Genomic DNA, 230686 nt, shown 5'->3' with positions numbered 1-230686 from the left:
TTAGTTCAACTCCCATTACCGGACAATATTGATAAAACTAAGGTGCTTGAACGCATAGATCCACGTAAAGATGTCGATGGTTTTCACCCTTATAATATTGGTCATTTATTACAGCGAGACCCTATTTTACGCCCATGCACCCCTTATGGTGTTGTTAAAATGTTAGAATCAACCGGAGTAAACCTATCGGGTCTTAATGCAACGGTAGTGGGTGCCTCAAGTATCGTTGGGCGCCCAATGGCACTGGAGTTATTATTGTTAGGATGTACAACAACTATCACTCATTCTCGCACTGTTGATTTAGCAAAACATGTCAGCAATGCTGATATTGTTGTTGCCGGAGTGGGAATTGCCAATTACGTGAAAGGCGAGTGGATTAAGCCGGGTGCAATTGTTATCGATGTTGGCATTAACCGATTAGCCAATGGTAAATTAGTGGGGGATGTCGAGTTTGACGAAGCTGCTAAGCGTGCAGGTTGGATTACCCCAGTTCCTGGTGGAGTCGGTCCAATGACAGTAGCGATGTTGATGAGTAATACATTCGAAGCTTGTGAAAAGTTTAGTTAGTCGATAGGGCAATACCATGTCACAAGATTTCAGATTTTTTAGATGTAAAATAAAATAAAAATGAAAATAAGGAACATTTTATGGTTATATTTCACACTTCATACGGTGATATCAAAATTAAAACCCATGAAGATAAAGCACCGGAAACGGTAAAAAATTTTATTGAATACTGCAAAGAGGGTTTTTACGATAATACAATCTTCCACCGAGTGATTAATAATTTCATGATTCAAGGTGGTGGTTTCGGACCGGATATGCAACAAAAGAAAACCAAAGCGCCAATCAAAAACGAAGCTGATAATGGTTTAAAAAATAATCGTGGTACATTAGCTATGGCGCGTACTTCTGATCCACATTCTGCTACGGCGCAATTTTTTATCAATGTGGTCGATAATGACTACCTCAATTACCGTTCATCTGATGTCAATGGCTATGGCTACTGCGTTTTTGCGGAAGTTGTAGACGGTATGGATGTCGTTGATAAAATTAAAGCTGTCAAAACAGGGCGTTCCGGTATGCATTCTGATGTTCCTGTGGAAGAGGTTTTAATCAAGAGTGTTACGGTTGAATAATCCAACACGCTATTTTATTGCAGATATTCATCTTGCTGACAATACATCTGCCTGCGGTTGTTTCGATATCACCGCAGGCTTTTTGTCTTTCTTAGAGCAGCTACCCGATCATTGTGAACTCTACATACTCGGCGACCTATTTGATTATTGGATTGGTGATGATGTCAATACACCGTTACATCAAAAAGTGGCTGACGCATTACAATCTCTGACAGAACGCCATATCAAAAAATTTTTTGTCCATGGTAATCGTGATTTTCTGTTAGGAAAAAAGTACGCCCAATTGTGTGATATGACGATATTGCCTGATGTAAATTGTATTGATAATCAAAACCAAAATATCCTTTTTTTGCATGGTGATCTACTCTGTATTGACGATCGGCAATATCAAAAATTCCGTAAGGTGATGCATAATAAGTGGTTGCAAAAGCTCTTTTTACTGTTACCACGCACGATTCGCACGAAAATCGCCGGAAAATTACGGCAAGAAAGCAGTGCGCATAATCAAGTCAAGTCTGAAAACATTATGGATGTTAACCAGCAAGCGGTTGAAGCAATGATGAAACAGCATAACGCCAATATTATGATACATGGCCATACCCATAAACCTGCTACGCATCACTTTTTAATTAATGGTCGTCAAGCTAGCAGAATCGTTCTAGGCGCTTGGCATGACGGTGTTTCGTACATTAAGCATGAGAGTAACAGCGAAACTGTATCACTTTATAACCACGCTTTTAAATAATCACTTTGCAATATATCATCAGTTTTTCCAAAATTAAGTAATCGCCCCTGATCTAAAATGACGACTTCATCTGCTATACACTTCACTTCGTTGATATTATGAGTGACATAGATAATAGGTATATTAAAATCACTAACCAATTTGGTAATATAACTCAATAATTCTCTTTTACGTGGCATATCCAATGCTGATAGTGGCTCGTCCATTAGCAGCAATTTGGGATTAGTAAGTAATGCTCGCCCAATGGCAACACGCTGTTTTTCACCGCCTGATAACATTGCTGGATAACGATTTAATAAGGCACTGATGTTAAGCACATCAACAATTTCATCAAATTTGGGCGACTTAATCCCTTTAGCGCCATAGGTCAGATTTTTTGAAACTGTAAAATGGGGAAAAAGCAAAGCATCTTGAAAAACCGTACCGATATCTCGTTTATTCGGTAAGATAAACTGTCGTTGTTCAATATCAACTAATGTTTCATCATTCAGTTGAATAAAGCCCTGATCGGGTTTGATTAACCCGTTAATAAGATTGATTAAGGTTGATTTTCCCGAACCTGAAACGCCTAAAACAGCAGTTACGCCTTGGCAGTTTATGGTATGGTTAAATTCAAAAATAAATGAAGAGAGTCGTTTGCTCACTGCTAATTTTAACATAACCGATCACCCTGCCAGCTTCTTTTTATGCCAGCGGTTTAACATTTCAGATAAGAATAGGGCAACCAGTGATAACACTATCGAGATAATGCACAACCTCAGTGCGGCTGATTCACCATTAGGCATTTGCAGCAAGGTATACATAGCTAATGGTAAAGTTCGTGTTTCGCCCTGAATATTTGAGACAAAAGTTATGGTCGCACCAAACTCACCTAAACAGCGAGCAAACCCGAGAACAATACCCATTAAAACACCGGGAAAAGCTAAGGGTAAGGTGATTGTAACAAATACACGTAACGAGCTAGCGCCTAATGTACGTGCTACATTTTCTAAACGAATATCGATAGATTCAATGGCTAAACGTATAGACCGTACCATTAACGGGAAAGCAACCACTGCAGAGGCCAACGCTGCACCTTGCCAATTAAAACTGAAACTAATATGGAAAAAATGATTTAACCACTCGCCAATTACCCCATGACGCCCCATTGTCAAAAGTAACAGATAACCTAACACAACAGGTGGCAAAACTAAAGGTAGATGGACAACGCTATCAAAGAGAGATTTTCCCCAAAATTGACAGCGGGCTAAAATCCAAGCTGTTAAAATGCCTAGTGGCAGACTAAATAAAATTGCCGCACCGGCAACTTTCAAGCTTAGCAGTAAGGTTTGCCATTCAAATTGCGTTAATATCATAATAAAATAGATTATTTAGTGATAAATCCATATTTTTCGAAAATTGCCTTAGCCTGTGGTGATTTTAAGTACTGATAAAAATCATTAGCTTCCGATTTTAACATTGTTATGGGATATTCAATCGATTCAAAAGTATCAGCCGGGAAAGTACCAACAATTTTCACTTTATCACTTACTTTAGCATCCGTACTATAAACAATACCTAAAGCTGCTTCATTGCGTTCAACTAACATTAATGCATCACGGACATTACTGGCAGGGGCAAATTGTGGCGCTAGCTTATCATACACACCTAAATGAGTTAACGACTCTTTAGCATAAAGTCCGGCTGGCACATGTTGAGGATCACCAATAGCTAATCTTTCGCCTTTGGGTAAAATGGCTTGCCAATTAGTATCTTTATTAATATCGACTTGATCAATTTTCGCTTGCTTTGGTGCAATAAGAACTAAACTATTTTTTAATAGATCTTCTTTATTTTTGGTTAACTGATGATCGATAAGATATGTCATCCATTTTTGATCTGCTGACATAAAAATATCGGCTGGGGCACCTTGTTCAATCTGCTTAGCTAAAACTGAAGAGGAAGCAAATGAAAAGACAATTTCTGCATCTTGATGCTCTGCTTTATAGGCTGTAGCAATAACTTGCATAGCATTAGTTAACGAAGCAGCGGCAAAAACCGTTACTTTTTGTGTAGCTAGAGCCGAAAACGACAGTATCAAAGCTGTCAATCCAAAAATAAATCCAGTTAATTTTTTCATTTAATCCCTCACAAATTCCATTATGACAACAATTTAACGATAAAATTGATTAATCACTTAACCACAGCATCGTTATATAAAATAATACATAACGATGCTATCAAAAAAATTTATAAAGTACAATTAAAGATCAATAGTTAATCAAATTGAATAAATAAAACAATATTCACCAAATTATCATATAATGACCAACAACAAGTACAGACTTTGAACCCTAGGCAAAAAGCGTCTAAAATAGATTAATCTGTAGGCAAAAAGTCGCTGTAAAGCTTATCAAGGGTTAGCAAGATGTTCTCGCCAGAAATATTTTTAACATTAAAACTCAATCAGCAATTATTTACTGATGCAAGACGTATTGCATTATTAAAAGCGATAGAGCACACAGGCTCTCTAAGTCAGGCGGCAAAATCAATTGGCATTAGCTACAGAACTGCCTGGGATGCTATCAATGAAATCAATCAATTAGCTCCTAAACCTTTTCTGATTACCGCAACTGGTGGTAAAAATGGTGGCGGGACAAAATTAAGCGCTTATGGCGTTAGGTTTATTCAACTTTATGATCTGCTGACACAACTTCAGCATAACGCTTTTCAAATATTAAGTGATGATGAGATACCGCTTGATGATATTTTAAAGACAACGGCAAAATTATCCTTACAAACCAGTGCGCGTAACCAATTGTATGGTAGCGTGCAGCAGATTGAAACGAACACTATTGCTGGCTTTATCGATGTTAAGTTGAATGATAAACAGACAGAGTTAAAAGCTTATATCACCCAGCAAAGTATTGAACGATTGAAATTAAGCATTGATAAATCTGTTCTTTTATTAATTAAAGCGCCTTTAATTGAATTTAATGATAGCAACCAAAATTGTCTACTCGGTAAAGTAGAAACGATAACCAAAGAGGGGCAGTGGAGCGAAATTGCTATTTCATTACCGTCGGGTTTAATGCTCTATGCCAGTAAATTAACCTGTGAAATTGAACCTCTCGCTTTAACGGTAGGCAAACAAATCACGTTATCTATTGATCCCCAACACATTATTGTCGCAACATTAGTTTAGTTTATTGAGGTAGTTATGTTACATATTGAAAATGCACACTATAAAATCAATGATTATAAAGTGTTTATCATCGAATCTTTAACAATCGATAAAGGAACCAGTGTTGCTTTTGTTGGGCGTAATGGCAGTGGCAAATCAGTACTGGCAAAAGCGCTAGCTTCTGAACAACCATTATTGTCCGGGCAGGTTAACAATCAATTTAAATCCTCAGCGCATATCTCTTTTGAACAGCTACAAAAACTGATTGATGAGGAGTGGAAACGTAATAATACCGATATGTTAAGTGAAGGGGAGGATGATACAGGACTCACTACCGCGCAAATTATTCAAGAAAAAACAGTTGATGATAAACTTTGTCAGCAATTAGCAGAACAATTTGGCATTGCTCATCTTTTAGATAGACGTTTTAAATACCTATCCACCGGTGAAACGCGTAAAACCTTAATATGCCGCACATTAATGTCAAAGCCTGAATTATTAATTTTAGATGAGCCATTTGATGGACTGGATCAATTATCCCGAGAAAATTTAGCAGAAAAGTTAAGCGAGTTATCTAAGCAAGGCATTACTATCATATTGATTTTAAATCGCTTTAATGAAATCCCTCTTTTTGTTAACTATATTGGCTTATTAGCCGATTGCCAGCTATTGAAATTTGGACTAAAAGACACAATATTAGACGATGAAACAGTAAAACTACTGGCTGATCTTGAAAGTTTGCCTAACGCAGATTTGCCCGATCCCGAGCAATCACCTGCACCGCTATCCGATACCTTAGATCGTATTAATCTGATTAATGGACATGTTCAATATGACGACAAAGTCATCATAGCAGGTTTAAACTGGCAAGTTAAAGCTCATGAAAATTGGCAAATTGTTGGCCCTAATGGTGCGGGTAAGTCAACGTTGTTAAGTTTAGTTACCGGTGATCATCCGCAGGGATATAATAATGATCTGACTTTATTTGGTCGTAAACGGGGAACCGGTGAAACGATTTGGGATATTAAACGTCATATTGGTTATGTAAGTAGCAGTTTACACCTGGATTATCGTGTTAGTTCTAGTGTCAAAAATGTATTAGTTTCCGGCTATTTTGATTCAATTGGCGTATATCAAGCTATTAGTGATAAGCAGTCGAAACTGGCAGATGAGTGGTTATCAATTTTAGGATTAACACAGCAAGCGGATAAACCGTTTCAATCACTGTCTTGGGGGCAACAACGGCTGGTATTAATTGCTCGAGCACTGGTGAAGCATCCAACATTATTGATTTTGGATGAGCCTTTACAGGGTCTTGACCATTTAAATCGAGAATTAGTTAAACGCTGGATTGATCGCTTAATCAATAACGGACACACACAATTGTTATTTGTATCACATCATGCCGAGGATGCGCCAAAATGCATCACTCATCGACTAACTTTTGTGCCCAAGGTTGATTTTAGCTATCAATATAAAATTGAAAAATTAAATTAAGTATTTGGTAAAACCTATTGAACCGAAATTGAAAAATAGGAAAAATCATCAAAAAAACTTTTTTGTCATGGTTAAATTTTACCGGAAAAAATGAAAAAAGTTTATAAAGGTTATACTTATGAAGTTATCCCCGATGCCTGTGGATAACTCTGTGAATAGATTATTGAAAAGTGTGCTGACCTCAATGGCTAACAGGTTTTAACTCGGTTTGGTTACAACTTAATCATGAAGCGTGAAATTGTTATTTATCAATAAGTTAGCATAAATCAAGTTATCATTTCGTTATTATTCTTATGCGTTTTTATATCAAATGCACAAAAAATATAAGATTTGAAAAGGTCAAGTCTTTTTGGGGATAATTTTTATTAATAGGTAAAATATTAGGTTGCGATGTAATGAGAAAATTTAAATTATGTTCCGATTTCAAACCTGCTGGTGATCAACCAGCAGCAATAAGTAGGATTAATCAAAACCTTGATGACGGAATTGCACATCAAACATTGTTAGGTGTTACAGGTTCAGGTAAAACATTCACCATGGCCAATGTGATAGCTAAACATAATCGCCCAACAATAATTCTTGCGCCAAATAAAACATTAGCAGCGCAACTTTATGGCGAAATGAAAGCTTTCTTTCCGGAAAATGCCGTTGAATATTTTGTGTCTTACTATGATTATTATCAGCCTGAATCGTATGTACCGTCGACTGATACGTTTATTGAAAAAGATGCTTCTATTAATGAGCACATTGAACAAATGCGCCTTTCTGCCACCAAATCACTATTAGAAAGACGTGATGTGGTAATTGTTGCTTCGGTTTCAGCTATCTATGGGTTAGGTGCGCCTGAAACATATATGTCAATGATTTTGCATTTAACTCGAGGAACAATCACCGATCAACGTTCAATCTTAAATCGATTGGCAGAGTTGCAATATACTCGAAATGAACTCGGATTTAGTCGTGGTACGTTTCGGGTAAGAGGCGATGTTATCGATATTTTCCCGGCGGATTCTGATGAACTGGCGGTAAGAGTAGAACTGTTTGATGATGAAGTTGAAAAGATAGTCATGTTCGATCCATTAACTGGCAATAGTATCAATGAAGTGCCGCGCATCACTATTTATCCAAAAACGCACTATGTTACGCCAAGAAATATCATGGATAATGCCATTGCGCAAATTAAGCAAGAGCTTAAAGAGCGTCAAAAGGTGCTATTAGACAATAATCGTCTTTTAGAAGAACAACGATTAACTCAACGTACCTTATTTGATATCGAAATGATGACCGAATTGGGGTACTGTTCCGGGATAGAAAACTATTCCCGCTTTTTGGCACAGCGTAATCCGGGTGATCCGCCAGCAACATTATTTGATTATCTACCCGCTGACGGTTTATTATTTATTGATGAATCGCATGTTGCGATACCGCAGTTAGGGGCTATGTATAATGGTGACCGATCCCGTAAGCTCAATTTGGTTGAGTACGGTTTTCGTCTACCTTCTGCATTAGATAATCGACCATTAAAATTTTCAGAATTTGAAAATATAATGCCGCAAACGATCTATGTATCGGCAACGCCAGCGAAATATGAAATTGAAAAATCTGGTGGAGAGATTATTGAACAGGTGGTTAGACCAACCGGACTACTTGATCCTATTATTGAGGTTAGACCGGTTGCGACTCAGGTCGATGATCTACTTTCTGAAATCAAAATCCGGATGCGTAACGATGAACGCGTGCTGGTGACAACCTTAACTAAACGTATGGCAGAAAACTTAACTGATTATCTTTCTGAGCATAATGTTAAAGTTAAATATCTACACTCAGATATCAATACTGTTGAACGAATGGAGATTATTCGTGATTTACGTCTGGGTAAAGTTGATGTTTTAGTGGGTATTAACTTATTACGAGAAGGGCTCGATATTCCTGAGGTTTCCCTTATCGCAATACTTGATGCTGACAGAGAAGGCTTTTTACGTTCGGAAAGTTCATTGATACAAACGGTAGGCCGTGCCGCTCGTAATGTTAATGGTCGAGCAATATTATATGCGGACAAAATTACGCCAGCTATGCAAAAAACCATTGATGAAACCGCTCGTCGTCGTAAAAAACAGGAAGATTTCAACACTGAGCATGGCATAACACCAAAATCAGTCCGTAAAGAGATCAAAGATATTTTAGATGCCGGATTGAGCACTAAAAAATCTACTGCTAAAGTACAGGCCTTCGAACCAGGTAAATCGTATAACTATGTATCGGTGAAAGAAGTTCAAGCAAGAGTCAAAGAGCTTGAAGCGATGATGTACGAAGCAGCACAAAATCTTGAGTTTGAAAAAGCTGGCGTACTACGTGATGAGATAAAACAATTGCGAGCCGATTTTATTAAAGTCTCTTAATTATTCATCAAAAAAGGAAAATATGATGACCATAAAACGAATTGACCCGGCTGATCGCTGGTCTGAAGCGGTGATCCACAATAATGTTATTTATTACACCAGTGTACCGAGTGACTTGATTAATGATGCTTATGCGCAAACCAAAAGCGCATTAGCAGAGATTGATCTAATCTTAGCAAGAGCTAATAGCGACAAATCACAACTTTTAGATGTAACCATTTTTTTAGTGAACAAAAGTGATTTTGCTGCTATGAATAAAGCATGGGATGAATGGGTGGCAAAAGGAAGTGCACCAGTTCGCTGTACCGTACAGGCTGGATTAATGAAAGATGAATACTTAATCGAAATCAAAATTGTTGCCGCAATAAAACCGTAATTTAAAAACAACTGCCGCCGACGGCTGTCGGCGGATATCAACCTTATTGGGCTATTTATAGTAACAAAACCAGCTAACGGTAAAGTCCTTAAAACGTAAACGGTGAACAGGTTACGTTTGTCCAATCAAATATAGTTACCCCCAAATACTGGCTTTTTTTTATCCTCAATAATTAAATTTTAGTGTATACTTTCGTACACTTAACACTTGATATCTTCACATCTATATCTATGCATATTCAACCTAAAATAGCCATTGTCATGGGCTCTAAAAGTGATTGGAACACAATGCAACATGCGGCTGATATCCTTGATGCATTAGCCATTACTTATCATGTCGAAATTGTCTCAGCACATCGTACACCCGATAAATTATTTCAATTTGCTCAAGATGCAAAGCAACGAGGATTTGAAGTAATTATTGCCGGGGCTGGCGGAGCTGCTCATCTGCCCGGTATGTTAGCGGCAAAAACGCTTGTGCCGGTATTGGGGGTGCCTGTACAAAGCGCAGCATTAAGTGGCTTAGATAGTTTATATTCCATTGTTCAAATGCCAAAAGGCATTCCGGTTGGCACATTAGCTATCGGTAAAGCGGGTGCAGCAAATGCCGCATTATTGGCGGCTCAAATTTTGGCATTACATGATAAAGACATTTATCAACGATTATCGACATGGCGCTTAAGCCAAACCGATGAAGTATTAAATAATCCTGATCCAAGAGTAGAAGCATAAAATGACAACTCAAACTGTATGTGTGCTTGGCAATGGTCAATTAGGGCGCATGCTCAGACAAGCTGGCGAACCATTAGGTATTAAAGTCTTTCCTGTGGGGCTAGATGATGATCCCGATACGATTCCTTATCAACATTCAGTCATTACGGCCGAAATTGAACGCTGGCCAGATACCCCTTTTACGCAGCTATTAGCCAATCATCCCCAGTTTATCAATCGAAATATCTTCCCAATTATTGCTGATCGCCTAACCCAAAAACAACTACTGGATGAACTAGGATTACCAACAGCAAAATGGTGCCCACTTAATGATAAACAGGGCTGGCAAACACTGTTTAATCAATTAGGTGAACGATTAATTGTTAAACGTCGAACCGGTGGTTATGACGGTCGAGGACAGTGGCGCATTGGGATCAATAGTGAAATAGATATACCAGATGATATATATCAACATGCTATCGTTGAACAAGCGATTTTATTTGAAAAAGAGATGTCATTAATTGGTGCCCGTAATGCCCAAGGTGAAACTGTCTTTTATCCACTCACCAACAACCTACATCAAGACGGCATATTAAAAATGAGTGTTGCACTGGCGGAGCAAGCGCCGGAGCTACAAACTAAAGCAGAAACAATGCTTGCAACTATCATGCATAAACTCAACTATATTGGCGTTATGGCGATGGAGTGTTTTGTTAAAGGTGATGAGCTACTCATTAATGAGCTGGCACCTCGTGTACATAATAGTGGTCACTGGACTCAAAATGGCGCATCTATCAGCCAATTTGAATTGCATCTGAGAGCGATATTAAACTTACCTATGCCTAAACCTGATGTTTCAAGTCCGGCCGTTATGGTTAATTTAATTGGTACTCACCTCAATTACAATTGGTTGACTGATGAGTTAGTTCACCTGCATTGGTATGAAAAAGAGGTAAGAGCAGGGCGTAAAGTTGGGCATCTTAACTTAACGCATAATCAGCCAGAAAAATTAATACGTTCTTTAGATAAACTTATTCCATTATTGCCGGCTGATTATCAAATTCCGATCGAATGGGCCAAGCAATGGTTATAACGGTTTGACGTGTAACAAAGTTATCAATTTAATTCAAAGGAATGTACCATGATCGACTTCAATCAAAAAATTAATTACCAACGATATAGTAGCAAACAGTGTGAAACGCTAAACGATGAGTATGCTGTATTACGTCGATTTGAAAGTGATCGTGGTCGAATTATCAACTCGGCGGCTATACGACGCCTACAACAAAAAACTCAAGTTTTTCCATTAGAACGTAATTCGGTTGTGCGTACAAGGTTAACTCACTCAATGGAAGTCCAACAGGTTGGGCGTTACATAGTTAAAGAGATAGTTGATCGTTTAAATAAATCCGGGCAATTGAAAAAATACGGGCTTGATAAATCGATTATGTCGATTGAAACGCTGGTTGAAATGGCGTGTTTAATGCATGACATTGGTAACCCACCATTTGGTCATTTTGGTGAAGCGGCGATTAACCAATGGTTTACACAACGTTTAGGCATCGATAAACAGAGCCGTTATAAAGTGCTTGAAGAGTATGCCAGTGACAATGAAGACATCCGCCAACTAAAACAAAAGATTCGTCAAGATCTCTGTCATTTTGAAGGTAATGCTCAAGCGATCCGTTTAGTTCACACAATATTAAAACTTAATTTAACTTATTCGCAAATTGCTTCCATACTTAAATATTCTAAGCCGGCATATTGGTCATCACCAGTACCCGATAAGTTTGCCTATTTAATGAAAAAGCCCGGTTATTACTTATCTGAAGAACCTTTTATTTTAGAGATGTCAAAGCAGTTAGATATCCAGCCATTTCATCGTTATCCGCTTACCTATATTATGGAAGCAGCCGATGATATCTCATACTGTATTGCTGATTTGGAAGATGCCGTTGAAAAGAAAATTTTAACGGTACAACAGTTATATCACTCTTTAAAAGAGGCGTGGGGGCCTGTTAAAAAAGGCGATCTCTTCGATTATGTGGTAAACCGCCCTTATGAAAACCTAAAACAAAACCAATTTGAAGCCATAGGCATAGATCAATTCTTTATGTATTTACGTGTCAATACAATAGGTAGACTTGTTCCGCATGCCGCTGAACGTTTCATTGAAAATATCGAAGCAATCTATCACGGCTCATTTAATCATGCTTTACTGGAAGATCATGATGCCGAATATAAACTGCTTAATATTTTTAAAACTGTTGGGGTTGAACATATTTTTAATCATGAATCAGTGGAAAATATTGAACTGCAAGGCTATCGAATTATAAGCGGATTATTAGATATCTACAGCCCTTTGCTTGATATGCCGACCGACGATTTTACAAAACTGGTGCAAGATGGCAATCACAAAAATTATCCTATCGAAACACGCTTGTATCATAAATTATCATCAAAACATCGTGTCGCTTATCAACAAGCTGTGACAAAACACAATATCAAACAGCCAGATTATGCTTGCTGGGAATTTTATTATCGTTGCCGATTGATTCAAGACTATATCAGTGGGATGACAGACCACTTTGCCTATGATGAATATCGTAAATTAATGGTGACGTTCTAAATAAATTGATTTTAGTGGGCACCAAAAAACAGCACTGCACTATATTAGTGCGCAAATAAAACTCACGATCAAGCTAAAGCCGCAGCTTTAGCTTTCTAACGTAGTAAACTTGCATATCTGCCTCATTGGCGAAATAGCAAGCTAACTTGATATCAATATATCCTGCTATTTCTGGCAAAGATAAAGCACATTAATTTATGGCATGCACTTTGCATTACATTGCTTATCTATCATATTTATGAGGAGCAATGAATGAAATTAGTTACCGTCATTATTAAACCATTCAAGTTAGAAGAAGTCCGAGAATCACTGTCCAATATAGGTATAACAGGCTTAACGGTGACCGAAGTTAAAGGTTTTGGTCGCCAAAAAGGGCATGCTGAATTGTATCGAGGCGCAGAATACAATGTTAACTTCCTGCCAAAAGTCAAAATAGAACTAGCCATTAATGATGAGCAGTTAGAAGAGGTGATAAGCACCATTTCTAAAGCGGCACATACCGGCAAAATAGGCGACGGTAAGATTTTTGTTACCGCTCTTGAACATGTGGTACGAATTCGTACCGGTGAAACCGATGAAGCAGCACTTTAGTCATTGTTAAGGATATTGTTATGTTAAAAAAGTTGATTTTTCCAATTGGGTTATTGCTTTCCTGTCCTGCCTTTGCTGATGAAATTTTGATAGTCGATAAAGCGGACAATGCATTTATGATGATCTGTACTGCACTGGTACTGTTTATGTCTGTTCCGGGAATAGCACTATTTTATGGAGGATTACTGCGATCTAAAAATGTGCTATCGATGTTATCACAAGTATTAGTCAGTTTTTCGTTAATTGCAGTACTTTGGATTGTTTACGGATATAGTTTAGCATTTGGTGAAGGTAACTGGTTTTTTGGCAATTTCGAGCATTTTTTATTAATCGGTGTCGGGATTACTGATATCTCCGGTTCCATTTTTGAACTTATTTGGATTGCTTTTCAAGGCTCATTTGCTTGTATAACCTGTTGTTTAATTTTAGGCGCATTTGCGGAACGGATCCGTTTTTCAGCCGTATTAATTTTTACTGTTTTATGGTTCACCTTCTCTTATATCCCAATGGCACATATGGTTTGGGGCGGCGGAATATTAGGTGATGAAGGCGCATTAGATTTTGCCGGTGGCACGGTGGTACACATAAATGCTGCCGTTGCCGGTTTGATAGGCGCATATCTGATTAAAAATCGAATCGGTTATAACCGTGAACCACTTAAACCGTTCAATTTACCTTATGTTTATCTGGGGGCTGCAATCTTATATATTGGCTGGTTTGGATTCAACGCCGGATCGTCAACTCATGCAGATGAAATAGCCGGTCTTGCCTTTATCAATACAGTAGCTGCCACCGCCGCAGCGGTTTTAGCATGGTCGGTAGCCGAATGGGTATTACGTGGCAAACCTTCATGTTTAGGTGCAGTATCTGGTGTCATTGCCGGATTAGTGGGGATAACTCCAGCGGCCGGCTTTGTCGGTGTTGGCGGAGCAATGCTGATTGGTCTTATTTGTGGATTTGCCGGTGTATGGGGCGTTTCATCACTAAAACGTATCTTAAAAGTTGATGATACCTGTGATGTCTTTGGTGTACATGGGGTGTGTGGGATCGTCGGTTGTTTACTAACCGGAATTTTCACATCAGAATCATTAGGTGGATTAGGTTATAGCGAAGATACCAATATGTTAAGCCAAGTGGGTGTTCAATTGATGAGTATTATCACCTGCGTTATATGGACATCCGTAGTTGCCTTTGTCGCGTATAAAATCGCTGATCTTTGCGTCGGCTTACGTGTTCCTGAAGAGCAAGAGCGTGAAGGATTGGATATTAATAGTCATGGTGAAAGCGCATTTAATAGTTAATTGAATGTGAGTAACAAAATATTCACTATTTAAATAATCTACAGCATATTATTGCTGTAGATTATGGTTTATAACAATTGTTGTATTGTTACTGATATAAATTTTTAATCGTCCCAAAGCATAATTGCATTGTCTTCGGTTAAAATTAATGGTGGAGCAAAAAGATACTCTTTAATCTTAGTGGGTATAACATCCACATCATTTAGATTAAGTTGTAATTCCGGATAAGCTTTTGCTAACTCTTTTAATCGAGTATTAAGTAATTGCTTAACCTTATTCGATTCGTTTTCAATTGCAATTTCATCTTTTAGCATGCCAATTTGTTTAGCATGGTGTTCAGACTCAAATATTTCACGAAAGATAAACGAAAACCCGCCACTATTATTTGAGCTGTTACTATCATGATACTCCTTGTATTCAGAATGACGTAATTTCAGCTCCTTAATACGTAACCCAATAATCTCATCAATATGATCAGTATAATAATTTAGCGTTGGATCTAAATAGGCTAAGGTTTTGTGTTCAGGAATTGCATCATTACTATGTACTAACGTAAATAAAGGTTTTTTCTGTGTCTTCATTCTGTAACTTCCTTTTTAATATTGTATAAAAATAACAACAATATATTGAATAAAAATTGTTACTTTTAGGTAAAGATGTTTCAGTTTTACATAACGTTTCAGTATGAAATCAATCAAGATTTCAAAATTAACTTTCAAAATTAACTACTATTTACTTTTAGAAATTAGAACTAATGGTGGTTTATAACATCGATTAACAAACCACTTTAATTACCGTTACAACCCAACTTAAAAAAATTAAACAGAAATAAATTGTTCCTCAATACCCTCCATTAATTAATGCTATTAATTGCCTGTTTTGCTACAAGCAGATGATGTTTAAAACATGTGTTTACAACTCCGTTTGAATTTGTCCTAACTACATTAAAACTACGACTTAACGAGAATCTAACTAAAACAAATTAAACATTGATATCTATACACACAATAATTGAATTTCTTATTGCATATATCTTAGACATTAACTGTACAAAATTAAGCTAACAAAAACATCCGTATTAAATTTAGAAAATCATGCTATCAAACTAATCATTTACTCATAATTTAATAGGTTATTACATTTATTACTATTTCAAAGCAGCTTGTAAACAGTCAATTAAGAGACTAATTAACAAATAAAAATATCGCGTTTCAAAACAAATAAAATTGTTTTAAACAGTAAAAATTTTTAGGAAATTGAGCATTTAGGGTGCAATCCATTTTATTATCTCTTCTTCCTGAATTTGTTAATAAAATATTGAATGAGCTTCTTTGAATTATAAAATAAAAATTAAAGTAATATTTCAAAAAAATGTAAAAATAAACAACTTTAATTTTGTTTGCTTGTTTTTGACAGAATAAAACAAGTTCTTCTAAAAATAAAAGATTATTTATTATGTGGGGACGGCGTATTAATTTTTCAATACCTACTGGTGACATTACTTCATTCCTTTTTATTTTATTGAATAAACTCGATAACAATACTTATAAACTAAGGTGAAGCTATATTTAAAGACTGAATTTCACTAAAAGATAATACAAAAAATAATCAAATCTCAGTTAAGTTTTTTTATTAAAAATGTTATCTTTCTAGTTTATAAATGCTAGTGTTTTTACAAGTTTTTGTCCAGTATTTGACAAATGATCAATTATGAACTTAACATGAACTAGATTGTTTCAAATATGTGATCTAGATCATAAAATTAGCTCACGCTTCAACATGAAGAAATTAGTGTAGGTATCTAAGTAAGGATAAGAGGTTTTTAGGTAATAGTTTTTATAATGCTCTAATAGGAGTGCTGTAAATGTACGATGAAGATAAATATCTGAATAAGAATCGTGTTATCAACCGCTATCAATTATCAAAGTTACATACTTTCGAATCAGCCGCAAGGCACCTATCGTTTGCATTGGCAGCTGAAGAACTATGTATCAGCCCAAGTGCGGTAAGTCATCAAATTAATAAATTAGAAGAAGAACTAAACTTCAAATTATTTAAACGATTTCATCGCCGAATATCACTCACTCGCGATGGAAATAATTTATTTAATGTAGTAAAAAGTTCACTCAATAATCTAAATCAAGAAATATTAGAGATTAAAAATCAAGAACTCTCTGGTGCGCTGACTATCTATTCCAGTCCGTCTTTTGCTCAAGAGTGGCTGATCCCTAAATTATCGATGTTTATTGAGGATTATCCCTATATTTCATTGAATATTTTATCGGGAAATAAAATTCTTAACTTTAGCCAACATCGAGTTGATCTTACAATTTATTATGATGATCTCCATTATGATGAATTGCTTTGTGAACATCTTATGAACGAAAGTATTTTGCCGGTTTGTACGCCGTCTTATGCAGTCAAACATGACTTACATGAAAACATTGATAATCTTCACAAATGCATATTTTTACATGACAACCAAAATAATGGCTACGATTCCAATTTTACCGAGTGGGAGGCGTGGACTAACTATTTCTCGCTAGCTTGTGATTTAAACAAAATGCAAAATATGCTATTTGACCGATCAGATTATGCAATAACCGCAGCCTTAAATCATGTTGGAATCGCAATGGGGCGAAAACTCCTTGTCCAAAAATATCTTCAAACAGGTCAATTAATTTCGCCTTTTCCAAATATGGAAGCTCCTTGTTCTCAGCGCTATTATGTCTGTAAATCACAGGGCAAATATAATCCAAAAGTTGATATTTTTATCAATTGGTTGAAAAATCAGTTCAAACAATCACCCCTATCATTATTGATTGAGCGCTAATGTGGTTGCTGCAAATGATTAAGGTAAGATTCCAGTAATAAGTGTGGTTTGATTAACCACACTTAAAGCTGTTTAATTAGGGCCTTTTTTTGATATGGATTAAGTTAGGTAAGGCGATAGCCAATAAAATAATTAACACGCCTACCCACTGATTAAAATACACTGACTCTTTCAAGTAGAAATAAGAACAGGTTACCGCAACCGGCAATTCAGCCGCTGATAAAATCGCACTAAAGGAAATCCCAATTTTGGGAATGCCCACCGAAAACAGAAAAGGGGGTAGTACTGTGCCGAGTAAAGCTAGTAAAAAACCTAATTGATAGAGTTGATCATGAATATTAATTTTGAAAAAGAACATCGGCGGAAAAATCAAAAACGTCACAATGCAAGCGCCGGTAATCATTAATGCACTTTTTTCAAGCTTAGGTAATTCATTGCCAATATTACTGCTGGTAGTAATAAATAAGGAGTACATAATGGCGGCTAATAGCCCAAACATACAACCAAACAGGTTTAAACGAATATCTTCATTAAAAATACCTGCTGCTAAAGCGCTTCCAGCAATAATGACAATGACAGTGACAATTTGAATAAATGATGGTTTATTTTTGAAAATGACAAAATCAATAATCACGCTGATCCATAGATACTGCATTAACAAAATGATAGCAATCGAAGCAGGTACCAATTGAACGCATTGATAATAACAAATACCGACTAAACCAGGGAAAATCCCCACCGCACAAACTTTCCATTTTTTGGTTAATGGCTGATTTAGTTCTTTTTCTGAATTGGATTTAGATTTGTGAAGTGTTTTGACTATAAGGTGAATACCCCACAAAATTAGCATTCCTAAAAAACATTGTACACCAGTTACTTCACCCAATGAATAACCCGCCTTATACGCGGTTTTTACAATCGAAGAGAGCACACCAAAACTACAAGCGCCTAAAAATACTAATAGTCCTCCTAAAAATTTTTCTTTCATAGTTAAATCTCGTTACTTTAAAAAACTCTATATTTCAAAAACTGTACTTATAAAACGGTACTTTTAACACATTGCCGATAACATTTTCGACACACAAACAAATAAGAGCCTACAGAGGATGCCTCTGTAGCTCTAAAATAATTAATAAATTAATCCTAAATGATCACAATAGAATATAAGCAATTGCGCTTAGCGCAATAATTTGACTGGGAAGTTATTACAACGCAGTTTCAGTTTTCTTATGGTCATAGTTGAATGTAAAATAAAATATAATACCTAAAATCAGCGCATAAGAAGCGAAAATTAGCCATATTGATTGCCAATCTTTAACACCATCATGCGTATACATATCAATGACAATACCGCTTAAAATAGAACCTAAATAAGCGCCAATACCATTGACCATTGTCATATATAATCCTTGCGCACTCGCCCGAATATTCGAACTCACTTCCTTTTCGATAAATATCGAACCGGAAATATTAAAAAAGTCAAAAGCGCAACCATAAACAATCATTGATAACATCAATAGCACAAAGCCAAATGGTGTTGGATCACCAAATGCAAAAAGACCAAATCTTAAAGTCCAAGCAATGATGCTGATCATTATTACTTTTTTGATGCCAAATTTTTTAAGGAAAAATGGGATCGTCAAAATAAAAGCGACTTCCGCCATTTGAGATACCGAAAGTAAAATAGCCGGATATTGTACAATCAAACTATCTTTAAATTCCGGTATTCTATCAAAATCGTGCAAGAAAGCACCACCATAAGTGTTAGTGAATTGTAATATCGCACCGAGTAACATGGCAAACAGAAAAAACACCGCCATCGTCGGTTTCTTGAATAAAACGAAAGCATCAAAACCTAATCGAGCAGCCCATGACTGCTTAGGATCTTTTTTAATTGCAATGTCTGGCAAGGTTGCACTATACAATACCAGTATTACCGATGCCGCACATGCGACATAAAGTTGTGCATTGCTAAGTTCAAATTTGAGTAAACTTATCATCCACATGGCGATAATAAAACCAATGGTGCCGTACACTCTTATTTTAGGAAAAACAGTAACCGTATCAAGCTTACTGTTATCTAAACAATGATAGCTAATCGAGTTTGAAAGGGCGATAGTTGGCATAAAAGCAAGGGCATTACACAGCATGACCCAAAATAATACAGTGGAATTATCGACCGAAGCAGCATAAAAAAGCGCTATTGCACAAATTGAATGACAAAGCATATAGAGATATTTTGCTTGAACAAATTTATCGGCAATAATCCCAATAATACATGGCATAATCAACGCAGCTAATCCTTTTGTGCTAAAAATCATCCCGACTTCCGTACCCGAAAAGTGTAAAGTCTTAAACAGATAGGAGCCAAAAGTAACTAACCAGCTTCCCCAAATAAAATATTGGAAAAACAACATTATTTTTAATCTATCTTTTATGTTCATGTTTGCTATCCATAATATAAGTGTGTACGGCTTGTACCACTCAAAATAATAAAAACGATTAATTAAAAACGTTCGATAGTTTTGGTAATTAATTGTAAGAAAGTTGCTTTAACACGTTCGGCTGTTTCAATCACCTCTTCATGCCCTAATGGCTGATCTAAAATGCCACAAGCCATATTGGTTAAGCACGAAATACCAATAGTTTTGATACCTGAATGGTGAGCAACAATTGCTTCCGGTACGGTTGACATACCCACAGCATCAGCGCCTAACACACGAATCATTCTAATTTCAGCCGGCGTTTCGTAAGTTGGACCGGTCCACCAAGCATAGACACCTTGTTGTAAAGTAATATTGAGTTCTTTAGCAACGTCAAGGACGGTAGCGCGTAACTGTTTGTTGTAAAGTTCGCTAACATCTAAAAAGCGTACCCCTAACTCAGGGTTATTTGGACCAATTAATGGATTATTGGCAGTTAAATTAATATGATCGGTAATTAACATCAGTTCGCCGGGTTTAAAGCTGGTATTAACGGCACCACAGGCATTAGTAATAATTAACTTTTCAACGCCCAGCATTTTCATTACACGAACAGGAAAAGTCACTTGATCTAAAGAAAACCCTTCGTAATAATGGAAACGTCCTTTCATCGCAACCACTGTTTTACCGCCGCTTTTACCAATGACTAATTCATTAGCATGACCGACCGCAGCCGATTGAGCAAAATGAGGGATATTGTCATATGCTATGCGAACGGCATCTTCAAGAGTATCAGCAAATGGACCTAAACCAGAGCCTAAAATAATGCCGATAGTTGGTTTTTTATCGGTGTGTTGTTGAATATAGTTAACCGCTTGTTGTATATCTGCTGTTTGATGCATGAGTGTACCTTTTTCATTTTTAATATGTGCTAATAAATAACGCTAAGTGATAAAAATAACCACCTAAAACTTATAAATAATCAGAATGCTAAATAAAGATAAATTTAACATTAGCAATTTGAATGATGATTATTAATATCACTTAGTATGTCACAAGAAATGATATAAATAATCTGCTTTTTCTCAAAACGAGAAAAAGATCACATAAAAAGATATAATAAAAACAATGTATTTATTATTTCGGCGTATATTATGATGATCTTCTTAAAAGAAGGGAAGTTGATTATTGCTTAAAGCGTATTCGCCTTGTGCTATTTCAAGTATTAAATCATATAAATCAAATCATTAGGCTAAAAATTAATTTAGTCTAACTGCACATAGGGATTTGTCTGTTAAATATCTATTCAATTACGGATCTTATTATGTTTAAACCCCTCAATCCGCTCACCACCACTATAGACAACGCCTTTAGTACCTCGAAAAAATCCTATTAATGTGAGATTACTTTGTTTGGCTTGCTCTACAGCCATCGATGTTGCTGCTGACACAGCAAGTAAGATCTCAATACCACAAATAGCACTCTTTTGTACCATTTCATAACTGGCTCGACTGGAGACCAAAATCACACCTACTGGATGATCTGGCTGTTGCTGTAACTGTTTGGCTCGATAGCCCAATAGTTTATCTAACGCCACATGCCTACCGATATCTTCAAACCCGGCAATAAAGTTTCCTTGTAAATCGAGCCATACCGCTGCATGAGTGCAACCTGTTTGCTGCCCGACAAGCTGCACTTGCTCCAAACTTGCCAGCGAGTTTGTAAAATCAGATAAGTTAATCCGGTGATTGTTTGGCAACGTTGGGATAAATTGACAAACTTGTTCGATCTGTTCGCTACCACAAATTCCACAACCGGTTCGGCCAGCTAAGTGGCGGCGCTTGTTTTTTAGTTCAGCAAAGCGTCTTGATGAGAGTTCAATATGTACTTCAATGCCTTGCGCGGTAGGGTTGATATCAATGCCATAAATATCCGTCACTGCGGTAATAATTTTTTCGGTTAATGAAAAACCAATAGCAAAATACGCTAAGTCTTTAGGCGATGCCATCATCACCACGTGGGAAATACCGTTATAAATCAGGGCTACCGGCATTTCTATGGCTAACTGATCTAACTCAGGTGCCAACTGTTTGGCAGCAATAAATTTATTAACTGTAAGTGTTTCAATACCGATTGTCATAATTGGCTCTTGATCTTGATGTTGTCAATGAGATTAGTAAGTTAAATATAATAACTGAGTATAAAGTTAATAGAAAGTACGGAATAATCAACGAAAATTGAAGATAGTAAGATTCTACCAATCATTGACTTATTGAGATGCGTACACGGTTTAATATGTTAAAATGAAACATCGTTAACAATATTTTAATGCAACTAAACTTATGTCAATACATGAAATTACCCATGAAATTATGCAGTTTATTCAACAACACCAAGTCTGGGCGTTGCCGATTATCTTTCTATTAGCTTTTGGTGAGTCATTGGCGATTATCTCTTTACTGGTGCCGGCAACTGCAATTTTATTAGGTGCCGGTGCACTGGTTGGCGCTGGTGTTATGTCATTTGTTCCGGTGTTGATTGTGGCATCGTTGGGCGCCATTTTTGGTGATTGGCTCTCTTACTGGTTAGGTAAACATTATCATCAGCAAGTGATCAACGCATGGCCACTGAATAAACACCCAAAATTAGTTTATCGAGCCGAACAGTTTTTTGCTCGTTATGGCACATTTGGCGTTTTTATCGGTCGTTTTTTTGGACCATTACGGGCATTAGTACCACTTATCGCAGGTACGATGCATATGCCAGCGACAAAATTTAATTTGGCTAATGTCACCTCAGCGCCGATTTGGGCTTTTGTGTTACTTGCCCCCGGCGCTTTCGGTATGCGTTGGTTAGAAACCCTATTTGGTTAAATGGTGCCAACGGTATAACTGCGACGCCCACTTTTGCGACCAAGCGCTTCTAAATTGGTTTGCAATGGTGGGAATGGTAATGTTAAATGGTGACGACGATACGCCTCGAGTATCAATTTATGTATAGCGCTACGTAGTTGCATGCGGTGCCCCATTTCAGCGGCAAAAACACGTAACTCAAATAACTGAATACCTTCTTGAATATCAACTAAAAATACTTGTGGCTCCGGATCTTTAAGCACATATTCACACTCATCAGATGCTTGCTGTAATAGTTTTATAACCAGTTCGCTATCTGCATCAATGGTTGCGGGAATCGTCAGTACAATTCGGGTTATGGAATCCGATAGCGACCAGTTGACGAGCTGTTCAGTAATAAACGCCTTATTTGGCATCACAATCTCTTTGCGATCCCAATCAACAATAGTAATGGCACGTGTGCTAATTTTGGTAATGTTACCGGTTAAATCACGAATAGTCACGGTATCACCAATACGTACCGGCTTTTCAAATAGAATAATTAGGCCTGAAATAAAGTTAGCAAATATTTCTTGAAGACCGAAACCTAAACCAACACCTAAGGCGGCAATAAGCCACTGTATTTTAGACCAATCAATACCGATAAATGAAAAAGCAATCATGCTACCAATCATTAAAATAATATATTTAGAAACGGTCGATATGGCGTAACTGGTACCGGGCGCTAAATCTAAATGCTGTAATATGCCCAGCTCTAAAAGTGCCGGTAAGTTTTTAACCAGTTGAATGGTAATTGTCATCACTAAAATCGCAATAAATACCGCACCAAGGGTAATATATTGTTCAGCTTCTGTTCCATTAACAATAATCGTCGTCCCCCACAATTTAATGTTATTCATAAAGGCGAACGCTGAATGGAGTTCTGACCAAAGCAGTATCATACTAATGAGTGCAATTAACATAATAATTGATCTCACTAATTGTAACGACTGAGCACTAATCACATCCAAATCGATAACAGGCTCATCGACACCGTCATTATTGACCTGAGATAACTCTTCTTCCTGACCTTTGGCTCGTTGCATTCTTTCTAGCCGGCGCTGTTTGGTGCGTTCAAATTCAATTCTACGTTTTTGAATCCACATCCAGCGACGAATCATAAAATAGATAACTAACAGACCAAACCAGATAATCACCGAGGCTTCAAGACGCCCCAATAAAACCTGTGCGGTAGATAGATAACCTAAGCAAGCGGCAATAATGGCTAACCATGGGGCACTTAATAAGATAAACCATAGAATATGGCTTAATAAATTATCACCACAACCTTTTTTATCAATGTAAAGTGGTACGCCGGCACGATGAATTGAGTTAGTCATAAACACTAATGCAAAGCATAAAATAATAAATGCAGTGCGACCAATCGTTGCGGCAAATTGACGGTTATTAAACTGATCAAAACTCATCACAATCATAACTAACGGAATCACGACCCAAACCGAAAGTTGATAATATTTCATTGCTTCACGGACATTTCGTTTTGACCAGCCGAAATGAGTAATAAACAGCCCATTTTTAGCGGCGAAATGGGCAGTAATGATAAACACCCATAAAATAGGCGCAGCGGCATTAACCCCATAACCCAAAGCGACAGCGACAGGATAATCCCAATTAATTTGCAAGGCATAACCAAATACCGCCCACAAAATCGGGATAGGTAATGCCATAATTAAGGAGTAAATAATCACTTTTAAGGTTAACGAATAACTATCTTGCGTCACTTTACCCACCCGTGAAGCTGATTTGTTTAAAAATGCATAATATTTATTGCGCATCTTGAAGTGGGTAAACACAAACAGTAGCGACAAAACCAATAAAAAGAGTGGTTTTGGTGCCGTCAATACTTCACTACTAGCATTATAGAGTTGAGTTAACGTATCAATTGAAAAAATGACATAAACCACATCTTTAGCAAGATTGACCGGAAAGTTTAGCGAAATAGGGTTGACATCAGCTACCCAGAAAAAGTAGCGGTGTGCCGCCTCGTTCACTTCATCAATGGCATTGGTCAGTTGTTTGTTAGAAATCTTTAATTTGGTGAGTTCTAGAATCGTGGTATCGGTACCGGAAATTAACGTCTTAAGAAGCTCACTTTGTTCACGAAGTAGCCGTCGATATTGGCTGGCAATTTTTACATTAGCTAATGAGCCGTTTAATGTCGGGTAGTTAGCTAATGCTGATAAGGTGTTAGTGTAATTAAGTTGCTGAACTTTAGCTTCAGCAATTTCGGCATCTAAAGGCTGTGATTTTGGTTTTTCCGGAAGGCGCAGTAATTGTTGACGTAAGGTTTCGCCAAGCGCTGTTGAAAAACTTAACCACTCGCCTTGTTCAGCTAAGGTTGCTAGCGTATTTTGAACATGCGAAATTTGCGTGGTGATGTTGTTTTGTTCATTAATAATGCTGGTTAAGTGAGTCTTTTGGTACTCCAAATTTTGTCGAAGATCATCGTTTTTTTCATTCAATTCATTAATAATAGCAGAAAGTTCATCTTCATTATTAATTACCAACATACTCTCTTGAGCAACAGCAATGGATGAAAAGAGCAGGAACAAACAACATAAAAAACCACGCATTGACATAAAGTTAGATCCTTTCTGCTAATTTTTGACCCACACGAACTTGATCACCAATTTTAAGATGACTGTCAAATTCAATGGCGTTAGAGGCAAATAATGTAATCACTGTTGAACCAAGTTTGAAACAGCCCATATCTTCGCCTTTGGACAATTTCACCTCGCCGGAATAAGTCCAGCGTTTCATAATTCCGTCACGCGGAGGGGTGATTAGACCTTCCCAAGCAACTTCAATACTTCCAACAATGGTTGCGCCAACTAAAATTTGAGCCATAGGTCCAAAATCGGTTTCGAACAGGCAAATCACACGTTCGTTACGAGCAAAGATATTCGCAATACATTCAGTGGTTGCTTTACTGACCGAAAATAGCGAACCGGGCACATAGATCATCTCCCGTAAAGTTCCGTCACACGGCATATGAAAGCGGTGATAGTTTTTTGGCGATAAATAAGTAGTGGCAAAAGCGCCATTTTTAAAAAACTTAATCATGTCAGGATGACAGGCAAGCAGTGAATCTAACGTGTAAAAGTGCCCTTTTGCTTGTAACAATAAATTGTCTTGAATTGTACCAAATTGGCTGATAACTCCGTCAGCCGGCATAACCACTGAATTGGTTGAAGCATCAATAGGGCGAGCATCTTGTTTTAGTTCACGAGCAAAGAAATCATTGAAGGTTTTATACTCTTTGACATTGCTGATTTGAGCTTCACTCAAATCGATTTTATACAGCTTACTAAAGCCTTGAATCATCCACGTTGTCACGATGCCCAACTGTTTTTTTGCCAGCCAACCAAAAATAACGGTTAACATCTGTTTAGGAAGAAGATACTGAATCATTGCTTTTAACTGATTTAACATAGAAAACTCTCAAATTAGTTTAGTAATATTTCATTATAACAATATTTATAACGAATGTATAAAATGCCCTTAAATCGACAATTTGTGCGTTAGATCACATAGATTTTAAATATTTTGCCAATAAGTGCAAAACAATGGCAATCGATTAAAAGTGTCACTCACATTAGTTTTCTAAACTGTGCTCATTACCAATAATGAGGATAGATTTAATGGCAATTCGATACGTTGCTGCAATAGATTTAGGCGCATCAAGCGGCCGTGTAATGTTGGCAAGTTTTGATCAGCAAACGGAAGATTTAACGCTGAGTGAAATACATCGATTTAGTAATGGATTTAAAGCGATAGATAAACATTACTGTTGGGATCTGAATTATTTAGAGCAAGAAATATTAAACGGCTTAAGCAAAATTGTTGAGCAAAATATCAAACTTGACAGTATCGGGATTGATACATGGGGAGTGGATTATGTCTTGCTTGACTGCAACGGCGAGATTGTTGGACCAACTTATGCCTATCGCGATCATCGTACTGATAGCGTTATGGAACAAGTTCAAGCTGAATTGGGCGCCGAGGCAATTTATCAAAAAACCGGCATCCAGTTTTTAACCTTCAACACCCTTTATCAACTAAAAGCCATGATGAATGAAAACCCGTTATGGTTAGCACAAGTGACCGATTTAGTGATGATCCCCGATTATCTGATCTATCGTCTTACCGGCAAGCTTAACCGGGAATACACCAATGCAACAACAACCCAGTTAGTTAACGTCACCCGTCATGATTGGGATGATGAATTACTGAACTATCTTGGTTTACCCCGTAAATGGTTTGGTGAAATTGCTATGCCGGGTAATCAAGTCGGCACTTGGAAAAGCCCCAAAGGCGATTCGATTCCGGTGATTGCTGTCGCCAGTCATGATACCGCCAGCGCAGTGATTGCCGCACCAATCAACAATCACAGTAGTGCTTATTTGTGTTCGGGCACTTGGTCATTAATGGGCATTGAATCATCACAACCTTTTACTGAGCCGCACGCTTTAAAAGCCAACATCACCAATGAAGGGGGCGTTAATGGCTCCTATCGGGTATTAAAAAATATTATGGGACTATGGTTATTTCAACGCGTTTGCGCTGAACACCAAATAAATGATATTCGCTCATTGATTAAGCAAGCTGAGCAACAACCCGCTTTTAAACATGTTATCAATCCTAACGATTCCAGACTATTAAACCCAGAATCCATGACTGAAACCTTAAAACAACTCTGTCATGAACATAACGGTCTTAAGCCGCAAAGCTTAGCAGAACTGGTTCGCTGTATTTTCGATAGCTTAGCGCTGTTATATCGGGAAGTCCTAACCGAACTATCAAGCTTAATAAAACAGCCTATCCAAACATTACATATCGTTGGAGGAGGTTGTCAAAACGCATTTTTAAATCAGCTATGTGCTGATCTTTGCCAAATTAGTGTTACCGCCGGACCGATTGAGTCATCTGCACTGGGTAATGTTGGTTACCAGCTCATTTCTTTAGGTGATATTGCGGATGTTAAACAGCTACGCCAAATCATCACGCATAATTTTAAAACTGACATTTATTATCCCTGCAACATGGCTAACTAATTAATTAACATGATTTTATATTGAATTAAGGAGCATCAAATGAGTGAAGTTGAAAAGGCATATCAAATTGCCAAAAACCGATTTGAGCAGCTAGGTGTCGATACCGATGTTGCAATCGCCGCAATGGCAAGACTACCGATATCGGTGCATTGCTGGCAGGGCGATGATGTCGCTGGCTTTGAAAAACAAGAAGGTGAATTAACAGGCGGCATTCAAGCAACCGGCAACTATCCGGGTAAAGCACGTAATGCCGATGAGTTAAGAGCTGATTTAGATAAAGCCTTTAGCCTGATCCCGGGTCCCAAAAGATTAAATTTACATGCATGTTATTTAGAGGCTGATCACAAAGTCGATCGTAACGAAATTAAACCGGAACATTTCGCTAATTGGGTAAATTGGGCGAAACAACAGCATATTGGACTTGATTTTAACCCAACTTACTTTTCTCATCCCCTAAGTAATGAAGGTACGTTAACCCATGTCGATGATGAGATTCGCCAGTTTTGGATCGACCATGGTAAAGCTTGCCGTAAAATCTCAGAATATTTTGGCAAAGAGCTTGGCACCCCTTCGGTGATGAATATCTGGCTACCGGACGGCATGAAAGATATAACCGTCGACAAGTTTGCGCCTAGACAACGTTTAGTTCAAGCCATTGATGAAATCATCAGTGAAAAACTTGATCCCAAATATCATATTGATGCGGTTGAAAGCAAACTATTTGGTATTGGGCTTGAGTCTTATACTGCCGGATCAAACGAATTTTATTTAGCCTATGCAACTTCACGTAAAACGGCGCTATGTTTAGATGCCGGGCATTTTCATCCAACCGAAGTGATTTCAGATAAGATCTCCGCAGTAATGCCGTTTGTTGAACACTTATTATTACACGTCAGCCGCCCGGTTCGTTGGGATAGCGATCACGTGGTTTTATTTGATGACGAAACCCAAAACATTGCCAGTGAGATCATCCGTAACAACTTATTCGATCGTGTACATATTGGCTTAGATTTCTTTGATGCCTCAATTAACCGTATTGCCGCTTGGGTAATAGGTACCCGCAATATGAAAAAATGTTTATTAAAAGCCCTGCTTGAGCCGACCGAAAAACTCAAACAGTACGAACGTGAGCGAGACTTTACCTCAAGACTTGCGCTTTTAGAAGAGCAAAAATCGTTACCATGGCAGGCGGTTTGGGATAAGTATTGTCAATTAAACGATGTACCTGTCGGCAGCCAATGGCTCGAAGAAGTACGTCAATATGAAACAGCGGTATTAAGTCAACGTAAATAAGGTGAAAACAATGCAACAGATTCAATCTTCTTGGTTTGTCCAAGCAATGGTAAAAGCGACTTATGATATGTGGCTAAAAGGTTGGGATGAACGTAACGGCGGTAATGTCAGTTTAAGATTATTAGAAAGTGACATAATTTCATTCCAAAACGACTTTTATGCTAATCCTCACCACGAATCATTAACGCAAGATGTGAGCAAATTAGCTAACCAATATTTTATTGTCACCGGATCGGGTAAATTCTTTCGTAATGTCATTTTAGATCCTGCCGACACGTTGGCGGTGGTCAAAATTGACGAGCAGGGCAAAGGTTATTACATCATGTGGGGACTGGTAAATGGTGGATTACCTACCTCAGAGCTAGCGGCTCACTTGCAGTCACATATCGTGCGTATTGAACACAGTCAGGGTAAAGATCGGGTAATTATGCATTGTCATGCAACCAATCTTATTGCTTTAACTTATGTGCTTGAGCTTGATACAGCGGTGATTACTCGATTGTTATGGGAAATGAGTACGGAATGTTTAGTTGTCTTTCCCGACGGTGTGGGCGTGGTTCCATGGATGGTGCCTGGCAAAGACGAAATCGGCTACGCAACTGCCGAACAAATGGCGAAACACACGCTTGTGTTATGGGCATTTCATGGCGTCTTTGGCACCGGCGCTACATTAGATGAAGCCTTTGGTCTGATAGATACCGCTGAAAAGTCTGCTCAAATACTGGTCAAAGTCTTATCAATGGGCGGCAAACGCCAAACTATCACTACTGAACAATTTAAGTTATTGGCACAAAGGTTTGATGTCAAACCAATGCAGGAGGCGTTGCAGTAAAAAAGCTGTTTTATCAAAAGATAGATGTCATTATCTTTTAATAAATATAAGGATACAGATATGAGTAGTTCAATTATTTTAGGCATTTTTTGGCACTTTATCGGTGCCGCTTCTGCCGCCTGTTTTTACGCACCACTAAAAAAAGTCAAAAATTGGTCTTGGGAAACGATGTGGTCAATCGCCGGTATCTTTTCTTGGATCATCCTTCCTTGGTCGATTAGCTATTATTTGCTCCCGGATTTTTTGGGGTACTACGGCTCATTCGGTTTTGATACTTTACTTCCGGTGTTTTTATTCGGCGCTATGTGGGGCGTTGGTAATATCGGTTATGGGCTAACCATGCGTTATTTAGGTATGTCTATGGGCATTGGTATTGCAATTGGCATTACCTTGATTGTTGGCACACTGATGACGCCGATTATACAAGGTCAATTTGGTGAACTCATTGCCTCAACCGGCGGCAAAATGACCCTGCTTGGTGTTGTTATTGCTGTTATTGGCGTTGCGATTGTCACTTATGCCGGATTACTAAAAGAGAAAACGCTTGGGGTACAAGTTGCCGATTTTAACTTGAAAAAAGGGCTGTTACTTGCTGTGATGTGTGGGATTTTTTCTGCCGGCATGTCATTTGCCATGAGCGCCGCTGTCCCTATGCATAATAAAGCTGCTGAACTGGGGGTTGATCATCTTTATGTCGCCTTACCTAGTTATGTCATCATCATGGGCGGTGGTGCAATTATTAATCTGGGCTTTTGTATAATACGTCTTTGCTACCAACCTGAACTCTCCTTTAAAAAAGATATCGCTATTGCCAAATCGTTACTAATCAGTAATGCCTTGTTCGCCATATTAGGCGGTGCAATGTGGTACTTCCAATTTTTCTTTTATGCTTGGGGACATGCCAATATCCCGGCTGATTATGGCTTTATGAGTTGGATGTTACACATGAGTTTTTATGTGCTATGTGGTGGCATTGTTGGATTGGTATTAAAAGAGTGGTTTGGCACCGGCAGTAAACCTGTGCGTATATTGTGTCTGGGTTGTTTGGTGATTATTGTTGCCGCCAACGTGGTTGGTTTAGGCATGGCAAATTAAATAAATAGTTAAAGGAAAAACATTATGTCTTATCGCATGATTCTGAATGAAACGTCTTATTTTGGTGCTGGCTCAATCAGCCATATTGTTGATGAAGTGAAAAAACGGGGTTTTAAAAAAGCGCTTGTCGTCACCGATAAAGATTTAATTAAATTCAATGTCGCCACTAAAGTCACCAAATTATTAGATGACAACGGCTTTGATTATCAAATTTTTGATGAAGTGATACCAAATCCAATGATCGGCATTGTTCAAAAAGGGGTAGAGGTTTTTAAAACGTCGGGAGCAGATTACTTAATTGCTATTGGTGGCGGTTCACCGCAAGATACTGCTAAAGCCATTGGTATTATTATCAATAACCCGGAATTTGCCGATGTGCGAAGTTTGGAAGGGGTCGCGCCAACCAAAAAGCCTGCCGTCCCGACCATTGCCATACCGACAACCGCCGGCACAGCGGCCGAGGTAACCATTAACTATGTGATCACCGATGAAGAGAAAAAGCGTAAATTTGTCTGCGTCGATCCGCATGATATACCCGTTGTGGCAATTATTGATTCAGACATGATGGCAAGTATGCCAGCAAGCTTAAAAGCGGCAACCGGCGTGGATGCATTAACCCATGCGATTGAAGGTTATATTACAAAAGGTGCTTGGGAACTGTCAGATATGTTTCATCTAAAAGCGATTGAAGTTATTTCACGCGCTTTACGTGATTCGGTAAAAGGCATCGCTAAAGGGAGCGAAGATATGGCTCTAGGGCAATATATTGCAGGTATGGGCTTTTCAAATGTTGGATTAGGCTTAGTACACGGTATGGCACATCCGCTAGGCGCTTTTTATGGCACGCCACATGGGGTAGCAAATGCAGTACTATTACCCCATATCATGGCTTACAATGCTGATTTTACCGCGGATAAATTCCGTGATATTGCTAAAGCAATGGGCGTTACCGGCACGGACAGCATGACAACCGAACAAGCCCGAGTGGCGGCAGTTAATGCGGTAAAACAGCTTAATGAAGATGTCGCTATCCCCGCCACTTTAAAAGCGATCGGCGTTAAATTGGAAGATATACCGGCGCTGGCGCAAGCGGCTTTTGATGATGTGTGCACCGGTGGCAATCCACGGCAAGCAACTGTAAAGGATATTGAACAATTGTATCTTGCCATTTATGAATAACCATTAGCAAATGAGCACGCTTGAAACAGACTGATACGGATTAATTGGTCTGTTTCATCAGCAAAAAATCCAACAAAAAGGAGTTGTCATGATAAGAAAAGCCTCAATTATGCAAGTTCATCCCGACAAGCATGCTGAATATAAAAAACGTCACGATGAAATATTTCCGGAACTGGTTAAAGTGTTAAAAGACCACGGTGCGCACAACTACTCAATTTTTCTTGATAGTAAACGCCACCTACTTTTTGCTTATGTTGAAATCGAATCAGAAGAGCGCTGGCAAGCGGTAGCACAAACTCAAGCTTGTCAAAAATGGTGGGCATTTATGCAAGACATTATGCCGAGTAATGCAGACAATAGCCCGATCAGTGAAGCGCTCACAAGCGTTTTTTACCTCGGATAAAGTTAACTCTCTTTCATATTGATGAAAGAGAGCTGACATAAATCAAACCTGTTTTAACTTATCTTGAAATCGAGAACGATAGATAGACGGTGTTTGCTTCAACTCTTTTTTAAACACCGCCGAAAAATAGTTACTATCGTTATAACCGCACTCAGCGGCGATAAGACTGATTGAAAGCTGGGTATTACGAAGTAAAGACATGGCTTTACATAACCGGCATTTTTGCAAATACTCATTAATGGTCATACCGGTTTGACTTTTAAATAAACGACTCAAAGAACGTGCGGCAATATTGTATTGTTTGCAAAACATCTCTAAATTAAACGCACTGGCTATACTGTTATGTAATACCGTAAATAAAATATCTAATTGATGCGTCGCCGTGGGTGACTGCTCATTAGGCTGTTGTTTAATACGATCTAATAAAATAACCAGCTGTAAAAATAGCGCTTCAGATAAGTGGATTGACGCCGGGTTATTTTTTTGCGACTCGATAGTTAATTGATCAATAAGTGGAGAGACCTGCTTTATAAAAGAAGGATGAATACGCCATATTCGCTCAGTATGTTTTGCCGTTTGTTTAGGTAAATAATTCTCAATAGCTGAAGATAAAAACAGTTGTTGCCTTAAATATAAAACATTAATCAACTTCAAATTATTCACCGATTCATAACCGTGAATATCACTTGGATTAATATACAAAATATCACCGCTGGTAATCGGATAGATATAATCATTCCAATGATGTAAACCATTACCCGAACAAACAATAACAATTTCATTAAAATCGTGAAAATGGAGCGGAAAAGGTTGTTGATGATCTCGCTTTTCGACAGTGACAGTATTCATCGGTGAAATAAAATAGTCTTGTTTGTATAAACGTAAATACTTCTCCATAAATCTGTTCCTGACCTAAAAATGACAGCACTAATGATAACGCTTATCGGGATCTTTGCGTAGCGTTTGTGGTGAAAAATTAAACTCATGTTTAAAGCATGTTGAAAAATAAGCGCTATCATTAAAACCGCACTCCTGTGCAATAGTGGTTATGGACTTATCGGTATCAATGAGTTGAGTATAAGCATCGGCTAAACGTAATTTAATTAAATACTTTTGCGGAGTGATACCTATCTCATTTTTAACATGGCGATGAAATGACCGCAACGATAACGAAAACTGCTGCGTCACTTTTAGCCAATCAATTGGCTCTTTAAAATGAACTTGCAAATAACGCAGCAGTTGCTTAACCCGATTATCGCTTGACCCGCTGCCTTGATTAACATACTGATTTTGCTTAAACAGAATGAGCAGTTGTAAGAACAGGCTTTCTTGATAAGCACTCGACTCATCGTTCATATGATTGAATTGCTGAAGAATATATTGAATATTTTGATCACACTTCTTATCAAAAAAATAGTGCGAGTGCAGTGGATCATGTTGTGGTATCAACTGATGAATGCCATTTATAAAATTAAAGCTACTGGGATCTCGAAATAAAATATTGGTGAGATGTAAATTGTTCACATTTTCATACAGATGACAATCGGTTGCATGAATATAAAACATCATGCCCGGATAGAGATCAAACAATCGCCCATTCAAAATATGCTTACCGTAGCCGTTGGTGACAATGACAATCTCGTTAAAGTTGTGAGTATGCTCAGGGTAGACAGGTTGAGGCTCTCGAGGTTCTACAGTGATCTTTTGCTCACTAGACGAAAAAAAATCTTTATCAAGTAACTTCTGTATCATGGCGAACCTCATTTTTTTTAAAACTTACAACCACCATTTTAAAAAGTAAATCAAACTCACACCTTTAATATTTGGACAGCTAACCGAATATTTTGGCTATAAATTATAGCTGTACGTGAATTTTTATTAAAAATGTGCGAAGCTTCACATTTTTAAAATCACTTCATTAACCACAAATCAGCAATAGCTAAATTAACACAAAACCGCTTAATTTTTTATAGAATAAAAAATACTCATATTTCATCTTGTTGATGTCTATTATTTATGATACTTTTTATCCACTTTATTTGACTTATATTAAAAAAGAAGACGTTTACATGGAAATCTTAATTGTTATTCTGATATTTTTGGTAGTCCTGCTTGTAAAATACAATAGAGTCATTACAATCCTCATTAAAACCCTAAGACACAAACCCTTTCCTCAAAATACCAACAAACCTGAACAACTGACAATCGACCAGCAAAATGCGCTATCTGCTGGGCTAATTATTGCTGAACAGCACATGTTTTGTTGGGATAGCTTAGAAAGTGATGCCCGAAACTCCGGTAAAACAGAACAGAAATATCGTTTAGGTACAGCTTGGGATGTGTTTTCGCCTCAAAGCGCAGTTGAATGCTTATCCTCTTTTGGGTCATTTCACAAAATTGTTAATAGCGCGATAGAAATTTATCTTAATGTTCCCAAAGAACAGTGGCAAAGTTATATTAATGACCAAATCCCGGAAGATTATCGTGAAATTATTGGGGTGTATTGCTCAAGGTTAGATCAAGTATCTGCAATTTTAATTGAAAACAAAGTCGCCGAAAATCAGGAAGAAGTACGCCAAATTTTACTTCGAGGCGCTATTGCATGGGATTTAGGCCGCATTGTTTATATTGCCAGAGCAAGCTATGTGGCGGGCTATATCAACAAAGAGCAAGCATGGCAAGCGATTAACTCAGTTTTACCCGTTGTTAAAGAACATTTTGCCAATTGGAAACAATTTGGTCAAAGTTATATGCTGGGTCGTGCCGTATATCAGCCTGATGATGCATCGATTCCGGGCTTATTTGATATTTACACACAAGCGACCACTTCTGAAGATAGTCCATGGCTAAAATACCCATTAAATAACTAATTTATTACTTGTGACAGTGTGAACTGTCACAAGCACTCAAATACATTCTAATCTTCATTCAATATTTAACCATAATAAATAAAAGTTAATTAAATTTCCGCTCTTCTGACGGCGTAATTCCAAAGGTCTTTTTATACAGAGTGGTAAAGTGAGTACTATTAATAAAACCGCAAAGTAATGATATTTCGGTAATAGTCATATCACTTTCTCGAATCTTTAATCTTGCTGACATTAACCTTAATCGTTTGATGTAATTTTCCGGCGTTAATCCGGTAGCTTGTTTAATATGCCTAAACATGGTTCGTAACGTTAAATGAAAACGTTGAGCAATATCATGCCAATCATATTGATCAAAGCAGTTTTCTTGTAAATGATTAAGGAGCAGATGCAATTTATAGCGAGTATTATTTTTTTGTGCTTGTCCTTGCGATTGATTGATAATCGTGATGAGTTTAAAAAAAAGATATTCACGCACCGCTAAAGGTGTTTCTAAATTAAAGAGTTGGTCAATCACCATATTACATTCTTTGCGTAAAGTGGGAGTAAGCCAGATATAAGAATTTAAATCACTTGCGGAAATGGGATTTAAGAGATTTTCGATTTTATTTAAAAACACAAAATTACGATTAGGGTTAATCAGTACATTGGTTAATTTCAAAGTACCTAAATCGTCATAAAAATGGTAATCATGACCACGCACCAAAAACACATCGCCTTGTTGAATAAATAGCGGTTTGCCATTAATCACATGTAAACCATGCCCTTGTTCGACTATCACAAGCTCGTCAAATTCATGATTATGTTCAAGACTATTTCCTTCCGGATCACTTTTATAAAGCGCTAATTTATCAGATTCAGAATTAAAATAGGTGGCAATTTTTAAAGTATTCATCGTGTCAGTCCTAAATTTTAAATTAATCTTAAAAAAGTGATGATTGAAAATATTCAATTTAGTTAACCGTCAATCGCTTAGCTTAAATCGCCTCATCGCGGGTTATCATCCTGCTCTTAGCCTGTTAGCGGATGAGTAAATAAAAAATATTGCTGATGATTTATCGCAACAGTTTGAAATTAAAAACGATTATTCTGGTTATTGATTGTTGCAAAATGCAATTTTCAATCCTTTTATTAACACAATAAAGTAATCGACTTTTAGATAAAAAATAATAATTCAAAAAATGTGAACTTCCTCTACCTAATCTTTTTGCTGCTGCCATTTATCCTGCCAATCTGGCATTAACAAGGTGGCTGGGTTAATTCGGGCATGGCTATACTTTTAACTCTATTTATAGGAGGAATGTATGGCACAAGAGATACAGAAAAATGATCATGTCGTTATGGTTAAAGATAAATCTTTCATTGCAAAAGCCGAAAAGTTATTGCCCACTCTTCATCACAAAGCTATTTACCCGCAAGACATTATCACACTAATTCAAGACCCTACCGCTATTTATGGTTGGTCAGCTAAAGTGGTGAGCAGTGCACATGAGTATTTCACAAAAGCCTTTCAATCGGGTGAGAGTTTTATTATTGATTTTGGTCAACACGCAGTGGGTTATTTATCGTTTTTGTGCCAAAGCGTTGGCAGTCCACCCGATGCGCCAGCGCATATCAAGTTCACTTTTGGTGAAACGCTGTGTGAAGTGGCTGAACCTTTTAGCCAATATCAAGGCTGGTTAAGCAAAAGTTGGTTGCAACAGCATGATGAATATATCGATATTTTACCGGCCAAGGTCGACCTAACGCGCCGTTATTGCTTTCGCTATTTAAAAATTGATGTGGTTTCCTTGTCGCCAAAATATCAGATTAAATTTCAAGATATCACCTTAAATACCGTCAGCTCAGCGCCGGATAATTGTGTCATCTATCAAAGTAACGACCCGCAGTTAGCAAAAATCGATAAAGTTTCAGTGCTGACACTACATAACTGTATGCAAGAGGTATTCGAGGACGGTCCAAAACGTGATCGTCGGTTATGGTTAGGTGATTTACGGCTGCAAGCGTTGGTTAATGATGTCACATTTAAACAGTATGATTTAGTGCGCCGATGTTTATATCTGTTTGCCAGTCATCGCCGTGAAGACGGTATGGTATCGGCCAATATTTTTGTTAAACCCGATATTATCGCTGATGATACCTTTCTATATGATTATTCGCTTTTTTATGTCGATGTGCTTTATAACTATTTTCTGCAAACACACGATGAACAGACCGTTAAAGAGCTATGGCCAATTGCGCTAAGACAGATCGAAATTGCTCTCGAACGCTGTGATAAACATGGCTTAGTGACTGATAGTGATGATTGGTGGTCGTTTATTGACTGGCATGAAGCGTTAAATAAACAAGGGGCTTCACAAGGGGTGTTAATTTACTGTGTTGATAAAGCCCTGCGGTTGGCTCAACAGTTACAACCGGCGATAACCGCAAGCCTACAACAAACGCTCGATCACTTAAAGCAGGCGGCAAGAACATTATGGGATGATAAATCGGGTTTTTACGTCAGCGGTGCCGATCGTCAAGTGAGCTATGCAACGCAAATTTGGATGATTTTAGCTGAGGTTGATGATTTACCACAGCAACAAACACTGATGCGCAATCTGCTCAATTCTCCTCCTGCAATTAATATGAATACCCCATATCTGCGTCATCACTTTATCGCTGCCCTTTTCAAAACCGGCATGCAACAGCAAGCAATCGATGAGATCAAAGCCTATTGGGGAAAAATGGTTGATTATGGCGCAGATACATTTTGGGAGCTCTTTGATCCACAAAATCCAAGCTATTCGCCTTATGGTAGCAAAATCATCAACAGTTATTGCCACGCATGGAGTTGTACACCGGCATGGTTTATTCGTCAGTATTCTCTTTAAATCGATAAAAGGATTCAAACATGGTCAGTTCAGTATTTAAATTATGGCGACAACGTATAGGCTACGGAATTGCCGATCTCTCTTGTAATTTAGTCTGGCAATTAATATCGCTCTATTTAATGTTTTTCTATACCGATGTCATGGAGCTACCTGCTTACTATGTCGGTATTATGTTCTTAGTTACTCGTCTGGTTGACGGGGTAGCCGATGTCTTAATGGGGCTGGTTATTGATAACACCTCAACCCGTTGGGGGCGTTGCCGTCCATGGCTTCTTATTGGTGCCGTGCCGTTTGGACTATTATGTATATTGGCTTTTTACGTGCCGGATTTTGGTACAACCGGTAAGCTTATTTATGCCTTTATTACCTATTTGTGCCTGTCATTTATCTATACGGTTGTGAATATTCCTTTTTGTGCGATGTTGCCATTTTTAACGGCTGATTCATTAGAACGTACAACTCTTTCATCAGTAAGAATTCTGCTCGGATCACTAGGCTCAACCATTGTCGCTGTGGCGACACTTCCATTAGTGAAAAGCTTAGGACAGGGTAATCAAAATCAGGGCTTTTTATATACTGCCATTATCTTTGGTGTGATTGCCACTTTCTTTTTAATTGTTAGTTTTAAAAACGTAGAAGAGAAGATCACCATAAAACAAGAGCGCATGACGCTAGCTCGAGCTTGGCAGGGTTTAAAGGACAATACACCATGGAAGATTTTTGCCTTTAACATCTTTTTGATGTGGGGAGCATTCTTTTTGCAAATGGGCGCATTAGTTTACTATTTTAACTATTATGTGCAAAATCCGGAGTTAACTGCTGTCATTGCCGGTATTTCGACCTTTGTGCCATTAATCGGAACCTTGACCGTCCCTCTGTTAGCAAGCTATATGAAAAAACGTCATATCTATCTGTTTTCCAGCACAATCAACCTTATCGGTATGGGCATAATGATTGTGTTTGATGTGAATCAAATCGGTTTGATTGTCGGTGCGGTAGTGTTATCCATTGGCGCCGGACAACGAACAGCAATCTATTTTTCAATGCAAGCTGATCCGGTTGATTATGGTGTATGGAAAACCGGTATTAACACTGCGGGCATTTTAACCTCGATTAACGGGTTTTTAGGCAAAGTCGCCATGGCGGGTGCTGGCGCTATCACCGGCTTTTTGCTTTCATCCGGTGGCTATACCGCCAATGCCGTACAAACCCCAAGCGCACTGTTTGCGATCAAACTTTGCTATCTCTACCTCCCGGCAATTTTAATTATCGCCTCAATGTTTTGGATCGGTAGGTTTTACAAACTCGATGATATTTATGCCTCAATTTGTAACGAGCTTGAAGCAAGACGACAAATTAATGCAGATAAATCATAGTTGGACATGTTATTTAGTAATCTATAAGGAAAGGTCTATGAAGTTAAAAATAATGGTAGGCGTCTGTTGTTTATATTCCGCATCAACTTTAGCAGCAATCGAATGGCAGACAGAGCAAGGCACACTAAAATTATATGGTGATGTTGAGTTTAATATTGATGCGGCAAGTAAAAAACATCAATTAACTTCGCTTAAAACAACGGCAAAAAAGGATTTTGATGCGAAAGACGGCGATCGTTGGGATATTAATGGTCGAATCTTAATTGGTTTAGACGGTAAACGAGAGCTGGCAAATAATGCTTATGCCGGATTTTCCGTTCAGCCACTGGCTGACTTAAGTGGCAAAGTGAATTTAGATGATGCAAGCTTCTTCTTTGGGCATAAACAAGATTGGCAGATCAAAGTCGGACGCTTTGAAGCTTATGATATGTTCCCATTAGGGCAAGATACGTTTATTGAATATTCGGGCAATACCGCCAATGATCTCTATAGCGATGGATTTGGCTATATCTATATGATGAAAGAGGGACGAGGGCGCAGTAGTACCGGCGGTGCTTTAGAGTTAGCCAAACAATTTGGCGATTTCAATTTTCAAATCAATTCAATGGTAAAAGACGGTACAACGCTGTTTAACGATAGTACCTACCATGGCTATAAACTACGTAAAGAAAAAAACGTCGTCTATTTACGACCGGTTATCGCTTACAACAATGGTACCATTTCAGCAGCAGCGGCGGTTGAGCATAATGTTGTGAGCAATGCTTACCGTTATTATGATGAAGTTAAAGATAAATGGTTAGATCAATCTAAACGTACTGGCTATGGCTTAACATTTAGCTGGAACAGTGAAGGTGATTTTAATCAATCGGCGCAAGGCTTATTGATTAATTCCAGCTTGGCATATTTAGATGCTGAGCAAGAAAAAGATTTTACCGCAGGCTTAAATGGTGTTTGGAATAACATTGGTCTGGGTTATATTTTTGCCGCGAATGATATTAAAACGTTTAATCCTAACTATAAAGATAAAAGTGGGATATCGACCAAAGGCAAATATAAAATACATACTATCAACGCCTCTTATTTAATCCCAAATGTGATGGAAATGGATAATTTTAATCTTTATCTAGGGACTTATTGGTCACATCTTGATCGGGATAAAAAGCAAGGCGGTGATAGCGATAATCGCTATGGTGCAAGATTGCGATTTAAATATCTATTCTAAGTAAATCTCACTAAATTAACCAATTAATTCACACAGCAAGGTCATAATCAAACCGGCCTTGCTTTATGCTTTAATTTGCAGCATACGATTGGTTTTAAGGGCTTATTCAAAGCAAACCGGAAAAGGATCGTGCTGCCTATGGATTTAACATTTCGATCCCACCAACAAGTAACTATGGATTAGCTTAACTGTGATAGCCGTAAACTAACCCATTATGCCGATTGATTAAAAAAATATCAGATGATTAACGATAAACACTGGTATTAAAATCGCCACTGACCACTTCATATAACCGAAAAAGCCGGGCATGGCGATGTTGTTTTGGCTGGCAATGTTTTTCACCATAAAATTAGGGGCATTACCAATATAGCTCAGTGCGCCCATAAATACTGATCCCATTGATATGGCTAACAGCGTGTTTGTCAGCGTGGTCATTAACATTGGTGCATCGCCGCCGGCTAGGTTGAAAAAGACCAAATAAGTCGGCGCATTATCTAAAAAGCCGGAAAGCAACCCAGTAAACCAAAAATACATTCCATTTATTGGCTCGCCTTGTGACGTATTGACCAGCGAAACCAGTGAAGCTAAAGCGCCGTTATTGCCTGCCCGTAAAATAGCCAGCATCGGAACGATAGTGATAAAAATGCCGATAAATAATTTTGCCACTTCAATCAGTGGATCCCAATTAAACTCATTACCCGCTCGCACCTGCTTTGGCGTGATGCGGATTGAAATAAGGGTAATAAGAATAAAGAATAGATCCCGTATTAAGTTGGACAGTGTGATATGGGCACCTAAAATTGTAAAACTGATAGACGATTGCCAGATGCCCGAAACCAATACATTAGCAATAATCGCCACTAATAACAGCAAATTTTTTATGCCATAAACTTTCGTTGGCTCTTTGCTTTTAGCGGTCATCGTCGTTGCTAATTTGCCATACTGCCGGCAAAAATAGTGGCGATCAATCATATAATAAATCGCTAATAATATTGCTGTAGTTAGCCATACCGGCAGTAACATATGTTTAACTGTCCAACTAAAGCTTACACCTTTTAAAAAACCAATGAACAACGGCGGATCGCCTAATGGCGTTAATCCGCCGCCAATATTTGCCACAAGAAAGATAAAAAAGATAACGGTATGAACGGTATATTGGCGTTCTCGATTGGCTCGAATTAAAGGACGGATCATTAACATAGCCGCCCCAGTTGTGCCCATGATCGACGCTAGCAAAGTGCCCAGCGCCAATAAGCCAACATTGAATTTAGGGGTACTTTTCATCGGGCTTTTAACTAAGATACCACCGGACACGGTAAACAGTGCCAGCAGTAACAAAATAAACGGAATATACTCTTCTAATATGGCATGGGCGGTTAAGTAAATCGTTGATTGAAGGCCGAATGAAAACAGTGCGGAAACTAAAAATAGCAACGTCCAACCGCAAATAATTTTACCATAATGGTGATGCCATAATTGCGGTAAAAAAAGTGGCATTAAAGCAATCGACAACAAAATACCAATAAACGGCACGCCCCAAAATAACGACAAACTATCGCCATTAAATTGTGCCGCATAAAGATCAAATGGCATAAACAGTAATAACATAATTGGTAACAAGGAGCGGTAAATAGGCTTTTTCATGGCATTGTCAATTGGCTTAAAAGGGCAAAATTATAACAAATCCGAATTGATTTATCGAATAGTTATCAGTGAGCTAAAAGAGCCGGTTGATCAAATGATAGGTAAACTTGTGAGCTGTTTAATCACTCACCATTAAAATCGATATAACCTGTTTATCATTGTGCCAATCGGCTATCAGTGGTTTAAGTATTTAATCATACAGGCATGATGTAATTTATTACTTTTAATTGGCTTCACAGCATAAAACACTATTTTTATACTAAAACATCTATATTTTCTGAAACATCTTGACAAGATTTATCAACGACAATTTAAAGTTTCTTGTTTGATTGCTTGAACAGCTTTCGCTTTTGCTGGCTTAATTCAAACAAGTTATTTGCTAGGTTGGCGGGTATCCTTTTTGCTAAAACGTGGGTATTTTCTGAAACTTCTTGACAAGATTTATCAACGACAATTTAAAGTTTCTTGCTTGATTGCTTAAACTACTTTCATCTTTGCTAGCTTACTTCAAGCAAATTGTTTGCTTAGGCTGTTAAGTATTCTTTATACTGAAACGCCTATATTTTCTGAAACTTCTTGACAAGAATTACCAACAGCAATTTTAATTTTCTTGCTTGATTGCTTAAACTGCTTTTGCTTTTGCTGGCTTAATTCAAACAAGTTATTTGCTAGGTTGGTAAGTATTCTTTTTGCTAAAACGAGGGTATTATCTGAAACTTCTTGGCGAGATTTAACAACGGCAATTTAAGGTTTCTTGCATGATTGCTTAAACTGCTTTCATTTTTGCTAAAACGTAGGTATTTTCTGAAGCTTCTTGACAAGATTTATCAGCAACAAGTTAATTTTCTTGCTTGATTGCCTAAACTGCTTTCGCCATTGTTAGTTTAATTCAAACAAGTTGTTAGCTTAGGTTGGCGGGTATTTTGCTAAAACGTGGGTATTTTCTGAAACTTCTTGACAAGAATTACCAACAGCAATTTTAATTTTCTTATTTGATTGCTTAAACTGCTTTCACCTTTGCTAGCTTAATTCAAGCAATTACATTGCTTCGATTGGTTGCTGAACAATTGTGATAAGCGTCAATACCAACAAGGTAAAACACAGCTTAACTATTTAGTAGGATACCGACGAACGTAGCAAAAATAGCGAAGTGAAAAGACAACTATTTTTGCAATAATTTGCTGTGATATTGGCGTCGGTATTCGGTTGGTGAGCGTTCGGTCTGTTTTCGGAAAATTCGGCAAAAATAGTTACTGTCTTTAAATCCCGATGCTAAAGCGACCTCTTTGATATTGAGATCATACTCTTTAAGCAGCGATTTAGCATATTCTAATCGAATATAGTTAAGATATTCATTCAATCCCATTTTTCCTTCCCGTTGAAATAAGTGAGATAGATAGTTGGGCGAAATATAAAATAAATTTGCCAGCACATCACGGCTGATATCTTCGCGAAAATGGCTATCAATATAGCTTCGAATCGCCTGAAATAAGCTGGTTGTTTTGGAGCTAGTTTTTACATCGGCATTGAGTAAATCTAATGTATCGCTCAGTAAGCTTTGAATCAGAAAATAGGCGGTTTGATTTTGTACAGACGGTTGATTATGCCAGGTTAGCTCTGCCAGTGATTGCAGGATAAAAGTGCCGATGCGGGGGCCTCGTCTGGGCAGAGTAATTTGGCTATAAGGCTCTGCATTGCTGCCGTCCCAACGGGTTAAACTCAAGCAAATTTGTTGTTTATCATACAAAATACTTAAGCTGGTGCAGGCACTGGTCTTTAACGGTTTATACCAACTATGTGCGGTAATATAGAGCAGATCGTCAGTCGATAAGGTTTTTTCAATTCTATTGCCGTCATTATCTGCCCACTGTATCAAAAGTTTGCCCGCTAATACGATCTCAATTTTCGGCACTTCGGTTTGGTAAGCGTGTAAAGGTTTCGCTTGCGCTTTATTGGCAAAGTAGCGATGTTTGATTTGCTGTGCGCAATTGACATAATCAGCTAATATTTGATTGATATCTTTCTTCATATGGCTAAACCGTAAATGAATCAAGCAATGAATAATGACAATTATATAATTTTGTTATCTTGATTAAAAACGATAAAAAACGATTTTCATTGGCGCTATTTTACCGTTTAATTTATTGTGTGATCTAGATCGCAATTTTTCATTGAGCGTACAAAAATCCAGTAAAGATCAACATTGTCATCTAGGCTAACAGTTCACTATTTTTTACCATGCTCACTATCCATTGACTAATGAGAAAAATAGTAATTAGGAGTGACGCATGGAATTATATTTAGATACCGCAGATGTTGATGCGATTAAACGTTTAGCCGCAATTTTACCGATAAAAGGGGTAACCACCAATCCCAGCATTGTAGCAAAATCAGGTAAGCCAATTTTTGAGCTGTTAACTGAGCTACAAGATCTGTTAGGCACCGATAAAGTGCTGTTTGCTCAAGTACTTTCAAGTGATGCTAAAGCAATGATAAAAGAAGCAGAGCAGCTCAGAAAAGTGGTGCCTAATATTGTGACAAAAATTCCGGTCAATGCCGAAGGTTTAAAAGCGATTAAGGCGTTAAGCGAGCAAGGAATTGCAACATTAGGCACGGCTGTTTACGGCGCCGGGCAGGGCTTTTTGGCGGCATTAGCTGGGGCAAAATATATTGCTCCTTACGTTAACCGAATCGATGCACAGGGCGGAAACAGCAAAGATACCGTGCAGGAACTGCAAAAACTGCTGGATTTGCATTGCCCGGAGTCAATCGTTTTGGCGGCCAGTTTCCGAACACCAAGACAGGCGTTAGATTGTCTGTTAGCCGGCTGTCAAGGCGTTACTTTGCCGGTCGATGTCGCTGAGCTGTTTATTTCCGATCCCGCTGTTGATGCGGCTATCGCCAAATTTGATCAGGATTGGTGTAAAGCTTTTGGCGCCTTAACTTATTGATGTTTATCATGAGATATAGCCTATTTAACTGCTTACAGCGTTAAATGGGCTTATCTAATTTTCCGATTAAAAAGATAGCATCTTATCGAATGAATTTGGGGTATGATAGTTAAATCAAGTTGATTAACTGAAAATAAGGAATGCCCGTTATGCCAAAATCTTCTACAAGGACTATCGTCAATGCGCTTTTAACGGTATTGAAGGTTGAACAGCTATCAAAAAGTTATTTACGACTCCATTTTCGTTGTGAAAAACCGCTGGGAGTGGACCCTTTATGGATTTGCCCGCATGTCAAATTGCTATTTGCCGAACCGACAACAGGTGAGATTACTTTTCCTAAGCTAGATGAAAATAATAAGATTGTTGTTAACGATAAGATCCGTAAACTTGCCCGTAGCTATAGTATCCGCCATTATGATGCTGTCACTAACCAATTAGTGATCGACTTTGTCATTCACCCAACCGGGCTGGCATCGGTTTGGGCTCAGCAGGCTAAAGCGGGGGATCAGATTGGTCTTGTTGGTGCAGCAAGTAAACTTGCTTATCATCAACAAAATTTAGTTTTAATTGGTGATGTGTCAGCCGTGCCAGCTATTAGCTACACATTGGAAAATTTACCCGCTCAAGCGAAAGTGCAGGCTTTTTTAGCGGTGAATGATAAAAGTGATATTTTGCCCTTGTCTTTCAGCGCTGATTTTAAAGTCACTTGGTTGGTGGCTAATTCTCATCAACCCGATGAGTTTATCGAAGCGATAAAAGGTGCTAATATCCCCAATAGTTCTGATCTGTTTTTTTGGGGGGGCATGGAGTGCAATTTAGCTCGGCTTATGCGGCAAACGCTTAAAGATATATATCGTGATTTATCACCGGATGCGATACATATTATCAGCTATTGGCGAGAAGGTTATGCGGAAGGGGAGTTTAAACATCGTGATTAATCCGTCATTTACGTAATGAATATTTTAGCCCACTTACATTTAGCCACCTTGGCTAATAGTTCGTTAATTGGTAATACCGTTGCCGATTTTGTCAAAGGTGATCCCTATTTGGCGTATCCTAAAACGATTGCTGACGGCATTATTCTGCATCGAAAAATTGATAGCCTGATTGATAGCTTGCCGGAAGTGCAACAAGCCAAACAACTCTTTTGCTCGCCGCATCGGCGTGTAGCGCCAATTGCTCTGGATATTGTCTGGGACCATTTTTTATCAAAATATTGGGCAAAATATGGGCTTAGTATCAGTGTGTCGGAGTTTAATCAATATGCTAAACAGCAGATACAACCCTCTATCAGTGCCTATCCTAGTGAATATCAACATTTTATGCATGCAATGTGGCGAGGGGAGTGGTTGGTAAATTATGCGTCGCTCGATTTTGTTGCGCAGGTATTAACTGGCATGGCGTCAAGAAGACCAAAATTAGCAAGTCTGCAAGACACCATTATCGATATTGGTCAACACTATGATGCATTAGCCTCGCTATTTTTTCAGCTTTATCCGAAAATGTGTGACCATGTTAAGCTATTGTCAGTCAGTTAAATTTAATGCTATCGGTCTAAGCTCAATAAAGCTGAGTAAAACCGATAGCAAAGCGTGATGTCATGGTCGCTTAATTTGGAAGTGTTATCTTCCCGTTTTCTATTTTGATCAAATCTTTTGAGTCCGGCGTTTGTAAAATAGGGACTAGATTTTTGGATGTGGCTTGTGGCGCATGGCCAGAATTACCCCCTCGGGCTTTGGCTCGAACTAATTGGTTTTCCGGCAAAGCTGTTTTATTGTCTGAGGTCACGTTAGACCATAACCACTCCATGGCATCTTCACCATAGTAATCTATCGCAAGCAATGTATTATCAAATGGTGCGGTACCGTCTAAATAACCGGCGTTTTCAACTTCAATATAACGCAGTTGTGATGCCGGTCCTTCAATCTTACTATTTAAAGCCACATATGCACGTGAGGTGTCATTTGGTAACTGTTTAACATTATTGGCACCATGCACAATAATCGTTTTTTTATTGCGTAAATCACCCGTAGCTAACACTTGCTTATGCCCATTGATGACTCTTGGATCGTTTATTTTTTCCCGTAAGCAAATTGCTCCTTTGGTACCATAATCAATTTTTCCTTGGGTCTCTGTTTGGGAATAAAACTCACGACGAGGTGATAAGAGATCTTTGTTTTCTACCAGATCTAAAATAGTGGCATCATCTCCATTCCAAACCGGCAAGTGTCCATTGGACAGACCCCATATTTGTTCAAATGGGATTGCTTGTAACGCTTCAACTTTGCCTTGATACATGATTGGGCTTTGTTGGGTACTTGCGACCGAATAATCGCACATGTTTTCAGTCACATCATATCGACCATAGGCGCTGATATATTGATAAGGAAAGCCGATTGATTCGGTATAGTAAAAATAGGGTAGCTGGTAGTTTAAATCTGCTGTAAATCCGTATGGCTCAAGCTGTTTCAACGCTTCTTCCGGCGTGCCTTGTTTAAGTAAACCGGCTTTTTTTAATGCTTCACAGCGATTAAGCGAATAGAGGTATTTTGATGCATAAGGTACATTATCATCGAATTTACTTGGTTTGATAGCGGATATGGCACAAGGAATATATAGCGCTGCTTGTGTGCTATAGTCGATCAAGGATTTTGGCATCAGCGATTTGGTTTTATTTCCTTTTTGAATAATTAATTGGTTGTTATCAATTGACGGTTGTATTTGAGGATTGACAGCGACAATCCCATTAATAATATTATTGCGATCTAATTCGCCGGCTTTTAATGCGGCGCCCGCTCCGTCACCGGCAGCATAAACTAAAACAATGGTGTTATCTTTATGAAATGAGATCCATTTCTTACTCGGGTATAAATTATTGAGTTCATAAAATGCAAATTCAATCGATTTGATAACATATTCACCCCAACGCTGTTCCGGGTTCATTTTGGAGTGAAGTTGTTTTATTGCGTAACGATTTGGATAGTTTTTAATATAACTTTCATGATTACTAATTTGGGGTTGAAATAAGATATTGTCTTTATCGGTTTTACCGTCCACTGTAAAGCCTTGTCCGGTGGTAATATCATAAACACCATTACCTAATCCTTTATCGTTATAGACAACTGCACAGTTATGGCGTAATCCCCAAAGCCCACGGATTTGCACATCTTTGGCATTATATAGCCCGTCTGAGTCGGTGGCGGGCACTGCAACGATACATGGATTGTTTTTATCAAAATCCAGCGGAATTTGTAATAACATGCCAACTCTTTCATTGACATGATAGGTCGCTAATATTTCACTTCCGGCGATTTTACCGTCAAATAGTGGCGTTAATTTTTCACGTTGGAAACCAAATAGCGAGCCTTCTGCAGTTTTAGCATCAATAAATCGATTGAGTTTCGCTTGTCTCAGCTCTTGGGTGGTTGGATTAGTTGGATCGGCAAAGGTTGGGGCATTATAAGATTGCGTTAATGCAGTAAAGCCAATTCCGCCTGTGACTAAGTCATCACTGTCACCGTCATAGTAATTTACACTGTTAATGGTCAGACCGCCTGGAATTGGATTTCCCGGAATATTTTTATGGCTAAAATCTCTATGGTAATTTGATTCAGTGTCGGCAAGAACGGGATTGGCAACAAATGAGAAAAATATTAATGATGCAATCGTTTTTGTTTTTATCTTTTTTATTGGTAAGTTCATTACTATTATATCCTATCCTTTTTACATCTATTAAGGGATTCAATCTATTAATTATACACAATATTTTACTGATTTTGTGGTAAATTTAAGTTACAAAGTGCCCAAAAGGCTGCAATAATCTTTTCAGATAACCGCCTTTTTTGCACACAGATGCCTATATCAAAAGGTTCCATTAAATTGGTTGACCATTCGATGATTCGTTCTCTGACTCTTTCCGGGCTATTATCCATAACCACTTTCGGTAACAGTGCCACGCCACAACCTAACGCGACCATAGAGACAATGGCTTCATGGCCTGAGACAGTCGCATAGATTTTGGGGCTGGTAATTTTTTGCTGTTTAAACCATAAGTCAATGCGGTGCCGACTGGGCCCATGTTCCGGTAAAATAAACGGAATGTGATGCCAGTCGGGGACTTTTTGATGAAGCTTATCGCTAAATGAACTATTGAGTTTCGGGATAAGTAGCACCATGTCTATTTCACCAAATTTTAAAAATTCAACTCCGGACGGTAGTTGTTTTGGTTTACCGGCAATGGCTAAATCAGCTTGGTTGGATTGTATTTTTTCAACTGCATCCGCCGCATCACCGGTTGATAATTTAATTTCCACTAAAGGGTAGTTAATACGAAATCTATCGAGGATTTCGGGTAAATGGCTATAGGCGGCGGTGACTGAGCAAAAAAGTGTCAGTTCACCCACTAGCTGATGTTTACTTTGATCTAATTCAAGTCTAAGTTGCTGATGTAAGTTAATCATTTGCTGAGCATAACGTTTAACTTTTTCACCCTCAGCGGTAATTTGTACTTGACGGTTATCACGAATAAACAGCGGATGACCAAAGTGCTCTTCCAACCGTTGAATCTGTCTGGATAAGGTCGAAGGGCTAACGTGCATAGCGTCAGCGGTCATACCAAAATGGCAAGTTTCACATAAATGTAAGTATAACTTTAAGTCACGAATATTCATTGTTTATTCCGTTTTATACTAAAACGTTAGGTAAATCTGAAACATCTTGTCAACACAGTGATGCTAATGGATGATTTTCTTGTAATGCAATTATTATGCATAGATAGCGTAATAAGGCAAATAAGATAAACAACTTAAATAGCAATGTATAGCGATACCTGTTAAAATAGCCGATTATTTTTTGTTGGTTGACACAGTAAACTTTATGACAGAACAAGCTTATTTAGATCAAGTAAATACTCGTCGCACATTTGCGATCATCTCTCACCCGGATGCGGGTAAAACCACCATTACGGAAAAGGTGTTGTTATTCGGTCACGCTATCCAAACTGCCGGAACGGTAAAAGGTCGAGGTGCTAATGCGCAGCATGCTAAATCTGATTGGATGGAAATGGAAAAACAGCGTGGGATTTCAATTACAACTTCAGTAATGCAATTTCCCTATAATGACTGTTTAGTCAATTTACTTGATACCCCTGGACACGAAGACTTTTCTGAAGATACTTATCGAACCTTAACCGCTGTTGATAGCTGTTTAATGGTAATTGATGCGGCAAAAGGGGTTGAGGATCGTACCCGTAAACTTATGGAAGTGACCCGATTACGTAATACACCGATTCTCACTTTTATGAATAAACTTGACCGTGATATTCGTGATCCTATGGAACTGCTCGATGAGGTTGAAAGTGAACTCAACATTATGTGTGCTCCGATTACCTGGCCGATAGGTTGTGGTAAATTATTTAAAGGTGTCTATCATTTAGCGAAAGATGAAACCTATCTTTACCAATCCGGTCAAGGTCACACTATTCAAGAAGTACGCATAATCAAAGGATTAGCTAATCCTGAGCTAGATTCAGCGGTTGGCGAGGATTTAGCTCAGCAATTGCGGGATGAACTTGAACTGGTGCAAGGTGCATCAAATGAGTTCGATTTAGAGGCGTTTTTATCCGGCGATTTAACTCCGGTCTTCTTTGGTACCGCATTAGGTAATTTTGGCGTTGATCATATGCTCGACGGTTTAACTGCTTGGGCACCGGCGCCACAACCTCGGCAAACGGATAAACGTGAAGTCAAAGCAAGCGAGGAAAAATTTACCGGTTTTGTGTTTAAGATTCAAGCGAATATGGATCCTAAACATCGTGATCGGGTAGCATTTATGCGCATTGTGTCGGGTAAATATGAAAAGGGCATGAAACTACGTCATGTTCGTATTGCTAAAGATGTCAATATCTCTGATGCATTAACGTTTATGGCCGGCGATCGTGATCATGTTGAGCAAGCTTATGCCGGTGATATTATTGGTTTACACAATCATGGTACCATTCAAATCGGTGACACGTTTACTCAAGGGGAAGATCTTAAATTTACCGGTATTCCTAATTTTGCTCCGGAACTATTTCGCCGTATCCGCTTAAAAGATCCATTAAAACAGAAACAGTTATTAAAAGGGCTAGTGCAATTATCTGAAGAAGGTGCGGTGCAGGTTTTCCGTCCAATTGCTAATAACGATTTAATTGTTGGCGCAGTTGGGGTACTGCAATTTGATGTGGTGGTTGCTCGCTTAAAATCAGAATATAACGTTGAAGCCATTTATGAGCCAGTGAATGTCACCACCGCTCGTTGGGTTGAGTGCGCCGATGCGAAGAAATTAGAAGAGTTCAAGCGTAAATGTGAACAAAATCTGGCATTAGACGGTGGCGACAACTTGTCATATATTGCGCCAAGTATGGTCAATTTAAATCTGACTCAAGAGCGTTATCCGGATATTGAATTTAGAAAAACTCGTGAACATTAATTTACGCTTAAACCAGTAACTTACACACTACTTCCAAATGAGAGCTGATCTGTTCAGCTCTTTTTTTATTATATTGTTTTAGTTAATTTGTATTATTGGTTATCTGTGATACACTCATTACGTTTTTACCTTCCTTAAATGATGATTTGATTGACTTTAATCAGTTTGTTACCTGTCAGCATCTAAAGCAAATTAAAAAATCATCAAATAGTTATCAATACGTTCCACATAAGTTGCTATAACTTTATGTATAGGTATTTTCTTTTAGCTTTATTTAATAAGTTCGACATATAATGGTTTTTTTGGATAAAAACGGGTATGGATAAGATGAAATTTAACCTGATAGTTATTACGGTATTAAGCGTTATGAGTTTTAATACCGCCTTTGCTGTAGATAAAAATATGACAAAATCAATATCATACGAAAAAGTACAACAAAGTGAACGCGATGATCGCCAATATCAAGTTATTGAACTTGATAATAAAATGCGAGTATTGCTCGTTTCCGATCCTAAAGCGGTAAAATCGCTGGGTTCTTTAGCATTGCCGGTTGGCTCATTGCAAGATCCGAAGGATCAACAAGGTCTAGCGCATTATACCGAACATATGGTATTAATGGGCTCAAAAAAATACCCACAGCCGGCGAGTTTTTCTGAATTCTTAAATCGCCATGCCGGTAAATACAATGCCAGCACAACAGCAAACCGCACTGCATTTTATTTTGAGGTTGAAAATAGTGCGTTTGATAAAGCCTTAGACTATTTGGCTGACGCCATTGCTGAGCCAAACTTAGATCCTAAATTTGCCGATAAAGAGCGAAACGCCGTCAATGCGGAAATGACAATGGGGCGTTCGAACGACGGATTTAGAATAGAGCAGGTGAATGCAGAAACCATTAATCCTCTTCATCCGTCTGCGCAATTTTCTGGCGGAAATTTAGAAACATTAAGTGATAAAGGCAACAGTAAATTGCAAACTGCATTAGTTGGCTTTCATGATAATTACTATTCGGCAAATATTATGGTCGGCATCATCTACAGTAGCCAAGATATGAGCCAATTATCTAAGATAGCCAAAGAGACCTTTGGTCGTATTCCCAATAAAAATATTATCGCCCCACGAGTTGATGTATCGGCTATGACATCTGATAGCGTAAGTAAACAGATTGACATGGTGCCGGCACAACCGAAAAAATTGCTGCTGTTACAGTTTCCTATGGAAAACAATTTGGCCGAATTTGCTGATAAAAGTGATGAGTATATCGCCTATTTAGTCAGTAATAGTAGCCCAAATACCCTTTCTGCCCAGTTACAAAAACAGGGCTTGATTGAAGGTATCAATACCTCTTTTGATCCTACCCGATTTGGTAATAGTGGTATTTTTAGTATCAATGTCAGTTTGACCGATGAAGGTCTTTTACAAAAAGATGAAGTCATCGGCGCGATTTTTAACTATTTGCACTTAATCCAAAAAGAGGGAATTTCGCAGGTCTATTATGATGAACTGAAAAAAGTTTTAGCATTGCAGTTTAAATATCAAACAATTGAACGTGATATGTCTTATGTGGAATGGCTATCGGATCAAATGCTGGTCTATCCGACAGCGCACGTGTTAAATTCGGATTATATCGCTGAGCGATTTGATAAATCTGCTATTGCGCAACGATTACAGACTTTAACGCCGGATAACTTAAGACTTTGGGTGATTTCACCGAATCAATCTACCGATAAAACGGCCTATTTTTTAGATGCGCCTTATAAGATTAAAAATATTACCGATGAGCAAAAATCACAATGGGCAACTTTAGGTGCGCACTATACGTTTAGTTTACCAGCATTAAATACTTATATTCCGGACGATTTCTCAATTTCTGAAAATAATAGCGCTCAAGTACTACCGGCTGAATTTAGCAAACGTGGTAACTTTATCCATTTTGCCAGCAAATATTTTGCCAACGAGCCTAAAGCGGCTATTTTGCTTTCATTACGTAACAATCAGGCATTTAGCGATGCTAAATCGGATGTCGCTTTTGATCTGTTAGATTATATTGTCGGTCGTGATTTGGATCAGTTGCAATTTCAAGCCAGTGTGGCGGGCATGTCATTATCAACCGATTATGATAACGGTTTGTTAATTAAAGCCAGCGGTTTTAGTCAGCACTTACCCGAAATGGTGACCACCATTGTTAATCGATATCGAAATGTGACCATTGATGATCAGAGCCTAGCGTTAGCTAAATCATGGTATCTTGAAAAGTTAGATAAATTAGATCACGTCAGAAGTTTAAGATTAGCGGTTGAACCATTAAATGGGCTATCGGATTTGCCACATTATATTGAGCGTAGTGAACAGCGCCAAATCACGCAAAATATCACTCGCGAGGACATTATCGCTTACCGTGATATGTTGATGACTCGTTCAGTGCTCTATATGCTCAGTTTAGGCAATTTGTCTAATCAAGACTCACTTGATCTTTATCATTCCATTCAAAAAGATTTAGCGGGAGATGTCGAATTTACGCCGTTTAGCAATTTGGTCATTAAAAAGCCATTACTTGCGCAAATCACTCAGCAAGCGAAAAGCTCTGATAATGCTTTATTAATGAGTTATATTCCTGCGGGTTATGATCGCATTAATAGCGGCATTTTAAGTTATACACTCTCGAAAATTATTGCCCCATGGTTTTATGACCAGTTACGAACTAATGAGCAACTCGGTTATGCGGTTTTTGCCGTTCCGGTCTATGTAGGCGATTCGTTAGGATTAGGTTTTATTGTACAAAGCAATCAGTATGATACCGCTTATTTGCTTAAACGTTATCAAGCGTTATATCCGACTATGTTAAGTAAGTTAGAAGCCTTAACAACGCAGGATATCGAGCAATACAAAAAAGCGGTGCTCGATGAACTGACTATGCCACCGCAAACACTGGAAGAAGAGCTTAATCTTTATTCATCAGATTATCGAAACTCCCGATTTACCTTCGATTCTAGAAATAAAAGAATTGAGCTATTGAAAAAGGTGACTCAGCAAGATTTAATCGATTTTTATCGACATTCGATTATTGAACCAAATGGCTTTGTGTTAGCCTCACAAGTACTGGGTAACAGTAACGATGCAGCTAAACCTAAAGTTGCGATTAAGGAATTTACTGAATATGAAAATGCCGCAGCACTACAAAAAGCCTTAATGGAGTAATCAGCCCAAACGCAGATAAAATCTGAAACATCTTCGCTTAAAATTGGCAATGTTATCACCTTGTGATACACTGCCAAAATTCAAATAGTTTGAGTGAAATATGATTACTGGATCGATTGATTATTGTGCTATTGGGCAGCGTCTACGAGCTTATCGTATTGCCGCCTCTCTTCGTGCTGAAGATGTGGCTGAAAGTCTCAGAATATCAAGAGCGGCGGTATATCGGCTTGAAAAAGGTGAAATTGTTAAGATCGAAACCTTAGAGCGTCTGGCCAATTTATTACAGACTTCTTTAGCAAGTTTACTGGGGATAGATACTGAGTATTACTCCAGTGGCGAAGGTTTTTTCGAACGGATGCGCCAGTTAGAAGAGCAATCAACCCATATTTACTCCCATTTTGATCCTTTCTCATTTTTATTGACGTCGCCAAACTATCTTTCTCATTTAACTATGATGTTAGGCGAATCAAGTCAAACCCTTGATTTGCAAAAATATGCCACCACATTATCGATACTAAAAGATCGTAAAACTCAGTTTTATCAATCTGTACCGAAGGTAATTAATTTAATTAGCTTACGCAATGTGGAACGATTTTTACATATTGGTTTGGTTGGCAATTTAAATCTTTCGCCGGGTAGAAAGTCAGAAAGGATGTTATTAGCTCGTGAAGAAGTTTATCATCTCATTGCTTTACTAGAACAGCAATCTTATGCGCCAACTATTGCTATTACGCAGCATGCTATACCGTCGATCACCTTTCAAATCTTTTATCAAAACGATAATCCGATATCGCTGGCGATAAGCCCGTTTCGGTTAGGTGAATTGCCAAATGTGACAACTGGTATTGCTTCCATTACTTCATCTTATGATGCAATTAAACGTTATCGTTTATTATTTGATAAGTTGTGGCAAGATAGCGCTAAAGATCAACAGGCTATCGATCTATTGAAAGCGACCTTAGAAAAATTTTAAAGAATTATCCAAGATATTTAAGAGAGTCATTATGTTATCTTTAACATTACAGCCCATAAAAAAATTCAGTGGCACGATCAATCTGCCCGGTTCTAAAAGCGTATCAAATCGTGCGTTATTACTATCTGCTTTGAGCAAAGGCAACACCCGTTTAACCAACTTACTTGATAGTGATGATGTACGTTATATGCTTGATGCGTTATCGGCATTAAAGGTTAACTTTCAATTATCCCATGACCGAACGATTTGTGATATTCAAGGCATTGGCGGTAAATTGCATTCCGGTGAAGCATTAGAGCTGTTTTTAGGCAATGCCGGCACAGCTATGCGCCCACTTACAGCGGCGTTATGTTTAGCGGAGAATAATATTATTCTCACTGGCGAACCACGTATGAAAGAGCGTCCAATCGGTCATCTGGTTGATGCACTACGTCAAGGTGGCGCCAAAATTGATTATCTGGAAAATGAAGGCTACCCACCACTGCATATCCACGGTGGTTTTAGCGGCGGCAGTATTGAAGTTGACGGCTCTGTTTCCAGTCAATTTTTAACGGCGTTATTAATGGCTGCACCGTTGGCGCCAAATGATACTGAAATTACCATTAAAGGCGAGTTAGTATCCAAACCTTACATTGATATTACAATTAAAATGATGGCGATTTTTGGGGTAACAGTAACAAATAATAACTATCAAAAATTTGTTATCAAAGGTAATCAAACATATCAATCACCCGGTCAGTATTTAGTTGAAGGTGATGCGTCATCCGCTTCTTACTTCCTCGCCGCCGCTGCAATAAAAGGCGGAACGGTGCGGGTCACCGGTATTGGTAAAAAGAGCCTACAAGGCGATACTCAATTTGCCCATGTATTAGAAAAAATGGGCGCTAAAGTGACGTGGGCGGATGATTATATTGAGTGTAGTTGTAATGAGCTTAATGGTATTGATATGGATATGAACCATATTCCCGATGCAGCAATGACTATTGCTACCACAGCGCTTTTTGCCAAAGGGGCAACCACTATCCGCAATATTTATAACTGGCGAGTTAAAGAAACTGATCGCTTATCTGCCATGTCAACCGAACTACGTAAAGTTGGGGCAGAAGTTGAAGAAGGTCATGATTATATCACTATTGTGCCGCCTAAATCTTTAACGCATGCTGAAATTAAAACTTATAATGATCATCGTATGGCAATGTGCTTTTCGTTAGTGGCGTTATCCGATACCCCTGTGACAATTTTAGACCCAAAATGCACAATGAAAACATTCCCTGATTATTTTGAACAATTTAAACGATTGAGCGAATATTAATATGAATAAAATCATCCCTGTTATCGCTGTTGATGGTCCAAGTGGTGTTGGAAAGGGCACCTTATGCCAAGCGTTAGCCAATCACTTCAAATGGCATCTGTTAGATTCCGGTGCGATTTATCGGGTATTAGCGCTGTCGGCACTTAAACAAAATATTGCACTAGATGACAAACGTTCACTTGCTCAACTAGCGTTAACATTACCGTTAACCTTTGACAGCACGGGTAATGAAGTCAAAGTGCTTTTAAATGGGCTTGATGTATCAAAAGAGATTCGCACTGAACAAACCGGTGGTGCCGCTTCGCAAGTGGCAGCCATTGAGGAAGTCAGACAAGCTCTATTACAGCGGCAACGGGATTTTAGACAGGCGCCGGGTCTGGTTGCCGACGGTCGAGATATGGGTACAGTGGTTTTTACTGATGCCCCGGTTAAAATTTTTCTTGATGCAAGTGCTCAATCAAGAGCAGAAAGAAGGATGAAACAGTTGCAAGATAAGCAAAATCATGCTAAATTCGCCGAAATTTTGCAGGAAATCACTGCGCGTGACCAGCGTGATCGTAATCGGGCTGTTGCGCCATTAAAACCGGCAATAGATGCACTAATAATTGATACTACATCGCTTTCTATTCAAGATGTTTTCAATCAATCTATTACGTATATAAACGAAAAACTTGCATTGTAAACGATCTTACAGTGTGAACATAGCTCCATTATAAGGATATAGGTGGAGTATCATAAACAACCCCACAAAACATGAAGTGATGTGGACGTTAATTTTAACTTAAGTATATAAATATGACTGAATCTTTTGCTCAACTCTTTGAAGAGTCTTTAAATCAACTAGACACTCGTTCTGGTAATATGATCCGTGGTACTGTCGTTGCAATCGACAAAGATGTTGTTTTAGTTGATGCTGGTTTAAAATCTGAATCCGCCATTCCAGTAGAGCAGTTTAAAAATGCCCAAGGCGAATTAGAAGTTCAAGTTGGCGACGTTGTTGACGTTGTACTTGACTCAATTGAAGACGGCTTTGGTGAAACAATTCTATCTCGTGAAAAAGCTAAACGCCATGAAGCGTGGCTGACATTAGAAAAAGCAGTTGAAGATGCTGCAACAGTTTTAGGTGTTATCAATGGTAAAGTTAAAGGTGGCTTTACGGTTGATCTTAATGGCGTGCGTGCGTTCCTTCCAGGTTCGCTTGTTGATGTTCGCCCATTACGCGATACTTCTCATATCGAAAATAAAGAAATCGAATTAAAAGTTATTAAATTAGATCAAAAACGCAACAACGTTGTTGTATCACGTCGTGCGGTAATCGAATCTGAAAATAGCGCAGAAAGAGAACAACTTCTTGAAAATCTACAAGAAGGTTCTGAAGTTAAAGGTATTATCAAAAATCTTACTGATTACGGTGCATTCGTTGATCTTGGTGGGGTTGATGGTTTACTTCATATCACTGATATGGCGTGGAAACGTGTTAAACACCCAAGTGAAGTGGTTGAAGTGGGTCAAGAATTACTTGTTAAAGTTCTTAAATTTGATAAAGACCGTTCACGTGTATCACTTGGCTTAAAACAATTAGGCGAAGATCCATGGGTATCAATTGCTAAACGTTACCCAGAAGGCACTAAAGTAACTGGTAAAGTGACTAACTTAACTGATTACGGTTGTTTCGTAGAAATCGAAACTGGTGTTGAAGGTTTAGTACACGTTTCTGAAATGGATTGGACTAACAAAAACATCCACCCATCTAAAGTTGTAAGCTTAGGTGATGTGGTTGAAGTTGTAGTACTTGAAATTGATGAAGAACGTCGTCGTATTTCTCTAGGTCTTAAACAATGTAAACCAAACCCATGGTTACAATTTGCTGAATCACACAACAAAGGTGATAAAGTTAGCGGTAAGATCAAATCTATCACTGATTTCGGTATCTTCATCGGTTTAGATGGTGGTATTGACGGTTTAGTTCATCTTTCAGATATCTCTTGGAATATGCCAGGTGAAGAAGCAGTTAAAGCTTATAAGAAAGGTGATGATATTGAAGCAGTTGTACTACAAGTTGATGCTGAGCGTGAACGTATCTCTTTAGGTATCAAACAACTTGAAGATGATCCATTTAGCAGCTTCGCTTCTAACTACAAAAAAGGCACAATTGTTAAAGGTAAAGTAACGGCAGTTGATGCTAAAGGTGCAACAGTTGAAATTGCTGACGGTATCGAAGGCTACTTAAAAGCACAAGATATTGCTCGTGAACGTATCGAAGATGCAACTACAGCATTAAAAGTTGGCGATGAAGTTGAAGCTAAAATCGTTAACATCGATCGTAAAACTCGTGCAATTTCTTTATCTGTACGTGCTAAAGATGAAGCTGACGAAAAAGAAGCGCTTGCTGCGGTAAATAACACTGCAACACAAGAAGATGCTTCATTTACTAATGCAATGGCTGAAGCATTCAAAGCTGCATCAAAAACTGAGTAAAAAATATTTATGCAAAGAGTAAAGAGGGCTTGCCCTCTTTTTCTTTTGTGGTATAAAATGTAAAAGTTCTAAGCCACATAAACAAATTAGGAGTGACCATGAACAGATCCGATTTAGCAGAAAAAATAGTCAACTGGCGGGCACACCTTCCTGTGCAACTAGTTGATGATGCTGTTAGAGATATCATCGAGCAGATCGCATTAGCTATGGAAAGTAACGATCGTGTTGAAATTCGAGGCTTTGGTAGTTTTAGTTTAAATTACCGTGCTCCACGTAAAGCAAGAAACCCAAGAACAGGTGGGAATGTTGATGTTAAACATAAATATATTCCTCACTTCAAACCGGGTAAAGAATTACGTGAACGCGTAAATAATGCTGCAAAAGCATAATACTTTACACTCTTGTGTTAAAAAAGCCTTTGATTAACATCAAAGGCTTTTATTTTCTGATTATTTGAATGGCAATTTCCTACAAATCCCTTTTGTGTTTCTTAGTGTTTATCTTTCCTTGATTAATAACCGAATAGCTAAGACTCAATCCCCTCAAATTTACCCAGCCAAACCTGCAACTTGTTAAAAAAAGTTGGAACATCGCTCCCATTTACTTCTACTGTCAATTTTACTAAGGCGCTGACAAATTAAGATTATCGTTTTATACAATAAGTTATTCACTGCTTATGCGGCAAAGTTATTCAATTGATTTAATCGCAATCATGTTTTCAGTCGGTTGCTTACCCTTAATGTTCTTAGCATCACTGCCTTCTGATAAACAGTGGTACTTAATCGGATCACTACTGGTGATCTTAAGCTTGTTTAGGCTTATTAAAATGGGCAATGTCCTGCTAGCTATTAATGTTTTAGGTTTAGGCTTTTTATGGTCTACCCAATATGCCAATCAATATTTAAATAGTATTGAGCCTTATATCGATAAAACTCTGGTTGTGACCGCTCAAGTTGACACCATTGATACTCATTTGGATTCCGCAGAGCGCTCAGCGTATTACATAAAATTTTCGGTGATTGATATTGCCGATAGTGACTTATCCTCCACTTTTCCGTTATCTGTGCTGTGGAGCGATCGGTTAACACCCAAAGCCGGACAGATCTGGCAATTGACCGTTAAAACTCGAGTTGTACATGGTTATTTAAATGAAGGTGGATTTGATAGCCAGCGTTTTGCTATGGCAAACAAAAATTTATTAACGGCTAAATTAATTAATGCCAATTTATTAGACGATAAATTGTCTCTCAGACAAACGGTAGCAGACAGGGCATTGCCCTATATTAATCTATTTAGTTATCGGGGGATTTTACTCGCTTTGGTATTGAGTGATCGCTCACAGTTGGTTGAGCAGCAGCGATTAATGATGATGCAAACCGGTATTGCCCATTTAATGGCGATATCGGGAATGCATATTTTAATCGTGTTTTACTTTAGCTTTTTTATTATCAAACTGATGACGTTTGTTATTCCTCAACGGGGAAATAATATCATTGTGATTTCATTAGTTGCATGGGGTGGGGCGCTATTTTATGCATGGCTTACCGGGCTTAATCCTCCGGCATTACGAGCCATATTGGCGTTGACGATTTGGATCTACCTGCGCTATAGGTGTTATCATTTAACCTCATGGCAAAAGGTAAATCGGATTATCGCAATATTATTAGTGTTTGATCCTTTTATGATTTTATCCGAAAGCTTTTGGCTATCTTGCTATGCAGTGATTTGCTTAATTTTCCTATCTCAATGGCTGCCGTTACCTAAATTTAGCCGACGTAAAAAGCGTTACTATCTATTTCGATTATTGCATTTGCAGTTCGGCTTAACGGTTTTGTTATTGCCAATGCAACTGTTGATTTTTCAAGGGATAAGTGTGATTTCATTGTTAACCAATTTACTGGCGATACCTTGTATAACTTTAGTCACGTTTCCTGCTATTTTAATCGCATTATTAGCCAGTATTTTTGATTTATTTCATTTGGCATTATGGTGGTGGTATGTTGCTGAAACATCGCTAAGCGGATTATTTTACGGTTTAGCGCAATTCAATCTGGGGTGGTTGACGGTGCCGGCTGATTTTTATCTGCTCAGCGTTAGTGGTTGGCTGCTGGTGATTGTTATTCGCACCGAATGTTGGCGCCGGTTTAATCTTACCGTTGGCATTATTCTGCTAATGCTTGCTTGTCCTTTATTGCAACCGATTAATTATCAGTGGCGGCTCGATATGCTGGATGTGGGGCATGGCTTGGCGATAGTTATTCATGACGGGCGAGGTGCTATTTTATATGATACCGGCGCACAGTGGCAAACTGGCTCAGCAGCTGAGCGCGTTATCATCCCTTTTTTACAGCGGCATCGATTAACAGTTGAGGGCATTATTATCAGTCATCAACATAATGACCATATAGGAGGATTAGCGTTCATCACCCGCCGATACCCTAAAGCATGGTTAATGAGCAGTTCTAACCAGTTAGCCAATCGGTACCCATGTTTAGCGGGGAATAGTTTTAGCTGGCAAAACCTAACATTTAACGTGCTATGGCCAACAAAATTGGTAGACAATGCCCAAAATCAAGATTCTTGTGTTGTACAAGTTACCGACGGTCAATTTTCAGTTCTGTTAACCGGCGATTTAGAGCGAAAACAGGAGTATCAATTAGTCTTGAACTATCGTCATAAGCTAGCCTCGACCTTTTTGCAAACGCCACACCATGGCAGCAATACTTCGTCAAGTTATCCTTTTTTGTATCACATCAACCCTAAACTCTCGTTCGTATCGACTTCTCGCTATAATGGATGGAAATTGCCGTCTGATAAAGTGACAGAACGATATAAGACATTAAAATTAGATTATCATGTAACAGCTAAAACCGGGCAAATTAGTCTATTTTTTAATAATTCGACCTGGCAAATGAAAACAATGCGGGGACAAATAAACCCAAAATGGTATCATGATTGGTTTGGTAGTTTACCGATTTATGAGTAAAATACTTGCTATCAATAACGATGAAAGCCTTAAACAGTTAACATAGGTAAAATCGTAAAACAGGTTTCATTAACATCATTAAGTGATAATAAAAGATGATTGAAAAAATATGGTATGGTAAAAATAAACTTTATTGGTTACTGATACCATTTTCTTTATTGTATGGTTTGATTGCTTTTGTGCGTCGGAAATTGTATCAAATTGGCTGGTTAAAGTCGTGGAAGTCACCTGTGCCAATTATGGTAATTGGCAACTTGTCAGTAGGTGGGAACGGTAAAACCCCGCTGGTGGTTGCTTTAATTGAAGCATTAAAGGCTAAAGGTTTACAAGTTGGCGTGGTTTCAAGAGGCTATGGCGGAAAGGCTCAAAGCTATCCACTCATCTTAGATCACTACATCACCACTGACCAAGCTGGGGATGAACCGGTACTGATTTATCAACGTACTCAAGTGCCGATTGCGGTATCGCCGAAACGGGTGGAAGCGGTGCAAGCGTTATTAAATCGCTATAAATTAGATGTGATTTTAACCGATGACGGCTTACAACACTATGCCTTAGGGCGTGATATTGAAGTTGTGGTTATCGATGCTAAACGCCTATTTGGCAATGGTTGGTGGATCCCGGCTGGCCCAATGAGAGAGCGCAAAAATCGGTTAAAGTCGGTAGATTTAATTGTGTTAAATGGCGAAGGTGGCAATCAAATAGCGCAGCAATATCCGACTAAAACTTACACCATGCAATTAACCCCGCTGTATGCGGTGAATTTGCTGACGCAAGAGAAAAAAGCCTTATCTTCACTAACTCATATTTGCGCCATTGCTGGAATTAGTCATCCGCAACGTTTTTTTGATATGCTTAAGCAAATGAATGCCGATTTAGTGAAAACTGAAGCTTTTGCCGATCATCAACATTTTACTTTATCTTCACTAGCTGATATCGCAAACAAGCAACAAACGTTATTAATGACGGAAAAAGATGCGGTAAAATGTCAGCAATTTGCTTTACCAAATTGGTGGTATCTGCCGATAGATGCGGTTATCCCCGCCAAAGCGATTGAGCAAATCTATTCCCTATTAGAAGATATAAAACTTAACAGAGAGTAAAAAATGAAAGAACTTCTTCTTAGTGCTATTGCTTGCCCGAAATGTCATGGTAAGTTAGAACTCGATAGCGAAAATCATCAACTTATCTGTACAACAGATCAGCTAGCTTATCCGATAAAGGATTCAATTCCGGTACTACTTGAATCCGAAGCTAAGCCAATTGCACAACCTAAGTCAGTTCAAGAATAGATAAAATATAAGGTTTCTGTTATGAAATTCACTGTCATTATTCCCGCCAGGTACGCATCGAGCCGTTTACCGGCAAAACCCCTGGCTGATATTCACGGCAAACCGATGATTGTTCGTGTTATGGATCAAGCCAAAAAATCCGGTGCAACCAATGTCATTATAGCAACCGATCATCAGCAAGTATTTGATGTTGTGAGCAGTTATGGCGGAGAAGTTATTTTAACCAGCGACAAACATAATTCCGGCACCGAACGGCTAGCGGAAGTCATTAACTATTATCAATTAGCTGATGATGAAGTGATTGTGAATGTGCAGGGTGATGAGCCATTAATTCCACCGGTAATAATCGACCAAGTAGCAGAAAATTTAGTTAAATATAAAACCGGTATGGCAACGTTGGCGGTACCGATCGAATCTGCCTCAGAAGCATTTAATCCCGGAGCGGTAAAAGTGGTGACAGATAAAGACGGTTATGCGCTCTATTTTTCACGTGCAACCATTCCTTGGGAAAGAGACCGATTTGCCCAAATGGCAACAGATGTAAATAGGCAAAGTATTGGCGATTTTTACTTACGCCATATTGGCATTTATGCTTATCGAGCCGGTTTTATTCGCCAATATATCAATTGGGCACCGTCTAGCTTAGAACAAATAGAGATGCTAGAACAACTTCGCGTACTGTGGTATGGTGAAAAAATCCATGTTGCAGTGGCAAAACAGGCACCGGCAATTGGGGTTGATACGCAAGAAGATTTAGACAAAGTCAGAGCATTATTTAAGGAGTAATTAATGGCAAAGTTTAGCGGTTTTACTCAAGCAGGACTCAATTTTTTACAAGATGCTTGGATCAACAACAGTAAACCATGGTTCGAACAACATCGAGCTATTTATGATAACGATTTAGTTAAACCGTTTCGACTATTGGTCGAGCAGTTAACTCCCGATATGTTGAAAATCGATGAGTGGTTTGAAACACGTCCGGCGATTGGTAAAACCATATCCCGTATACATCGTGATACCCGTTTTTCGAAAGATAAATCGCTCTATCGTAGCCGTTTATGGTTAACCTTTAAACGTCCTAATCGGGATTGGAAAGAAGCGCCAGCCTATTTTTTTGAAATTAGCCCCGATTACTATCAATACGGGCTTGGATACTATTGTGCTTCAAAACAGACAATGGATATATTTCGTGAAGAAATAATTAATGATACCGACAAATTTTTAAAAATGACACGTTGCGTTAAAAAGCCATTTGAGCTGGTTGGTGATTGCTACAAACGACCATTAATCAAAGAACAAGATGAAAAGATTGCCACATGGTATAACCGAAAAAATTTGGCCGTAATGGTAACCAACAATAACATCGAAGATGTACTTAATGGTGAGCTACCCAATAAATTAATTAAAGGATTTAAGCAACTGGTACCGCTTTACGATTACTTAATGCGGGTAGAGATGATTAAAAATATCCCTAATTTATAGCACCTGTGACCTGTTGATTAAATATTGGGAAAGTTTATTACCAACTCTTTTACACCATTAATAATAAATTGTGTGCCAACACAAACCAGTAAAAATCCCATTATTCTGGAAGTGGCTTCAATGCCACTTTTTCCCATAAAACGCATAATACTGCCCGCACTACGCATACAAAGCCAAAGAATAAGGCACAGGAGAAGTGGTACCAGTATTGACGAGGCATAGATAACCCAACTAGACACGTTATATCCGCCCCCTTTAACGGTTGATGCCATACTGATGATCATCGCAATAGTACCCGGTCCGGCCGTGCTGGGAATAGCTAAAGGAACAAAAGCAATATTATTTGAAATTTCTTTCTTCTTAGCATCGGCTTCCAGTGTTTTGTGAGAAGGTTGTTGAGGGAAAAGCATTCTAAAGCCAATAATGCCGACAATCATACCGCCGGCTATGCGCAATCCGGGAATAGAAATACCAAAGGTATTCATCACCAATTGGCCGCAGTAAAACGATACAATCATAATAATAAAAACATAAATACAGGTCATTTTAGACTGATAATTACGTTCTTCGTTGGTCATATCGCCAGATAGACCTAATAACAGCACTACAGTGGTCAAGGGATTGGTTAAAGGAATAAAAAGAATTAAACCAAAGCCGACAGTTTGAATAAGTTCCAGCATAAAATCGATACAGATCCAATCAACATACTGCGACTCAGTATAATTCAAATAAATACAAAATGATATAAGGGCGTAAATTTACGCCCAATATAAGGATAATATTTTGAAAAGATAAGATTAGAATGGAATATCGTCATCAAAATCCATTGGTGGCTCAGGTGTAGCCGGTTGTGCTGCTGGCGCTGTTGGTGCCGCTTGGCGAGGTGCTGCCGGCGCAGATGAAGTGTTATTAGCACTTTGTCCCCAACTTTGTGAACCGTCATTAAAGCTATTATCGCCACTGTTACGTGAACCTAAAATTTGTAATGTACCGCCAATTGGGTTTATTACAACTTCAGTCGTATAACGATCGGCGCCTGATTGGTCTTGCCATTTACGAGTTTGTAATTGACCTTCAAGATAAACTTGTGTGCCTTTTTTGATATATTCGCCAGCAATTTCAGCTAATTTTCCAAACACGACAACGCGATGCCATTCTGTTCGGTCTCGGGTTTCACCTGTTTGTCTATCTTTCCATGATTCTGAAGTTGCAACACTAAAATTAGCGACAGCATTACCATTTGGCATGTAACGAACTTCTGGATCTTGACCTAAGTTACCGACTAAAATGACTTTATTTATTCCTCGGTTTGCCATTATAAACTCCTAAAAATTGCATAAATATTTAAGGTGACTATTGTAACATGAGACAGAATTAACATCATCGAATTTAATTTAATATTGGAATTTTCTCTCCAAATTGTAAAGTTACAGAAAGATTTGCTTAGTCATAGGAATTTTTGACTATAACGAGTATAATGCCAGCCATTTGTTGATGCAAAGTTATAAAACATTTCCCTTATTGGAGGCCTTATGATTAATGCGTTTGGATTAAAAAACAAACAATTAGTAAAAATTAATGAAGGCGATATACAAAATGCAACTTGGATAGATTTAATTGAGCCCGAGGAAGCGGATCGTGATTTTGTTTTGACACATTTAGGTCAAAACTTAGCGACCAGTATTGAACTGGATGATATTGAAGCCTCGGCTCGTTTTTTTGAAGATAATGAAGGATTGCATGTCCACTCTTTCTTTTTTTATGAAGATGCCGAAGATCGTGCCGGTAACTCAACGGTAGCTTTTACTGTACATAATGGACGTTTATTTACATTACGTGAACGAGATTTACCGGCTTTTCGCTTGTATCGTATGCGCTCACGTTATCAAAATTTAAACGACGGTAATCCTTATGAAGTGTTACTCGATCTGTTTGAAGTTAAAGTAGAGCAGTTAGCCGACCAAATCGAAAATATCTACAGTGAACTTGAAGAGTTAAGTTTGATTATCATGGATCGTTCCGCTCAAGAGCATTATGATGAAGCGATCACCTCACTGGCTGAACTGGAAGATACGGCTTGGAAAGTCCGCCTCTGTTTAATGGATAGCCAGCGAGCGGTTAACTATTTAGTGCGTCGAGCCAAAATGCCGGTTGACCAGTTAGAGCAAGCACGTGAAGTAATCCGGGATATTGAATCACTCGTCCCACATAATGAGTCATTGTTTCAAAAAGTAAACTTTTTAATGCAAGCTGCAACGAGTTTTATCAATATTGAGCAAAGCCGAATTATCAAGATCTTCTCAGTGGTTTCGGTGGTATTTTTACCGCCTACCGTGGTCGCTTCTGCTTATGGTATGAACTTTGAGTTTATGCCTGAATTAAAATGGGAGTATGGTTACCCGTTTTCATTATTATTAATGCTATTAGCAGGTGTGGCGCCGTATATCTACTTTAAACTGAAAAAGTGGTTATAAGTTCGAATTTTGCCATATTGAATATTTACCGCTAACTGGTGAGTTAGCGGTCATTGATTAATTAAATTCAATCAGAGTCAACTAGTTAAACCAAGATAATTAGTTCATAATATAAGCTATTATGCTTTTGGCAACTGATAGATGTAAAAGCTTGCAGTTCAATTAAAAAGAATTTATTTTTTACACAAGGGAATACAATGAGTCAATACGCACTAGTCACTGATATTGGTGGAACCAATGCCCGCTTCGCATTATACAATTTAGCAACTAACGAGCTTTCAGCTATCACCAAAATTCTGATTTCAAAAAACGATGATTTACTTAAACTGATTAAAGATTATTTAGCGTCTCAATCAACGACAATCGATAAGGCTTGTATTGCTATCGCTTGCCCGATTGGTGAAGATGATGTCATTAATATGACCAATAATAATTTATCCTTTTCACGTTCAGCGCTGATTAAAGAATTAAATCTAAGCAAACTTGAAGTGATTAACGATTTTATGGCGGTCTCGAGTTCGATTCCCCAACTACCGAAATCAGATTTGGTAAAAATAGGGGGCGAGGAGCCTGACCTTGATTATCCGATAGCTATTTATGGCGCAGGTACCGGATTGGGCGTTTCTCACTTAATTAAAGTCAATGGCAACTGGATTAGCTTGCCCGGTGAAGGTGGACATACAGAACTGCCGATGACCAATGACGCAGAAGACCGTATTTTAGCTCAGTTGCGCAAAAAATTTGGGCGTGTTTCAAGTGAGCGTTTTTTGTCGGGCAATGGTATTGTTAATATTTATCAAGCGTTATTACAGATCCACAATCAACCTGTTGAAGATGTGACACCTGATATTATCGTCAAACAAGCGCTTGCTAATAGTTGTCCGATTTGTTTAGAAACATTAACCTATTTTTGTACGTTTATGGGGCGATTTGGTGGCAACTTAGCGCTAACCCTCAATACGCTTGGTGGGGTTTATATTGCCGGCGGTATTGTGCCACGCTTTATTGAATTTTTTAAAACATCGCCATTTAGAGAAGCATTTGAACACAAAGGACGAATGTCTTATCTGGTTAAAAAAGTCCCGGTTTATGTGATAACGCATGAAGACCCGGGGCTATTTGGCGCAGGTGTTTATTTACAAAATAGTCTTAAGTAGGTAGTCGAGTAAGGTTTTATTTTTATGATGTGGTGTTATATTTATCGTAGTGATAAAAAAGAGAACTGTTATTTATATATGGAAAATGAAAATGATTTTTCCGCAATTCCTGAAAATGTAATGTCAATTTTTGGCAAGCCTGTATTTGTTATGAAAGTATTATTGGATGGAAAACGACGGTTTGTTGTTGGCACTTCTGATGAGATAGAGGAAAAGATCAAGGTCGATGGATTTTTCTTACAAATGTTACATGAAGATGACTTTAAAGTATGATTGAACCATTTTGGCAACACAAAACACTTGAGCAAATGACAGATGATGAATGGGAACAACTGTGTGACGGTTGTGGTCAGTGCTGCTTAAACAAATTAATGGATGAAGATACTGACGAAATTCTATACACCAATGTAGCGTGTAATTTACTTGATTCAAAAACTTGCCAATGTAAACATTATCACAATCGTTTTGACTATGAGCCTGATTGCGTCAAGTTAACCCGTGAAAATCTGCTGACTATTGAGTGGTTGCCTTTAACATGTACCTACCGTTATTTTTCTCAAACTGGCGAACTGCCAGAGTGGCACCCACTGATAACGGGAAGTAAAAAAATGATGCATAAACTTAAAATATCGGTCAGAAATCGGATTGTTTACGAAAAAGATGTGATTTTTTGGGAAGATCACATTCTATAAAAAAGGGAGCATTGCTCCCTTTTTTTAAATGCTTATAGCATTAACCAAAAATTACCAAAAATATCAATAGCGAATAAATTCAAAAAGATTAAGATAAACATCACTATCATAAATGAGATATCAATCATGCCAATCGGTGGAACGACACGACGGATTGGTGCAACCAATGGCTCGGTTAATTGAGCAAGTAACTGGTCGGCAGAAGATTGACCACGACTTATCCAACTTAAAAGCGCTCTAAAAAATAGTAACCAAAAAAGTAAGTGTCCAATTGCATGTGCCATAACCGCAACGGCATACCATAAATAGGCAGAATTCCACAGTGGTGCATTTATCACTTTAAAGCGAAATAAGAAAATAACTTTAATTATTGCAACGATATAAAAGATAACCCATGTGGCGGTATCTATCCGCCCAATTGACGGAATCAATCTTCGTAGCGGGGCAATTACCGGTTGGGTAATGCGAACAATAAATTGTGTGAATGGAAAATCGAAATTAACCCGCACTCGTTGCATCCACAAGCGTAAAATGATGACATATAAGCAAACGGTTAAAACAGTATTTCCCAGGAAGATAAGTGATATCATTTAGTACTCCTTAATATATTATCTGCCAGCAATATATCATAAATATTGTCTTGCTCCAAAGATCGCAGTGCCAATACGCACCATGGTACTACCTGCCATAATGGCTGCTTTCATATCGCCACTCATGCCCATGGATAACTGATCCATAAATGGGTATTTTACCTGTAATGATTGTAAAAGCTGTTGCATTTGTTGAAAAACAACTAATTGCTTTTCAAAATCATTTTCTATTTCCGGTATCGCCATTAACCCTTTTAAATTTAGCTTAGGCAAAGTGATAACCTGCTCAACTAAATCTTCAACTTGTTGCGGTAATATTCCGGATTTACTGGCTTCTTGACTAATATTGACTTGGATAAGAACATTAAGTTTTGCCATGTTATCGGGGCGTTGATCATTTAAACGCTGTGCGATTTTGAAGCGATCTAACGTGTGCATCCAATCAAAGTTTTCCGCAACTAATTTGGTTTTATTCGATTGCAACGGACCAATAAAATGCCAAATCAATGCAGTAGTTGGCTGATGTTGTTTGAAATATTGGATCTTTTCAACACCTTCTTGCACATAATTTTCACCAAAAGAGAATTGTCCTGCTTCAATCGCTTGTGTGATTAATTCGACAGGTTTTGTTTTACTGACAGCAATAAGCTCAATGGAATTGGGATCACGATCGCATTGTTGAGCGATTTGGATTATTTCATTTTTAATTGTCTTTAAATTGTCAGTTACAGTATTCATGTTTATTCTCAATTAAATTTTAGGTTAAAGTAAATGTTAAAATCAATTTTGTCACTTAGTGTAGCGCAAAATGCCTCGGATTTGCACCTTTCCAGCGGCGCTTTCCCGTGTATGCGTATTAACGGACAATTGCAATTTGTATCAGATAACAAATTATCATCAACGCAACTGGAAACAGAACTGTTTGCCTTGCTCGATATGTGTCAGGTAAATAAGTTGCAGCAATATGGCCAACTTGATTTGGCATTTCACAATGAAATAGGGCGCTTTCGGGTTAATATTTTCTATCAACAACGTGGCATATCGGCAGTATTTCGAATTATCAATGACCGCATTGCTGACATGTCTGAAATTGGCGTCCCTGCTGTTTTAAAAACGCTAGTTAACCAACAATCGGGAATCATTCTGGTTACTGGCGCAACCGGTAGTGGTAAATCAACCACATTAGCATCCTTAATCCAATATATAAATCAAACCCAAGCAAAACATATTATTACTTTAGAAGATCCTATTGAGTATATCTATCAAAATGACAAGTCATTAATTGAACAACGTGAATTATCGCAATTTGATCAAGCAATGGAAAGTCTTTTAAGACAAGATCCCGATATTATCCTATTTGGCGAACTACGCAATAAACAATCGATCGAAGCGGCTTTGTCGGTTGCTGAAACGGGACATTTAGTTTTAGCAACATTACATACCCGTTCGGCGATTGAAACGATAAATCGTCTGATAGATGTATTTGAAGGCAATGCGCAAAACTTTATTCGTAGTCAATTATCCGATAGTTTACAAGCGATTGTATGCCAGCAGTTAATCACGGTTGATAACCAGCGTAAAGCCCTTTTTGAAGTCCTGATTAACACTCCGGCAGTTGCTAACTTAATAAAAGAGGGCAAAACCAAACAGATTTTATCGTTGATACAGACCGGACAACAACATGGCATGCAACTGATGCCTGATACTCATCATTCAATCACTGAGTAAAATAATGATAAAAGGCGATGCGGTATTGCAACATCGAAGCAGGGATTTACAGAGCATGATGCCTGCGCTTTTGATTTGAGTTTTAGGCATAAAGTAATCTATAATCGTTACAAATTTAGCTCAAAAAATGGGGGAGTAAAATAGATGGAACAGCGTATAGGTATTATCGGTTTGGGCAATATGGGAAATGCTATATTACAAGGCATATTAACCAGTAATATTGTGCAAGGAAACCAAATTTATGTTTATGATCCTCACCCTGAAAAAGGGCAAGCATTAAATGCGTCACATGCAATCAATAATTTAGCGTCCGCCAGAGATGTCGCACGTGAATCCGATCTTGTTTTTATTGCGGTAAAGCCTAATGTCATTGTTGATGTGTTAAACGATATTCAAAAAGAATTAAAGAAAAATACTATTGTGATCTCAATTGCAGCAGGCGTGACAATTAAAACCATAGCCAAATGTGTCGGCTATGAACAAAAAATTGTCCGAGTTATGCCAAATACACCGGCATTAGTTAATGCGGCGATGTGCTCCATTACGCCAAATACTGAAGTGACAGATGATGAGCTGTCGATTGTACAACGATTATTAAATTGTATTGGTGAAACTGAAGTTGTCCCCGAATATTTAATTGATGCCGTTATTGGTGCGAGTGGTTCTTCACCGGCTTTTGTTTTTATGTTTATCGAAGCGCTAGCTGACGGAGCGGTCAAAGCCGGATTATCAAGAAATCAAGCCTATAAATTTGCAGCGCAAGCCGTAATGGGATCAGCCAAACTGTTACTCGCTACTGGCAAACATCCCGGCGAGTTGAAAGATATGGTCTGCTCACCGGCTGGCACCACTATTGAAGGGGTGCAGATGCTTGAAGAAAAAGGCTTTAGAGCAGCGGTGATTGATGCAGTTGAAGCAACGATCAATAAATCAAAAGAGCTTGCTGAAAAGTAATCATTGAATTTTATTATCGGGGTCATGGTATCCTCACTAATTAATTATGATAAATGATTTTTTAGCGAGGATAGCTAAATAAATTGAAAGATTGCTTGCGTTGTTTAACATTTTGTGCGTTAATAGTCACCAGCATATAACATGCAGATTTATTTTGTAACATTTGATTCGCGTAGTTTGTAGTTTACTTGATATCAAGATTTGTATTAGTTTTCTTCATCTTTTCTTCTCAGTGTTCTTAAGTAGTCTAGGTTTTATGTATTTGAATATAGCCCTTAATGGCTGAGATAAATTTATTTATAGGAAAATTATTATGTCTAAAAAAACAGGTCAAGTTAAATGGTTCAACGAAAGTAAAGGTTTTGGTTTTATATCTCCTGCTGACGGCAGCAAAGATGTATTTGTTCACTTCTCAGCGATTACTGGTGACGGATTCAAAACTTTAGGCGAAGGTCAACAAGTTGAATTTTCAATTCAAGATAGCCCACGTGGTCCTTCTGCTGCAGATGTAACAATAATCTAATTTTGATTATTTTCTTACCAGTAACTTGTTACTGGTAAGTTCCCACCTCAGTATTTCTTTACTTCTTTTTTCTAGACTTTTACCATTTTGTTTTATATTATAATTCCTGCTTTTTAAGCAATGTTGTTTTATGTTGACAACAATCTAATGAAAATTAATTGATTATAAGGAAACACAATGAAAAAGTTAGCATTATCTGTTGTATTATTAAGTTTATCTTCTTTTGCCATGGCTGATTTATCTGCTACTTGTCAAACTTACTTTGATAGCATCGATGAATATATCAAAGATATGCCAACTGCAGGATTAACAGCAGAACAATTAGAAATGATGAAATCAGGACTTGAGCAAAGCAAACAACAAGTAGCGGCAATGCCTACTGATACTCAAGAATCTGCATGTAAACAAGGTATTGAAGCACTTAAACAAGCTCAAGCAGCTACGCCTACTAAAAAATAATATTTAGTTAAGGTTTATTGTTTATTACGATAACGAAATTGCCAAGGGGCTATCGGATTTTTGTCTTTCCATAGCCCTTTGTTGTTTAATTTGGCTTGCTTTTCTCGTTTAACCATTAATTTATTGCTTGCTTTACCTCGATATCGATATGCCCACGCATAACCATTTTCAACCATTTTGGCATTAATATTCATTTTATTATAAAAGATCGTGCCTAATGTCCTATTGTAAATATCTTTTTTGTTTGCTTTGACAAACACATATTTGCCGGCAATAAGTGAGGCTAAATATTTTCTTGATGCATTACCATATGCTTGACCTTTCTCCGGTGCATCAATATCCAGCAAACGGATTCGTACTTTTTGGTTTGTGATTGTCAGTAAATCGATCGTATCACCGTCGAGCACCTTAATGACTGTACCATTTAAGTCGGCAAAAACTACACCAATTGACAGGCAAAATAATAAAATTGCAAGGAAAAAACGATTAACTAATTTCATAAGTGGCAACAATTACAAAAATTTAAATTATTATACCGATAATACCAAAAATACTAAATGCGCAAAGCGTGTATCTAGCCCAATATTAGCTTGTTTTTCATCAATTAGATTCCTTTGCCTGCTATTCGTTTTTCACTGAATTGCGGATTGATTGACTAAATCATTTATGGAAGAGAGACTAGCAATTCCAAAAATATTAAATACACAAAGCGTGTACCAAGCCCAATAATAGCTTGTTATTCATCAATTAGATTCGTTTGCTAGCTATCCGTTTTTCACTGAATTGCGGATTGATTGACTAAAATCACTTTTGGAAGAGAGACTAGCAATTCCAAAAATATTAAATACACAAAGCGTGTACCAAGCCCAATATTAGCTTGTTATTCATCAATTAGATTCGTTTGCTTGCTATCCGTTTTTCACTGAATTGCGAATTGATTGACTAAATCACTTATGGAAGAGAGGCTAGCAATTTCAAAAATACTAAATGAGTAAAGCTGCATCAAGCCAATAATAGCTTGTTAGTCATCAATTAGATTCGTTTGCCTGCTATTCGTTTTTCACTGAATTGCGAATTGATTGACTAAATCACTTATGGAAGAGAGGCTAGCAATTTCAAAAATACTAAATGAGTAAAGCTGCATCAAGCCCAATAATAGCTTGTTATTCATCAATTAGATTCGTTTGCTAGCTATCCGTTTTTCACTGAATTGCGAATTGATTGACTAAAATCACTTACGGAAGAGAGGGTAGCAATTTCAAAAATACTAAATGAGTAAAGCATGCATCAAGCCAATAATAGCTTGTTATTCATCAATTAGATTCATTCGTTTGCTAGCTATCCGTTTTTCACTGAATTGCGAATTGATTGACTAAAATCACTTATGGAAGATAGGTTAGTAATATCAAAATAGTCAGAAATAAAGATTTGGCAGAGTGGCGAGATAGATTGGAAAATTAAACTATCGATCAGCCTTACCGATTAACTGTAAGGCTGAGTAAGCTTAACTAAAAATTAAAAAGCGTTAGTATCTTGAAATAGCCCGACTTTTAGATCAGAAGCTTGATAGATAAGTTTACCGTCAACATAAACTTCACCGTCACCGATACCCATAATTAATTTACGGTTAATGACACGTTTAAAATGTATTTTATAGGTGACTTTTTTATTGGTTGGTAATACTTGACCAGCGAATTTTACCTCGCCTACGCCCAGCGCTCGGCCTTTACCTTTACCACCAATCCAGCCTAAATAAAAGCCCACTAATTGCCACATGGCATCAAGCCCAAGGCAACCGGGCATCACCGGATCATTTTTAAAATGACATTTGAAAAACCATAAGTCAGGGTTAATATCAAGTTCAGCTTCAACATAACCTTTGCCAAAGTTACCGCCTTGCTCATCCATGTTAACAACACGATCCATCATTAACATTAAATCAGAAGGTAATGGGGGACCGTCATGACCAAAGAGTTCATTGTTTCCCGATTTAATGAGATCCGCTTTATCGTACGAAGATTTACGTTCAAATGTCATAAAAAAGCCTTTTATTTTGTCATTACATACACGATTATAAACATCACTATTGACTAAAATATTACGCATAATAGTAACGGTGTAATGTGAGTTACTTAGCCATTTATCAATGGCGCCTGGCGGTAAAGTTTATTGTGTATTGCTATTTTTTGCAATATTTTTGCCACCTGCTAAACCAACTATCTTGCTTTTTTTCTTGCACTAGCAGTGACTGCATACGAGCATGAATCAATTTATATAGGCTGATATTCGCCTCATCTTTGTAGGGAATGCCGGTTAATAAATACAGGGCATCAGCGATATGCTCTACCGTCCAAATCGAGAATTTATCTTGCTCAACCGCAGCTATCACCTCATCACTTAAACTTAAGTGACGTTGATTGCTTGCCGGAATAATCACACCTTGTTGGCCGGTAAAGCCTTGATGCTGACAAACGGCAAAAAAACCTTCAATTTTTTCATTTACCCCGCCGATTGATTGAACATGGCCGAATTGATCCACTGAGCCGGTTACTGCCAATTGCTGGTCGATAGCTTGACCGGATAGGGCGCTAATAATCGCGCATAAACCGGCTAGCGATGCACTGTCACCGTCAATCTCGCTATAAGATTGTTCAAATACTAACGATGTAGAAAAGGGCAATTGATGATTAATGGCAAATTCAGACATAATAAAAGCCTGCATAATCATCATACCTTTAGAGTGGATATTTCCCGCCAGTTCGGTTTTGCGCTCAATATCAATAAATTCACCGTCGCCATAATGCACAAGACAACTTAATCGGGTTGGCTCACCAATTGCTTTTGGGTAGCCGGGGTATTCAAGGACGGATAACCCATTAATTTGCCCGACAACTTGGTCTTTAGTGTTAATCACGATTTGATCGGTAAAAAACTCATCATGAAAGCGCTCAGTGAGATAGTTCTCACGCCATGCTTTTTGTTCAAGTGCTTTACCCACAGCAAGTTTATCAATCTGATTATTTTCGGCAAAATAACTTGCCTCAAGCAGTAGCGATTGTGCCCACTCTACCGATAACGGAAGACAGTTTTGATCGCCGGTAAAGCGGGTTGCTTGTTTAAATATTGTCATAAAAGCAGTCGGTTCAATAGCCGGTAATTGTAATTGTTGGGCAATAAATTGCAGATAATTCGTCCACTGATCGATTTGCTTGTCTGATGATATTGTTAATTCGTTTTCAAATTCAGCATAGATGGCTGAATTGAAAAACTCCGGTTCAAACTCCTGCAATTCAGTCATACTTAGCCGGTCACCAACTAAAATTAACCGTAAATCTAGCGGCATGGCTGGAATGGATAACGGTAAAGGGTGGGCATCATCGGCTGAAAACCATTCAAACACGCCATTATTAATCATCTGTTTTAATTTAACCCACAGTGCAGGTTGCGATAATAGCGAACGCAAACCTAAAATGAGCACACCACCATTAGCGTGATGAACTAACCCTGCTTGCAATTTGATTGGACGATTGTCCGGCTGCCTGACACAGCCAAAGAGTTTTTCTAGATCAACGCTAGTTTGCGCTAAGCAATTATCTTCAATAGCAAAGTTGTCTTGACGGGTTTTGGCCGTGGTTAAAGTGATCTTATTTTCACTAATATTGTAACTATACCCTAACGCTGGCTCAGCTAAGTTGGTTTTAACCGATTGTTTTAACAAATCAAAAAATAGCTCGCTTTCGGTGGCTTTTAATAACATAAAACGAGAGCGATATTTTGATGTCTTTTTATTGCATAAAAGCGATACCGCTGAGGCGACACGAGGTTGCCAAGCGAGCACATTTGTTGATCCAAAATCCGGTAAATCGGCCTGTGTTTTGTTCTTTTTTGCAAGTTCTACGATTAGATTTGTATCGGGTTGGATCTGTTGTGATTTGAGTTGTTTGATTGCCAAAATTATTATCTTATTTGATCAGCTAAATTATATTTTGAATTATAGCAAGTATCGATTACAACGCCAACAGATAACAGGGATCTTTGTGCTAACAAATAAAAAAATTACAGAAAGATTTTTCAAAATCGGGTAAACTGTCGGGAATTTTTAATGTTTCGTTTTCTTCATTTAATATCATTATCAACAATTATATATGCTCAAACTCAAAAATAATCACATCAAAGATGACCAAGCTTCGCAGATTGTCAGTTGGGGACACTGGTTCACGCTGTTTAATATTTTTGTAGTCATTATACTGGGTAGTCAATATTTGGTGATCGCTGATTGGCCACGTACATTTATGGGGCGATTTTATGCCATTATTAGTGTAATGGGGCATTTTAGTTATTTGACATTTATTACTTATTTGGTACTTATTTTTCCGCTCAGTTTTTTTATCCATTCCTCACGTTGGCAGCGGATTTTCGCCACTATTATTGCCACTTTAGGAATTACTTTACTGTTAATTGATTTAGAGGTCTTTTCACATTTCAGAATGCACCTTAACTTATCAATTTGGCAGTTACTGAGTTCAAATAAAGCCTCTTTTTTAAGCACAGCATTTATTTTAATTCCGTTTATTTTACTGATTGAAATTCTATTTTCGTTATGGAGCTGGAAAAAACTGCGTAGTTTAAGTAAACGTAAGCGCTATGCAAAACCGGTTGTTATCGGCTTTATTCTCTGTTTTGTTTCATCTCACCTAATTCATATCTGGGCTGATGCGAACTTTTATCGTCCAATTACAATGCAGCGTTCGAGTTTACCGTTATCTTACCCGTTAACGGCTCGTCATTTCCTTGAACGATATGGCTTTATTGAAGAGAACGACTACCGAAATCGTACCATTCAAGAAGGCAACCCATTTGCTATTGCTATCGAATACCCACTGGGACGAGTGGTATTTGATGAGCCACAAACAAAGCAAAATGTATTAATGGTTGTCATTGACGGTTGGAGTGAACAGCTATTAGCCAACAATATGCCTTGGCTAAAAGAATTTGCACAAGACAATCTACAGTTCGACAACCACTTTAGTGCTAGCAATCAAGCCTATTTGAATAACTTTTCACTGTTTTATGGATTAGATCCTAATTATTACAACAGTATTTTGGCTAGCCATAAGACTTCGGTTTTATTTGATACTGTTGCTAAGCAACACTACAATCTTGGGTTGTTTTCATCCAGCGGTTTTGTTGAGCCTTTATACCGTTATGCGTTACTGTCTAACTTTACGCTGCCGGAACCGAAAAAACAGTCCAATAAACAAACTACCGACTATTGGATGGCATGGCACGATGAGCAAAATAAACTTGAAAATCACGCGCCACTGTTCTCATTGATCCACTACTCGCTTGGCGTGAAAAACAAAAAGATGACCATAACCGAATTAGCGTCAGATGCTAAAAAGTTAGATCAATATTTACAATCCTTGATCGCCTATCTGAAACAAAGTGGCGCTTATGATAACACGGTGATTATTATCACCGGCTCAAATGATATTTCGATTGATGAAAGCAAAAAATTGGTTTTCCGTGAAAGTGGTGATCGTTTTAATCGGGAAGTGCTTAAAATGCCATTGATTATCGCATGGCCAAATAAAGATAAAGCAAAAATCACTGATATTACATCTCAAACGGATATTTTACGCACATTAATGCAAGACGTATTGAATGTAACAACGCCACCACAACAATACAGTCAAGGTAAAAACTTATTTAATCAAAGCCCACGGCAATGGGTTGTGGCAGGGGGTGAAAATGCAATTGCTGCCTTGTATGACGATAAAACGATTGTTATTGATGCCTTTGGTCGTTCAAAAATCTACAATTTAACTGGCAAGTTACAAAAAAGTGAAAAGATGAGTTTACCGCTGTTTTTGCAGATTGTGACTGAAAACCGGCGCTTTATGGTGGTGGATAACTAAATAAAAAAGGTGAAGATTACTTCACCTCTTTTCCCATAGCTTGCAAATCGGCATGATACGATGAGCGAACAAATGGACCACAGGCCGCATGGGTAAATCCCATATCTAAAGCGATCTGTTTCAATTCATCAAATTCAGCCGGCGAGACATAGCGCTCAACCGGTAAATGGTACTGACTGGGTTGCAAATATTGACCCAAAGTTAGCATGGTCACGCCGTGCATACGTAAATCTTTCAACACTTGAATCAACTCTTCATTGGTTTCGCCCAACCCGACCATTAGCCCGGATTTGGTTGGAATATCCGGATGCTTCTCTTTAAATGCCGCAAGTAATTTCAACGAACCTTGATAGTTTGCCCCCGGTCGAATTTTTTTGTATAAACGAGGAATGTTTTCTAAATTATGGTTAAACACATCGGGTGGTGCTTCGCTCAATACCTCGACCGCTTGCTCGATACATCCACGGAAATCGGGCGTAAGGGTCTCGACTTTGACATTCGGGCTTAAGGCGCGAATCTGTTGCGTACAAGCTGCAAAATGGCTTGCTCCGCCGTCTTTAAGGTCATCTCGGTCAACAGAGGTAATGACCACATAGCGCAATTTCATCTCTTCAATGGTTTTAGCCAATTTTAGCGGCTCTTGCTGATCGGGTGGTAAAGGTCTACCGTGGGCAACATCACAAAATGGACAGCGCCGTGTACAGATATCACCTAAGATCATAAAAGTCGCTGTACCGTGGTTAAAACACTCTGCCAAATTGGGGCACGAGGCTTCCTCACACACTGAGTGTAATCCATGTTTACGCAGTGTGGATTTGATATGCGCAATATTATCGGAATGTGCTGAAAGTTTAATTCTCATCCAATCGGGTTTTTTTAATGGTGCTGCTTCTTCTATGGTGATTGTTGGAATTAAACGGGTTTTGTCAGCATCACGATATTTTGAGCTTCTGACTGTCATTTCTTCATTTTGCATAATTAGATATCTTATTTGTTGAGTAATTGACTGAGAAAATTATCAGCGAGTAATTTCCTTATTAAATTACGGTCAATTTGTGATTGAAATTGTTTCAATTGAGTCATCTGCAATCCTGCATAACCACAAGGATTGATGTTATTAAAAGGCTTCAGATCCATATCAACATTCAGTGCCAACCCATGCAAGGTACAACCCTGTTTGATATGTAAGCCTAGCGAACAGATTTTTTTATCATCAATATATACGCCGGGCGCGTCGGATTTGGCATAAGCTATAATATCATAGTGTGCTAAGGTTTGTATGACACTATTTTCTAAATAACTGACCATATCCCGGATACCGATTTTTGCTCTTTTTAAATCGAATAAAACATACATAATCTGCTGACCCGGCGCATGATAGGTGATCTGCCCACCCCGATCGGTTTGAATGACCGGTATCTCGGATTGAACTAGCAAATGTTCGGCTTTTCCCACTTTACCTTGCGTGAAAACCGGAGGATGTTCAACAAACCAAATTTGATCCGGTGTGTTAGCATCACGGTTAACCGTGAACTCATGCATAGCATGGTAAGCAGTCATGTAAGGGGTGATCCCAAGATCTTTAATGATGATATTATCAACAATCATGATTATTCTTTAATCCAACGCCGTTTAACAGTTAATTAACAAATATATAGCAGATTTTACTATAGCTTGACAACTACAGTGCTTTCAAGGTATAACCAAATAAGTTGGTTTCAATAATCTCCCGCAAGTTAAATTTGATTTATATCAATTAATTACAGCGATTTTCTTATTATCTATTGAAATAGTTGATTAATTTGATAGGAATTAACATGCACATCTAGGCTTAGGTTTGCTTTACTTTTCTATCGAAAATGGCAGACTTATAGTCATAAAGCTCCATAATGCAGAATTGAAGCTTATACAGTTAGTTATGGCATAGGTTGTAGCTAAGGATAGCAAAACTGCATTTTTTTAAACAAAAAAGAGGTTTTAATATGTCGGACATGCAAATGAATGATATCGATCCAGTCGAAACGCAAGATTGGCTGAAAAGTATTGAGTCAATTATACGTGAAGAAGGCGTCGAACGTGCGCAATATATTATTGAACAAATAGTCAACAAAGCAAGAGATGGTGGCGTGCCATTACTTTTCGGCTCTTCAACCAGTAACTATATCAATACCATTCCTGTAGAAGAACAACCAGCATACCCAGGAGATTGGGAAATTGAAAGGCGCATTCGTTCAATTGTCCGTTGGAATGCCATTATGATGGTTCTTAGAGCATCGAAAAAAGATTTAGAGCTTGGCGGACACATGGCATCATTCCAATCTGCGGCGACTTTCTATGAAGTCTGTTTTAACCATTTTTTCCGTGCTCGTAACGACAAAGACGGTGGTGATTTAATCTATTTCCAAGGTCATATCTCACCGGGTATCTACTCACGTGCTTTCATTGAAGGGCGCCTAACTGAAGAGCAGCTAGACAATTTCCGTCAAGAAGTACACGGTAAAGGATTATCATCTTACCCTCATCCAAAATTAATGCCTGAATTCTGGCAATTCCCGACCGTATCAATGGGATTAGGTCCAATTAGTGCAATCTATCAAGCACGTTTCTTAAAATACTTAAATCATCGTGGTTTAAAAGATACTACTGAACAAACTGTCTATGCCTTCTTAGGTGACGGTGAAATGGACGAGCCGGAATCAAAAGGCGCAATCACCGTTGCAACACGTGAAAAATTAGACAACTTAGTATTTGTGGTTAACTGTAATTTACAACGTTTGGACGGTCCTGTTACCGGTAATGGTAAAATTATCAATGAACTCGAAGGCGTCTTTGCCGGTGCGGGTTGGAATGTGATTAAAGTGCTTTGGGGCGATCGCTGGGATAAATTATTACAGAAAGATACTTCAGGTAAATTAATCCGCTTAATGAACGAAACCCTAGACGGTGATTATCAAACATTAAAATCAAAAGACGGTGCTTACGTCCGTGAACACTTCTTTGGCAAATATCCGGAAACAGCCGAATTAGTTAAAGACATGAGCGATGAAGAGATCTTCCGTCTCAATCGTGGTGGTCAAGACCCGGCTAAAATGTTTGCTGCATTTGCAAGAGCAAAAGAGACTAAAGATCGTCCGACTGTCATTTTAGCTCACACCATTAAAGGCTACGGTATGGGTGAAGCGGCAGAAGCGAAAAACATCGCTCACCAAGTGAAAAAAATGAATATGGACGGCGTGCGTCATGTTCGTGATTTCTTCAACATTCCGGTTACCGATGAAGCCCTTGAAAAACTGCCTTACATTAAATTTGAAGAGCATACACCGGAATATAAATATATTCATGAACGCCGTGATGCATTACATGGCTATGTACCTTCAAGATTAACCAAATTCACCGGCAATGTATCGATTCCGCCATTAAGCGAATTTGCTTCACTACTTGAAGCGCAATCTAAAGAGATCTCAACGACGATTGCTTTTGTGCGTGCATTAAATATCATGCTTAAAGATAAAGATCTAGCGCCTCGTTTAGTGCCAATTCTTGCCGATGAAGCACGTACCTTTGGTATGGAAGGTTTATTCCGTCAAATTGGTATTTACAACCCTCACGGTCAGCAATACACCCCACAAGATAGAGAGCAAGTGGCTTACTATCGTGAAGATGAAAAAGGTCAAATTCTGCAAGAAGGGATCAATGAATGTGGTGCAACCGCTTCATGGTTGGCAGCGGCAACTTCATACAGTACTAACGACTTACCAATGATTCCATTTTATATCTACTACTCAATGTTTGGTTTCCAACGAGTCGGCGATTTAATGTGGGCAGCGGGTGATCAGCAAGCACGTGGCTTTATGATCGGTGGTACATCTGGTCGCACTACGTTAAATGGTGAAGGTTTACAACACCAAGACGGTCACAGCCATATCCAAGCATTAACCATTCCAAATTGTATCGCTTACGATCCGGCTTATGCTTATGAAGTTGCTGTTATTATGCAAGACGGTTTACGTCGTATGTATGGTGAGCAAGAAAATGTCTACTACTACATCACTACACTAAACGAAAACTATGCACAACCTGCTATGCCGGAAGGTGCTGAAGAAGGTATCTGCCGTGGTATCTACAAACTTGATACCGTAGAAGGGCAAAAAGGTAAACCAACTGTACAGTTATTAGGTTCAGGTTCGATTTTACGTCATGTACGTGAAGCGGCTGATATCTTAGCGAAGAACTATGGTATTACTTCAGAAGTCTACAGCGTCACATCATTTACTGAACTAGCACGAGACGGTCAAGATTGTGAACGTTACAATATGTTACACCCTAGCGAAACACCAAAAGTGCCTTATGTTGCACAAATTATGAATAATAATCCAGCTGTGGTTTCTACTGATTATATGAAACTTTATGCCGAGCAAATACGTGGATTTGTCCCTGCTGAAAGCTACCGAGTACTAGGTACCGACGGCTTTGGACGCAGTGATAGCCGTGAAAACTTACGTCATCATTTTGAAGTTGATGCATCTTATGTTGTGGTTGCAGCATTAGGCGAACTTGCTAAACGTGGTGATATTGAAACAAGTGTTGTTGAAGAAGCGATCAAAAAGTTTGAGATCAATGCCGACAAACTTAACCCACGTAACGCATAAGAGGTAACAATAATGAGTATAGAAATAAAATTACCTGATATTGGTAGTGATGAAGTTGAAGTCACGGAAATTTTAGTTAAAGTCGGCGATCGGGTTGAAGTTGATCAGTCGTTATTAACCGTTGAAGGTGATAAAGCATCAATGGAAATTCCTGCGCCACAGGCCGGGATCGTCAAATCAATCATCGTTAAAGTGGGCGACAAAGTTAAAACTGGCGTCAATATCATGGTATTTGACGAAGAGGGCGCTAACGCAGCGTCCGCCAGCACTGAAACCAAAGCCACTGATGCGCCAGCTACAACACCGGCTGCCCCGGCAAACAGCGCAGCGACAGCCAGCAAAGTGGTTGATGTCACTGTACCTGATATCGGTGGTGATGAAGTTGAAGTAACTGAAATTTTAGTCAAAATCGGTGATAGTGTTGCCGTTGATGATTCGCTAATTACTGTTGAAGGCGATAAAGCGTCAATGGAAGTACCGGCAACAATAGCTGGTATTGTGAAAAATATTACTGTCAAAGTGGGTGACAAAGTCAAAACCGGCTCTAAAATCATGGAGTTTGAAGTCACAGCCACAGCGGCACCGGCAAGCCCAGCGACAACAACAGCGCCAGCAACTGCGGCAAAAACTGATGTGGCACCGGTTGCGGTAGCCAGCGCTCCGTCAACGACGGCACCAGCGGTTAAAACGGCTGATGACTTTGTTGAAAATGACGCTTATGCTCACGCCACGCCGTCTGTGCGTCGCTTAGCACGTGAATTTGGCGTGAATTTAGCAAAAGTACCACCGACAGGTCCTAAACATCGTATTTTACGTGAAGATATTCAAGCTTACGTTAAAAATGCTGTTAAACAAGTGGAAACCGGCGCAGCTTCCGGCGCATTACCGGGCATACTGCCATGGCCTAAAGTTGATTTCAGCAAATTTGGCGAAGTGGAAAGCTTACCGCTAACCAAAATTCAGAAAGTTTCTGGGGCAAACCTACACCGAAATTGGGTGATGATCCCGCATGTGACTGAGTTTGATGAAACCGATATCACTGATCTTGAAGCATTCCGTAAGCAACAAAACGCCGAAGCGGACAAAAAGAAACTTGATGTTAAAATCACTCCGTTAGTGTTTATTATGAAAGCGGTCGCTAGTGCCTTAACGGCTTATCCACGCTTTAACAGCTCGCTATCGGAAGATGCGCAAACGCTTATCATTAAAAAATACATCAATATTGGTGTTGCGGTAGATACGCCAAATGGTTTAGTCGTACCGGTATTTAAAGACGTCAACAAAAAAGGCATTATCGAACTATCACGTGAACTGGCTGAAGTATCGAAAAAAGCCCGTGAAGGTAAGTTAACCGGCGCAGATATGCAAGGGGGATGCTTCACCATTTCAAGCCTTGGCGGTATTGGTACTACCTCATTTACACCAATTGTCAATGCGCCTGAAGTCGGTATTTTAGGGGTATCACGCTCAAGTATGAAACCGGTATGGAATGGAAAAGAATTCACACCACGCTTAATGTTACCTTTATCACTATCATTCGATCATCGAGTGATTGACGGGGCAGATGGTGCACGCTTCTTAAGCCATATTGCTAACGTATTATCCGACTTACGTCGTTTAGTGATGTAAAGGAGGCAATCATATATGAGTCAAGAAGTTAAAACCCAACTTGTGGTATTAGGTGCAGGGCCAGCGGGATACTCCGCAGCCTTCCGAGCAGCCGATTTAGGATTAGACGTCACATTAGTTGAACGCTATTCAACCTTAGGTGGCGTATGTTTGAATGTGGGCTGTATTCCGTCAAAAGCTTTACTTCATGTGGCAAAAGTGATGGATGAAGCCAAATCCTTAACCGCTCATGGCATCCACTTTGGCACGCCAAAACTCGAACTTGATAAAGTGCGTGAATGGAAAGAAAAAGTCATCAATCAATTGACTAATGGTCTTGCCGGCATGGCAAAAATGCGCAAAGTCAATGTGATCCAAGGTGAAGCGCAATTTACCGGTAGCCATACTATGGATATCACATCAGCAAAAGGCATTACTAAACTCACGTTTGACAATGCGATCATTGCTGCTGGATCGCGTCCTATCACACTACCGTTTATACCGCACGATGACCCAAGAATATGGGATTCAACCGATGCGCTGGCGTTAACCACCATTCCGAAAAAATTATTGTTAATGGGTGGCGGAATTATCGGTCTGGAAATGGGCACGGTATACCATGCGCTAGGTTCTGAAGTGGACGTGGTTGAAATGTTCGATCAAGTCATTCCGGCAGCCGACAAAGATGTGGTAAAAGTCTTCACAAAACAGATTCAGAAGAAGTTCACCTTAAGACTAGAAACCAAAGTCACATCCGTTGAAGCAAAACATGATGCAATTTACGTCACCATGGAGAAAAAAGACGGCACAAGCGAAACACATACTTATGATGCCGTATTAGTGGCAATTGGCCGCACACCAAACGGAAAATTGATTGGCGCCGAAAATGCTGGTGTCAATGTAACCGACCGTGGCTTTATTGAAGTCGACAAACAGATGCGCACCAATGTACCGCATATTTATGCTATTGGCGATGTGGTAGGTCAACCAATGCTTGCCCATAAAGGTGTTCATGAAGGACACGTTGCAGCCGAAGTAATAGCCGGTAAAAAACACTACTTCGATCCGAAAACTATCCCGTCGATTGCTTACACCGAACCGGAAGTAGCATGGGTTGGATTAACCGAAAAAGAAGCCATTGCTAAGGGAATCGATTATGAAGTAGCGATCTTCCCATGGGCAGCATCCGGACGAGCAATTGCCTCAGATTGTTCAGAAGGGATGACCAAACTGATCTTTAACAAATCAGACAATCGCCTATTAGGCGGAGCGGTTGTTGGCGCAAATGGCGGAGAACTACTGGGTGAAATCACCCTAGCGGTTGAAATGGGTTGTGATGCAGAAGATATAGCCCTAACCATCCATGCCCACCCAACCTTACACGAATCGATAGGCTTAGCGGCAGAAATCTACGAAGGAACAGTAACCGACCTTCCTAATGCCAAAGCAGTGAAAAAATAGTCACGATTCACAAAAAAAAACAAGCCGTCAATAACCTTGACGGCTTTCACCCCCCCACAAAACCCAACACCATAGCCAATTTTGACAAGAACTTTCAGAAAACACCTATGTTTTAGTATAAAAATAACTGTTCATGATATTTTCAAAAATATCGAAAAATCCACATTGCTATCTTTAATAATAACTTAAAAGATACACAAAACCTTGACAAGAACTTTCAGAAAACACCTGCGTTTTAGTATAAAAATAACTGTTCAAGATATTTTCAAAAATATCGAAAAATCCACATTGCTATCTTTAATAATAACTTAAAAGTCACACGAAACCTTGACAAGAACTTTCAGAAAACACCTGCGTTTTAGTATAAAAATAACTGTTCAAGATATTTTCAAAAATATCGAAAAATTCACATTGCTATCTTTAATAATAACTTAAAAGTCACACGAAACCTTGACAAGAACTTTCAGAACCCCCTGCGTTTTAGTGTTAAAGCTACAAATATCTATTAAATCAAACAAATAATTGTCACATAACTACCATATCATTTATAATTCAGTTACCTATCTTAAAGGTCTAAAAAGGAAGTGGATCATGTCATATTTCAACGATAATAGTTTAGAGATAGCTCGCTGGCATTGTTCTTTTAATTTAGAGAAGTATTTTGAAGGTAAACCACTTGGCGGTCGTTACAATAAAAACCATAAATATGTTGCTACTTGGTATGCAAATCGTCTTCCGCTCGAAAAATCTAAAACACTCGTTGAAGTTATTTTTATCAATTTAACCGATCCCACCTATATAAACACGAAAACTGGCGAGGAATGTCAGAGTTTCTTTAAGATTACTTTACCTATCAACTACCTTCATAAAGTTCCATTCGGCAGCATTTGGCAGAATGGTGAATCGAAATATAAGTTCAAACTTAAAGAGTTCAAAGTTACCTTTTCAAAGAACGAGGGATTAACTTATAAGCCTCTTTGGATGGATAAAATATCTCACCCTTTTGAAGCAGATAAATATGTTAATTCGTCTTATCTGAATACATTTAAAGGGGATGGAAATCAATTACTTGTCATCAAACCTGAAAGCGAAAATAAGTCCTATATCGTTCACCCATTACATTTCTTTATGGCTCACTACGGCTATTCTAGCGAATTAAAACGTATATTGATTACGGATGACTGGAGCAAGGTTGAGCAGAAGTTACGTTTGAACGAATCTTTCAAAGAAAAAGGCGTATTTGTACCGAATCACCTTTCCACGAAAGATGCCGTATTTCTTTATCATTTGAAATACGATGCTTATACAAAAAAAGTAGTGAAAGATGTAACTGAAAAAATCATTAGTTCCAAAGGTCAAGCAAATCCAAAATATCTTATTCCTTGCTGGCACGACCAACTCATAAAGCTTTCATTCTATGGGATTGAGTTAGGAAATTCCGTACTTTGCTGCCAGATTACAGGTATTAGCCAACCGCAAGGCGTGCCAATTAATCTTTATTACCATTCTCCAATAAAAGTAAGTAAAGATGGCAAAAAGCAAGTCCATGACGAACCTCAATACAGAACACGCAAGTACGAACGAGAACATGAACTTGAAAAACTTGATATTGCATTAGATAACGTCAACAACCTTGTAACAGTAGATGTTGTTGAATACCTGAAATTGCTTGGAGAACAACGAGAAATAAAGCGAATTCAACTTACTCAAGAAGCTCAAAAAGTCGGCAATGTTAAATTATTAAATTACGATGAGCCTGAAAACTACGGTGTCGGAGAAAAAGAAGGAAAAACTGGTAATACAGGTATTGCTAACTGTTTTTACGATATTTTGAATAAAGATGAAATTGAAGGTAAGTCACGCCTAGACACAATTTGGGAACATGCTAAACGCTTACGCAATGAACAAGATGCTAACGTTTATTGGTACACACCTAAGCGTGGTTTTAATGTACTTGATGATTTTGCACTGGTTTCTTTGGAAGATGTTTGTGAGTCATTGAATCAATATTATCCTTCTTGTGTGTTGATATTACGTATAGATATTAAACAAAGAACATTCTTTGTGTTAAGTTTTCCTGTAAGAAACGAAAAAGAGAATGCAGGTTTTAGTAGTGTCGTTTACGAACCTCAAAATATTCAACAATTCCTTGACGTTTATCGCCGAGATGAAAACCTATTCAAGCTACTTATTGAAATCATATCAAACGAGGGGGTAAGCAGCGATTACGTTGATTCTAAAAATGGAAAAATGTCTCTATTTAGACATGTAGAAGCTAAAAAGACGAACAATAACTGGGTTTGGAATGGTATTAAGAAATTACTTTAAATACTAACTCTAAGGAATTGCTGTAACGGTATACTTTTCTTAGCGAGAAACTTAGCGATCTGATGATCATCAACTAGCTTGATTACATAACAAGAGAGCAAGCTATTAGTGATGGTACCATTAACCAGTATTGGATAGATAATACGACTGGGGAAATGGTTAGAAAATAAAAATTGAAGCCTAAATCTAAAAGTGTGTTATCAAGCAGTAAATTGTGGGAAAAGAGTAAATGTATATATCGAAAGTAAGTTTAGTCAATTATAGAAATTTTAAAAATGCTAAGGTGATTTTAAATAAAGGAATTAATACCATAATTGGTGAAAATGCATCAGGTAAAACGAATTTATTTAGAGCTATACGATTACTGTTGGATGATTCGCTATTATCTTCAGCTTATAAATTAAATGAAAATGATTTCAATAGAGAATTAGGAACTGATTGGCGTGGGCATTGGATTATTATCAGTATTGAATTTAAGGATGTGAGTAATGATGAAGGTATTCAGGCTTTATTTTCTCATGGTGCTGAAAATATCGACTCTCCAGATAGAGCAACTTACAATCTATTTTTTAGACCTAATAAAAGTATTAGACATAAATTATCAAAGTTGCAAGAAGGTGATCAAGATTCACTTAAAGAATTATTAAATAATATATCAGTCGAAAATGACTATGAAGTATATTTTACGGGCAGAAGCACTGTCGATTTTAATGATCCAGAAACCTATCTAGAACTAGTTGGTGACTTTTATAATGTGATTTTTCCTGAACACATTGATGACTCGAAATTTGGCGCTAAGATTCCACATCAACTGTCTATCTCTAAGGATATATCTTTTACATTTATTCAAGCATTAAGAGATGTAGTTAGTGATTTTCATAGTAATAAAAATAATCCATTATTAACTTTAATGAAGCATCAAAGTGAGAAATTAGATACTTCTGTATATGTTCCAATCAGTGAGAAAATACAAGAGTTAAATCAAGAAATTGAAGCGTTAGAGAAGGTTAAAGAAGTTAGAGAAGATATCAAATCTACACTATTAGATACTACAGGAGTAACTTATACCCCCAAATCTTTATCAATTAAATCAGGTATTTCAGATGAAGCAGAGAAGATGTTACAGTCTTTAAAATTGTATATTGGTGAGACATCTGAGGATTTTGAAGGTGGAATTCACGAATTAAGCTTAGGTGGAGCTAACCTGATATTTTTGACTTTGAAGCTACTAGAATTTAAATATCAGAGAGCCAAAGAGACTTTGGCTAATTTTTTGATAATAGAAGAACCTGAAGCACATATTCATAACCATATACAAAAAACACTTTTTGACCGTATTAATTATCCCGATACCCAAATTATTTATTCAACACATTCAACACAAATATCAGAAGTGAGCAATGTGAAGAATATGAATATATTGTCTAGAAAGGGTGTTTCAACAGAAATATATCAACCATCACATAAATTAGAAGATAAAAATATTACTCAGATTCAAAGATATCTAGATATAGTCCGTTCCAATTTATTGTTTGCTAAAGGAGTTATTTTAGTAGAGGGAGATGCAGAAGAGATCATTATTCCTATTTTAGTAAAACAAGTTTTTGGTATTAGTTTAGATGAGCTAGGAATTAGTTTAATCAATATTGGTAGTACAGGGTTTCAAAATGTAGCTCAGTTATTTCACAATGATCGTATTCAAAGAAAATGTGCAATTATAACCGATTTAGATGCAGCTATTTGTGATGTCAATATTATTAAAGATGATAGCGATATAGAGATAAATTATAATAATAGGGTAAAGCGCTCAGCAAAGAACGGTATCGAGCGTAAAGAAAAATTAGATGCTTTTATTAATGGTAATCATTGGTTGAGAGCTTATTATGCGGAACATACTTTTGAAGTGGATTTTATTAAAGCAAGCGAGTTTAATAAAATGGCAATATCTGGTTTGATTGAGCAAATTTATACTGATAAAAATACAAAACAATTGTCTCTAACGGAAATTACCTCAGATAAAATAGCTGACTATGGAAAAAGAGTTCTAACCATGGCAAATCATGTTGGTAAAGGATGGTTTGCAATTATGGTAGGAGGAATAATAGACTATAAAACTATAATTCCAAATTATATATTAGATGCTGTAGTCTTTGCTAAAGATGAATATTCACCAAAAGTGATAGCACAAATAATTCGATATAGATTAAAGCAATTAGAGATATCCGAGAACGATATTAACAATCTGCTGATAGCGTATCTTGAGGATAATAATTTGAAAAAGATAATTCATAAGTTAAAGATTACTATTCCAGAGGATCAGTTGATTAATTTTTTCGAGAAGATAAATAAAAATGTTTAGTTGGAGCCAAGATGAATTAATACAGGAGCAATCGAATGCTATTTTAAGTGATCAGAACGTTCTTTTGGTGGCCTGCCCAGGGAGTGGAAAAACAAGAACACTAACCTATAAAATTGCTCTTGAACTGAGTAAATTAGATTCAGAAAAGAAATTTATTATTGCAATTACTTATACCAATAATGCAGCAGATGAAATTAGAGATAGAATTGAACTGCTAGGAGTTGATACTCAGCAACTTTGGATTGGAACAATACATGCATTTTGTTTGGAATGGATCTTACGGCCATATCATCAATATTTACCAGATTTAAAATATGGGTTCAGTGTTATAAATTCTTATGAATCTGAAAAAATCTTAACAGATTTATGTAGCACATATACCTCTGAAAAACTTAAGATAACTTATTGGGATTGTGGTTATATTGCAACTACATCAGGCGATAAACTTATGTGCTCAAACACACGAAAGCACGATGTATTGAATAAAATATACGAAGACTATTTCAATATTCTTGAAAAGAGCAAGCAGATTGATTTTGAACAAATATTGAAGTTTTCTTATAAGTTATTAGAGCAAGAACCTAAAATTCTTATGATATTAAATAAGCTTTTCTCATACATTTTAGTTGATGAGTATCAAGATACTAAAGATATTCAATATCATATTTTAGCCCTAATTATAAAATCAGATCCAAAACAAACAAAAATATTTATTGTTGGAGATCCCAATCAGGCTATTTATGGCGGTTTAGGTGGGATATGTAAAAGTAAAAGAGAGTTAGATATATTGTTTAATATTAATTTTCAAGAACTTAGTTTAACTATGAACTTTCGCTCTTCTTCCCGGATTGTGAATTATTTTGAAAATTATAAAATTTCTTCAAATACAATTTGTGCAGCAGGAATTCATAGAGACTACCCGAGCTTAATTACTTACAATAAATCAGTCAAGCTAGATAATTTATTAGATGAAGTAGAAAGACTGATTTTATTAAATATTAATGAAAAGAAAATCTTACCTACAGAGATTTGTATTGCTGCTCCACAATGGGTATGTGTTTCAGCTCTAACCCGAAAATTAATAGCGAAAATGCCTGACTATAGTTTTAATGGACCAGGAATAGCCCCATTTTCTAGAGATATTGAAAATTTTTGGTACAAGTTAACAAAAATTTTTTTAACAGAACCATCCCCTGATATGTATCTGAAGCGTTTAAGATGGTCTAAAGAAATACTTGAGCAGTTAAATCTACATGGGATGCATATTGTAGATTTAACCCCAAAGCAATTACTTAAGGTTTGTAATTCACTAGACATAGTTGAGACTAGAGGAATAAGCTTTTTGGAGAGAAGTTTTAAACAATTTTGTTTAAGGTTAGGCTTGAATATTAGTGTATTCCCAATTTTGTTGGAGCAACAAGAAGCATTTATTAAAAGTGCTTATAATAGATTGGATAAATTGCGTAATGAAGGCATTACAGATGCTGATACAACATATAATTTTAAAAAAATATTTAGACAAAAAGATGGGATTACAGTTTCTACGATACATGGAATAAAAGGTGAGGAGTATGATGTTGTTATTGCTATAGCTCTTTTAAATGATTATGTACCGCATTTTGCTGATCATGATTCACTAAAAGAGGAAAATGCAAAAAAGATACTCTATGTGCTTTCATCTAGAGCAAGAAAAAATTTACATTTAATTTCAGAAAGAATGAGAAGCCCTAATTGCAAGTATGCTCCAAATGGTAAATCTCCCACGCCTCAACTAGAGAATTACGCTTTTGAATATGATGAATTTTAATGGTCTGATATTCATATATTTGTTGTATTTCTATAATCTATATTCGAAGTAAATTCTTGTATGATACTTTATTGAGTGCTAAATTCTTTAGATCATGTAGTTACATGATCTAGAGTTCCAAACTTCATTGTCCGTCCACATTAAAAACTAGAGATTAAACAATGATAAATATATTGTGGTTGGAGATAATTCTTATCTTCACAACGATAGTAGGTAATACCATGAATTCGTACAACATCATCTCGTTTTGACTTTTTACCATGATGTCATGCAAATTGTACAATACTACACAAATAAGTTCTTGTTCATCTTCGGTTAAGTTTGGCTTTTTGTAGAGTTCAATTAACCATTGAGAATAGCGTTTTTTTAGTTGCTTCGCTTTCATCTGCTGAATCATTTTTCGATCAATATCTAATTCTCGGTTGTAATCTAATTTCATATGGTTAATAAAGCCTGTAATTGCAGCCATTTGCCCTGATTTCATTGTGAAATAGTTGGTTAACTGTTCTTGCGTTGGAAAATGTATCATGTTGTTTGAGCTAATTAAATCAATTGCAGGTTGTAAGGTCAGTCGAAGACCACTTTGGGTGGTGCTGCGAGGGGGTTATTAGGGGGATTTCGCAAAAAATCCCCCTAATTCGGACGCAGACAGCGTATTGAAAATATCAACCAATTAACAGCGTCCGAAACCTGCATACCAAAAACTCGCAACTTTCAATGAAAGTAAAACCTCGTCAAGAAGTTTCAGAAAACACCTACGTTTTAGTATAAAAATAACTGTTCATGATATTTTCAAATATATCGAAAAATTCACATTGCTACCTATAATAATAACTTAAAAGTCATAGGAAACCTTGACAAGAACTTTCAGAAAAACCCCACGTTTCAGTATAAAAACAAAAGTTTAAGAAATTTTTAAAATATCTCCAAACCCAAATCGTTACTTTTCCCAAAAGCCAAAACATGCACCAACCCGCACCTTCACAAAGCGCCGACAACTGAGAAAGGTTAGCACGCCAAACAAGGATGTTTGGCGAGGCGCTGTTTTGTCCGGAACAAATCAGCGCCGGTGCGTTAAGACCGAACGAAGGCGGAGGGCAGTCGAAGACCGCTTTGGGTGGTGCTGCGAGGGGGTTACTAGGGGGATTTCGCAAAAAATCCCCCTAATTCGGACGCAGGCACTGAAATGAAAATATCAATCAATCAACAGCGTCCGAAACCTGCAAACCAAAAACTCGAAACTTTCAACGAAAGTAAAATCTTGTCAAGAAGTTTCAGAAAACATAGGTGTTTAAGCAAAAAAACACAAATTTTTGTCAAGATCCTTCTGAAAACACCTATATTTAAGTATAAAAACAAAATTTTAACATATTTCAAAATATCCCCATTATCCACAAGGAACTTAAAAAATCCCCAACACCACCCCAACAGTGGTAATCGCCGTCAAAATCAGAATAACCTTCGTTGCGCTAAGCTGTTTTGCCGACACCAACCACCAAGCAATAAGCACCATTGACAGCGGTAATATTTTCGGGAAGATATCATCAAGCACACTTTGCAATGATCGTATCGACTCACCCATGGGGATTTCCAGCGTAGAGTTAAGTACAATATTACCGGCGGCCAGCCCGCCTACCACCATAATGCCAAGTATATTAAAGGCATCGGTAATGCGTTTAACATTATCCCCGATAATATTATCGATCGCATTAACGCCTAGCTTATAGCCATAAAAGAAACTTAAATAAGAGATAAGCGGGCCTAAAATCCCATAAGCGAGAATATAAAATAGAGGTCCAATCGGATTGCCATTGGCTGCCATACCCATAGCAATCGATAATAAAATCGGCACAATAATACCTTGAATAAGCGAATCACCGATACCGGCTAATGGCCCCATAAGGGTGGCTTTGATATTGACCGGTAGCTCTTCGGGGACATTTTTGCCTAAGGCTATCTCTTCTTCCATAGAAGCGACAATACCATTAATGATCTGCCCGGTTTGCGGTTCGGTGTTATAAAACATTGAATGCCGAATATATAACCGGCGTTTCGCTTCCGGATCGTCTTTGTAATATTTTTCAGCAAAGGGAATATAAGAAAACGCCCAAGCATGCGCCTGTAACTTTTCATAACTCATTGAGGATAAATGGGTAAATCCCCAACGGTACCAAATTTGGCGTAACTCTTTTTTTGTCAATCTTGATTGATTGTTAATGACTTTATCCATTAGTACAACTCCTATTAGAACAGATCATCGTCTTCAAATATGTCTGAATTTGTATCATTTGCCGGGTTATTATTGGCAACCGCTGGCTTGTTGGTTGCCATATAATACAGGTAAGCGACCAAAGCGGAAATAAACACCAATGCGATCATGCTTAAGCCTGCAAACGCCAGTAACACAAAACCGGCAAAGAAGAAAATTAACTGAATTTTAGATTTAATGACGATATTCATCAGCATCGCAATGCCCAGCGCCGGCAACACGCCACCTAAAACTGAGATGATTTTGGTGATAACTTCCGGTACATGACTTAATAACCAGTCAACTAAACCCGAACCGTAAAAAATAGCTAAAAATATCGGCACGGCTCGAATCAAAAAGGTGGTAATTTGCGGATAGATAAGATGATTTAGCACAATACCTCGAGGATTATTGTTTTGTGCCGCTTGTTGCGCTTTGTTGTTCCAAAACGAATAAAGCGCCATGCGGGTATTGTAAAATATCAAACCAAAAGTCTGTCCGATAAGTACCGATAATGTGACGGCAACCGCCGGCTCTTTCGTGGTGGCTAACGCTAAACCAATACCGCCATAAGCGGCGTAGGTAATTTCACTGTTGGTGGCGCCGCCGGTGGATAGATTGGCAATAAACACCGCCTGCACCGCTAAGCCACATGCCACACCAGATTGAATATCCCCAAAGGCAAAGCCAACAAGTAAGCCGGCAACCAGTGGTCTACCTACCACATAAAAGCCACCGGACATCCCAAAGAGCCATGGGGATTCAATGGCGCCTAAGTAGCAAAAAATGGCGGTCAGTAGGGCAGGAATAAAAAGTATCGTTTCCATGATGTTTTCCTCTTAAATAGATCCTCATAAGGTGTCATATCGTTTTTTCATCACCGACCAGCTTTTCGGTTCGTCATCCGGTAACAGTTGAAATTCGAGCGTGATACCTTGACTTTCCAGATAGTCAAAAGCTTGGTAGTCATTTTGATCAATAGCAACCGTTCGACCGAGTACCTTAGCGCCGGCTCGAGTATTCATACAGCCAATATTGAGTGTGGGATTGAGTTTTGCACCTGCTTTAAGGAGTTTTTCAAACGTTTGCGGCGAATCGCTGATTAGAAAAAAATTTTTCGTTGATTCCATGCCTTGCTGAATCTTATCAACCCCTTGGGCGACGGTATAAATACCAATTTTCAAATTACCGGCAGCGGCTTTTAATACCCTTTTGCGTAACTCATCGGCGGCAATATTGTCACCGACAACCAGTATGCCGTCGACCGGTCTCACTTTAGTCCAACGCGTCATAATTTGACCATGAATAACACGATCATCGACTCGGGTTAATGTAATTGTCATCGCTGTTAACTCCTATCTGATTACCTATTAAAAATCTAAACTGTCATCACTATTGATTGCCGTTTTAGCAAGTGTTACCGCACTTTGTGCTACCTCGACAATCGATTGAGCTGCCGCTTGAATATCGCCAGCCTCTTCTAACGCTGTCCCTGCCTGAATCAACATCGGTAAATTCAAACCGGCAATAAGAAACACCCGATCCGGATGAGCTAATGCATAACGTAACGTTTCGTTATAGGGCGTACCGCCTACGATGTCACTTAAAACGATAACCCCATTTTGCTCCGTTAATAATTGGTCTAGGGTTTGGGTTAATCTTGCCGAAAAATCACCAATGCCGGATTCATCGAGTTTGACCGCAATAAAACTGGCGCTATCGCCCGCTATCATTTGGTAGCTGGATAAAATCCCTTCGCACAAATATCCGTGTGACGTGACTACTATCTTCATTATCGTTCCTCCATTGATTGTACGATCGGTATAAATATATATTTACATATTGAATTTAGCATAACAAATAGATTATGTTTTATTTGTTTGATTTTGGGATGTTTATCACAATTTGGTGGCAATATTGATTGACAAAAGAAAGATTGTTTCTAATATATGTATTTACATATTAGAATTGAAGGATCATAAAAAACATGAAAAAATATTCTTTAGCGCAGTTAAGCCGATTAATCGATCACACCAATTTAAAAGCCGATGCCACACCAACAATGATGGAAAAACTTTGCCTTGAAGCAAAAAACTATCATTTTAAAATGGTGGCAATTAATCAAGTACAGTCAAAGCTTTGTGCCAGTTTGTTGCAGGGCAGTGATGTCGGTATTGGGGCGGCAATTGCTTTTCCTTTGGGGCAAACGACAATTGAAGCAAAATGTTTTGAAACCCAAAATGCCATTGATAATGGAGCTACTGAAATTGATTATGTGATTAATCTTACCCAATTGAAAATCGGTAATTTAGCTTATATTGAAGATGAAATGTCGCAAATTGTAGCGATTTGTCGCAAACATCAAGTTATTTCAAAAGTGATTTTTGAAAATTGCTACTTAACCGATGCCGAAAAAATTGCCCTGTGCCAGATTGCGGTTAAAGTAAAACCGGATTTTATTAAAACCTCAACTGGTTTTGCCCCAACCGGTGCAACGGTTGAAGATGTGAAACTGATGAAACAGCATGTCGGGGATACCGTCAAAGTAAAAGCTGCCGGTGGAATTCGGGATGCCAATACGTTTATTAAAATGCTGGAGGCTGGGGCGGAGCGAATTGGGACCAGTTCCGGCATCGCCATTATTGAAGCGATCAAACAAACATTGCTTGACAGTCATCAACAAACGATTGATGTGCAGTGCATGAAGTAAGCCATAGCAAAATATCCTTGATCACCAGTCGGTTAAGGATATTTGGTTTTCATTGATATACTCACTCGACTAATGTGTGATAGCGAATAAAGCAGTACGGCTTTTTTGTTTGTGGTTTAATGATTTAATTCAAAAATAAAAGAGTTAATATCGCCCCGATATTTGGAAATTGAATATTCAATTGCTAGTCGTTCTTGGCTGAAGGCGGTTGAGTGAAAATAAAAAATCGGATCGCCTTCTTCAATATCTAACAAGTCACTGGTGGTTTCATCGGCTTTGATCACCTCTAATTTACGGCGAATTTGCAATATCGGGTAGTTCATCTTTTCCAATGCGCTATAGAGCTTTTCTTGGGTGAAATCGTGATCAAGAAAATTGGGTAACCGTGCAACCGGTAAATAGGTGGTAACGAGCACAATTGGCTTATTTTCAGCATAACGCAGGCGGACGAGTTTATAAACCTCATCGTTTTCATCAATTTGCAAATTGGTTGCGATTTCGCAAGTGGCTTTGTCTATTTTGAAGGTTAGCACTTGTGTTTTGGGTTGTAAGCCTTTGCGATTCATTTCAGAATCATAACTTTCAATAATATGAGTAAATTCTTGATTTATCTTCTGTTGCTTTACGATTGTGCCTCGTCGTTTTCGTCGTTCTAAATAGCCTTCATTAACTAAGTGTTGAATGGCTTGCCGGACAGTCGGGCGGCTGACTTGATAAATATCGGTTAGCTCACACTCTTTGGGAATTAATTGCCCTTGAGGATATTGACCTGACTGTATTTTTTTTAATAAATCTTGTTGAATAATCAGATGACGTGGCGTTTTATTAATAGGATTCATAATGATAGCGTCGGATAAATTATATAACGACATATTAATCGAAAGCTTAATTTATGTAAATTAAATCTACAATAGCCTTTAGAAAGTTAAGCTAGTTTTTTACCACAAACGATTTATTAGCAAACTATTTTCGGCTTAACTTTCACATCATATAAGCAATTTAATTGATTAATAACCAATAAGATTAATTAAACGCTTTGGCTAAGATGCCTTCTCCTTGATAAGTATATTGTTGAGCTTGATAGGCAATAAATGCACTTTCACCTTTTGCTAGCGTGATAGTGTCAGATGCCGTTGATAAGCTGACTACGCCGTGTAAACACAATAGGATTTGTGGCGAGCTGACTTGATCTTCTCGTGGTTGATTGTCACTTTGGATAATTTCAAACTTAAAATCTTTAACCGGAACGGGGTAATCAATCTTATTTTGATTGATAACCGGTTGTATTAATAATTGATCGGCTTGAGCGCTGACAAAACTGGTATTGTTGATTAATTCGGTAATATCAATATGTTTATGGGTTAATCCCGCCCTTAATACATTATCTGAATTCGCCATTAATTCCAGCCCGGTGCCACTGAGGTAAGCATGCGGTGTTTGTGCTGCTAAAAACATCGCTTGTCCCGGTTTGAGTTCAATAATATTGAGCAATAATGGCATGATAATTCCGATATCACCCGGAAAATCTTTCGCCAGTTGTTTTATGGTGATAAAAGGCTCTTTAATCAATGGTGTTATGCTAGACAGTAACTCGCTTATCACGGTTTGCTTGTTATCGCCAGCAAGGGTAAGCAAAAATTGGAAAAAACATTTTAGCTGCTCGGGGCAGGGGGTGTTTTTCAATTGAGCCACTTGCTCACTTAAAGACGGCAGAGCGAGTTGCTCAAACAGCGCCACTATTTGCGCAATCGGTCGAAATGAACGCATCGCTTTAAACGGGGTTAAGGCATAAATTAACTCCGGTTTATGATTGGCATCTTTGTAGTTGCGATTAGGTGAATTGAGGGCGATACCGAATTGGTTCTCTTTTTCAAACCCTAATTTAGCGCTGGCTTGTGTTGGATGCACTTGAATCGATAGTGCTTTGCTTGCCGAGAGAATTTTAAATAAGAAGGGCAGACCGGCAAAGGTTTTAAACGTTGCTTCACCCAGTGTCGCAAGTGGTGAGTTTTCGATGAGTTTATCGAGCTTGATAGGCTGATGCGCTTTGTCGATAGCTATCGAGCTTCCCAACGGGTGATCTCCCATCCAGACTTCTGCCATGGGTTTATCGGTAGGATTTTTGATGCCAAATAGTTTGGTTATCGCATCCTTACTACCCCAATCGTAATATTTAATCGTATTTTCCAGTTTCCATATTGTTCTATCCATATTTTCATCCCGCTTTAAGTTGCCTAGTGATGTCAATATTGTCTAATTTAACCAGACTGCTTTAACTATACGCTTGCCAGAAAACTATGCAACTGTTATTAAAATAAGCCAATTTATTGCATTGTGTCTGCATAAATCGGCTTATTTTATTTAAGCTTGATTTAGCTTAGTTAGAAGAAATATTTAAATCTGACTCGTGCCCCGTAGCGGTCATCGGTGTTGTCACCATGCGATTTACTTCTGTCTAATATTGACCAGTAAGTCCCTAAATACATGTTGAAGTTGTCCATGTCTAACACATTATCAATCAAATAAGAGGCATTGACGGTGTGGATCTTATATTTGCCTTTATTGTTGATATGACCGTCTTTGATATGGTTTTCCGGATTGAATTTTTTGATATCGTTATTGGCAAAATAGTAGCCAAGCCCCAGTTTTTCCCAAACGATATCGGTGCCGATTGTCATATCTTTTTCATCCTGGGCGTTCATATAGGCAAAGCTGGTATTGATTTTAAGCCCTTTATTGGCGGCATCCCAATCACCTTCACTGTTCCATGAAATGGTTGCGCCATATCCTGTTCGTTTCGACTGATCGTGAAACTTGCCGTCACTGTCGTGATAACCATAAGCATTTTTAACGACATTGGTTTCGGCGGCTATTGCCGTTGAAAAATGGTCATTTTTCCACGATAAAACCGGTCGCAAGTAGACAACGTTTTTCTTTTTATCGATCTGATAACCATGATACGTTGATTTGTTAAACATCTTCTCGCCATTGTTAACTAACGTGTTTAATTGAAAATTGAAGTTATCGAGAAACGGTTTATTTAACGCAATACTGCCGCCATTTTTACTGCGTCCTCGTCCCTCTTTCATCATGTATATGTAACCAAAGCCGTCTTCATATAAATCATTGGCGGTATTACCCGAATACTCCAAAAAGGTATCTTGCCCAAGCGGAAACATATCATAAGCTTCAAAGCGGCCGATTTTGATATTCCACTCATTTTTTTGCCCAAAATAGAAAGCCGCATCATCCAGATTCATATCGCCACCTAAATCGGCAAGTGGCTGAACAACAAAGCCGGCAAAGTTTTTATCGTTAATTTCACGGTAACCGTCTAAGCCGATTAATATACGTCCGTTGATATCCCAATGATCTTTATCAGACGGTTTATTCTTTTTATCGGCGGTCTCTTTTAACGAGCTTAGCTGTTGTTTACTGCTGGCGGCATCAACATTAATCTCAACGTCGCCATATAATTTTAGTTGCCCTTGTGGGGTATCCCACTCGATTGCGGCATTGGCCATTGAACTTATACCAATTAAGCTAATCATGACTATTTTTTTCATAAAACCCACTCCCTAATAGCGAAAATATTCAATCTGTCACAAGTGATGTATGCGATAACATTTTTTACTTGATTAAATACGTATTATTAGTGGTAATGATACAATTAAATAAGAAATGATATCGTTTACATTTTTTGATGTTATAGGTCGTAGCGGTTTTTGCAAACTGTAAAGATTCATTTCTGTGACACGTGTAACATTTTTAGTGAAATGATTTATCCTCGATTTACTTTGCTGGTCTTTTAAGCCGTTAATATGAAAGGGCAAGAATAATTTGCAAGGAAGTAGAAACTGTATTTTATAGGCGATTAAGTATATAATGCCGGGCAAATTTAATTAATCATTACCAAAAATAGATATATTTATGAAATCATCCATTATCAGTAAGTTGGAGACTCTACAAGAGCGTTATGAAGAAGTTCAAGCGTTATTGTCAGATGCCGCTGTTATTGCAGATCAAAACCGTTTTCGCACCCTTTCAAAAGAGTATGCTCAATTATCCGGCGTGGTGAAGTGCTTTGCTAGCTGGAAACAGACACAAGAAAATATTGAAACGGCTAAAATGATGCTATCTGATCCTGAAATGAGTGAAATGGCACAAGAAGAGCTGGATGAAGCATTGGGTCAAGTTGAGCAACAAGAAAAAGAGTTGCAAGTTCTGCTATTACCAAAAGATCCGAATGACGATTACAACTGTTTTGTTGAAGTCAGAGCAGGTACCGGCGGCGATGAGGCGGCCATTTTTGCCGGCGATTTAGCCCGTATGTATACCCGTTATGCAGAATCACGTAACTGGCGAGTTGAAATTATGAGCGCTAGCGAAGGCGAACATGGTGGCTATAAAGAAGTGATTATGCTGGTCAGCGGTGACGGTGTTTATGGTAATTTAAAATTTGAATCCGGCGGGCATCGTGTGCAACGTGTGCCGGAAACCGAATCACAAGGGCGTATTCACACCTCCGCTTGTACCGTTGCGGTTTTGCCAGAGATTCCGGAAGCTGAAATGCCAGAAATCAATCCGGCTGATTTAAAAATCGATACCTACCGTTCATCCGGTGCCGGTGGTCAGCATGTTAATACCACCGATTCAGCGATACGTATTACCCATATTCCAACCGGTATTGTGGTGGAGTGTCAAGATGAGCGCTCACAGCATAAGAACAAAGCCAAAGCGATGTCAGTGTTAGCGGCGCGTATTCAAGATGCTGAAACTCGTAAACGCCAGCAAGAAGAAGCCTCAACTCGACGTAACTTATTAGGGTCGGGTGATCGCTCAGATCGCATTCGAACTTACAACTATCCGCAAGGTCGGGTGACCGATCATCGTATCAACCTAACAATTTATCGTTTAGATGAAGTCATGGAAGGTAAGTTAGAAATGTTAATCGATCCAATTGTTCAAGAGTATCAAGCTGATCAATTGGCTGCTTTATCGGAACAGGATGAATGACCTATTTACAATGGCTTAAATCTGCTTCTCAATCGTTAACCGATAGTGACAGCCCAAAGCGGGATGCCGAGATTTTATTGAGTTTTGTGACTCACAAAACCCGAACATTTTTAATGGCCTTTAGTGAAACCTTGCTGTCAGATGAGGAGCTTATCGCTTTAGACGGTTACTTAAAACGGCGTCAAGTTGGTGAGCCAATCGCTTATATTACCGGTGAAAAAGAGTTCTGGTCTTTAAAATTTAATGTGTCAAATTCGACCTTAATACCCCGACCAGATACCGAAAAATTAGTTGAGCTTAGTTTAGACTATTTGCCTAAAGTGCCTTGCGAAGTGTTAGATCTTGGCACTGGCACCGGAGCCATTGCTATTGCGATGGCAACTGAACGCCCGGACTGCCTGTTTACTGCGATTGAAAAGAATAAAGATGCACTGCTTTTAGCGCAAAAAAATGCCAGTCAGATAGGCGTTAACAACGTCTACTTTTTACACGGTGATTGGTATAAACCGATAAAGAATCGCAAATTTTCGATGATTATCAGTAACCCGCCGTATATCGAACCGACCGATATTCATTTATCACAAGGGGACGTGCGCTATGAGCCTAGAAGTGCATTAGTTTCAGAAGATGACGGGCTGGCGGATATTAAAGTGATTGTGCATGGGGCAACTAAACATTTAAATCAATATGGCTGGTTGCTGATAGAGCATGGCTGGAAACAAGGCCTTGCAGTGCAAACAATCTTTAAACAACACGGATTTCAATTAGTCGAAACCTTCACCGACTATAGTGGCAATGACAGAGTCACGCTCGGTCGCTGGTTTAAACCTTAAACAGGAAATATTTTTATGATGAAGCAAAAAAAAGTCAAAGTCGGTGATATTACCGTTGCCAATGATTTACCCTTTGTGCTATTTGGTGGCATGAATGTTTTAGAATCACGTGATTTAGCCATGAAAGTTTGTGAGCACTATGTCACTGTGACTGAAAAACTCGATATCCCGTATATTTTCAAAGCTTCTTTTGATAAAGCCAATCGCTCATCTGTCCACTCCTATCGTGGACCGGGTTTAGAAGAGGGAATGAAAATTTTTCAGGAACTCAAACAGCAGTTTGGCGTGAGAATTATTACTGATGTGCATACCGAGCAGCAGTGCCAGCCCGTTGCCGATGTAGTTGATGTTATTCAGCTACCCGCTTTTTTAGCCCGCCAAACCGATCTCGTGGTTGCCATGGCGAAAACCGGCGCAGTGATTAATGTTAAAAAACCGCAATTTGTTAGCCCAGGACAAATGGGTAATATTGTTGAAAAATTTGAAGAAGCCGGCAACGATCAAGTTATTCTTTGCGATCGTGGTAGTTGCTTCGGTTATGATAATCTGGTGGTGGATATGCTAGGTTTTAACGTGATGAAAAAAGTCAGTCACGGTTCACCGGTTATCTTTGATGTAACCCATGCTTTACAATGCCGTGACCCAATGGGCGCCGCATCCGGTGGACGTCGAGGACAAGTCACCGAACTGGCACGTGCAGGTATGGCCGTTGGTATTGCCGGATTGTTTTTAGAGTCGCACCCTGATCCTGCTCATGCAAAATGTGACGGTCCGTCGGCACTACCGTTGGATAAGCTTGAATCTTTCTTAATTCAGATGAAAGCAATTGATGAGCTGGTCAAAAGTTTTGATGAGATTGATACTGAAAATTAATCGGCTTTATTGCCTTTGTTGGTATCAATTAAAAAGTTTATATTTTACGTTTAACTTTCTATAATCTTCAATATTTTAAGAGAAACCTTATCCGTTTCTCTTTTTTTTGTGCCTTTTTGCTCAATTTCAGTCAGTACCACTTCTACTTTTGCTAACTGTTAGTCGATTTTATCCTCCACTCGATTTAAAACCTGAAAATATCAAAAAAACAGCTATTCTTTAAATAAAAACACGGATTTCTTATTTTTTATTCCGAAAAAAGTTAACATATTAATCGAGTAAATAGCAAAAAAAATGGCTATTTTGGTGATGAAGATCACGATTTAAGAACATTTAATTTGCTAACTAAAATATGTTTATGCATTATTAAAAAGCATTTTATAGGCAATTATTTAAAATTTTGATAAGAACTTGGTGATACATAATTGTTAAAAGGTGCGATGAAATAGGACTATTTAATTAATTTTTTTTAAATAAAATGATTTTTTACTAATTGAGATAAATCGTTACAATTTGCTCAATTATACATGAAATAAAGTCATCTTAAGGAAGCCGATATGAATTTACCTAAACCTTTGTTAACACGCCGTTCATTAAATCGTATAACCAAGCTGATTTTATCCATTTCTCTCTTAACCAGTGTTGTGCCTGCGCAAGCTGCCGACAACAGTTCATTTATTGATGATTCTTCGCTTTCGGGTAATATCTTTTTCTGGAATCGAGATCGAGAACGAAAAGATGTTATTAAACATAAATATGAAAGCAATATTCGTCAATCTACCTTTAATGCTAATTTAGATTTTCGCTCAGGATATATTGCCGATATGTTTGCCATTGAGCTGGGCGGATATGGCGCTTGGGAAGTAAGCAATGGTGGTAATGGTCATCCAAATGAAATTGGTTTTAGTGGTGCACGTACTCGCTGGGATGAGGATTGGAAAAAAGATGTCAGTGGGGTGAGCTTTTATAAAGCACAAGTCAATTTTAAACAAGATGAACACTTTTGGCTAAAAGCCGGTTTTATTCAGCCGTCCGGTCAAACATTATTAGCCCCTCACTGGAGTTTATTACCCGGTACTTACCGCGGTTTTGAATTAGGTACTACTCTCGATTTTGATCAAGCCGGTGCCTTATCGATGTCTTATATGTGGTCAGATAGATATAAAGCACCATGGTATAAACGTCTTTATGAATTTAAACAATGGGGCAAAGGCAAGAAGATTGATTATCTACATTCTGCCGGTTTGAAATACGACTTTAAAAATGATTTAGTGTTAGAAACCGCCTTTGGTCAAGCCAAAAATTATATGAATCAATATTTTGGTAAAGTGTCTTATAAAACCGATGTGCTGGATAATCCGTTAACCATGAGCTATCAATTTTATGGAGCAAAAGACCAGTCTCATAAAGGTGATAATGTTTACGACGGCTTAGCATGGTTACAAGCGGCAACATTAGGTTATCAAGTCGGACCCGTTGGTTTACGTCTCGAAGGGGTAGCGGTTAAGGCTGAAGGTAAACAAGGCTTCTTTTTACAACGTATGACGCCGGATTATGCATCTTCAAACGGTCGTTTAGATGTGTGGTGGAATTCACGATCTGACTTCAATGCGAATGGGGAAAAAGCCCTATTTGCTGAAGTGACTTACGATTTAGGTGATCTGTCATCTTATTTAGCCGGTTGGAAAACCGGGGCATCTTATGCCTATGGTTGGGATGCTAAACCCAATTCGACCGAAAAAAACCAAAAACGACGCTTAATTGAGTCGGCTTATAACTTCGATTTAGGTTACACCGTACAAAATGGCTTAGCAAAAGATGTGTCAATGCAATTGCATTACACTAAGTATAATAATCACTCAAATAGTATACCTAGCTGGGGAGGTGGCTATGGCAATATCTTCCAGGATGAGCGAGATATTAAATTCATTGTTACTGTTCCATTCACCATTTTCAATGCTAAACAAAAATAGGTAAATATTATGAAAAAGTTTAAAACAGCCATATTAGCAATGTCGATAACATCGTTATTAAGCTTAGGTGCTTCACAATCGGCATTGGCATCGGAACAAATTGTCGATGCAATTAGCTCACAACTTGATGTTAATTTTAAAGTTGTTGATAATTTTGTTGGGCAACATGGTGTAGATTGTGCGGCTTTAGGTGCCGATTGGGCATCGTGTTTTAAAGCCAACATCTCTTTAACCAATACCGGTTCGGAAATTAAAGATAAAGACTGGGCAATCTATTTCAGTAGCATTCGTATGATTCTTGCTGTTGATAATGAGCAGTTTAAAATTACGCATCTAACCGGTGATCTTCACAAAATCGAACCAACCGAAAAATTTACTGGTTTTCCGGCTAAAAGTAGCATTGATATTCCTATCATTGGCGAGTATTGGCAATTAAGCCAGTCAGATGTCATCCCTCGTTGGTATGTGACATCAACCGATGCCACGCCAAAAGTTATCGGTAATACTAACACTGAAAACTTGGCGGATTTTGTGTCACCGATTGGTGAGCAGTGGAAGCGCACGCCTGATGATCACAATATTTTAATGACGCCAGTCACCCGGTTTGAGCGTAATGCCGATATTAAACAGCTTGATGAAAAAGCATTGCGTGGGCAAATTATTCCAACGCCTTTACATCTTACCCTTGCTGAAAAAGATATCACGCTGGATAAAAATGGCATTCATCTTCAATTAAAAGGACTTAATGACGCCAGCTTATCAGTTTTAAATCAGCAGTTTGATAACTTAGGCATCGCATTAACCGATAAAGGTTATAAGATTGTTGCAAATATTGATGCGAGTAAATTTAAAAATGGGGTATCGGGTGCTTATCAACTCAATATTGACGATAAGCAAGCGACCATTACTGCCTTTGATGAGCGAGGAATTTTTTACGCCGTAGAATCGATCTTATCGTTGATTCCGGTCACCGAAAAGCCAACCATTGCTATGGTAAAAATCGAAGATTCTCCACGTTTTGATTATCGGGGCATTATGTTAGACACCGGACGTAACTTTAAAACAAAGCAAGCGGTGCTAAGGTTACTCGATCAAATGGCGAGTTATAAGTTAAATAAATTCCATTTTCACCTTAGTGACGATGAAGGTTGGCGAATTGAGATCCCGGGACTTCCGGAATTGACCGATGTTGGTAGTAAGCGTTGTCACGATCTGAGTGAAACAAAATGTTTATTACCACAATTAGGATCGGGGCCTGATAGTGATAATTTAGGTAGTGGCTACTTTAGTCGCAGTGATTATATTGAAATTGTCAAATATGCTAAAGATCGCTTTATTGATGTCATCCCCGAAATTGATATGCCGGCACATGCCAGAGCGGCAATTATGTCTATGGAAGCACGTTATCAACGCCTAATGGCAGAAGGTAAACAAGCAGAAGCTAATGAGTTTCGTTTAGTTGATCCTACCGATGATTCAAATACGACAACAGTACAATTTTACGATCGAAAAAGTTATCTAAATCCTTGCTTAGATTCATCTAAACGTTTTGTCGATAAAGTGATTACTGAAATTGCAAAAATGCATAACGAAGCCGGGCAACCACTCACCGTTTGGCATTTTGGCGGCGATGAGGCGAAAAACATTCGTTTAGGTAATGGCTATCAAGACCTCCATGCTGCGACCAAAGTTGAGGGTAAAGGGTTAGTTGATCAAAGCGTTGAAGATCATCCTTGGGCAAAATCGCAAGCTTGTCAAACACTGGTTAAACAAGGGGTGATTAAAGATATTGAGTATCTACCTAGCTATTTTGCAATTCAAGCCAGTAAGATTATTAAAGACCATGGCATCAATCACATGCAGGCATGGCAAGACGGCGTAAAACATGCCGATAATGCTAAAGCGTTTGCTGTCGATAAAGTAACAGTCAACTTTTGGGATGCGCTCTATTGGGGAGGATATGATTCAGCCAGTGAATGGACAAACAAAGGCTATCAGATGATTATCTCAAATCCGGATTATGTTTATCTTGATTTCCCGTATGAAGTCAATCCGCAAGAGAGTGGCTATTATTGGGGTACCCGTTTTAATGATGAACGCAAAATGTTTAGCTTTGCGCCAAATAATTTACCGCAAAACGCCGAAACCTCAACCGATCGTGACGGTAACGTATTTAGCGCCAAAGGTACTTTGAATTGGACAGGCAGTTATGGCTTGTCAGCACAGTTATGGAGTGAAATTGTTCGCACGGATGCGCAAATGGAATACATGATGTACCCTAGACTGTTAGCAGTAGCGGAACGAGCTTGGCATAAAGCCGATTGGGAAACGGATTATCAAAAAGATCGTGAATATGAACAAGGAAAAACGCACTATGTAGACCAACAAAAGTTACTTGATGACTGGACTCGTTTTGCTAATGTAGTTGGGCAAAAAGCGTTATCTAAACTCGATCTTGCTGCAATTGATTATCGCTTACCACTACCCGGTGCAAAAATTGAAAATGGCCAGCTAACCGCTAACATTGTTTTCCCGGGTTTGCATATTCAATACTCTAACGATGACGGCAAAACCTGGCACCGTTACACTACGCCGGTGGCAATTAATAAGGGAGAAACAATTGTTGTTCGCAGTGTTTCACCAAATCAAAAAAGAACAAGTCGGGTAGAACAAGTGAAATAATCCATTAAATACTCAATTCTTATCCGTTAATCAAACGGATAAGAATTTGTTTGGATTAAATAAAATTAGTTGAGTTGTTTTGATTTAATCAAAGGGGCTGATAACTGCCGATAGGAATTAGTGCAGTGTTTCTTCTTCAAATATGTCATCAAATATCTCATCACTGCCGTCTTCAAAATAAGTTCCCCACCCGTCATAATGTACGCCAAATTGATTTGCCAAAGTAACAATTTGTTCAATCTGCGCATTAATTAATTTAGCATCTAGTGGACATTCGGCAACAATATCAAAGCCAATAATCGCATTGCCTGCATCATCAATATCTTCATCCGGGTCGGTTGCTTCATAGCCTAGTTTGTATGCTTCAACTGCAACTTTTTCAAGTTTATCAAAATGTTGTGATGAGATATGGTGTTCAATAATATAAAGCGCATGAGGATCGCTACCGTCTTGTAATAGGTTTTCAATAATTTCCAGAGTATTTTGTTGAGCAAGAAGAATTTGATCTTTCATAATTTACCTTTTAGTGGTCACGCAAATTGTGTGGTATATTACACGTTTAAAAATTATTTTCGAGAAAAAAGTGTGATCGTCGATTTACATTCTCATACTACCGCATCAGACGGTATTTTAACACCGAGTGAGCTTGTCAAAAGAGCGGCTGAAAACAAGATTGATCTTTTAGCCATTACCGATCATGATACGGTCAAAGGCTTGCCCGAGGCAAGAGCGACGATTGAAAATGAATATTTACCGGTCAAATTAGTTTGTGGTGTTGAAATATCAACCGCATGGAAACATAACGAAATCCATATTGTGGGTCTAAATGTTGATATCGATAATCCACAGTTATTAGCGTTACTATCATCACAAGAGCAAGGGCGGATTAGCCGAGCGCATGCAATTAGCGAGAAGTTGGCTAACCTTAGCATTGAAAACGCTTACCAACAAGCGCAACAATTTGCTAAAGGTGATATTGTATCACGAGCACATTTTGCCCGCTTTTTAGTGGCAAATGGTCACGTTAAAGATATTAAACGTGCATTCAAACGCTATTTAGGTAAAGGTGGTTACGCCTATGTGCCTGCGCAGTGGTGTAGTATTGCTCATGCCGTCGAAGCGATTCATACCGCAGGTGGGCAAGCCGTGTTAGCGCACCCGACTCGTTACGATTTAACGTTAACCAAATTAAAATTATTAATTCAAGATTTTAAAGATTGTGGCGGTGATGCGCTTGAAGTTTCGCAAAGCCGACAAACGCAAGATGATTTACAACGTTTAGCTAAATTAGCCAATGAGTTTGAATTACTGGCTTCACAAGGCTCCGATTTTCATGATTTGGTTAATTATCTTGATTTGGGTAAAACAACGCCATTACCCGATAGTATTACCCCGATATGGCATAATTGGGAAATTTAGTATCAAGTAGAAATGAAGCCGATTTTAGTTATGTGTTAAAGCGATAGTGTCGCTGTAATCTTGAGCACTAAAATCCGATGTTAAATTTATCAACATAGAAGAACATTATGAGCCAAACTTTTTATATTCACCCTGATAATCCACAAACACGTCTGTTAGATCAAGTTGTCAAAATATTAAACGACGGCGGTGTGATTGCCTTTCCTACCGATTCGGGATATTCGCTTGGTTGTTTACTCGATAATAAATATGGCGTTGATCGTATTTGTCAGATTCGCAACCTTGATAAGCATCACAACTTTACCTTAATGTGTCGTGATCTCTCTGAGCTTTCTTCTTATGCCTTTGTCGATAATACAACATTTCGCTTATTAAAGAATAATACACCGGGTAAATATGTATTTATTTTACCGGCAAGTAAAGAAGTGCCACGCCGCTTAATGAACGAAAAGCGTAAAACCATTGGCTTACGCATTCCTGATAATAAAATAGATTTAGCGCTTCTCGAATTATTAGGTCAGCCCTTAATGACTACCACCTTAATTTTACCTAATGATGAAGAAGCACAATCCGATCCGGACGAGATTGAAGATAAAATTGGTCATCAACTTGATGCCATTGTTCATGGTGGTTATATTAGCGAACAACCCACCACAGTGATTGATCTTACTCATGATTATCCTGATATAGTTCGACAAGGTAGCGGTGATACCGCACCTTTTATATAAATAAAATTAATAAATTAATATAGGAAAACAAAATGAAAAAAGTCATGGCATTTATTTTTATAATCAGTATTGGAATATTAATATTGGTAGCGCGTCAATCGATAAAACAGATAGATTTTATTAATTCTTCAGTCAGTGCTACAGGCACCATTGTTGATTTTGAAGAGTCGTATTCAAAAGATTCTGATGGCAACCGATCAGTTTCTTATTTTCCTATCTTTCAATTTGTTGATAATCAAGAACAAGTTAGAAAGGTGAAATCAAATGTTGGTAGTAATCCTCCCGCCTATGAGAAAGGCGATGAGATTGAAATTTTATATGATCCGTTAAATTCGAATCATGCAAAAATTAATACTTTCTTCTCAATGTGGCTTGGCGAAATGATTTTTGGAATCATTGGCATCCTACTATTTTTAATTAGTATTAGTTATTTTTATTATCAATTTAAGAAAAATAAATTAAAACGTCAGATGCTGACAAGTGGCCGACAAATTGAAGCGAAGATAAATACGGTTGAACAAAATACCGCATTATCTGTTCGAGGTCGCTCGCCGTATATCATTTACTGTCAATGGCAAGACAGTATAACATCAAATCATGTCTATCTTTTTGAAAGCGAAAATATTTGGTTTGATCCTAGTCCTTTCATTGATAAAGAGACAATAACTGTTTATATTGATGAAGCAAATCCAAAACGTTATTATGTCGATATTAGTTTTTTACCTAAGGTAAAATAAATCATCATTAAATAAAGATACCTGTGAAGGTAGCGAGGCAAAATGAAAAAATTGAATTCTGAAAAATTACAAAAAGTGTTAGCCAATTTAGGCAATGGCTCTCGTCGTGAGATTGAAGCCATGATTAGTGCAGGTAAAATCAGTGTTGACGGTAAAATAGCCACTTTAGGTGACCGTGTTGATGTCAATACTAACCCTAAGATTCGAATCAATGGCCACTTAATTCAACTGAGAAGTAAAGAAAAAGAGGTCTGTCGGGTTTTAGCCTACTATAAGCCTGAAGGGGAAATCTGTTCCCGAAATGATCCACAAGGTCGGGCAACGGTATTTGAACATTTGCCTCGTTTAAAAAATGCACGTTGGGTTAATATTGGCAGGCTTGATATTAATACCTCTGGTTTATTACTGTTTACCACCGACGGCGAACTTGCCAACCGACTTATGCATCCAAGGCATGAGATCGAGCGTGAATATGCGGTAAGAGTTTTTGGTAATGTGACCGATCAACAGCTCAATCAATTGCGTAAAGGTGTACAACTGGAAGACGGTCCGGCGGCATTTAAATCGATTAAAGCACAAGGTGGCGACGGTTTAAATCAGTGGTTTAATGTTGTTATAACCGAAGGTCGTAATCGAGAAGTTCGTAGAATGTGGGAAGCCATTGAGGTACAAGTTAGCCGTTTGCTTCGTATTCGCTATGGTAATATTACATTACCTAAAGGACTTTCACGAGGCACTTGGATAGAACTCGGTATTGATTCGGTTAACTATTTGCGTGATCTGGTCGGTTTGCCGGCTGAAGTGAAAAGTTTTACCAAAACTAACGCTTCATCAGATAAGCGAATCGTCAGACCAAAACGAGCAAGAGTTGACCGTTTAGCTAAATCACCACGTCAAGCAACCAGCAAAAAGCCTACACGTAAATAAATCTATCTTCTATTCCCAATAAACGCTGTGTTATTGGGGATAGCACATTTTTGTGTTAAAGCATTAAGACAATTGCCTAAACAGTGAATAACGCCTTAATGCTTTTTACAAGCACTACATGCTTTACAAGCACTATATGCTTTACACGCACTACATGCACTACATGCACTACAAGCTCTAAAAGTTTTGCAAGCTCGACAAGGCTCGATGATCATATCAAGCAGAGCGCTTGTTATTGAGTATTTTAAAAACGATTAAAGCCCTAATACCATTCGCCCATTTTTGGTTGCCACATTCACTACGTTATCTAAATCAGTATAACGGCAGCCAGTCACCAATAGTTTGAGTTCTTCCCACATATTTCCGGTTGAAAAAGGAAGCATATAATCACTAACGTTATCTGTGCCAATGGCAACCGGAATGCCTGCCGCTGCCAGCTCGTCAACCGGCGTTAGTGAGTTACGAGTTGGTCCTTGCTCTTCACGGCGTGGGCTATCAATCCAGGCAAACGGGCAAGCAATTACCATCATTTTTGCTTCTTTCATTTTTTTATAGAGTTTTTGCCGATAGGCTAAGCTATGCGCAGTGATTGAGATACTGTGAATGGCAACAACTCTTCCATGCATACCGTGTTCAAGCGTTTTATCGGTCAGTTGTTCTGTTTCAATCTCATCGGATGAGTTAAATTGGTCAACATGAACATGTACCATTTTGCCCAGTGATTTACCTGTTTGCATGAGCACATCAAGATGAACAAGTCCCATACCTTCACCATGGTCACGTTCATCACGGCGAGGTAATCCACCAATAATATCGACTAAATCAGCGCCTTTATCAAACCAATAGCGAGCTTCTTTATCAATCACGCCTTTAAGTGTTTGGTTCACTAACTTTATGGTGATGTCATTTTTATAGGTTTCACGGGCTCGTAATGCGCCTTTAATTGCTCTTTCTTGAGCGATAGGATCGATGTCAACAAACGATCCCATGGCACTTACACCTTGTTCAATCATTCGTTCAACTGCCATGCTAAAATGACGGTAGTAATCATCTTCACTCATGGCGGCTTTAACTTTATCTAAGGTATCCCATTTTTCAATTAATGATTGTTTTTGATACACATCAAAGCTGTCAACGTTAATCGTAAAAGCTCGGTCAGCATGCATATGAGCATTAACCCAACCACCATTTTGCTTAATTTTGTTCATTAAAAATGCTTTTAAACTTTGATCTCGACTGGTTAATAACATTTTTTTATTATCTGTCATAATGTGCCTCTACGATGAAATGACTTAAACAAGTGTTACTGATAAGATGAAAAAAAGACAAAAAAAATCCCCCAAAAAGGAGGATATAAAAGGTGCTTAAAAGTTTATTGTTAAGGATAACTAAATTGTGATTTGTCATGGTTTGTTACGCTTTACCTATGCAATAAATTGCAAGAATTCTAACCAAATCACGGGTAATAGCAAGTGTTATAATTATAAAAATATTTAAATAAATGATATAGTTAAAGTATTATTTTTTAGATTTTTACGGTGAGGAATCAAATTTTAATCAACTCTTATCGGTAATGAAACCGATAAAAATAGTTAACTCATTATGATATCGAGTGATTTTGTGTCGCAAAAATGAGACAAAGCAAAGAAGCGTGGCAAAATAGGTTTAATTTAATAGTTCTACTTTAATTGTTCTTGAATCACTTCTTCCCAGGTCGTCAAGTACAAGTACTTTAAACGATCCACTTTGGGTTGGTATCCAGCTTAGTGATGTGTGCGGCTCAGATTGCCCAATGAAGGTATCATTAACAAACCAATAGAGTGTTTTAACATCACCGTCACTATTGGCTGTGAAACTAATTCGCTCACTTTTTTGCTTACTTTGTCTAAACTGATAAACGACATTTTTAAGCGGTGAAGTTATTTTAGGGGGTTCGCCATTTAGACTTTGCACCGTCTGGCAATGTTGGGTTGTCGGTGGCGTTTTTTTCGGTAATCCGGCTTTTGCAAAAATAGCGGCTAAATCTGAAGGCCAAAATTCAAAAACTTCAATATGCGAATTTTCCATATCATAAGGCGGGCAGACCGCTTTGCCAGTTTGATTATCAACCCTTACTGGTCTGAAAATGGTATCGGGTTTAATCGGTGATACGCCTGGAATAAACCATGTTTTACCTTTTGCTTTACACCATTGGGTCATTAAATTACCACTGGTTAAACAAATATCGACACGCTTCAAATTTGGCGGTATACGGTGCTTTTCTTTGCGTATATTAGGATAATAGGCATTGATGCTGTCAACAATATTAAAAAATAGTGGGGTTGCTGCATCAATTCCAACAAAGGCATTGTTACCTTGATTATTAAAATTGCCTAACCATACTACCATGGCATAATGACCAAAATTGCCGGCAGTCCAAGCATCACGGAATCCCCACGAGGTGCCGGTCTTCCACGCAACGGGAATCATTTTCTTTTGCATTTTGCTCAGTATATCTTGTGGGCGAGTATTTTTTTTCAGCATATCAAGCGTCATAAATGCGGCTTCTTCACTTAACTGTCGTTCTGGCTCCACTTGATTATCGTGTTTAATAAATTTTAATGGTTGCCAGTTACCCCCGTTGTCCAACATTGCATATAGACTCACTAACTCTTGAGCAGTTATCTCGCCACCACCCAACACCAAAGCTAAGCCATAATGCGCTTCATCAGCTAAATTTTGTATATGCGTATTAACTAAAAATTCATAAAAAGAGGGTTTTTTTAATTTTTGCGCAATAGCCACAGCGGGGATATTGCGGCTGTGAATTAAAGCATCAGTTGCAGAAATTGGGCCTCGAAAGTTACGGTCGAAGTTTTCCGGAGTATAGGCACCAAAATTGGTTGCGACATCTTTAAGGATTGTTTGAGGATGCAATAAACCTTGATCGATACCAAGTGCGTAGATAAATGGTTTTAGCGTTGAACCGGGTGACCGTTTGGCATTCGTTCCGTTAACTTGTCCTTCAATGGCTTGATTAAAATAGTCAGCAGACCCGATCAGCGCTTTAATTTCCATTGATTGGGTATCAACTAATATAACAGCTGCATTATTGATGCCTTTTATGCTGTTTCGTTCAATAAATGCTTCAACCTGTGTGGTGATAATTTTTTGTAATTGGCTATCTAATGTGGTGTGGACTTCCAGATCATTACTGACATGGTCTTGCATGATTTGATTAACAAAGTGAGGCGCGACAAATGGTAGTTTTTCCGGTTGGCGTAAAACCAATTTTTGATCGAAAAGTGCAGCGATATTACTATCAACCGGATATTTTTCTTGCCAACGTTGAAAAAGCATGTTTCTTGCTTTAATCAGTGCCGGGCCAGCTATGCCGGTTTTGCGATCAGTTCGATAGGTTGGTGATTGCGGTAATACAACTAATGTTAAGGCTTCCGGTAGATTGACTTCTGAAGGCGGTTTATTGAAATAAATTAATGATGCCGCCCCGATACTTTCAATATTTCGTCCAAACGGTGCATAGTTGAGATAAGCTTCTAAAATATCATGTTTGGAATACATTAATTCTAGCTGGATAGCTCTGGCAATTTGGGTGAGTTTTCCGCCTATCGTTTTGGTATTTAATCGCCAGTGCATGCGAGCCAGTTGCATGGTAATGGTTGATGCGCCTTGTCGATTCCCGCCGCTCACGAACGTTTGCCAAAATGCTCGGCTTAAGCTAAATGGATTAAAGCCGGTATGATAATAAAACCATTGGTCTTCATGCAGTAATAAGCCGTTAATAATATCTGGCGATATCTCTTCAAGTGGTGTCCAAAGCCGATACCGGTCATCGTCGGCTAAGGTCATTCTGATTAATTGATTGTTATCATCGTAAAAACGTTTAGAAAAAGAGAGAGATTCGGATAGAGGAGGATGAGGAAATAAGCGAATTGCAACGAGTGTTAGCAAGATTAATACAATTGCCATTAATTTATTTTGTTGCCGAACAATAAATCCAATCATTTTATCTTGCTGTCTAATTGTTACTCAAGGAATAGGGATCAATTACCACCGATATTATATCGGTGGTAAGGAGTATTACATTTTTTCAACAGTTTTAATGCCTAACATATCAAGTCCCGTTTTAAGGGTTTTTGCTGTTAATGAAGCCAGTTTTAAACGGCTGGTTTTTAGACTTTCATTTTCAGCAGATAAGATTGGGCAGTGTTCATAAAAACTAGAAAATAGTGTAGCAATATCGTACAAATAAGCACACAGCACATGTGGTGTGCCTTCATTAGCAACGGTTGATATCGTTTCATCGAATTGGATTAAGCGGGTAGCTAATGCACGCTCTTTATCCGTTTCAAGACTGATAGTACCGGTTAAGCTATCTTCATTAATGTTTGATTTTCTGAAGATTGATAGTACACGAGTGTAAGCATATTGTAAATAGGGTGCGGTGTTGCCTTCAAACGACAACATATTGTCCCAATCAAATACATAATCGGTTGTGCGGTTTTTTGATAGATCGGCATATTTAACCGCACCGATAGCAACAGCATCAACCACTTGCGCCAGCTCTTGTTCGGTCAACTGTGGATTTTTACTGCGAATTAAAACGGTTGCACGTTCTGTCGCTTCATCAAGCAGATCATTTAATTTAACAGTATCGCCCGAACGAGTTTTAAATGGTTTTCCGTCTTTACCTAACATCATACCAAACATATGATGTTCAAGTTTTAGTGATTCCGGGACATATTTAGCTTTGTGTACAATTGCCCAAACTTGTTCAAGGTGTTGGTGTTGACGTGAATCGGTATAATAGAGTATACGGTCAGCATGCAATGTTTCGTAACGGTATTTGACACAAGCAATATCGGTTGTCGCATACAGGTAGCCGCCATCACGTTTTTGGATGATGACACCCATTGGCTCGCCTTCTTTGTTTTTATATTCATCTAAAAAGACAACGATTGCCCCGTCACTTTCAACCGCCAGTTTTTTATGTCTTAAATCAGCCACAATACCCGGTAGCATGCTGTTATAGATGCTTTCCCCCATGGTATCTTCTAATGATAGTGTGACATTAAGACGTTTATAGGTTGCTATATTTTGTGTCATAGTGATATCAACAAGTTTTCGCCACATTTCTCGGCAATACTCATCACCACCTTGTAATTTAACCACGTAATTACGGGCTTTTTCAGCAAATGCTTGGTCTTCGTCATAGTGTTTTTTAGCGGCACGATAAAATGATTCTAAATCTGACAAATCCATATCATTGGCATGCTCATTTTGCATCTTTTCAAGGTAAGCAATAAGCATACCGAATTGCGTGCCCCAATCACCGACATGGTTGGCTCGTATAACATTATGACCTAGAAAACTTAATACTCTGACAGTGGCATCACCAATAATCGTTGAACGTAAATGTCCTACATGCATCTCTTTGGCGACATTCGGTGCTGAATAGTCAACAACTATCGTTTGTGGTTTAGCCGGTAAAGTAATATTCAATTTATCACTACTTAAAGCAATTTCATTTTGTTGCGCAATCCAGCTATTTTTTAAAAAGATATTAATAAAGCCAGGGCCGGCAATCTCAACTTTATCAGCGATATCGTTGATATCAAGATGTTGCAATACTTTTTCAGCAAGCTCTCTTGGTGGCATGCCTAACTTTTTAGCGGCAGACATAATGCCATTAGCTTGATAATCACCAAATTGTACTTTAGCAGATTGTTTGATTAGCGCGTCGCTGTTTTTATCGGCGCCTGCCATAATCATTGCTTGTGAAATGCGTTGCATTAATAATTGTTGAATATTCACACTAAACCTAATTGATTGTAATAAAATGCCCAATATAATACTGGTAAATTGATAAATTGTCACTGTGGGATTAGTTAAGGACAAGTAAATACAGCGTGTTTGTATAAGATAAAATTATTGTAAATTAGCGTGACATAGATTACTTTATGTTCAAAATAAATTGCATAAATAGAGAGAGTGATAAATGTTCCAAAAATTTGTTAAATGGGGTGTAATTGTCAATATAATTTTATTTTTTTCTGCTTTAGCCTTTGCTCAAGCCCCCGACACTGTGCCAAACCTAAAACTCCCCATAACTTCTTCACAATTTATAAAATACTATAAAAAAGATAAGGATGGTTACGCTATCTTTTTAGACAAGTATTCAAAACTCACTCAACTCTTGAATGAGCAAGAAATCAATTTTCCGATTAAAAATGAGTCTTTTGGATATGATCGATTTACACAAGATATCCGTTATTACGTAGTAGGTGGCTTTGTTCAGGATAATTATCTCTATAAAGTGATAATTTACAATGGTTATGGTGAAGCTGATACCCAGATGTTAAATATTCAACTAAATAGTTACGATGAACAAGGTAAATTGATTGATGCTTTGCTTTTAGATAGTCAATATCGCTATGAAGATGTTAGTAGTTTTAATCAATTTTCTGTCAATGAAGATTTAACAATAAACCTAAAACAGTTTGTGACTTACTATTATGATGAGGACTATGAATATATAGATCCTAAGCCGGAATTTTATAAAGAACAGATATATCAGATTAATCAAGGGCAATTTAAGTTAGTCTCTTCCAAAATGGCAGAGAAATTTGAATGGCAACAGTGAAGGGTAACTATTTACAATTAAACCTTGAGCCTCTAAACTAATATCGTTCTCAACGGGGTGCCGAGTTGGGCTGAGAATGTTAACTTGCTAACATAACCCGTCGAACCTGAACTGGATCATGCCAGCGGAGGGATTTGAGTTATAATATCTGCTCAAACCTTTTGTCTTTTACTTACTATTTTGGAGGCAAAATGTTTCGTCACAATCTGTTATTGTCTATTGTTTTTCCTTTATTGTGCTTTGCCGGCGCTGTCTTTGCTGAGCAGCCAACTTTAACCGTCTATAGTTATAACTCTTTTATGTCACAGTGGGGTCCCGGTGAAGCTATCAAAAAAGGTTTTGAGGCGCAGTGTGACTGTCAACTTGATGTGATAACATTGGGAGACGGTGTATCGATTTTAAATCGTATTCGGCTTGAAGGTGATAAAACCAATGCTGATGTGATTTTGGGGTTAGATAACAATCTGATAGAACAAGCTAAACTTGCCGATATCATTATACCTCATCAAATTGAGAAACCGGATAACTTAAATACCGATTGGTGGAATGAAGATTTTATGCCTTATGATTATGGTTATTTTGCCTTTATTTATAATAAAGAGAAAATTAAAAATCCACCTCAATCTTTACATCAATTAGTTGATAACAAGCCAAATTGGAAAATTATTTATCAAGATCCCAGAACCAGTACACCCGGTTTAGGATTGCTTTTTTGGATGAAGAAAGTTTATGGTGACGATGCCGCTACAGCGTGGCAAAAAATAGCGAAAAATACCGTTACAGTAACCAAAGGTTGGAGCGAGTCTTACAATATGTTTTTGAAAGGCGAAGCTGATTTTGTGTTGAGTTATAACACTTCACCGGTTGCGCATATTTTAAATGATAACGATTATCGCTATGTAGCGGCCATTTTTGATGAAGGACATTATCGTCAAGTTGAGGTAGCCGGTATTATCAAATATAGCCAAGAAGTTCCATTGGCTCGCCAATTTTTAAAATATCTATTAACACCACAAGTGCAACGTTTATTTGCTGAAAAAAATGTGATGTATCCAATTATCAAAACTGATTTACCACCGGCTTTTGAGCAAATTAAACCGATAGACAAGCCGCTGGAATTTGATGCAGAACAAGTTAGCAAGCATCAAAAAGCGTGGATTCGTGAATGGCAATCAGCGGTGATCAAATAAAACGGTTAATTTGATGTTTAAATTAAAACCGCTAATGGCAGGTATTGGCGCCGCTAGTTTTATTTTTATGGTATTAGCAACGGCGCTTTTTGCACTAGTTCGCTTTGCCATAGAGTCTGATAATTTAACTGTCTATTTTGATAGTTATTTATTACATATTCTAGCAATAACGTTTTATCAATCACTGTTATCGACTGTTTTATCTATCGGCTTTGCATTATTAATGGCGAAAGCTTTATCAATGGTTGATTTTAAAGGCAAAGCACTGCTATTAAAGCTGATGCCGATCACCTTTATTTTACCAACACTAGTGGTTGTTACCGGACTATTGTCGGTATATGGCAAGCAGGGTCTAATATCGGTTTTTTTTCAGTCTCTTAATTTACCTTATTCGCTGTCGATTTATGGGTTACAGGGTATTTTATTGGCGCATGTTTTTTTGAATTTTCCCTATGCCTGCTGTTTATTTTATCGAACGTTAATAAGTGTGCCGGTCGAACATAAACAGTTAGCAGCGCAGCTTAATTTTTCTCATTTTGCCTTTGTTAAACTGATTGAATGGCCTTTGTTGCGCCGGCAAATCTTACCTATGGCAGCATTAATTTTTATGCTTTGTTTTTCCAGTTTTGCCGTTGTGCTTGCGCTGGGTGGGGGACCAAAGTTTACCACAATTGAAGTGGCAATCTATCAATCTATCCGTGATTTTGACATTATGCAAGCGGTTGTGCTTTCAGCGTTGCAGATTGTGTGCTGTGTAACTTTTATTTTGTTGATGCAAAAATTGAATCAACAAAAGAAACTTAGCATAAAATTTGTTAAAGCCAATTATCAACTCGCCATACCGGGTTATTTAGGTTTTTTATGTAGAATCATCATTTGGATAGGTGTGCTATTTATTTTTCTTCCGATGCTGACGGTACTGGTTGAAGGGATTTATTATTTTCGCTTATCTGCGATTAATCAATCTTTTCTATCAGCGTTAATGTTTTCCATTTTGATTGCTTTAGGCTCAGCGATGATTGCTATGTTGTTAGGCGTGTCGCTACTTTGGACGAATAGCCGTTTACTTGTTTTCCAGCAGACAAAATTGAGTAATTATTTAATGATGATCGGCTCGTTAATTTTGGTTATTCCCAGTATGGTTTTAGCATCGGGGCTTTTTTTACTGCTATTTCGTTACGCCGATAATACGCTGTTTATTTGTCTTTTGGTTATGCTTTGTAATGGGCTTATGGCATTACCTTTTGTGCTTAAAAATCTTGCCGCACCCATGTATGATGTTACTTTGCGTTACTGGCAGCTTAGCCAATCGCTCAATATTACCGGTTTAAAGCATTTTTATTTAATCGAATTTAAAGCATTAAAAAAATTGATTATGATGAGTTTTGCATTTTCGATGATTTTATCGTTGGGCGATTTTGGTGTGATTGCGTTGTTTGGTGGGCAATCGGTGATCACATTACCTTATTATTTATACGAGCAAATATCACATTATTATTATCATGATAGTATGGTTACTGCTGCTTTTTTATTAATCTTATCTTTAAGTATATTGGTTGTGATAGATGATGATCGAACTTAACCAAATCAGTTATCAGCACGATGATTTCAAAACCTATTTTGACTTCAACATCGCCGCTAAAGAGCGGGTGATTGTCGTTGGTCCTAGTGGCGCAGGTAAAAGTACGCTGTTAAATCTTATTGCCGGCTTTGTTTATCCTCAATGTGGAAATATCTTTCTTAATCAGCAAAATGTTACCCATTTGCCACCGAGCGAACGTCCGACATCTATGCTATTTCAGCATAATAATTTATTTAGCCATTTAACCATTGAACAAAATATTGCATTAGGCATCAAACCCTCTTTAAAATTGAGTGCTAATGAGCAGTCGTTGATAGGTCATATACTCGAGCAAATTGGGCTTAAAGGGTTTGCCGGGCGTTTTCCTGAACAGCTTTCCGGTGGTCAGTCACAACGTGTGGCGCTTGCCCGATGTTTGATTCAACATCGTCCTATTTTACTATTAGATGAGCCTTTTTCGGCGTTAGATCAAGCGCTGCGATTTGAGATGTTAGCGCTGATAGATCAGATCTGTAATCAATATGGTCTGACTTTGATGATGGTGTCACATTATCTGGATGAATCTCTAAGCTATTTTTCACGCTGTTTGGTTGTTGATAATGGGCAAATTATCTTTAATGATCATCCCGAAAAGTTGAAACTTTCTGAAAATCAGCATATAGCTAAAATATTAGGCTTAAAGATTGGCTAAATTGGTGGCATTGGCCAATAGTGCTAATAGCAAATTTTAAATAGATGAATATTGCCAGTTTGACTGAGATTTTTAATTAAAGGAACAAATGGTTTAGTGGTTGTTATCAAAATCCTACTGCATCGACTCGTTAACTAGAAAGTTTGGCTTTTTTCAGTCAATTCCATTATTGATCCCCGCCTGTTAACTTATTTTTTTAGCAAAGACTGCTGCATAAATTGCGCTTATTGCGCCTTTAAGGTTTTATTAATTTAGGCTAGATAAAGTGTTATCACCTATTATTTAATATTGTTAGATATTCATGCAAAAGTTAAAAGACAACCAAAAATTTAGCTGGTCTGCACTTATTTTTGTTATTCTATTTTTTTGTTACTTTTCCTGTGCGTTACAACTCTATATTGTGTTATCGGGTCATTCGAATTTAATTGGGTTACGTGATGCGATAATTTATAGTTTAATTTGGCTGATACCAGTTCTGCTGTTTCCAAATCATACCCGGAAAATTGCCGCCGTTTATGGACTGGTTATTGGCGCTTTGTCGCTTATCTCCATTGGTTACTTTGTGATTTATCGTCAAGAGTTTTCACAAAGTGTCTTTTTCGTTATGGCTGAATCAAACTACAATGAATCTCATGAATTTATTCAACAATATTTTAGCTTTAAGTTATTAGCAGTATTAGTGATTTATATTTTAATCGGTATTTATCTTTGGCGAAAAGTAAAACCGATTTATGTTAAAAATTCGACCAAGTGGATCTGCTCGCTGTTAATTATCACTTATGCTTTAATGCCGTTATTTATTAGTATGGCAGTTAAAAAGACTTCATTTGAAAAAGCAACAGCGCACTTAATGTCTCGCATGGAAACAACCGTGCCATGGCAACTTTTAAATAGCTATTTAGCCTATCGTTCGCAATTAACTAATATGGAAAATATTTTGAATCATTTGCAAACGCTGCCTGCTTTTGAAAATTTAAAAGATGCTAATGGTGATACACCAAGAACATTGGTGCTGGTCATTGGTGAGTCAACGTCTCGTCAACGTATGGGCATTTACGGTTATGACAGGCCGACAACACCACAAATAGAGCAATTTAAAAAAGAGAATCCGGAATTTTTGGTTTTCAATGACGTGGTATCATCAAGACCTTATACCATTGAGATATTGCAACAAGCTTTAACCTTTGCTGATGAACAGCATCCGGATCTCTATTTGAAAAAACCGTCGTTAATACATTTAATGAAACAGGCTGGTTATAAAACTTTTTGGATAACTAACCAGCAAACTATGACCAAACGCAATACAATGCTAACTATGTTTTCTAAGCAGGCCGATGAACAGTTTTACATGAATAACGATCGTAATCAAAGTTCAAGACAATATGACTCATCCGTTTTCGAACCCTTTAGAGAAGTGTTAAACGATCCGGCGCAGAAGAAATTTATTGTTATACACTTGCTTGGTACCCATATGAAATATTCCTTGCGTTATCCTAAAGATGAACAGTGGAATTACTTTAAAGATAAAGACAAAATAGCATTTAAGATTGATGATGAAAAGTTAGACTATTATAACAGTTATGATAATGCGATCAGATATAACGATTATGTCACAACCACACTTTTTAACTTGTTTAAAAATAGCCAAGAAAACGGTTTTATGTTGTATTTTTCTGATCATGGGGAAGATGTTTACCAATCACCGCCACATGATGTGTTAGGGCGCAATGAAAAAGCACCAACCCAAACAATGTATACGATACCATTTATGCTTTGGCAATCGCCTAAGTGGCGAGCAAGTCATCCTAATAATTATCAATCCTATGTAGAGCGTAAATTTAGTACTCAAGATTTGATTCACACATGGTCTGATTTAGCCGGTTTGAGTTATGATTCTTACCAGCCGGAAAAAAGTATAGTGAACCCTAATTTTCATCAATCGATCCGCTGGATAGGCGATCCGTATGATAAAAATGGACTCATTGATTTCGATAAGTTGCTTAAGTAATTTTTTAGCGGTTTGCACAAGTTTTTAAGGTATGATATTGTATATTTATACAGTTATATTACCGATCTAGTTAAAAAGCCATTATGCGAAAAATTATTCATGTCGACATGGATTGTTTTTATGCCGCCGTTGAAATGCGAGATAATCCCCGTTACCGTAATATGCCAATTGCGGTAGGGGGTGATCCGCGTAAACGTGGCGTAGTTGCCACCGCAAATTATCAGGCTCGGCAATTTGGTATTCATAGTGCCATGTCAATGGCACAAGCGGTTAAGTTATGCCCTAATCTTAAAGTGATACCGGGCAGGCACGCTGTTTATAAAGAGGTATCAAATCAAATTCATCAAATTTTCCAGCGTTATACCAAAGCTATTGAAACACTATCGCTCGATGAGGCCTATTTAGATGTTACCGATTGTAAGTTATGCCAAGGGTCGGCGACCTTAATTGCGCAAGATATTCGTCAAACGATTTACAATGAGCTTGAACTTACCGCATCAGCGGGAGTGGCTCCGCTGAAATTCTTAGCCAAAATTGCTTCCGACATGAATAAACCTAACGGGCAATATGTGATTACACCCGATGCGGTAAATAGTTTTATTCAGCAATTACCGTTGAAAAAAATTCCTGGTGTCGGCAAAGTGACCGAAAAGAAATTGACTGAGCTAGGACTTTATACCTGTAAAGATGTGCTCAATTATGATTTAAACAAACTACTTAACCAATTTGGTAAATTTGGTCGAATCTTATATGAACGCTGTCAAGGTGTTGATGAACGAGAAGTGTGTAATGATCGGCAACGAAAATCAGTTGGGGTTGAGCGTACGTTGGTTAATGATATTCATAGTTGGGAAGAGTGCCTTATGCAGTTTGATCCTTTGTTTGATGAACTTGAAAAAAGATTAAGCAAAGTACGTTCTGATTTATCAATAGCCAGACAAGGGGTAAAATTCAAGTTTGATGATTTTCAGCTGACTACTCAAGAGCATGTGTGGTCGAAACTCGATAAACAGGATTTGATTGAACAGGCTTATAAAGTTTGGCATGAGCGCAGACAAGATCGGGGTGTGCGCCTTATCGGTTTTCATGTCACGCTTATCGATCCACAACTGGATAAACAATTGATTTTTAATTTTTGATTTTTGCTTAAGCAAAATTACCAAATCCAAATAGAAGCCCAATTAATGGTTAACAATAAAAGTAGGGGAGTGTTTAATCAAACTGCTCCCCTTTATTTTAAATTGAGCGTTAGCCTAAAAGCTTACTTTAAGCATTGACCATTAGTGCTAATGACGTGTTTATACCATTCAAATGAATCTTTTTTATAACGTTTCATGCTACCGTTTCCTTCGTTATCACGGTCAACATAGATGACGCCATACCGTTTTTTCATTTCACCAGTGGTAAACGACACAACATCGATAATCCCCCATGCGGTATAACCCATAATATCAACGCCATCATAATCAATCGCTTTTAACATCGCCTTAATATGTGCGCCTAAGTATTCAATTCTTGGTTTATCATGAATTTGGTTACCATTCTCTAATTCATCAATGGCACCAAAACCATTTTCGACAATAAATAACGGTAGCTGATAGCGATCATATAAGCGATTTAAGGTATAACGTAATCCCTCAGGGTCAATCGGCCAACCCCAATCACTACTTTTAATATAAGGATTTTCAACCGCATTTGGTAATGCGCCATTGACGATGTTATCGCGATTGTCGTTTTTCACATCCGCTTTAACTACTGTCGACATATAGTAACTAAAACCAATGTAATCGACGGTACCTTGTTTTAACAGTGCCAAATCGTCGGCTGTGATATCAAGTTTATACCCCTCACGTTCAAACTCTTTAAGCGCATAAGCCGGATAATAACCACGTACATGCACATCAGGGAAGAAGAAGCGTTGATGCATAGCGATTTCCGATGCCATCATATCCTCAGGATTACAAGAATATGGGTAAATAGGCACATGAGAAATCATACAACCAATTTGGAAATCCGGATTAATTTTTTTACCGGCGATTACCGCTTTCGCACTAGCTAATAGCTCATAGTGTGCGACTTGATAAAGGACTTCTTGTGGATTTTCCCCCGGTTTGACTTGTACCCCGGAATTAGTCCAAAAGAAGATCGGATTACTGGTATCCATTTGGTTATTGATCTCATTGAATGTCATCCAGTATTTAACTTTATTTTTGTATCGTTCAAAACAAGCAATCGCAAATCGTTCAAAAAATTCTACCGTTTTACGATTACGGAAACCACCATAATGGCGGGCAATGTGTAATGGCATCTCAAAATGAGAAAGTGTTATAACCGGTTCAATTCCGTTAGCAATGAGTTCATCAAACACATTATCGTAAAAACGAAGGCCTTCTTCATTCGGCGTTAACTCATCTCCTTTAGGGAAAATACGTGTCCAAGCAATTGAAGTACGTAAACATTTTAAGCCTAATTCGGCAAACAACTTAATATCATCTTTATAATTATGATAAAAATCGATAGCAGTATGATTTGGATAAAATTTGTCTGCTTGAATATCTTGGGTAATTTGTCTAGGCACACCATGAGCACCAGCGGTCATAACATCAACAACGCTAGGACCTTTCCCGCCTTCGTTCCAGCCACCTTCGAATTGATGAGCGGCTAATGCACCGCCCCATAAAAATGGTTTTTGCTTCATATTTGTTGTTCCTTCTTATTGCTTAATTATAAATACGATATCTTCAGGGGTAACCGGTTTATTTTCCGTTAATGTGATCTGTTGATATTGATCGGTATTGACGATAATAATCGGTGTAATCAGTGGATAGCCTGCTTGTTTAATTTTGTCAGGATCGAAGCTGATAAGTAAATCCCCTTTATTGACTCTTTGGTTTAATGCTACATGGTAGCTAAATTCATTATTGGTTAAATTAACCGTATCAATTCCAACATGAATCAGCAATTCTACACCATTATCCAGTGTTAACCCGATAGCATGTTTAGAGCTTTCAAATACAGCGGTGACAATACCATTATCTGGTGCGTAAACATTGTTGTCAGTTGGCTCAATAGCAATACCTTCACCCATTAATTTTTGAGCAAAAGCTGGATCGGGTACTTCAGAGAGTGGTAAAGCACTGCCAGTCATAGGGCTTTGAATTTCAACTTCATCTAATATTACTTTAGGATTATCATTTTCAATGTTATTGGCACTACCTTTTTCGGTTTCATTGGTGCCTAAAAATTGCATTAATAATACAGGACCAAATAAGGCGATAGCTGATCCCAATAGGACGCCAGTGAAGGATCCGGTATGTTCCGGATTAATCGCATTCACAATTGTTAACGGTCCCGGTAAAGCGGCGTAAGTATAGTAATATGGTGAGAAGAATCCAGCAACAATTCCACCTAACGCACCACATAAACAACCGTAAATAAATGGTCGTTTAAAGCGTAAGTTTACCCCATAAATCGCCGGTTCTGTTATGCCAAATAAACCGGTAACAAATGCTGAAAGTGACACGCCCTTCATATCTTTGCTTCTGGTTTTTAGATAAAAACCTAATGCCGCGCCCACTTGACCAATAACGGCAATAGTTTGGAACGCTTGGAATGAGTCTTGACCATATTGATTAATGTTTTCGATGATAACTGGCGTAATCCCCCAATGCACACCAAAAATAACAAATACTTGCCATACAGCACCAATAAGACCACCGGCAATCGAAGGCGCTAAATTAACCACCCAGTTATAACCGCTGGCAATATAGTGCGCTGCACCGGCAGTAATTGGACCAATTGCTAGTAGTGTAAGAGGTACCATAACAACTAAACAGATTAGTGGCATTAATAGTGGTTTAATGATGCTATGTAAGCGAGGCTCTAAAGCTCTTTCTAAATAAGACAATAACCAAACTAAAAAAAGTGGAGGTAGGACAGTAGAAGTATAAGTAGTTTCAGATAATGCAATACCGAATAAATCAATTTCTTGTCCGGATTTGATTAGTGTGGCTAATTCAGCCCATGTTGGTGATAGCAGCGCCGCACAACAAGCAACGGCAATATAAATATTACAGCGGAAATGTTGAGAAGCGGTTATGGCAATAAAGATTGGTAAAAAGGCAAAAGGAGCCCATGATATAAAGTTTAAAACTTGACAAGTACCGGTTGTCTCAAACGCCGGGTATGCTAATTTAATTAAAATCAGGATCCCTTGCAATATACCGGCAGCGGCCAAAACATACACAAATGGTGCAAATACCGCTGACATGGTAGCAATGATGCGATTAAGTACGCTGGCTTGGCTTTCATTGGCGACTTTATTATCGGTGTTGATAAGTTGAATAAAGGCGTTATAAACTTTTTCTACATTTGTTCCAATAACAATTTGTATTTGTCCTCCTTTTTCAACTACGGTGATCACACCGGGCATATTGGCAATATTGTCTTTTGCCTCAGGCGGTGTTTTCTCAGTTACTATACGCAAACGAGTAGTGCAACGAGCAACGGTGACAATATTATTTTCACCACCCAGCTCGTGTAAAATATCGACCGCAAGTTTATTATAATCTCTTATTTTTGATGACATCGATTAAGCTCCTTAGACTAATTAATGAGCTTATCTTAAACCTAATTTTAAAATTGTTAATGACCAATTATATTGTTTGTGATCTAGATCTGATTTTTAACCTAAACTGCTTACTAATTACTTAAAACAAGTTACAATGAGAGCTATTTATTTATAAAAACAATAAAGAGAAATAAATGCTAAAATATCAAGATGTTGCCGAAAAGATTAAACAAGAAATCTATCGGCAAAAATTGCCAAAAGACACTCAATTACCCAATATTGAAGGGTTAATTGCTCAATATCAAGTCAGTCGAACAACTATTATTAAGGCACTTAATCGATTAGAGCGGCATGGTGTTATCTATCAAATACAAGGTAGTGGCATCTTCGTACGACAACCTAAAAAGCAGGGGTTTCTTAATTTTCTAGAGAGTCATGGTTTTAGTGTTGATTTAAACGATCTACCTGGCACATCACAAGTTTTTAATGTCGATTTAATGCAGCCGAATGCTAAAGTAAAAGAGACCTTACAGTGTGATGATACTGAGCAAGTTTATTATATAAAACGTTTGCGTTATGTTGATGGCAAAGTGTATGGTTTTGAGCAATCATATTATCGCAAAAAGCTCGTACCCTACCTTAATAAAGAAATTGCCGAACACTCAATTTTTAGCTATGTTCAAGATATTTGTAAAATTAATATTGGTTTTTCTGATAAATATTTTAAGGCAATTAAGCTTAATGATGAAATCGCACAATACTTAGGTTTACAAGCTGGCGATCCTGCACTTTGCGTGGAAGAAATTTTTTATACTTCAGCGGGTGAGCCATTTGATTTTTCGAAAATTATTTATCACTACGATAATGCAAAATTTTATGTACAAAGTCATTCTAAGTAAGATAAAGTCGTAAGGGAAAATCGAGCGGATAAAAAATTTCTCCTTAATTAGTAGCGAACTATCTTAACTAACTATTACAAACAACTATCACAACCACTAATTAAGGAGATTAAATTACTAATTATTGTCAAGTAAAACATGTGGAACAAAGATATAAATCAATCTGGATCTAAACATAATATTACTCATTAACTTTCTGCTTAAGCATTTCAAAAGTACCGGTTATGATTAACTGCATTTTCTGCTCCGATTGAATCGAAATATCGACGCCTTTTTTTAGGTATCTATCCATACCAATACCCATACGTATAGAACCTCTATCCTCAAAGGAGTAATTATTGTTTAATTTTTCAACGATAGCTAAGTCTGTGATATCAATTCGGGTAGGCGCACCTAAAATATATTTTTTCGATAAAAATGAGGTTGCTTTATCTTCCAACTTCTGGAGTAATAATGGTTCAACATCTTCAATTGCTTTTTGCTTAGCTTTTGTTGAAACGTCGTAACGGGCATCATTGTTAACGATGATATCCAATTCTTGAGCTTTACCGATAATTTTACCTATTTCATCAATTTTATCTGTGCTAATCGCTAAACGGTGAGTGATCGTTTGATGTTTTTCTTTTAATCCGTCGGGGCTATAGGCGCTAACATCAGTAGCGGCAATTGAAGTAGTATCTAAGTTCAACTTATTTAATTTTTCAACAATGGCATAATAAATATCCCTCGCTTTTTTATCGGCTTCTTTTTCACTATTGGCTATTGCATTGATGATAAAATTATACGAATCAGAGTTTGGAGTTTGAGACTCGCCTACCAGTTCATAAATATTATGTTGACCTAATACTTCCTTTACTTTCATAAAACTATCATTATCTTCAATCGATATAAATATCGAATAGCGTGCTTTATATTGCCGCTCTATCCCTGCAACTTTTTTATATACTATTTCCTCTTTCTCTTGGTTGTCATACCCCACAGAAGTTAAACTTTTATCTGACAACCCTAATTTAATTAAATAATCTTTAAATTCTTTTATTTTCTTATCATTAATTTCCGATGCTTCGGTAAGTGTTAACCCTTCGCTATTGACTGTTACGCTAAAGTTTACAACATCCGGTTTCAATCTGATAATTTCTAAATGTTTGACATCAATTGTTCCGACTGGAACTAAACCATTTCCGTATTTAGATTTTTCAAGTTCAAGATAGGCATCAGTAACATTTAAGTTGTTAGAATTTGGAAAGGAATGGACTGCCGAAGCAGCCCCTAAGTTCAGGAACATCGCTAACAAAATCCCTGTTTTTTTTGTTTTTATTATATTTATCATTGTTTTCTTATTGCCTTATGTTTTTTTGTTGTATTACTGGTCAGTATCTTGTTTAAGATTTTAACAAGTATACGTTTTATTGTATGAAAGAGATTGTAATTCAAAAAAAATCAAATATGTCTTAAAAATGTATAAAGTTGTAAAAAGATGTAAAAACTTCGGAGTGATAAAATTGACAATAAATTGGGGGTTAAAACAATAAATTGACAAAAGCATCTTACGATGCTTTTGTTACTAATAATAGTTAAGTTACACGGGGTTGATTTTATTTGATTCCATACTCGGCACGGTAAGCTTCGACTTGTTTTACTTGACCTTGTCTTGTTGGATCTTTGTAGAGATATTGAATAAGATCATCTAGAGTGATAATGGAAATGACATCACAATGATAGGTTTGTTTAATTTCTTGAATGGCAGATAAATCACCTCGTCCCTTTTCCTGACGATCTAAACAAATCAGGACACCTGCTAGTTTCGATTGATTATCTTCTAAAATGCGCATTGATTCACGAATCGCTGTACCGGCCGTAATTACATCGTCAACAAGCATAACACGTTGCTTATAGATTGAACTACCAACCAAGTTACCGCCTTCGCCATGGTCTTTAGCTTCTTTGCGGTTGAAGCAATAAGGAACATCTACATTATGGTGTTCTGATAAAGCAACAACCGTTGATGAAACAATTGGTATGCCTTTATAGGCAGGACCAAAAATAACATCGTATTTTAAGTTGGCATCCATCAATGCCGCAGCATAAAAACGGCCTAATAACGCTAAATCTTTACCGGTATTGAATAATCCAGCATTAAAAAAATAGGGGCTTTTTCTACCTGATTTTAAGGTGAATTCGCCAAATTTTAATGCTTGCCGATCCAAAGCAAATTCAATAAATTCACTTTTATATGATTTCATCGATTATCTCCAATTAATCTTTTAAGGCCTGTTTTTGAGCTTTTATAATAGTTGCTATGCCATTTTTGGCTAAGTCTAATAATTTTAATAACTCATCATGGCTAAATGGCTCACCTTCTGCTGTTCCTTGAATCTCAATTATGCGGCCATCGTCTGTCATAACGACATTCATATCAGTTTGCGCATTAGAATCTTCAATATATTCCAAATCACATATCGCTTCACCTTCTACAATGCCGACAGAAACAGCAGCAACTAAAGATTTAATCGGGTTTTGTTTGATTTGACCATTGGCTAACATGGTGTTAATAGCATCATTGAGTGCTACACAGGCGCCGGTAATCGATGCAGTTCGAGTACCACCGTCAGCTTGGATAACGTCGCAATCTAAAGTGATTGTGTATTCACCCAGTACTTTAAGGTCGATCATCGCTCGCAATGAACGGGCAATAAGACGTTGAATTTCCATTGTTCGACCAGTTTGTTTACCTTTAGCCGCTTCACGTTGCGTTCTTGAATTAGTCGCTCGTGGTAACATACCATACTCGGCGGTTACCCAACCTTGATTTTGACCTTTTAAAAAGCGCGGTACAGTTTCATCAACTGTTGCATTACAAAGTACTTTTGTTTCACCAAACTCAACTAATACAGATCCTTCTGCATGCTTAGTATAATGACGGGTAATTTTGATAGGGCGGACTTGTTCCGCAGTTCGACCAGACGGGCGCATGCAATTCTCCAGCAGTTTAAAAAAATGTCTTGATTATTCATTTAGGAGGACACCAACCAGATAGCGTTGATGTTTAGCCTAAGCTAAGGGCACATTATACAGAATTTGTGATACAATGCCCAGCAACATTTTGCTAAAATTAGGACACAATCATGATTTCAAGTATGACCGCTTATGCAAGAAAAGAGTTAAACCAATCATGGGGAAATGCTTCTTGGGAACTGCGCTCGGTCAATCAACGCTATTTAGAGACTTATATTCGATTACCAGAACAGTTTCGTTCACTTGAACCGCTGATTCGTGAACGTTTACGAAACCGATTAACACGAGGTAAAGTCGAATGTAGTTTACGATTCGAGTTAGACCCAGCTACTCAACATCAACAATTATCCTTAAATAAAGAGCTAGCTGAGCAAATATTAAATGCCGCTGATTGGATTGCCGCACAGCATCAATCCGGCGAAGTCAATCCGATTGATGTTTTACGTTGGCCTGGCGTTCTCTCCGCTAAAGAGCAAAATTTAGATACAATCTCACAAGAAATTTTAGCGTTATTAGAAACGGCATTAGATGAGTTTATTGCTGTTCGGGAACGTGAAGGACAAGCGTTAAGTCAACTCATCACTCAACGATTAGAAGGGATAAGCGCCGAAGTCGAGAAAATTCGTCTTTTCATGCCTCAAATACTTCAATGGCAGAAAGAACGGTTAAAAAGTAGGTTAGAAGAAGTAAATATTGACCTTGATAGTTCTCGATTAGAACAAGAGATAGTCCTGTTAGCTCAGCGAATTGATGTTGCTGAAGAGCTAGACCGTCTAATGACACATGTTAAAGAAACCTATTCAATCTTGAAGAAAAACGAAGCTGTCGGGCGTCGATTGGATTTTATGATGCAAGAATTTAACCGTGAGACCAATACCATTGCCTCAAAATCAATTAATGCGCAAGTGACTGCTAGTGCAATTGAACTAAAAGTGTTGATAGAACAAATTAGAGAGCAAGTACAAAATATTGAGTAAGTTTAATTATTGCAGATACAAGTCATCAATTATCAAACTTATGTGATCTTCTCGCTTTTATGTTAACTTGGGCACAACAGGTATTGTATCTTGTTTGCCCAGTAGTTATTGCATAGAGTTATTGCATGTATCTATGTCTCTGTAGCTATTTTTCGTTAGTTTTCCCTGCCGATTTGACTCTTTTCTCCAATACCTTCATCCCTCAAAGTAAGAGCGTCTAGCGTGTTATTTGTCCTGACCTATCTAAATGTTATTTTGTAATTTCGTCAATCATCTTTAAATTGAGTTGAATTACCTTACCAATTCAGATCTTTACAATTTTTTATTTATTTATCTTTACTTTTAACTTAGCCTGTCTAGAATAACAGGCCTTTTTATAATCAATATCTATCATTGTCTAATGAAAATAATAATTAATTGACAATTTTAACGCTGACAGATGTTTACAAGTAGTCGTTTTTTGTATTTTGCTTCAACTTTTTAAATGTTTTAGAAATAAGTAAGGAATAGAATAATGAACCTTTCAAACAGTCAATACCAATTATCGAAAAAATTTCAATTAATTCCAACCATTTTGTTTACTGTAGTTGGTATTTTCATTGCCATTTTTCTGGGTGTTTTATATTCAATTATCTCAAGTTTTTCCCCGCTAATTCTGCTCGATATCGGCTTGGCTGTCGGGATGGCTTGGGTATTAACAACGATTACCAGTAATTTAACAAAGTTGGCAAAAGTAAGAAATGAGCTTGTCAGTTTTTTAATGGCGCTTATCATTTGTTTATTTGCTTACTATTCTGCGACGGTCACTTTTGAACTGTTGATCTTCGATATGGATTATGAATATTGGTTAGATTTTTTCCTTTCTCCTGTAACTGTATTTGACATTATTATCAGTGATATTATTCCTAATCGTGTCATAACTATTACTAAAGGTAGTTCAAAATCTGGTATAGAAATATCAGGTATCTTGCTTGGCATTGTCTATTTAGTTGAGTTGATTGTGTTTTTATGGCCAGCTGCGGTTGCACTAAATATGGATGATTGTTTTTGTGAGGACTGTCAAAAATGGTATTCTAAATTTAATTTTTATTCAGCAAGTGACGATTCGTTAGTGACTAATATTAATACTTGCCAGTCAGGCCATTATGCCGACGTATTGTCTCAGGTTGTTTTTTATAAAAATTTAAATGAATTAGTTCAGCAGTCCGAACCAACATCCGAAGAAATAACAGGATTGAATTACATTTACTGCCAATGTCCAAACTGTCATGAAAGAAACCTATTGAGTATTCTAAAAATCAAGCTGAAAAAAAATAAGAAAGAATATGAAGCGGTAACAGATTCTGACTCAATTCTAGTAAATAATAACTATATTGATGCAAAGACTGATGAAATTTTCCAAACTCAAAAACGAAATTTATATTAATTTGCAAAAATAGAACAACAGGGACATCGCTCCCTGTTGTTGTCTGCCTGATATGGTAAAGAAAACCGTATCTTTAGACGGTAAGATCGCAATGGCTTGTTGTCTGCCTGATATGGTAAAGAAAACCGTATCTTTAGACGGTAAGATCGCAATGGCTTGTTGTCTGCCTAATATGGTGAAGAAAACCGTATCTTTGGACGGTAAGATCGCAATGACTTGTTGTATGCTTGATATGGCGAAGAAAATCGTATCTTTAGACGGTAAGATCGCAATGGCTTGTTGTCTGCTTGATATGGCGAAGAAAACCGTATCTTTGGACGGTAAGATCGCAATGGCTTGTTGTATGCTTGATATAGTGAAGAAAACCGTATCTTTGGACGGTAAGATCGCAATGGCTTGTTGTATGCTTGATATAGCGAAGAAAACCGTATCTTTAGACGGTAAGATCGCAATGGCTTGTTGTATGCCTGATATGGCGAAGAAAACCGTATCTTTGGACGGTAAGATCGCAATGGCTTGTTGTATGCTTGATATGGCGAAGAAAACCGTATCTTTAGACGGTAAGATCGCAATGGCTTGTTGTATGCTTGATATGGCGAAGGAAACTGTATCTTTGGACGGTAAGATCGTAATGGCTTGTGATCTGCCTGATATGGTGAAGAAAACAAATTAAATTTTTAATATTTTTTTCAATCTTTTACTTTTGTAATAAAAGTAGAGGATATCTTGTTTTAATCTATCCACGGGGCGAACATGTCAATATTGTTAGCATAGAGATTAATTGCTATAGTCTTATAAAAAACGGCGCAAATCTGCGCCGTTTTCACTATCTCTGAATTTAATCAATGATTAGTCATTTAAACATTGTCGATTTTTAATTGATCTGAAATACCAAAACAGTACAAGATAAGCTGTTCCGGTTGAAAGCAGATCTGCGGTTGGTGATGCAGCCCAAACGCCATCAAAACCAAAAAATAGTGGCAAAATATATAAGGCAGGGAGCAAGATTAAAATTTGCCTTGAAAGGCTTAAAAGAATCGATATTTTTGCCATACCAATACATTGGAAAAAGCTAGTAGTTACCATTTGAAAGCCAACAAATGCAAAGGCTAAAGTAGTATAACGTAACGCAAGTGCTGATAGATCGACTAAATCTTTTTCGGAACTGAAGGCCCGGACTAAAATATCCGGGATAAAAAATCCTAATAGAAAACCGAATGTGGTTACTGCGGTTGCGACCTTAACTGCATAGATAAAAGTTTGCTTAACTCGAATATAATTTTTAGAGCCATAGTTGTAACCAATAATTGGTTGCATACCTTGATTAATGCCGATTACGATCATGATGATTAATGTAATAAGCCGGTTGGCATTTGAATAAGCGGCAATGGCATCATCGCCGGATTGATGTGCTGAAGATGCATAATGATTAAGTTGCCAGTTAATAAATACCACTACAATTGATGCGGCAACTTGCATAGCAAAAGGCGACATACCGATAGATAGTATGGCTTTTACATATTGGAAATTAAGCGTGAAATTGCGACGGTATAATTTTATATTACTGTTTTTACTTAAAAAATGCTGCATAACAAATATAAAGCTTATCAACATTGACAATGTTGTTGCCAGTGCTGCTCCTCGCATTCCCCAACCCAGTCCAATAATAAAAATCGGGGCTAAGATAATATTGGCTATTACACTCACAAACATGGTTACCATGGCTTTAAATGGATAGCCACTTGCTCGCATCATATTGTTGTAGTTGAAAGTCAGTGTGGTAAATATGCTGCCGGGTAAGAAGATCTCTAAAAATTCTTTTGCATAGGTATGATTGACTGGACTTGAGCCAACAAACCTTAAAACAGGATCAACAAAATAGAGCAACAGTGACAGCGTTATACCGCTCAACACTGCGGTAAGCATAAAAGAGGTACCGGCAACTTTCTCGGCATTATCGTTTTCACCACGACCTAAAAATATCGAAATCCGGCTTGCTGAACCAATACCTACTAGCATACCAATTCCTGCAGCTAAATTCATTACCGGTAAAATTAAGCCTGCTGCGCTGAGCGCTTCTCGACCAATCCAGTGACCAATAAAGATGCCGTCAATAATATTATAAAGCGTATTAACAATAGTACCGATGATTGCCGGTAACGCATATTGCCAAAAGAGTAAGCTGATTTTTTTATTCTTAAAATCTTGATAGATATCTTGAGAGTGAGCCATATTATTTTTTTCCCACTATTAGACGTTGTAAAGAAGTTTCAGAAATTGTATACGTTTGAGTATAAAATAGATACTAATGATGCGTTAGTCTAACAGAGTTACAAATTGTTGATAGAACTTTTATAGAGCTTTGTTAGAATATAGCATAATTTAATACTTCGATCCAAATAGGAATCCTTTCAATGAGTGTGCAAATAGAACAAGTTATTTTACATAAATTAATCAGAAAAAGTGATACTGAAATTGAATTACAATTACGTGATTCATTGCTGAGCAATCAGCAAGCGGTGGTCAATCTCATCGAAGATATCAATCGTATTTACAACAACAAAAGCAAAGCTTATGGTCTATTTAATAGCGAAAGTTTATTTGAACAATCTCTTAAAGAACTCCGCTTAGGGAATCAAGATTTTTTAAATTTTAGCCAAGAATCGACTAAGCAGTTACGTAATGAACTTGCCAAATACCCATTTGCTGAAGGCGGAACGGTGGTCTTTTGCCATTATCGTTATCTTGCTGTCGATTATTTAATTATTGCTGTGCTCAATAGTTGCTTTAGCATGTTGGTTAATGAACAATTAGATATTACTGAAACTCAATACTTAGATATTGATCATGCTGACATTATCGCTCGAATCGATATAACCGAATGGGAAACGGAAGCTGACTCTAAACGTTATTTAACCTTCTTAAAAGGGCGAGTTGGGCGTAAAGTATCTGACTTTTTTATGGATTATTTAGGTGCCAGCGAAGGGTTAGATGCCAAAGCACAAAATAAAACGCTGGTGAAAGCGGTTGATGATTATTGTCAGGAAATGCAATTTGATAAACAAGACAAAGTTCACGCACGTGAAAATGTTTACAATTATTGCCAAGCTCAGTTGCAAGCCGGTGAAGAAATTGAGCTTAAAAACCTCGCTAATGAATTACCAACTAATGGCGATAACAATTTTATGGAATTTGTTAAAAACAGTGATTACGATTTGGAAGAAACGTTTCCGGTTGATCGTAGTGCATTGCGACAACTTAAAAAATTTTCAGGAAGTGGTGGGGGATTAACATTAAGCTTTGATTCCGACCTATTGGGTGAACGTGTTAAATGGGATCCGCAAACCGACTCATTAGTCATAAAAGGTGTACCGCCTAATTTGCGTGATCAGTTGCAACGTAATAGTGGTTCAAACTAATTATAAGTTCCCTTTTTTTTAACACCATTATCAGGATTCACAAATATGAAATATGTCGGTGCGCATGTCAGCGCTTCTGGTGGGGTCGATAACGCCCCAATTAATGCTTATCAAATCGGCGCGACTGCATTTGCGCTATTTACCAAAAATCAACGTCAATGGCATGCCAAGCCGCTTGAAACCAGCATGATTGATAGCTTTAAAAAGCGCTGTGAAAAATATGGTTTCACCAGCAAACAAATATTGCCACATGATAGTTACCTTATTAATTTAGGTCATCCGGATAGTGAACAACTTGAAAAATCACGCACCGCCTTTTTAGATGAAATGCAGCGCTGTGAGCAACTCGGATTAACCTTGCTTAATTTTCATCCAGGTAGCCACTTAAAGCAGATATCAGTTGATGAATGCCTCAGCCGTATTGCTCAATCCATTAACATGACTTTAGATAAAACTAGCAATGTCGTTGCAGTGATAGAAAATACCGCAGGTCAAGGCTCTAATTTAGGTTATAAATTTGAACATTTGGCTCAAATTATTGATCAGGTAGAAGATAAAAGTCGCGTCGGTGTCTGTATCGATACCTGTCACGCCTTTGCGGCTGGTTATGATTTACGTACTGAAAAAGCTTGTCAAGAAACCTTCGCCGAATTTGAAAAAATTGTTGGTTTTAAATATTTACGAGGCATGCATTTAAACGATGCCAAAAGTGAACTTGCCAGCCATGTTGACCGCCATAATAGTTTAGGAAAAGGAAACATTGGTGAAACGGCTTTTAAATATATTATGCAAGATCCAAGAATTGATGAAATCCCGCTGATTCTCGAAACTATCGATCCGGATATTTGGGCGCAAGAAATTGCATGGTTAAAAGCACAGAGTAAAGAAAATTAAATTAAAAATACCATTGGAGAGAGCAACTATTCAAAGATTTACCTTTAGTGGTATTTTGCTTTGAATAGTTCGTATTTAGCTGTGAAGACTTCGATTTTATTTCCCTACAATGACGGAATAACACCAAAGGTGATAATCGCCATTAAATGGAACGTTCAAGACATTATCCAGTTAAAATTTAACCAAAGTACATTGGTATTTGAAAGAATTACAATAACAATAAAGGTAATAGGAAGGTACACAAAGTGTGCTAAAACAGTGAACCAGACAACCAGTAGTCTAACGTTGTCTTATAAAAAAGTGCATAGGAAATAAAATGAAAAAGCAGTTATATTTATTACTGATGAGTTTTATCGCATTGTTATTACTCAGCAATTGCAGCACCAACACCAAGTCGAATAAATCTGAAACTTCCGGATCGAATTTAAAGGTCATAAAAGATATCGATATATATTATGTGGAAAGCGTCGAATATATCGACCCTGATACGGTATTTTTTCACGTATCGTTATCGGAAACTTTACCGCCCTATGCTGACAAGGAAATACTGCCAGCCAATCTAACGCCAAGTGAATATACATTAACCGACAAAGAACGTAAATTGTTTATGAAAATGGCAGGGATTGCAGAAGATGCGTATTTCTGGATTTATGATTACACAAACAATCAACTATACTCCTATCCAATTTCATCTATGGAAGCAACGGCGATATTAGATTCTTATAGATCCGATCGTTCGCCTCCTTATGAAACGGAAGATTATCGAATTGGATTCGAATTACCGCAAGAATTATTGCCAAGATTTCGTTCAAATTATGATTTATTGGTTTCTATAACAAAAGATAATCCTTTTGCACAAGAACAACTTACACCACTTGACTGGCGGTTAATTCCAAATGCAAATTATCCCGATACAGGACCAGATAAATTATCTAATAGAAATTATGGAAATGTCCCAAAGTATGTAAAAAGTTACATGGCCAATGCGAATAATTTGACTTTTTATGTTCAGGATTATGTAGATGAACAAGAGCCAAAAAAAAGGGATATTTATAAAATTTTTGAAAGAGAACTTGTAGTTGTTGATAAATTAGGTAACACGCTTTTTAAAAGGCGCATGTACCAAGGTGAAAGTACGTCATTAGTTGGGTTAAACAATTACCATGATTATAAAAATGAAAAATTCCAATGGGCAGGACAATTATTCAAAGATTTACCACCAGTGGTATTTGGTTTTGAGTGGTTTTCATTTGGTTGTGAAGGTCTCGATTTTATTGTGCCTTACGAGGAAAGAATAGATTTTAAATGTGATAATCGCCATTAAATGGGACTTTCAAGACATTATCCAGTTAAAATTTAACCAAAGTACATTGGTATTTGAAAGAATTACAATAAAAATGTAATAGAAAGGCACACTAAGTTTGCTAAAAAAATTAAAATAACAAATGTAACTAACGATATTAAATCAGTTTTGATTAAACTGATTTAATATCCAATTCCCCTATCAGGGAAACAATTTCTGGCAAAATATCCAAAATTAATGCTAATTGTTGTATAACCAGCAGATCATTATTGATTTGATCATCATTGTTTGAAATAGACTCAATATAATTAGCCACCGATTGCTTAATCGGTTGGTATTCGGTGTCTAATTGCTTAACAGTGAGCATATTGATGATATAAACCGTCAGATCATCAAACAATTCCAAGGTTTGTTCGGAAACCTGTTTATCGCGATGTGCACCTAAAGTGGAAAGATAGCTGATCAGTGTATGGTTGAGTGTCAACAACCGAAATCCGCTATCGATTACCGCTGGATTCATATGTGGCTCTTTGGTCATCAAACTAATCAATGACGACAGATCGGCATTGCTATCATGCGCAGCACGGCGAGCCACACGATATTGTGGATCATTACTTTTACCTGTTAGATATTGGTGGCCGATTAAGGCTAAATAATGACTGTCATCATGGCAAACACGATCAACTAATTTCGATAAATTGCGAAATTTCCAGTCTGGCCAAATAAAACTGACCGCAAACCAAGCTATAAAACAACCAATTAGGGTTGCGATAATTCTTGAAACTGCAACCTCGATACTACTTTCACCAATTAAGCTAAAGCTAAAAAATACCAATAGAGTTATAAAAGCAGTTGCATAAGCATATTGCGAATTTTTAAAGAGAAAAAATAACCAACCGGTTAGAATTATTAATATCAGTTGCGCTTCAACAGTTGGAAATAAATAAGTTAACGGAATACCAACTATAATCCCTAAAATTGTTCCAAGTACCCGCAATTTCAATCGATATTTAGTGGTTGAATAGTTAGGTTGGCAGACAAAAAGGCTGGTTAAAATAATCCAATAACCGTGCGACAGATGCGAAAAAGCGATCACCATATAGCCAACAAAAAGTACCACACTCATTCGTATAGCATGCCTAAACAGCGCCGATTTAATGGTTAAGTTATGTTTAATTTTGGCAAAAAAATCATAAAAGCTGGTTAACTCTTCATCTACGAGTTGATTGTTTTCCTGCTCTTTGGAAAGGTGTTGTTCGGTATCGATATTGGCTAACAGTAGATCAATAGACTGTAAATTTTGTAGTAGATTTTGCAATGATTTAATTAGTAAGCTATGGCTATGATTATTAGCTTGATATTGATTAATTGCCTCCTCAAGGTATGCAAAATAGCGGGCAAATAATGGGTCGTGTTGATAAGTTTGATTTAATTTAATCGATAAGGCTAATTTTGCGCACGCTTTAGCTTGTAAATTCAAGATTCGAGCAAAACGAAATAAAATATCACTATGCTTAAATTGCTTACTCAATGCTTGATAATCACCATGAGAAGAGCTAGCTCTTTCATGAATATCTTGCGCAACGAAATAGTAACTAAGCATCTTTCTTATATAGGATTGACCACGATAGCTTTTTAACCGATTAAATAGTGAGCGTTTGGCTTGATTAAAAACCGCAATTAATTGATTATTACTTTCTGTTAATTCCAGCGTCTGTTTAGAAAATCTATCTGTTTCATCAGGGTCAAACATTGCGGCTTTGGCATCCAAATATTGTGCTAACTTGATAAAACAATCGGTCAATGTTTGCTGAGTGGTTCGGATTGGTTGAATAATCGATTCAATTAGTGCAACGACATTGTACCAAAGTGCTCCTAAGAGTAGAAAACAGGGTAAGGTATAATTATCATTAAATAAATTATGCCCCAGCATGGTATAAGCGGCGATGAGCAACGAGCCAAAGGCAATAACACCATATCTTTGCCCTAAAGAGCCAAGCATAATAAAGATAAAGGTAGAGCAAACTAATCCAATAATAAATAACAACGGAAAATCGAATAACAGTTCGACTGAAAAAGTGGCAATGGCAAAGCAAGCTAGGGTTAAAACAATATTGATACAGCGGCTTAATAGTCGGGTATCAATTTCTGATAATCCAGCAGCAACAACACCCAGCGTTAAAGGTATGACTAATGACACATAGCCTAAATACCATGGCACTAACGTTGAGCCTGTTAAGCTAATTAACATACGAATACTGAAAATGAGATTACTGCTGTAAAAAACTTTACGTAAAGTTAAGAGAATTGTTTGCACGATTGTATTTGTCAGTTGCAATGATTATGAGTAGCATACTATATTGTTCAAAGGAGTAAAAGGGTAAGGCCACTGAGCAAAATTAACTGATTAATTATTAACATCACTCAATTTAACCCTCTAAATTATTTTGAAAAAACAGTTGAAATGTCTGAATATTACTACTGGTTATTTGTTGTTTAAAACTATTTATCACAAAAATAGGCAAAGCCTTTTAGTTGGCTATATCGTTGCTAAATTATCTTTAAAAAAATTATTATTTATTGATTTTTAGTAAGTTATCTCGTTTTAAATGTTTATATTATGTGATTTATTTTTCAACAATCGACCTGAGTTTAGGTTATACATCTAGCAAATGGAATTGATGAGAATAGGACTGATTTAAAATCTACGTTAAAATAGAGCAAAATTTTGAAATATCATTAAAAGGAATCCATTTTTATGACAACTGAAATGACAACGCTGGATAAAATTAAAAAGCAAATTGCCGACAATCCAATTATTCTTTATATGAAAGGATCGCCAAAATTGCCTAGTTGTGGTTTTTCGGCGCAAGCTGTGCAAGTTTTATCACAATGTGGCGTGCCATTTGCTTATGTTGATATTTTGCAAAATCCGGATATTCGTGCGCAATTGCCGGCATTTGCCAATTGGCCAACTTTCCCTCAATTATGGGTAGAAGGTGAGTTAGTCGGTGGTTGTGACATTATGTTAGAGATGTATCAAACTGGTGAATTACAATCGCTAATTAAGCAAACTGCGGAAAAATATAAATCTGCATAATCATTTGAGTATTCATTAAAAAGGGAGTATTCACTCCCTTTATTATTGGTGTTAACCATTATTAGTGTTAACTATGAAGCTGTTCATTTGGCATCAGTGGCCAGCCGCCTAGTCGTTTAAACCGATTGACCATTTCACAAAATAAGATAGCTGTTTTTTCTGTATCATAAAGCGCTGAATGGGCTTGTTTATGATCGAACGGAATATTTGCCGTTTCACATGCTTTAGCCAGAACTGTTTGCCCAAATACTAAACCACAAAGTGATGCGGTATCAAAGGTGGCAAACGGGTGAAAAGGGTTGCGTTTAATGCCAGCTCTTTCAGCTGCAGTCATCAAAAAACTGTGATCAAAATGTGCATTATGTGCCACAATCACCGCTCGGGTACAGTCATTGGCTTTGATTCCGCTGCGCACCATTTTAAAGATAGCTTCAAGTGCAACTTTCTCATCAACTGCGCCACGTAAAGGGTTGTCAGGATCAATGCCATTAAAAGCTAATGCAGTAGGCTCTAAAATAGCATCGGCAAAAGGATTAACATTAAATTGCAATGTTTGATCAGGCTCCAGCCAGCCGTCATCCGTCATTTTCAGCGTAATGGCTGCGATCTCTAAAATAGCATTGAGTTTTGGATCAAATCCGGAGGTTTCTATATCAATAACCACCGGATAGAATCCTCGAAAACGTTCACAGAGTTTAGTGTTAGGCACAATATTCGTCTTATCTATCTGAAATGAGAGTTATTATGCCAGTTTTTACGTTATTCGCCTAGTTTTACCTGAGTTACCTTAGCATTTTCGCTATAAATCAGTGATCACTTCAATTATATACTTTAGTTTAAACGTGATAGTTTTTGCTTTGATTGTTCTATCTCTTTAATCCATTGTGAATTAATTCGTTTCGAGTGTTTAGGCATATGTCTTAAACGTTGTTCAATGGTTTGTAATATTGCTCTAGCCTGATCAATTTCGTTCCAATTGATTAATGTTTGTAAATAATAGGAAATCGCTTCTAAACTTGGGTAGTAACCAATTAGCGCATCAAATTCTTGATTTGCCTGCTGTTTATCATCTAACGCAACCAAAATTTTAGTGTAAAGTAAATGACCTTCCTCAGAATTGTAATTTGGATTCTTTTCTCTCAGATAATCAAGCTGTTGTTTTGCTTTATTAAATTGTTTATCTTCGTAAAGTGCATTAGCGTATTGCAACAAGATGTCCGGCGCAGTTTGATAAATACCGGTTAATGCTTCTTCATAAAAAGGTAATGCCTCGCTAGCACGATTGCTATCAACTAGTGCTTTAGCTAAGCTTAATTTTGCATCGACAGTGGGTGATAAATCATAATTTTTTTGTGCTTCACGTAGTGAACGCTGTGGATCAAGTGCTTTGCGCAATTTGGATTCAAATTGGTAACCAACGTGGGTAGCGCGAATATCGGAAAGATAGATTGCAAAAAAATAGACGACACTGCCTAGTATTGGGAAAAGAAATAGAATATAGAGCCATATACGATCTTGACCATTTTTAACAGCATGAATGGCAAAAAATAATGCAATAACGGTACTTATTACAACTAATAGTGGCATACTATATGTCCTTCAACTTCAAAAAAGTGCAAATTTAGCATAATAATCGGTTTGAATAAACTGTTTCGCAGTGTGTTTTAACTAAATTTTAATCAGTAAATTACACCAAGTTTTTTAGTTTGTTGCGCCCTGCGTCAATTTTTCACAAGATTTAACTGGAAAACAAGTCAATCAGCAATTGAACAATGTAAAAAGTGCTTTTATCCTAATTTGTTTAAAGTAACAGATAGAATCTTTTTGTTGTGATTGGTTAAAGTCAATGGGTTAAAGAGGTATTATTTAATATCAAGATTTATCTTGATTCAGCATAATGATAATGGGCTGCCAATCACAGTGGATAAATGGGAATTAGGTTAATTATCACTTCAACATAATATCACGTGAGATATTTTCAGAAAGCGTCTATAATTGGCGTCAATTAAAAGGACTCAACATTTTAAAGCTAATTTTAACGGTTAGCTGTTTGTCAAAAAGTTTCAGATTTACCCTATGTTTGAGTATAAAAATAGCGAGGAGTATTGTGCATAATTTCGAACTTCAACACATTATTGATACTGAACTGCAAGTATTACGCTATCGTGACTATGCCCCCAATGGATTACAAGTGCAAGGCCGAAGTGAAATTAAAAAAATTGTGACTGGGGTTACAGCTTGTCAACGCTTGTTAGATAAGGCGGTTGAATTGCAAGCCGATGCGGTATTAGTTCATCATGGCTATTTTTGGAAAAGTGAACCGCAAACCATTACCGGCATAAAATATCAACGACTCAAAACGCTACTCTCGAATGACATTAACTTGTTTGGTTATCATTTACCATTAGACGGTCACCCAATCCTAGGAAATAATGCACAATTAGCCCAGCGATTAAATATCGAAATGGATAAGCGTGAAGATATAACCGATCTGCTGTTTAAAGGTCGCTTATCTGAAGCGATGACTGCATTAGAATTCAAAAATTTACTTGAAAAAATCTTACACAACAATCAATCCTCCGTTCTGTTTTGTGGTGATAATGCCCCTGAGGTGATTCAACGTGTAGCTTGGTGTAGCGGTGGCGGACAAGATTTTATTGAAACCGCTGCCTTGCAAGGATTTGATGCGTTTTTTACTGGCGAAGTCTCTGAACGAACTATTCACATTGCACGTGAATACGGTATCAATTTTTATGCCTGTGGACATCACGCTACTGAGCGATATGGTATTAAAATGCTAGGTGAATGGTTAGCGCGAAACTATAACTTAGAAAATATTTTTATCGATATTGATAATCCTGCATAACAAAAGTTGAATTTAAATAAGAAATATCGCATACTTATTCGCAGTTTTTTTATTCTTTTAAGTTGTTTTATAAACACATAATATGAGAGGTCGCTTTATGTTTACAGGAAGTCTGGTCGCACTTGTCACCCCAATGGATACTAAAGGAAATGTCGACCATGTAAGCTTAAAAAAATTGGTAGAATATCATATTGCAAGCGGCACTTGTGCTATTGTTTCAGTCGGTACCACTGGCGAATCAGCAACGCTTGATCATCATGAACATATTGATGTCATCAAACGTACTATTGAGTACGCTGATGGCCGCATTGACATCATTGCCGGCACTGGCGCTAATGCAACTAAAGAAGCCATTGAATTAACCCGCCGGGTTGAAAATATTGGCGTAGTGGGATGTTTGACCGTTGCGCCATACTACAATAAGCCTACTCAAGAAGGCATGTATCAACATTTCAAAGCGATAGCCGAAAGCACAGCGCTACCCCAAATTCTTTATAATGTACCGGGCAGAACCAGCAGCGATATCAAACCTGAAACGGTAGGGCGATTAGCCAAAATTAAAAATATTGTGGCACTAAAAGATGCAACAGGTGACTTATCTCGAGTTTATAAAACCAGAAAATTAGTCGGCGATGATTTCAAACTGCTCAGCGGTGATGATTCAACCTTTTTAGATTTTATGATTTTAGGTGGCGACGGTGTCATTTCTGTTACCGCTAATGTGGCAGCAAAACAGGTCGCAACTGTTTGTGAACTTGCTGCGCAAAACAAAATTAAAGAAGCACGAATGTTGAATGATACACTATTAGCTTTGCATAGTAATTTATTTATTGAACCAAATCCAACGCCAGTAAAATGGGCTTGTGCAAAATTAGGTTTAATGGAAAATGCAACAATCCGTTTACCAATGGTATCGCTGAGCGAAGCTTCAATTCCTGTGGTTGAAAAAGCGTTAAAAGAAGCCAATTTACTGTAAATTATGTATAACCTTTAATTAATAAGCAGATATCTATGTTTAATAAAACTTTATCTAAAAGTAATGCCATAAAAAAAATCGCTATTTTAACAACAATAGTTTCTGTATTTCTTGTTGGCTGTGGTAGTGATCAAAATTACAAACGTGAAGTCGACGGTAATGAAGATTATCTTCAATCACCGGCACTAAAACCGTTAATCATTCCGCAAGGTGTCACTGTTCCTGCTGAAACGAATGATTATTACGTTGATAATAACGAGGTGCAAGGTGCATTGGGCAAAAAACTAGATATTAGACCGCCAGTTTTACCGATTCCTACTATTGCCGATGCATTTGCTGACTACAGTAATGGCGCAGTCACGTTTAATACGCCATTAAGTGATAATGTTTGGGGGCGAATTGGTAATGTTTTAACAAATAAAAACATCCCAATTAAACACAGTGATAATAAATCAATTACGACTGACAAAGCGTTTATTGTTCGGGCTGATGAAGATCAATCCATTGAAGCTTCCTTTGTTTTTAACAGAGAAGTGCTCGGTCAAACAGAAACAATTACGTTACGTTTAACTTCGTTAACACGTGGAAATGAAGATATCTTATCCCAACCAATTGAAGTTCAACGTTATGTAGTGGGCTTATTCAATGATATTATGGATGAAGTTGCCCCTGAATCTTTACGAGTGGTACCACGCAAAACAGATAATGATGAAAATACAGGTGCAGAGCAAACAGAAAGATCATCACTAAGCCAAGAATTGAAAGAAGATCTTAAAAACTAATTTCTGATAAATAACCCGGTTGAGTCTTATCGGACGGGTTTTGCGTTAAAGCTTAAAGGAGCAGGCAATGTTGCTATTTCAAGTTATCTGTCAAATGAGTGCTAATCATAGCAACACTATAGTTTTGAATTTAAGGAGCGATTAGCTCCTTAATTATTTATTGGCAATTTGATATAAGGTTATAAAGATGAAAAAGTTGGCTGAGCTTTATCGTGGAAAAGCAAAAACGGTCTATACCACTGACAATCCTGAACTCTTAATTCTTGAGTTTAGAAATGATACATCTGCATTCGATGGACTACGAATTGAACAATTAGAACGTAAAGGTATGGTAAACAATAAATTTAACTACTTTATTATGACGAAATTGCGTGAAGCGGGTATTCCAACCCAAGTTGAAGCTTTACTATCAGATAATGAAGTTATCGTAAAAAAACTTGAAATGTTGCCCGTTGAGTGCGTGGTACGCAATCGTGCGGCAGGGTCGTTAGTTAAGCGCTTAGGTATTGAAGAGGGCAGAGTACTCAATCCGCCAACATTTGAATTATTTTTGAAGAACGATGCGTTACATGATCCAATGGTTAACCGCTCGCACTGCAAAACATTCGGCTTAGCCAGTGATGAACAGCTTGATGAAATGCAAGCGCTAAGCTTTAAAATCAATACCATATTAACTGAATTATTCGATAAAGCCGGATTAATTTTAGTTGATTACAAATTAGAGTTTGGCTTATTTGACGGCGAAATCACCTTAGGCGATGAGTTTTCACCTGACGGATGTCGTTTATGGGAAAAAGAGACTTTGAAAAAAATGGATAAAGACCGTTTTCGTCAAGGATTGGGTGGCGTCATTGAAGCTTACGAAGAAGTCGCTAAGCGTATTGGTGTTCCATTGTAATGTTTGCTCAGTTTGATATCTCTTTTTTTCTACTATTGGGATTAGCAGCACTGTGTTATTTAACCCATAATAACACAGTGACGTTTGCCGTTTTACTGTTGTTACTTTTCAAACTTACACCCCTTATCAGCTATTTCCCATTTCTGAATAAATATGGTTTAACCATTGGCATTGTTATTTTAACCGCGGCAATGATGGTACCTTTAGCCGACGGATCATTAAAGATCAGTGACATTGTTAAATCATTTACCACATGGCAATCTTTGCTGGCGATTTTAGTGGGTATATTGGTTTCATGGCTCGGCACCCGTGGCATTTCGTTAATTGGTGCTCAGCCAACTATTATCAATGGCTTAATTATTGGTACGCTAATTGGCGTTGCCTTCTTTAAAGGTATTCCTGTTGGTCCTTTGATTGCCGCCGGCATATTATCCTTGCTGATTGGTAAAAGTTAAACTATGAATCCTAATAGCACCAGAAAGCTATGGGTGTTACATGGTGAGGCAAAGCAACTATTTAACCAATTAAGTAACACAATCGATAAGCATCATGGCGATTGGATAACTGTTACTGCGCAGTCCGACTTGCCCGATTATCTCCCAAATATTGTTGAGCCAACTAAAACCAAAGCTTTGCTCGGTCAACAATATTTGCATGCCATTTTTGATGCCACCGAAGCATTTAATCTTGATGCTTTTGCTATGTTGGTTGGTACACTGGTGAAAGGCAGTGTATTAATATTACTGTTACCGCAAAATTTTAATGATTGGCAAGATCAGGACAGTTTACGGTGGAATGAAAGTTGCTTACCTATTGGTGTGCCTAACTTTGTTGCGCATTTGCAACAAACGTTAGCAGAGTTTGCCGGCTTTCTCAGTCAAGATTTTCCACCAATAGATACGCTCGCAATTGACGTGTCTGAGCAGCAAAAAGTACTCACACAGCTTTTAGAGAGTGATAAACGCATTAATGTTTTGCTTGCTAAAAGAGGGCGTGGCAAATCCGCTTTAGCCGGTCTATTTAGCCATCATCAACCTTGTCAAGTAACTGCTCCAAACAAGGGTGCGCTGGCCACTTTTTTTGAATTTGCTAAGCCCGATATCCGGTTTGATGCGCCCGATGACTTAATTGAAAACGCTACCGAACTGGTAGCCGATTACTTGATTATTGACGAAGCTGCTATGATCCCATTACCGATGCTCGACAAATTACTAAATTTAGCATTAGCGCAAAATCGTCGGGTATTATTAACCACCACCGTTGAAGGCTATGAAGGTACCGGTCAGGGTTTTTTACTAAAACTTTTACACGATAAATCCTATCAAATTTTTGCGCTTAACACGCCAATTCGCTGGCAAGCGGGGGATGTGGTTGAGCAATTTACTGATCGTCTATTACTAAACGGTGGCTTGAGCAAAGCAGATTCTTCACCTAGCTATTCACAATCAGTGAGTTACTCAAAGGTAGATAGATCGAATATTAGCCTATTAAGGTCGATCTTTTATTTGTTAAAAATGGCGCATTATCAAACCACATTAATCGATTTAAGGCGCCTGTTTGATGCGCAAAACTTAAGCGTATTTCAAGCTACTATGGCTGATAAAACCATTGCCGCCGCTGTCACCATTGATGAGGGTAATTTGCCCGATGAGCTGATCGAACAAGTATGGCAAGGTAGCCGTCGACCTAAAGGTAATTTAGTGGCGCAATCCTTAGTTGCTCATGCCGGTGAAAAACAAGCCGCTCAGTTACACTCTTTAAGGATTAATCGTATCGTGGTTGCCAGTGCTTATCGTCGACAACATATTGCCAAGCAATTAATCGAAACGATTATGGCAAAAGCAATCAATCAGCATCATGATTTTTTATCTGTAAGCTTTGCTTACAGTGAAGAAAATTATCGGTTTTGGCTAGCTTGTGGTTTTACGCCAGTCCATATTGCGAGCCATAAACAAGCCAGTAGTGGTAGTTACTCTGTTATGGCATTGCGACCTTTGACCGAACAAGGGCAGGCATTAACTGACAAATTACAGCGAAAACTTGCCCGCAATGCGTTTTGGCTTAAAAATATTATCGATTTACCTTTTGATACAATGTTAAACATCGATGATAACCAACATTTATCAATACAAGATATAGATGAACTTTATGGATTTTGCTGCTATCATCGTCCTTTTCAAGCAACTTATGCTGCACTTTGCCGATTATGTCAGCACCATGAGCAACAATTACCCTTAGTAAAATTAACCATTTTAAAAACGTTACTGCATAATCCTCAAAGTGAGCAACAAGTGATAAAACAGTATCACTTAACCGGCCGAAATGACTTAATGAAGGCGATTAAGCAAGAAGTTAAACAGTGCCTTAAATCATTATTTTAAACTATTTAAACGTGAATTAAATGACCACAGTGTTATCACTGATCGTTTTAATATAACTATTTTCGGCACTAAATTTAAATTAAAGGAACTGAATGTGAATTCAAACAAATTAGAAGATAAAAATGACAATCGACATTTTAATCAACCTCAATTACATAGAAAATCGGGGTTTGATTATTTTATGCAAGGTTGGTCTTTGGCGTTTAGTCCCGGTATTAAGCGCTATGTTTTTTTACCGCTGATTGCAAATATTGTGATTATGTCAGCGCTATTTTATTGGTTTTTCACCTCGATTACAGGCTTTGTAGATTGGGGATTATCTTTCGTACCTAGCTGGCTGCATTGGCTCGGGTACATTATCGGTTTTATTGTGATTATAATGCTGGTGGTACTCTTTTGTTACTTTTTCAGTACCGTAGCCAACCTGATTGCAGCGCCATTTAATGGTTTGCTTGCTGAGCAAGTTGAAGCGCAATTAACCGGTATTACATCCCCCGATACCTCGTGGTTAAGTTTAATCAAAGATCTACCTAGGATTTTTCGTCGTGAACTGCAAAAATTAGGTTATTATTTACTGTGGGCAATTCCAATTCTACTTAGCTATTTTATTCCGGTTTTTGGGCAATCGGTAACGCCGGTGATCTGGTTTTTATTTACCGCATGGCAAGTTAATATCCAATATGCCGATTATGCATTTGATAATCATAAGATCACCTTTGACCGAATGCGACAACTACTTCGACAAGACCGTGCGGATAATTTAATCTTTGGCAGTTTAGTCAGCCTTTTTACCATGGTGCCATTGTTAAATTTAATTATTATGCCAATTGCTGTTTGTGGTTCGACAGCAATGTGGGTCGATCGTTATCGTCATCCGGCGTTGTTTTCAAGCAATAAGGAAGATTTTCGCTAAACGTATTAATTTTTATGCGGTTTATTATTTGACGGCCAATCATCGTCATCATTATCTTGATAAGGGATAGGTTTTATCCCTTTCTTTTTCTCAAGATAGTGTTTATAGCTAAGTTTGTTTAACGCTTTAATGGTGTTAATAAAGATACCAATTAAGATAATTAAAATAATCCACCAATAATCTTTTAGCCATTCCATGTTATCTCCTTTTGCAAAGGTCATGTGCTTGATATCAAGCGGAGTAATAAACGACCGCTTTATGATCAGTTTAAAAACACTGAAATTAAATAGCTGTTAGGTCAATAATAACTGTTCAAGTATGTTTTGATAGATAGCAGTTAAGGTAATGATATCCTGACAATTAGCATTTTCATTGACTTTATGAATGGTTTTATTAAGCACGCCTAATTCGATAACCTGACATCCCATTTTGGCAATAAAACGGCCGTCCGATGTGCCACCACTGGTCGATAATTGTGTGTCAATTTGAGTAAATTGTTTAATTGCTTTCGCCGCAGCGTTAGTTAATTCACCTTGTGGTGTTAGAAATGGGTGACCCGATAGTCGCCAAGTTAAGGTATAGTTCAAATGGTGTTTTTGTAAAATTTGCTCAACACGGGATTTGATGATGTCATCAGTCAGTTCACTACTATAACGAAAATTAAATTGTACAGACAACTTACCGGGAACAACATTTTCTGCGCCTGTTCCACCATTGATATTGGCTACTTGCATGGTAGTTTGCGGAAAATATTGATTGCCGTTATCCCAAACTGTGGTAACAAGTTCATGTAAAGCTGGTGCAAAACGGTGTACCGGGTTATCAGCAAGGTGAGGATAGGCAACGTGGCCTTGAATACCGTGTACTATTAAATTGGCTGTTAATGAGCCTCGACGACCATTTTTGATTTGATCACCCAGCACACTATCACTTGACGGCTCGCCAACGATACAATAATCGACTCGTTCTTGCCGTTTCATTAATAAATCAACAACTTTAGTCGTTCCGTCGGTGGCATCGGCCTCTTCATCAGAGGTCAGTAAAAAAGCAACACAGCCACTATGGTTAGGATACTTTTTAACAAACGCTTCAGCGGCACACACCATGGCGGCAACGCCGCTTTTCATATCCGAAGCGCCGCGCCCGTAAAGTACGCCATTTTCATCTATGGTCGGTTCAAAAGGTGGGTATTGCCATTTACTTTCGTCGCCCGCTGGCACAACATCGGTATGACCGGCAAACATCAACGTTTTAGCCTGGCGATCACCATGATAAGCCCATAAATTTTTCGTCTGGCCGATATTGACTTCTTCAATCGTAAATCCCAGCGGTTTTAATCGTTCGATAATGATTTTCTGACAATTTTTATCATCAGGGCTTATCGATTTTTCGGCAATCAGTGCTTTAGTTAAGGCAATAACAGGTTCATTCATGGTGATCTCAATCTTATTTTGGTTGGCTGACAAATTGTGAATAACTTTCGTCGGAAAATCCTAACAACGCTCGTTGCCCATTTATCAATAAAGGGCGTTTTAAAATCGAAGGATTGTCTAACATAATTTTAATGGCTGCTTGCTCGTTATCTATTTTTGCTCGAACGGACTCATCAAGTTTACGCCAAGTTGTGCCACGGGTATTAAGCAAACTTTGCCAATCGACTAATTTCAGAAAAGATTGTAAAAGCTCTGCCGAAAGGCCGTCTGTTTTGTAGTTATGAAATTGATAATCAATCTGATGTTCATCTAACCAAGTAAAGGCTTTTTTCATGGTATTACAATTTTTAATACCGTAGATTTTATACATAAAAATAGTTCCAAATAGGCGAAGAATAAAATGATTATAACAGTTAACAGCTTAACACAGCAATGACGATAATTAACCTATTTAGCGGTTTACGCTTTTGATTGATAATCAATTTATTGGCTCAACTAAGCTAATTCTTAGTATGGTGGAATCTGTTAGTAATTACTAAAAATCAGGGTGATTTTTAAACGACGAGTATTAGCAGAAAAGTAAAATTAGCCTATCGATCCATTTAGTAAAAAAATTATTAAAAATTGATGTTTTTTCACCATTATACTGACAATCATTTCCATTTTTTTAATATTGCCTTTATTTTTTTCTCATTAGATGTGTATTAATATTGCGAATCGTTCGCATTATTAAATAGATCTTTCAAAATCGAATCAACCTAGGAAATTTAATGTCTGTCCTAACACTCAATCACCTCGCTATAGGTCAAGAGGCGGTTATCTATCGGCTTTTGCCGGATTGTTCTCCTTTTCGTCGTAAACTACTCGCTATGGGGATCACACCCGGTTGTAAAGTAACCGTAGTACGTATAGCGCCACTGGGTGATCCTATCGAAATTAAAATACGAGGATTTTTTCTTTGCCTACGTCGGCTTGAAGCATCATCAATTCAAGTTCAGGAGATTAAACCATGAAGGTGGCACTGATAGGCAATCCTAATAGCGGTAAAACCACACTTTTTAATTTACTTACCGGCGCCAAACAGCGAGTGGGTAATTGGCCTGGGGTCACTGTTGAGCGTAAAAGTGGGATATTAACGATTGAAAATCAACAATATGAGATTATTGATCTTCCCGGTACTTATTCGATTGAAACTGATCCACAACGTGTTTCGCAAGATGAGTTAATCGCCCGTGAATTTGTATTAACAAATCAAGACAGTGTGATCGTTAATATTATTGATGTAACAAATTTGCAGCGTAGTTTATATCTCACCATGCAGCTAATTGATCTACAAGTTCCTATGTTGGTCGTGCTTAATATGACCGATGCGCTTAAGGCTATGGGTGAGTCAATTAATATTGAAAAATTATCAGATTTGCTGGGCTGTCCGGTTGTGGCTATCTCATCGAAACGTAAAACGGGTATTGATTTACTTCATTCACTCATAAAAAAAATGGTTAACACCCGACAAGTGGCAAAACCAACGATCGATACGTTAGGTGACGAGCAACATAGCATTATCAACCGTTTTATTAGTCAATTACCCGATAAGAGTATTGTGCACCAGTTTAATCGCTGGCAACTTATCGATGCGTTATTAGATAGTGCGCATTATGCGTTAAATGATTATGAAAATGAAAAGCTTGAAAACTGCCGACATTCACTATCAGCATGGTGCGATAATCAAATCGATGTGGCGTTAGCCAGTGCTCGTTATGAAACTATCGATTGGTTATGTAAATCCGTGATTGATAAACCGCGGGAACTAAGTATCAGCTTTACTGAAAAACTCGATAAATGGGTTTTAGGGCGACTAAGTGGCATTCCGTTTTTTCTCTTTGCGATGTACGCCATGTTTTTTGTTGCGATCAATTTTGGCTCCGTATTTATCGACTTTTTCGAAGGGGTATTTACAACAATCTTTGTTGGTGGCGTCTCTTATTTACTCCACTCAATTAATGCTCCTTTGTGGTTAAATGTGCTATTGGCTGACGGTATTGGTACCGGCATTACCACTGTCTCGACCTTTGTGCCGGTTATTGCGGCCATGTTTTTTGTCCTCTCTTTTTTAGAAGACAGCGGTTATTTAGCTCGCGCCGCAATGATTGTCGATCGGGCTATGCGAGCTATCGGGTTACCGGGTAAAGCTTTTGTACCGATGTTAGTTGGCTTTGGCTGTGGTGTACCGGCCATTATGGGCACACGAACGCTGGAAAGCACTCGTGACCGCATTATGTCAATTTGCATGATCCCTTTTATGTCCTGTGGTGCTCGTTTACCGGTTTATACGCTGTTTGCTGTTATCTTTTTTCCGCATTATGCATCAACCGTGGTATTTATTTTATATTTACTGGGCATTGCGGTAGCGATTATTACGGGATTTATTCTAAAAATTACTTTATTAAAAGGCGAATTAACCCCTTTTATTATGGAAATGCCGGTCTATCGAATACCAACGTTAAGCAGTATGCTGAAATTAACCTGGCAACGCCTTAAGGGGTTTATGGTGCGGGCTGGTAAAGCGATTGTGATTATGGTTACGGTGCTTAGCGTGCTCAATTCATGGGGTACAGATAACGCATTTGGTCATCAAAATTCTGATAATTCGGTGCTATCACTAATCGGTAAAAAGGTCACACCGATATTTGAACCTATGGGGATTGATAAGCAAAACTGGCCGGCAACTGTGGGTATTTTTACCGGGGTATTTGCTAAAGAAGCTGTTATTGCAACACTCAATTCACTCTATTCAATGGATAGTGAGGATAGCGATGTCGACCAATATGACTTTGTTGGTGGCATTAAATTGGCTGTGGCAACTATACCGGAAAATTTGAGCCATTTGTCTGATGCACTTGTCGATCCGTTAGGACTGACAACGGTGGATCAAGATCTGGAGAGTATTGAAAATAATTTAGATGTCAATTTGCAAACCGTTTCAAAAATCAAATTGTCATTTGTCAGCGCAACATCAGCAATGGCTTATCTCATTTTTATTTTACTTTATACCCCTTGTGCCGCTGCGTTAGGGGCGGTTTATCGTGAAGCGGGTAGCAAATGGATGCTGTTTGTTGCAGGTTGGACATTTATTATTGGGTGGTTGATTGCGACCATCTTTTATCAATGTACTTTGTTAGGGCAAACCAATTCTGCCATTTACTGGTTGATTGGTTGTGGGTTATTTATCGGCATTTTATTGGCGTGCTTGCGTAAGTTAGGTCAGTTAGCGCTATTTAATCATTTGGCATTACCAAAATGCCCGACAACAAAAAATACCGGTTGTTGTAACTAGTCTTCTCAAATTAATGTCATAAAAGGGAGCGCAATAATTAAGATATTGCGCTTTAAATAAGTATGTTAATAACTTCAATTCGTGATTATGTTCAGTTAAAAGGGCGGGTGAGCTTGCAAGATATTGCCCGTCATTTTCGCTTACCGGAAAGCGCGGTAAGCCAAATGCTCAGCTTTTGGGTCAATAAAGGTATCATCAGTGTTATGACGAACGAAACTAACACAGTCTGTCAATCAACCAAATGTAGCACTTGTGTCGGGTGTGATTTACTTTCCCAACCTATTTATAGCTGGATTCTACCGCCAGCAAGCTAACGGATATTGCGACAATCGATTGCGCTTGATTTATATCAGTTCAATCTATTAGCTTATCATTGCTCAATAACCAAACATTGTTTTTCCCTAATCATCACGCTTGTCTCTTTTAATCAAATGTTTTGTGTTGTAACCTTTGAATAGATCTTGTCAAGAAGTTTCAGAAAATACCTACGTTTAAGTATAAAATCATTTTTTATGTATAAAATGGCGGTTTGTTTCCTTAAAAAAAAATTCTATTTTCGAGACTTATGTCACATAACTGAATTTATTTATATCGAAAAATAACAAATGATATTAATATGAACTTATGTTCATTTTTCGTGATTTAAGGAGTGGGAATTAATATGAAAACTATCGCAATCGGCGCGGACGATGCCGCTTTTGAGTTCAGAAATAGTATTGTTGAATATTTGACTAAACAAGGGATTGAAACGGTTGATTATAGCAGTGATAAACAGCCAACAAATCCTTTATATCCCGATGTGGCTAATGCTGTTGCTTGTTCAATAAAAGAGGGTAAGCATGAACGTGGGATTTTAATTTGTGGTACAGGAATTGGGGTTGCGATCGCCGCCAATAAAGTACCGGGAATTCGAGCCGCTCAGTGCCATGATGTCTTTTCTGCTGAACGAGCAAGAAAGAGTAACAATGCCCAGATTATGACCATGGGTGCCAGAGTCATTGGCGTTGAACTGGCCAAAAAACTGGTACAAGCATGGCTAGAATCAGAGTTTGAGGGCGGGGGTTCAACACCTAAAGTTGAACGTATTAATTATTATGATGAATTATATAGTAAATAACCTTGAATAACTGTTTTATTCAATAATTATGCCGCCAAAATTAGGAGAATAATATCACTCAACGTTGATATTAGCCGTTGTTTTCAATCTGTTTTTAATCGTTTTTTGTTGTAAAATGGCGGCATAATTAACGGCTTGAACAGTCGTTTTATTATAGAAAAAATGCTATTATAATCGTGTTTAACACCTAAAGTTCTAGAGGATACAGAAGTATGAGTCAATTAGATGAATTTAAAAAACTAACCGTCGTTGTGGCCGATACCGGTGATATCGATTCGATTAAACAGTTTTCCCCAGAAGATGCAACTACCAATCCTTCTTTAGTTCTCAAAGCCGCTCAACTTCCTCAATACCGTTATCTAATTGATTCAGCTATTGAAACCGCCAAAAAGATCGGTGGAAGCAAACAACAACAATTAATTAATGCTTGTGATCAAGTCGCTGTTAATATTGGTGCGGAAATTTTAAAAATCGTTCCCGGACGCATTTCAACCGAAGTTGATGCGCGTTTATCATTTGATAAGCAAGGCTGTATTGATAAAGCCCGTCGTCTTATCGAACTTTATCAAGAGAAAGGCATTGATAAATCCAGAATCTTAATCAAAATCGCTTCAACGTGGGAAGGTATTAAAGCTGCGGAAGTTTTAGAAAAAGAAGGTATTAACTGTAACTTAACGTTGTTATTCTCATTTGCCCAAGCACGAGCTTGTGCCGAAGTGAATGCTTTTTTAATTTCTCCTTTTGTTGGTCGCATTTATGATTGGTATCAAGCTAAAAAACCTATCGACCCTTATATTGCTGATGAAGATCCGGGCGTGGTTTCAGTTCGTAATATCTATAATTATTACAAACAACATGGCTATAAAACGATTGTTATGGGAGCAAGTTTCCGTAAAGTGGATCAAATCTTAGCGCTAGCGGGCTGTGACAGACTAACAATTTCACCTAATTTACTGGCCGAAATGCAACAATCTGATGCGCCGGTGGTTCAAAAACTTAACCCGAATCAACCTATCGTTGCTCGCCCTGAATTAATGAGCGAAGCAGAGTTTAGATGGCAACACAATAGCGATGCAATGGCGGTTGAAAAACTGGCTGAAGGTATCCGTGCTTTTGCCGTTGACCAAGGTAAATTAGAACAAATGATTGGTGAACTTTTATAACAATTGGGGAGCTTGCTCCCCTTTAATTTTCTTTTTCTTTCGTTAATTTGATTAACGAATCTGCACAGTCAACTACTGTAGCGGCAATAACGAATATTAATTAAATTTTTTTGGAGATCATGAACATGAATGCAACGACACTATCTCACCGCGAACTGGCGAATGCGATAAGGGCATTAAGCATGGATGGCGTACAAAAAGCGAAATCCGGCCACCCAGGCGCACCTATGGGAATGGCGGATATGGCTGAAGTACTATGGCGAGGATTCTTAAAACACAATCCAACAAACCCTAACTGGGCTGATCGTGACCGCTTTGTTTTATCAAATGGCCATGCATCTATGTTGATTTATAGTCTATTGCACTTAACCGGTTATAACGTCACTCTCGACGATTTAATTAACTTCCGTCAATTAAATGCAAAAACCGCAGGCCACCCCGAATATGGTCATGTGCCGGGTGTTGAAACGACAACCGGACCTTTAGGTCAAGGTATTGCTAACGCAGTGGGTATGGCGATTGCTGAGCGAACATTAGCGGCACAATTTAACAAACCCGGTCACACCATTGTAGACCACTTCACTTATGTGTTTATGGGTGACGGATGTATGATGGAAGGCATTTCTCACGAAGTGTGTTCACTAGCCGGTACCCTTAAATTAGGTAAACTTATCAGTTTCTATGATGATAATGGTATCTCAATTGACGGTGAAATCGACGGTTGGTTTACTGATGATACCGCTAAACGTTTTGAGGCTTATGGTTGGCATGTTATTCGTGGCATTGACGGTCACGATGCTAAAGCGATCAGTGTTGCCATTGAAGAGGCGCAAGCGGTCACCGATAAGCCGTCGCTTTTAATGTGTAAAACCGTTATTGGATTTGGCTCACCAAATAAAGCCGGTAGTCATGATAGTCATGGTGCGCCACTAGGTGAAGCTGAAATTGAAGCAACGCGTAAAGCACTGGGCTGGTCGTATGGCGCATTTGAAATTCCAAAAGCCTATTATGATGCATGGGATGCAAAAGCAAAAGGTAAACAAATTGAAGACGAATGGAATAGCCGTTTTGATGCTTATGCAAAAGCGTATCCGGAACTAGCCAAAGAGTTTAAACGTCGAGCCAATGGTGATTTACCAACTAACTGGCAACAAACAGCTAAAGATTTTATCGCTAAATTACAAGCAAATCCGGCGACGATTGCAACGCGTAAAGCATCACAAAATGCGATCGAAGCTTTTGCCCCTGTTCTTCCGGAATTTTTAGGCGGATCGGCTGACTTAGCACCGAGTAATTTAACCATGTGGTCAGGATCGAAAGAAATTTTAGCCAATCCGGATGGTAATTATATCCATTATGGTGTACGTGAATTTGGTATGTCAGCAATCATGAATGGTATTGCCCTTCATGGTGGATTTATCCCTTATGGTGCGACTTTCTTAATGTTTATGGAATACGCGCGTAATGCGATTCGTATGGCTGCATTAATGAAAATTCGTTCACTGTTTGTCTATACCCATGATTCTATCGGTTTGGGTGAAGATGGACCAACTCATCAACCTGTTGAGCAAATGGCAAGTTTACGTGTTACACCAAATGTCAGCACATGGCGCCCATGTGATCAGGTTGAATCGGCTATTGCTTGGCAATATGCTGTTGAACGCAAAGATGGACCAACTGCATTAATCTTCTCTAGACAAAATCTTAAACAACAAGATCGCACCGCTGAGCAATTAGCTAATGTTTATCGTGGTGGCTATATCTTAAATGATTGCGAAGGTACACCAGAATTAATTCTTATCGCTACCGGCTCTGAAGTTGAACTTGCGGTTGAAGCTTATCACCAATTAACGCAAGCAGGTCGAAAAGTGCGAGTTGTTTCCATGCCATGTACTGATGCGTTTGATAAACAAGATAGCGCTTATAAAGAATCAGTCTTACCTTCAACCGTAACTGCTCGTGTTGCTATTGAAGCAGGCATTAGTGACTACTGGTATAAATATGTGGGTCTGAATGGTAAAGTAGTGGGTATGACAACCTTTGGTGAGTCAGGCCCGGCAGAACAACTCTTTGAGAAATTTGGTTTCACTGTTAAAAACGTTGTTGAAAAAGCTTCTAGTTTATTGAAGTAAGACGTTACTGACATTTAAAACGCTATGGCAATTAATTTAGCCATAGCGTTTTTTATTGATATCAAGATTAATAAACTAACCAATTAATACGGATTAGGATCTTTTTTCAAATTATCAAACTGATAAAGTTTGTTGCTTTGCCAGTCTTTTATCTTAATATCGTTCTGTTCTGAAATATCCATTAATTCGTTTTGCATATAGTCGTGCTTAACATCTAACTCTATTCCTAACCAGTGGCTTAATAGATAGACAAACTGAAAGCCGGATATCGTTCTATTGATTCTTTGTTGTTGAGTGCGATTGGAATCAAAAAAGATTAAAGGCACTTGATAACTATTTTGATAACTCGCATTGTGTCTTAAGTCTTGATAATTATCAGTATGAGCAAGACCATGATCGGAAAAATAGACCAGCGCATAATCTTCATGATGTTTCTGTAAAGATTCAATCGTTGCTTTAATTAAATCGTCGGTTTCTTTAATACTACTGACGTAGCAGGAAATATTTTTATTATTCAGATTAAACTGTACATCAAACTCTAACCGTTTGCAAAAGTGGGGATGCGAGCCAATTAAATGCATAACAATCAATCTTGGTCGAGTTTGTTCGGTCGATAAAATAGTGTCTAATTCGGGTAACAGCAAAGTATCATGTTTTCCACGGGAATTTTTGCCATTGTATTCGCCTTTCTTGGTATAAAAGCTATGTTTTGAGTAGGCGGCAATTCGAGGTACGGTAATTTCCATTTTACCTAATCGCCCTTGATTAGACAGCCAATAAGTTTCAAACCCCGCTGCATTTGCAATACTAATTATATTGTTATTTATTTGCGTGGTGACTTTTTTATCATCGATAAAAACTGATTGGCTAATAAAATGAGGGATTGATGATTGTGTATTAGGCGCTGGTGCGATAAGTCCATCCCAAATGATACTGGCATTATGATTAGCAAAAGGTGTATTGTCATATTTAAAGCCATAAGCACTCATATAATCTTTGCGCACACTTTCACCAATCATTATCACGTAAGTTTTATGTTTTGGGCTGACCGAGATAATCGGAATGGTATTTGCGTACTTAATCTGCTCAAGTTGCTGCTGCTTTTCAGTGGTATAGATTTTTATACTGGTATATAAATCTGTAAAAAATTCAAAAAAAGGATATTTGAAATTATCAATCACAAACGTAGGGGGCAAATTGGCATTGCTTTTACATAATATTTTAACCGGTTTATAAAGACAGACAGCCAGAGCAAAGAAAATAAAATATTTGTTATTAATCTTCGGAAATTGAAGTTTAGTAAATGTGAAGATAAAAACTAAGATTAAAAATATTGGCGCAACAAGTAATAGTGGGGGTAATTGGCTGAAGTATTCACTCGATTCATCTAAATTTGTTTCCAAAAGCGCACTGATAACCGCAACATTCGGCGAACCATAATAATAAGAGGTTGGAAAGTAGATCGCAGCTAAAATAAATAGAAAACCAAAAATAAATTTGCCTAGCGTAAAATGAGCAAAAAATATCAAGGAAAAATAAGTGAGTAAAATGCGATCAACTCTTAAAGGATACCCTAACAAATATACCAATAAAGCTGAAAGGACAATACAAACTAGGTGGGGAAAAATAGTTTTTTTAAATAACATTACAATTTATTAAATAATTTACAGAATTTCAAAAAAATACATTATATAAATAATCGAACTTTACGCAATTATTAGTTGTAAAAGTCAGTTTAGCTGAAAGGTTTATTGTTGGTTTTCAACCAATGATCCACCAATTTATTAAGCTGTGTATGGCAAGATAATAGGTATAGAGCGATGATAGTATTGAAAAGAAAATAGAGAACATAGCCTTAAAACTGAGAAATGCATTTTATTCAGCTTAAGGCTATTATGGGCTTATTTTGAAGCCCGTTTTAAAATCAATTCGGTTGGTTGTTTTTGTAGATAGATCATTCTGCCAATCAGGAGTACCGCAGCAACTGCCAGTCCGGAAATAATCCCAATCCAAAAACCGGCAGCCCCCAATGGCTGCATAACCAGATCGGTCAAAGCTAAAATATATCCAACTGGCAAGCCGACAACCCAATAAGAGAGCAGAGTAATAAAAAAGATGCTTTGGGTATCTTTATAACCACGAAGCACATTACTGGCTACCACTTGCAAATAATCAGAAGCTTGATAAATGGCTAATAAAATAATCAGGTGCATACAAATAGCAATAACCGCCGTCTCTTTGGTAAACAATTCGATAATTGGCGTTCTGAAGATCACTAAAATCAGTGCCACAACAACGGCTATCGCAAATGAAATTGCCAGACTGATATAAGCGGTTTGTTTGGCTAATGAAGGCTTTTGTTTGCCCAGTAAATATCCAACACGAATACTGGTTGCAACCCCAAGTGATAAAGGGATAGCAAAAGTTAAACTGCTGATTGTGAAGATAATTTGATGAGCAGCTACCGTTATTTGCCCCAGTGGGGCAATTAACAGGGCGATAACCGCAAACAAGCTCATTTCAAAGAAATACGCCAATGCCAACGGCGTGCCCAGCACAATCACTTTTTTGATGATCGCAAAGTCGACCAGTTTAGTGACAGGCGTGTTACGAATATCCTTTTGGCTTGCTGTAGTTAAAGTATAAAGGCGCATTAAAATAAACATCAACCAAAAGATAATTGCCGCCGTGATACCGCATCCAACACCACCAAAAGCCGGCAAACCTAGCTTGCCGTAAATTAAAATGTAGTTGATTGGAATATTAGCAAGCAAAGCAATAAAGATTATCACCATTGCCGGTTTAGTATTGGACAGCCCTTCGCACTGGTTACGATAGACTAAAAACAGCAAGAATGCAGGAACGCCCCACATTATGGCGCGTAAAAATGAGACAGCAACCTCGACCATTTGCGGATCAATAGGGTGCTCAGCTGAGCTTCTTAAGCTGATGATTTTATCGGAGTGATATAAAATCAGCATCATCATTACCGACAAAATCAGTGCAATAACCACACCTTGACGGGTGTGGTCAGCGACCAAATTACGCTTAGCAGCACCATTTAAGTTTGAAATGATAGGGGTTAAAACGGTGAGCAACCCTTGCCCAAATAAGATTGTCGGCAGCCAAATAGAGACAGCAATGGCGACGCCAGATAGCGCCGTTTTACTATAGTTGCCAGCCATAATGGTATCAACAAACGTAATGGCGGTTTGTGATATTTGGGCAATCATTACCGGTATTGCAAGTGTAATGATATGTTTAATTTCGTGTCGATAATGTAGCTTCATTTGTTTTGTTTACTGTTTAACAGTTCCCCATAGATCATATTCATCAGAGTGTTCAATTTCAACTTGAACAATATCGCCCACTTTAACACTATTTTCATCATTAAGATAAACAACACCGTCAATTTCGGGTGCATCTGCCATACTGCGACCAATGGCACCTTCGGCATCCACTTCATCAATGATAACTGATAATGTTTGACCAACTTTATTACGAAGTTTTTTGCTTGATATAGTTTGTTGTAATTGCATAAAGCGATGAAAACGCTCTTGTTTGATCGCTTCCGGAATCTGATTTGCGAGCGCATTGGCTTGTGCGCCTTCAACCGGACTATAAGGAAAGCAACCCACCCGATCAAGTTCGGCTTTAGTTAAAAAGTCGAGCAGTAACTCAAAGTCTTGCTCGGTTTCACCCGGATAACCGACAATAAAAGTTGAACGTAATGTTATATCGGGGCAAATATCTCGCCATTTATGTATTCGTTCAAGCGTTCGGTCAATGGTTCCCGGTCGTTTCATCGATTTTAAAACGGTTGGGCTGGCATGTTGCAGTGGCACATCTAAATAAGGTAAGATTTTGCCTTCAGCCATTAACGGTATTAAATTATCGACGCTAGGGTAAGGATACATGTAATGCAGTCTCACCCATATGCCTAACGTAGCTAACTGCTCACACAAAGTTTGGATATCGGTTTTCAAAGGCATGCCGTTCCAAAAATTGGTGCGATTTTTAATATCAACTCCATAAGCTGAAGTATCTTGAGCAATAACCAATAACTCTTTTACGCCGCTTTCAGCTAATCTTTTTGCCTCATCAAGCACATTTCCAATTGGTCTACTGACCATTTCGCCCCGCAATGAAGGAATAATGCAAAAGGTGCAGCTATGATTACAGCCTTCAGATATTTTTAAATAGGCATAATGTTTAGGTGTCAATTTAACACCTTGCTCCGGCACTAAGCTGGTAAAGGGATTATAAGCCGGTTTTGGTGCATATTTATTGACATGAGTCAGTACCGCTTCATAGCTGTGCGGACCAGATATTTCCAACACTTTCGGATGAACATTACGTATTTGATCTTCTTTCGCACCAAGACAGCCGGTTACAATGACTTTACCATTTTCATTTAATGCTTCGCCGATCGCTTCTAACGATTCTTGTACCGCGCTATCGATAAAACCACAGGTATTGACGATCACTAAATCGGCATTATCGTAACTGGGTACCACACGATAACCTTGCGTGCGCAATTCGGTTAAAATTCGCTCTGAGTCAACTAAATTTTTAGGACAACCAAGGCTCACAAATCCAATAGTAGGGGATGACATATTCATAGTATTTATAATAGTGTTAAATATTTAAGGGGTATAAAGTTGAGAATTAATAAACTTTTACTGCTTAATGTTGATTATTAAAAAAACGACGGCATTTTATCACATTTGAATTTTGTTGAAACAGCGATTTTTGATTTGCTTTCATTTGTTAAGAATTTTCAGTTGATTTGATTGTTATATTGTGCAAGCAAATAACAATCAATCACCAATATAGATGTATTTAATCAGTCAATCTTGTTTGAGGATAATAATAAAGCCCTCACGTACGTGAGGGCAGGTGGAGTTAGGATAAGATACAAACTGCAATCATCATGCTTTTATATAAGATTTATTTTAGACCATTGATAACTTCGTCAATTTGGCGCTCTAAACTTTCTGCACCGCCACCGGATAGGTACCAAAGATCAGGTGTTAAATAAACAACTTGTGTTTTACTATTTTTCAGCACTTTTGAATCGAAAAAGTTCTCTTTCATCGCTGTATTACCAATTGCTTTACTGCGATCGACAACGTAAATAATGTCAGGTTTAACCGATTTTATATAGTTATTATCAATAAATACTGGTTTAGGTTTTTCGCCAATTTGTGTGATTTTGTTACTTTCCGCAGGAACAGCACGTTTAACGTTTAACACATCATGAATAAGGGCTGCGCTTGAACTGTTATTAATAAGAATTACTTTTCCGTCATTATGGATAGCAACAATGGCCTTTTTATGGCTATTATGACTGATTGCTTGCGCTTGTTGAAGTTTAACATCCAGCGACTCAATGATCGCTTTACCTTTACTTTCTGTGCCGGTGATAGAGGCTAACGCATAGATATGATTTCGGGTGGAATCATAGTAATTTTTGGCATTAACACTTAAATTCAGAACAGGGGCAATTTGTCTTAATTGGGCATCTTTACTGGCTTGTCGACCGTCAATAATAATTAAATCGGGTTTAAGGTTTTTTATTGCGTCTATATTGGGTTCTTTCATATTGCCGGTATCAGCAATACCATTATTATTATATTTTTGTAGATAAGAAGGGATCACCGATTGTGGTACAGCGGTAACTATTGAGCCTTTACCTAATGCATCTAAAGTATCAAGAGCACCATAATTCATAACCACCACTTTTTTAGGTGATTTAGGCACTTCGATACTATTATTATCGACTACCACATTCATTTTTGAGGTTGATTGGCAACCTGTAAGACCTAAAATCACAGCAGCTAGCGTGCTTAAAAGTAGTTTTTTATTTCTGTTCATGATAATTTCCTTTCTGCAAATAAAAATGATAACCATTATTATTTAAAAAATTGCTCTTTGTCTACTAATAAATAATTTTTATTAAAGATATTGATAATTATTCTCATTTACTGTAGTGTTACCTGAGGGGAAGTCTAAAATATCATTATAAATAATGGGGTTATAAAAAATGGAGATAAAGCGAAAATTGAAGTTAGCGACTCACGTCATTAACACTAGCCTTTTATTATTGTCAAGTGCTGCTATGGCCGACACCAATTCTGAAACTGAAACTATGGTCGTTACAGCTTCGGGATTTGCTCAACAAGTCAAGGAAGCGCCAGCCACGATATCGGTTATTACACCAGAAGAGATTAGCAACAAACCTTATCGAGATGTAACAGATGCCTTGAAAGATATTCCCGGCGTTACAATTACTGGCGGTGGTGATTCTACCGATATCAGTATTCGTGGTATGGATTCAAAATATACAATGATTCTCGTTGACGGTAAAAAAATCAGTACTCGTGAGACCAGACCAAATGGCGATAATTCGGGTTTTGAGCAAGGTTGGTTGCCGCCGTTAACCGCTATTGATCGCATCGAAGTGGTTCGGGGTCCAATGTCTTCATTATATGGATCTGATGCGATGGGTGGGGTAATTAACATTATCACCAAAAAAGTCTCGGATGAATGGCATGCCGGATTACGTTTTGAGTCTGTTATACCGTATCGTTCAAGCGAAAAAAATACCTATGTAACCAGTTTTTCAACAATGGGACCCATTATTGAAGATATCTTAGGTATTCAACTTTACGGCCAATATTCGAAACGGCATGAAGATAAATTTCTCAATGGTCATGCACAGCAACAGTTACAAAGTTTGAATGGTAAGCTATCGTTAAATGCCAGCGATACCCAAAGGTTTGATTTGGATTTTGGTCGTTCTTTACAAAAAAGTAAAGCCAGTGCCGGAAAAACTCGCCCAACTAATCGAGGCGACTTCCCACGTGATAATCATCGAAGCAGCTTTGCTTTAACACATAACGGCATGTTTGGCGATATCTCCACCACAAGCTTTGTGGCTTATGAAGGCAACAACAATCCTGAAAGAAAAATGAAGATTCGAAATACCGATGCCGATACACGAATAACCATTCCGTTTTCAATTAATATGTTAACTGTCGGTGGAAAGTATAACTATCAAGAGTTGCATGATAAAGGTAACCAATTAAATACTCGATTAACTAAAATTGACCGTTGGAACTACGCTTTATTTGCCGAAGATGAGGTGCGGGTTTTAGATAATTTAAGTTTCACCTTTGGATTACGTTTTAATAAAGATGAGAATTATGGCAGTAACTGGAATCCACGTATTTATAGTGTTTGGAATATCGATGATAACTTCACTTTAAAAGGCGGTTATTCAACAGGATTTGCCGCCCCACAATTGCGTCAAGTTGTTGCTGATTGGGGACAAGTGACCGGCGGTTCCGGTACCGGTAATAAAGGAATGATTATGGGTAACCCGGATTTGAGACCTGAGAAAACCCAAAATTTCGAAATTGGCTTAGGTTATACCAATGATTATGGTGTGGATGCGTCGGCAACAGCGTTCTACACTAAATATAAAGATAAAATTCAATCCTATTATATTTGCCGTGGTGAAGCAGGATCGCGTAAATGTCAAATCAATGGCTATCGAGAAAAATTTGATTTTGTTCAAGGGCGTGAAAACGTTGATAAAGCCGATCTTAAAGGATTGGAATTGACCTTTAAAACACCATTATTTGGCAACTTCTTATTAAGTTCGAACTATTCATGGACGAAGACCGAACAAAAGACCGGTAAAAATAAAGGTAAACCATTAAATCGTACGCCTAAACAAAAGTTCAATACTCAACTTGACTGGAACGCCACAGAACAATGGGATTTATGGGCTAAAATGGCATACTACGGTGTAGAAAGCACCACTAACCGTACCGGTAAAAAGATTGAATACCCGGGATACACTTTCTGGGATATTGGCGCGGCTTATAAAGTGCATAAAAGTACTAAAGTGTTTGCCGGTGTTTATAATCTGTTTGATAAAGATGTCAGCAATCAAGATTATGGTAAAACATTAGAAGGTCGACGCTATTTTGTCGGCGCTGAAATTAACTTCTAATTAGTTTTTCATCAAGTAGTTATCTTTTTTAACTACTTGATGAAATCTCGCCTCAATGACGATTAACAAAGCATTCAATCAACCTCAATTTGTTATCTTTTCGACAAGCTAAACTTTCTAAATTTGCCCTGATTAAGTTTAAGGGATAGGGATAGCAATGGAAGAACTGCTAACTTGGCAATTTTGGCAAATAATCCACTTTTTTTGAAAAAACTTCTGCTCGCTATCTTCGATTTTTTCCCTAAATTTTGCCGGATAATAGTCAAATAAGCCTATTTTTTTGGCTATTAATTCAATAGATAACATGAATAAGCAGCTTTATTTTGAAAAATATTTTAGTTAGGCATTAAGGCAATTTTCTTAAAAAATAAAGATAAAGTAATGACAAATCATAAAGATATGAATTTTTATTCTGAAAAAAATTAATCAAGTTCATTTTTATTTTTGTGCTGTTGAAAAACTGATCTGTACATTTGATAGTCAATCACCATTAATAGTGCATTGATTGATCGATTAATCCGATCGATAATGTGCTCAGTGTCTATTGATATGATGTTAGAAACTTAATTTAAATCAGTGAGTTTTACTTAACCATTTTGAGTTTAGTTGTTAACCAGTTTAGTAAGCTAAATTGTGAAAAATATCTGAAGGACATAACAACACTATCAGTATTATTTGTTTTAGAAAATTATAATTATAAGGAGAGCAAACTTGAACTGGATGTCACCAATTGTTAAAAGGGGTTTAGACTTCTTATCTCAATCTTTTGACAATAAATTTAACACAAAAATTCATTGTTTGACTGCATTAATTGTTTTAGGTCATATCAATGGCGCTAATGCCGTTTTATCGATTTCAACGCTCGAAAGAATTCATGGGCATTACCCTGCTATTGCCATTAATGATGAGTTAGTTGATTCATCCGGATTTTCCGATAAATTAACTGTGGTAAGCATGCCAGACGGTAAGTTACGTGATCGCCAAAGCGACATTCTAGATTTTAAAGTCGACCCGTCAACCACTTATAACGATATCAAATGGGTTTTACCCGCTAAGCAAGATTCAAATGAAGATAATAAAATTATCATTGAAGCCAACGGTCAAGAAGTGAAATTATCCGATATTGCAGCAAATTTAGGGGTCGGTATTTTCGATGAAGACGGTGATGTAGGGGTACCACAAGGGGTATTATCTGCTACTTGGTATTACAGCTTTCCAGGTGGAAAAGGAAAAGGTGAGGCTCAATATAAACCGGTGCCTGAAAGTGAGTTAAACAGCAAAATGGAACCTTGCCGTGCGCCTTATAAATTAGTGCTATCAATCAAAAATATTAAAGCCCAAACCGAATATGGCTTGCCGTCAGAATCTGAAATTGACTATGCGGATGTGATACAAGAATATGTCTTTAAATCAAAGATTAATAAAATTTGTTACGCCCGAACTAACCCAATGATGAATAGCAATAGATGGTCATGGACGCAATATAACGGCGATGAACCATATGGTTATGGCTGGAATAGTCGTAATATAAGTTCAACGCCAGATCCAAAACACGGCGGCGGATATTTAAAATCAGAATGGGATCCAGAATTAGGATTTTTATTGGAAGATAATTACAACAATAGATTTCCTAGAACCATATTTAAAGGTGCAACTTTCCAACTTTGGATGAGTAATGATCAGCAAGATTATTTGTGGTCAACCGATGATGAAAATATATCGATAGATGAACTTGGCATTGTAACTTTTAACGCTAAGCCCAAAAGAGCGGCATTTCAAATTTTTGCTTGGCCAAAAGATGCTAAAGGTCTGGAAGATAGGGTTTTATTTTGGTCAGCATTTGACTTCTGGGCAAAATATGTAAGACAAACCAATGAGTATTCTGAAGATCTGTGTGGGGGCATTCAAAATCAGTTAACCATCGCTGATTGGAATAATACCCCGCAAGCATTAGATCCAGCAACTGATAACAATGTCATGGCGACTAACGTGACCATGACAAGAAAAACGTATGGTGGATTAAATAGCGAATGGGGTCAACTTATAAAAGAATATTATCCTAATTCTGATTTTCCAACTTCAGCATTCGTTAATGGTACAGAGCAACGACATGCATGGGTATCAGATACCAATGGGAATGGCTCTATACATAACGTAGTCACTATGTTAAATGGTGGTGTAAATAAAGTCCAAGGCACACAATGGACAGCCGTTCCTTTTGCTATGGTATACGAAGTGTGTAAAGAGCGTTGGTAACCATAAAATCATTCTTTCCTCAATAATCATTCCTATCTCACCAACGTTATTTCGATAGCGTTGGTGTACAAATCTATCTTAGATATCATCAATATTTCAATAAGTTAAGTCATTTATTTGCATTTTTAAAACAGTGATGTGATTAAACTAATAAATGTTCATTTATTCTGGATATTGAATTAATAGGTAAAACATATTTAAGTGTTTTGAATAAAAATTCTATCGTTTTAATGATTGATTTTATTTGGAAAAAATGAATTAAAATGATATTAATCAATAATTTTCGTAAAAGATTTATAAATTTCTAAAAAAAGCCCGTCCATTTTTTTTAATCGTCTAAATATCATCCTGTATATTTGATGATCAATCGCCATAATCACCATATTGATTGCTTAAAAAATTAGAACGATAATTCGCAAAATGTCTTAGATATCAAGTTAGATATTTAATGTTAGAGAAGTGATATTTATTTAATCAATTAGTACAAATAATTACTAGCTTAGCTAATGTAACTATAAAACAAAAATATCCCAAAAGGCATTTAAATTATTATGAAAATAATTTGTTATAAAAAATGGACTTATAAGGAGAGCCAAATTGAGCTGGATATCAATTTTAATTAAGAGAGGTATTAGTTTATTGCTGGTGTTAAAAAACAATAAATTAGTAAATTTGTTTAATTATTTGCCTGTTGTTTTTGTTTTAGGTTATGTCAATTGCGCCAATGCCGTATTTTCGATTTCAACGATCGAAAAAATTCATGGTCATTCCCCGAGTATCTCAATCAATGGTGAGATAGTTGATTCATCGGCTTTCGCCGAAAAACTCAGTATTGTAAGTATGCCGAACGGGCAGTTACGAGATAGTCAAAGCAATATTCAAGATTTTAAGATCAGCCCGTCAACCACTTATAACGATATCAAATGGGTTTTGCCAGCTAAGCAAGATTCAAACGAAGATAATAAACTTATTATTGAAGCCAATGGTCAAGAAGTTAAATTATCCGATATTGCAGAAAATTTAGGCGTGACGATTTTCGATGAAGACGGTGATGAGGGGATACCGGAGGGGGTATTGTCTGCCACTTGGTATTACAGCCTTCCGGGTGGAAACGGGCTAGGTGATAGTCGGTATAAGCAGGTGCCGGAAAATGAATTAAATAACACAATGGAACCTTGCCGTGCGCCTTATAAATTAGTGCTTTCAATCAAAAATATAAAAGCGGCAACCCAATACGGCTTGCCTTTTGAATCGAATATTGATTATGCTGATGTTAAGCAAGAATATATCTTTAAATCATCCATTAATCAAATTTGCTACGCCCGACCTAACCCTATGATGAGTAGCAAAAATTGGTCATGGATTCAATATGACGGTGATATGCCTTATGGTTATGGCTGGAATAGTGATCATATCAGTGCAACGCCAAATACAAAACACGGTGGTGGATATATACAATCTCAGTGGCATCCGGAATTAGGATTTTTCTTAAATAATAATGGTTATAATAATAAATTTCCTAAAACTGCTTTCAAAGGTGCAACATTTCAACTTTGGCTGAGTAACGATCAGCAAGATTATCTGTTTTCAACCGATGATGATAATATATCTGTCAATGAACTTGGTGTAGTCACCTTTAACGCGAAGCCACAAAGAAAAACATTTCAAGTTTTTATTTGGCCAAAAGATAGCAAGGGTATAGAAGATAGAATCGTATTTTGGACGGATCTTAAATTCTGGGCAAAATATGTAAGAGAAACCAATGAGTATTCTGAAGATCTATGTGGTGGCATTCAAAATCAGTTAACTATCGCCGATTGGAATAATACCCCGCAAGCATTAGACCCAACAGCTGACAGTGGGAATCTCGGTCACGGCGTTGCCATGACCAGAAAATTTGACGGTGGATTAAATGGCGAATGGGGGCAAGTGGTAAAAGAATATTATCCTAAATCCGATTTCCTCACTTCAGGATTAGTCAATGGTACATCACAACGACATGCATGGGTGTCCGATACCACTGATAATGGCAATACGCATCATGTGGTATTTATGTTAAACAGTGGCGTGCATAAAGTTGTAGGTAACAAGTGGACAGCAGTTCCTTTTTCTACGGTACATGAGGTGTGTAAAGAAGTTTGGTAAACATTAAACCATTCATCGTTCAATAATAATTCATCCCAAACCAACGTTATTTTAATAGCGTTGGTTTTATTTAAATATTGCTGCAATCCCCTTTCAAATCAAAAACCGTTAAGCAATATGATTTTCTGATAGCAACCAAAACATTGCAAAATCATCAATGAAATTAATAAACAGTTTAGATGAGTGGTCTTATCGGCTTAAAACGCTTTCAACCTACATTCTTTTCACTGATTATTAAAGACGTATCTATTTGGCGATATTCGCTAAAAAACTCAAACAAAAAGCGATCTGTTCATATTTTGATGGGTTGTTTTCATTTCTCAAAAATCAGTGCATTGCTTTGTCGATTAACGATAAACAAGTGTCTATCACTTTGTTTTTTAACATGACCCAATCCATTAGGGCGATTTTTGTTGTTATTAAGTCAATGCTATGAACATTTGTATGACATTTTAAAAAGCGTTCATTTTGTTAAAAGATCACAATAACAATAGTGAAATTTTGACTATTGGCATTTTCACCGTGATTTTCATCTGAAAAACAAAATGAATAAATATTTAGATCTTAGTCACAAATTTATTATAAAACCATTTTCGCCAAAACTTTATTCGATATAATTGAACAAAAGATTATTAGGCAAACATTTGTTCGGAGGATTCATGGTTAGTATCGTTTTAGTATCGCATAGTAGAAAAATTACCGATGGTTTAAAGGAGATGATAGAAGAGATGGTTGATTCAACCGGAGATGTAGAAATTCATTCCGCAGGCGGAACTGATGACGGACGTTTGGGAACCGATGCAGTTGCGATTTACAACATTATTGAACAATCTAAAAATCACAAAAACATCCTAATTTTTGCTGATATTGGCAGTGCGATACTAAGTACTGAAACCGCTATTGACCTAATCGAAGATGAAGAGCTCAAAAGTAAAGTGACTTTAGTCGATGCGCCTTTGGTAGAAGGGGCGTTTGTTGCGTCTATACAAGCCATGGTAGATGACGATGTAGAAGGTATTTTAGCTGAATTACAAAATATTTAAGAAGAGAGCATAGCGATGAAATTTTTTCGTAGTTTTGTTGGTTATTGTATTGCTGGAATGATCGTTATGTCGGTATGGTCTCAATTAGGGACTTACGGGATTTTTGGTGGATTTTTAGCGGCAGTCATCATCATTGGACCTATGTGGTATATGAATCACTACATTAATTTAACCGGCAACGAAGATGATGCCGCCTTTGTTGATATGGGGCTTGCGATTGCTGTATGCGGGATTATGCGAGATACCTTTATTCAAGGTGGAGAAGCGTTTGTATCTTCAATGCCAACAATCATTCTGGTGACTTGCGGAGCAACTTTAGGGGGAATTACCGCAGCCTATATTGAAAAAGACATGGCGAAGAAGAAAGAGTTTACTAATGAAAATCCAAGAGAGCCAGGCTTACGCCGCACTGATTTTGAAAAATTGAAAGAGGCAAAAGAGAAGATTTTGCGCAATAAACAAATCAAAGTTTTTCAAAAGAAGAGATAAGTTACCGAATAAGGAGTAGTGAATCATGTCAATAAAATTAGCGATTGCAACATTAATTGGGGGATTTATTTTTCCTTTCGTCATCCGAATGGCGTGGGGGCGAATGGTTGATAATTGGGGTCCAATTGGTGGTTGGATGGCCGCAGCCTTTATTGTTGGCACAGTTTGGTGCATTAATCATGGTATTGCAACGCCGATGATTACCCAAAGTGGATCAGTTTGGGTCGATCAGGGACTTGCGGCAGGTGTCGGTGTCTGGGTTGCCTCGGCGTTAACAGGTGGAAGCAAACGTAAATCAGTTAAAAATATCGTCGCTGCTGTGAGTGCAGGTATTGTCGGTGGATATGTGTTATCACTTTTCCTGGTAGGTTAAGTGTTAGGTTAAAAGTAAAAAGGTAGAGGTAGTGTAATGAGAAGATTAATTAATGATGGCTATGATGTCGTTGAAGAGATGTTAGAAGGCTACTGTTTAGCGCACAGTGATTATGTCAAGCTTAAAGATGACTGTGATCGGGTTATTGTCAGTAAAAAGATAAGCGCTGAACCAAGAGTCAGAATTATCATCGGCGGCGGATCAGGTCATGAACCGGCTTTTTTAGGTTATGTCGGTAAAGATTTTGCTGATGCAGCAGCAGTGGGCAATGTCAATACTTCACCTTCGCCAGAATATTGCTATGAAGCGGTTAAAGCGGTTGATGCCGGTAAAGGTTGCTTGTTTGTTTACGGCAATTATGCCGGAGATGTAATGAATTTTGATATGGGCGCTGAACTCGCTGCTCAAGACGGTATTCGTGTTGAAACAGTCACCACAACCGATGATATCTATTCTTCTAAAAACATACCCGATCGTCGTGGTGTGGCAGGTAACGTTTTTGTCTTTAAAGTTGCCGGTAGCGCCGCAGCTAAAGGATATGATCTCGACAAAGTTAAAGCATTAACCCAAAAAGCAAATGCCAATACTTATTCAATTGGTGTAGCGCTTTCATCATCAACACTCCCTGTAACTGGCGAGCCGATTTTTGAAATGCAAGACGGTGATATGGAAGTTGGTATGGGCATTCATGGTGAGCCGGGTATTGAAAGAACAAAACTTGAAAAAGCCGATTATGTTGTTAGTCAACTCATTGATCATATCTTACAAGATTCCCAACTCAAATCAGGTGATGAAGTCCAATTACTCATTAATGGGCTAGGGGGATTAGCTTTAATGGATCAGTATGTCTGTTATCGTAAAGCTCATCTGCTATTGGCGCAAAAGGGCATTAAAATTTACAACCCATTGGTTGGCAATTATGTCACTTCCATGGATATGGTGGGGATGTCTATATCTGTCATTAAACTCGATGATGAACTTAAGCAGTTATTAGATCATCCATGTGACACCCCGTATTTCAAAGTTGCCTATAAATAACCAAGGAGAGTAGAAATGAGCGCGCTGATGCTAACCAAGTCCTATTTTATCGAAACATTTAAAAAACTTGCCGAAATGGCTGAACAAAATCGTGATCATCTCAGTAAATTGGATTCCGATATCGGTGATGGTGATCATGGTATTAATTTAACCATTGGTTTTCGGGAGGTCGAAAAACAGTTACCGACACTGTCTGAAACAACGGCGGATATTGCTGAATTGATGAAAAAGGTCGGCATGATTTTGTTAAGTAAAGTTGGCGGTGCATCAGGGCCTTTATACGGCAGTTTCTTTATGAAAATGGCGACTCATACCGTTGGAAAACAAGAGGTCACCTTTAAAGAATTTTGTCAAATGTATCAAGACGGCGTTGAAGCGGTACAGTTTCGAGGCAAGGCCGAAGTAGGTGATAAAACCATGGTCGATGCCCTGATCCCCGGGTTAGATGTATTAAAAAATTATCAGGAAGGGGACGATCCGATAAAGACACTACAAACCTGCGTAGATGAAATGAAAAAAGGGTCAGATAATACCATTGCATTGATAGCTAAAAAAGGGCGTTCAATGCGACTAGGTGAAAGGGCGATCGGTCATCGTGATGCCGGTTCTGAATCATCGTGGATGATCATAAATCAATTTTTGGAGCAATTAAAACTAGAAAATCAACAAAATGCCTAAGCAATGTATTAATCATCATTCAATTTTTGGATGATGAAATGTGAGTAAAAAGTCATAAAAAGAGGTAGTAATTATGGATAAGGTTTTTGTTAGTCCTAACAGATATGTACAGGGTAAAGATTTACTTACACGAGCAGATGTGTATATTAAACCTTTTGGAACGCATTTTTTAATTCTTGCCGATCAAAACATCTGGAATATAGCGGCAAATCAACTGGCAGATTCATTAACCAACTCAGGATTAGACATTACCAAAGCTGTGTTTAATGGTGAGTGCTCTATGGTTGAAATCAATCGACTGCTCGATGAGTATAAAGATAAAAAATTTGATGCCATTATTGGTGTCGGTGGCGGTAAAACGTTAGATACTGCAAAAGCCTTAGCCGCAAAATATAACATTCCAAAAGTGTGCGTACCAACCACCGCCTCGACCGATGCGCCAACGGCTAAAGTGTCAGTGGTCTATACCGAAGACGGCGTGTTTGATTTCCTATGGCACCATTATAAAAATCCGGATTTGGTATTGGTTGATACTCGTGTGATTGCTAATGCGCCAGTTCGCTCATTAAAATCGGGGATTGCTGACGGTTTAGCCACATGGGTTGAAGCACGAACTTCAATTCGTAGCTGTCATAAAACTGATGCTGGCGGCATTGCAACCATAGCCGGTGAAGCTATTGCCAGAGAGTGTGAAAAAACCATTTTTGAATATGCGCTTTTAGCAGTAGAAGCGAATGAAAAGAAATTGGTTACCCCAGCTTTAGAAGCCGTGGTTGAAGCCAATACGTTATTAAGTGGTCTTGGCTTTGAAAATGGTGGATTAGGCGCCGCTCATGCAATTCATAACGGCTTTACTGCGGTACCGGGTGATGTGCATCATTTAACCCACGGTGAAAAAGTGGCGTATGGCACAATAGCTCAATTGGTTTTAGAAGGGCGACCGATTGCTGAATTGGAGCGTTATATCGACCTCTATCTTAAACTCGGTTTACCAATTACGCTCGAGGAAGTTCACTTAGATAAAATTACCGATGAAGAGTTTGAACTTATCGGTAAAAAAGCGGTAGATCCGGTTGAAACTATTCATAGCATGCCTTTTGAGGTGACGGCTGATGATGTGATTCAAGCGATCAAAGCAACAGATTATCACGTTAAAAATTACAAAAAACGGTTAGGTCTTAACTAGTCATTCATTTTGCACTTCATACCGGTATTGTTACTTGTATGAAGTGTTTTTTTAATTTTTAAACGTCATTTTTAATAACGCTAAGTATTGATCTAATCACATAAGTTATTAAGCAATAGATACCAAACTGAATAGTCTGTTTTCGCTTATGTATAAGCTTGTTGTTTCTGATTAGAATTGAGCGTTGCCATTTACCGCCTAACTATTTTTAATTACAGGATGAATCATGAAAAAAATCTATATTGGCACTAGCTGGAAAATGAATAAAACATTAGCTGATGCGCTATTGTATTGTGAGCAGTTAAGAACCTTCTATCCGGAAAATTTAAAAAAACAAATCCAACCTTTTGTTATTCCGCCTTTTACCTGCGTTCGTGAAGTATCTGACTATATACAGCGCCATAATCTGAACTGTTTAACCGGCGTACAAAATATGCATTTTGAAGATTCAGGCGCTTTTACCGGTGAAATTTCGCCGATTATGGCAAAAGATACCGGCGCTAAACTGGTGGAAATGGGGCATTCAGAGCGACGGGAATTTTTTGGCGAAACCGATATGACTGTCAATAAAAAGGTACATGCGGCATTAAAGCACCAGCTCACCCCTTTAGTATGCATTGGTGATAGTGCTCAAGAAAAAGCGTGGGGCGTGTCGCATGAAGCCGTAGTTAAACAGATGAAAATTGCCCTGCATGGCGTCGATAAAACGCAAGTTGAACAAGTTATCATTGCCTATGAGCCTATTTGGGCAATTGGTGAACATGGCGTTCCGGCTACACCGGAAGAAGCAGAATCTATTCATCATCGACTTAGACTTGCATTAACTGAAATGTATGGTACCGAGATAGCGAATAAAATAATTTTATTGTATGGAGGCAGCGTAAACCTTGAAAATTCAACCTTATTGATTGCGCAACCGAACATCGATGGCTTATTTATTGGACGCAGTGCATGGCAAGCTAAAGGTTTTTGTAATATATTATCCGCTATTAATCAGCAAAGCTAAGATAAAACACAAGGCGCACCAATGGATATATTCAATGATAAACAAGAGTCAGAACTACTTACCGAAATCGCAGTTGCCTACTATGAGTATGAACAGACTCAAGAAGAGATTGCAAAGCGATTTGGTATATCACGGATTAAAGTTGGTCGTTTATTAAAAAAAGCGAGAGCTGAAGGGATTGTTGAAATCAATGTTAAATATCATCCTGTCTTTAGCTCACGAATAGAACAGCAATTTGTTAATAATTTTGGTATCAAACGGGCACTGATTGCTTTAGATCATCAAGATGAAGATGAACAACGCCGGCAAGTTGCTGCGCTAGTTTCTAATTACCTATCAAGCACCTTAAAAAACGGCATGACCGTTGCCGTAGGACAGGGGCGCAATGTGGCTGCCATTGCCAGCCATATTGGTGTATTTCCCGAAAAACAGTGTAAATTTATTTGTGGAATTGGCGGTACACAACGAGTTGGCGAGATTATCGATGCTGACCATATTAGTCGAAGCCTTGCCAGAAAATTTAACGCCACCAGCGAAACATTATATGCGCCAGCTTATGTTGAAAACCGTGAGTTAAAACGTGCATTTATGCAAAATCGAGTGATCAAAGATACCTTAGAAAGAGCCTCTAAAGCCGATATTGCTTTGGTTGGTCTGGGTGATATGAACGAAAATTGTTATATGGTTCAACTCGGTTGGTTTACCCCACAAGAGATCACCTACGCCACGTTAAATCAAGGGGTGATTGGTGATATTGCCGGTTATGGCTTTTTTGATATTCAAGGTAATCCGGTCGATACGGTGATGAATGATCGCGTTATTGGCTTAAGTATCGAAGAGCTACGCAATATACCGTGTGTGATTGCTATCGCCTCAGAAAATACCAAAGCCACCGCCATTCTAGGGGCGCTTCGCTCCGGTGTTATCGATATTATTGCAACCAGCGCATCAAATGCCAGAATGGTTTTAAGCCTGCAACAAAATACCAATAAATAAGAAAGTGAATAAGAAACCGATAGTTTTTTACTAAAACATAGGTATTTTCTGAAAGTTCTTGACAAGGGTTTTTAACTTTTACTGATGATTAACCCTAGTCGTTATTCTTTGGATGATTTGACAAAGCTTAGCTTTGTAGATTTCTATAAGCCGACAAAGCCTTTGATCTCTTTCTAAATCGATATTCATATTTTTTACTTAAACATGGGTATTTTCTGAAAGTTCTTGTCAAGGGTTTTTAACTTCTGCTGATGACTAGTTCCTAGTCGTTATTCTGTGGATGATTTGACGAAGCTTAGCTTTGTAGATTTCTATAAGCCGACAAAGCCTTTAATCTCTTTCTAAATCGATATTCATATTTTTTACTTAAACATGGGTATTTTCTGAAAGTTCTTGACAAGGGTTTTAACTTTTGCTGATGACTAGTTCCTAGTCGTTATTCTTTGGATGATTTGACGAAGCTTAGCTTTATAGATTTCTATAAGCCGGCAAAGCCTTTGATCTCTTTCTAAATCGATATTTATGTTTTTTTACTTAAACATAGGTATTTTCTGAAAGTTCTTGGCAAGCGTTTTAACTTCTGCTGATGACTAGTTCCTAGTCGTTATTCTTTGGATGATTTGACAAAGCTTAGCTTTATAGATTTTTCTAAGCCGACAAAGCCTTTGATCTCTTTCTAAATCGATATTTATGTTTTTTACTAAAACACAGGTATTTTCTGAAAGTTTTTGACAAGGGTTTTTAACTTCTGCTGATGACTAGCCTTAGTCGTTAATCTTTGGATGATTTGATAAAGCTTAGCTTTGTAAGGTTTTTTAGCAGTTATATCCTTTGATTTCTGTCTAAAATCAATGTTAGTAGTTTTATACTAAAACATAGGTATTTTCTGAAAGTTCTTGACAAGGTTTTTTTAACTTTTGCTGATGACTAGCCCTTAGTTGTTAATCTTTGGATGATTTGATAAAGCTTTGCTTTGTAGATTTTTATAAGCCGACAAAACCTTTGATCTCTTTCTAAATCGATATTTATGTTTTTTACTTAAACATGGGTGTTTTCTGAAAGTTCTTGACAAGGGTTTTAACTTTTACTGATGACTAACCTTAGTCGTTATTCTTTTGATGATTTGATGAAGCTTTGCTTTGTAAGGTTTTTAAGTAGTTATATCCTTTGATTTCTGTCTAAAATCAATGTTAATAGTTTTATACTGAAACGTAGGTGTTTTCTGAAAGTTTTTGACAAGATAATTTATCTTTTGGCGCTATCAACATATTGAAATAGCATAAATAAGTTTGAAAATTTATGCCCCGGTTAGGATTGGCTACCGGGGCATGGTTGGTATACTATTGCTGGTTTGGATAATTGTTATCAAACATAACTTAATTTGATAAATCAAAATCAGCAATTTTATTGGCTACAGTAAGCGCTTGATAATTCTATCAACCCGAATACGACTAAGTCTTTTAATCAGCTTGTGTACCTGCTTAGGGTAAAATTGGCTAGCTTGAATTTGTTGGAAATGCGTAACCAATGTGGTTTTTTCACGAATAGTATCAAGTTCTTGTTGTAGTTGATGTTTTAGCTGATGCTTTGGATCGTGAACTAAAATGCCGTTTTCAAGATCTAAACGCCAAGCTCTCGGATTAAGGTTATTACCGGTTACCAGCATCCAGTCATTATCGACCCAAACCCCTTTTAAGTGATAGGTTTGATCTTGATCTTTCCATAAACGAATAATCAATTGCTCTTTATCAACATACGATTGCAGACGTTCGATAAAGCGTCTTAAATTGATTTCATATAAATAAGGAAGCCCGCCGGAAATGTTAAATGGTTGATCTTCCGGTATATAAAAGTCATTTGCTACTTTATCACCAATAATAATCTCAACTTTTCGACCTTTACGTAGTAAACGAATAATGTCGCGTACTAAAATATTCGGTAGATTAAAGTACGGGGTGCAAAATATAATTTTCTTCTGAGTAATATTAACCAGATGATGAATAATTTTATTTAACGCATTATTGCGTCCCAACCCTGCAATAGGCGCAACTGATAATGATTTGTTGTCAGCATTGCCGGAATATTGATAATTGGCTCCGGAAAGGTGCTGGCGTAACGATTTAATTGCCGATTTCAGTTGCTTACGGGTTTTATGATTTTCAATATCTAATCGTTGCAAACCTTCAAACGGTAAAAAGTTGTCATCAATGTACTTGATCATACTATCGGCTAACGCTTTATTGGTAATAAAGTGATATCGATCATAACGGTATTTATCGAGCTTATGTAGATAGACATTATTAATACTGGCACCGCTATAAATGACCGTGTCGTCAATGATTGATCCTTTTAAATGTAAAACACCGAGCACTTCCCGTCGATTAATTGGCACGCCATAGACCGGAATATCAATATCCGGATGTTGCTTTTTCATCTGATAATAGTAGCGTGCATTGGTGTTTGATTTATCTTCGCCAAATCGACCACGCTGCGCCCGATGCCAATCGACAAAGACTTTGATATCCAGACTAGGGTTGAGTTTTTTAGCTTGATAAAGGGCGGCAAGGATCTCTTTACCTGCTTCATCTTGTTCAAGATAAAGTGCCACAATATAGATTCGATATTGGGCTTTTTGAATATGTTCAAGTAACGCAGACCGATAACTTTGTGGATCATATAATATCTGATATTGTTCAGCATTTTGAGGAAGTTTGGCTAATTCATCAAGATGCTTTCGATGATTATATCTTATAAATGGTATTCGCATGATTCATATATCATTATAACTGGTATAGATTGTAGAATAACACAATTTACATCAGAAAATAACACTCCTTTTTATGTGGGATAAGGTTTAAATCACTAATCATTATTATTTATTAATAAACAGATCATTTAAGATTGTTCATCAACCCATGTTTGAATAATTTTATAAGTTAACGCAAGTACTACTGGACCAATAAACAGTCCCATAATACCAAAACCAAGTAGACCACCAATCACACCAAATAAAATCAGTAAGAAAGGCAGATCAGCCCCTTTTTTAATTAGATAAGCTCGCATCACACTATCAAGGGTGGTTAAAATGATAGCCACCACAATAAGCACGATAGCGTAAACGGTGTGTCCATCCCAAAATTGCCAAATAATACAGCCTAGCATGACAACGACAGGTCCAATTTGAGCCACACAACAGATAAATAAAATTAAGGTTAAAATACCCGGTAATGGCATTTTAGTTACAATAAAGCTTAAGCCACCAATTAAAGCCAGCGTGATAGCGGTGACCACAACGCCCAAAGCTACTGCTCGAATGGATTGACCCGCTAAGGTGACCGTTGTTTTTCCGTATTGTTTCGATAAACGATTGGCAAACAGGTAGACATATTTTGTGGTACTTTCGCCTTTAAGGTAGAGTAAAAGGCTAAAAATAATCATCACCCCGGCATGAAAAATAAAGACGCTAATATTGGTTGCTTGTTCTAACAGCCAACCAATGACGGTGCCAATGTAGGGTTGAATATCTGAGATTAATTCTGAGCCGTCGGTCTTTCTAAGCTCTAACCATTTTTGATGCAATTCAGTACCAAACGTCGGTATGTTTTCTAACCAGTCAAATGTGGGTAACTCTTTGTAGGGTAACGTTCTTGCCCATTCAATCATATGATGCCCGTTTTGAGCAATGCTACTAATGATTAAAATAAACGGAATGACGCAAACAAATGCTAATATCAATGCCATAACTAAAATTGACAGCCAACGTTTGTTAAACAATTTTTGTTGAATTTTTATCATTAATGGCCAAGTTGCAATGACAACCATTACCGCCCAAAAGAAACCAAATAAGAAAGGCTCAATGACCCGATAAGTCACAATAATTAATAATCCAATTAGCAGTAAGTTAAGAATTAACTTTAATAGATCATAAGTATTTTTTTCAGCTGGCATTTTTGTACCATGTTATTTGAGTAAGATAGTGTTATTATACGCTTTATGCTTTAAAAAGCATATGATAAGGTGTTAATGGTCAATACATTCAATTTTTTGTTGGAGGCATAATATGAAAAAATTAATGTTATTAATGTTAATGGGTGTTGCATTATCTGCTTGTGCAAAATCACCAAACGTCCCCCAAGCAGTACAAAATATCAATGAAATTGCGCCTTATCCAGAGGCTAAAACGGGCTATACTCGTTATGTTATTCGTTTACCAAGCCTTGCCGATGAAAACAGTGCACAAGTTGAAGTTATGATCGGCAAAGAGATGAGTGTCGATTGTAATTCACGCAGTTTAACCGGCACGGTTAAGCAAGAAGAGCTCAAAGGATGGGGTTACTCTTATTATGTTGTTGATAAAGTCAATGACGGCATTTCAACTTTAATGGCTTGCCCGCAAAGCGCTAACCATAATCAATTTGTCACTATGTATCACAATATTGGTTTGTTAGGTTATAACAGCCGTTTACCAATTGTTTTTTATGTTCCAAGTGATCTCACTGTCAAATACCGTGTTTGGCAGCCAACTAGCAAACCTTTGCAGGCTTCCGCTGAATAATTACGTTAAATTATTTGTTAAGAGACTGCTAAAATCGGGCTGATCGGTTAAAATGTAATCATTCAGCCCAGATTCTCAAGATATTTGATATTTTATGTAGACATCTGGCAAAAAAAAGGTATTTTATCCCTCGTAATGCAAGGTTAGCTCTACTTGTTCATTATTATTAATGACTTGTGATTACCTGATTACCTCGGTTTCGCCATACGATTTAAAAATAGGTTATGGTAAAATTTGGGGGTTCGTTGTCAGTTAACAACGGGCTTGTGTCTAACATGTAATATCCCTAACTAGAGGAGAAGTGGTGAGCATGTTTACTCAACGTAAAACAATTCTTTCAATCATCGCTGGTGTTTCACTAGCATTATCTCAATCTGCTATCGCTAAAGATCGTGTCGTGCATTTTTATAACTGGGCGGGTCAAATCGGTAATCAAACTATTGCTGATTTTGAAAAATCCACCGGTATTAAACTTGTTTATGATGTGTATGATTCCAATGAAGCGCTCGAAGGCAAGCTTATGGCTGGTCATTCTGGGTTTGATGTGGTCTCTCCGTCAGATAGTTTTTTAGCAAGACAAATCAAATCGGGTATCTATTTACCATTAGATAAAAGTAAATTACCGAATTGGAAAAATCTTGATCCAAATCTAATGAAATTAATGGCAAATCACGATCCGGATAACACTTATGCTATTCCGTATGTATGGATGACAACCGGTATTGGTTATAATATTGATAAAGTTAAAGAGCGTTTAGGTGATAATGCACCGGTCGACAGCTGGGACTTAGTCTTTAAACCTGAAAATATGGAAAAACTTAAAGATTGTGGTGTGGCATTTTTAGATGCGCCGACCGAAATCTTTGCCAGTGCGTTGCAATATTTAGGTAAAGACCCAAATAGTACCGATGCGAAAGATTATACAGGTGCCGCTTACGAGTTGTTAGAGAAAGTTAGACCTAATATTCGTTATTTCCACTCTTCACAATATATTACCGATCTTGCAAATGGTGATATCTGTGTCATTTTAGGTTGGTCTGGCGATATTTTACAATCACGTGATAGAGCTAACGAAGCTAAAAACGGTGTGCATATTGGTTATCAAATTCCTAAAGAAGGCGCATTAGTCTTTTTTGATACCTTTGCCATTCCAAAAGATGCCGCTAACGTAGAAGAAGCTCACGAGTTCTTAAACTTTGTTATGAAACCTGAAATTGCTGCACAAGTCACTAACGATGTTAATTTTGCTAGTGCAAACAAGGTAGCAAATGATCAGTTTGTTAAGCCGGAAGTGAAAAACGATCCTGCTGTTTATCCGAAACCGGAAGTTATGGAAAAACTATTTACTTTAACAGTTAAAGAACCTAAGCTTGAACGTGTGATCACACGTACGTGGACAAAACTCAAAACTGGTAGATAAACGTCAATTGAAAAATTGCGTTATTTACACGATATATTCTAGACGGAGAGATTGTTGAGTCTTTCCGTCTCGTTTTTTTTGGCTTGTTGTTAAGAGGAAAAAAGAGTGAACGATAAAACAACAAATCAGGTACAGCCTAAAAAAAAGATGATAACTCCATTATTGGAGATCAAAAATTTAACCAAAGTTTTTAATGATGATTATTATGCGGTTGATGATGTGAATCTAACCATTTATAAAGGTGAGATTTTCGCATTATTGGGTGCATCGGGTAGTGGTAAGTCTACGTTATTACGTATGCTTGCTGGTTTTGAGCAGCCAACTTCGGGGCAGATTATTCTTGATGGTAAAGATTTATCACAAGTGCCACCTTATAACCGACCAATTAATATGATGTTTCAATCGTATGCTCTATTTCCTCACATGACGGTTGAGCAAAATATTGCTTTTGGTTTAAAGCAAGACAAATTAGATCCGAAAGAGATCAAACATCGTGTTGAAGAGATGCTCGCGCTAGTTCATATGGAACAGTTTGGCCGACGCAAACCACACCAATTATCCGGCGGCCAACGCCAACGTGTTGCCTTAGCACGTAGTTTAGCTAAACGGCCGAAACTCCTGTTATTAGATGAGCCAATGGGAGCGCTGGATAAACAGCTACGTGATCGTATGCAACTGGAAGTGGTCAGCATTTTAGAGCAAGTGGGCGCTACTTGCGTTATGGTGACCCATGATCAGGAAGAAGCCATGACAATGGCAGGGCGAATTGCGATTATGAACAAAGGGCAATTTGTCCAAATTGGCGAACCGGAAGAGATTTATGAGCATCCAAATTGCCGTTATAGTGCTGAATTTATCGGCTCAGTTAATGTTTTTGACGGTATTTTGCAAGAAACCTTAGAAGACGGATTAATTATCAATTGTCCGATGATCAAGCATCCAATCAAAGTTGATTATGATTCGCCAGCCGTCGAAGGTGTGCCAATTCAAGTTGCCTTACGTCCGGAAAAAATTAAATTATGTGATGAAATACCGGAAGAAGGGTATAACGTTGCGACCGGTGAAGTGGTGGAAATTGCTTATCTTGGTGATTTGTCGATTTATCACGTTAAACTGGGCAGCGGACAAATTATCATTGCACAGTTACAAAATGAGCATCGCTATCGTAAAGGCATGCCAACTTGGGGGGATGTGATCAACCTAAGTTGGGAAGTTGATAGTTGTGTTGTGCTTACCGAATAGACAAAAGAGGATAAAGTAATGCGATCCATTTTATTGGGTTTGTTGTTAAATGCATTTGTCTTGCTTAATGTTTATTGGCGTTTTCAAACAACTGATGCATTTGATAACTTATTTTTAGATGCGCTCTTTACGGCAATGACATTAAGCTTCTTATTGTCATGCTTAGGATTATATTTAGCAAATTACAAACCATCTAAATTTGCTTATCGCTTAATTATTGCCGGAAGCATATTGTTCATTCCTGCTGGGTTAGTTGCCATTTATTTTGCTTATAAAAAAATGCGCCAACAGCGGGATGAATCCGATTTGATGACACTTTATGGTCGGTTAACTGTCATTGCTATTCCATATTTATGGATGTTATTGCTGTTTTTACTGCCATTTTTAATTGTGTTTAGAATCAGTTTTTCAGAAATAGCTTCGGCTGTTCCGCCTTATACTGATCTGTTTAGCTATGATGACGGACTGCTCAATATTGTTTTGAACTTCGGTAATTATGTCAATTTAATCACGGATACTATCTATCTTGATTCTTATTTGCAATCACTAAAAATTGCGGCGATTTCAACAATATTATGTATTTTAATTGGCTATCCATTAGCGTGGGCAATTTCACAATGTAAACCGTCAACCCGTAACATTTTGTTACTTTTGATTATATTGCCTTCCTGGACTTCGTTTTTGATTCGGGTTTACGCATGGATTGGTATCTTAAATCCAAATGGCTTACTTAATCACTTTTTAATGTGGTTAGGCGTGATTGATCAGCCGCTGATCATTATGAAAACTTATTTCGCCGTTTATATCGGTATTGTCTATTCTTACTTGCCGTTTGTGATTCTGCCAATCTATACATCACTAAGTAAAGTAGATACGACCTTAATTGAAGCAGCGTTAGATTTAGGTTGTAAACCGATTAAGACCTTTTTCAAAATTATTGTGCCATTAACTAAAAATGGCGTTATTGCAGGGGGAATGTTGGTCTTTATTCCGGCAGTGGGTGAATATGTCATTCCGGAACTATTAGGGCCTTCAGAAGGTATTATGATTGGTACCCAGCTTTGGACTGAATTCTTCAATAACCATGATTGGCCAGCGGCATCGGCAGTTGCCAGTGTGATGCTTCTGATATTAATTGTGCCAATATATTATTTCAACAAATTTCAGAACAGCCAAACGGGGGGTAAATAAATGAATAATTCATCACTTATTCTACGATCTGCTTTGATCGTCTTTATCTCTTCGCTACTTGGTGTGATGATTTTAACACTGTTGATATCATCATCAGGACTGAGTTTATTAGGCTCAGCGAGCTACTATATTGGTTGCTTAACATTTAGCTTGATTGTAACAACGCTAGTGACTATTGCGTTAGTTTGTCGTTGCTTAAAAGGGCTAATTTTATTGGTGGTATTTTCCTTTTTGTATATCCCAATGATTATTTTGATTATCTATTCATTCAATAGTTCACGCTTAGTGACAGTATGGGCAGATTTTTCAACCAAATGGTACTTTGAGCTTATTCACAATGATACGTTGCTTAAAGCTGTCGGATTGAGCTTATCGATTGCCGCTGGCGCAGCAACGCTGGCTATTTTGTTAGGTACATTAGCCGCTTACGCCATTATTCGTTTCAGACGTTTCCGTGGCGCTAATTTGTTCTCATTTATGACAACAGCACCGTTGGTTATGCCTGATGTTATAACGGGTTTAGCACTGTTATTACTATTTGTTGGTATGGGACAAGTGTTAGGTTGGCCTAAAGACCGTGGTGCAATTACCATTTGGATGGCGCATGCGACATTTTGTACCGCTTATGTTACCGTGGTCATTAGTGCCCGTTTACGTGAATTAGATAAGTCGATAGAAGAGGCGGCACTCGATTTAGGTGCTAATCCGCTTAAGGTATTTTTTATTATCACCTTACCTATGATCGCCCCAGCGTTAGTATCGGGTTGGTTACTGGCATTTACCTTATCACTGGATGATGTGGTGATTGCGAATTTTGTCACCGGACCGGGCGCAATGACTTTGCCTAAACTTATTTTCTCAAAAGTTAGGTTAGGGGTCGATCCACAAGTCAATGCACTGGCAACAATTATTCTATTGATTGTCGGCATTATTGGTTTTATATCATGGCTATGGATGCGTAAAGCTGAGCGACGTAAAATGCGGGAAATTCGTATGCAATAACTTATTGCTTTTACTCAATATTGCTTTTATTAATTATTGCCGCTATATGCGGCAATTTTTCTTTAAAATGTCCGTGTTTTTTAATGCATTTTGTATTATAGTGTTTCAAGTCAGTTTTCTGACAAAATTCTCAGGGCGGGGTGTAATTCCCCACCGGTGGTTATAGCCCACGAGCGCTTAATCGTTTATTTTGTTGGTTTAGTGCGGTATGTTTCCGACTAAACACTCAATATCTTTAATCGATTAAGGTCTAGCAGATTTGGTGTGATTCCAAAGCCGACAGTTAAAGTCTGGATGAAAGAGAGTAGCTTATCTTTTCTATATTTACCGAAAGGTAAAATCACTATGGTCAAGCACTTGCCCTGATTCTGGTATTTAATTTATTTATACTTAATTGATAAAAAAGCAAAGACAAAGCCCTAAATGCGCATACGGCAATTAGTCAGCTAAATTTACGGCATGTTCGTTGCAAATTGGATTTAAGTGTAAATACAATTAATTGTATATAACAGGATAGGTAACTACCATGAATCAGTTTAATTTAAATGAGTTTGGCACACCGATTGAGCGTGTGAAAAATGCGATATCTGCACTTAAAGCCGGCCAAGGCGTATTAGTGTTAGATGATGAAGATCGTGAAAATGAAGGCGATATTATTTGGCCAGCAGAAACAATCACCACAGAGCAAATGGCGTTGACCATTCGTTATGGTAGTGGGATTGTCTGTTTATGCATGCCAAAAGCCTATTGTGAAAAATTACAATTACCGATGATGGTGGCAAATAACACCAGTAAAAATCATACCGCTTTCACGATTACCATTGAAGCGGCTGAAGGCGTGTCAACCGGGGTATCAGCCGCCGATCGTGTCACCACTGTTCGAGCAGCCGTTGCGGATAATGCAAAACCCAGTGATTTAAATCATCCCGGTCACGTGTTCCCGTTAGTGGCTCAACAAGGTGGAGTACTGGCACGTCGTGGGCATACTGAGGCTTCTGTTGATTTAGTAACTTTAGCCGGATTCAAACCTGCTGCGGTTATTTGTGAATTAACCAATGATGACGGCTCTATGGCAAGAGCGCCACAAGTGGTTGAGTTTGCTAAAAAACACCATTTACCAGTGGTCACTATTGAAGATATTGTTCAATATCGTGAATCTTAAGACCTTGCTAAATGGTGGAAGATAACTATGCCGAATTTGTCGGCATAGTTATTGGCGTAGTTATTGGTGTAGTTATTGGCACCATTATCGACATAGTTATGGTTAAATTAACCTAAAACTTTTAGAGCACAAGCTTTAGTAATTTTGACACCGTTTTCTAAAGCAGATAAATCAAACTTCATTTCCGGATGATGTAATCCTGGTGTTAAATCACAACCTAATCCCCAAAATCCAGCTTTAACATTACGTTCTCTTGGGTAATTAAAAAAGTCTTCGCCACCCGGGGTGAAGATCGGATCTTTTAATCCTTCACTACCTAACACATCAACGATAGCCTCAGTAATGATTTGGCTAACTTCGTTGTCGATCTCAGCTGCTGGGATCTCTTTCGATACTTCAATATCAGCTTTAGCGCCGATCGCTTCTACACTGAGTTTAATTGCTTGTAAGGTTTTGGCTTTTAACTCATCCATTGCCGGATTGGTCGGTGCTCTTAAATCCCAACAGACATAGGCTTTCGACGGAATGGCATTGGTGACGCCAGCATCACAAATACAGCGTGTTGCTTTTACGCTATAAGTTAAACTAGGCGCAAGATGAATGGTATTTACTGCTTGAATTGCCATCATAGCGGCATCTAGTGCATTGACGCCTAGATGTGGCCGTGCGCCGTGCGCAGGTATACCGTGGATATTAACTTCCACAGTGGTAGAAGCCGAATAAAACATTGCCGGCGATGCGAAACCTTTTGGACATTCATCTTTAGGACGAAGATGTAGACCAATAATCATATCAACGTCATCAATGGCGCCACCGGCAATCATCGCTAAAGCGCCAGAGCCTAGCTCTTCAGCGGGTTGAAAGATAAGCTTTAAACGGCCTTGCTTAATATTGCCTTCTTTTATTAGCTCTTCTGCTGCCGTTAACAAGATTGATGAGTGTCCGTCATGACCACAAGTATGTCTTGCACAATGTACGCCATCAATAATATGCCCAAGCGCATCCATATCAGCCCGTAAGGCAAGTACCGGTCCGGGTTTGCCAGAGTCATACTCCGCAACTATTCCGGTTGTATTATTAATATTACGAGTCACTTTATAACCTGCTTTTTCAAGCTCGTTTGCAATATAAGCCGCTGTTTGATGCTCTTGAAAACCAAGCTCCGGGATCTGATGCAAATGGTTATAGTGTTGTAAAACAGTTGACATTGATATCTCCTTTATCAAACAATAAACCGCATAACAATCATGGCAATTAAACCATTAACAATACTGTTTACCATGAGTAATGGCCAGTATTTTTTCGGCACATCAGCAACGCCCAGCAATCGCCCCATATATTGCAGTTGTGAGCCCATTAAGAAAATAGCGGGTGCCAAAATGGTAACATCGGTTGCGCTAAGTAAGCCTTGCGTAATTAAATTAACCGCCACACCGGTACCTGCTGAAGCGGATAACCAAGCTGTGAGTAAGACCGTAATGGCTTCGCCCGGTAGACCAAAAAGCCCCATAACCGGTGAAAAATAATCACCAATTAGCTGCATTAACCCTAAGCGTTTTAAGATTTCGGTAATAACAAAAGCCATGATGATATTGGGCATTAAGTTATTAATGGCAATATTAAAGCCTTTACGTGCGCCAATAACAAAAATATCTAATGGGTTGTTGGTTTGATTTTGTGAATTACTCATTACTAAAATCCTTCTTATAAACTGAGTTTAGAACCAGACGCACTAAAATGGCACCGACAAACTTAAGTACAATCATCAGTACTAAAGGAATAAAAATGGCAACACTCATCGAAGCGAATAGGGCGGAACCGATTGAAAAATAGTTATTAATCAATCCGGCGCCCGAATATTGCCAAGCGCTGATAATCACTAAATCTTTTTTGGTGATTTGCTTGTCATCATATAATTCTTTAGTTAAAACCGCACCGGCGTCGGTACTTTGCAAATCAGTGATAAGCGCAAGCCCCGTTTTGCCTGGCACACCTAGGATAGGTTTAAGTAGCGGAGTTAATAATTTATGCGCAGCTCGAATGGTGCCATAGTGGGTAAATATTTCAAGAACGCCCAGGGCTAACATTACTGTGGGTATGAGCGAAAGGGCAAAGATAAAACCAGCTCGAGCACTGATGCCGCCTTCACCCACAAAACTATTTTTTTCCGGATGAAGCATCGTACCAAATTTACCACTTAGACTGGTAAAATCAAATGCACCTAGCCACTCTTTTCCCTCTACATTAAAAAATAGGCCGGAAAAAAACAGTATAGCCACAATAAGTGAAATATACGCTTTTATTCCGACTTTTACTTCATTGTCAGATTTTTTTGACATGCGATCTTCCTTTTACGATTATTCAATCTTTTCATTTCAATATAAAAAAAATAATTACTGCACTTTTATCAACTTAATCTGTTATATTCTGTTTTATTTCTAATCAGTTATAGACAAATTAGTGTTAAATAGCGATGTTAGCTATCAAAAGTAGCAGAAATTATTTTGGGTATTTTATACTGAATTTCGTTTAAATTGAAAATGTGATCGTTTTTATACAGTTGATTAACGTTGAAAAGGTGGCTGTTTTTCCCTTAATGATTACTAATAAGACAACCAATTATATTCTGTTGGCATCATTATATTGTCGGCATTTTGATCCCAGCGTTTTTTTAAAAGTTTTACTTTCGTTTGATTGGTAAAAATAATGGCAGCAACAGTCTTAAACATTGACTTATAACAGTTTTAGCCTTGATATTTATTTTTCTTCGCTATAAAATCATTAAGTATGTTGAAATTTGCAATAAATTTTTTGTAAAAATGTTTCAGAAACTACCTACGTTTTAGTAAAAAATTGCGTTGTTTCTCTACTTTTAAACATCACGATCTTTAGGTGGCAAATTTGTTTAATTTGCGAACCGTCTTTTTATTTTCATCCAAAGCGTTAAGGTGAAAAAAGAAAATCAAGCAAAGCGAAAAAGTAATAAATTTCAGTGAGGTAGCTATGCATAGCAGGAATAAAGAGTGGGTATACGTTATACTGACCTGCTTTTTTGAATTGAGTTGGGTTCTTGGATTTACTATCGCAACCGAATTTTGGCACTGGATCATCATTGTGCTAGTGATTATTGTCGATTTTACTTGTCTGACTAAAGCGTGTAAAACCATACCAACCGGCACTGTATATGCAATCTTTTCTGGTGTGGGTGCGATTGGATCGGTTGCGATTGATGTGCTCCTTTTCGGGCAAACATTTAATCTTCTTCAACTGTTTTTTGTATTATTAATCATTATTGGTGTTGTGCAGTTAAAACGTACTGATAGTTAAAATATAATGGTAGTTAATAGTTAATAAGTAAATATAGTTAACAGGTACAAACAGTTAACACGTATAAACCGTAAGTGCATTTAGATAATTAGTTTTTATAGATAGTCAAAGCGTTAAATTAGGAACTTTATTATGGGTTGGTTATTAATATTTACTGCATCGATTTTTGAGGTAGTTGGTGCTGTTGGGCTCAAACTCTATTCACAGCAAAAAAGCTTATTACGGATTGTACTGTATTGGGGCGGCTTTTTTGTTTCGTTTGCGCTCTTCTATTTTTCGTTGCGTTATTTGGATTTAAGTATCGTTTACCCGGTTTGGGTCGGTCTTGGCACCTCCGGTGCGGTGTTAGCCAATATGTTTTTGTTTAATGAGCCTAAAAATATTCAGCGATTAATTGGTCTGACTATTATTATTATTGGTGTGGTTGGTTTGCATCTCACCATGTGATATACCGTTATTCACATTGATGAGATTAATCAAATATCGAGATCATTTTAGATACAACATACAACCATTAAGATTCTTACCAAATTTCTGCCTTTATTATGCTGATTTGATTTATTGAATTTTCTTTATTTTCAATATCAACTTATTTTCTAATTTCAACTTTTGATTAATTGCATTGCAGTCTAAATTTATATAGAATAATCACACTGTCTTAGTGGGTTGTTAGCTCAGTCGGTAGAGCAGTTGACTCTTAATCAATTGGTCGCGGGTTCGATCCCCTCACAACCCACCATATTTCTATTTTTCCTAAATTGAGTGATTATTTAGTTTTTTATTTATCATTTTTATCACCAAAATTAGTGGCGAGTCTTCATTCTTTATTTCAACTAACTTATGAGTCATATTATGAATTCATATCTATTACTTTTTTTTGCAATTATTTGTGAAGTTATTGCAACTTCTTCCTTAAAACTGTCAAATGGTTTTACTCATTTACTGTATTCAATCATTACCATTGTTGGTTATAGTGCTTCGTTTTATATTCTTTCTTTAGCCTTAAAAACCATTCCTGTTGGGATTGCTTATGCGATTTGGTCGGGGATTGGGATTATTATTATCAGTTTAATCGCTTGGATCTTTATGAAACAGTCTTTAGATTTGGCGGCTTTAATTGGTATGGGCTTTATTATATTTGGTGTGGTTATTATTAACCTATTTTCTAATGTTGCAGGACATTAATTTTATTAATTAGTCTTGATAACTGGCTTTGATACTCATTGAATGTGATCTGACGGGATATTTCGTTGAGTTGATTAGTATTAGGACATAAAAAAGCCGGAGTTTAACTCCGGCAAGTGCTTTCCAAAATATAATTAGGCTAGTTATAATCGATTATTTGCTTAATTTAAATTTCGTTAGCATGTTGTTTTAAGAAGCTAGCTACACCATTTGGATTAGCTTTCATACCTTGTTTGCCTTTAGTCCATTGAGCTGGACATACTTCACCGTGCTCTTCATGGAATTGGAAAGCATCGACGATACGTAGCATTTCATCAATGTTACGGCCAATTGGTAAATCATTAATAGTTTCATGACGAACAATACCCGATTTATCAATAAAGAATGATGCACGAAGCGCAACACCTGCTTCAGGATGTTCTACGCCATAAGCTTGCATAATACTATGTTTAATATCGGCAACGATAGGGAATTTCACTTCGCCAATACCACCTTTTTCTTGTGGCGTGTTGCGCCATGCATTGTGCACATACTCAGAGTCCATTGATACACCAATCACTTCTACACCACGTTTTTTAAACTCTTCTAAACGATGATCAAAGGCAATAATTTCAGAAGGGCATACAAAGGTGAAATCCATTGGCCAGAAGAAAACGACAGCATATTTTCCATTAATGTGTTGAGCTAAATTAAAATTATTTACGATCTCACCAGAACCTAAAACAGCTGCAGAAGTAAAATCAGGGGCTTTGCGGGTGACTAATGTCATAAAATGTCTCCTTTTCAAACAAATATCAATCTAATTGGTATGCATTATAACAATTTAATGGGGAGGTCACAGTTGTTATAAGCAATTAATTTCATAAGCACAAACTATCAAGAAAGGTATTATTGTTCGGTTTTTTTTATCGATTTTTTCGGTTTACCTTTATTTTTTGTATCGCGATGACGCAGTTTTACCTTTTTCTTGTTAGTTTCTTCGTGTTTTTTACTGATACTTTTTGATTTTGCCTTCTGCGAAGGTTTTTTCTTGGTTACTGGTTTAGGCGCACGAGTTTTTGGGCGTAAATGGTCAATAGTTCTTAATTTAATCGGTTCAATGATGTAGCGTTCGATTTTTTGTAATAACTCGTTATCGTGTGCTTCTATTAGCATGATTGCGGTGCCTTTTTTGCCGGCACGAGCTGTGCGACCTATGCGATGTAAATAGACGTCGGCTGTTTTTGGTGCATCAAAGTTGATCACATGCGTGATATCATCAATATCAATCCCTCGTGCCGCTACATCGGTTGCAACTAATACGTTAACAGTATTGTTGCTGATTCTTTTTATCGCTTCGTTACGCTTTGCTTGCACCATTTCGCCTTCTAAATAGCAGCTATGGATCCCCGCTTGATGTAGCATTGATACCAATTCATGAACACGTTCACGTTTGCGCACAAAAACAATTGTTTTTTTGAACTCTTCTTGTTTAAGCAAATGAGTTAATAGCGCCACTTTATGCGTTAAATCATCAGCTCGATAATAAAATTGTAGAATTTTTTTGCGCTCTTTGCGTGAAGGATCGGCATTGATTTCAACCGGATTATTTAATATGCGATTAGCAAAGTCATACAAGCCTTTACCTTCTAGTGTTGCAGAAAATAGTAAGGTTTGTTTACGCCAACGTGTTTCAGCCGATATGGTTTCAACATCTTGCGAAAAGCCCATATCTAACATGCGATCAGCTTCATCTAAAATGAGCATTTCAACCGCACGACAATCAAAATTTTCTTCTTTGATATATTGCAAAAGTCGTCCGGTCGTTGCTATTACGATATCTTGATTTTTGCTAAAGATCTCTGCATGGTTCATATAAGCGACACCACCGGTTATGGTTGCGATGCTTAAATGGGTTGATTGGGTAAGTTTTTGTGCTTGCTGAGCAATTTGCATGGCAAGTTCACGGGTTGGGGTTAAGATTAAAATTCTTGGTGGCCCAGGTTTGCGACGCGGGAAATCCAATAGATGTTGCACAGCCGGGATGAGAAAAGCTAATGTTTTACCAGTACCGGTTGGGGCTGAGCCTAAAATATCTTTGCCTTCTAATGCCGCCGGAATAGTTTGCGCTTGAATGACTGTTGGGGTGATGATGTTTTGTGCTTGTAAGTTCTCCACTAAAATATCATCAAGTTGTAGATCGGAAAATGTTTGTGTTGTCATAGCTATCTTTTTATCAGAAATTTGAGAAGTATTATAGCGACAATGTTTATAACTACAATCATTATCATGTGACATATTTTGATTTGATTTAATTACCGCTTAGTAAAGTTTATCTGTTGGTTATGGATATCGATGAACTACTTCAACTTTTTGTCATACAGCTTTGATTTGTTATTAATGGTTAAATTTTTTGTCAAGAAGTTTCAGAAAATGTATATGTTTAAGTAGAAACTTATCATCGTTTAGAGTTTGTGATAGAATGTGCGGCAAATTTGAAGGTATAGCTTTGAACAATATTTATTGTGTTGTCTGATTAAATGCTTAACCGTTCAGTTTTATCTTTACTAGTTGGATGTTGTTGTCCAAAAATCAACGCTCTGTTTTTTACTATAACGATCTGATAAACAAAATGACTGAATATTTCACCAACGATAATTACGAAGTACAATTACAAAATAAAATTACTCAATTAACAACATTATTGTCTGATTTTAACCTTCCTCAATTGGTCGTTCATTCCTCTCCAGTCAGTCATTATCGTATGCGAGCTGAGTTTAGAATATGGCATGATGGTGAAGATCTTTATCATATTATGTATGATAAAAAGACCAAAAAACGGGTGCGAATTGATACTTTCCCGATAGCGACAGTATTGATAAATCAAGCGATGCAAGCGATTTTACCGCTTTTAAAACACAATGAAACCTTACGCCATTTGCTGTTTCAAATAGATTATTTTTCAACCTTAAGTGGTCAGCTTTTAATTACACTTTTATATCATAAAAAGTTAGATGATAATTGGCTTGCGCAAGCCCAGCTTTTAAAGCAACAATTAGCCGAACAAGGTATTGAGGCTAATTTAGTCGGGCGAGCCAGTAATCAAAAAATTTGTCTCGATGTGGATTATGTTGACGAAGTTTTACCATTGCAAGATCGATCGCTGACCTATCGACAAGTTGAAAATAGCTTTACTCAACCCAATGCGGCAATCAATATTAAAATGCTCGAGTGGGCGTTAGCGGTGACTAAAAATTCAACCGGTGATTTACTGGAGTTTTATTGTGGTAATGGTAATTTTTCTATTGCGTTGGCGCAGAATTTCCGTCAGGTTTTAGCCACTGAAATTGCCAAAGCTTCGGTTTATTCAGCTCAGCATAACATTAAAGTCAATCATATAGATAATCTGAAAATTGTCCGATTGTCAGCCCAAGAATTTACCAGCGCTATTAAGAAAGAGCGTGAGTTTAATCGTTTGAAAGGCATTAATCTTGATGATTATCAGTGTAATACGGTACTTGTTGATCCGCCTCGTAGCGGTTTAGATGATGATACCATTACTATTCTTAAAAGCTATGACAAAATCATCTATATTTCTTGCAATCCTCAAACGCTCAAAGAGAATTTAAAACAGTTTTCACAAACGCACGATATTACCCATTTTGCGATGTTTGATCAGTTTCCCTATACTGATCATGTTGAAACGGGTATTGTTCTACATAAAAAGTCGTGATATTCGTATTAAAAAAACAGAAATCTTGTTAAAATAGGCAAGATTTCAAATCTCTTTATGTTTTGTTTTATTGTTTTATTAAGATAAGTGCTATTTTAGATAAAAAAAAACCCTAGATAAACTAGGGCTGCATTAAATTGCAAGGAATGGATGAAAGGAAATAAAACAATGAAACAATACTGTCTAGCCTCATGAATCATTGTGGTGCTAATATAACAAACACAAACAAACGAATTAATGACACAAACATTACAAAATAGTCATTACATTGTCATGATTGCATTTGAGTTTTTCATATATCCTATAACCCATTATGCAAATTCGATAACCTGATAAAACAACAAAGGAAATATTCAAAATGAAATTGTTAGTTGTTGAAGATGAACAAAAAACAGGAGAGTATCTTCGTCAGGGATTAGTTGAATCTGGATTTATAGTTGATCTGACTAATAACGGTCTCGATGGTTATCATCGAGCAATGACAGAAGACTATGATTTAATAATTCTCGATGTGATGCTTCCGGATATCGTCGGTTGGAAAATCGTTCAATCATTGCGAGAAGCGGGTAAAGATACTCAAATAATGTTACTAACTGCCATGGGCAGTGTTGAAGATAAAGTTAAAGGGCTAAATTTAGGTGCTGATGACTATTTAGTTAAACCTTTTTCATTTGCCGAACTATTAGCTCGGGTAAAATCACTTTTGCGGCGTAATGTGCCACAAGTGAATAATTATCAATTAAGTATTGCTGATTTGGTAATGGACCTACCTAAACGAACCGTTACACGTGGCGATAAACGAATTGATTTAACCAATAAAGAGTTTTTACTATTGGAATATTTTTTACGTTATCCGGGCGAGGTATTGCCTAGATCGCTTATTGCCTCACAAGTGTGGGACATGAATTTTGATAGTGATACCAATGTTATTGATGTTGCAATTAGGCGTTTACGTAACAAAATCGATGCCGATTTTGAGCCTAAATTAATTCATACTGTCCGTGGAATGGGATATAAATTAGATGTATTGGATGAAGCAGAGTAAAATTATATCATTTCGCTTACCACTTATTGTATGCCTACTTACTTGTGGGCTACTTTACTGTTTTAGTTATCTTATCGAACGCTCTTTTGAGAAGTTTTCGATTCAACAAAATGTGACTGAATTAAATTCGGTTATTACTTCAGTTGAGCGAGAATTGACTTACTATTCTCCCGCTGATAATCGTGATGAGTTTTTCCAAAATCTGTTGTTAATTTTGACAGGTCATCATCATCTGTTTGTCTATATTTTAGATGATTCGGGAAAAATTGTTTATCGAACACGCGGCCCTAATCTGGCAATCGCTTTATCACAACGTGAATTCGAACGGATTATTGCCGAAAATAGTACCGCCATTTGGAATGTCGATAAATCATCTTACCGCATTGCTGCTTCGAGGGTTATGGTAGATGAAGGTAAACAGTTTACCACCATTGTTGCCGTTGGGCGTGATTTGCAACTCGAGTTTATTTATCGCTTGCGCATTGGTTTAGGTATACTTATTGCAATTGCGTGTGTTTTGGCGTTAATTGGATCGCTAATCTCTATTTATTACACCCAAAAACCGATTAACCGATTAATTAAGAAAATTGAGCGAATTAACTTAAAAAGCCTTAATTATCGAATCTCTACCGCCTCAGTGCCGACCAAATATGTGAGTTTAGTGAAAGCATTTAATAAGATGCTCAGCCGTATGGAAGATGTATTTCATCGGCAACGTAATTTCACAGCAGATATTGCTCATGAGATGCGTACACCAATTACTAATTTAACAACCCAAACACAAATTGTTTTAAATAATGCTCGCTCAACAGAAGAGTATCGAGAGATTTTATACTCTAATTTAGAAGAGTATGAAAAAATGTCACAAATGATATCTGATATGCTGTTCTTAGCGCAGGCAGATAACCGCCAACTAGTGCCAAATCTGATCGATATTGATATTCATCAGATGTTGACGATGATGTGTGAATACTTTGAACCGTTAACCGACGAGAAAAATATCACTATCGATTTGGAAGGTCAGTGTGCTCATATTCAAGGTGATAAGATGATGTTAGGGCGAGCGATTAGTAATATTCTATCCAACGCTATTCGTTATACACCTGAAAACGAAACAATCCGAATAAGCTTGAGTCAAGTGACGCAAAAGCGAATAAAAATTATTATTTCTAACCCCGGTAAAAAGATCGACAGTCGCCATTTACCGCACCTTTTCGACCGATTTTATCGTGTGGATGAATCACGTCATCGTAGTGGTAATGATTCATCCGGAGCGGGGATTGGGCTTGCGATTGTTAAATCGATTATTGAAACCCATAAAGGCTCGATTTATGTTGAATCGGACGATCAATCAACCCGCTTTGTGATTAATTTGCCAACGGCTATTTAACATCAAAATCACTAATTAATAGATTAGCTGCTGCATAAGCAGCTTTATCTTTTAATTCTTGGGGAACGTGCTCGTTACGCACTACTTCATCAAGAACTTGCATCACAGCACCTAGCGCATCATCAATATAACCGAGTTCGTTACTTCCAATTTGTGCATATTTTTGACGAATTGTTTCATGATACTGATTCATTTAACTTTATCCTTTAGTGTGTAAATTTGTCTTTCAAGCATTGATTATAAAAAGTGAGCCAATTTTTCATAAACTTGATTAGCGGTAATGCTTTGCATGCTTTTATCAGCGGAAATTATGCTGTGTTGATTTTTACCGTACCCACCAATTAGCTTAGGATCGGTTTGACCAAATAAGGTGATATTGGGTCGATCTAACGCCGCTGTTAAATGGCTCAATCCAGTATCAACCGATACTACTGCTTTTGCACCTGCGATGATCGTTGCAATTTCATCTAAGGCGAGTTTTGGCAACACTTGCACATGTTGAAAACCTTTAGCCAGCCTCATTGCACGCTGCTCTTCATGCGGCGCACCCCATGGTAGTTTAATGGTTAATCCGGTTGGTTCAATTTGTTTAATTAATTCTCGCCATGCATCTTCTGTCCAATGTTTTTCATCACGAGTGGTGGCATGGAGAAATACCAGATATTGCATAGCGTCTTCTGGTAGCACCTGAGTAAAATGACGAGCAATAGCATAATCGCCGGTGTGGTTAGGGAAGGTATAATTTAAACTTTTAGCAAACAGTAACCTAACTCGCTCAATGGCATGCATCTGTTTGGGGACATGATGTTTAACATCATAAAACCAACTGGCAATAGGCTCTTTGATACTCTGACGGTCTAAGCCATGTTTGATTCCACGGGCTTTACGAGTAATCAAAAAGGCACTTTTTATTAATCCTTGAGCATCGATGATACAATCATATTGTTGCTGGCGAAGCTGCTGGATAAATTGATGACGCTCTTTACGGACAGGGCGAGAAAACCAATTCTTTCGCCAGCGTCTGATTGCTACCGGTATGACGGTGTCAACCGCAAAATGCCAGCTAGGAATTTGGGCAAAATTTTCCTCAACAACCCAATCAAACGTGATATTGGGTATATGGTTTGCTGCATCGGTTAAGGCGGGTAAAGTGTGAAGCACATCACCCATTGAAGATGTTTTAACGACCAGTACACGCATAATTAATTACTCTTTTCACAGCGGACAATTAGCTTCATTAAACTTTCAAACACTTGATCGGGTTTAATATCTATCAAGCTTTGATGATATCCCTGTTCCGCATCACCTCGACGAACTCGGTGATAACCGGTAATTAACCGAATCACTTCAGCCTTATTTGACAATGGTGGCGTAAAATCCGGACTGCTTGGGCCATACAGCGCTACAAGCGGTCTATCAAGGGCTGCGGCAACGTGCATTAATCCTGAATCATTGGTTACCACTGCTTTACAAGCAGCAATTAGATTTATGGCCTGATCTAATTGAGTCTTTCCGGCTAGGTTAATGCATTGATCGCTGTGAGTCATCTTTGCCATAATCTGTTCACCGACTTGGCGATCATTGGCCGAACCAAAAATTAACACTTTAGCATGCTGTTTAACGATCATATCAGCAAGCGTTGCATAATGATAATCCGGCCAGCGCTTGGCTGGTCCAAATTCAGCCCCAGGACAAAAACCTATCAAAGGGGCATCTTGCGGGATATCAAAAGCGGTTAACGTTTCTAAAATTTCCGGCATGGTGACATGCAGTTTAGGCCACAGTATAGGTTGAGGGATATCTTTAGCTGAGTGCATCCCTTGCTTTGGATAGGCAAGGGCAACATAGCGCTCAACCATTAACGGATAAGCTTGCTTATTTAATTTACGAAGATCGTTGAGTAATCCGTAGCGCATTTCACCTTTCCAGCCTGTGCGTTTAGGAATTTTGGCAAAATAGGGGATCAAAGCAGATTTAAATGAATTAGGTAAAACGATAGCCTGTTGGTAATGATTTTCCCGTAGCGATTTGCCTAATTGATAACGCTTAGATAAAGCAAATTCACCATGACCTAGCGGCATGGCAATAGCTTGGCTAACTTCCGGCATTTTAGCTAATAAAGCTCGGCACCATGAAGGTGCCATAACGTCAATTTCAATATCGGGGTTAAGCTGTTTTAATGTTCGATATAAACTTTGCGACATCATCATATCGCCAACCCATGAAGGACCAATAATGAGAGTTTTCATTTTTTTCCTTTTTATTGTTCATTGAGCCATTTCATATATTCGGTTGTGCCTTCGGTCACAGTTTTGAATTTTATTTGACAACCTGCTTGTCGGAATTTAGTTAAATCAGCTTGAGTAAAGGTTTGGTAACGTCCTTTTAACTGCTCAGGGAAGGGAATATACTCAATTTCGCCTGTTTGATGATAACTCATAACAGCATCTGCTACGGTTTGGAAAGATTCCGCTTGACCGGTACCGCAATTGAAAATCCCGGATACTTGATTTTTCCAGAACCATAAATTGACATCAACCACATCACCAACATAAATGAAGTCACGTTTAAAGTTATCGCTACCGGCAAATAGTTTTGGTTTTTCACCCTTTTTCAATTGCTCATTGAGATGAAAAGCCACGCTTGCCATACTGCCTTTATGAGTTTCACGCGGTCCGTAAACATTGAAATAGCGAAAACCACAAACTTGCGATGTGGCTTGCGGTAAAATCTCTCTGACATATTGGTCAAATAAAAATTTAGAGTAACCATATACATTGAGTGGTTTTTCGTAGGCTCGCTCTTCAATAAAGTTATCACTACGACCGCCATAAGTTGCCGCTGATGAAGCATAAAGGAATGGGATATTGAAATCTAAACAGTAGTGTAAGAGATCTTTGGAATAGCTGTAATTATTTTCCATCATGAATTTTCCGTCCCACTCAGTGGTTGCTGAGCAAGCGCCTTGATGAAAAATAACATCGATATCAAGATTTTCATTAGAGATGATTGCAGAAATAAACTCATCTTTGTCCATGTAATCAGCGATGTCTAAATCAGCTAAGTTTGCAAATTTAGTTCCGTCAGTTAAGTCATCGACAACTAAAATATCTTTATGTCCAATACTATTTAAACCTTTAACAATATTGCTTCCAATAAAACCTGCACCGCCAGTGACAACAATCATAATTACTACCTTTAAACGAATTAAATTTAATGCCTCTATAATACCGATTTATGACAAAATTTTCGAGTGTTCATTTAGATGCATATTGTTTTTTATCCGTTTTGAGAATAATTAATTACCATTGTTTGGTAGTAAGCGGTTAATTGCTATTTTTTATATCGATTAATTCATGCTTTTAGCGATGTTTATCAAAAATAGATGCAATGTAGAAAAATGGGTTGGGTAAAGAGATTGTCGTTTAAAACTCTCTCTTTTATTGAAATTACTCATTATTATGTTTTGCAGTTAATAAAATGTATCTTGCTAAACTAAGATAGGGTTCGGTTTGACAATACTGTTTTTCAAGCGCTAATAGTTGGTCAAAGTGTGTTTCAGACTTGCTTTTATTGATTAAATAATCATGAAAAACCCGGATGCCGATTTTATTTGTTATGGTAAAGTTAAGATCGGTTAACCAGGTATAAACTTCAGTTGGCTTTCTTGGAAAATCCGGCGATAAGGTCTTTTTTTTGCGTTTAGCTAAACCTGCTTGAGTATAACCAAAATTACCCAGTGTCACCGTTTTAAATAACAGTGCATCATAATTATAAAACATTAACGATAAGTAACCATCAGCTTTTAAATGTCTCTTTAAGGCGTTAATGACAGTTATTGGCTCAGCTACCCATTCTAAAACTGCATGGCAAATCACTAGATCAAATTGTTCATCTGTCACTTGGTCAAGCGTTTGTATGGCACTATGTATACACGTTATCGGTAAGTTTTCCGCTATCGCGGTTTGTTTTGTCTGTTCAAGCATCTGCGCTGAAATGTCACACAAGGTAATTTGATGCCCCAGTCTGGCAAGCTTACAAGCAATTTGTCCCTGCCCACCACCAGCATCAAGGATCTTTAATGGTTTTTTAACACTACAGTCTGCTAAGATCTGTTCAAGTTCTTGCCAGACTATCGCCTCACGTATTTTACCTTTAGTTGTACCATAAATATTTTGTGCGAATTTAGCACTGATATCGTCAAAATTTCGATCTTGCTTATTCATACGTTAGTTTTGATTATTCAGCTTTTGTACTTGCGCATTGATTTGCGATAATTTTTCAGACATTAATTGATAACACTGTTCCATTAAGGCACGAGTATCGTCTTTTTGAAGGTTTTTGGTTTCAATCGGATCAAGCATCTCAACAATCACATGTCCATTATTTAAACGATTGAGTTTAATTGAATTGGTATCCGACACACAGATTGGCACAATAGGTACACCTGCGGCTATAGCGGCTTTAAATGCGCCTGTTTTAAAAGGTAACAATCCTCGACCTTGACTTCGGGTCCCTTCCGGAAACATCCAGATAGATATGCCTCGATTATTGATCTCTTTTACCACTTGGCTAATGGTATCGTGCGCTTTAGATTTATTATTACGATCAATTAAAATATTTCCGGTTAGATAATAAAGTTGCCCAAAAAATGGGATCCATGCCAAACTCTTTTTCCCAACGGTGACGGTTTTCGGTTGAACGATGTCAGCGGCAACAATCATGTCATAATTATTTTGATGATTGGCAATAAATACACAGCTTCCCATGTTTTGGATATTGGAATATTGGCGGGTTTCAACTTTAACGCCCAAAATGGGCTTGAAAAAAAAGCTAAATAGATGCGCAAAGCGTGCGACATTTTTTGGATTACGTGGATTAAACAGGCAAAAAATAATACCTAAAACACAGATTATCACTCCTAAGATGACAACACTAATTAAGCGAAAAAGAAAAACCATAATTTACCTCATAAGTTAACTTAGCGTATTATATACGTAATCAGCATCAATATACAGTTTCCGCTACCGATAACAGCTAAAAGGACGGTTATGCTAAAATCAACAATTATTTGGGATGAAAACCAAACCGCAATTTCGACACATTTTAATGATGTCTATTTTAATACCCGTGGCGCAGTAGCCGAAACAAACTATGTTTTTGTTGAAGGAAATAATTTAGTTGAACGCTTTTTAACGCATCAGTCTGATACATTTATTGTTGGCGAAACCGGTTTTGGTTCTGGCTTGAGTTTTTTGGTACTATCCAAAGCGTTTTTAGCGTTTAAAAGACAATATCCTAATCACATTCTTCAACAATTGAAATTTTTCAGTGTAGAAAAATATCCATTATCAGCACAAGAGATGCTGCAAATGCATGAAAATGTGATAGATGATGACACGTTAGCCTTACTTGCTAAGCAGTTAAGATCTTATTTATTTCAATCTGAGCCGATTGAGGCGAATATCAGTTTAGCGATTTGTTATGATGATATTAGCGCCTATCCTGATTTCTTATCAAAATTTAATATACTTGTTGATGCATGGTTTTTTGACGGTTTTTCACCAGCAAAAAATCCTGATATGTGGTCACAACATTTATTTCAAGATTGTTTTAAATTAACCCGACCAGCGGGAACTTTTGCAACTTTTACTTCAGCAGGTTTTGTGCGCCGTAATTTAACCAATGCAGGTTTTCAAGTATTAAAGCGTAAAGGTTTTGGTATAAAACGTGAAATGTTAGTTGGCGTTAAGTCTTTATAAAATATGCTATAACGATTACGGAAATTACGGTAAACTTAGCCAATATTGCGATTTTAAATAAACATTTATCATTAATGGAATATAAATTGAGCTTAATTATTAATAAATAATAAGGAGTTAAGATGAAAATATTAAATACAGTTGTATTTGTTGTTGCTATAGCATTAAGTTTGGCCGGTTGTGAGAAAAAAGATTATGAGTATTATTCAAAAAATCTCGATGCTGCTGAAGCAAAAAGAGAAGAGTGTTCCAATGGAATAAGTAAAGCTCAGTTAGAAGGGGATCGCAAAGCATATGATAAATTAATCAATGATGAACAATGCATTGCTGCAAAAAACGCAATTATCAACGATAAAAAGTTAAAGGCGCAATTGGAAAGAGAGCGTGAGGAAGCAGAGAAGCAACAAGCACTAGATGCAGCGAAGGCCATTATAGTAAAAGAAACAGAAGGACTTACTTGGCAACAAACTATAAACGAATATTTGAAGGATGATGAATGCCAAGAATTTACGTTTGGAACTAGTAGTGCTAAATGTCAAGCTTGGAAGATTATTTATGATGAAAAGGCTCAAGAGGGTAAAGATCAGTTAAAACAGTTATCATTTGATGAAATCAAAGGTGAAATGCTGTCTTTATGTAAGCTCGATTCTAGAACGAAATCTAACTGTCGTGTAGCTGAACAAGCATTAGAAGAAAAGGCTGCAACTGAATTAGCAAATGATGATCTCAAAACCATTGAAGAAAAGGAATCTATTTATTGTTCTGATGATTTGAGATTTTCATCAGTTTGTAGAAGTAGCTGGCAAAAAGCTTGGGCAAAACAAAATCAGGAAGTTGTGAAATTTTTTGTTGATAATCAAGCGGAATTTATCAGTACCTATAATGCATGCGTTGATAAAGTCGTGGCTATTGATTCTACCGTTGATGACTGGTCAAAGAGAATTGAATTAAATCAAAATATTAAAGACAGTTATCCTTGTAGCCAAATAAGAGAAGCTGCTATTAAGCGAGGAATGTCCTATACCAATTTTAAAGAGAAAATTAGTAACTAGGATTCTTCTAAAACCCCATGTTTAATGGGGTTTTAGATAATAGTAAATAATTGTGATTTGCCTATGTTTTTGATTGAATGATAAAACATTTATCTTCAGTCCAACCAATCCCAAGTATACTTTCAAAATTGACTAAAATTTGATTTTTACTGAGTTAAAAATCAAATTGATAAATTAAATCCAATGTTTGAGCAAGACCCGAGGCCGCCTCTAAATATAAGCTAGGCAGAAGTCTATATCTTAAAGTAAATATTGCCAGTGAATCAAAGATTCCAACACCATATTTAAGTTGTAAATTAGGTAAAATATAACCACTCACCACAACTTTGGAGTTGTTTCCTGCGCCTTGCGTATCTAACGAAAGATTTTTAATGCCAAATGCATTACCAATATCACCGATAAACTTACCTGTTTTGGCAGTTCCGAAACCAACTAATAATGCGGTCATCATATCGTTATCACTTTGATCTGAGCTATCAAGCCCTTGTCCTCGAACCAAATAAGATAAGGCTTCTTGTTGAGACATGGACGGATCGGAAAAGACCTCAATTTTAGGATCTTCTGAAGTGCCGGTCACGCGTATTCCGGCAGTGATATTATTATTGTCCATAGAGTCGGGATTACGGATTGCCTCAATTTCTAGCATAGCTTGATCAGTTGGGCCTGAGAAGGTAATAATACCTTTGCGGATAATCAAATCTTGCCCATAAGCATGAAAGCGACCAGTTGGAACTAATATTTCACCATGTAAATCTAAACCTTTATTGGTTTGGGTTGCAATTAAATTGCCTTTTAACGAGGCATTTAAACCAAAGGCATCGACGGTTACTTTATCGCCAATGTTGATTTCAAGATGACTATTAATTTTCATACCAAATTTTTGTGGTTCGATTTGCTTATAGTTTTTATCCAGCATGACTTCATCCGGTGAAACATCAATACTTGACGGTGGCAGTGATTCAACCGTGATTTTTCCTTTAGGAATGGTCACCTTTCCTAGTAAAGTTAACTCGTCTTGATTAGCATTGATTTTTATATCTGGTATGACAGTCATTACAATCATTGGCGGTACGGTCACTTCCATAGCCGCACCGTTGACAACTAAGCTTGCTTGCCATTTATTCAAAGTGTTCCAACTGGCTTGACCATTAAGATTAATGTTACCTGCTTTTGTGGTTAAGTGACCTTTTAAGGTTGATGATTTGCCGTTAAAGTCGATATCAACAATAGCGGATTTAACATCGACAGGTAGTTGGCTGGATTTGATTTCGATATGTTTTAAGTTAATTCCACCATTTAAGTAAGGATCATTAAGTGTTCCGGAAAATTTAACAACGCCATTAATGGCACCTTTGGCATAATCATTTTTATCAAGTAGCGGGTTTATAATCGCCAAAGCCAAATTATTAATCGCTAATTGACCACTAAGCCTTTTTTGTTGCATCGGGTCGCTAATAGTGAGATCACCACTGATTTTACCTAGTTGATTTAACCCAAAATTCCAATCGACTTTCGCTTGTTGTTCATTAAATTCAGCATTGATGTTAAACAGATTAAAAGGGATAGGTAGTGCTTGATTGGTAATCATTTGCTTAACAAAAACTTTATTGCTGTTGATGTTGGCTTTGATATTCGGTATGGAACTACTGTTGCTAAAATTAATTTTTACCGTGCCATTGATATAGCCTTCTAATTTGGTTTCACCGTCATTCGGGATGGGTAATCGAGTTAAGTCGATATCTTTAAGAGTAATACTTGTATCGGTGTTAGGGGCGATGATTAATGGTTTATCCAGACAGATTGTTGAATTGTTGTTTCGCCAACAATGCGCGCCAATTGTAGGTACCTGTTTAGTTAAATCATAAGATAGCGGTAATGTATGGGTTAAATGCCACTGATTGTTATCGCCTAACTTTAATAAAGCCTGTGGTAGATCGCCTGTCCATTTAGTGCGTTCATGATTAATTTGACCGGTTAATGAGGTGGAAAATGATGCTGGCGTTCCGTTAAGATCGACGGTTAATATGTGCCGGCTTTCATTCCCTGAAAGTTCGATAGTGGCTTTTTTGATCGTTTCATTGGCGAGTTCAATGCCTTGTCCCAGTAGTTTTATCTCACCACTAATCTGATTTTGATATTGTACTTTACCGATAAGGTTAGCTTTAGCAACAGATAGATTATTTAAACTTAAGCTATTAACATTTAAGTTGGTCGTAATCATTGGCGCAGTGGCGGTACCACTCATTTTTATGTTGCCTTCGATTGAGCCGTTGATATCATCTACCAAAAGCGATAATGACGCCAAGTTCAGTTTAGCATTTAAATTGCCTTTATCTGATGAGCCATCGATATTGATCTGATTTTTGCCCCAATTTATTGCTAAATTGTTGGCAGATATGGCATTATTTGAGTTGGCAAAAATATCACCACTAGCGGTAAAAGGTGCTTGTTTAATACTGCCTTTTAATTGCAATTGTGGCAGATTTAATTGCCATGTATCACCAGCTAACATACCGTTGGTTTTAACTTGACCGGCAATGCGAATAGGGTAGGTCGGGTATTGTTTGGTTAAATCAACATTATTTATTTGGACATTTGCATCCCATTTCAACGCCTGTTGCCAATCAATCTGACCAGATGCAGTAACTTCACCTTGTGGCAATTTAATATTCGCATGATCGAAGGTAGCGGATTGATTAGTACCATTACCGGCAATATCAAAACTTGTGTCGGGTAGGTTTTCACCTTCGACAGCGGCTTTAGCTGCTAAAGTATATTGTTGGACATTGCCGTCAATGCCAAAATCAAACTGATTTAATTGATATTGTGCTTTACCTTCAATTGGCCACTGAATATGATTACCGGTTACTTTAGCCATTACCGGTAAATATTTCTCAATAAAATTGATATGGCCATTTAATTTTATTTGATTCAAGCCTTCTATTTGTGTATTGGTATCGAGTTGACCAAGTAAATGACCAGCAATCTGACTATTTAAATGATTTTGTTCTGTATCAGCTTTGATTAATGCTTTAAGTGGCCAATCATCGCCAAGTGTTATATCGCCAGTGATAAATGCATGCCCATTAGCATAAGGCGTTAAGACATCGGTATCGACTTTTTTGACCATGATATGGTTGTCAACCATATCCGTTTGAATGGTGACGTTATTAAAACGGTAATCTTGTCCACCGATATGCAGTAACCAGTTGTTCCCGCTTAAGCTCATAACATTAAAATCTAATGGAATACTGACTTGAGGAAGTGAACTAATTAACGGCTGGTTAAATATTTGATTAATTTGTTCGTTAAGTGGTAATGCATTTTGCTGCGATAGCGTTGCAGGAGGTAATGCCGGATTATCGGCAAAGACTGCACTTAAATCTTTTGCTACGGAAGGAAATACATAGATTTTTTCATTTACCCATCTGCCATTACCGGTAAAATCTGACATGCCAAACTGCATATCATTTACATTGACTTTGATATTGGTTAAATGGGTTTTTTTAAGCTCTATTGGTAAAGGTGTTTTGATAATTTCACGCTTTTCCGGAATAGGTTCATCGGGTGATAATTCAAGTTTATCGGTGTCTATCGATACCGTTACGTCACTTGCGTTAAATTGATCGACACATATCTTAGTTTGCAGTAAACATAAACCGGATAATTTAAACGTTGCATCATCGACGTTAACATAGATACCCGGTAGTTCAAGGGTTAAACCTTTGATATGCAGATCATGAAATGTTCCTTCAATTTGCGCTATTTTAAGCTCCGGAAGGAATTTATTTAGCACAAACGTTGTCAGCTTTACCCCTAAACTGGTGTAAATGATTGAAATAATGAAGGTAATAAGAAAAACAAAAATGGAAAGTAGAATAATACTACGTTTTTTCCATTTGCGTCTTTTTCTTATTTTGTTAGCTTTCTTTACTCTTATTGGATTTTTAGCCATATTATAATTCACTTCCTAAACCAATATAAAGATGTATTGAGCCAGTGTCTTTTCTATTCAATGGTGTTGCTAAATCGACTTTTATTGGGCCAACAGGGGAAGCCCAGCGGACGCCAACACCACTACCGGTATAAAATTTCGCTTTATCGACTTTATCGATCGCTTCACCGGTATCAATGAACATCGCTCCCCACCATGCGCCGGTAAAATTGTATTGGTATTCGGCTGAGCCAGTGATGAGCTTCGATGCCCCTTTTAATTTGCCTTTCTTGTCTTCAGGAGAAATGGATTGGTAACTATAGCCACGAATACTGCGATCACCACCAGCAAAGAATCTAAATGAAGGTGGTACTCTATCAAAATTGCTAGCTTGTATTATGCCAAAGTTACCTCTTGCAATAAATCGGTGTGATTGTTTTAAGGATCGAATCCAAGTTTGTTGGGCTTGAAATCGAACTAAATTAATATCTGAGCCAAGTGACTCGGATGCTAATTCGATGGAGTAACGTTGGGAATCTCCCCACATTGCTAATAAATTACCGTCTGTACGGATGCGAGAAATACTGAGGGAAGGGTAATAAAGAAATGTTCTAAAACTTGAGTCACCTTGTGTAAAATCGTCTCTTAATAGATTAAAACCCAAGGCGGTTTGCCAACCTTTGAAATTATCCCAGTTTCGCAGTGCTCCAAAAGTGTAGGAGCGTGAGTAGGTGTCATTATTATCAATCTTTTTATATCCACCTTGAATTGTATAATACTGTTCGAGCGGCGATTTTTTAAGTGGAATTTTATAACTCATGGTAATGAGTTGTTCCGGGGATGAAAGTGATAGATTGCTTTGAAAACTTTGCCCTCTACTATTTATCCAAGGTTTATTCCAACCAATTTTTCCATGTACGCCATTGTCGGTTGAAAATCCAAGACCTAAATCCATTGAATTTTTTTTGCGTGGTGTGGTGACAACATCAATGGGTAGGGCTTTATCAGCCGTAAGATGTGGAAAATCCGGAGAAACTACCACTGAGTTGAACCAGTTGGTTGATGCCAGACGTCGATTCAACAAGGATAATTGCTCAGCAGTATATGCTTCGCCTTCTTTAAATGGGACGATGTTATCTAAATAATCTTTTCGAATTTTGGCATCATGAAAATTGACTTTACCAAATTTGTAACGCTGTCCGGTGTTGAAATCAATGTTCCAGAATGCTTGATGATACATATCGGCAACAGCTAATTGATGTTTGGTCATATCGGCATCAAAATAGCCTTTTTTAAGTGATATACTTTGTAAACTTTTTTTGAACGATTCATAAACGCCGTGATTTAATGTATCGCCAATTTTAGGTAAGTCTTGTGATAATAAAGCTTGAAAATCGGCATCATTTTGTCCTTCACCGGTAATGTTTACATTGAGTTTTTCAATCTTAACCGGCTCACCGGGTGAGACGTGCACAACTAATACTTTAGGATCCTGATTATCATATCGAAAAGTTGGCGAATAATAACCTAAAGCTCGTAACGCTTTTTTGGTTTCACTTTCAAAATAACGTTTGAAATTAGGAGTATTATCGATTTTATCTGGGGTAATTAATGAAATGCGAGCATCAACATTATCTTCAAGTTCGCCGGATAATCCTTTGATAGATAACTTCATATCAGCATAACTTGATGCTGTGGTTATCGCTAAAAGTAAACACAATGAACCGGACAATCGTGACACAGGCACCTCGATAATTTTAAGATTCAAGTAATGTTACATGACCAATATAAGGTAAATGACGGTAGTGTTGCGCGTAATCAATGCCATAACCAACTACAAACTCATCTGGAATAGAAAAGCCGATATATTTAACCGGTACAGAAACCTCACGGCGTGACGGCTTATCTAATAGCGTACAAATTTCAATGCTGCGTGGGTGACGTAACTTTAATATCGCCAGCACCTTACTTAAAGTATTACCTGTATCAATAATATCTTCAACAATTAACACATCTTTATCACGAATATCTTCATCCAAATCTTTTAATATTTTGACATCTCGATTACTGATTACCGCATTGCCATAGCTCGAGGCTGTCATAAAATCGACTTCGTGACCGACAGTAATTGCTCGGCTAAGATCGGCCATAAAAATAAATGACCCACGTAGTAAGCCAACTAAAATAAGTTCATTTTGACTATGCGCATAATCTTGACTAATTTGCTGACCTAGTTCGATGATGCGTTTTTGTATATCTTCCGCTGATATCATCATTTCCAATGTGTGTTTCTTCATTACTAATAACTCAAGTTGATATTTTAAAATTAGGTATGATTTTAACAATTTTACCTGATAAAAAGAATAAGTAAGCTTATTTAATTAATGTCGATTAGAAAATCATCTTTAGACTTCCTACTTAAACGTATACTTAATCTGAAACTTTTTTACAATCTATTTTAAGTAACTTCTTTTGTTGCCGACGCTTTTTGAAAAAATTACTTAGCAATGTGCTACACTCTTGTGCCAACACACCACCTGTAACCTGAGCAAAATGGTTAATACCTTCGTGTGATAAAATGTTAGTGAAGGAGCCGGCAGCCCCCGTTTTCAAGTCACTCGCACCATATACTACCCGTTTAATACGGCTATGGATAATTGCACCAGCACACATAATACAAGGCTCAAGCGTGACATAAAGTGTCGTATTGACCAGACGGTAATTTTTTAAAAACTCGCCGGCTTGTGCAATAGCAATCATCTCTGCATGTGCAGTAGGGTTGTGCTTTGAAATGGGTTGATTAAAACCTTCACCAATAATTTGATTATTCTCATCAACAATCACTGCACCGACAGGGATCTCTCCAATAGATTCGGCATAATTAGCAAGCTTGATTGCGTGTTGCATCCAGTACTCATCAGACATGGCTTAATATTATAAATTATTTAAATTAAGTACGTCACGCATGTCATATAAGCCAACCGGTTGCTTGGCAAGCCATAATGCCGCTCGAACAGCGCCATTAGAAAATGTCATCCGGCTCGAAGCTTTATGGGTGATTTCGACACGTTCACCGATATCGGCAAAAATGGCTGTATGTTCACCAACAATGTCACCTGCTCGAATTGTTGCAAATCCAATGGCGCCTTTAGGTCTTTCACCGGTATGTCCTTGACGGCAATAGACTGCACGATCTTTTAAATCAAAATTTAATGCTTCAGCAATCGATTCCCCCATAGCAAGCGCTGTTCCTGAAGGCGCATCGACTTTGTGTCTATGGTGTGCTTCAACAATTTCGATATCACTGTAATCGCCCATAATTTTTGCGGCTTTTTCAAGCAGTTTTAAGACTAAATTGACGCCGACACTGAAGTTTGCCGCAAAAACGATCCCAATTTTTTTTGACGCTGCAACAATTGCTTGTTTTCCGGCATCATCAAAACCTGTCGTACCGATAATCATCATTTTTTTATTTTCAATACAAAATGCTAAGTGTGCAAGCGTGCCTTCCGGACGAGTAAAATCGATTAATACATCAAACTGGTCTTTTGCTTGTTCAAGTTCATCAGTAATCGTTATGCCACAAACGCCAATACCGGCAAGTTCTCCTGCATCACTTCCTATTAGTGAAGAACCTTTGCGTTCAAATGCAGCACCTAATTCCACTCCGGCTATTTGGGAGACTGACTGGATAAGCTGGCGCCCCATTTTGCCACCTGCACCCGCAATGGCGATTCGAATCATGTTTGTTGACATATCTCTTTCCTTACACTTTTATCATTGTCGAAAAGCAGCAATTATAGCTGAAATTAGCCGAGTTATACACTGCGTAAGTTTAAATTGATATACTTTTAATCGTTTAACTGTATTAAATATGGCGTATTTTTGCTCAATGTTGCTGCTATTTTTAGTCGGTTAACTTTAGGCTATTTATCTCAACTGCTGGAAAAAATATTTTATTTATTATCTATTAAAGCTAAAAGGCTAGCTTTTATGGCATCAGTGCTGATTAAATTAAATGGTAATAGTTACGCTGGTATATTAAGTGGTTTAGTATGGGCATTGTCACTTTCTGAGCCAGTTGCTGCTATGTTTTAAGGGATAAAAATTATTGTTTTGCTTGTTATGTTAGTATTTTTGGTCATCAAATTGGGGCAATAAATGAATATTGATTAACAGGGTTTGCTTATAATAATTGGTGTCGCTGTTTTTTATTTTTTATATGGTATGTTTTCTATGACTAATTGCTGTGAATAATGCTTATTTGCTTGCTTAACGGCAGATGCTTATAAAATTGGACGCAGTAATGCGCCCAATTTTTTTTAAAGCACTTTCAATAATTCAACATCGAAAATTAATGTGCTATATGGCGCAATAGATGCACCCGCACCTTGGGCGCCGTAAGCTAATTCTTGTGGAATATATAATCGCCATTTTGATCCCTCTGGCATAAGTTGTAATGCTTCAACCCACCCTTGAATAACGCCATTAACCGGGAATTCAGCTGGTTGTCCACGTTGGACTGAGCTGTCAAATACAGTGCCGTCAATTAACTGTCCGGTATAATGGACTTGCACGCGATCGGTTGCTTTCGGTATTGCGCCACTACCTTCGGTAATAATTTCATATTGTAAACCTGATTCAGTGGACTTAACGCCTGCTTTTTTCAGATTATCTGCTAGAAAATCTTTACCCGCTTGAGCATTTTTTTCCGCTTGTTGCGCTTTTTCTTTAGCAGCTTGCTCATGAATATGACGCAATGCATCATGTAATTCTTGTAATGGTAATGCTGGTTGATTTCCTGCCAAAACATCTTGCATCGCTAATTTTAATGCATCTAAATCCAGATTTTTTAAACCGGATTCTTTTAATTGTTGCCCAATTTGAAGCCCGATAGCATAACTTGCTTTTTGCTCAATCGATTCTAATTTCATTTTTTACCTTTTTAAAAGTTGAATTGTGGTGTTTATCAATAATAAGCTATTAAAGTGTTTGATGCGAGTTTAATTGTCAAGTCATCATGATTATTTCCAGGCTGGAATTACTTTACGATTACATAATTATGAAAGAATTTATTATTTTGGCTAGCGCTTAGCTAAAATATCGGCGATAATATGGTTATATTTTATTTTAGATGGATTATGTTAGATGCCGTTTCGTAAATTTACCGCACTTGCAATTGTCACTAGTATATTTTTAACTGGTTGTTCTGTGGTTGATCGCTGGGTATATCGCCCGGATATTAACCAAGGTAATTATGTAACTAAAGAAGCCATTGATTTATTACAAGTTGGTCAGTCTAAAGATCAAGTTGTTTTTATAATGGGATCACCAATGTTAACTTCAGTTTTTGGGGATAATATTTGGTACTATGTTTTCCGTCAACAACCTCAACATGGCGAATTAAGTCAAATTACTTATTCTATTTATTTCGACCAAATGGGTATCGTAACTGATATTAAAACATCAGCTTTAGAGGGTTCTCAAACTCTTGAAGAGATGAATAGACAAGGTATTTCCGACCCTATTGAAACTAAGTCGGATGATTATAACGAGTCTTTGCCGCCGCCAAGTAGCGCCGAATCTGAATAAAACTCGTTCTATAACGAGTTGTTTAATTATTGATGAATCAACACGTTCATCAATAATTAAACAGCAATTTAAATCCTAATCCCTAAACATAAATTTCGAAAACCATTTAAAAGTATTGAAGCTAATCGAACAAAGCCATAAATTAGAGCGAAATTAGCACAATATCAGATAGAATGTTTTGATCACCTTTGTAATCATTTTATGCCGAAAGTAGCACCACAATGCCCCAATACAATCTCACTGGGACTACAACAGTAAATCCAACAGGGAGTAAACGAATGTTCATATCGAACAGTTGAAAGGCTTCAGGTTTTACACACCAAACAACATCATCAATTTAAAAATCCACGCTAACAATATTTATCAGCAAATAAATTTCTGTGTTCGGTAATCTGCGCCACTTCCTCAATTGAAAAACTTTTCTCAAGTAATTGCCTGGCATCTTCTTGTCATAGATCGTGATATCTTTAATTAGCTTTTCCTAAACTGTTTCAGACACGTTGAAAGCCAGCAGTAATTGAGCTAGAAATAAACGGAAATATAAATTTTTGATTTTTTAGTTGTGATTGCAGAATAGACCATGCTTCACCGAGCAAACGAACAAGCATATAATTGCCCTCTTTTTCTATGATATAATGAGCCATAGCTTTAAACCAAAATTATTTTTGTCCTATCGTCATGGGATCCGGTGTGGGATCCTGATAATGAAAAAATATAACAAAATGCGATAAAATAACCCAAAATAATATTATTTAAAAATCACTTAAAACAGCATAAAACACTGGTGTATCAATGAATTCAACCTTAAATAAATTTTCTATAGCCCCAATGCTCGATTTAACTGATAAGCATTGTCGATATTTTCATCGAATCTTAACGAAACAAACTTTGCTTTACACTGAAATGGTGACCACAGGTGCGATTTTGTTTGGTAAAGGTGATTATTTAGAGTTTAATTCTCAGGAACATCCAGTCTGTTTACAATTAGGTGGGAGCGATCCAATAGCGCTGGCAAAATGTGCTAAATTAGCTGAGCAACGTGGTTATGATGAAATCAATTTAAACGTTGGATGTCCTTCAGATCGCGTCCAAAATGGTATGTTTGGTGCTTGTTTAATGGCTAAGCCAAAATTGGTTGCTGATTGCGTAGCGGCAATGCAAGCACAAGTTGATATCCCAGTCACAGTTAAAACCCGAATTGGTATCGATGAATTAGACAGTTATGATTTTTTATGTCAATTTATTGAACAAGTATCGAGTTACACCAATACTTTTATTGTACATGCCCGCAAAGCTTGGTTGTCAGGGTTAAGCCCAAAAGAAAATCGTGAAGTGCCACCACTCGATTATGAGCGTGTTTATCAGCTTAAACGAGATTATCCTCATTTAACTATCGCCATTAATGGTGGAATCAAAACGATTGATGAAATAAAACAGCACTTAAATTATGTTGACGGGGTAATGATAGGGCGAGAAGCATATCAAAATCCTCTTTTACTAACCCAAATAGACTCGCAAATTTTCGGCCTACAAACGCCAATTATTGACGCTAAATCAGCCATTTTAGCTCTTTATCCATATATTGAAAAACAGCTTGTACAAGGCGCTCAGTTAAATCATATTATGCGTCATACATTAGGCATATTTAATGGAAGGAAAGGCGCAAAACAATGGCGGCGTTATCTTAGCGAAAATGCGCACAAAAAGGGTGCCGGATTAGAAATTATTGAACAGGCTTTAACTTTTATCCAATAAAAGATTTTTTAAATGTTCTAATTTCAGTGCGTAATTGCGCGCTGATTACGAATCGGTATATACTATCGGGCAATTTTCATTATGGTTTTGATACTGTGCGTTTAAATTCAAGTCAACAACAAGCGGTTGAATATGTTTCCGGGCCTTGTCTGGTTTTAGCCGGTGCTGGCTCTGGAAAAACTCGGGTTATCATCAATAAAATAGCTTATCTGATTCGTGTAAAAGAGTATTTGCCTCGTCAAATTGTTGCGGTAACTTTTACCAACAAAGCTGCTCGAGAAATGAAAGAGCGTATTAGCCATTCTTTAAGTAAACAAGAAGCAAGAGGGCTAAAAATATCGACATTTCATACGTTAGGTCTTGATATCGTTCGACGTGAATATAAACATCTTGGTATAAAAGCTAACTTTTCGTTATTTGATGATCATGACCAGACTGCATTGCTCACTGAGCTTACTCAGCAATGGTTAGAAGGTGATAAAGATCTTATCAATCAATTGCGTTCAACAATTTCAAATTGGAAAAATGATATTGTTGATGCAACTGTTGCTATGGCAAGAGCACAGACCAATAAAGAAAAATTGTTTGCTCACTGTTATCAACTCTATGAAAAACAATTGAAAGCTTGTAGTATTCTTGATTTTGATGATCTCATTTTACTCCCAACTTTGCTATTAAAAAATAATGAAGAGGTACGGGATAAATGGCAAACCCGAATTCGGTATTTATTGGTCGATGAATATCAAGATACGAATACCAGCCAGTATGAATTTATAAAGTTATTAGTCGGTGATCGCGCTAAGTTTACTGTGGTTGGTGATGATGATCAGTCTATCTATTCTTGGCGAGGTGCTCGTCCTAAAAATTTAGTCTTACTTAAGCAAGATTTTCCCACTCTTGAAGTCATTAAGTTAGAGCAGAATTATCGTTCTTCAGGCCGTATATTAAAAGTTGCCAATATTCTTATCGAAAACAATCACCATATTTTTGAAAAAAAACTTTTTTCAGAATTAGGATATGGTGAAGCGCTCAAAGTAATTTCTGCCGATAATGAAGAACATGAAGCTGAAAAAGTCGTAAATGATTTAATTGGCCATCGCTTTGCCAATAATAGTCAATTTGGGCAATATGCGATTCTTTATCGCGGTAATCATCAAGCTCGATTAATTGAAAAAATGTTGATGCAGTATCGCATTCCTTACCGAATATCGGGAGGGACTTCGTTTTTTGCTCGAACTGAAATTAAAGATCTCATGGCTTATCTACGTTTATTAACCAACCCCGACGATGATAATGCTTTTATCCGTATCATTAATACCCCTAAACGTGAAATTGGCCCGGTCACTGTTCAAAAGCTTGGCGAGTGGGCAAATCATAGGGCAGTGAGTTTATATCAAGCAAGCCATGATATGGGACTGACAGAGTTATTATCTGGTAAACGCATGGAGTCATTACAACAGTTTATTCAGTGGTTTGACAGTTTAATTCGAAAATCACAATCAGAACCAATGGAAGCTATCCATGAGCTGTTGCATGGTATTCACTATGAAAGTTGGATCTATGAAACATCTGCTTCACCCACAGCAGGTCAAATGCGTATGCGAAACGTGGAACAGCTTGTTAGCTGGTTGAATGATATGCTAAATGGTGACGATCTTGATGAAGGAATGACTTTGGAGCAAGCCGTTGCCAGATTCACGTTACGTGATATGTTGGAACGAAATGAAACGGAAGAAGAGCTTGATCAAGTGCAATTAATGACCTTGCATGCCTCAAAAGGTTTAGAGTTTCCTTATGTTTATTTGGTGGGAATGTCTGAAGGGGTGTTACCTCATCAAACGAGCATCGATGAAGATAATATAGAAGAAGAACGTCGCCTTGCATATGTTGGTATTACACGTGCTCAACAAGAGCTCACTTTTTCATTTAGTCGCCAACGTAAACAATTTGGCGAAACGGTATATGTTGAACCAAGCCGTTTTTTATTGGAGCTTCCACAAGATGATTTAGAGTGGCAAGATCAACGAAATGAACTATCACCAGAAAAGAAAATGCAACAAGGGCAAAGCAGACTCGCCATGTTAAAAGCGCAAATTGCCAATGCGAAGTAATTAAATTTTACTGGTTATAACAAATATCATCGATTAATGGGTATATAAAAATATATTATAAATATCCGAAAAGCACTTTGTTCAAAGTAGCTACAATTGTGAAAATATAATTTATTGTGTAATAAAAAATAAATTGATGATATTTTGTATGTTTAACCAGATAAACGATTAAAAATCATTGACGGATCGAAATAGCTTTATATAATACTCTGCGTCTAATCAACAAATCATATCTTTGTCTCCTTAGCTCAGCTGGATAGAGCAACGGCCTTCTAAGCCGTAGGTCACAGGTTCGAATCCTGTAGGGGACGCCATTTCATCAACGACGTGTTACGACCGATAACGAAAAAAGTCTCTCCAGCCTGGATTTTTAGAGTTTTTTACCCCACCTAGTACAATTTTAAACGGTAGATAACGACAACCTGCAAACGGTATATATATATGGTATATTTCAATGCCGTAAATAAAACTAGGTCGAAATTATATTCATTGAATGTGGTTTATTACGTTGGCGGCTACCGCAGTATTGTATGGAAAAAATTAATCGGTGCTTTTCATAATGCAATCGACAAAGCTAAAGAGTTGGCTACAAAAAAAGATGCGCTGTTCAAAATATCGCAAAAGGAGCTTAAGCAAACTGAACTTTATAAACGAGAAATGAGCAAAACAGGGTTGGCGTTTGATAGTACCAAATCAAAAATGTTGGGAATATCGATTGAGCATAACGGAGATTTATACGTTACAAACTGGCATTGCTAACTAGTTTGCGACGGCGGAATGTTTGAAAAAGTATGATCAATTTGTTATTTTGTCATTTTTAATGGATGAGGAATAATAAATGAAAAAAATACTAATAGGCTTAATATCTGTTGCATTACTGTCGGGTTGTAAGGTTGAGCTAGCGCCAACCGTAAATTTGAGCGATGTCAATAGCGAAACCGCTAAAACAATTCAGTCGAAACTTGTTGTTGAAGTTATGTCTTGCGCAGATTATAAAGACTCAAGAAAGGAATCATCTGATGTAACAGATGCAAAAGAAGCAATTTCAAATATTTTTACCGACGCAAAATATATAGAATGCTATCGTGAAAAAATGGACTCGAAAGCATTATTTGAAATTCCTATAACTGTCGGCGGTAAAGATCTAACTGGGGATATACAAATACGAAACGGAGGATTTGGTGGAGGAATGATTGTATTGCTTTCTGACAATCTTAGAAGCAAAATTCAACAACAACAAAAAAATTCTTTTTCTAAATTTGAACCTTCTGTTCAAATAACAATCAAAAATGATTTAGACAAAAATCAGGATATTGTGGTGCATGGTGTTTTGGCTGATGCTAAACATTATCTTCCGTATTCTTGGTATCAGTTAGTAGCTGGTAAAGCTCAGACATTTAAACTTTCTGATGTTTCTGTATTAGCGATAACTAAACACGGTGGTGCGCTAGTTTATGAAGATTATGACAAGCGATATCAAATAAAGAAAGAATAAAATATTTAATCAAACCCTCTAAGAGGGTTTTTAATATCAGGCATTAATATTTTTGGGGGGAAATAGCTCTAAGCTTTTTCACTCCAGAAGTGATCTAATTTAAAGCTCTTTCCATTTTCATTCTTGCAATTTCTTCATTTTTACCACTAGATAAAGAAAATACTTCAGCTAATTCGCTTTTTACGCAACGTAGGAGTCTCTTAATTTACCATATTCGCTTGTAATAGCTTTAAGCTCATTTTTATAACGCTCAAGAATCAAAATTTCATATATAATTTCGCGTAAATTTATTTGAGTAATATTTTTAATAACTCTAGTAACTTCAAGTCTATCAACTAACTCATTATTCAAGCTTCTTTTATTTACATTTGCTTTTTCTTCTAAATAACTTCGTAAATCTGATGGCAATCTTGTTGGAAATGGTTTGATTGTAGTCATTTCATGATTCCTTTTGATTCATAATGTATGCGAAATCAAACCATTTACAACACGAATGCCCGATGAATTGAAAGCAATCCGTCTTCAAATCCAACATGAGTAGCGGGGGCTGCTAAACAAGCGTTGATATGTTTTGTTAAATCACATACCATTGCCTTAAATTAATTATAAAGGTGATGGTATGAAAAAGGTTATATTTGTCTTGTTGTTTTTTCCGTTTCTAGTTTTTGCTGATTCTAATTTAACTGAAAATGATATATCTGCATATTTAACTGATATCTGCAAGTCAACTCCATATTATTTTACAGTAAAAATGAATGGATTAATTACAAAAGATGATAGCGAAAGTTCTATCGGGAAAGTTTCACGTGGGGATATAGATAGATACAAATTAATAGAAAAATATAAAAACCTTGGCGATGACTCATTCAAAAGTTATTCAACATTGATTGATATGCAAGGTAAAATAAATTTTAACAATATTAAATCAGAAACTAGAGTAGCGGGAGTGTGTGTGGTCTTAATTGCTCAAGACGATATAGTGGATGTAATTGCTGATTATGTGATGGTAACTGGTGCTGGTAGTTCAAAATTACCTAATGAGCTCATGAAAACTGTATTAAATAAAAATGTAAATGAACTAAAAACATTATTAGAGAAAATAAAGGCTCTTTATTAGCTAAATCTGTGTCATCGCTATTTTTGACAGTGAACATTGTATTTTAGAATAAATTTCTAAATTGAATTACCTATTGACTGCCAAAGCAATTTAATTGGATATTCTTTGTTTAGGTTTCGAAATCTAAACAAAGCGGATTATATGAAAAATTAATTAGTTTTATGCATCATAAACTAATAATTGTGCGATAACTGAAGTGAAAAGTTGGGAAGTGGATCGAGAAAAGAGTAAGAATAATCGACGTATATAAAATCTATCTTTAAATATTTTTTAGACCCTGTAAATAAATTTTTGTATTTGCCTATATTTGAACTACTCTAATGGGAAAAAATAGATAGATATAAAATGAACGAAAAAAACTAAGAGAAATGGCCGCAGCGCTCGCCAATGGCTAAAAACTCTGGAAGATTTAGGTCAATTAACGGGCTTTATGAATAAACTGGTGATTGAAACGGCGTTAAATGAAGAAATGGCACAGCATCTAAGTCATGAAAAACATCAGAAAAAACCAGGTAGCAATACTCGTAACGGTTGTAGTAAAAAAACGGTTATAACTGATGATGGTGAATTAGAGCTTGCCATTCTACGAGATAGAGAAAGCAGTTTTGAACCTTAGCTAGTTAAAAAGCATCAAACACGCATCGATAAATTAATCATCAAATTCTCTTTTTATATGCCAAAGGTATGACAACAAGGGAAATTACTAACACATTTAAAGAGATGTATGATGTTGATATCTCTCCAACGCTGATTTCTAAAGTGACAGATTCAGTAAAAGAGCAGGCACTCGCTCATTTTGAGGAGATTTGGGATGATAAGTACCCGTATATTGGTCAATCCTGGCGCAGACATTGGGAAAATCTCAGCACCTTCTTTGTTTATCCTCAGGATATTCGCAAAGCGATTTATACCACTAATGCAATAGAGTCTTTAAATAGTGTTATTCGTCATGCTATTAAGAAAAGAAAGGTATTCCCGACCGATGACTCAGTTAAAAAGGTCATCTATTTAGCGATACAACAAGCTTCTAAAAAATGGACAATGCCAATTCAAAACTGGAAGAGTGCGATGAATCGATTAATTATAGAATTTGGTGACAGAATGACTCGTCACCTCTTACTGCCAAATACACAAAATTTAGGATAGGGTCAGATAATTTGTTCGCTGGGTATTAACATTGCGTATACTTCATAATGGTCAGCAGCTATAACTTCGACCTCATCCCCTTCTTTAAATTGATAAAAACCAAGCCAACCTTTCAAACAGATATTATTATTCAATTTAGCTGTAATATGCTGAGCTTTAAAATAGTTGCTATTATGAATTTTGTCACCGTTATTAAGTGCTGCCAAAGCTGTTGTTCCATTACCCGCTATGGTTGCCAGCACTGCTCCTTTACGTATTTTTACTAATTGTTTTTTTCTTTCTTCTTTGCTCATATAAGCACCATCAAACAATGGTGCATAACAAAATATTCCTTTGAATTCAGTCAAAGTACCGGTTAGTTTAACCAGTTTTTTAGGAGGGAGTATAGGATCAGAAATACTAATACCCGTTTTTTTTAATAACTCTTCTTTATCTTTATAGGTTTTATCTGTTCCATCATATTTGGCATAGGGCATAGTTAAATTCCGTTTATCTATGTTGTAACAAAAATGTTTTAAATCTATACGTTTTCAGAAAACTATTTTTTTCTTTTAGCTTTTACCATTTTTTTAGACGGCTTTTTAGGTGTTTTTTTACATACAATTTCGGGATTGTAATAGAAAAAATACCAACCAGCGCCTGATTTTGGAGGTCTTTCATAATAATCATTTGAATTGCAATTATATTCAGTGGAATATTTACCTTCTTCAATTCGTTTTTTGACTTGCTGTTTACTCATTGAAACTAAATCGATATTTTTAACATTTTGCCACCCCAAAGTTGTAAATATCCGCTCAGCCAGTGTTATATAAGTTGCAATATCTCTTTTATAGGTAATAAAAATTGCCGGGATAAATAATATTCCGAGACCAGTAAATGCCGGAAACAGATTATCTAATGTGAACGAACTAAAAAAATAAACCATACAAAGAGTAAATAATATGTATACAATGAAATAGAGTAAGAGTTCACCCTTTAAAGATTGCTTTCTCCCTCCTGTACAAGGAGGAATGATAGAGATTATTTGTTCGCTGGGTTTTAACATTGCGTATACTTCATAATGGTCAGCATGCTTTTCGGCCACAACTTCGACCTCATCTCCTTCTTTAAATTGATAGAAACCGAGCCAACCTCTTAATATAAGATTATTATTTAATTTAGCTGTAATATATTGCCCATCAAAATAGTTACTCCGATGAATATCATCACCATGACCAAGCGCTGCCAGTGCTACGGTGGTATTACCTGCTACCGTTGCCAACGCTGCTCCGCTGCGCATTTTTGCTTGTCGTTTTTTTCTTTCTTCTTTACTCATATAAGCACCATCACAGAGTGGAGCTTGACAAAACATACCTTTAAAATCAGTCAAAGTACCGGTTAGTTTAACCAGTTTTTTAGGAGGGAGTATGGGATCAGGAATACTAATACCGGTTTCCTTTAATAACTCTTCTTTATCATTATAGATTTTATCTGTTCCGTCATATTTGGCATAGGGCATAGTTAAATTCCGTTTTTTTGTTTACTAGCAATTTTTTAGTAAAAAGCCAGCTTATATCAGATAGCAGGAAACATTCTCCTTTTAAGGATAATTTTAGGCATACTCGTGATTTTTGGGATCCCTTTCACTGCTTAATAATTCTATCCAATCTTACTATCTATTTCAGGGAATATGAATTCAAATCCAGTGTTTTTTGATAAATTTTCCGCTGAAATATTTAGTAAAAATTGTTTGAAAATCTCATCGAATATTAATTAGATCACAATAAATTTTAACTATAATACCTTTTGCTAACTTATAAGACATTATAGTTATTTGCGTAGCAACGATATAACCTATCAATAAAAAAATACAATGAAATGATGAGTTATCTATTAAATATTGATTTTTTTATTGTCCATTATGGTATTTTCCTAGAGACTAGGCCTCATAATATAAAAAGTGAGTTTGAGTGCGAGGGTATTTACGCTTAGGCTTAATAGACCGATTAAAAGAAGCG

Annotated in this window: 200 protein-coding genes, 2 tRNA genes, 4 pseudogenes and 2 riboswitches (1 of these 208 cut by a window edge); of the genes and pseudogenes, 127 read left to right on the top strand and 79 right to left on the bottom strand. The window is 37.6% G+C overall.

Annotation, left to right across the window (positions count from 1 at the left end):
- The 3 genes from folD to J3U42_RS05615 all read left to right on the top strand — a co-directional run.
- On the top strand, positions 1 to 567 hold the 3' portion of the coding sequence (gene folD, locus J3U42_RS05625) for a bifunctional methylenetetrahydrofolate dehydrogenase/methenyltetrahydrofolate cyclohydrolase FolD (protein ID WP_220219235.1). The gene continues 282 nt to the left of window position 1, outside the view; only the last 567 of its 849 coding nucleotides appear in the window; its start codon lies off the left edge, out of view; it ends in the stop codon at positions 565 to 567.
- Between the two features lie 80 nt (positions 568 to 647).
- The gene (gene ppiB / locus J3U42_RS05620) at positions 648 to 1139 is read left to right on the top strand and encodes a peptidylprolyl isomerase B (protein WP_267328727.1); all 492 of its coding nucleotides are present in this window, start codon (positions 648 to 650) and stop codon (positions 1137 to 1139) included.
- Positions 1132 to 1884 carry a UDP-2,3-diacylglucosamine diphosphatase gene (locus J3U42_RS05615; RefSeq protein WP_267335905.1) on the top strand — a complete coding sequence of 251 codons (753 nt, stop codon included), beginning with the start codon at positions 1132 to 1134 and terminating at the stop codon, positions 1882 to 1884. The genes ppiB and J3U42_RS05615 overlap by 8 nt, the downstream gene beginning before the upstream one ends.
- On the opposite strand, the gene modC is transcribed toward J3U42_RS05615, so the two are convergent.
- Genes modC through modA form a run of 3 tightly spaced genes read right to left on the bottom strand, consistent with a single transcriptional unit; the run spans position 1863 to position 4003 of the window.
- Positions 1863 to 2543, bottom strand: coding sequence for a molybdenum ABC transporter ATP-binding protein (modC, locus tag J3U42_RS05610; RefSeq protein ID WP_267335904.1), 681 nt, complete (start codon positions 2541 to 2543; stop codon positions 1863 to 1865). The genes J3U42_RS05615 and modC overlap by 22 nt on opposite strands.
- A 6-nt stretch (positions 2544 to 2549) precedes the next feature.
- On the bottom strand, positions 2550 to 3239 hold the full coding sequence (modB, locus tag J3U42_RS05605) for a molybdate ABC transporter permease subunit (protein WP_220219239.1): 690 nt from the start codon (positions 3237 to 3239) through the stop codon (positions 2550 to 2552).
- Positions 3240 to 3250: 11 nt separating this feature from the next.
- Positions 3251 to 4003 carry a molybdate ABC transporter substrate-binding protein gene (gene modA / locus J3U42_RS05600; RefSeq protein ID WP_267335903.1) on the bottom strand — a complete coding sequence of 251 codons (753 nt, stop codon included), beginning with the start codon at positions 4001 to 4003 and terminating at the stop codon, positions 3251 to 3253.
- 288 nt (positions 4004 to 4291) lie between these two features.
- Between modA and J3U42_RS05595 the strand changes: the two genes are divergently transcribed.
- The 9 genes from J3U42_RS05595 to amtB all read left to right on the top strand — a co-directional run bounded on the left by J3U42_RS05595 (position 4292) and on the right by amtB (position 14550).
- Complete coding sequence (locus tag J3U42_RS05595) at positions 4292 to 5068, top strand: TOBE domain-containing protein (protein ID WP_267335902.1); 777 nt, start codon at positions 4292 to 4294, stop codon at positions 5066 to 5068.
- Between the two features lie 15 nt (positions 5069 to 5083).
- The gene (gene modF, locus J3U42_RS05590) at positions 5084 to 6544 is read left to right on the top strand and encodes a molybdate ABC transporter ATP-binding protein ModF (RefSeq protein WP_267335901.1); all 1461 of its coding nucleotides are present in this window, start codon (positions 5084 to 5086) and stop codon (positions 6542 to 6544) included.
- 395 nt (positions 6545 to 6939) lie between these two features.
- The gene (gene uvrB, locus J3U42_RS05585; RefSeq protein WP_267328733.1) at positions 6940 to 8943 is read left to right on the top strand and encodes an excinuclease ABC subunit UvrB; all 2004 of its coding nucleotides are present in this window, start codon (positions 6940 to 6942) and stop codon (positions 8941 to 8943) included.
- Between the two features lie 25 nt (positions 8944 to 8968).
- On the top strand, positions 8969 to 9319 hold the full coding sequence (locus tag J3U42_RS05580; RefSeq protein WP_267335900.1) for a RidA family protein: 351 nt from the start codon (positions 8969 to 8971) through the stop codon (positions 9317 to 9319).
- A 230-nt stretch (positions 9320 to 9549) separates the two neighbouring features.
- Positions 9550 to 10050, top strand: coding sequence for a 5-(carboxyamino)imidazole ribonucleotide mutase (gene purE / locus J3U42_RS05575; protein WP_267335899.1), 501 nt, complete (start codon positions 9550 to 9552; stop codon positions 10048 to 10050).
- A gap of 1 nt (position 10051) precedes the next feature.
- The gene (gene purK / locus J3U42_RS05570) at positions 10052 to 11122 is read left to right on the top strand and encodes a 5-(carboxyamino)imidazole ribonucleotide synthase (RefSeq protein WP_267335898.1); all 1071 of its coding nucleotides are present in this window, start codon (positions 10052 to 10054) and stop codon (positions 11120 to 11122) included.
- A gap of 48 nt (positions 11123 to 11170) precedes the next feature.
- Positions 11171 to 12658 carry a dGTPase gene (dgt, locus tag J3U42_RS05565; protein ID WP_267335897.1) on the top strand — a complete coding sequence of 496 codons (1488 nt, stop codon included), beginning with the start codon at positions 11171 to 11173 and terminating at the stop codon, positions 12656 to 12658.
- Positions 12659 to 12910: 252 nt separating this feature from the next.
- Positions 12911 to 13249: a P-II family nitrogen regulator gene (glnK, locus tag J3U42_RS05560; RefSeq protein WP_220219247.1), complete on the top strand. Its 339-nt coding sequence runs from the start codon at positions 12911 to 12913 to the stop codon at positions 13247 to 13249.
- Between the two features lie 20 nt (positions 13250 to 13269).
- Positions 13270 to 14550 (top strand): ammonium transporter AmtB, encoded by a 1281-nt coding sequence (gene amtB, locus J3U42_RS05555; RefSeq protein WP_267328736.1) that lies wholly within the window; start codon positions 13270 to 13272, stop codon positions 14548 to 14550.
- 104 nt (positions 14551 to 14654) lie between these two features.
- Here the strand turns inward: amtB and J3U42_RS05550 are convergent, their stop codons facing one another.
- Positions 14655 to 15131: a hypothetical protein gene (locus tag J3U42_RS05550; protein WP_220219249.1), complete on the bottom strand. Its 477-nt coding sequence runs from the start codon at positions 15129 to 15131 to the stop codon at positions 14655 to 14657.
- 630 nt (positions 15132 to 15761) lie between these two features.
- Complete coding sequence (locus tag J3U42_RS05545) at positions 15762 to 16049, bottom strand: hypothetical protein (protein ID WP_267328737.1); 288 nt, start codon at positions 16047 to 16049, stop codon at positions 15762 to 15764.
- Between the two features lie 365 nt (positions 16050 to 16414).
- On the opposite strand from J3U42_RS05545, the gene dsdC reads away from it, so the two are divergent.
- Positions 16415 to 17383, top strand: coding sequence for a DNA-binding transcriptional regulator DsdC (dsdC, locus tag J3U42_RS05540; protein WP_267335896.1), 969 nt, complete (start codon positions 16415 to 16417; stop codon positions 17381 to 17383).
- A 76-nt stretch (positions 17384 to 17459) separates the two neighbouring features.
- Here the strand turns inward: dsdC and J3U42_RS05535 are convergent, their stop codons facing one another.
- From J3U42_RS05535 to fdhD, 4 genes are all read right to left on the bottom strand, one after another.
- Complete coding sequence (locus tag J3U42_RS05535) at positions 17460 to 18371, bottom strand: EamA family transporter (RefSeq protein ID WP_267335895.1); 912 nt, start codon at positions 18369 to 18371, stop codon at positions 17460 to 17462.
- A gap of 217 nt (positions 18372 to 18588) precedes the next feature.
- The gene (locus J3U42_RS05530; RefSeq protein WP_267335894.1) at positions 18589 to 19827 is read right to left on the bottom strand and encodes a nucleoside permease; all 1239 of its coding nucleotides are present in this window, start codon (positions 19825 to 19827) and stop codon (positions 18589 to 18591) included.
- Positions 19828 to 19889: 62 nt separating this feature from the next.
- Entirely contained in the window at positions 19890 to 20708 is an 819-nt protein-coding gene (locus tag J3U42_RS05525; RefSeq protein WP_220219254.1) for a purine-nucleoside phosphorylase, read from the bottom strand.
- 404 nt (positions 20709 to 21112) lie between these two features.
- Positions 21113 to 21946 carry a formate dehydrogenase accessory sulfurtransferase FdhD gene (fdhD, locus tag J3U42_RS05520; RefSeq protein WP_267335893.1) on the bottom strand — a complete coding sequence of 278 codons (834 nt, stop codon included), beginning with the start codon at positions 21944 to 21946 and terminating at the stop codon, positions 21113 to 21115.
- Between the two features lie 202 nt (positions 21947 to 22148).
- Between fdhD and J3U42_RS05515 the strand changes: the two genes are divergently transcribed.
- Positions 22149 to 22679, top strand: a complete 531-nt coding sequence (locus J3U42_RS05515) for a DedA family protein (protein WP_220219256.1) — start codon at positions 22149 to 22151, stop codon at positions 22677 to 22679.
- On the opposite strand, the pseudogene mscM reads toward J3U42_RS05515, so the two are convergent.
- Positions 22676 to 25216: pseudogene (gene mscM / locus J3U42_RS05510) on the bottom strand (miniconductance mechanosensitive channel MscM); the annotation flags it as partial. The gene J3U42_RS05515 and the pseudogene mscM sit on opposite strands and share 4 nt — an antisense overlap.
- 85 nt (positions 25217 to 25301) lie before the next feature.
- Entirely contained in the window at positions 25302 to 26150 is an 849-nt protein-coding gene (gene asd, locus J3U42_RS05505; protein WP_220219258.1) for an archaetidylserine decarboxylase, read from the bottom strand.
- Between the two features lie 209 nt (positions 26151 to 26359).
- Between asd and rhaB the strand changes: the two genes are divergently transcribed.
- From rhaB to rhaM, 6 genes are all read left to right on the top strand, one after another.
- Complete coding sequence (gene rhaB, locus J3U42_RS05500; protein WP_267335892.1) at positions 26360 to 27772, top strand: rhamnulokinase; 1413 nt, start codon at positions 26360 to 26362, stop codon at positions 27770 to 27772.
- 39 nt (positions 27773 to 27811) lie between these two features.
- The gene (locus J3U42_RS05495; protein WP_267335891.1) at positions 27812 to 29065 is read left to right on the top strand and encodes an L-rhamnose isomerase; all 1254 of its coding nucleotides are present in this window, start codon (positions 27812 to 27814) and stop codon (positions 29063 to 29065) included.
- A 10-nt stretch (positions 29066 to 29075) separates the two neighbouring features.
- The gene (rhaD, locus tag J3U42_RS05490; RefSeq protein ID WP_267335890.1) at positions 29076 to 29897 is read left to right on the top strand and encodes a rhamnulose-1-phosphate aldolase; all 822 of its coding nucleotides are present in this window, start codon (positions 29076 to 29078) and stop codon (positions 29895 to 29897) included.
- A 60-nt stretch (positions 29898 to 29957) separates the two neighbouring features.
- Positions 29958 to 30992 (top strand): L-rhamnose/proton symporter RhaT, encoded by a 1035-nt coding sequence (gene rhaT, locus J3U42_RS05485; RefSeq protein WP_220219262.1) that lies wholly within the window; start codon positions 29958 to 29960, stop codon positions 30990 to 30992.
- A 24-nt stretch (positions 30993 to 31016) separates the two neighbouring features.
- Positions 31017 to 32171 (top strand): lactaldehyde reductase, encoded by a 1155-nt coding sequence (gene fucO, locus J3U42_RS05480; protein ID WP_267335889.1) that lies wholly within the window; start codon positions 31017 to 31019, stop codon positions 32169 to 32171.
- An 88-nt stretch (positions 32172 to 32259) separates the two neighbouring features.
- A complete protein-coding gene (gene rhaM, locus J3U42_RS05475; protein WP_267335888.1) occupies positions 32260 to 32574 on the top strand; it encodes an L-rhamnose mutarotase in 315 nt (104 codons plus the stop codon).
- 42 nt (positions 32575 to 32616) lie between these two features.
- Here rhaM and J3U42_RS05470 read toward each other — a convergent pair whose 3' ends face one another.
- Complete coding sequence (locus J3U42_RS05470) at positions 32617 to 33471, bottom strand: helix-turn-helix domain-containing protein (RefSeq protein ID WP_267335887.1); 855 nt, start codon at positions 33469 to 33471, stop codon at positions 32617 to 32619.
- Between the two features lie 30 nt (positions 33472 to 33501).
- Positions 33502 to 34326, bottom strand: coding sequence for an HTH-type transcriptional activator RhaS (gene rhaS / locus J3U42_RS05465; protein WP_267335886.1), 825 nt, complete (start codon positions 34324 to 34326; stop codon positions 33502 to 33504).
- Between the two features lie 317 nt (positions 34327 to 34643).
- Between rhaS and J3U42_RS05460 the strand changes: the two genes are divergently transcribed.
- Positions 34644 to 35444 (top strand): DUF1266 domain-containing protein, encoded by an 801-nt coding sequence (locus J3U42_RS05460; RefSeq protein WP_267335885.1) that lies wholly within the window; start codon positions 34644 to 34646, stop codon positions 35442 to 35444.
- Positions 35445 to 35529: 85 nt separating this feature from the next.
- Here the strand turns inward: J3U42_RS05460 and J3U42_RS05455 are convergent, their stop codons facing one another.
- On the bottom strand, positions 35530 to 36336 hold the full coding sequence (locus J3U42_RS05455; protein ID WP_220219268.1) for a helix-turn-helix domain-containing protein: 807 nt from the start codon (positions 36334 to 36336) through the stop codon (positions 35530 to 35532).
- Positions 36337 to 36745: 409 nt separating this feature from the next.
- Between J3U42_RS05455 and J3U42_RS05450 the strand changes: the two genes are divergently transcribed.
- Genes J3U42_RS05450 through J3U42_RS05440 form a run of 3 tightly spaced genes read left to right on the top strand, consistent with a single transcriptional unit; the run spans position 36746 to position 40912 of the window.
- Positions 36746 to 38314, top strand: coding sequence for a hypothetical protein (locus J3U42_RS05450; protein ID WP_267335884.1), 1569 nt, complete (start codon positions 36746 to 36748; stop codon positions 38312 to 38314).
- A 20-nt stretch (positions 38315 to 38334) separates the two neighbouring features.
- On the top strand, positions 38335 to 39690 hold the full coding sequence (locus J3U42_RS05445; RefSeq protein WP_267335883.1) for an MFS transporter: 1356 nt from the start codon (positions 38335 to 38337) through the stop codon (positions 39688 to 39690).
- Between the two features lie 37 nt (positions 39691 to 39727).
- Positions 39728 to 40912 carry a carbohydrate porin gene (locus tag J3U42_RS05440; RefSeq protein WP_220219271.1) on the top strand — a complete coding sequence of 395 codons (1185 nt, stop codon included), beginning with the start codon at positions 39728 to 39730 and terminating at the stop codon, positions 40910 to 40912.
- Positions 40913 to 41137: 225 nt separating this feature from the next.
- Here J3U42_RS05440 and J3U42_RS05435 read toward each other — a convergent pair whose 3' ends face one another.
- Positions 41138 to 42556 (bottom strand): sodium:proton antiporter, encoded by a 1419-nt coding sequence (locus J3U42_RS05435; RefSeq protein ID WP_267335882.1) that lies wholly within the window; start codon positions 42554 to 42556, stop codon positions 41138 to 41140.
- Between J3U42_RS05435 and J3U42_RS05430 the strand changes: the two genes are divergently transcribed.
- On the top strand, positions 42555 to 42692 hold the full coding sequence (locus J3U42_RS05430; protein ID WP_267328752.1) for a hypothetical protein: 138 nt from the start codon (positions 42555 to 42557) through the stop codon (positions 42690 to 42692). The two genes, J3U42_RS05435 and J3U42_RS05430, sit on opposite strands and share 2 nt — an antisense overlap.
- Positions 42693 to 43718: 1026 nt before the next feature.
- Here the strand turns inward: J3U42_RS05430 and J3U42_RS05425 are convergent.
- Complete coding sequence (locus J3U42_RS05425) at positions 43719 to 44585, bottom strand: helix-turn-helix domain-containing protein (RefSeq protein ID WP_267335881.1); 867 nt, start codon at positions 44583 to 44585, stop codon at positions 43719 to 43721.
- Positions 44586 to 44844: 259 nt separating this feature from the next.
- Here J3U42_RS05425 and fsa point away from each other — a divergent pair, with 259 nt between their 5' ends.
- The 3 genes from fsa (at position 44845) to J3U42_RS05410 (ending at position 47045) form a co-directional block, all read left to right on the top strand.
- On the top strand, positions 44845 to 45507 hold the full coding sequence (gene fsa / locus J3U42_RS05420; protein WP_267335880.1) for a fructose-6-phosphate aldolase: 663 nt from the start codon (positions 44845 to 44847) through the stop codon (positions 45505 to 45507).
- A 149-nt stretch (positions 45508 to 45656) separates the two neighbouring features.
- Positions 45657 to 46445 (top strand): siderophore-interacting protein, encoded by a 789-nt coding sequence (locus tag J3U42_RS05415; RefSeq protein ID WP_267335879.1) that lies wholly within the window; start codon positions 45657 to 45659, stop codon positions 46443 to 46445.
- A gap of 15 nt (positions 46446 to 46460) precedes the next feature.
- On the top strand, positions 46461 to 47045 hold the full coding sequence (locus J3U42_RS05410) for an ACP phosphodiesterase (RefSeq protein ID WP_267335878.1): 585 nt from the start codon (positions 46461 to 46463) through the stop codon (positions 47043 to 47045).
- A gap of 70 nt (positions 47046 to 47115) precedes the next feature.
- On the opposite strand, the gene J3U42_RS05405 is transcribed toward J3U42_RS05410, so the two are convergent.
- Positions 47116 to 49209, bottom strand: a complete 2094-nt coding sequence (locus J3U42_RS05405; RefSeq protein WP_267335877.1) for a 3-hydroxybutyrate oligomer hydrolase family protein — start codon at positions 49207 to 49209, stop codon at positions 47116 to 47118.
- Between the two features lie 65 nt (positions 49210 to 49274).
- Positions 49275 to 50177 carry an HTH-type transcriptional activator IlvY gene (ilvY, locus tag J3U42_RS05400; RefSeq protein WP_220219279.1) on the bottom strand — a complete coding sequence of 301 codons (903 nt, stop codon included), beginning with the start codon at positions 50175 to 50177 and terminating at the stop codon, positions 49275 to 49277.
- A gap of 205 nt (positions 50178 to 50382) precedes the next feature.
- Between ilvY and prfC the strand changes: the two genes are divergently transcribed.
- From prfC to J3U42_RS05340, 12 genes are all read left to right on the top strand, one after another.
- Positions 50383 to 51975 carry a peptide chain release factor 3 gene (gene prfC / locus J3U42_RS05395; RefSeq protein ID WP_220219280.1) on the top strand — a complete coding sequence of 531 codons (1593 nt, stop codon included), beginning with the start codon at positions 50383 to 50385 and terminating at the stop codon, positions 51973 to 51975.
- A gap of 318 nt (positions 51976 to 52293) precedes the next feature.
- Positions 52294 to 55173 (top strand): pitrilysin, encoded by a 2880-nt coding sequence (gene ptrA / locus J3U42_RS05390; protein ID WP_267335876.1) that lies wholly within the window; start codon positions 52294 to 52296, stop codon positions 55171 to 55173.
- Positions 55174 to 55273: 100 nt separating this feature from the next.
- Positions 55274 to 56146 carry a helix-turn-helix domain-containing protein gene (locus J3U42_RS05385; RefSeq protein ID WP_220219282.1) on the top strand — a complete coding sequence of 291 codons (873 nt, stop codon included), beginning with the start codon at positions 55274 to 55276 and terminating at the stop codon, positions 56144 to 56146.
- Positions 56147 to 56177: 31 nt separating this feature from the next.
- Positions 56178 to 57458 (top strand): 3-phosphoshikimate 1-carboxyvinyltransferase, encoded by a 1281-nt coding sequence (gene aroA, locus J3U42_RS05380; protein ID WP_267335875.1) that lies wholly within the window; start codon positions 56178 to 56180, stop codon positions 57456 to 57458.
- 1 nt (position 57459) lies between these two features.
- Entirely contained in the window at positions 57460 to 58140 is a 681-nt protein-coding gene (cmk, locus tag J3U42_RS05375; RefSeq protein WP_220219284.1) for a (d)CMP kinase, read from the top strand.
- A gap of 113 nt (positions 58141 to 58253) precedes the next feature.
- Positions 58254 to 59936 carry a 30S ribosomal protein S1 gene (rpsA, locus tag J3U42_RS05370; protein WP_220219285.1) on the top strand — a complete coding sequence of 561 codons (1683 nt, stop codon included), beginning with the start codon at positions 58254 to 58256 and terminating at the stop codon, positions 59934 to 59936.
- Between the two features lie 98 nt (positions 59937 to 60034).
- Positions 60035 to 60325 (top strand): integration host factor subunit beta, encoded by a 291-nt coding sequence (gene ihfB / locus J3U42_RS05365; RefSeq protein ID WP_220219286.1) that lies wholly within the window; start codon positions 60035 to 60037, stop codon positions 60323 to 60325.
- 287 nt (positions 60326 to 60612) lie between these two features.
- Positions 60613 to 62922: a DNA internalization-related competence protein ComEC/Rec2 gene (locus tag J3U42_RS05360; protein WP_267335874.1), complete on the top strand. Its 2310-nt coding sequence runs from the start codon at positions 60613 to 60615 to the stop codon at positions 62920 to 62922.
- 95 nt (positions 62923 to 63017) lie between these two features.
- Complete coding sequence (gene lpxK / locus J3U42_RS05355; protein WP_267328761.1) at positions 63018 to 64025, top strand: tetraacyldisaccharide 4'-kinase; 1008 nt, start codon at positions 63018 to 63020, stop codon at positions 64023 to 64025.
- 3 nt (positions 64026 to 64028) lie between these two features.
- A complete protein-coding gene (locus tag J3U42_RS05350) occupies positions 64029 to 64214 on the top strand; it encodes a Trm112 family protein (protein ID WP_220219289.1) in 186 nt (61 codons plus the stop codon).
- A 21-nt stretch (positions 64215 to 64235) separates the two neighbouring features.
- The gene (kdsB, locus tag J3U42_RS05345) at positions 64236 to 65000 is read left to right on the top strand and encodes a 3-deoxy-manno-octulosonate cytidylyltransferase (protein ID WP_267335873.1); all 765 of its coding nucleotides are present in this window, start codon (positions 64236 to 64238) and stop codon (positions 64998 to 65000) included.
- Between the two features lie 3 nt (positions 65001 to 65003).
- The gene (locus J3U42_RS05340) at positions 65004 to 65696 is read left to right on the top strand and encodes a DUF2461 domain-containing protein (RefSeq protein WP_220219291.1); all 693 of its coding nucleotides are present in this window, start codon (positions 65004 to 65006) and stop codon (positions 65694 to 65696) included.
- Positions 65697 to 65713: 17 nt separating this feature from the next.
- Here J3U42_RS05340 and J3U42_RS05335 read toward each other — a convergent pair whose 3' ends face one another.
- Both J3U42_RS05335 and J3U42_RS05330 read right to left on the bottom strand, forming a co-directional pair.
- A complete protein-coding gene (locus J3U42_RS05335; RefSeq protein WP_220219624.1) occupies positions 65714 to 66376 on the bottom strand; it encodes a MarC family NAAT transporter in 663 nt (220 codons plus the stop codon).
- A 117-nt stretch (positions 66377 to 66493) separates the two neighbouring features.
- Positions 66494 to 67012 carry a single-stranded DNA-binding protein gene (locus J3U42_RS05330; protein WP_220219292.1) on the bottom strand — a complete coding sequence of 173 codons (519 nt, stop codon included), beginning with the start codon at positions 67010 to 67012 and terminating at the stop codon, positions 66494 to 66496.
- A 216-nt stretch (positions 67013 to 67228) separates the two neighbouring features.
- On the opposite strand from J3U42_RS05330, the gene corA reads away from it, so the two are divergent.
- The 4 genes from corA to J3U42_RS05310 all read left to right on the top strand — a co-directional run bounded on the left by corA (position 67229) and on the right by J3U42_RS05310 (position 70019).
- On the top strand, positions 67229 to 68170 hold the full coding sequence (corA, locus tag J3U42_RS05325) for a magnesium/cobalt transporter CorA (protein WP_220219293.1): 942 nt from the start codon (positions 67229 to 67231) through the stop codon (positions 68168 to 68170).
- Between the two features lie 197 nt (positions 68171 to 68367).
- On the top strand, positions 68368 to 69327 hold the full coding sequence (glk, locus tag J3U42_RS05320; protein ID WP_267335872.1) for a glucokinase: 960 nt from the start codon (positions 68368 to 68370) through the stop codon (positions 69325 to 69327).
- A gap of 24 nt (positions 69328 to 69351) precedes the next feature.
- Positions 69352 to 69600, top strand: coding sequence for a YcgL domain-containing protein (locus J3U42_RS05315; protein WP_220219295.1), 249 nt, complete (start codon positions 69352 to 69354; stop codon positions 69598 to 69600).
- Positions 69597 to 70019 carry a YcgN family cysteine cluster protein gene (locus tag J3U42_RS05310; RefSeq protein WP_220219296.1) on the top strand — a complete coding sequence of 141 codons (423 nt, stop codon included), beginning with the start codon at positions 69597 to 69599 and terminating at the stop codon, positions 70017 to 70019. Before J3U42_RS05315 ends, J3U42_RS05310 begins: the two co-directional genes overlap by 4 nt.
- 32 nt (positions 70020 to 70051) lie before the next feature.
- Here the strand turns inward: J3U42_RS05310 and J3U42_RS05305 are convergent, their stop codons facing one another.
- Both J3U42_RS05305 and J3U42_RS05300 read right to left on the bottom strand, forming a co-directional pair.
- Positions 70052 to 70609, bottom strand: coding sequence for a YggT family protein (locus J3U42_RS05305; protein WP_220219297.1), 558 nt, complete (start codon positions 70607 to 70609; stop codon positions 70052 to 70054).
- Between the two features lie 36 nt (positions 70610 to 70645).
- A complete protein-coding gene (locus J3U42_RS05300) occupies positions 70646 to 71347 on the bottom strand; it encodes a YggS family pyridoxal phosphate-dependent enzyme (RefSeq protein ID WP_267335871.1) in 702 nt (233 codons plus the stop codon).
- Positions 71348 to 71380: 33 nt separating this feature from the next.
- Between J3U42_RS05300 and J3U42_RS05295 the strand changes: the two genes are divergently transcribed.
- From J3U42_RS05295 to J3U42_RS05280, 4 genes are all read left to right on the top strand, one after another.
- Positions 71381 to 72337 (top strand): type IV pilus twitching motility protein PilT, encoded by a 957-nt coding sequence (locus J3U42_RS05295; RefSeq protein WP_267328766.1) that lies wholly within the window; start codon positions 71381 to 71383, stop codon positions 72335 to 72337.
- Between the two features lie 144 nt (positions 72338 to 72481).
- A complete protein-coding gene (gene proC, locus J3U42_RS05290) occupies positions 72482 to 73291 on the top strand; it encodes a pyrroline-5-carboxylate reductase (protein WP_267335870.1) in 810 nt (269 codons plus the stop codon).
- Positions 73292 to 73604: 313 nt separating this feature from the next.
- Positions 73605 to 73814: a cold shock domain-containing protein gene (locus J3U42_RS05285; protein WP_220219301.1), complete on the top strand. Its 210-nt coding sequence runs from the start codon at positions 73605 to 73607 to the stop codon at positions 73812 to 73814.
- A 177-nt stretch (positions 73815 to 73991) separates the two neighbouring features.
- Positions 73992 to 74273, top strand: coding sequence for a DUF5339 domain-containing protein (locus J3U42_RS05280; protein ID WP_220219302.1), 282 nt, complete (start codon positions 73992 to 73994; stop codon positions 74271 to 74273).
- A gap of 14 nt (positions 74274 to 74287) precedes the next feature.
- Here J3U42_RS05280 and J3U42_RS05275 read toward each other — a convergent pair whose 3' ends face one another.
- The 3 genes from J3U42_RS05275 to J3U42_RS05265 all read right to left on the bottom strand — a co-directional run bounded on the left by J3U42_RS05275 (position 74288) and on the right by J3U42_RS05265 (position 78030).
- The gene (locus tag J3U42_RS05275; protein ID WP_267335869.1) at positions 74288 to 74773 is read right to left on the bottom strand and encodes a thermonuclease family protein; all 486 of its coding nucleotides are present in this window, start codon (positions 74771 to 74773) and stop codon (positions 74288 to 74290) included.
- A gap of 1015 nt (positions 74774 to 75788) precedes the next feature.
- On the bottom strand, positions 75789 to 76310 hold the full coding sequence (gene fabA / locus J3U42_RS05270) for a bifunctional 3-hydroxydecanoyl-ACP dehydratase/trans-2-decenoyl-ACP isomerase (RefSeq protein ID WP_220219625.1): 522 nt from the start codon (positions 76308 to 76310) through the stop codon (positions 75789 to 75791).
- Positions 76311 to 76452: 142 nt separating this feature from the next.
- Positions 76453 to 78030 carry an AAA family ATPase gene (locus J3U42_RS05265; RefSeq protein WP_416380444.1) on the bottom strand — a complete coding sequence of 526 codons (1578 nt, stop codon included), beginning with the start codon at positions 78028 to 78030 and terminating at the stop codon, positions 76453 to 76455.
- 388 nt (positions 78031 to 78418) lie between these two features.
- Between J3U42_RS05265 and J3U42_RS05260 the strand changes: the two genes are divergently transcribed.
- Complete coding sequence (locus J3U42_RS05260; protein ID WP_267328770.1) at positions 78419 to 80191, top strand: DUF3413 domain-containing protein; 1773 nt, start codon at positions 78419 to 78421, stop codon at positions 80189 to 80191.
- 16 nt (positions 80192 to 80207) lie between these two features.
- Here J3U42_RS05260 and lipA read toward each other — a convergent pair whose 3' ends face one another.
- Both lipA and lipB read right to left on the bottom strand, forming a co-directional pair.
- Positions 80208 to 81167 carry a lipoyl synthase gene (lipA, locus tag J3U42_RS05255; RefSeq protein WP_267335867.1) on the bottom strand — a complete coding sequence of 320 codons (960 nt, stop codon included), beginning with the start codon at positions 81165 to 81167 and terminating at the stop codon, positions 80208 to 80210.
- Between the two features lie 11 nt (positions 81168 to 81178).
- Complete coding sequence (gene lipB / locus J3U42_RS05250; RefSeq protein WP_267328771.1) at positions 81179 to 81799, bottom strand: lipoyl(octanoyl) transferase LipB; 621 nt, start codon at positions 81797 to 81799, stop codon at positions 81179 to 81181.
- 374 nt (positions 81800 to 82173) lie between these two features.
- On the opposite strand from lipB, the gene aceE reads away from it, so the two are divergent.
- The 6 genes from aceE (at position 82174) to J3U42_RS05220 (ending at position 94403) form a co-directional block, all read left to right on the top strand.
- Positions 82174 to 84840 carry a pyruvate dehydrogenase (acetyl-transferring), homodimeric type gene (aceE, locus tag J3U42_RS05245; RefSeq protein ID WP_267335866.1) on the top strand — a complete coding sequence of 889 codons (2667 nt, stop codon included), beginning with the start codon at positions 82174 to 82176 and terminating at the stop codon, positions 84838 to 84840.
- 12 nt (positions 84841 to 84852) lie between these two features.
- The gene (gene aceF / locus J3U42_RS05240) at positions 84853 to 86469 is read left to right on the top strand and encodes a pyruvate dehydrogenase complex dihydrolipoyllysine-residue acetyltransferase (RefSeq protein WP_416380441.1); all 1617 of its coding nucleotides are present in this window, start codon (positions 84853 to 84855) and stop codon (positions 86467 to 86469) included.
- A 15-nt stretch (positions 86470 to 86484) separates the two neighbouring features.
- A complete protein-coding gene (gene lpdA / locus J3U42_RS05235; RefSeq protein WP_267335865.1) occupies positions 86485 to 87909 on the top strand; it encodes a dihydrolipoyl dehydrogenase in 1425 nt (474 codons plus the stop codon).
- Positions 87910 to 88500: 591 nt separating this feature from the next.
- On the top strand, positions 88501 to 90237 hold the full coding sequence (locus tag J3U42_RS05230) for a hypothetical protein (RefSeq protein WP_267335864.1): 1737 nt from the start codon (positions 88501 to 88503) through the stop codon (positions 90235 to 90237).
- A 229-nt stretch (positions 90238 to 90466) separates the two neighbouring features.
- Positions 90467 to 92596 (top strand): ATP-dependent nuclease, encoded by a 2130-nt coding sequence (locus tag J3U42_RS05225; RefSeq protein WP_267335863.1) that lies wholly within the window; start codon positions 90467 to 90469, stop codon positions 92594 to 92596.
- Positions 92589 to 94403: a UvrD-helicase domain-containing protein gene (locus J3U42_RS05220; protein ID WP_267335862.1), complete on the top strand. Its 1815-nt coding sequence runs from the start codon at positions 92589 to 92591 to the stop codon at positions 94401 to 94403. The genes J3U42_RS05225 and J3U42_RS05220 overlap by 8 nt, the downstream gene beginning before the upstream one ends.
- 154 nt (positions 94404 to 94557) lie before the next feature.
- Here J3U42_RS05220 and J3U42_RS05215 read toward each other — a convergent pair whose 3' ends face one another.
- The 5 genes from J3U42_RS05215 to J3U42_RS05195 all read right to left on the bottom strand — a co-directional run bounded on the left by J3U42_RS05215 (position 94558) and on the right by J3U42_RS05195 (position 98444).
- The gene (locus tag J3U42_RS05215) at positions 94558 to 94932 is read right to left on the bottom strand and encodes a hypothetical protein (protein ID WP_267335861.1); all 375 of its coding nucleotides are present in this window, start codon (positions 94930 to 94932) and stop codon (positions 94558 to 94560) included.
- Between the two features lie 873 nt (positions 94933 to 95805).
- Positions 95806 to 96633 (bottom strand): PTS system mannose/fructose/sorbose family transporter subunit IID, encoded by an 828-nt coding sequence (locus tag J3U42_RS05210; RefSeq protein WP_267335860.1) that lies wholly within the window; start codon positions 96631 to 96633, stop codon positions 95806 to 95808.
- A 14-nt stretch (positions 96634 to 96647) separates the two neighbouring features.
- Positions 96648 to 97478, bottom strand: coding sequence for a PTS mannose/fructose/sorbose/N-acetylgalactosamine transporter subunit IIC (locus J3U42_RS05205; protein WP_220219317.1), 831 nt, complete (start codon positions 97476 to 97478; stop codon positions 96648 to 96650).
- A 24-nt stretch (positions 97479 to 97502) separates the two neighbouring features.
- Positions 97503 to 97994, bottom strand: a complete 492-nt coding sequence (locus J3U42_RS05200; RefSeq protein WP_267335859.1) for a PTS system mannose/fructose/N-acetylgalactosamine-transporter subunit IIB — start codon at positions 97992 to 97994, stop codon at positions 97503 to 97505.
- Between the two features lie 27 nt (positions 97995 to 98021).
- Positions 98022 to 98444, bottom strand: coding sequence for a PTS sugar transporter subunit IIA (locus tag J3U42_RS05195; RefSeq protein WP_267335858.1), 423 nt, complete (start codon positions 98442 to 98444; stop codon positions 98022 to 98024).
- A gap of 194 nt (positions 98445 to 98638) precedes the next feature.
- On the opposite strand from J3U42_RS05195, the gene deoC reads away from it, so the two are divergent.
- Positions 98639 to 99361, top strand: a complete 723-nt coding sequence (gene deoC / locus J3U42_RS05190) for a deoxyribose-phosphate aldolase (RefSeq protein ID WP_267335857.1) — start codon at positions 98639 to 98641, stop codon at positions 99359 to 99361.
- Between the two features lie 116 nt (positions 99362 to 99477).
- Here deoC and J3U42_RS05185 read toward each other — a convergent pair whose 3' ends face one another.
- From J3U42_RS05185 to J3U42_RS05175, 3 genes are all read right to left on the bottom strand, one after another.
- Positions 99478 to 100233: a GntR family transcriptional regulator gene (locus J3U42_RS05185; RefSeq protein ID WP_220219321.1), complete on the bottom strand. Its 756-nt coding sequence runs from the start codon at positions 100231 to 100233 to the stop codon at positions 99478 to 99480.
- A 151-nt stretch (positions 100234 to 100384) separates the two neighbouring features.
- Positions 100385 to 101572: a mannose-6-phosphate isomerase, class I gene (gene manA, locus J3U42_RS05180; RefSeq protein ID WP_267335856.1), complete on the bottom strand. Its 1188-nt coding sequence runs from the start codon at positions 101570 to 101572 to the stop codon at positions 100385 to 100387.
- 170 nt (positions 101573 to 101742) lie between these two features.
- Positions 101743 to 102927 carry a carbohydrate porin gene (locus J3U42_RS05175; RefSeq protein ID WP_267335855.1) on the bottom strand — a complete coding sequence of 395 codons (1185 nt, stop codon included), beginning with the start codon at positions 102925 to 102927 and terminating at the stop codon, positions 101743 to 101745.
- A gap of 364 nt (positions 102928 to 103291) precedes the next feature.
- Here J3U42_RS05175 and prfA point away from each other — a divergent pair, with 364 nt between their 5' ends.
- From prfA to J3U42_RS05150, 5 genes are all read left to right on the top strand, one after another.
- The gene (gene prfA, locus J3U42_RS05170) at positions 103292 to 104377 is read left to right on the top strand and encodes a peptide chain release factor 1 (RefSeq protein ID WP_220219324.1); all 1086 of its coding nucleotides are present in this window, start codon (positions 103292 to 103294) and stop codon (positions 104375 to 104377) included.
- Positions 104374 to 105210 (top strand): peptide chain release factor N(5)-glutamine methyltransferase, encoded by an 837-nt coding sequence (prmC, locus tag J3U42_RS05165; RefSeq protein ID WP_220219325.1) that lies wholly within the window; start codon positions 104374 to 104376, stop codon positions 105208 to 105210. The genes prfA and prmC overlap by 4 nt, the downstream gene beginning before the upstream one ends.
- 18 nt (positions 105211 to 105228) lie before the next feature.
- Positions 105229 to 106083, top strand: coding sequence for a 3-deoxy-8-phosphooctulonate synthase (gene kdsA / locus J3U42_RS05160; protein ID WP_305054793.1), 855 nt, complete (start codon positions 105229 to 105231; stop codon positions 106081 to 106083).
- A 557-nt stretch (positions 106084 to 106640) separates the two neighbouring features.
- Entirely contained in the window at positions 106641 to 108056 is a 1416-nt protein-coding gene (locus tag J3U42_RS05155) for an OprD family outer membrane porin (RefSeq protein ID WP_220219327.1), read from the top strand.
- 9 nt (positions 108057 to 108065) lie between these two features.
- On the top strand, positions 108066 to 110738 hold the full coding sequence (locus tag J3U42_RS05150; RefSeq protein WP_220219328.1) for a beta-N-acetylhexosaminidase: 2673 nt from the start codon (positions 108066 to 108068) through the stop codon (positions 110736 to 110738).
- A 117-nt stretch (positions 110739 to 110855) separates the two neighbouring features.
- Here the strand turns inward: J3U42_RS05150 and rraB are convergent, their stop codons facing one another.
- A complete protein-coding gene (rraB, locus tag J3U42_RS05145; protein WP_220219329.1) occupies positions 110856 to 111251 on the bottom strand; it encodes a ribonuclease E inhibitor RraB in 396 nt (131 codons plus the stop codon).
- Between the two features lie 72 nt (positions 111252 to 111323).
- Between rraB and rnm the strand changes: the two genes are divergently transcribed.
- The 4 genes from rnm (at position 111324) to rluB (ending at position 114549) form a co-directional block, all read left to right on the top strand.
- Entirely contained in the window at positions 111324 to 112157 is an 834-nt protein-coding gene (rnm, locus tag J3U42_RS05140; protein WP_267335854.1) for an RNase RNM, read from the top strand.
- A 107-nt stretch (positions 112158 to 112264) separates the two neighbouring features.
- Positions 112265 to 112885 carry an L-threonylcarbamoyladenylate synthase gene (locus J3U42_RS05135; protein WP_220219331.1) on the top strand — a complete coding sequence of 207 codons (621 nt, stop codon included), beginning with the start codon at positions 112265 to 112267 and terminating at the stop codon, positions 112883 to 112885.
- Positions 112886 to 112917: 32 nt separating this feature from the next.
- Entirely contained in the window at positions 112918 to 113622 is a 705-nt protein-coding gene (locus tag J3U42_RS05130; protein WP_267329690.1) for a DUF3592 domain-containing protein, read from the top strand.
- Positions 113623 to 113664: 42 nt separating this feature from the next.
- A complete protein-coding gene (gene rluB / locus J3U42_RS05125) occupies positions 113665 to 114549 on the top strand; it encodes a 23S rRNA pseudouridine(2605) synthase RluB (RefSeq protein WP_220219333.1) in 885 nt (294 codons plus the stop codon).
- A 254-nt stretch (positions 114550 to 114803) separates the two neighbouring features.
- Here rluB and J3U42_RS05120 read toward each other — a convergent pair whose 3' ends face one another.
- The 3 genes from J3U42_RS05120 to argS all read right to left on the bottom strand — a co-directional run bounded on the left by J3U42_RS05120 (position 114804) and on the right by argS (position 120363).
- A complete protein-coding gene (locus tag J3U42_RS05120) occupies positions 114804 to 115817 on the bottom strand; it encodes an amidohydrolase family protein (protein WP_220219334.1) in 1014 nt (337 codons plus the stop codon).
- 397 nt (positions 115818 to 116214) lie between these two features.
- Positions 116215 to 118554: a penicillin-binding protein 1C gene (pbpC, locus tag J3U42_RS05115; RefSeq protein WP_220219335.1), complete on the bottom strand. Its 2340-nt coding sequence runs from the start codon at positions 118552 to 118554 to the stop codon at positions 116215 to 116217.
- 75 nt (positions 118555 to 118629) lie between these two features.
- Positions 118630 to 120363 carry an arginine--tRNA ligase gene (gene argS, locus J3U42_RS05110; RefSeq protein ID WP_220219336.1) on the bottom strand — a complete coding sequence of 578 codons (1734 nt, stop codon included), beginning with the start codon at positions 120361 to 120363 and terminating at the stop codon, positions 118630 to 118632.
- Between the two features lie 184 nt (positions 120364 to 120547).
- Between argS and J3U42_RS05105 the strand changes: the two genes are divergently transcribed.
- From J3U42_RS05105 to dinB, 6 genes are all read left to right on the top strand, one after another.
- Entirely contained in the window at positions 120548 to 121192 is a 645-nt protein-coding gene (locus J3U42_RS05105) for a hypothetical protein (RefSeq protein WP_267335851.1), read from the top strand.
- Between the two features lie 43 nt (positions 121193 to 121235).
- Positions 121236 to 121343: riboswitch (TPP riboswitch) on the top strand.
- Between the two features lie 40 nt (positions 121344 to 121383).
- Complete coding sequence (gene thiB / locus J3U42_RS05100; RefSeq protein ID WP_267335850.1) at positions 121384 to 122382, top strand: thiamine ABC transporter substrate binding subunit; 999 nt, start codon at positions 121384 to 121386, stop codon at positions 122380 to 122382.
- Positions 122383 to 122395: 13 nt separating this feature from the next.
- Complete coding sequence (thiP, locus tag J3U42_RS05095; RefSeq protein WP_267335848.1) at positions 122396 to 123964, top strand: thiamine/thiamine pyrophosphate ABC transporter permease; 1569 nt, start codon at positions 122396 to 122398, stop codon at positions 123962 to 123964.
- Positions 123951 to 124655 (top strand): thiamine ABC transporter ATP-binding protein ThiQ, encoded by a 705-nt coding sequence (gene thiQ, locus J3U42_RS05090; protein WP_416380443.1) that lies wholly within the window; start codon positions 123951 to 123953, stop codon positions 124653 to 124655. Before thiP ends, thiQ begins: the two co-directional genes overlap by 14 nt.
- 301 nt (positions 124656 to 124956) lie before the next feature.
- Positions 124957 to 126663 carry a phosphoethanolamine transferase CptA gene (gene cptA, locus J3U42_RS05085; protein ID WP_267335844.1) on the top strand — a complete coding sequence of 569 codons (1707 nt, stop codon included), beginning with the start codon at positions 124957 to 124959 and terminating at the stop codon, positions 126661 to 126663.
- Positions 126664 to 126746: 83 nt separating this feature from the next.
- Entirely contained in the window at positions 126747 to 127802 is a 1056-nt protein-coding gene (gene dinB, locus J3U42_RS05080; RefSeq protein WP_267335842.1) for a DNA polymerase IV, read from the top strand.
- A 122-nt stretch (positions 127803 to 127924) separates the two neighbouring features.
- Here the strand turns inward: dinB and J3U42_RS05075 are convergent, their stop codons facing one another.
- Positions 127925 to 129361 (bottom strand): 6-phospho-beta-glucosidase, encoded by a 1437-nt coding sequence (locus J3U42_RS05075; RefSeq protein ID WP_220219343.1) that lies wholly within the window; start codon positions 129359 to 129361, stop codon positions 127925 to 127927.
- Between the two features lie 15 nt (positions 129362 to 129376).
- Positions 129377 to 131251 carry a glucose PTS transporter subunit IIA gene (locus tag J3U42_RS05070; protein ID WP_267335840.1) on the bottom strand — a complete coding sequence of 625 codons (1875 nt, stop codon included), beginning with the start codon at positions 131249 to 131251 and terminating at the stop codon, positions 129377 to 129379.
- A gap of 176 nt (positions 131252 to 131427) precedes the next feature.
- Here J3U42_RS05070 and J3U42_RS05065 point away from each other — a divergent pair, with 176 nt between their 5' ends.
- Positions 131428 to 132132 carry a GntR family transcriptional regulator gene (locus J3U42_RS05065; protein ID WP_267335838.1) on the top strand — a complete coding sequence of 235 codons (705 nt, stop codon included), beginning with the start codon at positions 131428 to 131430 and terminating at the stop codon, positions 132130 to 132132.
- Between the two features lie 181 nt (positions 132133 to 132313).
- On the opposite strand, the gene J3U42_RS05060 is transcribed toward J3U42_RS05065, so the two are convergent.
- The 3 genes from J3U42_RS05060 to rph form a co-directional block, all read right to left on the bottom strand.
- Positions 132314 to 133462: an SIMPL domain-containing protein gene (locus J3U42_RS05060; RefSeq protein ID WP_267335836.1), complete on the bottom strand. Its 1149-nt coding sequence runs from the start codon at positions 133460 to 133462 to the stop codon at positions 132314 to 132316.
- Positions 133463 to 133727: 265 nt separating this feature from the next.
- Positions 133728 to 134375 (bottom strand): orotate phosphoribosyltransferase, encoded by a 648-nt coding sequence (gene pyrE, locus J3U42_RS05055; RefSeq protein WP_267329700.1) that lies wholly within the window; start codon positions 134373 to 134375, stop codon positions 133728 to 133730.
- A 13-nt stretch (positions 134376 to 134388) separates the two neighbouring features.
- Complete coding sequence (gene rph, locus J3U42_RS05050) at positions 134389 to 135105, bottom strand: ribonuclease PH (RefSeq protein WP_220219348.1); 717 nt, start codon at positions 135103 to 135105, stop codon at positions 134389 to 134391.
- 152 nt (positions 135106 to 135257) lie between these two features.
- On the opposite strand from rph, the gene J3U42_RS05045 reads away from it, so the two are divergent.
- The 3 genes from J3U42_RS05045 to J3U42_RS05035 all read left to right on the top strand — a co-directional run bounded on the left by J3U42_RS05045 (position 135258) and on the right by J3U42_RS05035 (position 138223).
- Positions 135258 to 136124 carry a YicC/YloC family endoribonuclease gene (locus J3U42_RS05045; RefSeq protein WP_267335834.1) on the top strand — a complete coding sequence of 289 codons (867 nt, stop codon included), beginning with the start codon at positions 135258 to 135260 and terminating at the stop codon, positions 136122 to 136124.
- Between the two features lie 514 nt (positions 136125 to 136638).
- Entirely contained in the window at positions 136639 to 137550 is a 912-nt protein-coding gene (locus J3U42_RS05040) for a hypothetical protein (RefSeq protein WP_267335832.1), read from the top strand.
- Between the two features lie 52 nt (positions 137551 to 137602).
- Positions 137603 to 138223: a hypothetical protein gene (locus J3U42_RS05035; RefSeq protein WP_267335830.1), complete on the top strand. Its 621-nt coding sequence runs from the start codon at positions 137603 to 137605 to the stop codon at positions 138221 to 138223.
- A 176-nt stretch (positions 138224 to 138399) separates the two neighbouring features.
- Here J3U42_RS05035 and J3U42_RS05030 read toward each other — a convergent pair whose 3' ends face one another.
- A complete protein-coding gene (locus J3U42_RS05030) occupies positions 138400 to 139782 on the bottom strand; it encodes an MATE family efflux transporter (RefSeq protein WP_267329703.1) in 1383 nt (460 codons plus the stop codon).
- 182 nt (positions 139783 to 139964) lie between these two features.
- Here J3U42_RS05030 and yejK point away from each other — a divergent pair, with 182 nt between their 5' ends.
- The 3 genes from yejK to J3U42_RS05015 all read left to right on the top strand — a co-directional run bounded on the left by yejK (position 139965) and on the right by J3U42_RS05015 (position 143187).
- Positions 139965 to 140969 (top strand): nucleoid-associated protein YejK, encoded by a 1005-nt coding sequence (yejK, locus tag J3U42_RS05025; RefSeq protein WP_220219353.1) that lies wholly within the window; start codon positions 139965 to 139967, stop codon positions 140967 to 140969.
- 45 nt (positions 140970 to 141014) lie between these two features.
- Positions 141015 to 141863 carry a deoxyribonuclease IV gene (nfo, locus tag J3U42_RS05020; RefSeq protein WP_220219354.1) on the top strand — a complete coding sequence of 283 codons (849 nt, stop codon included), beginning with the start codon at positions 141015 to 141017 and terminating at the stop codon, positions 141861 to 141863.
- A 316-nt stretch (positions 141864 to 142179) separates the two neighbouring features.
- Positions 142180 to 143187 carry a hypothetical protein gene (locus J3U42_RS05015; RefSeq protein ID WP_267335828.1) on the top strand — a complete coding sequence of 336 codons (1008 nt, stop codon included), beginning with the start codon at positions 142180 to 142182 and terminating at the stop codon, positions 143185 to 143187.
- A 151-nt stretch (positions 143188 to 143338) separates the two neighbouring features.
- On the opposite strand, the gene yccS is transcribed toward J3U42_RS05015, so the two are convergent.
- A complete protein-coding gene (gene yccS, locus J3U42_RS05010) occupies positions 143339 to 145483 on the bottom strand; it encodes a YccS family putative transporter (RefSeq protein ID WP_267335826.1) in 2145 nt (714 codons plus the stop codon).
- A 453-nt stretch (positions 145484 to 145936) separates the two neighbouring features.
- Here yccS and J3U42_RS05005 point away from each other — a divergent pair, with 453 nt between their 5' ends.
- On the top strand, positions 145937 to 146266 hold the full coding sequence (locus J3U42_RS05005) for a Grx4 family monothiol glutaredoxin (RefSeq protein WP_294833667.1): 330 nt from the start codon (positions 145937 to 145939) through the stop codon (positions 146264 to 146266).
- A gap of 67 nt (positions 146267 to 146333) precedes the next feature.
- Here J3U42_RS05005 and rnt read toward each other — a convergent pair whose 3' ends face one another.
- On the bottom strand, positions 146334 to 146975 hold the full coding sequence (rnt, locus tag J3U42_RS05000; protein ID WP_220219357.1) for a ribonuclease T: 642 nt from the start codon (positions 146973 to 146975) through the stop codon (positions 146334 to 146336).
- 122 nt (positions 146976 to 147097) lie between these two features.
- Positions 147098 to 147853 (bottom strand): tetratricopeptide repeat protein, encoded by a 756-nt coding sequence (locus J3U42_RS04995; protein WP_267335824.1) that lies wholly within the window; start codon positions 147851 to 147853, stop codon positions 147098 to 147100.
- 520 nt (positions 147854 to 148373) lie between these two features.
- Between J3U42_RS04995 and J3U42_RS04990 the strand changes: the two genes are divergently transcribed.
- The 7 genes from J3U42_RS04990 to cysZ all read left to right on the top strand — a co-directional run bounded on the left by J3U42_RS04990 (position 148374) and on the right by cysZ (position 155082).
- A complete protein-coding gene (locus J3U42_RS04990; RefSeq protein ID WP_267335822.1) occupies positions 148374 to 149132 on the top strand; it encodes a Nif3-like dinuclear metal center hexameric protein in 759 nt (252 codons plus the stop codon).
- A 97-nt stretch (positions 149133 to 149229) separates the two neighbouring features.
- Positions 149230 to 150108, top strand: coding sequence for a 4-hydroxy-tetrahydrodipicolinate synthase (gene dapA / locus J3U42_RS04985; RefSeq protein WP_267329707.1), 879 nt, complete (start codon positions 149230 to 149232; stop codon positions 150106 to 150108).
- A gap of 35 nt (positions 150109 to 150143) precedes the next feature.
- On the top strand, positions 150144 to 150890 hold the full coding sequence (gene bamC / locus J3U42_RS04980) for an outer membrane protein assembly factor BamC (RefSeq protein ID WP_267329708.1): 747 nt from the start codon (positions 150144 to 150146) through the stop codon (positions 150888 to 150890).
- Between the two features lie 187 nt (positions 150891 to 151077).
- Complete coding sequence (gene purC, locus J3U42_RS04975; RefSeq protein WP_267329709.1) at positions 151078 to 151788, top strand: phosphoribosylaminoimidazolesuccinocarboxamide synthase; 711 nt, start codon at positions 151078 to 151080, stop codon at positions 151786 to 151788.
- Entirely contained in the window at positions 151788 to 152243 is a 456-nt protein-coding gene (locus J3U42_RS04970; protein WP_220219363.1) for a DUF441 domain-containing protein, read from the top strand. Before purC ends, J3U42_RS04970 begins: the two co-directional genes overlap by 1 nt.
- Positions 152244 to 152246: 3 nt before the next feature.
- On the top strand, positions 152247 to 154169 hold the full coding sequence (locus tag J3U42_RS04965) for a tRNA(Met) cytidine acetyltransferase TmcA (protein ID WP_267335820.1): 1923 nt from the start codon (positions 152247 to 152249) through the stop codon (positions 154167 to 154169).
- Between the two features lie 94 nt (positions 154170 to 154263).
- The gene (cysZ, locus tag J3U42_RS04960; protein ID WP_267335818.1) at positions 154264 to 155082 is read left to right on the top strand and encodes a sulfate transporter CysZ; all 819 of its coding nucleotides are present in this window, start codon (positions 154264 to 154266) and stop codon (positions 155080 to 155082) included.
- Between the two features lie 5 nt (positions 155083 to 155087).
- On the opposite strand, the gene J3U42_RS04955 is transcribed toward cysZ, so the two are convergent.
- The 3 genes from J3U42_RS04955 to J3U42_RS04945 all read right to left on the bottom strand — a co-directional run bounded on the left by J3U42_RS04955 (position 155088) and on the right by J3U42_RS04945 (position 156885).
- Positions 155088 to 155279, bottom strand: a complete 192-nt coding sequence (locus J3U42_RS04955; protein ID WP_267335816.1) for a hypothetical protein — start codon at positions 155277 to 155279, stop codon at positions 155088 to 155090.
- A gap of 96 nt (positions 155280 to 155375) precedes the next feature.
- Positions 155376 to 156515: a succinyl-diaminopimelate desuccinylase gene (dapE, locus tag J3U42_RS04950; RefSeq protein ID WP_267335814.1), complete on the bottom strand. Its 1140-nt coding sequence runs from the start codon at positions 156513 to 156515 to the stop codon at positions 155376 to 155378.
- 13 nt (positions 156516 to 156528) lie between these two features.
- Complete coding sequence (locus J3U42_RS04945) at positions 156529 to 156885, bottom strand: ArsC family reductase (RefSeq protein ID WP_220219368.1); 357 nt, start codon at positions 156883 to 156885, stop codon at positions 156529 to 156531.
- A gap of 400 nt (positions 156886 to 157285) precedes the next feature.
- Here J3U42_RS04945 and J3U42_RS04940 point away from each other — a divergent pair, with 400 nt between their 5' ends.
- The 6 genes from J3U42_RS04940 (at position 157286) to tkt (ending at position 164261) form a co-directional block, all read left to right on the top strand.
- Positions 157286 to 157528 (top strand): FeoA family protein, encoded by a 243-nt coding sequence (locus J3U42_RS04940; RefSeq protein WP_220219369.1) that lies wholly within the window; start codon positions 157286 to 157288, stop codon positions 157526 to 157528.
- Positions 157525 to 159849: a Fe(2+) transporter permease subunit FeoB gene (gene feoB / locus J3U42_RS04935; RefSeq protein ID WP_267335811.1), complete on the top strand. Its 2325-nt coding sequence runs from the start codon at positions 157525 to 157527 to the stop codon at positions 159847 to 159849. The genes J3U42_RS04940 and feoB overlap by 4 nt, the downstream gene beginning before the upstream one ends.
- Before the next feature lie 62 nt (positions 159850 to 159911).
- Positions 159912 to 160163, top strand: coding sequence for a FeoC-like transcriptional regulator (locus J3U42_RS04930; protein WP_220219371.1), 252 nt, complete (start codon positions 159912 to 159914; stop codon positions 160161 to 160163).
- Positions 160164 to 160510: 347 nt separating this feature from the next.
- A complete protein-coding gene (gene rpiB / locus J3U42_RS04925; RefSeq protein ID WP_220219372.1) occupies positions 160511 to 160966 on the top strand; it encodes a ribose 5-phosphate isomerase B in 456 nt (151 codons plus the stop codon).
- 212 nt (positions 160967 to 161178) lie between these two features.
- Entirely contained in the window at positions 161179 to 162129 is a 951-nt protein-coding gene (gene tal, locus J3U42_RS04920; protein ID WP_220219373.1) for a transaldolase, read from the top strand.
- A 125-nt stretch (positions 162130 to 162254) separates the two neighbouring features.
- Positions 162255 to 164261, top strand: coding sequence for a transketolase (gene tkt / locus J3U42_RS04915; RefSeq protein ID WP_220219627.1), 2007 nt, complete (start codon positions 162255 to 162257; stop codon positions 164259 to 164261).
- Between the two features lie 83 nt (positions 164262 to 164344).
- Here tkt and J3U42_RS04910 read toward each other — a convergent pair whose 3' ends face one another.
- From J3U42_RS04910 to J3U42_RS04895, 4 genes are all read right to left on the bottom strand, one after another.
- Positions 164345 to 165841: a phosphoethanolamine transferase gene (locus J3U42_RS04910; protein WP_267335808.1), complete on the bottom strand. Its 1497-nt coding sequence runs from the start codon at positions 165839 to 165841 to the stop codon at positions 164345 to 164347.
- Positions 165842 to 166162: 321 nt separating this feature from the next.
- Positions 166163 to 167551 carry an MATE family efflux transporter gene (locus tag J3U42_RS04905; protein WP_220219375.1) on the bottom strand — a complete coding sequence of 463 codons (1389 nt, stop codon included), beginning with the start codon at positions 167549 to 167551 and terminating at the stop codon, positions 166163 to 166165.
- A gap of 9 nt (positions 167552 to 167560) precedes the next feature.
- The gene (gene rimO / locus J3U42_RS04900; RefSeq protein ID WP_267335806.1) at positions 167561 to 168877 is read right to left on the bottom strand and encodes a 30S ribosomal protein S12 methylthiotransferase RimO; all 1317 of its coding nucleotides are present in this window, start codon (positions 168875 to 168877) and stop codon (positions 167561 to 167563) included.
- 334 nt (positions 168878 to 169211) lie between these two features.
- Positions 169212 to 170138 carry a siderophore ABC transporter substrate-binding protein gene (locus J3U42_RS04895; RefSeq protein ID WP_267335804.1) on the bottom strand — a complete coding sequence of 309 codons (927 nt, stop codon included), beginning with the start codon at positions 170136 to 170138 and terminating at the stop codon, positions 169212 to 169214.
- A gap of 169 nt (positions 170139 to 170307) precedes the next feature.
- Between J3U42_RS04895 and J3U42_RS04890 the strand changes: the two genes are divergently transcribed.
- Entirely contained in the window at positions 170308 to 172284 is a 1977-nt protein-coding gene (locus J3U42_RS04890) for a TonB-dependent receptor domain-containing protein (protein ID WP_267335802.1), read from the top strand.
- A 138-nt stretch (positions 172285 to 172422) separates the two neighbouring features.
- Here the strand turns inward: J3U42_RS04890 and J3U42_RS04885 are convergent, their stop codons facing one another.
- Complete coding sequence (locus J3U42_RS04885; protein ID WP_267335800.1) at positions 172423 to 172590, bottom strand: hypothetical protein; 168 nt, start codon at positions 172588 to 172590, stop codon at positions 172423 to 172425.
- A 414-nt stretch (positions 172591 to 173004) separates the two neighbouring features.
- Between J3U42_RS04885 and J3U42_RS04880 the strand changes: the two genes are divergently transcribed.
- The 10 genes from J3U42_RS04880 (at position 173005) to J3U42_RS04835 (ending at position 183494) form a co-directional block, all read left to right on the top strand.
- Positions 173005 to 174540 carry a hypothetical protein gene (locus J3U42_RS04880; RefSeq protein ID WP_324169859.1) on the top strand — a complete coding sequence of 512 codons (1536 nt, stop codon included), beginning with the start codon at positions 173005 to 173007 and terminating at the stop codon, positions 174538 to 174540.
- 597 nt (positions 174541 to 175137) lie between these two features.
- A complete protein-coding gene (locus tag J3U42_RS04875) occupies positions 175138 to 176685 on the top strand; it encodes a hypothetical protein (protein ID WP_267335796.1) in 1548 nt (515 codons plus the stop codon).
- Positions 176686 to 177344: 659 nt separating this feature from the next.
- Positions 177345 to 177728, top strand: coding sequence for a dihydroxyacetone kinase phosphoryl donor subunit DhaM (gene dhaM, locus J3U42_RS04870; RefSeq protein WP_220219381.1), 384 nt, complete (start codon positions 177345 to 177347; stop codon positions 177726 to 177728).
- Positions 177729 to 177743: 15 nt separating this feature from the next.
- Positions 177744 to 178217, top strand: coding sequence for a Lin0368 family putative glycerol transporter subunit (locus J3U42_RS04865; RefSeq protein ID WP_220219382.1), 474 nt, complete (start codon positions 177744 to 177746; stop codon positions 178215 to 178217).
- A 25-nt stretch (positions 178218 to 178242) separates the two neighbouring features.
- The gene (locus J3U42_RS04860) at positions 178243 to 178590 is read left to right on the top strand and encodes a Lin0368 family putative glycerol transporter subunit (RefSeq protein ID WP_220219383.1); all 348 of its coding nucleotides are present in this window, start codon (positions 178243 to 178245) and stop codon (positions 178588 to 178590) included.
- 36 nt (positions 178591 to 178626) lie between these two features.
- On the top strand, positions 178627 to 179628 hold the full coding sequence (locus J3U42_RS04855) for a dihydroxyacetone kinase subunit DhaK (protein ID WP_220219384.1): 1002 nt from the start codon (positions 178627 to 178629) through the stop codon (positions 179626 to 179628).
- Positions 179629 to 179643: 15 nt separating this feature from the next.
- A complete protein-coding gene (gene dhaL, locus J3U42_RS04850) occupies positions 179644 to 180306 on the top strand; it encodes a dihydroxyacetone kinase subunit DhaL (protein ID WP_267335794.1) in 663 nt (220 codons plus the stop codon).
- 70 nt (positions 180307 to 180376) lie between these two features.
- Positions 180377 to 181492 carry a glycerol dehydrogenase gene (locus J3U42_RS04845; RefSeq protein WP_366915701.1) on the top strand — a complete coding sequence of 372 codons (1116 nt, stop codon included), beginning with the start codon at positions 180377 to 180379 and terminating at the stop codon, positions 181490 to 181492.
- A 226-nt stretch (positions 181493 to 181718) separates the two neighbouring features.
- Positions 181719 to 182498 (top strand): triose-phosphate isomerase, encoded by a 780-nt coding sequence (locus J3U42_RS04840; protein WP_220219387.1) that lies wholly within the window; start codon positions 181719 to 181721, stop codon positions 182496 to 182498.
- Positions 182499 to 182519: 21 nt separating this feature from the next.
- On the top strand, positions 182520 to 183494 hold the full coding sequence (locus tag J3U42_RS04835; RefSeq protein ID WP_220219388.1) for a sugar-binding transcriptional regulator: 975 nt from the start codon (positions 182520 to 182522) through the stop codon (positions 183492 to 183494).
- A gap of 1411 nt (positions 183495 to 184905) precedes the next feature.
- Here J3U42_RS04835 and pssA read toward each other — a convergent pair.
- Positions 184906 to 186261 carry a CDP-diacylglycerol--serine O-phosphatidyltransferase gene (gene pssA, locus J3U42_RS04830; RefSeq protein ID WP_267335792.1) on the bottom strand — a complete coding sequence of 452 codons (1356 nt, stop codon included), beginning with the start codon at positions 186259 to 186261 and terminating at the stop codon, positions 184906 to 184908.
- Between the two features lie 128 nt (positions 186262 to 186389).
- A complete protein-coding gene (gene ydiK, locus J3U42_RS04825) occupies positions 186390 to 187442 on the bottom strand; it encodes an AI-2E family transporter YdiK (protein ID WP_220219390.1) in 1053 nt (350 codons plus the stop codon).
- A gap of 112 nt (positions 187443 to 187554) precedes the next feature.
- On the opposite strand from ydiK, the gene eco reads away from it, so the two are divergent.
- From eco to ribB, 6 genes and pseudogenes are all read left to right on the top strand, one after another.
- Positions 187555 to 188049, top strand: a complete 495-nt coding sequence (gene eco, locus J3U42_RS04820; protein ID WP_220219391.1) for a serine protease inhibitor ecotin — start codon at positions 187555 to 187557, stop codon at positions 188047 to 188049.
- A 310-nt stretch (positions 188050 to 188359) separates the two neighbouring features.
- Complete coding sequence (locus tag J3U42_RS04815) at positions 188360 to 189469, top strand: extracellular solute-binding protein (RefSeq protein WP_220219392.1); 1110 nt, start codon at positions 188360 to 188362, stop codon at positions 189467 to 189469.
- Positions 189470 to 189574: 105 nt separating this feature from the next.
- The gene (potG, locus tag J3U42_RS04810; protein ID WP_220219393.1) at positions 189575 to 190711 is read left to right on the top strand and encodes a putrescine ABC transporter ATP-binding subunit PotG; all 1137 of its coding nucleotides are present in this window, start codon (positions 189575 to 189577) and stop codon (positions 190709 to 190711) included.
- 318 nt (positions 190712 to 191029) lie between these two features.
- Positions 191030 to 191902, top strand: a pseudogene (locus J3U42_RS04805) (ABC transporter permease subunit); the annotation flags it as partial.
- 243 nt (positions 191903 to 192145) lie between these two features.
- Positions 192146 to 192904 carry an ABC transporter permease subunit gene (locus J3U42_RS04800; protein ID WP_366518694.1) on the top strand — a complete coding sequence of 253 codons (759 nt, stop codon included), beginning with the start codon at positions 192146 to 192148 and terminating at the stop codon, positions 192902 to 192904.
- 122 nt (positions 192905 to 193026) lie between these two features.
- A riboswitch (FMN riboswitch) is annotated at positions 193027 to 193214 on the top strand.
- 216 nt (positions 193215 to 193430) lie between these two features.
- Entirely contained in the window at positions 193431 to 194066 is a 636-nt protein-coding gene (ribB, locus tag J3U42_RS04795) for a 3,4-dihydroxy-2-butanone-4-phosphate synthase (RefSeq protein ID WP_267329729.1), read from the top strand.
- A 107-nt stretch (positions 194067 to 194173) separates the two neighbouring features.
- On the opposite strand, the gene J3U42_RS04790 is transcribed toward ribB, so the two are convergent.
- The 3 genes from J3U42_RS04790 to J3U42_RS04780 are packed head-to-tail and all read right to left on the bottom strand — an operon-like array spanning position 194174 to position 196405.
- Positions 194174 to 195274: a M20 peptidase aminoacylase family protein gene (locus tag J3U42_RS04790; protein ID WP_267335788.1), complete on the bottom strand. Its 1101-nt coding sequence runs from the start codon at positions 195272 to 195274 to the stop codon at positions 194174 to 194176.
- 14 nt (positions 195275 to 195288) lie between these two features.
- Positions 195289 to 195756: a YjiG family protein gene (locus J3U42_RS04785; protein WP_267329731.1), complete on the bottom strand. Its 468-nt coding sequence runs from the start codon at positions 195754 to 195756 to the stop codon at positions 195289 to 195291.
- Positions 195749 to 196405: a nucleoside recognition domain-containing protein gene (locus J3U42_RS04780; RefSeq protein ID WP_220219398.1), complete on the bottom strand. Its 657-nt coding sequence runs from the start codon at positions 196403 to 196405 to the stop codon at positions 195749 to 195751. The genes J3U42_RS04785 and J3U42_RS04780 overlap by 8 nt, the downstream gene beginning before the upstream one ends.
- Positions 196406 to 197069: 664 nt before the next feature.
- Here J3U42_RS04780 and J3U42_RS04775 point away from each other — a divergent pair.
- The 4 genes from J3U42_RS04775 to J3U42_RS04760 all read left to right on the top strand — a co-directional run bounded on the left by J3U42_RS04775 (position 197070) and on the right by J3U42_RS04760 (position 198578).
- Positions 197070 to 197393 (top strand): DMT family transporter, encoded by a 324-nt coding sequence (locus J3U42_RS04775; protein ID WP_220219399.1) that lies wholly within the window; start codon positions 197070 to 197072, stop codon positions 197391 to 197393.
- Between the two features lie 132 nt (positions 197394 to 197525).
- Positions 197526 to 197840: a DMT family transporter gene (locus J3U42_RS04770; RefSeq protein ID WP_220219400.1), complete on the top strand. Its 315-nt coding sequence runs from the start codon at positions 197526 to 197528 to the stop codon at positions 197838 to 197840.
- Positions 197841 to 198056: 216 nt separating this feature from the next.
- Positions 198057 to 198132 (top strand) — tRNA-Lys (locus J3U42_RS04765).
- A gap of 113 nt (positions 198133 to 198245) precedes the next feature.
- Positions 198246 to 198578: a DMT family transporter gene (locus J3U42_RS04760; protein WP_220219401.1), complete on the top strand. Its 333-nt coding sequence runs from the start codon at positions 198246 to 198248 to the stop codon at positions 198576 to 198578.
- Positions 198579 to 198744: 166 nt separating this feature from the next.
- Here the strand turns inward: J3U42_RS04760 and J3U42_RS04755 are convergent, their stop codons facing one another.
- Positions 198745 to 199347 (bottom strand): peroxiredoxin C, encoded by a 603-nt coding sequence (locus tag J3U42_RS04755; RefSeq protein ID WP_267329732.1) that lies wholly within the window; start codon positions 199345 to 199347, stop codon positions 198745 to 198747.
- 119 nt (positions 199348 to 199466) lie between these two features.
- Positions 199467 to 200780, bottom strand: coding sequence for an ATP-dependent RNA helicase SrmB (srmB, locus tag J3U42_RS04750; protein WP_267335786.1), 1314 nt, complete (start codon positions 200778 to 200780; stop codon positions 199467 to 199469).
- A gap of 409 nt (positions 200781 to 201189) precedes the next feature.
- Between srmB and trmA the strand changes: the two genes are divergently transcribed.
- From trmA to J3U42_RS04735, 3 genes are all read left to right on the top strand, one after another.
- Complete coding sequence (trmA, locus tag J3U42_RS04745) at positions 201190 to 202290, top strand: tRNA (uridine(54)-C5)-methyltransferase TrmA (protein WP_267329733.1); 1101 nt, start codon at positions 201190 to 201192, stop codon at positions 202288 to 202290.
- A 358-nt stretch (positions 202291 to 202648) separates the two neighbouring features.
- A complete protein-coding gene (locus J3U42_RS04740) occupies positions 202649 to 203335 on the top strand; it encodes a heavy metal response regulator transcription factor (protein ID WP_220219405.1) in 687 nt (228 codons plus the stop codon).
- The gene (locus tag J3U42_RS04735) at positions 203322 to 204725 is read left to right on the top strand and encodes a heavy metal sensor histidine kinase (protein WP_220219406.1); all 1404 of its coding nucleotides are present in this window, start codon (positions 203322 to 203324) and stop codon (positions 204723 to 204725) included. Before J3U42_RS04740 ends, J3U42_RS04735 begins: the two co-directional genes overlap by 14 nt.
- Here the strand turns inward: J3U42_RS04735 and J3U42_RS04730 are convergent.
- The 6 genes from J3U42_RS04730 to J3U42_RS04705 form a co-directional block, all read right to left on the bottom strand.
- Complete coding sequence (locus J3U42_RS04730) at positions 204718 to 204918, bottom strand: YaeP family protein (protein WP_220219407.1); 201 nt, start codon at positions 204916 to 204918, stop codon at positions 204718 to 204720. The two genes, J3U42_RS04735 and J3U42_RS04730, sit on opposite strands and share 8 nt — an antisense overlap.
- A gap of 44 nt (positions 204919 to 204962) precedes the next feature.
- Positions 204963 to 205925, bottom strand: coding sequence for a lipopolysaccharide heptosyltransferase RfaC (gene rfaC / locus J3U42_RS04725; RefSeq protein WP_267335784.1), 963 nt, complete (start codon positions 205923 to 205925; stop codon positions 204963 to 204965).
- Between the two features lie 2 nt (positions 205926 to 205927).
- Positions 205928 to 206974 carry an ADP-heptose--LPS heptosyltransferase RfaF gene (rfaF, locus tag J3U42_RS04720; RefSeq protein WP_267335782.1) on the bottom strand — a complete coding sequence of 349 codons (1047 nt, stop codon included), beginning with the start codon at positions 206972 to 206974 and terminating at the stop codon, positions 205928 to 205930.
- Between the two features lie 11 nt (positions 206975 to 206985).
- A complete protein-coding gene (rfaD, locus tag J3U42_RS04715) occupies positions 206986 to 207912 on the bottom strand; it encodes an ADP-glyceromanno-heptose 6-epimerase (RefSeq protein WP_267329736.1) in 927 nt (308 codons plus the stop codon).
- Positions 207913 to 208174: 262 nt separating this feature from the next.
- Positions 208175 to 208951, bottom strand: a complete 777-nt coding sequence (locus J3U42_RS04710) for a methyltransferase domain-containing protein (protein ID WP_267329737.1) — start codon at positions 208949 to 208951, stop codon at positions 208175 to 208177.
- 3 nt (positions 208952 to 208954) lie between these two features.
- Positions 208955 to 209686, bottom strand: coding sequence for a 1-acylglycerol-3-phosphate O-acyltransferase (locus J3U42_RS04705; protein ID WP_220219412.1), 732 nt, complete (start codon positions 209684 to 209686; stop codon positions 208955 to 208957).
- A 90-nt stretch (positions 209687 to 209776) separates the two neighbouring features.
- On the opposite strand from J3U42_RS04705, the gene mnmD reads away from it, so the two are divergent.
- Positions 209777 to 210487, top strand: a complete 711-nt coding sequence (gene mnmD, locus J3U42_RS04700; RefSeq protein ID WP_267335780.1) for a tRNA (5-methylaminomethyl-2-thiouridine)(34)-methyltransferase MnmD — start codon at positions 209777 to 209779, stop codon at positions 210485 to 210487.
- Positions 210488 to 210609: 122 nt separating this feature from the next.
- Positions 210610 to 211539 carry a hypothetical protein gene (locus J3U42_RS04695; RefSeq protein WP_267335778.1) on the top strand — a complete coding sequence of 310 codons (930 nt, stop codon included), beginning with the start codon at positions 210610 to 210612 and terminating at the stop codon, positions 211537 to 211539.
- A 154-nt stretch (positions 211540 to 211693) separates the two neighbouring features.
- On the opposite strand, the gene J3U42_RS04690 is transcribed toward J3U42_RS04695, so the two are convergent.
- The 5 genes from J3U42_RS04690 to dapB form a co-directional block, all read right to left on the bottom strand.
- Positions 211694 to 215494, bottom strand: coding sequence for a translocation/assembly module TamB domain-containing protein (locus tag J3U42_RS04690; protein WP_267335776.1), 3801 nt, complete (start codon positions 215492 to 215494; stop codon positions 211694 to 211696).
- Position 215495: 1 nt separating this feature from the next.
- Entirely contained in the window at positions 215496 to 217220 is a 1725-nt protein-coding gene (locus J3U42_RS04685) for an autotransporter assembly complex protein TamA (protein WP_416380442.1), read from the bottom strand.
- A gap of 10 nt (positions 217221 to 217230) precedes the next feature.
- Positions 217231 to 217770: a hypoxanthine phosphoribosyltransferase gene (gene hpt, locus J3U42_RS04680; protein WP_220219416.1), complete on the bottom strand. Its 540-nt coding sequence runs from the start codon at positions 217768 to 217770 to the stop codon at positions 217231 to 217233.
- Between the two features lie 133 nt (positions 217771 to 217903).
- The gene (gene tadA, locus J3U42_RS04675) at positions 217904 to 218398 is read right to left on the bottom strand and encodes a tRNA adenosine(34) deaminase TadA (protein ID WP_267335772.1); all 495 of its coding nucleotides are present in this window, start codon (positions 218396 to 218398) and stop codon (positions 217904 to 217906) included.
- Between the two features lie 9 nt (positions 218399 to 218407).
- Positions 218408 to 219229 (bottom strand): 4-hydroxy-tetrahydrodipicolinate reductase, encoded by an 822-nt coding sequence (gene dapB, locus J3U42_RS04670; protein WP_267335770.1) that lies wholly within the window; start codon positions 219227 to 219229, stop codon positions 218408 to 218410.
- A gap of 129 nt (positions 219230 to 219358) precedes the next feature.
- Here dapB and J3U42_RS04665 point away from each other — a divergent pair, with 129 nt between their 5' ends.
- On the top strand, positions 219359 to 219571 hold the full coding sequence (locus J3U42_RS04665; protein ID WP_267335768.1) for a hypothetical protein: 213 nt from the start codon (positions 219359 to 219361) through the stop codon (positions 219569 to 219571).
- A 224-nt stretch (positions 219572 to 219795) separates the two neighbouring features.
- Here J3U42_RS04665 and J3U42_RS04660 read toward each other — a convergent pair whose 3' ends face one another.
- Positions 219796 to 220407, bottom strand: a complete 612-nt coding sequence (locus tag J3U42_RS04660; protein ID WP_267335767.1) for an FKBP-type peptidyl-prolyl cis-trans isomerase — start codon at positions 220405 to 220407, stop codon at positions 219796 to 219798.
- A gap of 214 nt (positions 220408 to 220621) precedes the next feature.
- Between J3U42_RS04660 and bamE the strand changes: the two genes are divergently transcribed.
- Positions 220622 to 221065 (top strand): outer membrane protein assembly factor BamE, encoded by a 444-nt coding sequence (gene bamE / locus J3U42_RS04655; protein WP_267335765.1) that lies wholly within the window; start codon positions 220622 to 220624, stop codon positions 221063 to 221065.
- 350 nt (positions 221066 to 221415) lie between these two features.
- On the opposite strand, the pseudogene J3U42_RS12405 reads toward bamE, so the two are convergent.
- Positions 221416 to 221691: pseudogene (locus tag J3U42_RS12405) on the bottom strand (site-specific integrase); the annotation flags it as partial.
- A 166-nt stretch (positions 221692 to 221857) separates the two neighbouring features.
- Between J3U42_RS12405 and dusA the strand changes: the two are divergent.
- The 5 genes from dusA to J3U42_RS04630 all read left to right on the top strand — a co-directional run bounded on the left by dusA (position 221858) and on the right by J3U42_RS04630 (position 226426).
- Entirely contained in the window at positions 221858 to 222820 is a 963-nt protein-coding gene (gene dusA, locus J3U42_RS04650; RefSeq protein ID WP_267335763.1) for a tRNA dihydrouridine(20/20a) synthase DusA, read from the top strand.
- A 95-nt stretch (positions 222821 to 222915) separates the two neighbouring features.
- Positions 222916 to 224931: a DNA helicase Rep gene (rep, locus tag J3U42_RS04645; RefSeq protein ID WP_267335761.1), complete on the top strand. Its 2016-nt coding sequence runs from the start codon at positions 222916 to 222918 to the stop codon at positions 224929 to 224931.
- 237 nt (positions 224932 to 225168) lie between these two features.
- Positions 225169 to 225245 (top strand) — tRNA-Arg (locus tag J3U42_RS04640).
- 127 nt (positions 225246 to 225372) lie between these two features.
- Positions 225373 to 225690, top strand: coding sequence for a hypothetical protein (locus J3U42_RS04635; RefSeq protein ID WP_267335759.1), 318 nt, complete (start codon positions 225373 to 225375; stop codon positions 225688 to 225690).
- A gap of 79 nt (positions 225691 to 225769) precedes the next feature.
- The gene (locus J3U42_RS04630; RefSeq protein ID WP_220219423.1) at positions 225770 to 226426 is read left to right on the top strand and encodes a DUF7424 family protein; all 657 of its coding nucleotides are present in this window, start codon (positions 225770 to 225772) and stop codon (positions 226424 to 226426) included.
- 180 nt (positions 226427 to 226606) lie between these two features.
- Here J3U42_RS04630 and J3U42_RS04625 read toward each other — a convergent pair whose 3' ends face one another.
- On the bottom strand, positions 226607 to 226864 hold the full coding sequence (locus J3U42_RS04625; RefSeq protein WP_220219424.1) for an Arc family DNA-binding protein: 258 nt from the start codon (positions 226862 to 226864) through the stop codon (positions 226607 to 226609).
- A gap of 181 nt (positions 226865 to 227045) precedes the next feature.
- Between J3U42_RS04625 and J3U42_RS04620 the strand changes: the two genes are divergently transcribed.
- Together J3U42_RS04620 and J3U42_RS04615 are read left to right on the top strand one after the other, a co-directional pair.
- Positions 227046 to 227543, top strand: a complete 498-nt coding sequence (locus J3U42_RS04620) for a hypothetical protein (RefSeq protein WP_267335756.1) — start codon at positions 227046 to 227048, stop codon at positions 227541 to 227543.
- Positions 227544 to 227911: 368 nt separating this feature from the next.
- Positions 227912 to 228689, top strand: a pseudogene (locus J3U42_RS04615) (transposase).
- Between the two features lie 2 nt (positions 228690 to 228691).
- Here the strand turns inward: J3U42_RS04615 and J3U42_RS04610 are convergent.
- On the bottom strand, positions 228692 to 229165 hold the full coding sequence (locus J3U42_RS04610) for a hypothetical protein (RefSeq protein ID WP_267335754.1): 474 nt from the start codon (positions 229163 to 229165) through the stop codon (positions 228692 to 228694).
- Between the two features lie 62 nt (positions 229166 to 229227).
- On the bottom strand, positions 229228 to 230187 hold the full coding sequence (locus J3U42_RS04605) for a putative type VI secretion system effector (RefSeq protein WP_267335752.1): 960 nt from the start codon (positions 230185 to 230187) through the stop codon (positions 229228 to 229230).
- Positions 230188 to 230686: the final 499 nt, after the last annotated feature.

The sequence above is a fragment of the Gilliamella sp. B2923 genome, assembly GCF_026536565.1.
In the GTDB taxonomy this organism is placed as follows: Bacteria; Pseudomonadota; Gammaproteobacteria; order Enterobacterales; family Orbaceae; genus Gilliamella.
The sequence above is the reverse complement of the archived record's forward strand: the minus strand, read 5'-3'. Positions and strand labels throughout refer to the sequence as shown.

What these genes read in the sequence shown, in the direction of transcription:
- dhaL (WP_267335794.1), top strand. Translation starts at nt 179,644, where the DNA reads ATGAGCGCGCTGATGCTAACCAAGTCCTATTTTATCGAAACATTTAAA.
- J3U42_RS04860 (WP_220219383.1), top strand. Translation starts at nt 178,243, where the DNA reads ATGTCAATAAAATTAGCGATTGCAACATTAATTGGGGGATTTATTTTT.
- J3U42_RS04970 (WP_220219363.1), top strand. Translation starts at nt 151,788, where the DNA reads ATGTTTGCTCAGTTTGATATCTCTTTTTTTCTACTATTGGGATTAGCA.
- trmA (WP_267329733.1), top strand. Translation starts at nt 201,190, where the DNA reads ATGACTGAATATTTCACCAACGATAATTACGAAGTACAATTACAAAAT.
- thiQ (WP_416380443.1), top strand. Translation starts at nt 123,951, where the DNA reads ATGATCGAACTTAACCAAATCAGTTATCAGCACGATGATTTCAAAACC.
- modB (WP_220219239.1), bottom strand. Translation starts at nt 3,239, where the DNA reads ATGATATTAACGCAATTTGAATGGCAAACCTTACTGCTAAGCTTGAAA.
- fabA (WP_220219625.1), bottom strand. Translation starts at nt 76,310, where the DNA reads ATGACATTTGAACGTAAATCTTCGTACGATAAAGCGGATCTCATTAAA.
- rhaM (WP_267335888.1), top strand. Translation starts at nt 32,260, where the DNA reads ATGATAAGAAAAGCCTCAATTATGCAAGTTCATCCCGACAAGCATGCT.
- J3U42_RS05300 (WP_267335871.1), bottom strand. Translation starts at nt 71,347, where the DNA reads ATGAATACTGTAACTGACAATTTAAAGACAATTAAAAATGAAATAATC.
- J3U42_RS05220 (WP_267335862.1), top strand. Translation starts at nt 92,589, where the DNA reads ATGTTTAGTTGGAGCCAAGATGAATTAATACAGGAGCAATCGAATGCT.
- aceE (WP_267335866.1), top strand. Translation starts at nt 82,174, where the DNA reads ATGTCGGACATGCAAATGAATGATATCGATCCAGTCGAAACGCAAGAT.
- J3U42_RS05545 (WP_267328737.1), bottom strand. Translation starts at nt 16,049, where the DNA reads ATGTCACCAGTAGGTATTGAAAAATTAATACGCCGTCCCCACATAATA.
- J3U42_RS04905 (WP_220219375.1), bottom strand. Translation starts at nt 167,551, where the DNA reads ATGAAGCTACATTATCGACACGAAATTAAACATATCATTACACTTGCA.
- J3U42_RS05175 (WP_267335855.1), bottom strand. Translation starts at nt 102,927, where the DNA reads ATGAAAAAAATAGTCATGATTAGCTTAATTGGTATAAGTTCAATGGCC.
- ihfB (WP_220219286.1), top strand. Translation starts at nt 60,035, where the DNA reads ATGAACAGATCCGATTTAGCAGAAAAAATAGTCAACTGGCGGGCACAC.
- J3U42_RS05130 (WP_267329690.1), top strand. Translation starts at nt 112,918, where the DNA reads ATGAAAAAAGTCATGGCATTTATTTTTATAATCAGTATTGGAATATTA.
- srmB (WP_267335786.1), bottom strand. Translation starts at nt 200,780, where the DNA reads ATGACAACACAAACATTTTCCGATCTACAACTTGATGATATTTTAGTG.
- J3U42_RS05550 (WP_220219249.1), bottom strand. Translation starts at nt 15,131, where the DNA reads ATGAAGACACAGAAAAAACCTTTATTTACGTTAGTACATAGTAATGAT.
- tal (WP_220219373.1), top strand. Translation starts at nt 161,179, where the DNA reads ATGAGTCAATTAGATGAATTTAAAAAACTAACCGTCGTTGTGGCCGAT.
- prmC (WP_220219325.1), top strand. Translation starts at nt 104,374, where the DNA reads ATGACCTATTTACAATGGCTTAAATCTGCTTCTCAATCGTTAACCGAT.
- rfaD (WP_267329736.1), bottom strand. Translation starts at nt 207,912, where the DNA reads ATGATTGTTGTCACTGGCGGTGCAGGTTTTATTGGAAGCAATATTGTT.
- glk (WP_267335872.1), top strand. Translation starts at nt 68,368, where the DNA reads ATGAGTCAATACGCACTAGTCACTGATATTGGTGGAACCAATGCCCGC.
- glnK (WP_220219247.1), top strand. Translation starts at nt 12,911, where the DNA reads ATGAAATTAGTTACCGTCATTATTAAACCATTCAAGTTAGAAGAAGTC.
- amtB (WP_267328736.1), top strand. Translation starts at nt 13,270, where the DNA reads ATGTTAAAAAAGTTGATTTTTCCAATTGGGTTATTGCTTTCCTGTCCT.
- ppiB (WP_267328727.1), top strand. Translation starts at nt 648, where the DNA reads ATGGTTATATTTCACACTTCATACGGTGATATCAAAATTAAAACCCAT.
- J3U42_RS05015 (WP_267335828.1), top strand. Translation starts at nt 142,180, where the DNA reads ATGAAAAAGCAGTTATATTTATTACTGATGAGTTTTATCGCATTGTTA.
- J3U42_RS05155 (WP_220219327.1), top strand. Translation starts at nt 106,641, where the DNA reads ATGAATTTACCTAAACCTTTGTTAACACGCCGTTCATTAAATCGTATA.
- J3U42_RS05495 (WP_267335891.1), top strand. Translation starts at nt 27,812, where the DNA reads ATGAGTGAAGTTGAAAAGGCATATCAAATTGCCAAAAACCGATTTGAG.
- J3U42_RS04865 (WP_220219382.1), top strand. Translation starts at nt 177,744, where the DNA reads ATGAAATTTTTTCGTAGTTTTGTTGGTTATTGTATTGCTGGAATGATC.
- cptA (WP_267335844.1), top strand. Translation starts at nt 124,957, where the DNA reads ATGCAAAAGTTAAAAGACAACCAAAAATTTAGCTGGTCTGCACTTATT.
- J3U42_RS04760 (WP_220219401.1), top strand. Translation starts at nt 198,246, where the DNA reads ATGAATTCATATCTATTACTTTTTTTTGCAATTATTTGTGAAGTTATT.
- thiP (WP_267335848.1), top strand. Translation starts at nt 122,396, where the DNA reads ATGTTTAAATTAAAACCGCTAATGGCAGGTATTGGCGCCGCTAGTTTT.
- J3U42_RS05410 (WP_267335878.1), top strand. Translation starts at nt 46,461, where the DNA reads ATGAATATTTTAGCCCACTTACATTTAGCCACCTTGGCTAATAGTTCG.
- J3U42_RS04790 (WP_267335788.1), bottom strand. Translation starts at nt 195,274, where the DNA reads ATGTCAACTGTTTTACAACACTATAACCATTTGCATCAGATCCCGGAG.
- lipB (WP_267328771.1), bottom strand. Translation starts at nt 81,799, where the DNA reads ATGATTGTTGATAATATCATCATTAAAGATCTTGGGATCACCCCTTAC.
- J3U42_RS05350 (WP_220219289.1), top strand. Translation starts at nt 64,029, where the DNA reads ATGAAAGAACTTCTTCTTAGTGCTATTGCTTGCCCGAAATGTCATGGT.
- J3U42_RS04880 (WP_324169859.1), top strand. Translation starts at nt 173,005, where the DNA reads ATGTCACCAATTGTTAAAAGGGGTTTAGACTTCTTATCTCAATCTTTT.
- kdsB (WP_267335873.1), top strand. Translation starts at nt 64,236, where the DNA reads ATGAAATTCACTGTCATTATTCCCGCCAGGTACGCATCGAGCCGTTTA.
- fdhD (WP_267335893.1), bottom strand. Translation starts at nt 21,946, where the DNA reads ATGACAATCGGTATTGAAACACTTACAGTTAATAAATTTATTGCTGCC.
- pyrE (WP_267329700.1), bottom strand. Translation starts at nt 134,375, where the DNA reads ATGAAATCATATAAAAGTGAATTTATTGAATTTGCTTTGGATCGGCAA.
- rph (WP_220219348.1), bottom strand. Translation starts at nt 135,105, where the DNA reads ATGCGCCCGTCTGGTCGAACTGCGGAACAAGTCCGCCCTATCAAAATT.
- J3U42_RS05105 (WP_267335851.1), top strand. Translation starts at nt 120,548, where the DNA reads ATGTTCCAAAAATTTGTTAAATGGGGTGTAATTGTCAATATAATTTTA.
- J3U42_RS05315 (WP_220219295.1), top strand. Translation starts at nt 69,352, where the DNA reads ATGATGTGGTGTTATATTTATCGTAGTGATAAAAAAGAGAACTGTTAT.
- tkt (WP_220219627.1), top strand. Translation starts at nt 162,255, where the DNA reads ATGAATGCAACGACACTATCTCACCGCGAACTGGCGAATGCGATAAGG.
- kdsA (WP_305054793.1), top strand. Translation starts at nt 105,229, where the DNA reads ATGAAGCAAAAAAAAGTCAAAGTCGGTGATATTACCGTTGCCAATGAT.
- J3U42_RS05200 (WP_267335859.1), bottom strand. Translation starts at nt 97,994, where the DNA reads ATGACAATTACATTAACCCGAGTCGATGATCGTGTTATTCATGGTCAA.
- rhaS (WP_267335886.1), bottom strand. Translation starts at nt 34,326, where the DNA reads ATGATACAGAAGTTACTTGATAAAGATTTTTTTTCGTCTAGTGAGCAA.
- J3U42_RS04630 (WP_220219423.1), top strand. Translation starts at nt 225,770, where the DNA reads ATGAAAAAAATACTAATAGGCTTAATATCTGTTGCATTACTGTCGGGT.
- dapB (WP_267335770.1), bottom strand. Translation starts at nt 219,229, where the DNA reads ATGTCAACAAACATGATTCGAATCGCCATTGCGGGTGCAGGTGGCAAA.
- J3U42_RS05225 (WP_267335863.1), top strand. Translation starts at nt 90,467, where the DNA reads ATGTATATATCGAAAGTAAGTTTAGTCAATTATAGAAATTTTAAAAAT.
- modF (WP_267335901.1), top strand. Translation starts at nt 5,084, where the DNA reads ATGTTACATATTGAAAATGCACACTATAAAATCAATGATTATAAAGTG.
- yejK (WP_220219353.1), top strand. Translation starts at nt 139,965, where the DNA reads ATGAGTGTGCAAATAGAACAAGTTATTTTACATAAATTAATCAGAAAA.
- J3U42_RS05415 (WP_267335879.1), top strand. Translation starts at nt 45,657, where the DNA reads ATGCCAAAATCTTCTACAAGGACTATCGTCAATGCGCTTTTAACGGTA.
- J3U42_RS05445 (WP_267335883.1), top strand. Translation starts at nt 38,335, where the DNA reads ATGGTCAGTTCAGTATTTAAATTATGGCGACAACGTATAGGCTACGGA.
- J3U42_RS05430 (WP_267328752.1), top strand. Translation starts at nt 42,555, where the DNA reads ATGGCATTGTCAATTGGCTTAAAAGGGCAAAATTATAACAAATCCGAA.
- J3U42_RS05035 (WP_267335830.1), top strand. Translation starts at nt 137,603, where the DNA reads ATGGTAAAGAAAACCGTATCTTTAGACGGTAAGATCGCAATGGCTTGT.
- tadA (WP_267335772.1), bottom strand. Translation starts at nt 218,398, where the DNA reads ATGTCTGATGAGTACTGGATGCAACACGCAATCAAGCTTGCTAATTAT.
- J3U42_RS05230 (WP_267335864.1), top strand. Translation starts at nt 88,501, where the DNA reads ATGTCATATTTCAACGATAATAGTTTAGAGATAGCTCGCTGGCATTGT.
- J3U42_RS04945 (WP_220219368.1), bottom strand. Translation starts at nt 156,885, where the DNA reads ATGTATAAAATCTACGGTATTAAAAATTGTAATACCATGAAAAAAGCC.
- J3U42_RS05435 (WP_267335882.1), bottom strand. Translation starts at nt 42,556, where the DNA reads ATGAAAAAGCCTATTTACCGCTCCTTGTTACCAATTATGTTATTACTG.
- J3U42_RS04780 (WP_220219398.1), bottom strand. Translation starts at nt 196,405, where the DNA reads ATGTCAAAAAAATCTGACAATGAAGTAAAAGTCGGAATAAAAGCGTAT.
- J3U42_RS05385 (WP_220219282.1), top strand. Translation starts at nt 55,274, where the DNA reads ATGATTACTGGATCGATTGATTATTGTGCTATTGGGCAGCGTCTACGA.
- J3U42_RS04965 (WP_267335820.1), top strand. Translation starts at nt 152,247, where the DNA reads ATGAATCCTAATAGCACCAGAAAGCTATGGGTGTTACATGGTGAGGCA.
- rpiB (WP_220219372.1), top strand. Translation starts at nt 160,511, where the DNA reads ATGAAAACTATCGCAATCGGCGCGGACGATGCCGCTTTTGAGTTCAGA.
- dinB (WP_267335842.1), top strand. Translation starts at nt 126,747, where the DNA reads ATGCGAAAAATTATTCATGTCGACATGGATTGTTTTTATGCCGCCGTT.
- J3U42_RS05525 (WP_220219254.1), bottom strand. Translation starts at nt 20,708, where the DNA reads ATGCATCAAACAGCAGATATACAACAAGCGGTTAACTATATTCAACAA.
- J3U42_RS05210 (WP_267335860.1), bottom strand. Translation starts at nt 96,633, where the DNA reads ATGGATAAAGTCATTAACAATCAATCAAGATTGACAAAAAAAGAGTTA.
- J3U42_RS04940 (WP_220219369.1), top strand. Translation starts at nt 157,286, where the DNA reads ATGTCTGTCCTAACACTCAATCACCTCGCTATAGGTCAAGAGGCGGTT.
- J3U42_RS04885 (WP_267335800.1), bottom strand. Translation starts at nt 172,590, where the DNA reads ATGTTATCTATTGAATTAATAGCCAAAAAAATAGGCTTATTTGACTAT.
- J3U42_RS05515 (WP_220219256.1), top strand. Translation starts at nt 22,149, where the DNA reads ATGTCAATACATGAAATTACCCATGAAATTATGCAGTTTATTCAACAA.
- J3U42_RS04730 (WP_220219407.1), bottom strand. Translation starts at nt 204,918, where the DNA reads ATGAATCAGTATCATGAAACAATTCGTCAAAAATATGCACAAATTGGA.
- J3U42_RS05030 (WP_267329703.1), bottom strand. Translation starts at nt 139,782, where the DNA reads ATGGCTCACTCTCAAGATATCTATCAAGATTTTAAGAATAAAAAAATC.
- J3U42_RS04775 (WP_220219399.1), top strand. Translation starts at nt 197,070, where the DNA reads ATGCATAGCAGGAATAAAGAGTGGGTATACGTTATACTGACCTGCTTT.
- manA (WP_267335856.1), bottom strand. Translation starts at nt 101,572, where the DNA reads ATGGATAGAACAATATGGAAACTGGAAAATACGATTAAATATTACGAT.
- rraB (WP_220219329.1), bottom strand. Translation starts at nt 111,251, where the DNA reads ATGAAAGATCAAATTCTTCTTGCTCAACAAAATACTCTGGAAATTATT.
- lipA (WP_267335867.1), bottom strand. Translation starts at nt 81,167, where the DNA reads ATGCAAAATGAAGAAATGACAGTCAGAAGCTCAAAATATCGTGATGCT.
- pbpC (WP_220219335.1), bottom strand. Translation starts at nt 118,554, where the DNA reads ATGATTGGATTTATTGTTCGGCAACAAAATAAATTAATGGCAATTGTA.
- asd (WP_220219258.1), bottom strand. Translation starts at nt 26,150, where the DNA reads ATGTTAAATCAGTTAAAAGCAATGATTCAGTATCTTCTTCCTAAACAG.
- J3U42_RS05310 (WP_220219296.1), top strand. Translation starts at nt 69,597, where the DNA reads ATGATTGAACCATTTTGGCAACACAAAACACTTGAGCAAATGACAGAT.
- modC (WP_267335904.1), bottom strand. Translation starts at nt 2,543, where the DNA reads ATGTTAAAATTAGCAGTGAGCAAACGACTCTCTTCATTTATTTTTGAA.
- J3U42_RS05450 (WP_267335884.1), top strand. Translation starts at nt 36,746, where the DNA reads ATGGCACAAGAGATACAGAAAAATGATCATGTCGTTATGGTTAAAGAT.
- mnmD (WP_267335780.1), top strand. Translation starts at nt 209,777, where the DNA reads ATGCTAAAATCAACAATTATTTGGGATGAAAACCAAACCGCAATTTCG.
- J3U42_RS05595 (WP_267335902.1), top strand. Translation starts at nt 4,292, where the DNA reads ATGTTCTCGCCAGAAATATTTTTAACATTAAAACTCAATCAGCAATTA.
- ilvY (WP_220219279.1), bottom strand. Translation starts at nt 50,177, where the DNA reads ATGAATATTCGTGACTTAAAGTTATACTTACATTTATGTGAAACTTGC.
- J3U42_RS05440 (WP_220219271.1), top strand. Translation starts at nt 39,728, where the DNA reads ATGAAGTTAAAAATAATGGTAGGCGTCTGTTGTTTATATTCCGCATCA.
- feoB (WP_267335811.1), top strand. Translation starts at nt 157,525, where the DNA reads ATGAAGGTGGCACTGATAGGCAATCCTAATAGCGGTAAAACCACACTT.
- J3U42_RS05280 (WP_220219302.1), top strand. Translation starts at nt 73,992, where the DNA reads ATGAAAAAGTTAGCATTATCTGTTGTATTATTAAGTTTATCTTCTTTT.
- dapA (WP_267329707.1), top strand. Translation starts at nt 149,230, where the DNA reads ATGTTTACAGGAAGTCTGGTCGCACTTGTCACCCCAATGGATACTAAA.
- J3U42_RS04660 (WP_267335767.1), bottom strand. Translation starts at nt 220,407, where the DNA reads ATGAAATTAGAATCGATTGAGCAAAAAGCAAGTTATGCTATCGGGCTT.
- J3U42_RS05425 (WP_267335881.1), bottom strand. Translation starts at nt 44,585, where the DNA reads ATGAAGAAAGATATCAATCAAATATTAGCTGATTATGTCAATTGCGCA.
- J3U42_RS05305 (WP_220219297.1), bottom strand. Translation starts at nt 70,609, where the DNA reads ATGATATCACTTATCTTCCTGGGAAATACTGTTTTAACCGTTTGCTTA.
- nfo (WP_220219354.1), top strand. Translation starts at nt 141,015, where the DNA reads ATGAAATATGTCGGTGCGCATGTCAGCGCTTCTGGTGGGGTCGATAAC.
- J3U42_RS04840 (WP_220219387.1), top strand. Translation starts at nt 181,719, where the DNA reads ATGAAAAAAATCTATATTGGCACTAGCTGGAAAATGAATAAAACATTA.
- prfC (WP_220219280.1), top strand. Translation starts at nt 50,383, where the DNA reads ATGACAGAACAAGCTTATTTAGATCAAGTAAATACTCGTCGCACATTT.
- J3U42_RS05120 (WP_220219334.1), bottom strand. Translation starts at nt 115,817, where the DNA reads ATGACAGATAATAAAAAAATGTTATTAACCAGTCGAGATCAAAGTTTA.
- lpdA (WP_267335865.1), top strand. Translation starts at nt 86,485, where the DNA reads ATGAGTCAAGAAGTTAAAACCCAACTTGTGGTATTAGGTGCAGGGCCA.
- J3U42_RS05470 (WP_267335887.1), bottom strand. Translation starts at nt 33,471, where the DNA reads ATGGAGAAGTATTTACGTTTATACAAACAAGACTATTTTATTTCACCG.
- prfA (WP_220219324.1), top strand. Translation starts at nt 103,292, where the DNA reads ATGAAATCATCCATTATCAGTAAGTTGGAGACTCTACAAGAGCGTTAT.
- J3U42_RS05045 (WP_267335834.1), top strand. Translation starts at nt 135,258, where the DNA reads ATGATTTCAAGTATGACCGCTTATGCAAGAAAAGAGTTAAACCAATCA.
- J3U42_RS04705 (WP_220219412.1), bottom strand. Translation starts at nt 209,686, where the DNA reads ATGGTTTTTCTTTTTCGCTTAATTAGTGTTGTCATCTTAGGAGTGATA.
- hpt (WP_220219416.1), bottom strand. Translation starts at nt 217,770, where the DNA reads ATGAAGAAACACACATTGGAAATGATGATATCAGCGGAAGATATACAA.
- corA (WP_220219293.1), top strand. Translation starts at nt 67,229, where the DNA reads ATGATTAATGCGTTTGGATTAAAAAACAAACAATTAGTAAAAATTAAT.
- J3U42_RS05005 (WP_294833667.1), top strand. Translation starts at nt 145,937, where the DNA reads ATGACAACGCTGGATAAAATTAAAAAGCAAATTGCCGACAATCCAATT.
- J3U42_RS05185 (WP_220219321.1), bottom strand. Translation starts at nt 100,233, where the DNA reads ATGTCGTTATATAATTTATCCGACGCTATCATTATGAATCCTATTAAT.
- J3U42_RS05340 (WP_220219291.1), top strand. Translation starts at nt 65,004, where the DNA reads ATGGCAAAGTTTAGCGGTTTTACTCAAGCAGGACTCAATTTTTTACAA.
- J3U42_RS05205 (WP_220219317.1), bottom strand. Translation starts at nt 97,478, where the DNA reads ATGGAAACGATACTTTTTATTCCTGCCCTACTGACCGCCATTTTTTGC.
- lpxK (WP_267328761.1), top strand. Translation starts at nt 63,018, where the DNA reads ATGATTGAAAAAATATGGTATGGTAAAAATAAACTTTATTGGTTACTG.
- J3U42_RS05330 (WP_220219292.1), bottom strand. Translation starts at nt 67,012, where the DNA reads ATGGCAAACCGAGGAATAAATAAAGTCATTTTAGTCGGTAACTTAGGT.
- rhaT (WP_220219262.1), top strand. Translation starts at nt 29,958, where the DNA reads ATGAGTAGTTCAATTATTTTAGGCATTTTTTGGCACTTTATCGGTGCC.
- rfaC (WP_267335784.1), bottom strand. Translation starts at nt 205,925, where the DNA reads ATGCGTGTACTGGTCGTTAAAACATCTTCAATGGGTGATGTGCTTCAC.
- J3U42_RS04890 (WP_267335802.1), top strand. Translation starts at nt 170,308, where the DNA reads ATGGAGATAAAGCGAAAATTGAAGTTAGCGACTCACGTCATTAACACT.
- dsdC (WP_267335896.1), top strand. Translation starts at nt 16,415, where the DNA reads ATGTACGATGAAGATAAATATCTGAATAAGAATCGTGTTATCAACCGC.
- cmk (WP_220219284.1), top strand. Translation starts at nt 57,460, where the DNA reads ATGAATAAAATCATCCCTGTTATCGCTGTTGATGGTCCAAGTGGTGTT.
- J3U42_RS04855 (WP_220219384.1), top strand. Translation starts at nt 178,627, where the DNA reads ATGAGAAGATTAATTAATGATGGCTATGATGTCGTTGAAGAGATGTTA.
- rimO (WP_267335806.1), bottom strand. Translation starts at nt 168,877, where the DNA reads ATGTCATCCCCTACTATTGGATTTGTGAGCCTTGGTTGTCCTAAAAAT.
- J3U42_RS05530 (WP_267335894.1), bottom strand. Translation starts at nt 19,827, where the DNA reads ATGAACATAAAAGATAGATTAAAAATAATGTTGTTTTTCCAATATTTT.
- rluB (WP_220219333.1), top strand. Translation starts at nt 113,665, where the DNA reads ATGAAAAAATTGAATTCTGAAAAATTACAAAAAGTGTTAGCCAATTTA.
- J3U42_RS04895 (WP_267335804.1), bottom strand. Translation starts at nt 170,138, where the DNA reads ATGAACAGAAATAAAAAACTACTTTTAAGCACGCTAGCTGCTGTGATT.
- J3U42_RS04740 (WP_220219405.1), top strand. Translation starts at nt 202,649, where the DNA reads ATGAAATTGTTAGTTGTTGAAGATGAACAAAAAACAGGAGAGTATCTT.
- J3U42_RS05535 (WP_267335895.1), bottom strand. Translation starts at nt 18,371, where the DNA reads ATGAAAGAAAAATTTTTAGGAGGACTATTAGTATTTTTAGGCGCTTGT.
- ydiK (WP_220219390.1), bottom strand. Translation starts at nt 187,442, where the DNA reads ATGCCAGCTGAAAAAAATACTTATGATCTATTAAAGTTAATTCTTAAC.
- J3U42_RS04625 (WP_220219424.1), bottom strand. Translation starts at nt 226,864, where the DNA reads ATGACTACAATCAAACCATTTCCAACAAGATTGCCATCAGATTTACGA.
- J3U42_RS04610 (WP_267335754.1), bottom strand. Translation starts at nt 229,165, where the DNA reads ATGCCCTATGCCAAATATGATGGAACAGATAAAACCTATAAAGATAAA.
- fsa (WP_267335880.1), top strand. Translation starts at nt 44,845, where the DNA reads ATGGAATTATATTTAGATACCGCAGATGTTGATGCGATTAAACGTTTA.
- bamE (WP_267335765.1), top strand. Translation starts at nt 220,622, where the DNA reads ATGCCGTTTCGTAAATTTACCGCACTTGCAATTGTCACTAGTATATTT.
- J3U42_RS05295 (WP_267328766.1), top strand. Translation starts at nt 71,381, where the DNA reads ATGTTAAAATCAATTTTGTCACTTAGTGTAGCGCAAAATGCCTCGGAT.
- thiB (WP_267335850.1), top strand. Translation starts at nt 121,384, where the DNA reads ATGTTTCGTCACAATCTGTTATTGTCTATTGTTTTTCCTTTATTGTGC.
- dusA (WP_267335763.1), top strand. Translation starts at nt 221,858, where the DNA reads ATGAATTCAACCTTAAATAAATTTTCTATAGCCCCAATGCTCGATTTA.
- J3U42_RS04815 (WP_220219392.1), top strand. Translation starts at nt 188,360, where the DNA reads ATGTTTACTCAACGTAAAACAATTCTTTCAATCATCGCTGGTGTTTCA.
- pssA (WP_267335792.1), bottom strand. Translation starts at nt 186,261, where the DNA reads ATGCGAATACCATTTATAAGATATAATCATCGAAAGCATCTTGATGAA.
- J3U42_RS05360 (WP_267335874.1), top strand. Translation starts at nt 60,613, where the DNA reads ATGCGGCAAAGTTATTCAATTGATTTAATCGCAATCATGTTTTCAGTC.
- J3U42_RS05580 (WP_267335900.1), top strand. Translation starts at nt 8,969, where the DNA reads ATGACCATAAAACGAATTGACCCGGCTGATCGCTGGTCTGAAGCGGTG.
- bamC (WP_267329708.1), top strand. Translation starts at nt 150,144, where the DNA reads ATGTTTAATAAAACTTTATCTAAAAGTAATGCCATAAAAAAAATCGCT.
- aceF (WP_416380441.1), top strand. Translation starts at nt 84,853, where the DNA reads ATGAGTATAGAAATAAAATTACCTGATATTGGTAGTGATGAAGTTGAA.
- J3U42_RS04690 (WP_267335776.1), bottom strand. Translation starts at nt 215,494, where the DNA reads ATGGCTAAAAATCCAATAAGAGTAAAGAAAGCTAACAAAATAAGAAAA.
- purC (WP_267329709.1), top strand. Translation starts at nt 151,078, where the DNA reads ATGAAAAAGTTGGCTGAGCTTTATCGTGGAAAAGCAAAAACGGTCTAT.
- J3U42_RS04955 (WP_267335816.1), bottom strand. Translation starts at nt 155,279, where the DNA reads ATGGAATGGCTAAAAGATTATTGGTGGATTATTTTAATTATCTTAATT.
- rhaB (WP_267335892.1), top strand. Translation starts at nt 26,360, where the DNA reads ATGGCAATTCGATACGTTGCTGCAATAGATTTAGGCGCATCAAGCGGC.
- J3U42_RS05285 (WP_220219301.1), top strand. Translation starts at nt 73,605, where the DNA reads ATGTCTAAAAAAACAGGTCAAGTTAAATGGTTCAACGAAAGTAAAGGT.
- J3U42_RS04605 (WP_267335752.1), bottom strand. Translation starts at nt 230,187, where the DNA reads ATGCCCTATGCCAAATATGACGGAACAGATAAAATCTATAATGATAAA.
- J3U42_RS05260 (WP_267328770.1), top strand. Translation starts at nt 78,419, where the DNA reads ATGCTCAAACTCAAAAATAATCACATCAAAGATGACCAAGCTTCGCAG.
- J3U42_RS04800 (WP_366518694.1), top strand. Translation starts at nt 192,146, where the DNA reads ATGATTATTTTGATTATCTATTCATTCAATAGTTCACGCTTAGTGACA.
- fucO (WP_267335889.1), top strand. Translation starts at nt 31,017, where the DNA reads ATGTCTTATCGCATGATTCTGAATGAAACGTCTTATTTTGGTGCTGGC.
- purE (WP_267335899.1), top strand. Translation starts at nt 9,550, where the DNA reads ATGCATATTCAACCTAAAATAGCCATTGTCATGGGCTCTAAAAGTGAT.
- J3U42_RS05460 (WP_267335885.1), top strand. Translation starts at nt 34,644, where the DNA reads ATGGAAATCTTAATTGTTATTCTGATATTTTTGGTAGTCCTGCTTGTA.
- J3U42_RS05335 (WP_220219624.1), bottom strand. Translation starts at nt 66,376, where the DNA reads ATGCTGGAACTTATTCAAACTGTCGGCTTTGGTTTAATTCTTTTTATT.
- J3U42_RS05150 (WP_220219328.1), top strand. Translation starts at nt 108,066, where the DNA reads ATGAAAAAGTTTAAAACAGCCATATTAGCAATGTCGATAACATCGTTA.
- J3U42_RS04735 (WP_220219406.1), top strand. Translation starts at nt 203,322, where the DNA reads ATGAAGCAGAGTAAAATTATATCATTTCGCTTACCACTTATTGTATGC.
- dhaM (WP_220219381.1), top strand. Translation starts at nt 177,345, where the DNA reads ATGGTTAGTATCGTTTTAGTATCGCATAGTAGAAAAATTACCGATGGT.
- deoC (WP_267335857.1), top strand. Translation starts at nt 98,639, where the DNA reads ATGAAAAAATATTCTTTAGCGCAGTTAAGCCGATTAATCGATCACACC.
- J3U42_RS05075 (WP_220219343.1), bottom strand. Translation starts at nt 129,361, where the DNA reads ATGAAGCAAAAACCATTTTTATGGGGCGGTGCATTAGCCGCTCATCAA.
- J3U42_RS05135 (WP_220219331.1), top strand. Translation starts at nt 112,265, where the DNA reads ATGAGCCAAACTTTTTATATTCACCCTGATAATCCACAAACACGTCTG.
- J3U42_RS05455 (WP_220219268.1), bottom strand. Translation starts at nt 36,336, where the DNA reads ATGAATACTTTAAAAATTGCCACCTATTTTAATTCTGAATCTGATAAA.
- dapE (WP_267335814.1), bottom strand. Translation starts at nt 156,515, where the DNA reads ATGAATGAACCTGTTATTGCCTTAACTAAAGCACTGATTGCCGAAAAA.
- eco (WP_220219391.1), top strand. Translation starts at nt 187,555, where the DNA reads ATGAAAAAATTAATGTTATTAATGTTAATGGGTGTTGCATTATCTGCT.
- J3U42_RS04635 (WP_267335759.1), top strand. Translation starts at nt 225,373, where the DNA reads ATGGTATATTTCAATGCCGTAAATAAAACTAGGTCGAAATTATATTCA.
- J3U42_RS04620 (WP_267335756.1), top strand. Translation starts at nt 227,046, where the DNA reads ATGAAAAAGGTTATATTTGTCTTGTTGTTTTTTCCGTTTCTAGTTTTT.
- J3U42_RS05195 (WP_267335858.1), bottom strand. Translation starts at nt 98,444, where the DNA reads ATGAAGATAGTAGTCACGTCACACGGATATTTGTGCGAAGGGATTTTA.
- ptrA (WP_267335876.1), top strand. Translation starts at nt 52,294, where the DNA reads ATGGATAAGATGAAATTTAACCTGATAGTTATTACGGTATTAAGCGTT.
- J3U42_RS04695 (WP_267335778.1), top strand. Translation starts at nt 210,610, where the DNA reads ATGAAAATATTAAATACAGTTGTATTTGTTGTTGCTATAGCATTAAGT.
- J3U42_RS05405 (WP_267335877.1), bottom strand. Translation starts at nt 49,209, where the DNA reads ATGAACTTACCAATAAAAAAGATAAAAACAAAAACGATTGCATCATTA.
- rpsA (WP_220219285.1), top strand. Translation starts at nt 58,254, where the DNA reads ATGACTGAATCTTTTGCTCAACTCTTTGAAGAGTCTTTAAATCAACTA.
- purK (WP_267335898.1), top strand. Translation starts at nt 10,052, where the DNA reads ATGACAACTCAAACTGTATGTGTGCTTGGCAATGGTCAATTAGGGCGC.
- J3U42_RS04710 (WP_267329737.1), bottom strand. Translation starts at nt 208,951, where the DNA reads ATGAATAAGCAAGATCGAAATTTTGACGATATCAGTGCTAAATTCGCA.
- J3U42_RS05275 (WP_267335869.1), bottom strand. Translation starts at nt 74,773, where the DNA reads ATGAAATTAGTTAATCGTTTTTTCCTTGCAATTTTATTATTTTGCCTG.
- J3U42_RS04835 (WP_220219388.1), top strand. Translation starts at nt 182,520, where the DNA reads ATGGATATATTCAATGATAAACAAGAGTCAGAACTACTTACCGAAATC.
- J3U42_RS04995 (WP_267335824.1), bottom strand. Translation starts at nt 147,853, where the DNA reads ATGCCACTATTAGTTGTAATAAGTACCGTTATTGCATTATTTTTTGCC.
- J3U42_RS04770 (WP_220219400.1), top strand. Translation starts at nt 197,526, where the DNA reads ATGGGTTGGTTATTAATATTTACTGCATCGATTTTTGAGGTAGTTGGT.
- J3U42_RS04755 (WP_267329732.1), bottom strand. Translation starts at nt 199,347, where the DNA reads ATGACATTAGTCACCCGCAAAGCCCCTGATTTTACTTCTGCAGCTGTT.
- J3U42_RS05215 (WP_267335861.1), bottom strand. Translation starts at nt 94,932, where the DNA reads ATGATACATTTTCCAACGCAAGAACAGTTAACCAACTATTTCACAATG.
- dgt (WP_267335897.1), top strand. Translation starts at nt 11,171, where the DNA reads ATGATCGACTTCAATCAAAAAATTAATTACCAACGATATAGTAGCAAA.
- J3U42_RS05265 (WP_416380444.1), bottom strand. Translation starts at nt 78,030, where the DNA reads ATGTTATTAAAAGCCACCGAAAGCGAGCTATTTTTTGATTTGTTAAAA.
- aroA (WP_267335875.1), top strand. Translation starts at nt 56,178, where the DNA reads ATGTTATCTTTAACATTACAGCCCATAAAAAAATTCAGTGGCACGATC.
- uvrB (WP_267328733.1), top strand. Translation starts at nt 6,940, where the DNA reads ATGAGAAAATTTAAATTATGTTCCGATTTCAAACCTGCTGGTGATCAA.
- proC (WP_267335870.1), top strand. Translation starts at nt 72,482, where the DNA reads ATGGAACAGCGTATAGGTATTATCGGTTTGGGCAATATGGGAAATGCT.
- ribB (WP_267329729.1), top strand. Translation starts at nt 193,431, where the DNA reads ATGAATCAGTTTAATTTAAATGAGTTTGGCACACCGATTGAGCGTGTG.
- J3U42_RS05065 (WP_267335838.1), top strand. Translation starts at nt 131,428, where the DNA reads ATGCTAAAATATCAAGATGTTGCCGAAAAGATTAAACAAGAAATCTAT.
- rfaF (WP_267335782.1), bottom strand. Translation starts at nt 206,974, where the DNA reads ATGAAAACTCTCATTATTGGTCCTTCATGGGTTGGCGATATGATGATG.
- rhaD (WP_267335890.1), top strand. Translation starts at nt 29,076, where the DNA reads ATGCAACAGATTCAATCTTCTTGGTTTGTCCAAGCAATGGTAAAAGCG.
- modA (WP_267335903.1), bottom strand. Translation starts at nt 4,003, where the DNA reads ATGAAAAAATTAACTGGATTTATTTTTGGATTGACAGCTTTGATACTG.
- J3U42_RS04785 (WP_267329731.1), bottom strand. Translation starts at nt 195,756, where the DNA reads ATGAGTAATTCACAAAATCAAACCAACAACCCATTAGATATTTTTGTT.
- J3U42_RS05060 (WP_267335836.1), bottom strand. Translation starts at nt 133,462, where the DNA reads ATGATAAATATAATAAAAACAAAAAAAACAGGGATTTTGTTAGCGATG.
- J3U42_RS04930 (WP_220219371.1), top strand. Translation starts at nt 159,912, where the DNA reads ATGTTAATAACTTCAATTCGTGATTATGTTCAGTTAAAAGGGCGGGTG.
- J3U42_RS05040 (WP_267335832.1), top strand. Translation starts at nt 136,639, where the DNA reads ATGAACCTTTCAAACAGTCAATACCAATTATCGAAAAAATTTCAATTA.
- J3U42_RS05070 (WP_267335840.1), bottom strand. Translation starts at nt 131,251, where the DNA reads ATGTCATCAAAAATAAGAGATTATAATAAACTTGCGGTCGATATTTTA.